General features: G+C 33.7%; 208 protein-coding genes, 7 tRNA genes, 2 pseudogenes and 1 riboswitch (2 of these 218 only partly in view). Of the genes and pseudogenes, 35 read left to right on the top strand and 182 right to left on the bottom strand.

Annotation, left to right across the window (positions count from 1 at the left end; all coding sequences use genetic code 11):
* The 15 genes and pseudogenes from QY331_08415 to QY331_08345 all read right to left on the bottom strand — a co-directional run.
* Positions 1–244: the 5' portion of a hemolysin family protein gene (locus tag QY331_08415; protein WKZ71266.1), read on the bottom strand. The gene continues 1055 nt to the left of window position 1, outside the view; only the first 244 of its 1299 coding nucleotides appear in the window; it begins with the start codon at positions 242–244; its stop codon lies off the left edge, out of view.
* Positions 245–277: 33 nt separating this feature from the next.
* Positions 278–691: a single-stranded DNA-binding protein gene (gene ssb, locus QY331_08410; GenBank protein ID WKZ71265.1), complete on the bottom strand. Its 414-nt coding sequence runs from the start codon at positions 689–691 to the stop codon at positions 278–280.
* 58 nt (positions 692–749) lie between these two features.
* Positions 750–1433: a hypothetical protein gene (locus QY331_08405; protein ID WKZ71264.1), complete on the bottom strand. Its 684-nt coding sequence runs from the start codon at positions 1431–1433 to the stop codon at positions 750–752.
* A 1-nt stretch (position 1434) separates the two neighbouring features.
* Entirely contained in the window at positions 1435–1860 is a 426-nt protein-coding gene (locus QY331_08400) for an SPOR domain-containing protein (protein ID WKZ71263.1), read from the bottom strand.
* A gap of 44 nt (positions 1861–1904) precedes the next feature.
* Positions 1905–3191, bottom strand: a pseudogene (locus tag QY331_08395) (outer membrane protein transport protein).
* A 72-nt stretch (positions 3192–3263) separates the two neighbouring features.
* Positions 3264–3764 (bottom strand): biotin/lipoyl-containing protein, encoded by a 501-nt coding sequence (locus QY331_08390; GenBank protein WKZ71262.1) that lies wholly within the window; start codon positions 3762–3764, stop codon positions 3264–3266.
* The gene (locus QY331_08385; GenBank protein WKZ71261.1) at positions 3757–5253 is read right to left on the bottom strand and encodes an acetyl-CoA carboxylase biotin carboxylase subunit; all 1497 of its coding nucleotides are present in this window, start codon (positions 5251–5253) and stop codon (positions 3757–3759) included. Before QY331_08385 ends, QY331_08390 begins: the two co-directional genes overlap by 8 nt.
* Positions 5254–7596 (bottom strand): endonuclease MutS2, encoded by a 2343-nt coding sequence (locus QY331_08380; GenBank protein ID WKZ71260.1) that lies wholly within the window; start codon positions 7594–7596, stop codon positions 5254–5256.
* 1 nt (position 7597) lies between these two features.
* Positions 7598–8155 (bottom strand): CvpA family protein, encoded by a 558-nt coding sequence (locus QY331_08375; GenBank protein ID WKZ71259.1) that lies wholly within the window; start codon positions 8153–8155, stop codon positions 7598–7600.
* Entirely contained in the window at positions 8156–8602 is a 447-nt protein-coding gene (locus QY331_08370; GenBank protein WKZ71258.1) for a GatB/YqeY domain-containing protein, read from the bottom strand. It abuts the gene before it with no gap.
* A 70-nt stretch (positions 8603–8672) separates the two neighbouring features.
* On the bottom strand, positions 8673–9086 hold the full coding sequence (locus tag QY331_08365; protein WKZ71257.1) for a biopolymer transporter ExbD: 414 nt from the start codon (positions 9084–9086) through the stop codon (positions 8673–8675).
* A 23-nt stretch (positions 9087–9109) separates the two neighbouring features.
* Positions 9110–9643, bottom strand: a complete 534-nt coding sequence (locus QY331_08360) for a biopolymer transporter ExbD (protein WKZ71256.1) — start codon at positions 9641–9643, stop codon at positions 9110–9112.
* 13 nt (positions 9644–9656) lie between these two features.
* Positions 9657–10346: a MotA/TolQ/ExbB proton channel family protein gene (locus tag QY331_08355; GenBank protein WKZ71255.1), complete on the bottom strand. Its 690-nt coding sequence runs from the start codon at positions 10344–10346 to the stop codon at positions 9657–9659.
* Positions 10347–10475: 129 nt separating this feature from the next.
* The gene (locus tag QY331_08350; GenBank protein WKZ71254.1) at positions 10476–11159 is read right to left on the bottom strand and encodes an SDR family NAD(P)-dependent oxidoreductase; all 684 of its coding nucleotides are present in this window, start codon (positions 11157–11159) and stop codon (positions 10476–10478) included.
* Between the two features lie 6 nt (positions 11160–11165).
* A complete protein-coding gene (locus tag QY331_08345; GenBank protein WKZ71253.1) occupies positions 11166–12170 on the bottom strand; it encodes a hypothetical protein in 1005 nt (334 codons plus the stop codon).
* Positions 12171–12259: 89 nt separating this feature from the next.
* On the opposite strand from QY331_08345, the gene polA reads away from it, so the two are divergent.
* Entirely contained in the window at positions 12260–15040 is a 2781-nt protein-coding gene (gene polA / locus QY331_08340) for a DNA polymerase I (protein WKZ71252.1), read from the top strand.
* Between the two features lie 51 nt (positions 15041–15091).
* Here polA and QY331_08335 read toward each other — a convergent pair whose 3' ends face one another.
* The 6 genes from QY331_08335 to QY331_08310 all read right to left on the bottom strand — a co-directional run bounded on the left by QY331_08335 (position 15092) and on the right by QY331_08310 (position 33129).
* A complete protein-coding gene (locus QY331_08335; protein WKZ71251.1) occupies positions 15092–16747 on the bottom strand; it encodes a T9SS type A sorting domain-containing protein in 1656 nt (551 codons plus the stop codon).
* Positions 16748–16771: 24 nt separating this feature from the next.
* Complete coding sequence (locus QY331_08330; protein ID WKZ71250.1) at positions 16772–20737, bottom strand: S8 family serine peptidase; 3966 nt, start codon at positions 20735–20737, stop codon at positions 16772–16774.
* A 44-nt stretch (positions 20738–20781) separates the two neighbouring features.
* Positions 20782–25080 carry a S8 family serine peptidase gene (locus QY331_08325; GenBank protein WKZ71249.1) on the bottom strand — a complete coding sequence of 1433 codons (4299 nt, stop codon included), beginning with the start codon at positions 25078–25080 and terminating at the stop codon, positions 20782–20784.
* Between the two features lie 39 nt (positions 25081–25119).
* Complete coding sequence (locus tag QY331_08320; protein ID WKZ71248.1) at positions 25120–26235, bottom strand: T9SS type A sorting domain-containing protein; 1116 nt, start codon at positions 26233–26235, stop codon at positions 25120–25122.
* 11 nt (positions 26236–26246) lie between these two features.
* Positions 26247–28751: a choice-of-anchor D domain-containing protein gene (locus QY331_08315; protein WKZ71247.1), complete on the bottom strand. Its 2505-nt coding sequence runs from the start codon at positions 28749–28751 to the stop codon at positions 26247–26249.
* A gap of 136 nt (positions 28752–28887) precedes the next feature.
* A complete protein-coding gene (locus QY331_08310; GenBank protein ID WKZ71246.1) occupies positions 28888–33129 on the bottom strand; it encodes a S8 family serine peptidase in 4242 nt (1413 codons plus the stop codon).
* A 274-nt stretch (positions 33130–33403) separates the two neighbouring features.
* Between QY331_08310 and QY331_08305 the strand changes: the two genes are divergently transcribed.
* Together QY331_08305 and QY331_08300 are read left to right on the top strand one after the other, a co-directional pair.
* Positions 33404–35545 carry an ATP-binding protein gene (locus QY331_08305; GenBank protein ID WKZ71245.1) on the top strand — a complete coding sequence of 714 codons (2142 nt, stop codon included), beginning with the start codon at positions 33404–33406 and terminating at the stop codon, positions 35543–35545.
* Positions 35535–36938: a sigma-54 dependent transcriptional regulator gene (locus QY331_08300; protein WKZ71244.1), complete on the top strand. Its 1404-nt coding sequence runs from the start codon at positions 35535–35537 to the stop codon at positions 36936–36938. The genes QY331_08305 and QY331_08300 overlap by 11 nt, the downstream gene beginning before the upstream one ends.
* Positions 36939–36950: 12 nt before the next feature.
* On the opposite strand, the gene QY331_08295 is transcribed toward QY331_08300, so the two are convergent.
* The 8 genes from QY331_08295 to pabB form a co-directional block, all read right to left on the bottom strand.
* Positions 36951–37673: a hypothetical protein gene (locus QY331_08295; GenBank protein WKZ71243.1), complete on the bottom strand. Its 723-nt coding sequence runs from the start codon at positions 37671–37673 to the stop codon at positions 36951–36953.
* Entirely contained in the window at positions 37674–38813 is a 1140-nt protein-coding gene (locus QY331_08290) for a PQQ-binding-like beta-propeller repeat protein (GenBank protein WKZ71242.1), read from the bottom strand.
* Entirely contained in the window at positions 38813–41626 is a 2814-nt protein-coding gene (locus tag QY331_08285) for a hypothetical protein (protein WKZ71241.1), read from the bottom strand. Before QY331_08285 ends, QY331_08290 begins: the two co-directional genes overlap by 1 nt.
* 74 nt (positions 41627–41700) lie before the next feature.
* Positions 41701–43458: a phosphoenolpyruvate--protein phosphotransferase gene (gene ptsP, locus QY331_08280; GenBank protein ID WKZ71240.1), complete on the bottom strand. Its 1758-nt coding sequence runs from the start codon at positions 43456–43458 to the stop codon at positions 41701–41703.
* Between the two features lie 3 nt (positions 43459–43461).
* The gene (locus tag QY331_08275) at positions 43462–43728 is read right to left on the bottom strand and encodes an HPr family phosphocarrier protein (GenBank protein ID WKZ71239.1); all 267 of its coding nucleotides are present in this window, start codon (positions 43726–43728) and stop codon (positions 43462–43464) included.
* Positions 43728–44714, bottom strand: a complete 987-nt coding sequence (locus QY331_08270) for a polyprenyl synthetase family protein (GenBank protein WKZ71238.1) — start codon at positions 44712–44714, stop codon at positions 43728–43730. Before QY331_08270 ends, QY331_08275 begins: the two co-directional genes overlap by 1 nt.
* Before the next feature lie 8 nt (positions 44715–44722).
* Positions 44723–45766: a type 2 isopentenyl-diphosphate Delta-isomerase gene (fni, locus tag QY331_08265; protein WKZ71237.1), complete on the bottom strand. Its 1044-nt coding sequence runs from the start codon at positions 45764–45766 to the stop codon at positions 44723–44725.
* A 2-nt stretch (positions 45767–45768) separates the two neighbouring features.
* A complete protein-coding gene (pabB, locus tag QY331_08260) occupies positions 45769–47610 on the bottom strand; it encodes an aminodeoxychorismate synthase component I (GenBank protein ID WKZ71236.1) in 1842 nt (613 codons plus the stop codon).
* 99 nt (positions 47611–47709) lie between these two features.
* On the opposite strand from pabB, the gene QY331_08255 reads away from it, so the two are divergent.
* Both QY331_08255 and tmk read left to right on the top strand, forming a co-directional pair.
* Entirely contained in the window at positions 47710–49206 is a 1497-nt protein-coding gene (locus QY331_08255; protein WKZ71235.1) for an MFS transporter, read from the top strand.
* A 20-nt stretch (positions 49207–49226) separates the two neighbouring features.
* Entirely contained in the window at positions 49227–49886 is a 660-nt protein-coding gene (gene tmk, locus QY331_08250; GenBank protein ID WKZ71234.1) for a dTMP kinase, read from the top strand.
* On the opposite strand, the gene QY331_08245 is transcribed toward tmk, so the two are convergent.
* From QY331_08245 to QY331_08235, 3 genes are read right to left on the bottom strand one after another with little or no spacing between them, the layout of a single operon-like run.
* Positions 49876–50697, bottom strand: coding sequence for a hypothetical protein (locus QY331_08245; protein ID WKZ71233.1), 822 nt, complete (start codon positions 50695–50697; stop codon positions 49876–49878). The genes tmk and QY331_08245 overlap by 11 nt on opposite strands.
* A 12-nt stretch (positions 50698–50709) precedes the next feature.
* Complete coding sequence (locus QY331_08240; GenBank protein ID WKZ71232.1) at positions 50710–52185, bottom strand: MFS transporter; 1476 nt, start codon at positions 52183–52185, stop codon at positions 50710–50712.
* 27 nt (positions 52186–52212) lie between these two features.
* Positions 52213–54051, bottom strand: coding sequence for an alpha-amylase family glycosyl hydrolase (locus QY331_08235; protein WKZ71231.1), 1839 nt, complete (start codon positions 54049–54051; stop codon positions 52213–52215).
* A 130-nt stretch (positions 54052–54181) separates the two neighbouring features.
* Here QY331_08235 and smpB point away from each other — a divergent pair, with 130 nt between their 5' ends.
* Genes smpB through QY331_08220 form a run of 3 tightly spaced genes read left to right on the top strand, consistent with a single transcriptional unit; the run spans position 54182 to position 56442 of the window.
* Complete coding sequence (smpB, locus tag QY331_08230; protein WKZ71230.1) at positions 54182–54640, top strand: SsrA-binding protein SmpB; 459 nt, start codon at positions 54182–54184, stop codon at positions 54638–54640.
* 14 nt (positions 54641–54654) lie between these two features.
* Positions 54655–55881 carry a tyrosine--tRNA ligase gene (tyrS, locus tag QY331_08225; GenBank protein ID WKZ71229.1) on the top strand — a complete coding sequence of 409 codons (1227 nt, stop codon included), beginning with the start codon at positions 54655–54657 and terminating at the stop codon, positions 55879–55881.
* A 15-nt stretch (positions 55882–55896) separates the two neighbouring features.
* Positions 55897–56442, top strand: a complete 546-nt coding sequence (locus QY331_08220; GenBank protein WKZ71228.1) for an arginine decarboxylase, pyruvoyl-dependent — start codon at positions 55897–55899, stop codon at positions 56440–56442.
* Positions 56443–56457: 15 nt separating this feature from the next.
* Here QY331_08220 and QY331_08215 read toward each other — a convergent pair whose 3' ends face one another.
* The 27 genes from QY331_08215 to QY331_08085 form a co-directional block, all read right to left on the bottom strand.
* On the bottom strand, positions 56458–57843 hold the full coding sequence (locus QY331_08215; protein ID WKZ71227.1) for a sodium:solute symporter family protein: 1386 nt from the start codon (positions 57841–57843) through the stop codon (positions 56458–56460).
* On the bottom strand, positions 57821–58483 hold the full coding sequence (locus tag QY331_08210) for a thiamine diphosphokinase (GenBank protein WKZ71226.1): 663 nt from the start codon (positions 58481–58483) through the stop codon (positions 57821–57823). The genes QY331_08215 and QY331_08210 overlap by 23 nt, the downstream gene beginning before the upstream one ends.
* The gene (locus tag QY331_08205; protein ID WKZ71225.1) at positions 58483–60969 is read right to left on the bottom strand and encodes a TonB-dependent receptor; all 2487 of its coding nucleotides are present in this window, start codon (positions 60967–60969) and stop codon (positions 58483–58485) included. Before QY331_08205 ends, QY331_08210 begins: the two co-directional genes overlap by 1 nt.
* Positions 60970–61033: 64 nt before the next feature.
* Positions 61034–61132: riboswitch (TPP riboswitch) on the bottom strand.
* A gap of 21 nt (positions 61133–61153) precedes the next feature.
* Complete coding sequence (locus tag QY331_08200) at positions 61154–63964, bottom strand: LysM peptidoglycan-binding domain-containing protein (protein WKZ71224.1); 2811 nt, start codon at positions 63962–63964, stop codon at positions 61154–61156.
* Positions 63965–64110: 146 nt separating this feature from the next.
* Entirely contained in the window at positions 64111–65655 is a 1545-nt protein-coding gene (locus tag QY331_08195) for an acyl-CoA carboxylase subunit beta (protein WKZ71223.1), read from the bottom strand.
* Positions 65656–65657: 2 nt separating this feature from the next.
* Positions 65658–66413 carry an ATP-binding cassette domain-containing protein gene (locus QY331_08190; protein ID WKZ71222.1) on the bottom strand — a complete coding sequence of 252 codons (756 nt, stop codon included), beginning with the start codon at positions 66411–66413 and terminating at the stop codon, positions 65658–65660.
* 4 nt (positions 66414–66417) lie between these two features.
* Complete coding sequence (locus QY331_08185) at positions 66418–67179, bottom strand: ABC transporter permease subunit (protein ID WKZ71221.1); 762 nt, start codon at positions 67177–67179, stop codon at positions 66418–66420.
* A gap of 64 nt (positions 67180–67243) precedes the next feature.
* On the bottom strand, positions 67244–67888 hold the full coding sequence (locus QY331_08180; GenBank protein WKZ71220.1) for an MBL fold metallo-hydrolase: 645 nt from the start codon (positions 67886–67888) through the stop codon (positions 67244–67246).
* Positions 67889–67894: 6 nt separating this feature from the next.
* Positions 67895–69106, bottom strand: a complete 1212-nt coding sequence (gene aroC, locus QY331_08175) for a chorismate synthase (GenBank protein WKZ71219.1) — start codon at positions 69104–69106, stop codon at positions 67895–67897.
* 96 nt (positions 69107–69202) lie between these two features.
* On the bottom strand, positions 69203–70705 hold the full coding sequence (locus QY331_08170) for a trypsin-like peptidase domain-containing protein (protein WKZ71218.1): 1503 nt from the start codon (positions 70703–70705) through the stop codon (positions 69203–69205).
* 28 nt (positions 70706–70733) lie between these two features.
* Entirely contained in the window at positions 70734–71471 is a 738-nt protein-coding gene (recO, locus tag QY331_08165; GenBank protein ID WKZ71217.1) for a DNA repair protein RecO, read from the bottom strand.
* The gene (mtnA, locus tag QY331_08160) at positions 71471–72472 is read right to left on the bottom strand and encodes an S-methyl-5-thioribose-1-phosphate isomerase (GenBank protein ID WKZ71216.1); all 1002 of its coding nucleotides are present in this window, start codon (positions 72470–72472) and stop codon (positions 71471–71473) included. The genes recO and mtnA overlap by 1 nt, the downstream gene beginning before the upstream one ends.
* Positions 72459–73382 (bottom strand): PfkB family carbohydrate kinase, encoded by a 924-nt coding sequence (locus QY331_08155; protein WKZ71215.1) that lies wholly within the window; start codon positions 73380–73382, stop codon positions 72459–72461. The genes mtnA and QY331_08155 overlap by 14 nt, the downstream gene beginning before the upstream one ends.
* Positions 73383–73396: 14 nt before the next feature.
* Entirely contained in the window at positions 73397–73861 is a 465-nt protein-coding gene (locus QY331_08150) for an NUDIX pyrophosphatase (protein ID WKZ71214.1), read from the bottom strand.
* 58 nt (positions 73862–73919) lie between these two features.
* Entirely contained in the window at positions 73920–77378 is a 3459-nt protein-coding gene (locus QY331_08145) for a hypothetical protein (protein WKZ71213.1), read from the bottom strand.
* Positions 77379–77459: 81 nt separating this feature from the next.
* Entirely contained in the window at positions 77460–78686 is a 1227-nt protein-coding gene (locus QY331_08140) for an ABC transporter permease (protein ID WKZ71212.1), read from the bottom strand.
* A gap of 9 nt (positions 78687–78695) precedes the next feature.
* The gene (locus QY331_08135) at positions 78696–79928 is read right to left on the bottom strand and encodes an ABC transporter permease (protein WKZ71211.1); all 1233 of its coding nucleotides are present in this window, start codon (positions 79926–79928) and stop codon (positions 78696–78698) included.
* Between the two features lie 109 nt (positions 79929–80037).
* Positions 80038–81273: an ABC transporter permease gene (locus QY331_08130; GenBank protein ID WKZ71210.1), complete on the bottom strand. Its 1236-nt coding sequence runs from the start codon at positions 81271–81273 to the stop codon at positions 80038–80040.
* A complete protein-coding gene (locus tag QY331_08125; GenBank protein WKZ71209.1) occupies positions 81274–82503 on the bottom strand; it encodes an ABC transporter permease in 1230 nt (409 codons plus the stop codon).
* Positions 82504–82527: 24 nt separating this feature from the next.
* Positions 82528–83766, bottom strand: coding sequence for an ABC transporter permease (locus QY331_08120; GenBank protein ID WKZ71208.1), 1239 nt, complete (start codon positions 83764–83766; stop codon positions 82528–82530).
* A 17-nt stretch (positions 83767–83783) separates the two neighbouring features.
* On the bottom strand, positions 83784–84506 hold the full coding sequence (locus QY331_08115) for an ABC transporter ATP-binding protein (GenBank protein ID WKZ71207.1): 723 nt from the start codon (positions 84504–84506) through the stop codon (positions 83784–83786).
* Positions 84507–84529: 23 nt separating this feature from the next.
* On the bottom strand, positions 84530–85801 hold the full coding sequence (locus tag QY331_08110) for an efflux RND transporter periplasmic adaptor subunit (GenBank protein WKZ71206.1): 1272 nt from the start codon (positions 85799–85801) through the stop codon (positions 84530–84532).
* 22 nt (positions 85802–85823) lie between these two features.
* On the bottom strand, positions 85824–87167 hold the full coding sequence (locus QY331_08105; GenBank protein ID WKZ71205.1) for a TolC family protein: 1344 nt from the start codon (positions 87165–87167) through the stop codon (positions 85824–85826).
* A 117-nt stretch (positions 87168–87284) separates the two neighbouring features.
* The gene (locus QY331_08100; protein WKZ71204.1) at positions 87285–88706 is read right to left on the bottom strand and encodes a CCA tRNA nucleotidyltransferase; all 1422 of its coding nucleotides are present in this window, start codon (positions 88704–88706) and stop codon (positions 87285–87287) included.
* Positions 88703–90862 carry a hypothetical protein gene (locus QY331_08095; protein WKZ71203.1) on the bottom strand — a complete coding sequence of 720 codons (2160 nt, stop codon included), beginning with the start codon at positions 90860–90862 and terminating at the stop codon, positions 88703–88705. Before QY331_08095 ends, QY331_08100 begins: the two co-directional genes overlap by 4 nt.
* Entirely contained in the window at positions 90852–92117 is a 1266-nt protein-coding gene (murA, locus tag QY331_08090; protein ID WKZ71202.1) for a UDP-N-acetylglucosamine 1-carboxyvinyltransferase, read from the bottom strand. The genes QY331_08095 and murA overlap by 11 nt, the downstream gene beginning before the upstream one ends.
* A gap of 10 nt (positions 92118–92127) precedes the next feature.
* Positions 92128–94032, bottom strand: coding sequence for a protein kinase (locus tag QY331_08085; protein WKZ71201.1), 1905 nt, complete (start codon positions 94030–94032; stop codon positions 92128–92130).
* A gap of 214 nt (positions 94033–94246) precedes the next feature.
* Between QY331_08085 and QY331_08080 the strand changes: the two genes are divergently transcribed.
* From QY331_08080 to QY331_08065, 4 genes are all read left to right on the top strand, one after another.
* Positions 94247–94320 (top strand) — tRNA-Arg (locus QY331_08080).
* Positions 94321–94413: 93 nt separating this feature from the next.
* A tRNA-Arg gene (locus QY331_08075) sits at positions 94414–94487 on the top strand.
* Positions 94461–94997: a tRNA adenosine(34) deaminase TadA gene (gene tadA / locus QY331_08070; protein WKZ71200.1), complete on the top strand. Its 537-nt coding sequence runs from the start codon at positions 94461–94463 to the stop codon at positions 94995–94997. The genes QY331_08075 and tadA overlap by 27 nt, the downstream gene beginning before the upstream one ends.
* Positions 94998–95066: 69 nt before the next feature.
* Positions 95067–95720 carry an adenylate kinase gene (locus QY331_08065; protein ID WKZ71199.1) on the top strand — a complete coding sequence of 218 codons (654 nt, stop codon included), beginning with the start codon at positions 95067–95069 and terminating at the stop codon, positions 95718–95720.
* Here QY331_08065 and ftsE read toward each other — a convergent pair.
* The 11 genes from ftsE to QY331_08010 all read right to left on the bottom strand — a co-directional run bounded on the left by ftsE (position 95713) and on the right by QY331_08010 (position 106373).
* Positions 95713–96387, bottom strand: coding sequence for a cell division ATP-binding protein FtsE (gene ftsE / locus QY331_08060; GenBank protein ID WKZ71198.1), 675 nt, complete (start codon positions 96385–96387; stop codon positions 95713–95715). The genes QY331_08065 and ftsE overlap by 8 nt on opposite strands.
* Positions 96387–97055 carry a class I SAM-dependent methyltransferase gene (locus tag QY331_08055; protein ID WKZ71197.1) on the bottom strand — a complete coding sequence of 223 codons (669 nt, stop codon included), beginning with the start codon at positions 97053–97055 and terminating at the stop codon, positions 96387–96389. The genes ftsE and QY331_08055 overlap by 1 nt, the downstream gene beginning before the upstream one ends.
* A 44-nt stretch (positions 97056–97099) precedes the next feature.
* Positions 97100–98071 (bottom strand): 4-hydroxythreonine-4-phosphate dehydrogenase PdxA, encoded by a 972-nt coding sequence (gene pdxA, locus QY331_08050; GenBank protein WKZ71196.1) that lies wholly within the window; start codon positions 98069–98071, stop codon positions 97100–97102.
* A gap of 2 nt (positions 98072–98073) precedes the next feature.
* Positions 98074–99324 (bottom strand): GWxTD domain-containing protein, encoded by a 1251-nt coding sequence (locus QY331_08045; GenBank protein ID WKZ71195.1) that lies wholly within the window; start codon positions 99322–99324, stop codon positions 98074–98076.
* A gap of 74 nt (positions 99325–99398) precedes the next feature.
* A complete protein-coding gene (rho, locus tag QY331_08040; GenBank protein ID WKZ71305.1) occupies positions 99399–100646 on the bottom strand; it encodes a transcription termination factor Rho in 1248 nt (415 codons plus the stop codon).
* Positions 100647–100801: 155 nt separating this feature from the next.
* A complete protein-coding gene (locus QY331_08035) occupies positions 100802–102064 on the bottom strand; it encodes a folylpolyglutamate synthase/dihydrofolate synthase family protein (protein WKZ71194.1) in 1263 nt (420 codons plus the stop codon).
* Positions 102061–102984 carry a dihydroorotate dehydrogenase gene (locus tag QY331_08030; GenBank protein ID WKZ71193.1) on the bottom strand — a complete coding sequence of 308 codons (924 nt, stop codon included), beginning with the start codon at positions 102982–102984 and terminating at the stop codon, positions 102061–102063. The genes QY331_08035 and QY331_08030 overlap by 4 nt, the downstream gene beginning before the upstream one ends.
* Positions 102981–103739 carry a dihydroorotate dehydrogenase electron transfer subunit gene (locus QY331_08025; protein ID WKZ71192.1) on the bottom strand — a complete coding sequence of 253 codons (759 nt, stop codon included), beginning with the start codon at positions 103737–103739 and terminating at the stop codon, positions 102981–102983. The genes QY331_08030 and QY331_08025 overlap by 4 nt, the downstream gene beginning before the upstream one ends.
* Before the next feature lie 46 nt (positions 103740–103785).
* Entirely contained in the window at positions 103786–104433 is a 648-nt protein-coding gene (gene rpiB, locus QY331_08020; GenBank protein WKZ71191.1) for a ribose 5-phosphate isomerase B, read from the bottom strand.
* A gap of 1 nt (position 104434) precedes the next feature.
* Positions 104435–105502 carry a mannose-1-phosphate guanylyltransferase gene (locus QY331_08015; protein WKZ71190.1) on the bottom strand — a complete coding sequence of 356 codons (1068 nt, stop codon included), beginning with the start codon at positions 105500–105502 and terminating at the stop codon, positions 104435–104437.
* Between the two features lies 1 nt (position 105503).
* Positions 105504–106373 carry a hypothetical protein gene (locus QY331_08010; protein WKZ71189.1) on the bottom strand — a complete coding sequence of 290 codons (870 nt, stop codon included), beginning with the start codon at positions 106371–106373 and terminating at the stop codon, positions 105504–105506.
* 179 nt (positions 106374–106552) lie between these two features.
* Here QY331_08010 and QY331_08005 point away from each other — a divergent pair, with 179 nt between their 5' ends.
* The 3 genes and pseudogenes from QY331_08005 to QY331_07995 all read left to right on the top strand — a co-directional run bounded on the left by QY331_08005 (position 106553) and on the right by QY331_07995 (position 109535).
* Positions 106553–107653, top strand: coding sequence for a hypothetical protein (locus QY331_08005; GenBank protein ID WKZ71188.1), 1101 nt, complete (start codon positions 106553–106555; stop codon positions 107651–107653).
* 11 nt (positions 107654–107664) lie between these two features.
* On the top strand, positions 107665–109173 hold the full coding sequence (locus tag QY331_08000; GenBank protein WKZ71187.1) for a sigma 54-interacting transcriptional regulator: 1509 nt from the start codon (positions 107665–107667) through the stop codon (positions 109171–109173).
* A gap of 39 nt (positions 109174–109212) precedes the next feature.
* Positions 109213–109535, top strand: a pseudogene (locus tag QY331_07995) (heavy metal-binding domain-containing protein).
* A gap of 75 nt (positions 109536–109610) precedes the next feature.
* On the opposite strand, the gene QY331_07990 reads toward QY331_07995, so the two are convergent.
* The 28 genes from QY331_07990 to glgA all read right to left on the bottom strand — a co-directional run bounded on the left by QY331_07990 (position 109611) and on the right by glgA (position 140782).
* On the bottom strand, positions 109611–111020 hold the full coding sequence (locus QY331_07990) for an MFS transporter (protein ID WKZ71186.1): 1410 nt from the start codon (positions 111018–111020) through the stop codon (positions 109611–109613).
* Positions 111017–112057: a UDP-N-acetylmuramate dehydrogenase gene (gene murB, locus QY331_07985; protein ID WKZ71185.1), complete on the bottom strand. Its 1041-nt coding sequence runs from the start codon at positions 112055–112057 to the stop codon at positions 111017–111019. The genes QY331_07990 and murB overlap by 4 nt, the downstream gene beginning before the upstream one ends.
* Positions 112054–114447: a DNA internalization-related competence protein ComEC/Rec2 gene (locus tag QY331_07980; GenBank protein ID WKZ71184.1), complete on the bottom strand. Its 2394-nt coding sequence runs from the start codon at positions 114445–114447 to the stop codon at positions 112054–112056. The genes murB and QY331_07980 overlap by 4 nt, the downstream gene beginning before the upstream one ends.
* Positions 114444–115346, bottom strand: coding sequence for a metalloenzyme (locus QY331_07975; GenBank protein WKZ71183.1), 903 nt, complete (start codon positions 115344–115346; stop codon positions 114444–114446). The genes QY331_07980 and QY331_07975 overlap by 4 nt, the downstream gene beginning before the upstream one ends.
* Positions 115347–115796 (bottom strand): D-aminoacyl-tRNA deacylase, encoded by a 450-nt coding sequence (gene dtd / locus QY331_07970; GenBank protein ID WKZ71182.1) that lies wholly within the window; start codon positions 115794–115796, stop codon positions 115347–115349.
* The gene (gene prmC / locus QY331_07965; GenBank protein ID WKZ71181.1) at positions 115793–116659 is read right to left on the bottom strand and encodes a peptide chain release factor N(5)-glutamine methyltransferase; all 867 of its coding nucleotides are present in this window, start codon (positions 116657–116659) and stop codon (positions 115793–115795) included. The genes dtd and prmC overlap by 4 nt, the downstream gene beginning before the upstream one ends.
* Positions 116660–116724: 65 nt before the next feature.
* Positions 116725–118071: a c-type cytochrome gene (locus QY331_07960; protein ID WKZ71180.1), complete on the bottom strand. Its 1347-nt coding sequence runs from the start codon at positions 118069–118071 to the stop codon at positions 116725–116727.
* Positions 118072–118082: 11 nt separating this feature from the next.
* Positions 118083–118976 carry a protoheme IX farnesyltransferase gene (locus QY331_07955; GenBank protein ID WKZ71179.1) on the bottom strand — a complete coding sequence of 298 codons (894 nt, stop codon included), beginning with the start codon at positions 118974–118976 and terminating at the stop codon, positions 118083–118085.
* Positions 118973–119932 (bottom strand): cytochrome c oxidase subunit II, encoded by a 960-nt coding sequence (gene coxB / locus QY331_07950; protein ID WKZ71178.1) that lies wholly within the window; start codon positions 119930–119932, stop codon positions 118973–118975. The genes QY331_07955 and coxB overlap by 4 nt, the downstream gene beginning before the upstream one ends.
* A gap of 8 nt (positions 119933–119940) precedes the next feature.
* Positions 119941–120237 carry a cytochrome C oxidase subunit IV family protein gene (locus QY331_07945; GenBank protein ID WKZ71177.1) on the bottom strand — a complete coding sequence of 99 codons (297 nt, stop codon included), beginning with the start codon at positions 120235–120237 and terminating at the stop codon, positions 119941–119943.
* A 7-nt stretch (positions 120238–120244) separates the two neighbouring features.
* Positions 120245–120868, bottom strand: coding sequence for a cytochrome c oxidase subunit 3 family protein (locus tag QY331_07940; protein WKZ71176.1), 624 nt, complete (start codon positions 120866–120868; stop codon positions 120245–120247).
* Positions 120855–122501, bottom strand: a complete 1647-nt coding sequence (locus QY331_07935) for a cbb3-type cytochrome c oxidase subunit I (GenBank protein ID WKZ71175.1) — start codon at positions 122499–122501, stop codon at positions 120855–120857. The genes QY331_07940 and QY331_07935 overlap by 14 nt, the downstream gene beginning before the upstream one ends.
* A 15-nt stretch (positions 122502–122516) precedes the next feature.
* Positions 122517–123278 (bottom strand): SCO family protein, encoded by a 762-nt coding sequence (locus QY331_07930; protein ID WKZ71174.1) that lies wholly within the window; start codon positions 123276–123278, stop codon positions 122517–122519.
* Positions 123278–124219 (bottom strand): c-type cytochrome, encoded by a 942-nt coding sequence (locus QY331_07925; GenBank protein ID WKZ71173.1) that lies wholly within the window; start codon positions 124217–124219, stop codon positions 123278–123280. The genes QY331_07930 and QY331_07925 overlap by 1 nt, the downstream gene beginning before the upstream one ends.
* 12 nt (positions 124220–124231) lie before the next feature.
* Complete coding sequence (locus tag QY331_07920; protein WKZ71172.1) at positions 124232–125422, bottom strand: quinol:cytochrome C oxidoreductase; 1191 nt, start codon at positions 125420–125422, stop codon at positions 124232–124234.
* The gene (locus QY331_07915; GenBank protein WKZ71171.1) at positions 125422–126558 is read right to left on the bottom strand and encodes a DUF3341 domain-containing protein; all 1137 of its coding nucleotides are present in this window, start codon (positions 126556–126558) and stop codon (positions 125422–125424) included. Before QY331_07915 ends, QY331_07920 begins: the two co-directional genes overlap by 1 nt.
* A 2-nt stretch (positions 126559–126560) precedes the next feature.
* On the bottom strand, positions 126561–127928 hold the full coding sequence (gene nrfD, locus QY331_07910) for a polysulfide reductase NrfD (protein ID WKZ71170.1): 1368 nt from the start codon (positions 127926–127928) through the stop codon (positions 126561–126563).
* A complete protein-coding gene (locus QY331_07905; GenBank protein WKZ71169.1) occupies positions 127928–130996 on the bottom strand; it encodes a TAT-variant-translocated molybdopterin oxidoreductase in 3069 nt (1022 codons plus the stop codon). Before QY331_07905 ends, nrfD begins: the two co-directional genes overlap by 1 nt.
* Before the next feature lie 11 nt (positions 130997–131007).
* A complete protein-coding gene (locus tag QY331_07900) occupies positions 131008–131175 on the bottom strand; it encodes a hypothetical protein (protein WKZ71168.1) in 168 nt (55 codons plus the stop codon).
* Positions 131176–131184: 9 nt separating this feature from the next.
* Complete coding sequence (locus QY331_07895; GenBank protein WKZ71167.1) at positions 131185–131754, bottom strand: cytochrome c3 family protein; 570 nt, start codon at positions 131752–131754, stop codon at positions 131185–131187.
* Positions 131755–131977: 223 nt separating this feature from the next.
* Complete coding sequence (locus tag QY331_07890) at positions 131978–132958, bottom strand: polyprenyl synthetase family protein (protein WKZ71166.1); 981 nt, start codon at positions 132956–132958, stop codon at positions 131978–131980.
* Positions 132945–133706, bottom strand: coding sequence for a twin-arginine translocase subunit TatC (gene tatC, locus QY331_07885; GenBank protein ID WKZ71165.1), 762 nt, complete (start codon positions 133704–133706; stop codon positions 132945–132947). Before tatC ends, QY331_07890 begins: the two co-directional genes overlap by 14 nt.
* 8 nt (positions 133707–133714) lie before the next feature.
* Entirely contained in the window at positions 133715–135013 is a 1299-nt protein-coding gene (gene glyA, locus QY331_07880; protein WKZ71164.1) for a serine hydroxymethyltransferase, read from the bottom strand.
* A 15-nt stretch (positions 135014–135028) separates the two neighbouring features.
* Positions 135029–136267 carry a tetratricopeptide repeat protein gene (locus tag QY331_07875; protein WKZ71163.1) on the bottom strand — a complete coding sequence of 413 codons (1239 nt, stop codon included), beginning with the start codon at positions 136265–136267 and terminating at the stop codon, positions 135029–135031.
* Positions 136268–136287: 20 nt separating this feature from the next.
* A complete protein-coding gene (locus QY331_07870) occupies positions 136288–137526 on the bottom strand; it encodes a hypothetical protein (protein WKZ71162.1) in 1239 nt (412 codons plus the stop codon).
* A 5-nt stretch (positions 137527–137531) separates the two neighbouring features.
* Positions 137532–138710: a hypothetical protein gene (locus QY331_07865; GenBank protein WKZ71161.1), complete on the bottom strand. Its 1179-nt coding sequence runs from the start codon at positions 138708–138710 to the stop codon at positions 137532–137534.
* Between the two features lie 10 nt (positions 138711–138720).
* Positions 138721–139287: an HAD family hydrolase gene (locus QY331_07860; GenBank protein ID WKZ71304.1), complete on the bottom strand. Its 567-nt coding sequence runs from the start codon at positions 139285–139287 to the stop codon at positions 138721–138723.
* A gap of 1 nt (position 139288) precedes the next feature.
* Positions 139289–140782, bottom strand: a complete 1494-nt coding sequence (gene glgA, locus QY331_07855; protein ID WKZ71160.1) for a glycogen synthase GlgA — start codon at positions 140780–140782, stop codon at positions 139289–139291.
* Positions 140783–140923: 141 nt separating this feature from the next.
* On the opposite strand from glgA, the gene hutI reads away from it, so the two are divergent.
* Positions 140924–142165, top strand: a complete 1242-nt coding sequence (hutI, locus tag QY331_07850) for an imidazolonepropionase (GenBank protein ID WKZ71159.1) — start codon at positions 140924–140926, stop codon at positions 142163–142165.
* 76 nt (positions 142166–142241) lie between these two features.
* On the opposite strand, the gene ftcD is transcribed toward hutI, so the two are convergent.
* From ftcD to carA, 19 genes are all read right to left on the bottom strand, one after another.
* Positions 142242–144071 carry a glutamate formimidoyltransferase gene (ftcD, locus tag QY331_07845; GenBank protein WKZ71158.1) on the bottom strand — a complete coding sequence of 610 codons (1830 nt, stop codon included), beginning with the start codon at positions 144069–144071 and terminating at the stop codon, positions 142242–142244.
* A 23-nt stretch (positions 144072–144094) separates the two neighbouring features.
* Positions 144095–145771, bottom strand: coding sequence for an Ig-like domain-containing protein (locus QY331_07840; GenBank protein ID WKZ71157.1), 1677 nt, complete (start codon positions 145769–145771; stop codon positions 144095–144097).
* The gene (gene mltG, locus QY331_07835) at positions 145741–146796 is read right to left on the bottom strand and encodes an endolytic transglycosylase MltG (GenBank protein WKZ71156.1); all 1056 of its coding nucleotides are present in this window, start codon (positions 146794–146796) and stop codon (positions 145741–145743) included. The genes QY331_07840 and mltG overlap by 31 nt, the downstream gene beginning before the upstream one ends.
* A 52-nt stretch (positions 146797–146848) precedes the next feature.
* Positions 146849–147883, bottom strand: coding sequence for a tRNA (adenosine(37)-N6)-threonylcarbamoyltransferase complex transferase subunit TsaD (tsaD, locus tag QY331_07830; protein ID WKZ71155.1), 1035 nt, complete (start codon positions 147881–147883; stop codon positions 146849–146851).
* Positions 147884–148783 (bottom strand): proline dehydrogenase family protein, encoded by a 900-nt coding sequence (locus tag QY331_07825; protein ID WKZ71154.1) that lies wholly within the window; start codon positions 148781–148783, stop codon positions 147884–147886.
* A gap of 90 nt (positions 148784–148873) precedes the next feature.
* Positions 148874–149479, bottom strand: a complete 606-nt coding sequence (gene coaE / locus QY331_07820) for a dephospho-CoA kinase (GenBank protein ID WKZ71153.1) — start codon at positions 149477–149479, stop codon at positions 148874–148876.
* Positions 149480–149577: 98 nt separating this feature from the next.
* Entirely contained in the window at positions 149578–151143 is a 1566-nt protein-coding gene (gene rny, locus QY331_07815; GenBank protein WKZ71152.1) for a ribonuclease Y, read from the bottom strand.
* A gap of 243 nt (positions 151144–151386) precedes the next feature.
* Positions 151387–151683: a cell division protein ZapA gene (locus QY331_07810; protein ID WKZ71151.1), complete on the bottom strand. Its 297-nt coding sequence runs from the start codon at positions 151681–151683 to the stop codon at positions 151387–151389.
* Between the two features lie 30 nt (positions 151684–151713).
* Positions 151714–152028: a hypothetical protein gene (locus QY331_07805; protein WKZ71150.1), complete on the bottom strand. Its 315-nt coding sequence runs from the start codon at positions 152026–152028 to the stop codon at positions 151714–151716.
* A complete protein-coding gene (pheT, locus tag QY331_07800) occupies positions 152029–154431 on the bottom strand; it encodes a phenylalanine--tRNA ligase subunit beta (protein WKZ71149.1) in 2403 nt (800 codons plus the stop codon).
* A 14-nt stretch (positions 154432–154445) separates the two neighbouring features.
* Complete coding sequence (gene pheS / locus QY331_07795; protein ID WKZ71148.1) at positions 154446–155435, bottom strand: phenylalanine--tRNA ligase subunit alpha; 990 nt, start codon at positions 155433–155435, stop codon at positions 154446–154448.
* A 74-nt stretch (positions 155436–155509) separates the two neighbouring features.
* Positions 155510–155857, bottom strand: coding sequence for a 50S ribosomal protein L20 (gene rplT, locus QY331_07790; protein ID WKZ71147.1), 348 nt, complete (start codon positions 155855–155857; stop codon positions 155510–155512).
* Positions 155858–155871: 14 nt separating this feature from the next.
* Entirely contained in the window at positions 155872–156063 is a 192-nt protein-coding gene (rpmI, locus tag QY331_07785; protein WKZ71146.1) for a 50S ribosomal protein L35, read from the bottom strand.
* Between the two features lie 15 nt (positions 156064–156078).
* Complete coding sequence (gene infC / locus QY331_07780) at positions 156079–156606, bottom strand: translation initiation factor IF-3 (GenBank protein ID WKZ71303.1); 528 nt, start codon at positions 156604–156606, stop codon at positions 156079–156081.
* An 11-nt stretch (positions 156607–156617) separates the two neighbouring features.
* The gene (gene thrS, locus QY331_07775) at positions 156618–158552 is read right to left on the bottom strand and encodes a threonine--tRNA ligase (protein ID WKZ71145.1); all 1935 of its coding nucleotides are present in this window, start codon (positions 158550–158552) and stop codon (positions 156618–156620) included.
* Positions 158553–158645: 93 nt separating this feature from the next.
* Positions 158646–158720: transfer RNA gene (locus QY331_07770), tRNA-Val, on the bottom strand.
* Positions 158721–158798: 78 nt separating this feature from the next.
* Positions 158799–158884, bottom strand: a tRNA-Leu gene (locus QY331_07765).
* A 531-nt stretch (positions 158885–159415) separates the two neighbouring features.
* On the bottom strand, positions 159416–162607 hold the full coding sequence (gene carB / locus QY331_07760; protein WKZ71144.1) for a carbamoyl-phosphate synthase (glutamine-hydrolyzing) large subunit: 3192 nt from the start codon (positions 162605–162607) through the stop codon (positions 159416–159418).
* 92 nt (positions 162608–162699) lie between these two features.
* Positions 162700–163752 (bottom strand): glutamine-hydrolyzing carbamoyl-phosphate synthase small subunit, encoded by a 1053-nt coding sequence (carA, locus tag QY331_07755; GenBank protein ID WKZ71302.1) that lies wholly within the window; start codon positions 163750–163752, stop codon positions 162700–162702.
* 838 nt (positions 163753–164590) lie between these two features.
* Between carA and QY331_07750 the strand changes: the two genes are divergently transcribed.
* Positions 164591–164664, top strand: a tRNA-Ile gene (locus QY331_07750).
* 455 nt (positions 164665–165119) lie between these two features.
* Here the strand turns inward: QY331_07750 and QY331_07745 are convergent.
* The 33 genes from QY331_07745 to QY331_07585 all read right to left on the bottom strand — a co-directional run bounded on the left by QY331_07745 (position 165120) and on the right by QY331_07585 (position 186516).
* Positions 165120–165527: a hypothetical protein gene (locus tag QY331_07745; protein ID WKZ71143.1), complete on the bottom strand. Its 408-nt coding sequence runs from the start codon at positions 165525–165527 to the stop codon at positions 165120–165122.
* Positions 165524–165715, bottom strand: coding sequence for a hypothetical protein (locus tag QY331_07740; GenBank protein ID WKZ71142.1), 192 nt, complete (start codon positions 165713–165715; stop codon positions 165524–165526). The genes QY331_07745 and QY331_07740 overlap by 4 nt, the downstream gene beginning before the upstream one ends.
* Positions 165675–165890 carry a hypothetical protein gene (locus tag QY331_07735; GenBank protein WKZ71141.1) on the bottom strand — a complete coding sequence of 72 codons (216 nt, stop codon included), beginning with the start codon at positions 165888–165890 and terminating at the stop codon, positions 165675–165677. Before QY331_07735 ends, QY331_07740 begins: the two co-directional genes overlap by 41 nt.
* Positions 165887–166075 carry a hypothetical protein gene (locus tag QY331_07730; protein WKZ71140.1) on the bottom strand — a complete coding sequence of 63 codons (189 nt, stop codon included), beginning with the start codon at positions 166073–166075 and terminating at the stop codon, positions 165887–165889. The genes QY331_07735 and QY331_07730 overlap by 4 nt, the downstream gene beginning before the upstream one ends.
* Before the next feature lie 4 nt (positions 166076–166079).
* On the bottom strand, positions 166080–166349 hold the full coding sequence (locus QY331_07725) for a hypothetical protein (protein ID WKZ71139.1): 270 nt from the start codon (positions 166347–166349) through the stop codon (positions 166080–166082).
* On the bottom strand, positions 166349–167458 hold the full coding sequence (locus QY331_07720; GenBank protein ID WKZ71138.1) for an AAA family ATPase: 1110 nt from the start codon (positions 167456–167458) through the stop codon (positions 166349–166351). The genes QY331_07725 and QY331_07720 overlap by 1 nt, the downstream gene beginning before the upstream one ends.
* Positions 167459–167475: 17 nt before the next feature.
* Positions 167476–167673: a hypothetical protein gene (locus QY331_07715; protein ID WKZ71137.1), complete on the bottom strand. Its 198-nt coding sequence runs from the start codon at positions 167671–167673 to the stop codon at positions 167476–167478.
* 58 nt (positions 167674–167731) lie between these two features.
* Positions 167732–168661 carry a zincin-like metallopeptidase domain-containing protein gene (locus QY331_07710; GenBank protein ID WKZ71136.1) on the bottom strand — a complete coding sequence of 310 codons (930 nt, stop codon included), beginning with the start codon at positions 168659–168661 and terminating at the stop codon, positions 167732–167734.
* A gap of 36 nt (positions 168662–168697) precedes the next feature.
* Positions 168698–169015, bottom strand: a complete 318-nt coding sequence (locus QY331_07705) for a hypothetical protein (protein WKZ71135.1) — start codon at positions 169013–169015, stop codon at positions 168698–168700.
* Between the two features lie 1699 nt (positions 169016–170714).
* Positions 170715–171263, bottom strand: a complete 549-nt coding sequence (locus QY331_07700) for a hypothetical protein (GenBank protein WKZ71134.1) — start codon at positions 171261–171263, stop codon at positions 170715–170717.
* A 109-nt stretch (positions 171264–171372) separates the two neighbouring features.
* On the bottom strand, positions 171373–171807 hold the full coding sequence (locus tag QY331_07695) for a hypothetical protein (GenBank protein ID WKZ71133.1): 435 nt from the start codon (positions 171805–171807) through the stop codon (positions 171373–171375).
* A gap of 186 nt (positions 171808–171993) precedes the next feature.
* Entirely contained in the window at positions 171994–172611 is a 618-nt protein-coding gene (locus QY331_07690) for a hypothetical protein (GenBank protein ID WKZ71132.1), read from the bottom strand.
* A 24-nt stretch (positions 172612–172635) separates the two neighbouring features.
* Positions 172636–173025, bottom strand: coding sequence for a hypothetical protein (locus QY331_07685; GenBank protein ID WKZ71131.1), 390 nt, complete (start codon positions 173023–173025; stop codon positions 172636–172638).
* A gap of 169 nt (positions 173026–173194) precedes the next feature.
* Complete coding sequence (locus QY331_07680) at positions 173195–173896, bottom strand: tetratricopeptide repeat protein (GenBank protein ID WKZ71130.1); 702 nt, start codon at positions 173894–173896, stop codon at positions 173195–173197.
* A 219-nt stretch (positions 173897–174115) separates the two neighbouring features.
* Complete coding sequence (locus tag QY331_07675) at positions 174116–174469, bottom strand: hypothetical protein (protein WKZ71129.1); 354 nt, start codon at positions 174467–174469, stop codon at positions 174116–174118.
* A gap of 202 nt (positions 174470–174671) precedes the next feature.
* Positions 174672–175163 (bottom strand): TIR domain-containing protein, encoded by a 492-nt coding sequence (locus QY331_07670; GenBank protein WKZ71128.1) that lies wholly within the window; start codon positions 175161–175163, stop codon positions 174672–174674.
* A gap of 4 nt (positions 175164–175167) precedes the next feature.
* Positions 175168–175569 carry a hypothetical protein gene (locus QY331_07665; protein WKZ71127.1) on the bottom strand — a complete coding sequence of 134 codons (402 nt, stop codon included), beginning with the start codon at positions 175567–175569 and terminating at the stop codon, positions 175168–175170.
* An 8-nt stretch (positions 175570–175577) separates the two neighbouring features.
* Positions 175578–176168 carry a hypothetical protein gene (locus tag QY331_07660; GenBank protein WKZ71126.1) on the bottom strand — a complete coding sequence of 197 codons (591 nt, stop codon included), beginning with the start codon at positions 176166–176168 and terminating at the stop codon, positions 175578–175580.
* A gap of 659 nt (positions 176169–176827) precedes the next feature.
* Positions 176828–177775 (bottom strand): hypothetical protein, encoded by a 948-nt coding sequence (locus tag QY331_07655; GenBank protein ID WKZ71125.1) that lies wholly within the window; start codon positions 177773–177775, stop codon positions 176828–176830.
* Between the two features lie 130 nt (positions 177776–177905).
* The gene (locus QY331_07650) at positions 177906–178988 is read right to left on the bottom strand and encodes a hypothetical protein (GenBank protein ID WKZ71124.1); all 1083 of its coding nucleotides are present in this window, start codon (positions 178986–178988) and stop codon (positions 177906–177908) included.
* Positions 178989–179064: 76 nt separating this feature from the next.
* The gene (locus QY331_07645; protein WKZ71123.1) at positions 179065–179883 is read right to left on the bottom strand and encodes an abortive infection family protein; all 819 of its coding nucleotides are present in this window, start codon (positions 179881–179883) and stop codon (positions 179065–179067) included.
* Between the two features lie 253 nt (positions 179884–180136).
* On the bottom strand, positions 180137–180574 hold the full coding sequence (locus QY331_07640; protein ID WKZ71122.1) for a hypothetical protein: 438 nt from the start codon (positions 180572–180574) through the stop codon (positions 180137–180139).
* 453 nt (positions 180575–181027) lie between these two features.
* Positions 181028–181312, bottom strand: a complete 285-nt coding sequence (locus tag QY331_07635) for a hypothetical protein (GenBank protein WKZ71121.1) — start codon at positions 181310–181312, stop codon at positions 181028–181030.
* A gap of 111 nt (positions 181313–181423) precedes the next feature.
* Entirely contained in the window at positions 181424–181678 is a 255-nt protein-coding gene (locus QY331_07630; GenBank protein ID WKZ71120.1) for a hypothetical protein, read from the bottom strand.
* Positions 181675–182109 (bottom strand): D-Ala-D-Ala carboxypeptidase family metallohydrolase, encoded by a 435-nt coding sequence (locus QY331_07625; GenBank protein WKZ71119.1) that lies wholly within the window; start codon positions 182107–182109, stop codon positions 181675–181677. The genes QY331_07630 and QY331_07625 overlap by 4 nt, the downstream gene beginning before the upstream one ends.
* A 9-nt stretch (positions 182110–182118) precedes the next feature.
* On the bottom strand, positions 182119–182604 hold the full coding sequence (locus tag QY331_07620; GenBank protein ID WKZ71118.1) for a hypothetical protein: 486 nt from the start codon (positions 182602–182604) through the stop codon (positions 182119–182121).
* Positions 182601–182873, bottom strand: a complete 273-nt coding sequence (locus tag QY331_07615; protein ID WKZ71117.1) for a hypothetical protein — start codon at positions 182871–182873, stop codon at positions 182601–182603. The genes QY331_07620 and QY331_07615 overlap by 4 nt, the downstream gene beginning before the upstream one ends.
* Positions 182874–183015: 142 nt before the next feature.
* Positions 183016–183792, bottom strand: a complete 777-nt coding sequence (locus tag QY331_07610) for a hypothetical protein (GenBank protein WKZ71116.1) — start codon at positions 183790–183792, stop codon at positions 183016–183018.
* A 30-nt stretch (positions 183793–183822) separates the two neighbouring features.
* Positions 183823–183894 (bottom strand) — tRNA-Met (locus tag QY331_07605).
* A gap of 6 nt (positions 183895–183900) precedes the next feature.
* Positions 183901–184230: a DUF2190 family protein gene (locus QY331_07600; GenBank protein WKZ71115.1), complete on the bottom strand. Its 330-nt coding sequence runs from the start codon at positions 184228–184230 to the stop codon at positions 183901–183903.
* Between the two features lie 2 nt (positions 184231–184232).
* The gene (locus tag QY331_07595) at positions 184233–184406 is read right to left on the bottom strand and encodes a hypothetical protein (protein ID WKZ71114.1); all 174 of its coding nucleotides are present in this window, start codon (positions 184404–184406) and stop codon (positions 184233–184235) included.
* Between the two features lie 14 nt (positions 184407–184420).
* On the bottom strand, positions 184421–185341 hold the full coding sequence (locus QY331_07590) for a hypothetical protein (protein WKZ71113.1): 921 nt from the start codon (positions 185339–185341) through the stop codon (positions 184421–184423).
* A gap of 122 nt (positions 185342–185463) precedes the next feature.
* Positions 185464–186516, bottom strand: a complete 1053-nt coding sequence (locus QY331_07585) for a hypothetical protein (GenBank protein WKZ71112.1) — start codon at positions 186514–186516, stop codon at positions 185464–185466.
* 112 nt (positions 186517–186628) lie between these two features.
* Here QY331_07585 and QY331_07580 point away from each other — a divergent pair, with 112 nt between their 5' ends.
* From QY331_07580 to QY331_07565, 4 genes are all read left to right on the top strand, one after another.
* Positions 186629–187162, top strand: a complete 534-nt coding sequence (locus QY331_07580) for a terminase small subunit (protein ID WKZ71111.1) — start codon at positions 186629–186631, stop codon at positions 187160–187162.
* Positions 187163–187351: 189 nt separating this feature from the next.
* Positions 187352–188563 (top strand): phage terminase large subunit, encoded by a 1212-nt coding sequence (terL, locus tag QY331_07575; GenBank protein ID WKZ71110.1) that lies wholly within the window; start codon positions 187352–187354, stop codon positions 188561–188563.
* A gap of 15 nt (positions 188564–188578) precedes the next feature.
* Positions 188579–189658, top strand: a complete 1080-nt coding sequence (locus QY331_07570; GenBank protein WKZ71109.1) for a DUF935 family protein — start codon at positions 188579–188581, stop codon at positions 189656–189658.
* A 3-nt stretch (positions 189659–189661) separates the two neighbouring features.
* Positions 189662–189895: a hypothetical protein gene (locus QY331_07565; protein ID WKZ71108.1), complete on the top strand. Its 234-nt coding sequence runs from the start codon at positions 189662–189664 to the stop codon at positions 189893–189895.
* 201 nt (positions 189896–190096) lie between these two features.
* Here the strand turns inward: QY331_07565 and QY331_07560 are convergent, their stop codons facing one another.
* Both QY331_07560 and QY331_07555 read right to left on the bottom strand, forming a co-directional pair.
* A complete protein-coding gene (locus QY331_07560; GenBank protein WKZ71107.1) occupies positions 190097–190555 on the bottom strand; it encodes a hypothetical protein in 459 nt (152 codons plus the stop codon).
* 47 nt (positions 190556–190602) lie between these two features.
* On the bottom strand, positions 190603–191067 hold the full coding sequence (locus QY331_07555; protein WKZ71106.1) for a hypothetical protein: 465 nt from the start codon (positions 191065–191067) through the stop codon (positions 190603–190605).
* A gap of 85 nt (positions 191068–191152) precedes the next feature.
* On the opposite strand from QY331_07555, the gene QY331_07550 reads away from it, so the two are divergent.
* The 6 genes from QY331_07550 to QY331_07525 all read left to right on the top strand — a co-directional run bounded on the left by QY331_07550 (position 191153) and on the right by QY331_07525 (position 194419).
* Entirely contained in the window at positions 191153–191335 is a 183-nt protein-coding gene (locus QY331_07550; GenBank protein ID WKZ71105.1) for a hypothetical protein, read from the top strand.
* A gap of 117 nt (positions 191336–191452) precedes the next feature.
* Positions 191453–192646 carry a DNA (cytosine-5-)-methyltransferase gene (dcm, locus tag QY331_07545; GenBank protein ID WKZ71104.1) on the top strand — a complete coding sequence of 398 codons (1194 nt, stop codon included), beginning with the start codon at positions 191453–191455 and terminating at the stop codon, positions 192644–192646.
* A gap of 2 nt (positions 192647–192648) precedes the next feature.
* Positions 192649–193479 (top strand): helix-turn-helix domain-containing protein, encoded by an 831-nt coding sequence (locus tag QY331_07540; GenBank protein WKZ71103.1) that lies wholly within the window; start codon positions 192649–192651, stop codon positions 193477–193479.
* On the top strand, positions 193479–193886 hold the full coding sequence (locus tag QY331_07535) for a very short patch repair endonuclease (GenBank protein WKZ71102.1): 408 nt from the start codon (positions 193479–193481) through the stop codon (positions 193884–193886). The genes QY331_07540 and QY331_07535 overlap by 1 nt, the downstream gene beginning before the upstream one ends.
* Before the next feature lie 49 nt (positions 193887–193935).
* Complete coding sequence (locus QY331_07530) at positions 193936–194211, top strand: hypothetical protein (protein WKZ71101.1); 276 nt, start codon at positions 193936–193938, stop codon at positions 194209–194211.
* Positions 194204–194419: a hypothetical protein gene (locus QY331_07525; GenBank protein WKZ71100.1), complete on the top strand. Its 216-nt coding sequence runs from the start codon at positions 194204–194206 to the stop codon at positions 194417–194419. Before QY331_07530 ends, QY331_07525 begins: the two co-directional genes overlap by 8 nt.
* Positions 194420–194459: 40 nt before the next feature.
* Here the strand turns inward: QY331_07525 and QY331_07520 are convergent, their stop codons facing one another.
* The 5 genes from QY331_07520 to QY331_07500 form a co-directional block, all read right to left on the bottom strand.
* Complete coding sequence (locus QY331_07520) at positions 194460–194675, bottom strand: hypothetical protein (protein ID WKZ71099.1); 216 nt, start codon at positions 194673–194675, stop codon at positions 194460–194462.
* Positions 194676–194908: 233 nt separating this feature from the next.
* Entirely contained in the window at positions 194909–195268 is a 360-nt protein-coding gene (locus QY331_07515) for a hypothetical protein (protein WKZ71098.1), read from the bottom strand.
* A gap of 480 nt (positions 195269–195748) precedes the next feature.
* Positions 195749–196249 carry a hypothetical protein gene (locus QY331_07510; protein WKZ71097.1) on the bottom strand — a complete coding sequence of 167 codons (501 nt, stop codon included), beginning with the start codon at positions 196247–196249 and terminating at the stop codon, positions 195749–195751.
* A gap of 121 nt (positions 196250–196370) precedes the next feature.
* Positions 196371–196775 carry a DUF4373 domain-containing protein gene (locus QY331_07505; GenBank protein WKZ71096.1) on the bottom strand — a complete coding sequence of 135 codons (405 nt, stop codon included), beginning with the start codon at positions 196773–196775 and terminating at the stop codon, positions 196371–196373.
* On the bottom strand, positions 196772–196939 hold the full coding sequence (locus QY331_07500) for a hypothetical protein (protein WKZ71095.1): 168 nt from the start codon (positions 196937–196939) through the stop codon (positions 196772–196774). Before QY331_07500 ends, QY331_07505 begins: the two co-directional genes overlap by 4 nt.
* A gap of 342 nt (positions 196940–197281) precedes the next feature.
* Between QY331_07500 and QY331_07495 the strand changes: the two genes are divergently transcribed.
* From QY331_07495 to QY331_07485, 3 genes are all read left to right on the top strand, one after another.
* On the top strand, positions 197282–197632 hold the full coding sequence (locus tag QY331_07495) for a hypothetical protein (GenBank protein WKZ71094.1): 351 nt from the start codon (positions 197282–197284) through the stop codon (positions 197630–197632).
* A 102-nt stretch (positions 197633–197734) separates the two neighbouring features.
* Positions 197735–198841, top strand: coding sequence for a tyrosine-type recombinase/integrase (locus QY331_07490; protein ID WKZ71093.1), 1107 nt, complete (start codon positions 197735–197737; stop codon positions 198839–198841).
* Positions 198810–198890 (top strand) — tRNA-Met (locus tag QY331_07485). The genes QY331_07490 and QY331_07485 overlap by 32 nt, the downstream gene beginning before the upstream one ends.
* A 154-nt stretch (positions 198891–199044) precedes the next feature.
* Here the strand turns inward: QY331_07485 and wecB are convergent.
* Positions 199045–200169, bottom strand: coding sequence for a UDP-N-acetylglucosamine 2-epimerase (non-hydrolyzing) (wecB, locus tag QY331_07480; GenBank protein ID WKZ71092.1), 1125 nt, complete (start codon positions 200167–200169; stop codon positions 199045–199047).
* 1375 nt (positions 200170–201544) lie between these two features.
* On the opposite strand from wecB, the gene QY331_07475 reads away from it, so the two are divergent.
* Positions 201545–201736, top strand: coding sequence for a hypothetical protein (locus QY331_07475; GenBank protein WKZ71091.1), 192 nt, complete (start codon positions 201545–201547; stop codon positions 201734–201736).
* Here QY331_07475 and QY331_07470 read toward each other — a convergent pair whose 3' ends face one another.
* The 4 genes from QY331_07470 to QY331_07455 all read right to left on the bottom strand — a co-directional run bounded on the left by QY331_07470 (position 201737) and on the right by QY331_07455 (position 206754).
* Complete coding sequence (locus QY331_07470) at positions 201737–202012, bottom strand: type II toxin-antitoxin system RelE/ParE family toxin (GenBank protein WKZ71090.1); 276 nt, start codon at positions 202010–202012, stop codon at positions 201737–201739.
* The gene (locus tag QY331_07465; protein ID WKZ71089.1) at positions 202009–202230 is read right to left on the bottom strand and encodes a hypothetical protein; all 222 of its coding nucleotides are present in this window, start codon (positions 202228–202230) and stop codon (positions 202009–202011) included. The genes QY331_07470 and QY331_07465 overlap by 4 nt, the downstream gene beginning before the upstream one ends.
* Before the next feature lie 817 nt (positions 202231–203047).
* A complete protein-coding gene (locus QY331_07460) occupies positions 203048–204724 on the bottom strand; it encodes a capsule assembly Wzi family protein (protein ID WKZ71088.1) in 1677 nt (558 codons plus the stop codon).
* 89 nt (positions 204725–204813) lie between these two features.
* Positions 204814–206754 (bottom strand): sugar transferase, encoded by a 1941-nt coding sequence (locus QY331_07455; protein WKZ71087.1) that lies wholly within the window; start codon positions 206752–206754, stop codon positions 204814–204816.
* A gap of 17 nt (positions 206755–206771) precedes the next feature.
* Here QY331_07455 and QY331_07450 point away from each other — a divergent pair, with 17 nt between their 5' ends.
* The 4 genes from QY331_07450 to QY331_07435 all read left to right on the top strand — a co-directional run bounded on the left by QY331_07450 (position 206772) and on the right by QY331_07435 (position 209682).
* Positions 206772–208115 carry an O-antigen ligase family protein gene (locus QY331_07450; GenBank protein WKZ71086.1) on the top strand — a complete coding sequence of 448 codons (1344 nt, stop codon included), beginning with the start codon at positions 206772–206774 and terminating at the stop codon, positions 208113–208115.
* 210 nt (positions 208116–208325) lie between these two features.
* A complete protein-coding gene (locus tag QY331_07445) occupies positions 208326–208574 on the top strand; it encodes a hypothetical protein (protein WKZ71085.1) in 249 nt (82 codons plus the stop codon).
* The gene (locus tag QY331_07440) at positions 208571–208792 is read left to right on the top strand and encodes a hypothetical protein (GenBank protein WKZ71084.1); all 222 of its coding nucleotides are present in this window, start codon (positions 208571–208573) and stop codon (positions 208790–208792) included. Before QY331_07445 ends, QY331_07440 begins: the two co-directional genes overlap by 4 nt.
* A gap of 467 nt (positions 208793–209259) precedes the next feature.
* Positions 209260–209682: a helix-turn-helix domain-containing protein gene (locus QY331_07435; protein WKZ71083.1), complete on the top strand. Its 423-nt coding sequence runs from the start codon at positions 209260–209262 to the stop codon at positions 209680–209682.
* A 460-nt stretch (positions 209683–210142) separates the two neighbouring features.
* Here QY331_07435 and QY331_07430 read toward each other — a convergent pair whose 3' ends face one another.
* The 20 genes from QY331_07430 to QY331_07335 form a co-directional block, all read right to left on the bottom strand.
* Complete coding sequence (locus QY331_07430) at positions 210143–210592, bottom strand: hypothetical protein (GenBank protein ID WKZ71082.1); 450 nt, start codon at positions 210590–210592, stop codon at positions 210143–210145.
* A gap of 280 nt (positions 210593–210872) precedes the next feature.
* Positions 210873–211256, bottom strand: coding sequence for a GxxExxY protein (locus QY331_07425; protein WKZ71081.1), 384 nt, complete (start codon positions 211254–211256; stop codon positions 210873–210875).
* An 83-nt stretch (positions 211257–211339) separates the two neighbouring features.
* Positions 211340–213376 (bottom strand): hypothetical protein, encoded by a 2037-nt coding sequence (locus QY331_07420; GenBank protein WKZ71080.1) that lies wholly within the window; start codon positions 213374–213376, stop codon positions 211340–211342.
* 76 nt (positions 213377–213452) lie between these two features.
* Complete coding sequence (locus QY331_07415; GenBank protein WKZ71079.1) at positions 213453–214520, bottom strand: hypothetical protein; 1068 nt, start codon at positions 214518–214520, stop codon at positions 213453–213455.
* Positions 214521–214536: 16 nt separating this feature from the next.
* Complete coding sequence (locus tag QY331_07410) at positions 214537–215895, bottom strand: hypothetical protein (protein ID WKZ71078.1); 1359 nt, start codon at positions 215893–215895, stop codon at positions 214537–214539.
* A 35-nt stretch (positions 215896–215930) separates the two neighbouring features.
* Positions 215931–217466 carry a hypothetical protein gene (locus QY331_07405; protein ID WKZ71077.1) on the bottom strand — a complete coding sequence of 512 codons (1536 nt, stop codon included), beginning with the start codon at positions 217464–217466 and terminating at the stop codon, positions 215931–215933.
* Entirely contained in the window at positions 217456–218715 is a 1260-nt protein-coding gene (locus QY331_07400; protein ID WKZ71076.1) for a hypothetical protein, read from the bottom strand. The genes QY331_07405 and QY331_07400 overlap by 11 nt, the downstream gene beginning before the upstream one ends.
* The gene (locus QY331_07395; protein ID WKZ71075.1) at positions 218716–220149 is read right to left on the bottom strand and encodes an oligosaccharide flippase family protein; all 1434 of its coding nucleotides are present in this window, start codon (positions 220147–220149) and stop codon (positions 218716–218718) included.
* Positions 220150–221151, bottom strand: a complete 1002-nt coding sequence (locus QY331_07390) for a glycosyltransferase family 2 protein (GenBank protein ID WKZ71074.1) — start codon at positions 221149–221151, stop codon at positions 220150–220152.
* A complete protein-coding gene (locus QY331_07385; protein ID WKZ71073.1) occupies positions 221152–222075 on the bottom strand; it encodes a GNAT family N-acetyltransferase in 924 nt (307 codons plus the stop codon).
* Between the two features lie 20 nt (positions 222076–222095).
* The gene (locus QY331_07380; GenBank protein WKZ71072.1) at positions 222096–223133 is read right to left on the bottom strand and encodes an aminotransferase class V-fold PLP-dependent enzyme; all 1038 of its coding nucleotides are present in this window, start codon (positions 223131–223133) and stop codon (positions 222096–222098) included.
* 27 nt (positions 223134–223160) lie between these two features.
* Positions 223161–224255, bottom strand: coding sequence for a DegT/DnrJ/EryC1/StrS family aminotransferase (locus QY331_07375; protein ID WKZ71071.1), 1095 nt, complete (start codon positions 224253–224255; stop codon positions 223161–223163).
* A complete protein-coding gene (locus tag QY331_07370; protein WKZ71070.1) occupies positions 224252–225262 on the bottom strand; it encodes an SDR family NAD(P)-dependent oxidoreductase in 1011 nt (336 codons plus the stop codon). Before QY331_07370 ends, QY331_07375 begins: the two co-directional genes overlap by 4 nt.
* The gene (locus QY331_07365) at positions 225252–225791 is read right to left on the bottom strand and encodes a GNAT family protein (GenBank protein ID WKZ71069.1); all 540 of its coding nucleotides are present in this window, start codon (positions 225789–225791) and stop codon (positions 225252–225254) included. Before QY331_07365 ends, QY331_07370 begins: the two co-directional genes overlap by 11 nt.
* Positions 225792–225969: 178 nt before the next feature.
* Positions 225970–226512, bottom strand: coding sequence for an acyltransferase (locus QY331_07360; protein ID WKZ71068.1), 543 nt, complete (start codon positions 226510–226512; stop codon positions 225970–225972).
* Positions 226506–227324 (bottom strand): SDR family oxidoreductase, encoded by an 819-nt coding sequence (locus QY331_07355; GenBank protein WKZ71067.1) that lies wholly within the window; start codon positions 227322–227324, stop codon positions 226506–226508. Before QY331_07355 ends, QY331_07360 begins: the two co-directional genes overlap by 7 nt.
* The gene (locus tag QY331_07350; protein WKZ71066.1) at positions 227312–228301 is read right to left on the bottom strand and encodes a Gfo/Idh/MocA family oxidoreductase; all 990 of its coding nucleotides are present in this window, start codon (positions 228299–228301) and stop codon (positions 227312–227314) included. Before QY331_07350 ends, QY331_07355 begins: the two co-directional genes overlap by 13 nt.
* A complete protein-coding gene (locus QY331_07345; GenBank protein ID WKZ71065.1) occupies positions 228294–229052 on the bottom strand; it encodes a hypothetical protein in 759 nt (252 codons plus the stop codon). The genes QY331_07350 and QY331_07345 overlap by 8 nt, the downstream gene beginning before the upstream one ends.
* A 1-nt stretch (position 229053) precedes the next feature.
* On the bottom strand, positions 229054–230067 hold the full coding sequence (locus tag QY331_07340) for an N-acetylneuraminate synthase family protein (protein WKZ71064.1): 1014 nt from the start codon (positions 230065–230067) through the stop codon (positions 229054–229056).
* A 466-nt stretch (positions 230068–230533) separates the two neighbouring features.
* A protein-coding gene (locus QY331_07335) for an L-2-amino-thiazoline-4-carboxylic acid hydrolase (GenBank protein ID WKZ71063.1) crosses the window boundary here: on the bottom strand, positions 230534–230686 show its end. It continues 312 nt past the right edge of the window; only the last 153 of its 465 coding nucleotides appear in the window; its start codon lies off the right edge, out of view; it ends in the stop codon at positions 230534–230536.

The following is a 230686-nucleotide window of genomic DNA, read 5'->3' as shown; positions in this document are numbered from 1 at the left end:
TAACTCCAATCATTGATGCAGCGACATTAACAAAATTGTTTCCCAATAATATTGTAATTAATAAACGTCTTGGGAATTCCAATAAATTTACTATATACCGAGATGTAATTCCCTTATCCTTCTGTAGATCTTTAATTTTTTTCTGATCAAGCGAAAATAAGGAAACTTCAGAACCGGAGAAAAACGCCGATATAATCAATAAAACAGCGAGTGTTATTAAGCGGTAATGCCAACCAACGTCCAATAAATCATATGCCTATAATGTTGTACAAATCAATTAAAAAGGAAGATCATCGTCATCTGCAACAGGATTTGATGCTGAGTCAGAATTTTCTTGAGAATAATTCGAATCAGCACCACCGGATGATTCTAACGGAATTAACTTTTCTACGAATACATCAGTTGAGTATCTTTTAATTCCCTCTTTATCGGTATAATCACGTTTTGTTAATCTTCCTTCAACATAGAACTTCTTACCTTTTTTAAGAGCGTCTTTGAAATAATCGGAAAGATTAAATGAAACGCAATTATGCCAGGTTGTTTCATTTACCCAATTACCATCCTTGCCCTTATAACTATGTGTAGTAGCTACAGAAAAATTTGTAACAGAAACATTGTTTGTAGTAAAACGAGTTTCTGCATCCTGCCCAAGATTACCAATCAACATAATTTTATTTAATGAAAAAGCCATTTTCCCTCCTATTAAGTTGAATAATTATTAATTATGATTACAGTTCTAAATAATATAATTAATAATAGAGTAAATATGCAAGAATAATACTTAATGGAATCAATAAGTTATCAAAATCCTTTGGACTAACTGCTTCAATAAAAGTAGCAAGAATTGCAAGTCCTAATATAAAACCAATATCTATACTTTCATAAAAAAATAGATTAAATATTAGTGCGCCGAAAAAACCAAAAATTAAAAATGCCAGACTACCTTCAATCGATTTCTCAGATAGAATATAATACTTATGTTTCCCAAATCTCTTTCCAAAAACCGGAGCTAAACCATCTCCCCACCCTAGTATTCCCATCGCAGTGAGAGCTAAAGGAGTTTTATAAAAAACTGTCCCCATTAAACACATTACTAAAGTAAAATAAATCGGTCCTTTCAACAATTCCCGACGATCACCTGTTCTAGTCATTGTTTTGACGGCTTCATCATCAGAAGACGCTGTAAAGCCCTTAAGAAGCAGTAAGACCGTCCATATGAAGGCCGGAGCAATATTTAAGTACCTGCTCCAATGTGAATCATCAAATAACAACCATATTAAAAGCCAAGAACCAGCTGCAATGTGTACAATTTTTCTGGAAATATCCTGAGGGAAATTTTTCCTTTTTACCAGAAAATCCATGATACCAACAACCGCGAAAACATAAACTATGCTAAGAATAGCAATAATTATATTGTAAATGAGAGGTGTCATTTTATTGAGTAACTATGAAGGCATCATTAAATACACCTGACTGCCAGAATTCATTACGAACTTTTTCAGCCTCAGCTTTTGTTGCAAAACCAGGAAGCCGTATTACAAATAAACGAACCTCATCGCTGTAGGTAATATTTAATTGGTAAGTTGTCTTTGAAGATTTTTCTTTAACAAATTGTTCAGCCCGATCTTTAGTAGTAAAAGCCCCGACTTGAACATAATACATCGTAGTTGTCGGCGGATCAACTTTTGGTTGTTCAATAACTTTTTGTTCTACCGTATCAACCGGTTCTGTCACATCATCAAATACATATATTTCCGGTTCTTCTTTTTCTTGTTCGTTTTGTGTAGTTTCTTCGGATGATGAACAAGCTGTGACTATTAGAAATGATAGCGATATTAGAAATGCAATTTTAGTTTTCATTATATGCTCTAAAAAAAGGGATGGTATAACCATCCCTAATTTAATTAATTTATTGCATATGCAAAATTAATTCCGAACAAGTGTGCTGAAGAATTATAAGTGCCATTGAACCCAAATTTTGATGTTGTTATTGATCTTTCTTGGAATAACAACAATAGGTATGCGAAATCAACTGATACACTTTCGGAAATCTTATATCCAAAACCGACATTGATACCAATTCTGTTCGCATCAGGTAGAGTTGGTTCAACATATTCATCTAACACAGGGTTTTTATCGTATAAGAATCCACCACGAAGTGCGAACGCATCACTCAACATATACTCAGCGCCTACTCTTATAATAAATGAGGTTTCATAATTACGGTCAGCAGATTGAACATTTTGATCGCCTGGTGTTTGTGGATCAAGATCATATTCTTCAAAAGTTACTTCTAATTTATCGTAACTTGTCCAGTCAATCCATTGAAAATCAGCAGAAAGTGTTAAGTCTTTAGAAGGAGTCAATCCAATACCGAAAGTAACATTTTGTGGAGTTGTTAAAGGAGCTTTAATCGCACCATGAGGTAAAGGGATTGATTGCGGACCTGCCAATGGATGATTGAAATCTAAAGTTGCCGGAGTTGTTGTTGCTGTGCCTTCAAAATCATAAGCATTTTGGCTTCTATAACTTAAACCGAGAGAAACCATATCACTTGGCTTAACGAATATTCCAGCAGAAAATCCAAATGAGTTTCCGTCACCTTCCATAGAAACTTCCCCGTCAGGTTTCATAGCACCTGTCACAGGATCTTGGAGAGGAATATTTCTGATAATTTTAACATCCGCAAGAGCGAAAACACCACCAATACCAATGGAAACAGCGTCCGAAATTTTATAAGCAATTGCGGGAGTAAAATAAAATGATCGGATTTCAGTATCAACTGCTAAGTATCTACCTGCCCAATCACTTGCCCATTTGGTACCCAAACCGTATTGGTTATTAACACCTAAGCCAATGCTGAGATTATTTTCAAAGCTATGTGTAATGTAAAAGTTAAAAGGAGTAAATAATTGAGATTCCATTTCCTATTCTGTGGTTAACGGTAATGGTCCTTGAAACTTAGCGCTTGGGGCGATAAGCGTAACACCTGCTAAAATGTTAGTACCTCTTAAATTTGTAAGCCCGGCTGGGTTATAATATATTGTAGAAGCATCTGTAGCTAAACCAGTAAAAGCACCGGCCATCGCCATTGCACGTGCACCGTGCTCATTAATTTGAAAACCGCTTGCAAATATTCCAGTATTTAATGCAAGCAAGGTTACAAAAATAGAAAGTAGTGTTTTCTTCACGTCTCCTCCTGAGATAGTTGATTTTTAGACCAAGAATATAGGTATATAAAATCTATATTTACAACTATGTTTTTATTCAATTTTAAGAATTACGGCATCCTTTTCAACAGAATCACCTTGCTTATAATTTATTTCCGTTATAGTTCCTGATGATGGGGACCTGATTTCATTCTCCATTTTCATAGCTTCGAGAACTATTAGTGGTTCACCAATATTAATATGTTCGCCTATATTTTTCGATATTTTCAATATTAATCCTGGCATCGGTGCTTTTATTGAATCAATTTTTGCATGTAATTCCTTTTGTTTTAGTACTTCATTTGCTCTCTCTTGCAATGCTGTTCTTGCCGTGACTTCATAATTACGTCCATCAATTGTAAAAAAAAACTCGTTTGATGATTTCTTAACTGTTGTTACTTCATAAACACGCTCATTAATTTTTATGAGATATAAATAATCACTCACTTTAGAAAGGTTTACATTGAATTCTTTACCGTCTAAAATTATTTTGTCGTCTGGCAAAATACCTATAGTACGTTTTTTATTTCCTACACTAACTATCAATTCATTCATGAATCTGATTAATCCATTGGTTAGTATGGTTAGATTTTATTTTACCGGTATTTAATTTAGATGAATCATGTTTTAGCAATGCCGCAAGAATAACCGCAGCATCTTCGTAAACTTCATTATATTTTTCTCGCCATTTATGAGGGACCAATGGCATAAATTCAGAGTCGATAAAATTTATATCGAAGGAGCCGTCCACAAATTTCGGATGATCTATTATCCAATCAAGAAAGGAAATGTTAGATATTACTCCGGCAATTTGATATGCCCCAAGGGCTATTTTAATCCTTGCAATAGCTTCAGTTCTATCTTTACCATAAGCAGTTACTTTTGATAACATTGGATCATAATACACGGGAACTTCAGTTAATAAATCAATTCCACGATCGACTCTAATACCCGGACCAGATGGAAGTCTATGATGCAATATTTTGCCAGTTGAAGGTGCAAAGTTATTATCAACATCTTCCGCATAGATTCTGCATTCAACTGCATGACCACGTAAGATAATATCTTTTTGAGTTACCGATAGCTTTTCACCGTAAGCGATTCTTATTTGCTCTTTGACTATGTCAAACCCGGTTATTAATTCTGTAACCGGATGTTCAACTTGAAGTCGTGTATTCATTTCCAAGAAATAGAATTTTTTTTCTTTATCCATTAGAAATTCTATAGTCCCGGCGTTAAAATAATTACATGCCTTGGCAGCATTAATTCCGGCTTGCGTAATTTTATTTCTCGTTTCTTGATCAACCGAAATCGATGGGGCTTCTTCAACAACTTTTTGATGTCGTCTTTGAACGGAACATTCTCTTTCAAAAAGATGAATGTAGTTTCCGAATGAATCTCCTACTATTTGTACTTCAATATGCTTTGGGTTTTCTATAAACTTTTCCATGTAAACATCGGAAGATCCAAATGCTTTAATGGATTCATTTTGCGCTCGCTCAAAAGCGGATTTAAATTCGCTATCCGAATTTACCTTCCTCATTCCTTTTCCACCGCCGCCGGCAGAAGCTTTCAACATAATTGGGTAACCAATTTCATTTGCATAATCAATAGCTTCATCGATGTCGGAAATTGGTTCAAGTGTCCCGGGAACTATTGGTACATTGTGCTGTGACATTAATTTTCTTGCAGCAGTCTTTTCACCCATTAACTCAACAGATTTAACGGATGGTCCAATAAATTTTATCCCTGCGTCATTAACTGCTTGAATAAATTTTGAATTTTCGGACAGGAATCCATATCCCGGATGCACTGCATCAGCATTAATTTCTTTTGCGAGTTTTATAATATTTGGAATGTTAAGATAAGATTCACTAGCCGGTGCGGGACCAATTCGGTAAGCCTCATCTGCAACTCTTACGTGAAGTGAGTTTAAATCGGCATCAGAATATATTACGGCTGAGGTAATGCCCATTTCTCTGCAAGCTTTTGATATTCTTACTGCAATTTCACCTCTATTAGCAATAAGAATCTTTTTGAACATTTATTCTAACTCAACTATTGTTATTCCCTCGCCGCCAAACTCAATTTTTGCAAAGTAAAAATTCTTAACATGTTCATGTTGTTTCAAGATATCGTGCACAGTTTTTTTCAAAGCTCCGGTTCCTTTGCCATGAAGAATTTCAACTTGTGATGAATTTGCTGCATAAGCTTCATCCAAAAATCGTATTACTTTGAATTCTGCATCTTCCGGTTTATCACCACGAATATCAAGAGTTTCACTTTCCAAAAAAGTCTGATATTGTGGCTTAATATACGATTTTTCTTCAAAATCTTTTCTCTTTGTGGAAATTAATTCAGAATATTTTACCTGTAACTTTAAGTTGCCAACTTGCAGACTGGCCTTATTTTTTCCCTTATTAACTTCTGTTACTATTCCGTATGTTTCTGTACCCTTAACTTTAGCATAAGTTCCGAGTTCAACCGCTTTATCAATCGATTCAATTTCTTTTTGTTTTTTAAATGTGTTCTGAACTTTTTTAATTTCCTCAATTTGTTTTCGTTCGGTTTTAACTACGTCTTTTGAGGCATTGGATTCGCGAATATTTTTTATTGCGGTTTCAATTTTTTTATTCACATCATGTAAATATATTTCCGCTTTTTGCTGCGCTTCAGAAATAATTTTTCTTTTTTGCTCTTCCAGTTTAGATATTTTTTCTTGATATAAGTTTGTTAATCCTTTTAGCCGAGCATTCTCTCTTTCAATTTCATCAAGTTTTGATTTGTACTTTTTCGATTTTTGTTCTAGATCTGTTAAAAATTGTTCAATTTTATTTTTATCACTATCCAAATAATTATTTGCTAATTCAATGAATTGTTTAGTGAACCCCAGTCTTTCAGCAATTTCAAAAGCATAACTTGACCCGGGCAATCCTTGTGTAAATCGATATGTAGGCTGTAAATTTTCTGCGTCAAATTCCATAGAAGAATTTTGGAAACCTGCTAAATCGTTAGCCGCTATTTTTACCGAACCATGATGAGTAGTCGCAAAAACTTTTGAGTCATTCTTTTGAAGCTGAATAAGAATTGCAATTGCTAATGCAGCTCCTTCGATTGGATCAGTGCCGGTTCCGATTTCATCCAATAGAATTAATGATCTATCATCCGCCTCATTTATTATTGATTTAATATTAGATAAGTGAGAGCTGAAAGTACTCAAATCATTGTCAATTGATTGTTCGTCTCCCATATCAATCAAGATTTTTTTAAAGAAGTAAAAATTTGAATCCGGATCACATGGAATATGTAAACCGCTTGCAACCATTGCAGATAATAACCCAATGGTTTTTAAGACAACAGTCTTACCACCGGCGTTTGGTCCGGTAATCAACAAGACATTTTCGTTATCTACTTTTACACTAAGAGGTATAGTGTTTTCTCTTCCAAATTTCTTAAGTAACTGTGGATGTCTTGAATCAATTATGTGTAGTGGTTTATTAGATTGAACTGTTGGAAATGAACCTATTACTTCAATAGAATATCTTGCAGCTGCAAAAACTAAATCAAGATTGGTTATTATTTGTAAACTATCCAAGAGATTAGAAGCATATTCCGAAATTTTTACTGTAAGATTTCTTAATATTCTTTCAATCTCTCTTTGTTCCGCAAATTTTAATGAGAGTATTTCGTTATTAAGTTCTAATGTTTCTTCGGGCTCAATGTAAACAGTTTGTCCCGTGTTTGATTCCGAATGAATAAATCCTTTAACATGTCTTTTGTGTTCGGCTTTAACCGGTATAACAATTCTTCCCTCTCGCAAAGTTATATATTCTTCTTGAACGAGATATGATTCACTATATTTCTTCAGAATCCTATTGACAAGTTTTCTTAATTGTTCACCCTTCTCATTAATTTCCTTTCTTATTTCATTCAATTTGGGCGAAGCATTATCTCTTATATCGCCGCTATCGGTGAATACATTATTAAAGTAGTGTTCGAACACTTTATCAACAAATAATATTTTTGTTTCGTTGGATAACAGAGGCGCATATTCTTTCTCTTTAAAAAATGTAAAGAGTGATCTAGAGAGTTTTGCAAGCTTCAATATCTCGAGAATATCTTTTGTTTGAAGGAAAACTCCTTCAATCTTTGTTCTCTTAATGGCTTCCGTAATATTCGGCAGGTATTCGAATGGTGGAATATCATTTCGAATAAGTACTTCTTTTGCTTCAGATATTAATTCACCTCTGTTTACAGCTTCAAATTCTCTTTCAAAAGGTAATATTTCCAATACCTTTATTTTCCCTAATTCAGTAAAGGTATAAAATGTGATATTTTCTAAAACCTTATTAAATTCTAATTTTTCTAACGCTTTTTGGGAGATCATTTTAATTTATGATTGTGGAATCAATTTCAATTTCATTTAGGTCAATCGAGTCTTTCTTCTCAATGATTGTATTTATAAAATCAGTTGCCTTTGATTTGTCACCAATTATTAAATCTATAGTAGTCGGCACAACACTATACATTTTATTATAAAGTAGTGATGAGGATCGAACACTTTCATTCGGTACTTTAAAAATATTTAGGAATAACAAAAATCCACTTATAAAGAATACCATTTGAATTGTGCCGGTTAACCCACCTAAGATTTGATTGATAAATTTGTTTACTTTATCAACTGGGTGAATTATTCGCTTAATGATCGATGAGATTAAAATTATAGTCAGGAAGATTAAAATACCGCCAACAATTTCAGCTAAATTCTGTTCATCATCAAAGACAGGAGCTAAAAATTCACCTACTTCATTTGAATAAGAAAATGCCAGCAAAACAGCTGCAATTAAACCAAGTACTCCAATAATTTTCCTTACCAAACCATCTTTGAAACCAAGAATAAAACCAACCGAAATTGCTGCGATTATTATATAATCTACGTAGTTCAATTAGTTCAATACCTTTTCAACTGCTTCTTTAATAAGTTTTCCGTCGGCTTTGCCCTTTAATTGTTTTACTGCAAGCGGCATCAATTTAGGGAAATCTTGTTTTGACTTTGCATCAATTTCTTTCGCAATTTTCTGCACTTCGGTCAAAACTTCTTCTTGACTCAATTGCTTTGGAAGATACTCTAGAATAATATTCAATTCTGCTTCTTCTTTATCAGCAAGATCATCTCTTTTTGCAGCTCTAAATTGTTCGATAGAATCTTTTCTTTTTTTGGCTGCACCTGTCAACATAGCAATTTCTTCATCAGGTGATAGAGTTTTATCTTTCCCACTTTTTTCAAACTCTAATATTAGAGCACGAATTGATCTAATAGTTGTAAGCCGAAGTTTATCTCCGGATTTCATTGCTTGAGTAAGATCAGTATTAATTTTTTCTTTTAGTGTCATATAATTCCTCACAAAAAAAAAGGCAGGCTATTAATATAACCTGCCCTAAAAATAATGTTTTGTACTAAAATTATCTTTTCAAAAGTGACGAATAATTTATACGTCGAGCATCTGCTTTTCTTAATTCTTGCTGAATATCCGTAACAACACCCATGTTAGCATTTTTATCTACTCGGAAAGAAACGATAACATTAGGCAATTCTACTCTTTTCCGATACATTATATCACGGATTTCATCTTGCTTAACAATAGAATCATTTATCTGAATGCGTTCGTCTCTGCCAACCCAGACGTATGATACCAATCTTTTGTTTTCGATCTTCTCAATATTCTCTGCTTCTGGTAGAGAGAATTGAACAAGAACATCAACTTCTCTTAATTGTGTTGCCACCATAAAGAAGAGAAGCAGCATGAATACAATGTCAGGTAAAGATGCCGTTGGGATATCTTGCTTAGTAGAAGCTCTTTTCTTTTCAAATTTCATGATGTTTCCTTTAGTTAATTCATCTAAACCTTTTCAGGTTCGGCAATAGAAATAATAATAGGAATCTTGCTTTGTATTTCTTCAAGTTCTTCCGGTGTCAAGTCTTGTATAGTTTTACCGAAACGAACTTTAGCATACTCTTCCCTAACCTCAAAGTAAGCGCCTTTAACTTGGTCAAGTGATTGTAAGTATAAATTGTAAACCGTTTTCCTATCAGTTTTAACGGAAACGACTAACTTTTTATTACTTGGAAGTTCAATTTTGCTGGCAATTCTCTCTTTAAGGTTGTCTTTGATTTGAGGTATGGCAATAATATTTCCATCAAGAAGAACGTCTCCGTTTTCATTTATAAGCAAAGCAGCCATTCTATCTTTAGAAATAGGAACAAATTCCTGTTCTTCGGCAGGAATATATTCCGGAAGAACCATACCAATACCGGTATCAACATCTATGTTTGTAGAAACAAGGAAGAAGAGTAAAAGCAAGAATGCGATATCCGCCATGGAACTTGTCGGAATTGACGCTTCCCCTAATTTTCTCTTTTTAATTTTTACCATAGTTGTTTACCGTTTATTTTCCTTTTTTCATTTCATAAAGTGCATCAATCAATTCGATTGAGCTTTCTTCCATGTCAGCAACTAATTTGTCAATTCTAGCAACAAAGTAGTTATAGAATACTTGAAGTATGATAGCAACAATAAGACCGAATAAAGTTGTTAATAACGCAACAGAAATACCACCGGCAACAACGGCAGGAGATAATTGCGCAGCTTCTTTAATAGCGTCAAAAGCTTCAATCATACCTTGTACGGTACCAGTAAAACCAAGCATAGGTGCGATAGTAATAAATGTAGATATCCAGATAAGACCTCTTTCTAGGAATCCCATTTCGATAGCACCGTAAGCCATAATAGCTTTTTCTGCAGCTTCAATACCTTCGTCAGCTCTTAAAAGACCGGCATGAAAAACTGAAGCAATTGAACCGCGAGTATTTTCGCAGACTTTCATCGCTTCTTGAACACCACCTTTAGAAAGCGCGTCTTTTACTTGAACAATAAATTTTTTGGTGTTCATTGTAGCGCGAGAAAGAGTCCAAATTCTTTCTAGAGAAAATCCAAGTCCTAATACTAAACATGCTAAAATTGGCCACATAAAACCGCCACCTTCAACAAACTTCTGCTGTAGGTACGTAAGTGCGCCAGTTTCTTCCACCTGTGCAATAACATAGGATGCGAATCCTAAAATCTCTGAAAATTGCATGAGAGCTAACCTCCGAAATTATTTATTTGTTTTTTTGGTTTTGTAAACTTTATTATCAAAAAATAGTGCTATAACATTAAGGTTTTAGCGAAAAAAAGTCAATAAATTATTTTATCACCATTTTGTCTTTTATTCTTGACTTAATGAAAAATGCAATTCAATTATATTGCCGGAAACAATATTTTTATTCATAAATAGCGAATAAACGAGTTCTCCAATCTCTGAAGCCCTTATCATCATTGATTTATCTCTCACCCATTCCCTATTTTCATTTGTATCTAAAATTGATGGCGCGATAGCATTCACCGAAATGTTATAATTTTTACCCTCTTTAACTAATGTTTTCACCAAATAATTTAATGAACTTTTTGAAGTACCATAAGCGATTTTACCTTCTTGCGGTCTGACAGAAGTCAATGCACTTGTAAAACAAATAGCACCGCCTTTAGATTCTTTAACCGAAATAAAAAATTGTTTTGCTAATAAAAAAGAAATTGTAACATTTATATCGAACATTCTTTGCCAATCAGAAAACTCGGTTTCCACAATTTTATTACCGCCGCCGAATCCTCCAACTGTACTAAACAAATAATATTGTGCATTCTTTTCAAATTCAATTGTTGAGAAAGCCTCAACTACATTTTCTTCTTTCGTCAAATCGCCGGTTTGATAATACACGATTTTATAATTATTGTAACTCAGTATTTTTGAATCGAATAAATAGAACAGATCAAAATCCTTTTTAAGAAAAACTTTGACCGCATCTTTTCCTAATGAACCTCCGGCACCAAATACTAATAATATTTTCTTCATACTTTTTTACCTCATTATAAATAGTTTCGCCCCTACAGGAAGATGATCCGAATATCCATTTAAATATTTACCACTATGGAAGGACGGCATTATTGAATTGACATTTGGACCATCTGTATAAGTAAAAAAATCATCCGATATTATCTCGAATGAATCTTTCAAATATTCCAGTCCTTTTTCATCCAATAATCTTCTGGAAATTATTATCTGATCCAGCATGTTAAAATCTCTATTATATAGATGTGTTCCCCTTCCATTCTCAAAATCATCCCAAGCCAAGTTAATTAATGAAGCAGTTGGATCTGTCATTTTTTTGGCGGATAAAATTTCATCAAGTGAATAGTTGTTTGGTTCGTCATTAAAATCACCAACTATTAAAAAATTTGAAAATTCACGAATTGTTTGAAGTGAGTCAACATATCGTTTTAAAGTAGAAGCCGCATTAACTCTTCTCGGTTGTGATCTTTCCTCTCCCCCTCTTCTCGATGGCCAATGATTTACAAAAATGTCTAATAATTCATCGCGATATTCTAGAGATACGTGTAATATGTCTCTGGTAAAGTAATCATCATTAAAAAAGTTTACCGGTATTTTATAAAATCCGACTAAATCAAAAATGTCAGAATCATACATTAAGTAATTATCAATGCCGCGAGCATCCGGTGAATCAAAACCTACAACCATGTATTTTCGATTGTATAAAAATGTAATTGCCATTTTTTCCAATAAATATTTGTGTTCGACTTCCATAAATCCAATGATGTCGGGACCTTTCCCTTCATTCATGAAATTAATTACATCCGAAAGATTTGACATTTTTTGATGAATTCTTTCGTCAGTCCACTCTTTCGATCCGGTTGATAAAAATTCCTCATCTTCTTTATCGAGATCATTAACATTATCAAACAAGTTTTCAATATTCCATGAAGCTATATATATTGTATCAATATTCTGTGCGGGAATCATAATCGTAAAACCAAGTACGAAAAAAAGCATGAATTGAATTTTCATTTGAGCCCGTTTTAGTAAATAACTTCTCTTTTAATTATATTCAAAAATAATAATTAACCTATATAAACAATTATAAGATTGCAAATCATATGGCAAAAAAGAAAAAATTTGTAATAATCGACGCAATGGCTTTAGCATACAAAGCTTATTTTGCTTTTATAAATAGACCGTTAAAAACTAAATCAGGTGAACCGACTTCAGCTGTTTATGGCTTTATAAACCAAGTATTTAAAATTATAGATGATACTCAACCCGATTATATAGCTGTTGCGTTTGATTCAAAAGAAAAAACCTTCCGTCACGATAAATATGAAAAATATAAATCATCCAGAGAAGCAATGCCGGAAGATATGATTCCACAAATCAGAAGAATCCGAGAAGTTATCGAAGCATTCAAAATGCCGCTTTACATTAAATCCGGATTTGAAGCCGATGACTTAATTGGTACTGCAGTTAAAAAAGCTGCCGAAGCCGGCTTGGAAGCTTTTGCAATAACACCGGATAAAGACTACATGCAATTAATAACTGACGATGTAAAAGTTATTAAGCCGGGTAAATCGACCGACGAAATAGTGATTTTCGATAAGCAAAAGGTTAAAGAAGTATATGGTTTTGAACCTATTCAAATGATTGACTATTTGGCATTGATTGGCGATTCGAGTGATGATATACCCGGTGTTGCGGGAATCGGTCCAAAAACTGCTCAACCATTGATCGAACAGTTCGGATCTGTTGAAAATATCTATGAGAATATTGGCATAATTGATAAAGCCGGTTTGCGTAAAAAGCTAGAAGAAGGAAAAGAAAATGCAATCATCTCAAAAGAACTCGCAACAATTGTAACCGATGTTGATTTTGAATTTAATTTAGAAGACGCAATATTCTGCGAACCGGATTATGAGACATTAACAAAGTTATTTGTCGAATTAGAATTCAAAAATTTCGGTGATAAGCTTATTAAACTTTTTGGCAAGAAAGCAGATAAGGCAATCACCGAAACAACAGAAGCATATTTAAATGATGAAGTTGATAACTTCGACTCGAAAAAAGTGAAGTATTATCTTGTAAATAAAATTAAGGAAGCTGCAAAGTTAGCAGATGAATTATCAAAAAAGGAATTACTTGTTTTTGATACCGAGACAGATTCGCTCGATGTCTTAAACGTAAACCTTGCCGGTTGTGCATTCGCTTGTAAGAGTGGTGAAGCTTATTTCATTCCGATAAAACCGTCAAAGGAAACAACTCAACTTTTCGAAACTGATTTATCGGATAGAATTGAACTTGATCAGTTTGCGAAAATATTCAAACCGGTTTTTGAAAACGAGAAGATCAAAAAAGTATGTCAAAACGGTAAGTATGATATTGCAGTTTTAAGAACACATGGAATAGAAGTAAAGAACTTTTACTTTGATACAATGCTTGCAAGCTATGTTATCGATCCAGACCAAAAACATGGTATGGATAGTTTAGCAGAAAAATATCTCAACTACACTCCAATTCCATTGTCTGATTTAATTGGTGCGAAGAAAGAAGCGTCCAAAATATACGAAGTTGATTTGGAAAGGTTATCTAATTATGCGGCGGAAGATGCCGACATTACATTTCGCCTTTATGAATTATTTAAGAAAGAATTAAAGAAGGAGAATTTAGAGAAAGTCGCATACGAAATTGAATTCCCGTTAGTTGAAGTTCTTGAAGATATGGAAAGAAACGGAATTAGTGTTGATAAGAAAAGTTTAGGGGCGTTCAGCAAGGATTTACAAATTTTATTAGATAACTATACGAAAGAAATTTTTAAGCTTGCCGAAGAAGAATTCAATATTAACTCTACTCAGCAGCTTCAAAAAATCTTATTCGAAAAATTAAAATTACAGAAGACTAAAAAAACAAAAACCGGTTTTTCAACGGACGCAAGATCTCTGGAATCCCTAAAAGGCGAACATGAAATAATAGATATCATTTTGAATTATAGACAAGTTGCCAAGCTAAAATCAACTTATGCGGATTCATTACCCAAATTAATTAATCCTAAAACCGGAAGAGTTCATACTACGTTTAATCAAACTGTTGCATCGACCGGAAGATTGTCAAGTTTAGATCCGAACCTGCAGAACATTCCTATCAGAACCGAACTTGGAAAAGAAATAAGAAAAGCATTCGTTCCAAGAGATAAAGATCATGTTATTTTCAGTGCGGATTACAGTCAAATTGAACTTCGAATAATGGCAAGTATATGCAGCGACAAAAATTTAATGGAAGCGTTTAAGAATAACGAAGACATTCACAGAAGAACCGCCGCACTTGTCTTCATGGTTGATCCGAACGATGTTACTGCAGATATGAGAAGAAAAGCAAAAGAAGTTAATTTCGGAATCCTTTATGGAATCGGACCATTCGGATTGAAAAATAGATTAAGAATAACTCAAAATCATGCGAAAGAAATAATTGATACTTATTTCGGAACATTCAAAAATGTAAAAAAGTTCATGGATGATTCCGTAAAATTCGCTCAAGAAAAGGGTTATGCGGAAACTTTGCTCGGCAGAAGAAGATATTTACGAAATATTAATAGCAGTAATCGAGTGGTAAAACAATTTGAAGAACGAGTTGCAATTAATATGCCGATTCAAGGAACTGCAGCAGATATGATAAAGTTGGCTATGATTAATATTCATCGTGAATTAATTAAACAAAAGTTTAATTCCAAAATGGTTTTGCAAGTCCATGACGAATTATTATTCGATGCTCAAAAAGATGAAATTGATGACCTAATTCCACTTGTTAAAAAGTTAATGGAAGAAGCGTTACCATTGCAAGTCCCGGTTGTAGTCGATACCGGAGTTGGTGATAATTGGCTGGATGCGCATTAGTTATTCAGTAAGGAAATAGTAAAGCATTTTTCTCTATTAAGAATCATAGCTCTATTTCAATAGAAGTAATTTCCGAGTTTTATAAAATTCACCAGCCTTTAAACTATAAATATAAATACCAGATGATGTTTCAGATCCATCAAAAGACACTTTGTATTTACCTGCAGATTTCTCCTCATTTACTAAAGTTTTTATTTCTCGACCCAATAAGTCATAAATTTTTAAAGTAACAAAAACGTTCTTCGAAACTGAATATTCAATCATTGTAGTTGGATTAAACGGGTTTGGGTAGTTTTGATAAAGTGTATATTCGATTGGTAATCGTTTTTGGTCAATTGAAGTTATGTTTGAATAACTAACTATTAGTTTAAGCGAGGTAATATTGGTGTTATTTAGGCTAAATTCATTTGTTCCCGGTAAATAATTTTCATTAACTATCACACCTCCAAACAAATCTTGTATTGTAATATTAACACCGGATGGTTGATCCCAGTTTAGTATTAACTCCGTAGCATCTTCACCTAATTGAAATTGTAGTTCATGTTCGTAAGTATAGATTCCATTCAATTCACCAAATCTTATATCAGAATATGAACTAATGAATGAATTAGGAAGTGCAAATCGAATAAAGAATATTTCGCTGGGTGGGGGCGGCGGTAACTCTTGTTCTCCTAAATGTGGATCTAATCCATCTGTACCGGTTGAGTCAAAACCAATTTTTAAGAGTTGTGAACTTCCCTTGCCATTTGAGGCATTGAACTCTACTTCATAATTAGCGTTATTGAGCAACTCATATTTCATTTTACTAGGCTGATCATTTCTTTCAAGATAGCCATCCGACATAGTTTTAATCCAATAACCTTTACCCGGTTGTAATTCATCTACTGATTTGTAACCACCATCAAACTCGAAAAACTCCGAAGATGTTATACCATTTGGGACTTGAAGCATTTCACCCGTTGAAACTAAGTCACTAAAACTGCCAATTAAATTCCAACCTTGGTAAACTGGAATTCTATTTTCATCACTTTCTAATCCTTCTATCTGTTGTAGTAAATCGGCAGAGAACTTTATCCAGTATCCGCTAAAAATTCTGAGAGTATCAATTTTGTGATAACTATCCGTAAATTCATAAGGATGTGAAATTGCGGTGGGGAACACACTCAAATAATTCATGTTATCTTTTACCAATGGGGCTGAAACTAAATTCCAACCCACATTTAATTGAACTTTTTTAATGATGGACTTTTTTTTTACGATTAAATTACCCGGATTAATACCGGTAAGAATATTATCCGAATTACTATTAGCTAAAACACAATTAGAAATATTTATTATGTAATCACCCGGCTGATCTTTGAGAATAACATTAAATGTTATCAACTCACCACTATTTCCCGAAAAACTTTTTTGGCTGATTGAAAACGCAATTACCCGCAGAACATTTCCATCTAATAGATTAGCAGATAACGTATGATCCTCTGCTCTTTCACTAAGTTTTACTGACCCTTGTTGATAAATACAAACATCGGGCAAAACAATGTCTGATTGGAAAGCAACAAATTCATCAACGTTTTGAACATTGACTGCTATCTTTATTGTGTCTCCAACTGAAGCAGTCACATCATTGATTGAAACAATATTTTGCGCTTGAGCCTCGAGCAATTGAAGAGATACAAACAGAATAACTAATATTATTTTATTCAAAAGTTCCTCTGAATTTTTACTTGTTTACTTCAACAAAATCATTTTCATTGCGTCAAAAAAACTTCCGGCTTTAATTTGATATATATAAACTCCACTGGCTACATTTCTGTTACTGCTATTAAGACTGTTCCATAATACTTCATGATAACCTACCGGTTTTTGTAACTCTTTATACTCCCAAACTAATTGACCGAGTATATTAATTATTTTTATTTCAACATCTTCCATCTGTTTTAGTCCATACTTAATAGTAGTGGTGGGATTAAAAGGATTGGGATAATTTTGAAAAAGAACAAACTCATTTGGTATTTCTTCCTTACTATTTGATATAGTTACATTTAAAAGATTGTTGAGCTGATCCGCGGCCGAAACTTCTATAATCTCTTTTATCTTACCATTGTTTATTGTAAATAAACTCCCTTCATCTATTTCGATTGCTCGATTATTAAGATTATACGCAACCATATATAAAGTATCATTCACTACATTGAAGCCAAATTCCATCCTCTTCATTAATTCATTTGGAACAAGTCTATATTCACTTTCAATATTTACAAGTGCTTTTAAATAGATTGCTGTTATGTGATCGCCATTTTTTAATCTTACTGTCTTGTCATCATATTGAATTAGCGGTTCTCCCGATGAAGCGATGATTTTTGGATTGGAGTTACCCATTATAATATTTACCGAAGCGACTATATCCAAAACATTTATAAATCCATCATTGTTCACATCCGCGGCATCACTTAAGAAGGGCTGAGGGTTTTGGTTAAGTAAGTAGCTTACTATAGTCGTTATATCTAGTACGTTTATTTCCAAGTCACCGTTTGCATCTCCTTTTGATGCGTTGAACGGTTTAGCTGCAACTGTTTTTGAAGGATCGCTTTCTGCCATATCCGTACCGAGAACTGTATAATAATAACGGTAAGTCGTATCTGGAATTACATTGTAGTCTGTGTAAGTAGAGTCTGTGATAAGTGTCTGATTAATTCTTGTAGTGTCTGAGGTGGTTGATTCATCCACCATATAGTAACGATACATGTTGTAGCCAAGCTCGTCATCTGTATTTGCTACCGGCCATTCTAAGTTAACTTTACCGATATCCGCTGTGGCAAGGAACTCAGTTGACGCAGCGCCGGCTGCTTGGAGTACAAACTTAAAGCGTGAGTTTTCAATTGGAATTTCAAAGTACTCATCATCTCTTGCGTTGGCTACTCTGATTGTATTTATACCGTCACCGGTCTCCAGACCGAAGGTGTAGAAAGCTGTCCAAATAGTTGAGTCTGCCGACCAAGAAGAATTGTCTGTTACAATATGTTGTGTGTAGGGTTCTCTCACTCCAAAGGTAAGGAATGGAGTTGATGCTACATCCATTGATCGGTTGAAGTAAACATCAAATCTTACTGTCTCAGATCCGAGTGGATCTAGATGTTCGTCTTGAGGGTCTATTCCGTTTACTTCTACTTTCCAAACAATACCATGAGCTAGTGGAGAAGGTGCAAAAAGTGGTTCAATGGGTTCAATAATTGGGAAGTCTGAATTATCAAAAAAATCCAAAATTTCTTTATCGATTTTCTCATTATCGAAAGAACCAAAATAATTAGATGGCAAATAGTTTATACTAAAGGATCCTTCGGGGAGTCCAATCGAAAAATAAGTTCTTGGTATTCTCTGATAATTATCGAAAAAATTATTATTAGTTTTGGAACTAATGTTACCAAGAATTGGTGGATAGTATCCCGTTTCATTACTTATAATATTATTATATTCTGCTACTCCTGAATGGTAATAGATAATATTTGATGATTGATTATAATAAAAATTAGAATATCGGATATTACCACTAGTTATGATATCGCCAACACCAAAGTTATATCTAAAAATCGAATTCTCGATTGATGATGCTCCGCTAACAATTTGATAATTATGACTTGAATATTCGAAAATACAGTATTCAATTTCACTGAAATAAGGATCCTCTCCGATACCTGCATTATTTAATATATCTATTCTATTCCAATAATTATTTCCGTTTTTTGTAAATAGGATTAATGAATCGGGCTTTCCTTTACAATAAAAAAACTTATCTATAATAATAGATATATCCTGATCAATTCTTAAAATTGTGCCAGGATAAATAATCAGTGAATCAAAAACAGCATTACCAGTTATGATATATTCTTTATTCGGGTATAATTTTTTCATACCGTTATAAAATCCTGACAATTCAATTCCATTTTGTATGTTGATTGTAATTTCATCAGTCATAAATGTATTAATGTCATGTCCTATCTCATACTCAAATACTATATCTCTACTATTAGCTACATCTGGGTCAATATAAATTCTAAATGGATCTAGTTCCCCTGTCATCGTTCCATAGGCAGAGATATCACCTATGTAACTTGTGCTGTCCAAAATAGTTGCTACTGATTGATCTTCATATTCTCCAAATCTTATCTTCGACCATACACTATCTGCATATCCTCCGGCATTCTTAACTGTAAAGTAAATCTCTATCGTCTCTCCCGCATCTGCTATTCCATCTCCGTCTCCATCTAAAGTGTCTACTATTGCATATTCCACTAGTGATAAATTGGGGACAAGGTTAATTGTCATGCTCATCTCAATATCTAAAACTCCATTAGTCGTTCCCTGGATAAGTTTTGCAAATATCTCTTCGGTTGATTGATTTGGTTCAAACAACTTCATTAAACTAACAGCTCCTGCCACTATCGGGGATGCCATTGATGTTCCACTTATCCCTTTATATCCTCCATTTGGAAATATGCTTTCTATATTCACTCCTGGCGCCATTATTTCATAGTTATGGTTGTATGGATTGCCAACAGCAACTGGTCCTGAAGGATCATAGTTTGAGAATAATGCTCTTTCATTTCCACTAGTAGAGGCTTCAACTCCAATTACAAATCCATAGCACGCAGGGTAACTTGGGAAATATGGTGCCGGTGGATATGGCGGATCAACTTTATATCCATTATTCCCTGCAGCAGCAACTAATACTGAATAAGCGTATGCATTCTCCAAAGCTATCTTTACTGTTAGACTCTCTCCGTAACTGCCCAAACTCATATTTATTACATCCACTCTGTTCTGGGATGCGTATGTTATTGCTTCCGCTAAATCGCTGCTGTTTCCTCTTCCATTACTCTGAAGCATCTTGACCGGCATTATCTTAGCATGCCAGTTTATCCCCGTTACTCCGACTCCATTGTTTCCCTCTGCAGCGGCTATCCCGGCTACGTGTGTTCCGTGGGAATTATCATCCATTGGGTTGTTGTCGTTGTTTATAAAATCCCAACCTCTTATATCATCTACAAATCCATTTCCATCATCGTCAATTCCGTTGCCGGGTATTTCATCTTTATTTATCCAAATATTGTCATCTAGGTCGGGATGTAACCAATCAACACCGGTATCTATAATTGCAATTACTTGGGTTGTATCTCCGGTCGTTAATTCCCAAGCCTCCGGAGCGTTTACCGCATTAATATGCCATTGGTCTCCGCTTTGATATAATGGATCATCGGGATAAACTGCGTTTGCATGGAAGTGATAATCGGGTTCTGCGTATTCTATTTCGGAAAGTTCACTTAACTTGCTTGCTAATTCTTTAGGATCAATCTCGGCTTCATACTTCATTTCATAAATTTTATCGAGACGTTTTACTTCATGCTCGTTACCGTAATAATCCTTAAATAATCTTTGCTGGTTCTCTACTTCAAAATTCTCAAAGAGTTTCTTGATTTCTTTTACACGATACTTAGTTAGAATTGCATCCAAACCATCTAAGCCGGTGACAATATTACCCTTTGCTTTGAGAGCGTTACCATCAATTTCATATTCATCATTGATCATAAATAATATCACATCTGGTTCGTATGTAATGTTGTATGGATCATTTTTTAATACTTCTTGCGCATTAATTAACAAAGCAACCAATAGCAGTAATAGAATTATATTTCGCACGCTCACTCCAATAGTTATAGGATTATTGCAATTCTGATTCCAGTTTATTTAAGAAGCAACATTTTCATAGCTTGAATAAATTTGCCTGCTCTTATTTGATATATGTACACTCCCGTTGCTACTTGTCTGTTGCTGCTGTTTACACTATTCCATTTTACTTCATAATATCCCGGTTGTTGTGCTTCTGCAAAGTATTCCCATACCTTTTGTCCAAGTATGTTGAATACTCTTATCTCTACTTTCTCTTGTTTTGGTAATGCGTATCTTATTGTTGTCGTAGGATTAAACGGGTTCGGGTAGTTCTGATATAGCGTAAAATCTTTCGGTATTATTTCTCCGTCATTTACTAAACCGATCTCTACTTTTTCTCCCTTCTGATTGCTTCCCGTTACTTCCTTGAGTTCTCTGAAGTATCCTTCTGTTATACTGAACAACATTTCTTTTTCTTTATTATTAAGTGTCTGGTTCTTGAAGCTGAACATTACTATATACATCGTATCACTAATTACATTGTACGATATCTCCATTTCCTTGGCTGCTTCTCCGGTTACTAGGTTTGCTTTAGATATATCTGTTCCAACTATCTTGAACTGTAATCCGGCTAGTCCTTCGCCTTCTTCTATGTATGCTCTCTTTTTATCGAATGTTATCTTTGGTGGACCGCTTACTTCCGATAGTTTTGGCAAGCTCTCAGACATGATAATATTTACAGTTGCTACTATATCCAGAATATTTACTTGAGAATCACCGTTTACATCGGCTGCTTCTAAAATGAAGGGTTGAGGGTTTTGGTTTAATAGATATGCTACTATGGAAACTATATCTTGAACCGTAACACTTAAGTCTCCGTTGGCATCTCCGGCGGAGGCAGTAAGAGCTTCTGTACCAACTACTTTTGATCTTTCTGATTCGTTGAAGTCTGTTTTTACTACTGTGTATTGATAGTAATAATTATCCCCCGGTATTACATCAAAATCTGTGTACGTTGTATCTGTTATCAGTTGATTGTTAATCATTAGTGTATCTGTATAGGTTGTATCTGTAAGATTCGTAAATCGGTAGAGATTATAACCAAGTAGGTCAACTACATCTTCCGGTTGAATCCAGTCTAATTCTATTTTACCGAGCCCGGCTGTTGCATTAAAATCAACTGAGCTTAAGCCGGCTGCATCAATCACAAATTCAAATCGCATATCTTCAACCGGTATTTCAAAGTCTTGAGTATCACGGGCATCTGCTACACGTATTCTGTTTATTCCGTCACCGGTGTGGAGTTGAATAGTTTTATATGCCGTCCAAATTTTATAATCATGTGACCAAGAACTAGAATCTTTGACACTATCTGTCAAATAAGGGTAAATTCTTCCAAACGTGACCTGGGGTTCGAAATTTGGGTTCATTGGCCTATTGAAATAAATATCAAATCTTTGAATACCTACACCAATAGGGTCTGTAATCTCATCTTGTGCGTCTTGACCGTTTACAAGTATCTTCCAAACTACTCCGTGAGCAGAATCAGATGGAGGTGTGGTCAATGGCTGAATATTGACTAAAGGAATACTTGCATTATCATTGAAGTCATAGATTAATGAATTGACTTTATTTAAATCAGTGGTACCCCAATATTGATTTGGGAAATCGATAATATTGGATGAACCTTCAGTTTTGACAATGAAAAATTCCTTAGTATCATCTGGAATAATAAAATTATTCCCATAATATTTTGCCCCATTAGTTTCGTCTAAATAAAATAAATATGCTGGTTGCCAAAGATGAGGGAATGTGGGATATGAGTAAACATACCCATTTATAGCCTTTACAAAATTATTATACTTCGAATAAGTAGATTTTTTTATATTAGGAAAATTTGAGTAGGCGCTGTAAATATTATTGATAAAATTATTTGTTGTAAGAGTATCTGCCCATTGCAACCCACCCCACAAAACTGAATTTTGTACTGTATTATTACTGAATGCACCCGAATGATTGTTAATTAGATAGGTGCTGTTTATATCTGTGTCATTAAAACTATCTATAAAAGAATTTTTTACTTTGGAATCGAAGAAAGACTTTCCGATATAAAATTTGCAAGAATCAAAATCACCATAAAAATAATTACCATTATAAAATTCACAATTATTAAATATTCCACCTCTAATATCATTCCCTTTCCCAAAATATTTCACATATTTATTTAAAGTAATCCCAAGCCCACCTCCCTCAATAATTATTAAACTATCCTTACTTCCAATAGCTTCAATATAACCGCGATTATCAAAAGAACCGTTCAAGATAAGATGAGTTCCAGGTAGAATTTTCATAGTCGATCCTTCTGTTAACCTGGTACTATTATTAATTAACCAAAGCTTATCCGGAGTGAGAACAATATCGCCCTCTAAGAATCCGGATAATTCTGTTCCATTGAAAACAACAATGCTTATCAAGTGACTTGAAGTGTCAGAATTCGCAGCATCCCACATTAACACTTCTAATTCAAAGTACGATTCGTTGGGAAATGTTGGTTCTAGATAGAATATAAATGGATCGTATTGATTATTTTTCTCACCAAAAGGACTGATGCTGCCAAGGAAAACCACGTCTTTAGTAAATTCAATATGATCTGAAAAATATTCTCTGCTTATGTCACTTAATTGTAATTTAATAAATGTACTATCTGCTTGTCCAAAAGAATTTCTAATCCTTGTCCAAAGATGTATTATTTCACCTGCATCAGCTTGGTTATCATAATCATTCCCGGTTAGAGTATCGGTTAATTCGAAATGTCGTAGATCAAAAACAGGGAATTTTGTTGAAGAAAATATATTTGTATTGGCATTAGTTGGTCTCGAAAGATGAATGAAATCAGACCAACGCTCCTCTCGAGTAATTGGATTCTTAATTTGATTATATAATGAAATGATACCAGAAACCAAGGGAGCACCCATTGAAGTACCCGAATAAATTCGATACAGACCTGCAGGAACTGAACTGAGAATGCTACCTCCGTAGCTTATCAACTCATAGTTTTCACCCGTGGCGAATTCAGATTTTATGGGTCCATCTGGATCATAATTTGAAAACGACTCTACAACCTGGACTCCGAGGACAAAATTAAATGCGGCAGGGTACATTGTACTCGCATCCCTTAAATCTGGACTAGATGGATAAATACTTTTTCTATCATTCCCAGCAGCTGCGACTAATTCTGAGATTGCAATAGCATCCATTAAAGCAGCTTCCATTGTAAAACTTTTTGAGTATCCTCCGAAACTCATATTTAGAATTGAAGCTCCATTCGAACTAGCATAAATAATCCCTTGAGAGATAATTGCTGCATCTCCTCTTCCCTTATTATCAAGAATTTTTATAGGCATTATCTTAGCTCCCCAATTTACTCCCGCTATACCTATTCCATTATTCCCTTCCGCTGCTGCTATTCCAGCAACGTGCGTTCCGTGAGAGTTGTCATCCATTGGGTTGTTGTCGTTGTTTATAAAATCCCAGCCTCTTATATCATCAATAAATCCGTTGCCGTCATTATCTTGTCCGTTACCTTCTATCTCATCAGGGTTTTTCCAAATCTTGTTCTTTAGATCGGGATGGTTCCAATCTACTCCGGTGTCAAGTATTGCTATTACTTGTGTTGTATCACCCGTGGTTGTTTCCCAAACTAAATCAACTTGCGTTGCTGGAATGCTCCATTGCTCGGAGTATAATGGATCATTAGGGACTACCGCCTGTATCTCATTAATTCTCCCTTTCTCCCCTTCTCCCACTCCTTGTTTATTTATCCACTCCAACGTTTCTTCTTCGCTTAGTCCGGGTGATAATGCTTCGCTGTCAATGATAGAATAAATGTAATTCGGTTCTGCGTATTCTATTTCCGGTATTTGTTTTAATTCTTCTATTGCTTCAAATAAGTTTAGTCTTTCTGCTTCTTCTGATATTTTTATTTTATGTATGTTATGCAGAGACGGTCTTTCAAATTCATATCCGTTAAATGATTTTAATATTTGTCTCTGCTGAAGTCTTTCAGCTTGTGGAAAGAGTTTTTTTGCTTCGGTTACTTTGTGCTTTTTAAATACAGCATCAACTGCGGATATGCCGGTAACTACATGACCCTTACTTGTTTTACCAAGTACCGGGTTTACTTCAGCTTTATATTTAATTAATATCTCTCCCGGTACATACTCTCCCTCGTACATCATGTCTTTGGTTTTTATTACATCATATTCTGTTTGATCGCTCCCATTGGGTGGGCAGGTTGGACAGTCTTTGTCTTGACTGAAGATAGTAATACACAATAAAAGGAATAAGCTCACCAGCATTCCTTTTGATTTCATTACATCACCTTTTCTTTAAAAAGTTAGTAGTACTTCATACTACTTAATTAATAACATCTTTTTAGTCTCTATAAAACTTCCAGCTTGTATTCTGAAAAAATATACTCCGCTTGAAAAATCATTTGCGTTTAATTTTACTTCGTGATATCCAGCTTGAATTTGGTTATCTATTATTGTTCTTACTTTCTGTCCTATTGAATTATATATTTCTAGCTTAACTCTGGAATCTTCCGGGATCGTATACCTAATCACTGTACTTGGATTGAACGGGTTGGGATAATTTTGGGATATTGAATATTGAGTGGGTAAAAACTCTTCAACACTTGTTATTGGTGATAAATCCACTTCAATGGACTTTGTATAAGTATATTTTCCGTCGTTATCTATTTGTTTTAATCTGTACCAAACTGTAAGTTCATCAGGTAGGTATGAATCTATAAATTCGTAACTTTTCGGTGAATTTGATGTACCAGCACCTTCTACAAATCCAAGTTTATACCATTCTTTTGTGCTGTCTGTATTAAGAGTTCCTCTCTCCACATCAAATCCAAAATTATTTACCTCGGTTGCAGTTTCCCAAAACAATGATATTTCACCATCAACTAATTCATGCGAAAACATTGTTAATTCTACGGGAAGCGGACTATCATCTGAACCTTGGTAATTATTCGTAATTAATTGGAAAGTAGGTGTGATCATTCCACTATCGATTTCGTTCCAACTAATCCCCGCCGTCAATTCTGAGTTTGTAATATCGAGTGTTACAGTCGCAATTCGCTCCCCATTTTCTCCATCCGTGGAAAGCACATCTCCGATACCATCTCCGTCTCCGCTAAACCAAATTGTTACAGCGATGTTAGTACCCCCAACTATTTCGACAGTCAATTCGTCATAATCACCGGTTGGTGAACCTGTAGTATATTTGGAGTTTACATTCGATAATATTGGATTTGCTAGGCCAAGTGAATTAAAGTTAATATAATAACTTGTTAACCCAACTCTGATACTTGTGCCGCCTGTGCTTTTTGAATAAATATCGAATGAATATTTGTTCAAATCTGTATCTACATTTACATTAGTAATAGTGTGTAATGCAATTCTTTGTCCGTATAAAGAGAAGCAAAGAATAAAAAAGAATATTGTTACATATCTCATAAACAACCTCTCTAATTTTCTGGAACGTTGGAAGATGAATTATTATTTGGTATAATTTTTAAAAGATCTGCGATTGTCACAATACCTGACAAATTTATATCTGCAGAATTGTAATCTGTTGAATTCAGACTAGGTATAGCAAAAAGGATATCTGCAAACGTTACTATTTTTGAAGCATTTGAATCACCTGATTTCATACCCCAAGTATCATTGCCTAAATCTTTAAGAGAATTGGTTCCATATGCTTTACTTGTATTTGTTGTAAAATCATATGATTCCGAATTTGTATTAAGCGATAGAGCTGATTGGCTCATAATCGACAAATGATTTCTGTGATGAATAACTAGATAATAATTTCCAGAATTCTCCGGAAAATTGATTAAGCCGGTTCCGGTGAGATCAACAATAGATCCATCGGTTTTCAAGAAACAAGCATATTTATTAATCGCAGTTGTTGTATTACTTCTTAGTTCAATAAGAACCCAATCAACAACATCCACCGGTATTTCTTCAACTGATTCAGTTCCCACATAATTCCACGGTGCAGCATTATAAGGTTGTGAGAGTGGAATATTTGTTAAGGAAGCTTGCATTGTACCGGCATTATATGGTCCTTCTAAAAACACTTTTGCATTAATAACTATATTTTCCTTTATCTCTAAACTCCCGTTGTGTAAAGCATATAAAATATTGTTTGATGACTGATCGGATAGAATACCGCTTGATAAGGTTAACTCATAGTCACCCGCATTGCAGTCAGCCATAAAAGATAACTGGGCAACAGCTCCGGTGTTTTCTTCAAAAACTTTACCTGTCATTGAAAATGAGATGACTCTAATTTTATTCGTCCCTACGACAGATACACTAATACTATGATCTTGTTTTCGATCGGTAAGAACCGCACTATTATCTACATAGGTAAAGTTCTCCGGAACATCAATGTCAACTTGAAATGCCGTAAATTGTTCATGATTGTCAATATTTATTTCTAAAATAACTTCAGTATTCTTAAATCCACTGGTATCACCAACACCAATGTAATTAGGGGCAAATGCATTAGCAGTGAGATTAACATAAAACGGATCTTCATCAGGATCATTACTGCGTAAAGTAAGTCTTCCGGTGTGAGTATTTTTTTGTGAATTATGGAATGACACACTTAGATTCTCAGACGTCCCTTGTTGAATAATTAAAAGTGATTCAAAATTTGTCCAAAAGCTAGGGTTGTTTGAAGTTATTGAAGTTATTTTGAGAGTATCGTTACCGGTGTTACTTATTTGATAAATTACATTAGCAGAGTCCACAACAGAAACTTCACTAAAATTTATTATTCCGTTCCCGTTTATATCCGGTGAGGCGACATTAACATAACTTGAGGAATAATCAGAAACCACATTTTCAGCACTACCATCCGAAAGTACAACGTTTTCAAGATTATAATTATGATTACCTCCTGTTCCATCCAAATTAAACTTAGCACTTAATAGCTGTCCGTCATTTCCTGTGAAAGTATTGTTTGAAGGTGAATAAGAAACAACTCTTAATCGATTTGAAGATATCTGAGAGGCACTGATGACATGATCAACTTTTCTTTCGGATAAAAAAATCGAATCCGGGATGAATGTGAGCACACTCGGAAGCACTATATCAAATTGGAAACCGGTTATCCCTTCCATATTGTTCATAGTAAATTCAACTTCAACGGGATAACCTGAACGACCTGAAGCTGAAAGTCCGTGCAATTCATTGACAGCAAATGCGGTTGCGGTTGTATTTATTTCTTTTAATGCTTCATCGGGATCGTTGGAATAAATTTGTATTTTATTTGCATATACACCCTTTTCAACCGAATTAAACCGCACCGAAACAGACCTATTACTTCCCGGTGAGATTGAAAATAGAGTATCACCAATTACCTCAAAGTATTCAATTGTATTTGCTACACGAGAAACATTTAGTGTCACATTCCCATAATTATAAATTGTGAACTGCCTGGTATTATTTTGTAATAGTGGGATTTCACCAAAGTTGATTGAACCTGTGCTTAAATCAACATCCGGAGCATATAATGTTAACTGCCCGTTTACGAAGGATGTAATAATATTTGTAGAGTTTTCATCACTTATTATTGAGTTTGACATTTGCAGAGTATATATACCCGGAATTGTTTTTAATACCAGCTCATAAGTAAGAACCGACCCTGAGTTCCCGGAAAAAGGATTTTGATTTATCGAAAATGCAATTATTCTTAAAATATTTCCGTTAATTACATTAGCGGATAAACTGTGATCGGATTTTCTTCCTGTTAAAGATGCGGAGTTTGCAAGGTATGTCACTTGAGCCGGAAGTGTTATATCAGTTTGGAATGCTACAAACTCATCTGCATTATTAATTTCCAGATTTACAAGTATTGTATTATTTGCATCTCCCGAAACATTTGGTATGTGCATAATGTTTTGTGCAAGTAAAAAACTCTGTAAAGTGAATGCGATAATGAACGGAATTATTTTTTTCATTTTTTACTCATATTTTTTACAATTATTAAACCGTTGAAACGGTTAAATTAAATTTTGGCTTCTTTTATTCTCCCACAGTTGAAACTGTGGGTTAAGCATATTCAATATTTTATTAAGGTGGATATTCTGTTCATAGTTACTTCAGCAACAACATCTTCTTAGCTTGAATAAATTTGCCCGCTCTTATTTGATATATATAAACTCCAGTTGCTACTTGTCTGTTACTGCTATTTACACTATTCCATTTTACTTCATAGTAACCGGGTTGTTGTTCTTCTGTTAAGTATTCCCATACTTTTTGTCCCAGTATGTTGTATATCCTTATCTCTACTTTCTCTTGTTTTGGGATTGCGTATCTTATCGTTGTTGTCGGATTAAACGGGTTTGGGTAGTTCTGATATAACGTAAAATCTTTCGGTATTATTTCTCCGTCATTTACTAAACCGATCTCTACTTTGTCTCCCTTCTGGTTGCTTCCCGTTACTTCCTTCAGTTCTCTTAAGTATCCTTCCGTTAAACTGAACAGCATTCCTTTCTCTTTGTTTGTAAGTGTTTGGTTCTTGAAACTGAACATTACTACATACATCGTATCACCTACTACATTGTAAGATATCTCCATTCCTTTGGCTGCTTCTCCGGTTATTAGGTTTGCCTTAGCTATGTCTGTTCCTACTATCTTGAACTGTAATCCGGCTAGTCCTTCTCCTTCTTCTATGTATGCTGATTTTTTATCAAATGTTATTTTTGGTGTGCCGCTTATTTCTGATAGTTTTGGCAAGCTCTCAGACATGATAATATTTACGGTCGCTACTATATCCAGAATATTTACTTGAGAGTCACCGTTTACGTCTGCTGCTTCGAGAATAAATGGTTGAGGGTTTTGGTTCAATAAATATGCTACTATGGAAACTATATCTTGTACTGTTACCGCCAAATCTCCATTTGCATCTCCCGGACTTGAAGTTAATGCTGTAGAGCCAACTACTATTGATCTGTCGCTCTCTGTAAAGTCTGTTTTTACTACTGTGTATTGGTAATAGTAATTGTTACCCGGTATCACGTCATAATCCACATAAGTTGTATCGAGTATCATCTCGGTATTTACCATTAGTGTATCGGTATAGGTTGTGTCTGTAAGATTTGTAAAGCGGTAAAGGTTATACCCTAGCAAATCAACAACGTCCTCTGGTTGAATCCAGTCAAGCTCTATTTTGCCTAGACCGGCTGTAGCATTAAAGTCAACAGAGCTTAAACCGGCTGCATCAATTACAAACTCAAATCGCTGGTCTTCTATTGGTATTTCAAAGTCTTCTGTATCTCTTGCATCAGCAACTCGTATTCTATTTATTCCGTCACCGGTGTGGAGTTGGATGGTTTTATATGCCGTCCATATCATACTGTCTGCTGACCAAAAGGATGAGTCTGTTACTGCTTGTTGGTTAAATGGTTCTCTTACTCCAAATGATAGTGATGGAGTATAATCTGTATCCATTGCCCGATTAAAGTAAACATCAAAGCGGTGTGGACCGGGACCGATTGGATCAAGATGTTCGTCTTGGGAATCTACTCCGTCTACTAATACTTTCCAAACTATTCCGTGAGCGGAATCTGAGGGCATAGTCAAATAAGGAGTTATATCTAACAAAGGTAAATTTGAACCATCCCAAAAATCTATATAAAAATCATTTATTTTATCCTCATTAAGAGTTCCCCAATAATTATATGGGACATGCAAAATATCAGCAGAGCCAACAGTATTCATTATTTTACTTGAAATAAAGTTATTATAGCTATATGAACCATCATCTGATGATATTTCAAAAAATGTACTAAAATCATTATATGTTTTGATATTTACAAAATTGTTATACTTAAACTCAGGTCGATTATTTGAATTACTTTGTCTGTAATAGCCTCCGATAAAATTATTGAATAAGGCTAATGAAATCGACCCAATTGGTTCTGCTACTATTTGACCATGACAGAATAAAAAGACATTGTTTATTAAATATCTAAATCCCCTTAAAAAGTCACTTACTCCAGCTGTTCCACCATAAATATTTTCAAATATACAGTTCTTTACTGTTAATCCTGGCCAATTAGCAAGATCTTGAATATATACTTTGTTAAGGTTACGAAAATGAACAAACTCTAGTGTATCACCAATTGTTGGGCGATTATTTCGATAAAATCCAGATGAGAAACCGGTAAAGGGATAACTTGAAATTATAATTAGACTGTCTTTTGTTCCTCTAGCACTTATATTGCCTCGCAAATCAATAGTTTGACTGCCATCAATTAGTATTTTAGCACCAGGTTTAATTATTAATTTTCCATTATTCCCTATTCTTAAACTATTTCTTACTAGCCATAGTTTATTTGGAGTCAGAACTAATATTGAATCAATAACACCTGAAATTTCCTCTCCATTTTCTGCTACTAAAATCATATTATGGAAAACAGGCTCTGTTAAACCAGGGTACCATAGACTAGCCCGGAAAGTAATATCTCTTGCATTTGCTAAACTTGATTCTACTGCAATTTTCAAGGGATTAAATTCGTTTGATCTTTTTGCATAAGTACTTATACTTCCTATAAACGCATTCTCCTTCAGAATAGTAGCAGTTGTTGTATCCTCAAACTCGCCAAATTCAATTCCAACCCAAACAGAATCCACTTGTCCCCACGTATTTCTTACTTCAAACCATAATTCTATTGTTTCCCCAGCATCTACTCTTCCGTCACCATCTCCGTCTAAAGTATCTACTATCGTATGTGATACAAACCATAATCTGGGATCAGCATCGATATTCATTGCATTAAAAACTTGAATATGAATATTGATTGTATTTATAAAATTCCCCCACATTAATTCTTGTGATTGACTCGTATATACACTACTGTATAGTGATACTGCTCCGGCAACCAAAGGAACTGACATTGATGTTCCGTTATATACTCTATAATTTCCATTTGGAACGGAGCTAATTATATTGGCACCAGGTGCTTTTATTTCATAATTATTTAATTCTTCATACCTACTAAATACAGGCCCATCTTGGTCATAGTTTGAAAAACATGCTCTAAATGTTGATGGTTGTCCAGGCGAGCATGGTGAAGCTATTTCTTTTGTAGCTTCAACTCCTAATACATACGAAATAGCTGCGGGATAAAATCTTTTACATTTCATGACTTCTGGAGGACCAATGCATTTATCATCATTTCCAGCAGCAGCAACTAAAACGCTTGTTGCGTATGCATTTGCAAGTGCATCTTCCATCGTTAAACTTCTTGTATAACTGCCAAAGCTCATGTTAATTACTGTTGCACCTTTGTTCGTGGCGTAAATTATCCCTTCCGTTATCGTTGCTGCATCTCCTCTTCCGCTGCTCTGGAATACTTTTATAGGCATTATCTTAGCACCCCAATTTACTCCCGCTATTCCTATTCCATTATTTCCCTCCGCTGCGGCTATTCCGGCTACGTGTGTACCATGGGAGTTATCATCCATTGGGTTGTTGTCATGGTTTATAAAGTCCCAGCCTCTTATGTCATCAATAAATCCATTGCCATCGTTATCTTGTCCGTTACCTTCTATTTCATCTATGTTTTTCCATATCTTATTTTTTAGGTCGGGGTGGTTCCAATCTACCCCCGTATCAAGTATTGCTATTACTTGTGTTGTATCTCCGGTGGTAGTTTCCCAAACTAAATCAACTTGTGTTGCAGGTATGCCCCATTGTTCGGAGTATAAGGGATCGTTGGGGACTACCGCTTGTATTTTATTAATTCTCCCTTTCTCCCCTTCTCCCCCTCCTTGTTTATTTATCCACTCAAGCATTTCTTCTTCGCTTAGTTCGGGTGATAATGGTTCACTATCAATAATAGAATAAATGTAATTTGGTTCTGCGTATTCTACTTCAGGTATTTGTTTTAGCTCTTCTATTGCTTCAAATATGTTTACTCTTTCTGCTTCCTCACAGATTTTTATTTTATGTATGTTATGCAGAGACGGTCTTTCAAATTCATATCCATTAAATGATTTTAATATTTGTTTCTGCTGAAGTCTATCTTCTTGTGGAAAAAGTTTTTTTGCTTCGGTTATTTTATGTTTTTCGAATACTGCATCTATTGCACTAATGCCGGTTATCACTGTTCCCTTACTACTTTTACCAAGTACCAGTGTTACTTCATCTTTATATTTAATAAGTATTTCTCCCGGAACATACTCTCCCTCGTACATCATATCTTTGGTTTTTATTACATCATATTCTGTTTGGTCACTCCCGTTGGGTGGGCAAATTGGGCAGTCGTCTGTTTGGGCAATTATTTGACTGTTAATAATTATTAGTATAAGTGTGAGTAATATTTTTTTCATTTTTTACTCTATGTTTATTTATTATTAAATCTTCGTGTCTTTTAGCCATTTTAAGAATAAAAGTAAACTTGATACAAACAACACCCCCGAAATCAATATTAATATCAAATAATTCATTTAATCTTATAAGAAATAATTGTACCAATTTTATTTCTTGATTTTTGCTTTAATTTGATTATGTCTTTTCTTAGATATAAACTCTTTTTACATAAACTGTAAACTCTGTTTATAGTGATTATCTCAACTTTTCTTTTTATTTTTTTATATGAAGTATTTGATACTCATATCATTTTTTAGTCTTACCATTTTATCACAAATTTTAGCTCCTCCTTTTAAACTTGAAACCCAACTCTCCTTAACGGCTGAATATATTTCAGAAATACAAAGAGGTGACGGACGTACCTTCGTCATCTCTTATGAACTACGCAGAAATGATATTCCCCCTAGATTTAGAATTATGGATATTAATTATGCAGTTGTTGATGCATTTAACTTCGAAGAAGGTACGGTTATAGTCCGTTCGATAAATATTGTTGATTTAGATAATGATAATGAAGAAGAGGTTGTCTTCTTAATACGGAAAGGAAATAAAATAGAACTAAGAATTCTATATCCCTTTCAAGATGTTCAAAAAGTAATTTTTTCATTTGATATTTTAAAAGAATATTATTCATCAAATCTAATTGTATTACCTACTGCGGAAGAGGGGAAATATTTTGTAGCAATTGCAGAACTCTACCCGGATGAAAACTCGTTGCGCGGAATAGCTTCGTTCAATACAGATGATTTATCGCTCGATTGGTTTTTGCCTCTCGGAGAATTTGTAACCTCGCTCAACTATGCACCCGCTACAAAAAGTATTTATTATACAACAATTTCATATAGTAATGAATTAGCTTTTGATCCAGCAACAAGCAGTTATTCTCATAAGGGTAAACCCGGACGCTCTGTTACAAATCTTTTTGACAACAATTCAGTAATAAAGAATTCATTTTATTCAGCGGATACCGTGAGCTACTTGAGAAGATTATCTTTAAGCGGTGAATTAATTAGCAGCATAAAATTAGGCGGTAAGTTTACCTCCTCAAACGTATATTACAAAACAGACAGCACACTTGTTGGATATATTAAATTCAATTCTATAAATGATTCTCAGCAATTCAATCTCTTTAGTTTTAATATAAATGAAAATACTATTAGGCATTTTTTTGAATACACATTAAATAACATACTTACAGAAAATATATTATATGTGAATGATCAAATATTTTTATTTAATCAGCTTCACAAAATTTATGAGCTAACCGGAAAAGGTGAAAAGATAGAAGTATTTGATTTAAGCAGTTATACAACAGGGCATTCTTATGTATCTCTGAATACGATCTCACCTTATATAAGATTTGAAGTGGGAGATAAAAGATATATCCTAGATATTGAAGGAAATATAATTGCTCAAACAAGTGCATATGATGATATATCTTATCTAAACGGCTTGGAGCTCTTTGCAATAAAAGAAGGGTCAAGATTTAATCTCTCATCTTTAGTTGAACAAAATTTTATTGATAGAATCACTCCGAACACATATTTCTTTCTCTCTTGGGTTCTTGGTATCAGCACACTATTCATACTTTTTTTCTGGTTATTAACCATGTCCATCTCGAAGAAGAGAATATTAAGACAAAAAATAGAACTTGAAAAAAGTCATAGAGAATTAACTGAAACGACTGTCAAACTGATTCAAGCTGAAAAGCTTGCAGTACTTGGAACAATCGCCAGTTCGGTAGCACATGAAATTAACAGTCCGCTTGGTGCAATTATTAATAGTGCCGAAAGAATAAATCATTCTGAAAAGATTGACGAACAAATTTTACAAAACAGTCAACTAATAGAAAAGGCTGCAAAGCGATCAAAAACGATTGTCGAGAAATTTTTAATTGCTTCGAGAACAGATCGATCAAGTGATGTTGCGAATGTCTGGGATGTTATTAATGATTGGAAAGAATTATTTGAAAAGCAGTTCGCCTTACATGGCATTAACATTAACTATGATATTGATAAGAATTTAATTGCAAAGATATCCCCCGAAGAATTAAATCAGATTTTTATAAATCTGCTCTCTAACGCAAAGGATGCGATTCTTGAATCAAATAAAGATGAAAATATTATCGACATTTTTGCTAAAGCAGAAGAAGCAAGAGTAATTGTAGCAATCGAAGATACCGGAAGCGGATTCAACGATGAGATGTTATTAAAAGCATGTGACGCATTTATTACTACCAAAGAACCCGGTAAAGGGACAGGGCTAGGCTTGTGGATCTGTAAAAAACTAATTCAGGATGCCGGTGGAGAAATTCAACTATCAAACTCAGAAAAGGGTGCAAGAATAACATTAATAATAGGGAGAAATGAGGGATAAAAAATTTACTTTACTGATACTAGACGATGATGAATTCTCACTCGAGAATTTAAAGTTATCGTTAAATAACAAAGGTTATAAATTATATTTCTGCGCCACTGCCAAAAAAGCCTTAAGCTACATTGAAAATGAAATTGATATAATTATCAGTGACTTAAAATTACCCGGCACCAATGGCGTTGAAGTAATTAAAGAATTTAAAGACCGACTTCCTTGCATAAAATCAATTCTTATTACCGGTTATTCCGATGAACCGTTAGTTATAAAAGCAATAAAAACCGGCATAAATGACATAATCAAAAAACCATATGAGGAAATCGAATTATTTAATTCTATCCAAAAGCAAATTAATCAGATCACACTTGAGAGAGAGAGCCATTCACTCAAGGAAAAAGTCGAGAGAGAAAACCAAGTTCTTAAAACTCAGTTGAATAAAAAAATTCTTGAAGATGAATACTTAATTGTGGGTGAATCAAAAGCTATAAAAGATGTTCTCGCGAAAGCTATAACAATTTCTAATCACGGATTGAATACTTTAGTGCATGGAGAAAGCGGAACCGGAAAGGAATTATTAGCAAGATATATTCATAGAAACGGACCAAGAAAGAATTATCCTTTTATACCGATTAATTGTTCGGAAATAAATTCGACTTTATTTGAATCGGAATTGTTTGGTTATGTTAAGGGCGCTTTTACCGATGCGGCAAATTCAAGAGCAGGCTTAATTGAAATTGCTAATGGAGGAATACTTTATCTGGATGAAATCACCGAAATGGATATTAGTTTGCAATCGAAACTTTTGCGCGTAGTGGAAGAGAAAAAAGTTAGAAGAATCGGTTCGAATGAATGGATGGATATTAATATCCAAATTATTTCATCAACTAACAGAAATATTGAAGAAGTTATAGAAAATAATATTTTGAGAAATGATTTGTTCCATAGATTAAGTGAAACACAGATTTATCTCCCTCCATTAAGAGAACGAATAGATGATTTTAAATTATTGACGACACATTTTATTTCTAAATACGAGTTGCTTCTAAATATTAAGTCTCCCGCTCTCGGTAATGAAAAAATGAAATTACTTACGGATTCGGAATGGCCCGGAAATTTAAGACAATTCTCTAATTTTATTAAAACATTTTGTTTATTTGGAAATGACTGGTCTGATGAAGATTTTATACTCCATTCGAAAAATCACTATCAGACTAATCAGCAAAAAGATACTTACAAATTTTCTCTAGGCAATATGAAAGAACTTGAAAATGCTAAAACGTGGTTGATTGATAGAGCATTGAAAAAGTTTAATGGCAATAAATCAAAAGCCGCTGAACACTTGGGTATAACTTATCAAGGCTTGTTAAAGATGTTAAAGAAGCAATCCGATGATTAGAAAATCATCTATTTACTCAATCAAAAATAAATAAAGAAGCACACCAAAATTAATTTGCAGTGCTCCGAAAGCTAATCCGCTGTAAAGATCATATTGATCGGTATTATCGAGATACACTGATTGTCTGGTTTCTGTATATTTATCAAAATTATTATCGGCTTCAATTTTAAAATATGCTGCGGTTGCACCGAGAGCAACTGCACTTCCAATCAATATCTTAAATAAAGTGGAATGAATGAAAGGTTCTTCATTTTCCGTTCCTAAGAAATTTAATTTTACTCTAGGTTGTTCCGGTATATTTTGCAAGGTAATTTTTTCACTAGAATAATACTTTCTTGATAGATATACTTCATTAAAACTCATCGGTAATCTGATCGGTGTATAACCGATTATTGAATCATTTAAAGTTATTTCAGCATCGGGAGAAGATATTATTAATGTTCTTTCATCAAAATCTGCAATTATATTTATTACTTCATCACAATTATTGATTTTGACTTCCTTTTCTATTACTTCACTTCCCCACTTTTCAATGGATTCCGTAAATTTGATTTTATGAACTCCAATTGGTAATGCTAATTGAGAATTCACAAATATATATTCTCCATCATTTATCGATGCAAAAATACTATCACGATTCGAATTTATATTTATATTAACCAAACACTCTTCTTGTGCAGAGATATTGGGAATAAATAGCAATCCAAATAATATGGTTAGGATTTTTATTTTCATTTAATTTCTTACCAGTTGATAAACCAGCAATTCACCGCGATCAATTCCGATATATAATTTGTCATCAAAATATGCCGGATTAAGTTTTACTCTTGATTCATATTCTATCGTTTTTAGAATATTTCCATTGCCAGTGTTGATAAATAATAACTTCCCATTTACATCCGGTTGAAGTAGAATATTTTCAAAGAGTGCTCCCGGCGCATTGAACATTCCTTCGGATTCAAATTTCCAGATTTGTTCGCCGGAATTGATATTTAAACAATAATATGATCCAGCTAAGTTGCCGATGTAAATATTTTGATCATTTATAACTGCGGGTGATTTGATTTTCGCGTTTGTATCAAATCTCCAATTTTCACTAAAGTCGGATAAATCGAATGACACAAGTTCACCATTATTTGTTCCGATTAATCCGATATTGTCTTTTATAGATATTGCTGCTTCATTATTATCTAAAATCTTTTTTGAATATTTTATCTCACCATCGTTAAGGTCTATACAAAATAATTCACCGTTAAAAGCTGCTACGTAAAGTTTGTTTTTGTGAGCAGCCGGAGAAGAATATACTTTTTGGTTAAGTTCTGTTCTCCATTGTCTGTTGAGAAAAGTATCGTATTTATAAATAACTCCGTCATCGCTAACAAAGACAAAATTATTTCCGATCTTTATCATCTCATTACCGACTCTTCCGGGTATTTCAATTTCTTTTAATCTTTCCCCTTTTCGTATATCGTAACTTACGAGGAGAGAGTAATCCTCACCCGATTGTGTAATTATGTAATACATTATACCATTATTTAAAATTGGAGCTACGGCAATTTCTCCCTTACTTTTATCTGCACCTAAAACTTTTCCGGTTTCCGTATCAATGCAGAAGATATTTCCCGCTAAATCCGATGTGAATACATGATTTCCCTCAACAACAACTGAATTAAAATTAAAGCTGCCGGTAACAGTTGCCTCCCAAATTAATTCAAGCGAATCCGGCAAAGTCATCGGATAGTAAAATGATCTTTCCGGAATTTGTCCGAACATAGCATAAGCCGGTTGTCCGTTTGGATAATTTTTTATAAGCAGTTGTTTAGTGCAACCAATGAGAAATAATAATAGAATTAATATGACAGATATTCGTTTCACTAAAAATCCCAACCGAAGAAAAATTGGTAAAATAATGTGTCTTGAAATTTTGTAAAGTTGTTTTCAATCTTTTTACCAACATCGTATCTAAATACAATCGCATTGAAGAAGTTAAATCTAATTCCGGCACCAATTGATCCTAAAGTTTCGTTATAAGCATCATCCCAAGCACCGCCGGCATCAAAGAAAACAGCACCGCGCAATTGTGAAAAACTTATTCCGAGAAAAGGAAATCTGATTGTAAGTTCATCTATTAAAGGAAACCTTAATTCTGCGGATGAAATCCAAAGTTTCTCCCCACGAATTCCCCATCTTGGCCAGCCTCGTAAATCCCAGCTTCCACCGGCGATATATCTAGTCGCATCTTTACCTTCGTTGTAATATATAGATCCTCTGAAAGCAAGTGCACTTCTGAAACCTAATCTCAAATAATGCCGGTAATCCATCACTGCGGTTAAGTAATTTGTGTTGGAATATTTTATATCACTTGTATAACCGAGCAAAAACCTATAACGTGAACCGTCCAGAGGACCGGATGGTCCCCACAATGAATTATCATGGACGAAAGAAACCATGTTGGTAAGTTGTAATGACTTCCTGCCATAAACACCCGGTAAAAGTTCTCTATCGGAATTTGCAAGACTAACACTTACTTCCAACCGTTTGAAAAAAGAAAGTGGATAGATTAGACTAAAGAAACCGCCATAAACTCTTTCATAAAATCGATCATCCGAAACTCTTATATCATATCGCGGTCCATTGAAATGAAAAACTCCGTACGCATAGTTGGTTCTTTCTCCAACGTATAATCTAGTTAGTGCTACATTTATGTTTCGAAAAATATCGTTATGAAAATCACCGCTGTTATAAAAAAGAAAATAGTATTTATCATCACCAAGCATATCGCTGAAAGTCATTAACGCACCGGCACGTTCACCATAACTTGGACCTGCCGCAAACTGACCCACCGCATAATCAAGTGAGTATTCTTTTTTATAATCGACTTCTTTAAACTCGGATTCTAATTCAATTTTCTTTGCTATCCAAGGTTTGTCACGCAAGGCGAAATTAAATGTGACGTATTTTTTTGCCGAATCCGGTACACTATTCATATCATATTCATAAAATTGAAGCGAGAATTTTTGGAATGAGGAAGTAACCACTTCATTATTAGAAAAGAAATCAAAATCATATACACTTGTGACAAAATGTGAATACTGTTTCATTCCGATGGGATTAGCATTTTCATTTTCCAATTTCCAAATATTAAATACACCGTCGTAATCTGAAGTGAAATAAAGTTCAGAAAAATCCGGGTTGAAATGCGGAGTTTTTATGTTAGCATTTACATAAGTCAGGTATTCAATTTCGAAAGTGCTTAGATCAATCTTAAAAAGATTACTTTTTCCTTCAAAATAACCTTCGGTTCTATCTGATGAAAAAATTATATGATTGTCATTCTTCGTAAATATTGGATCTAGGTCATCATAGTAATCATTTGTAATTCTGAATAGACTATCTAAACTTAGATCGAAAATAAAAATGTCGCTGTAACCTTTTTTATCTGTTGCATTAAAGACTAACTTATTATTGTCATTCGAAAATGAAGGTGATTGAATTGTTATCAAATCATCCCATTTATAAGTTTGAATAACTTCTTCATCTCCTATTGAATAAATATGAATTGCGTCGCTTCCACCGGATTTTGAAACAAACGCAACTTTTCCATCACTTGATGCAGTTAAAGAAAGTTGAAGTAAATGAAATGCTTCAAAAACTTCTTCTTTTTCTCCTTGTACTATTTTAATTGGTTCGCTCCAAGATTTCGTGGTATCGTCAAATTCAATTTTAAATACTGACGCATATCCATCATAATTCCCGATGAAGTATATTTCTTTTGCTTCATTGTCCTGATAAATTGCGGGAGAGAAATTAAATCCTTCCGATGTTATCTTCTTTGATGCTAGTGTGTGAGGATATTTATTCTCATATAATGGAAAATATTTTTGCTTTAGAGAGTGAGACCATTTCTCATCAATTTCATCTATTGATTCTTCCAATGTGTATTCAATAACTTTTTCAAATGAAGAAAACCTCCAAATGTTTTCAAGCATGAGTAGAACTTTTTCTTCACCGTATTCTTCACCAACAAACATTAAAAAATTCTGACCTTCTTTATACATCAAAAATGTGCCGTAAATTTTCAACATCTCTTTTAACGGAATAAAATATCCGTTCAGAACCGCATCGCGTAAAATCATCTCCGCTTGCGTATCCCAATGATAAGACCAGTATTCAGCGAGACCTTCGATAAACCAAAGCGGTGGTTGCTTCATTATTGCAATTCTTCTATCTCTTTGCAGATTGAATAACTTTGAAGTCATAAATACGTGCACAAGCTCATGCCGGATTACATGACGAAATTGCTCAAGTGAACCGAGATAAGGTATTACAACTCTCCCCTTTAAGAACTCAAAAAAACCACCAACACCTTCGGGGATGAAATTTGGGACGATGTTGGTCTGCTGAAATTGTAAATGTGAGTTGTAAAAAACTAGAGGGATTCTGCGAGTAATTATATTGTTAAATTTAACTTTATATTCATCAAATGCTTCTTCGGCATATTGAGCACCGATTTCTGCGATTTCTAAAAATTCACCGCTGTAATAAATATCAAAATGTTCGGTCTTAAGAAGCTTCCACTCAAAATCTTCATAGGTGACTTTGTTTCTTCCAAAAAAGAAAAATTGGGCAGTCGTAATATTGACTGAGATAAGAAATAACGAAAGAGTTAGTAGGATTTTTTTTGTCAAGATAATAAACGATTATTTTGTTTTGCGTGTTAAATAACGAAACTCTGTTGTTACTGCAATGTAAAAATGATTACCTAATTAGTAACAAAAAAACTCTTCAAATGATGTTTAACTTTTTCATCAAAATAATTTGTCAAAATATCTTTGATATCCTTTTCGGTTATGGCGGTTAAGCATTTTTCAACTAACTTTTGAGTTTCCTCAAAAGAAATATTTCTAATAATCTGTTTAGTAACGGGAATAAGTGCTGGAGAAACACTGAGCGAATCGAGTCCCAACCCGATTAACAATGGAATTGCTATTTGATCGGATGCCATTTCACCGCAGATACTAACAAACACATCGTTTTGCTTACCTTCTTTTATAATAAAATCAATTGTTCTTACAACAGATGGATGAAATTCTTGATATAAACTCGAGACAATTTCATTTCCTCTATCTACGGCAAGTAAATATTGAATTAAATCATTCGTACCAATCGAGAAAAATGAAACTTCTTTTGCAAATTCATGTGCTAGAACTGCAGCGGATGGAACTTCAATCATTATACCGAGTTCTATATCGTTATCAAATTTATGTCCTTCTTTCTTAAGTTCAGCCTTGCATCCTTCCATAATTTTTTTTGTTTCACGCACTTCTACAAGCGATGCAATCATCGGTAACATTACTTTAATATTTTTATGTATGCTAGCTCTGAGGATCGCCCGCAACTGAGTTTTGAATAATTCCCTATTATCCAGTAAAAATCTTATTCCTCGCCATCCTAAAAACGGATTTGCTTCTTTAACATCAACCGGTAAAATTTTATCGCCGCCAATATCAAGTACTCTAATGATTGCGATATCAGGGTATATATTTTCCGAAATTTGCTTATACCATTCCAATTGTACTTCTTCAGTGGGGAATTGGTCCATTTCTTCGAATATTTGTTCTGTTCTTACAAGACCGATTCCATTAGCACCATTTTGAACGATTAAATCAATTTCTTCCGTTAAATCTAAATTGGCGAGCAATGATATTCTTCTGCCATCTGTTGTCTCTGCCGGAAGATCTTTTAGCTTGGAAAGTTCTGCATCGTATAAATTGAGATTCTTTATTCTCTTTTTGTAATAAGACAGTTGTTCATCGGTTGGAGCAACAACTACTTCGCCTCTGTAACCATCTACAATAATTGTATCGCCATCGTTAATTTTTGCCGTAGCATCATGCAAACCAAGCACAGCAGGTATATGAAGGGATCTTGCCACAATTGCGGCATGAGAAGTTAATCCGCCAAAGTTAGTGACATAGCCTTTTACATTTGCTCTTGAAAATAAAACTGTATCAGCCGGGGTTATATTATCTGTAACGACTATGACATCATTAGTAATCTTTGATTTCCATTTCTTCTTTTTGATGTTTCTGATGATTCTGTTTTTAATATCATCTATATCTTGTGAACGCTCTTTCATGTATGGTTCGTTAACTTGATCCATCATGCGTTGATACTTAGAAATTTCATCGTAAACAATATATTCTGAAGTGCGTTTCTCGTCTCTTATTCTTTTCTTAATTGTATCAATAAGAACCGGATCATCTAAAATCATTATTTGTGCTTCAAAAATTGCGGCTCTTTTTTCACCAAGTTTATCGATCGCCAATCCAAATACTTTTTTAAGTTCCTTGCGTGAAGATTCAAGTGATTCTTCCAGAATAGTTATAGCTTCTTCCACATTTTCAATTGTGTCGGAATTAATAGATTCTTTTTCTTTTTTGAATAAATATGCGGGAGCAATTGTGATGCCGGGTGCAGCGGGAAGTCCTTTGTAAATATTTGATTTTTCTTTTTGCATAGTTTACATCTCGTCGAATCCTCGTTCAAAATAGGCTAATATTTCTTTAGATGCTTCTTCTTCATCAGGACCTTCAAACGTTAAAATTAATGATGATCCTTTCTCAGCAGCTAATGTCATTACACCAATAATGCTTTTTCCGTTTATATGCAAACCGTCTTTGTTAATAAAAAACTCAGACTTAAATTGAGCAGCAAGTTTAACTATTGTTGCCGCTGGTCTTGTATGAAGTCCGGCATTGTTAATTATTTTAACTTCTTTTTCTATCATTAATTAATTCTATCGACTAATTTATGAGTAAGCCAGAATAATATTTCTCTTGCTTCTGAATCCTTAACTTTACCAACGCATTTTAATGCATTTTTTGAAAACTTTCTAATTTCTTTTTTGGTGTCTTCGATAACGCCAAACTTTTCATAAATTTCACGATATTTGGCAACTTGATTCTTTTTAATCCCTTTGTTATCAATAACCTTTTGAAGTAGTTTTCTATCCTCCCCTTTTGACTTCTCTAATGCCTTAAGAAATAGAAATGTTTTCTTGCCCTCAACTAAATCACCGCCGACAGTTTTGCCAAATTTTTTTTCATCTCCAAAGATATCCAATAGATCGTCTTGCAGTTGAAAAGCTAAACCAAGATTTCTTCCGTAACTAGCCAAATTATTCACTTCACTTTTACTTCCTCCGACAATTTTCGCACCTATATAACAACACATTTCGGCAAGTGCTGCAGTTTTCTTTTGAATCATTAGCAAATACTCGTCAATTGTTACATTCTTTTTTAACTCAAAGTCTTTATCGTAGCTTTGTCCTTCGCAAATTTCAATAATACCTTGTGTGAAATGATTTACAATTTCGTTTACATTGTTTTTACAATCTTTAGTTAAATATAAATACGCAACTGCCATTAAATTATCGCCTGCAAGAATTGCAGTATTTTCATCATACTTTTTATGAAGACTCGCTCTACCGCGGCGAATATCAGCATTATCCATTATATCGTCATGAATTAAAGTAAAGTTATGAAGAATTTCTACCGCAAGTGCTGCATTGTAAACATCATTAACTTTACCTCCAACAGCTTTTGCAGCCATCATAACTAAAAATGGTCTTAATCTTTTTCCGCCGGATTCTAAAGCATAAGTGCATGGATCATATAAAGATTTAGGAAGTGATTTAATGAATGCTTCTCTTAGTTTCTTCTCAACTTTTAAGATCTCGTTTTTGTAGTAATTTGAAATTTGCTTTTCAGTCATTTTTGCCGTCAATATAATTCTGATTTTTTAATTAATTTTTGTTTAGAAAGTGCTTTTATATTTTTTGATCCTGTCAAATACATTATTTTTCTAACTTCCTTGAACCAATCATCTATTAATTTGATTGTGCCGTCAACTCCGGATTTCAATATACTTTGAAGAAGAGGTCTGGCAGATGCCGCAATATCTGCACCGAGTGCAATTGATTTTGCGATTTCAATACCGCTATAAATACCGCCCGATGATATTAAAGTAAAACTATACTTTTTCTTTAATGTGTTTACTTCACGCAAACAATATGAAGTCGGCAATCCCCAGTTTCTAAAATATTCGTCTTGTTGTTTGTTCCTTTTTAATTCTACTTGTGACCAGCTTGTACCTCCGGCGCCAGCAACATCAATTCCCTCTACCCCAACTTCTAACAATTGCTTTGCTGATTTTCTACTAATTCCCGATCCAACTTCTTTTACAATTATTGGCACTTTTAATTTATTGACCAGAATCTCAATACGCTTTAACAATCCGGTAAAATTTGGTTCGCCGGATTTTTGCAATACTTCTTGTAATGGATTAACATGAATCACTAAAGCAGAAGCCTCCACAAGATCAACAATTTTTTGAAATGGTTTAATCTCTTTAATAGAAGCAACTTGAGCAGCTCCAATATTAGCAAGAATGGGAACATCCTTTGCATTCTTTTTAACAGTAGCATAAGTAGTATGATAATCGTCTGATTCTAAAGCTTGTCTCTGACTACCAACACCAATCGGGATATTTAATTGATTTACAACTATGGCTAATGACTCATTAATTTTTTCAGCTTCTGAAGTTCCGCCGGTCATACATGAAATAAGAAATGGGTAACTAATTTTATGACCAAAGAATTTTGTTGTGAGATCAATTTTATCGAATTGGACTTCAGTTATTGCATTGTGTTCAAAGTAGTAATTTTCTAAACCGTTGGTAAGATATGAGAAACCGACGTCATCATTAAGACAAAGCTGGATATGATCCTTTTTGCGTTGGATGGTTTCCTTTTTTTGATCGGGCATAATTAAGTAAAATCCCTCAGTAAATTGCCTTTGCTATCAAATAGTCTGTCAACTTTCACTTCTTTGCGAACTGAATTTATTAATATAATTCTTTTTGAATTAATTAATTGCTGGATATTTATATGTTGTTCTTGAATTGATTTATTGTCCAACATAAATTGTCTATAACATCCGTTTAATATTCCGGCATTAATTGGTGGAGTGATTGTAGCATTATTAAACTCGACTAAAATATTTGTAATGCACCCTTCGGCAAGCTGCTCTTTTTCATTGAAGAATATCGTTTCGAAAAATCCATTTTTTCGCCCAACTCGAAGCTCCCTTTCGTATAATTCTCTATTAGTTGTCTTAAAGAACTGATATTTATTATGTGAATCAATTTTTTTATCCGATATTCTCAAATCGACTGTTTCAGAATTTGGTGAAATTATTTCGTTAGTTATTGTAATATTTCCCCATTTTGAAAGCGATAATCGAATTTTATACAATTTATTTTTGTCTAAACTGTAAATATGCTTTGAGAGTTCACTTCTAACAAATTTTTCATCATAATTAAACAAAAAATATTGTGAGGCATCCTTTAATCTATATAGATGATTTTCAAATAGAAATATCACGCCATCTTCAAGAAGCATTGTTTCAAAGAGTTCAAAATATTTCGTTGATTGAGTTAGGAAATTTGACTTCAATAATACTTCTTCATATTCAAGTTCAGGGTCGCTATCCCAAACTACCCCGCTTCCAATGCCTAATTCACCTTTCATACTTGATTTATTAATATCGAGTGTTCTAATAGCAACATTTGTAATTGAATGATTCTTGTTAAACATTCCAATTAATCCGGTATAAACTCCTCGTTTGGATTTTTCAAGTTCGTGAATAATTTCCATCGTCCGCAACTTTGGAGCACCGGTAATTGAACCGCTTGGGAATAGATTCTTAATTATTTCTGAAATTGAATTTGTTTTTAGCTTTCCAACAATCTCTGAAGTTAACTGAAAAACCGACTCATATTTTTCCAATTTGTATTTATTTTTAACCTCTACGCTTCCGTACTCACAAATTTTACCTATATCATTTCTCAGTAAATCGACAATCATAATATTTTCCGCACGATCTTTTGCGCTATCAAGTAACATCGATTGATTTATTTCATCAGCGTGTGTATTTATTCCTCTGGCAATCGTTCCCTTCATTGGTTTTACTTTTATATTATGATCGATTAGCTCTAAAAATAATTCGGGTGAAGAGGAGACTATTATTCGATCATCGAGATTCATAATTGCAGTATATTCAGCGGATTGCGAAAATATTAATTGCGCAAATAATTCTTCAATCTTGGACGTTAATTTGAAACTTCCTTTAACTGTATAATTAACTTGGTAGGTGTCCCCTTCTTTGATGTATTTTTTTATTTTCTCTACATTTTTTATGTACTCTTGTTTGGAAGTATTAATTTTAAAATCACTAATTATTTTCTTCCCGATTAGTTTCGAAAAACCAGAATAATCTATTTCAGTACTTTTAATGATTTCTATCGAACTCGAATCACAAAATGAAAAATGCAATAACGGTTTTTCAGATTCTGTTGAATAGTGCTCCAATCTTTGCTCTAATAAATATCCCAGTTCATATTCGATATAACCGAAAGCAGTAAGATCTAAACTTATTAGTTCATCTATTTTAGCAAATCCAAAGTTCAATTCATCGGGTGAGTAAATTTTTACTTCTTCGGAAACATTTTTGAAAAGATAAGATTGAGCATTTTTATAAATCGGTGGTGTGTAGAAGAATGCGGAATTAGGTTTATCTACAATGTATTTAATGATTTCGAATAATTTCATACGCAATTTTTATATGGATTTTCAAATTTACAAAATATTGGGCATTAATAATTTTTTAGCTAATTTTGACGAATTCGAATGCATATTTACGGAAATTAAATGAATAAACCCCGCCTCAGTTTTTGGCAAATTTGGAATATGAGTTTCGGTTTTTTAGGAATTCAATTCGGGTTTGCTCTGCAAAATGCAAATGTTTCCAGAATTTTTGAAACTCTAGGTGCAAATATTGATGAGATTCCGATACTTTGGATTGCTGCGCCAGTAACAGGCCTAATCGTTCAACCCATAATTGGGCATATGAGCGATAAAACTTGGAACAGACTTGGCAGAAGAAGACCATTTTTCTTAATTGGTGCAATTCTGGCTTCTATTGCTTTATTCATAATGCCAAACTCACCTGTGTTGTGGGTTGCTGCCGGTATGCTTTGGATTATGGATGCTTCAATAAATATCTCGATGGAACCATTTAGAGCTTTTGTCGGTGATATGCTTCCTTCCGAACAAAGAACTCTTGGTTTTTCAATGCAAAGTTTTTTTATCGGAACCGGAGCAGTTGTTGCTTCCGCGTTACCATATGTCATGACAAACTGGTTTGGTATAAGTAATACAGCAGAAGCCGGAGCTATTCCCGATTCTGTAAAATTCTCGTTTTATATCGGCGGCGCAATTTTCTTTTTGGCAGTGTTATGGACAGTGATAAGTTCAAAAGAATACTCTCCCGAGCAATTGGCTGAATTCGAAAAAGCTAATGAATCTAAATACGATAATCTTGAACGGAACGAAGTAACTTCTCCGGAAAAACAAATACGATATGGTGTTATCTGGTTTTTGATATGCGCAATTTTGTTTGCAATTTTTGAACTGTTTATATATATGGACTACGGATTATTAGTGTTTTTCGGTGGTGGTGCTGTTTTCGGATTAATACAAATTGTAAGCGGATTTCTTACTAAAAGTGGAAATACAACAAGTGGTTTGGTTTCGGTTATAAACGATTTATATCACATGCCGAAAACTATGATTCAACTTTCTTATGTGCAGTTCTTTTCATGGTTTGCACTTTTTGCAATGTGGATTTATACAACACCGGCTGTTACACGTCACATTTATAATACAACTGATCCAACTTCCTTCGATTATAATCAAGGTGCCGATTGGGTTGGAGTGTTAATGGCAGTTTATAATGGTTTTGCAGCCATAATGGCATTCTTATTAATTTGGTTGGCAAAAAAACTTACCCGTAAATCTGTTCACGCAATAAGTTTGATCTGCGGTGGTTTGGGATTAGTTTCGTTTTATTTTATTACCAATCCCGACTTGCTAATAATTTCCGAACTTGGTATCGGCTTAGCTTGGGCGTCAATCTTAGCGATGCCATATGCAATTTTAACCGGTTCACTTCCGGCTAAAAAAATGGGTGTATATATGGGAATTTTTAATTTCTTTATTGTCATCCCGCAAATAACCGCGGCTGCAATATTAGGTTTTTTTGTTAAGAATCTATTTGATGGTCATGCGATTTATGCTCTAGTATTGGGTGGAATTTCAATGTTTATCGCAGCATTATTAGTTATTAGAGTAAAGGATGTTGATTAAATTATAATTCTGAAGGTATAATGAAGATAATTAGTTTTGAAGGGATAGACGGAACCGGTAAGACAACGCAAATTCAATTGTTGAATGATTATTTAACATCCGAAGGATATAAAGTTAACGTAAGATCCTATCCGGTTTATGAATCTTTTTTCGGTAAGGAAATAGGAATTCATTTAAGCAGCAAGGATATTAAACATAATATAGATGCACGATCTATGGCTCTTTGGTATGCTATGGATAGATGGAAAGATAGAAAAGATTTTATTGAAACTGATCGTGATACCGAAATTTTACTTCTAAATCGTTATACACTTTCAAACATGGTTTATCAAGTTATTAGAGCCGGTGAATCGGAAAACTTAGCCAATTGGGTTGAAAATCTTGAACATAATATTCTTGGGCTTCCCCGTCCCGATCTTTATCTTATTTTTGACTTGCCTTTTGAATTGGCATTAAAGAATAATGAAGGAAAAGGGAAAAGAGATTATATCGATAGTGAAGTGGATAAATATGAACGCGACGTTAAATTGCAAACTCAGGCTCGTGAGCTATATTCTCGTTTCGCAAAAGATAAAGATAATGCGGTTGTTATAGAATGTTTTGATAATGAAAAAATGCTCCCGGTTGAGAGCATTTTTGAAAAAGTAAAATTAAGCGTTAATAAAATTATCAATACTTGATTATAATCATATCGACTGAGTAGGGATCGAGATCGGCACTTTGTTCTTGACTAAAGTCTGATAGAGATAAACGTATTTCACGAGGATTTTTACTGACTTGTTCAGTCCAAGAAATTATTTCTTCAATAACTTCATCTCCTAAATTATCTTTTTCGACTTTTTTCTTCCAACCTTTTGTTAAACACTTATCAATATTATCTGTTGTTTCCTTAAATGATTTTTCTGCTTCTACTTTATTATCCCCTTGATAAAAGGACGCATTGTAAGATGGATCATCACCGTTTATAAATGAATCTATGGCACCTTTAATTTGATAAAGATTTCTTGATGACGGTACAGTTTGAGGGAAAATGAAATACGCATTTGAATGAGCAAGTAAATACTTTAATCCGGTGCAAAAATCTGCTGTAGAACTTAAGAACAGAGAGGCGGAATCTGCAAATGCAGTTTGCAATAAGTAGTCACCTCTTGAGATGCTGTCACCAACAACATATAATACCCATTCACCGGATTCGGGAACTTTAAACCCCAGAGTAACAAAATCTTCTCCTTTTGCAGAAACTTGCTGATACTTTTTCTCTTGGGGAGTCACTACAATAAGAGATGGGCTGAATTCATTTGAATAAACAATAAAATGAACTCTTTCACCTTTATTCAACTGCATCTGGTAACCATCATATCTTCCAAAATCCGACCGGTAAAGATCTTTGGAAGTTAACTCGCCTTCTGTTTTTTGATAATCAACATAGAATTCTTGAGAATAAAAAGAAGCGAATAGTATAAATATCATTACAATTATTTTGTTCTTCATTTCGATTCCTTTTTATATTGATTCTTGTGGTTCTTGATCTTCTTTAACCATAAACCAGAGAATTGCAGAAATTGCAAGTGTTACAGCACTAATGATAAAGATTAGACTTTTATCCGGTGCGGAACTTACGGCTTGTCCGACTCCAAAACTTGCAACAAGTTGAGGAAGCACAACAGCTAAATTGAACAATCCCATAAATAAACCCATTTGAGATTGATCGACCTTCTGTGACATGATTGCAAAAGGCAAACTGATTGTAGCCGCCCAGCCTACACCTAATATTCCCATCATTATGTATATAATTATTGGAGTAAACCCAAAGAATAACATTCCCGTATAACCAACAGCCATTATAGCAATACAGGCAGCATGTGTCTTAACTCTACCGATTTTTCTTGTGATTGGTTCTAAAACAAATGCAGGCAATATCGCTCCAACCGCGTTTAGAATTAGAAAACTTATTGTGACAACTTTCCCCATTTCAATTTGTATTGCCGGGGCTATTTCCATACCCGTCTGATATCCATAAACTTTATATTGTACATAAGCAAACATGTAAACAAACATTGTTTGAATACCGAGCCAAGTAAATGAATGTGCGGCAAGCACTTTTTTGAATCCAATAATTCCTCTTTGCTTCTTTGTTAATCCATCAGTTTTTGCGAGTATGACGGTTATTATAAAATATAACGTAATTACAAGACATATAATTTCAACATAATAATTATCCATATGGAAATTTATTAATCTAGCAGTAAGTGCATAGACCGCATAAATTAAAAATCCCCACAATGGTTTGATGTTATTTAAAATTTCAATCGGTGAAGAATTATTTGTGGGAATGTCATTCGGTTCATCATCTTCGGATTTTTTAAGTTCCCTTGGTTCTTCAATAAAGAACGGTGGAATAATTGAAAGTACTAAAACTAAGAATACTCCAAAGTAAATCAGTACATAATTATCCCAAACAGCGCCGATTACATATGCTAGAACTCCGAATGTTCCGGATATTGTTTGCATCCAAGCATAACCTTTTGTTCTTTCAACCCCTTCCGGTGTAACATCTGCAATGATTGATCTAGTTGGATTGAAACTAATATTAATTGCTAAATCAAGTGTAAGTGCAACCGCAATTGCAACTCCAAGAATTCCTTCAATTCCCATAGAAGTTGATATTACATCAATATTAGGGAGAGCAAGTAACATCAATGCTGCTAAAAATCCACCAATAAAAATGAATGGTCTTCTTCTTCCCTTCCAAAACCAAACTTTATCACTTATCAAACCGATAATAACTTGTCCAAGAATGCCGGCAATTGGACCGGCAGCCCAAACAAGTCCTACATCATGAATTTCTAATCCATATTGAGTGCTAAGAATCCAGCTTAGAGCGGCAATTTGAATCGATAGTGCGAATCCCATTGCAGTTGCCGGAAGTGCGAGTAATGCATAAAAAACATTAGAGAGTTTCTTTTGGATTTCCAACATGTTTATCTCACTGAAAAATTAATGGACTTAATTTAATAAATAAATTCTTGCCGTTTTAGCAGGAAGAATTAAATTTCCATTTTCATTTAAAGAAATCATTTCACCACTTTGTAATTCTTCAAAAGTTGATTGAGAGTTAAATTCACTTGTCATTCTTTTTAGTTCAACTTCATATTCTTCATCATTATTGTTAATTGCTATCATAATTTTTTCGTCGTCTTTCATCTTGAAATAAACATATGTCTCATCATAGGGAGCATATTGTATCATCTTTCCGGTTGAAAGCGATTTGTATTCTTTACGAAGTTCCAAAAGCTTCTTTGTGAAACAATAAATTTCATTTTCTAAATCAGTTCTGCCTTCTTTTGTAAATGCGTCTCGTTCATCATTCGTGAAACCGCCTGGAAAAGGTTTTCTTATTCTTCCGTGATGATCACCTTCATTAATTCCTATTTCGGATCCATAAAATATTTGAGGAATACCTCTTGATGTTAAGAGAATAGTGAGCGCTATTTTATACTTATCAACATCTCCATTTGCGATGTACATTCCTCTATCAATATCATGATTATCAATGAATGTCATGAGATTATCAATATCTCTGTATAGATAATCCATTGCGAAGGTCTTGTAAAAATCATACAAACCGGCTTTTCCGCTTAAATATCTGTAAAATGAATCACGTAAACCAAAATCGAGAAGAGCCGGGAGATTTGTTTCAAAATTTTCGCGGACTTTAGAATTTTTCTGGAATCCCGCCAAGAATGCCGGTTCACCGGTCCAAACCTCACCAACTATATTAAAATTTGGATACTCATCTAAAATTGCCTTAGCCCAATCCGACATAAATTTTTGATTTGCATATGGGTATGTATCCTCTCTGATTCCATCAATTCCGGCATATTCAATCCACCATAACATATTCTGAATTAAATACTTTGCTAAAAATGAATTAGCTTGATTAAGATCAACCATATAATTAGTAAACCAACCCTTTTCATTAAACGATCTTGCATTTTCATTAGTGTGTATATCTACAATCGATGGTTTATCATGATTCGCTCTTTCATGTTCACCGACTTTACCGTTTATCCAACTTTCAAATGGGAGATTTTCAACCCACTCGTGATTAATGCCAATATGGTTAGCAACATGATCATAAATAACTTTTATTCCCTTTTCTTTTGCGGATTTAACCAGTTCTTTGTAAAGTTCATTAGACCCAAACCGTTCGTCAACTTTGTAAAGATTTGTTGCTGCATAACCGTGATAACTCATGTACATGTCGTTTTCTAAGAATGGAGTCAACCAAATTGCGGTGAATCCCAATTCTTTTATATAATCAAGTTTTTCAATCACACCTTGCAAATCACCGCCATGTCTTCCGTTTAATTCTCGATATTTAAATTCGTCTCTAGAAATTGCGAGAGTATCATTTGTCGGATCACCATTATTAAATCGGTCGGTAAATATTAAATAAACCACATCTTCATTTGTGAATCCTAGGTGTTCTTCCGGAGCAAATTCTCTTTCATGAATTGGATAATCCCATTCAATAACTTTATCATTCTGATCGAATAGCAATTTATAAGTACCTTCTTCGGCTGAAGGTTTTATTTGTAAATCGACAAAAACATATTTATCGCTTTCGGATTCATGAACGTTTAACACTTCGATGAAATCGGAACTGCTTTTTACATCAATATCTTTTAAATTTTCGCCATAAACCATTATTTGCAGAGTATCCCACTTCATCCCGATCCACCAATTTGGCGGTTCTATTTTGTCAATTGTAAAATTTTGAGCTATTGCTTGTTGAGTAATTAAAATGAGAGTAAAAACTAAGATTGGAAAAAACCTTTTCATAATTCCCTTTTATTTATAAAGTTTGGTTAAAAGATAATGTTTTTATTTATTTCTTTCCTTAAAGAAGATTTTGACACATTATTTTAACATATATTGTATTTTAGCAAGTTCATTTTAGATAAATTTACAAATGACAGAAACTGTAAACGAAAAAAATATCACCGTTAACCGTAAAGCGAGACATGAATTTACAATTCTTCATTCAGTTGAAGTTGGAATTGTATTGGTTGGTACTGAGGTTAAATCTCTGAGACAAGGTAAAATTAATTTAACCGATAGTTATGCCACTATTAAAGATGGTGAAGTTTGGTTGATCAATTCACATATAAATGTTTATGATCACGGGAATATTAATAATCATGATCCGCTTAGAAAACGAAAATTATTGTTGAATAGAAGTGAAATCAGAAAATTAGAGAAATCCGTTAATGAAAAAGGTAATACACTTATACCACTTAGATTTTACTTTAAAGGAGGACGTGTAAAAGTTGAGTTAGGAATTGTAAAAGGAAAAAAGCTTTATGATAAGCGTCAAGATATCGCAAAGAAAGACGCTGAAAGAGAACTAGACAGAAAATTAAAATATTAATTGGAGTTACAGAATTGAGTAAAACAAATTTCCCATCTATCGCAGAGCAATTAGAAGTAATCAGACTAGGTGTTTCCGAGATTATCCCCGAAAACGAATTAATTGAAAAACTCAAAAAGGCAGAAAAGGAAAACAAACCGTTAAATATAAAATTGGGTTGTGATCCCACTCGTCCGGATTTACATTTGGGACATTCTGTTGTTTTAAGAAAACTAGCTCAATTTCAGCAATTAGGTCATCAAGCAATTTTGATCATCGGTGATTTCACAGCAATGATTGGCGATCCCTCAGGAAAAAATTCAACTCGTCCCCCATTATCATTTGAAGAAGCACGTGAAAACGCCAAATCATATTGGGAGCAAGCTTCAAAAATACTTGATCCGAAGAAAACCAATATTGTTTATAATTCCGAATGGCTCGGAAAAATGAAATTTGAGGAAGTAATAAAGCTCGCTTCGCATTATACAGTTGCCAGAATGCTTGAACGTGATGACTTCACAAAAAGATATAAATCCGGTATTCCGATTAGTATGCATGAAATTTTGTATCCCCTTGCTCAAGCTTACGACTCTGTAGCAATTAAAAGTGATGTTGAACTGGGCGGAACAGATCAAAAATTTAACTTGCTTGTCGGTAGAGATATTCAAAAAGAACATGGTTTAGAACCACAAGTAATTTTAACAATGCCTTTATTGGTTGGAACCGATGGCACCGAAAAGATGAGTAAATCATACGATAACTATATTGGTATTGATGATACACCACAGGATATATTTGGGAGGACACTGTCAATTCCGGATAACTTAATTTATACTTACTATGAATTAACAACTGATGCAACTGCAAGCGAATTAGAGTCAATAAAAAAATTACTCGGTAATCCGGAAAACAATCCGAGAGATTTAAAACGAGCGCTTGCAAAAAGACTGGTAACTATGTATCATAGTGTAGAAGCAGCAAACAAAGCAGAAGCCGAATTCGATAAAATATTCATCAATAAAGATATTCCAGATGATATTGAAGAAAAAGAATACTTATCAAATTATAAGATTAACATTCTTGATCTAATTGTAGATGTTAACTTTGCTCCATCAAGAGCTGAAGCAAGAAGATTAGTTCAGCAAGGCGGAGTATCAATAAATGGAGACAAAATTGAGAATATTAACGAAGAAATCATTATTAATGAACAAAAGATTTTAAAAGTTGGAAAGAGAAAATTCATTAAATTAATATCCAAATAAAGAAGGAGGAGTAAATTGTACGTACCTAAAAGAATATTTTTTACAAAAGGCGTCGGAAAACACAAAGAATATCTTGCTTCGTTTGAGTCCGCTTTACGTGATGCTCAGATCGAAAAGTACAATTTAGTTACCGTCAGCAGTATATTCCCAACCGGTTGTAAAAGAATTCCAGTTGAAAAAGGATTGGATGAATTACATCCCGGTCAAATTGTTCATTGTGTAATGGCTCGTAATGCAACCAACGAACCAAACCGATTAATTTCATCATCCATTGGTGTTGCTTTACCTGCTAACAAATCAATGTACGGTTACTTATCGGAACATCACCCATATGGGCAAACCGGTCAATTTGCGGGTGATTATGCCGAAGATTTAGCTGCGTCAATGTTAGCAACTACATTAGGTATTGATTTTAATCCGGATGAAGCTTGGAACGAAAAAGAACAAGTTTTCAAAATGTCAGGACAGATTGTGCAAACATTCAATGTTACTCAATCTGCTCGTGGTGATAAAAATGGATTGTGGACTACGGTAATTTCTGCAGCAATTTTATTGCCATAAATATTTAGAGGCAGACTAAACTCTGCCTCTATTTTTTATTCCTATTAAATGAATAATTATCGCCGATGTTAATCCAACAATCATTGGTTCAATTTCATATATAATGCCTTCGATAATTCCATTATCTCGCAAAATCATCCAAAATAATCCGGCTAAAATTGCAACGATCATTTCTATTAAAGCATATTTTTTAGTTATGAAAAACTTTTCGTAATAACTTCCGATAATTAAAAAGATGAGTGAAGGTATAAAAATACTTCCAATGCCATACCAAATTTCAATTACTGACGGAATAATTAATGCTATTATAAAAGCAATCAATCCGGAAACAACTATTCCTACTTGAGTCAATTGGACCGAAGAAGTTTTTATCGAAGGTATCTTAGAAATAAAATCTTTGCTGAACGTTGTCGCTCCAAGAAATAAAAAGCTATTTAAGGTAGAAAATATAGTCGCAAATAAAGCGGCGTAAAATATTCCTTTTAATCCCGGTGATAATATTTTTTCCGCCAGTAAAGGATATGCTAAAACCGGAATTTCAATTTCACCCAGAACCGCTCTTGAGAATAAACCCGTTGCAGTTGTTAAAAAATCAAATGCAAACCAGATAAACACAGAAACAATTATTCCCCACTTTGCTATGTTGCCATTCTTTGCCGAGTAACATCTTTGATGGAATCCCGGATCGGAAAATGTCCATAAAGCAATAAGGAACCAAACGGTAAGATAAATTGGTGAGAAATTTCCCGTAAAATCTAGGTGGTTAGTTGGTAGATTATTTTCTAAATAAGTAAGTCCGCCAAATTCAGTTGTGGCGATAAAAATGATAATAATAAATCCGATGAACATCACAAAAAATTGAAAAACATCTGTCCACAAATCGGCTTTGAAACCACCTTTAATTAAATAGACGGAAGACAATAATAAACCAAGCAACATTCCATAAGCTAGATGAATTTCAAACAAAAGTGAAAACAGACTTCCTACCATTAATAGATAAGGAGCTGGTGATACCAAAAAGAAAATAAATATTGCTGATAAAATTCCAACTTCCTTACCATAAGCAATTTCCAACTTTTGTGGGATTGTAAACAATGAAGCAGAGCGTACTTTTTTTGCAAATAGGAAAGCAAACACTATCGCAAAAATGTAGTAAGGTAATCCTTGTGTGAACCAACTAACTAAACCATAACTGTATGAAAATTCACCTACACCAAGAATACCACCGTACCAAGTGCTGACGGTTGTTGTTACAAATAAAAAGAAACCGACTTTTCTTCCGGATAGAAGATAGTCGTCTTCATTTTTTCTTTGTGAACTAGAGACTAATATTCCAACCAGCGTTACTGTTAAAAAGAATAAAACAATAATAATAATATCAAGAATTTCTAAAGAAACCATTCTTCCTCAGAGTTTCATAATCTCTAACAATTAGCATCTTTCCATTTTTTATTTCTAATTTGACTTCCTTACCTATTGCGACATTACTTGTACTTTCTTTTTTCCCAAATGGGAGCGAGGAATTCTTCAAATTATATTTCAAACCGTAAGATGTAACCTTCGTTTTCTCATCAACACCGTAAATAGAAATTGTCTCATCTCGTTTTGTATTAAGTAGAACACTTCCACTATAAACAGAAATAAATGATTTTGCATGCAATATCGAAATCTTTATGCGGTCAAAGTATTTCAATATTATTCCTATGTTACAAAATGAATGATCAAGTCTATCTCCTGTTGCACCGAGTAGAATTGCACTGCTATATTTCTTCTTGATAGCGAGTTTAATTGCTTTTTCCACATCAGTGTCATTCTGTCTTTTTACACGTGTTATTACCGATTTTGACGAATAATATTTTAAAACGTCATTATTAATCGAGTCAAAATCACCAATAATATATTTTGGCAGTAATCCTAACTTTTTAGCAGAATTTGCTCCACCGTCGGCACAAATTAATGTTTCGTAACCCGATTTAATTAAAAAAGTAATTACTGATATTTTTGGTGGATCACCATTTGCTAAAATCAAACAAGCTTTCATTACAATCCTATTGTTAAACCAACTAAATAATTTCTTTCCGCTGCCGGGAAATATTCCTTTCCTATTGCATGAGCAGCATAAAGATTATCAAATATATTATTTACTTGAGCAAAGAGTCTTACTTTTTTAAATACCGGCATTAAAGGAAACTCATAACTTGCAATTACATTAGATGTAAAATACGCATCAACTGTATTATCTGAGTAATCAATTATGCCGGGATATTCATTCATTAATTTTGATAATTTATCTGCATAATTATCTGAATAATATTTACCGACATACTTTGCCATTAATTGTAGCGAAAACTTATCATAATAAAATCTAAGTATGGAATTAATTGTGACACTCGGGAATCCTCCAATTTCATTTTCCGTTAAGTCAATTTCAATAATTTCATCGGATGCATTTGATTCATTATAATAATTTAAATATGTCTTCCCTTGGCTAACATAGTTTTTGCTGTAAGATCCGTTCAAAGTCAGATCAAAGTGGTTCAAGAATTTTATATTACCGGAAAACTCTAATCCCGTGTGAATTGTATTTTCAATGTTTCCTGTAATCGGCTGCCCGAATCTATCCAGTTGACCGCTGTTTACAATTTCATCATTAAATTGCATGTAATAGAAATTCAAGGATAGATTCACCTCATCTTTTGAATAATGAGTTCCAATTTCAATATTATTCATAACTTCCGGTTGTACTAATGGTTTTTCGTAATTATAACTTCCATCGGCATTTTGTTCAAACTGAGGGACTTCTCCACCACTTGATTCTGCTGCGTCGTAGTAAGTTTTTAATCTAGGCTCACGTGAAACTCTCGCAATGGAAATGTATGCGTTTAGATCTTGATTAAATTTATAATTCAATCCGAAACGCGGATTTACAAAAAAGTTATCAATCGAAAATTCATTATCTAAATATCTTTCATTGTCAATCATATATTTATGATAAGAAAACTGTATTTCCGCTAGAAGATTTAATCTCTCATTAACTCTATAATTTTCATTTACAAAGAAATTGAAAATATCCTTTCCGCCTTCATAATAATAATATCTGTAGTCTTGTGTGATACCGAGAGGTAAATTTTCACCGTATTTTAAACTTCCCCAATGAACCGATCGATGATTTCTGTATTCCAAACCCGTAGTAAATTCGCCATTTCTATGTGACCATTTTATTCTCGGTATGATTCCCCACTGTTTATTTTCCACCATCGCTCGAATTAAAACATTTGATGGATTTTCGGTGAGATTAAATCCGTTATCATTAGTTAATCTGAAGTATGATGAATCAGCCCAAGAGCCATCATAATCAAAAAAACCGTCACCCAATATTAGGAATAAAGCATTATTCAAGGTAAGATTTTCAGAAATTTGTATCTCATTTAATAATTCAAAATGTGGTTGTGAAAAATTCTCAATTTCATCGGCTCTTCGATGTACTTTATATGTATATTCATTTTGATCAGCTTCCCAATAAGAAAGATTCTCTCTTCTTAAATCTTTATTCTTTATTGCAAATTTTGGAAGTCCGTTATAAACAAGTCCATCCGAGACAGGGCCGCCATAAAAATTAATTTGAGTAGTTACATTCTCATCATAGCGAACGGCTGATAAGTGATAAGAATTAAAATCCGCCCAACTTTGTTCTCTATAACCTGAACTTAAAATTTTTCCAAGTTTAGCATATACTGAATATTTATTATCGATTAATCCACTTGAAAATGATGCTGTGTATCTTCTGGTATTGAAGCTTCCGTAATTTGTAGTTAATTCAAATTTTCTTATATCAGAAAATGAAGAGGTGATAATGTTAATGGATCCGCCGACAGCCGGATAGCCAATAACTCCGGAACCGGCACCCCGTTGTACTTGGATCAATTCAGTGCTGCCAAGTAAATCCGGAAAATCTAACCAATAAATATTATGATCTTCAGGCTCATTTTGAGGAATACCATTTATTGATATAGATATTCTTCGTTGATTAAACCCACGTATGCTTAAATAGTTATATCCAATTCCATTTCCACCTTCTGAGTAAAATGTTGTATTCGGAAGATAGCTTAAGAACTCCGGTACATCTTGTACAGAAAATTTCTCTTGAATTTCTTTCCGCTTAATTTTTGAAAAAGTAATCGGTGAAAAACCTTCTTGTCCAATCGAAGCACTTATTAATATACTTTGGCTTGATAATACTCTAGGAACAAGTTTTAAAATTGAATCATTTTGGAAATCACGGACAGATATTTCTATAATTTCGAAACCTAAGTGACTGATTTTAATAATATCATTCTTGTTAAAATTTCCAACCAGTTGAAAATTTCCTTTACTGTCACTTGATGTGCCAAAGGTTGTACCAACAATAGTAATGTTTACATTTTCCAGAGGTTGGTTATTCTCACTATTAACTACAGTCCCTACAATTTGAACTTGTGAAAAAAGTGATGCGGAAAATAAAAAAAGTAAGATAAGTTGTTTAGCCATTGCTCTCTCCTATTATTAATGAAATAAAAAAAGCCGAATCCGAAACGAAAACGGCTTGAGAGAGTAATTCTCTTTCACGTTTTCCTACGCTGGTATTATCCAGATCAGGTTCAAGGGTGTTATCTCAGTCCGCATACAATAACGGACACCCCTAACGGTATTCGACCAACAAAATTTTGAAGAACTAATTGTGCATAATTTTTAATTCGGATCCGGGACGAATCTTGTCACTATTTAATGAATTCCATTTCATTATATCAGCAACTTTAATATTATACTTTTTGGCTATAGACCAAAGCGATTCGCCTTCTTTTACCTTGTGTAATTTAGAAATATTTGCCGGATTTGCAAATGTCTGTGTATTATTTTGTAAATCTTCCTCTCTTGAAGATTTATTTGGATAAATAACCAATTCTTGACCGATATTAATTCTACTTCCGATTAGATTATTCCACTGTCTTATATCTGATGCATAAATTTTGTATTTCTCGGCTATATGACCGATTGTATCGCCTTTTTTAACAACATAGGTTATTGTTTCATCATTACCGGATTTAAATTCTTGTGGTGAAGTTAATTCCGGGTTTTTACTTTCACTATTAGTTACGCTTGAATATATTTTCAAATTTTTACCGGCAATAATTTTGTTATTTGATAATCCATTCCAATCTCTTACTTGAGCGGAAGTAACTCCGAACTTATATGCGATTCCGCCAATTGTATCCCCTTTGCGGATTGTATAATTTACCATATTTTCTGTGGTAGTTGGAGTGTTGTCTCCGTAAGATACCGGCTGCTCATCACCTTTAACTTTTAGATTCTTTCCTGCAACAATTTTATTTCCGTCAATATTATTCCAAGCGCGTAATTCATTTGTGGTAACACCAAATTTAATAGCAATTTCACTTAATGTATCGCCTTTTTTAATTCTATATGTAGAAAAATTTGAATTACCCTGATCTTGATTAGATGAAGAATTTGCAACCATATTTGATTCATCACCGGTGTAAATTTCTAATGTCTTTCCGGCAACGATTCTAGTATTCCTTAAATTGTTCCATCGTTTTAACTGATTAATCGATACTCCATATTTATAAGCAATTGCGGATAAAGTCTCACCTCTTCTTATCTTATGTTTAACCCAAGAACCTTCTGCCGAGGTATTTTGCATCCGAGTTTTTTGTGTTCTGCTAAGTTCATCTATTGAAGCATAATAGTCTTTGTTTTCTCCGGGAACATAAATATTCAGTATTTGACCAACAATTATTGTGCTTGTATAAGGCAAATTATTCCAGTTACGAATATCAGAGACTCTCACATCAAAAATTTCGGCTAGATCAATTAATTTATCACCGGATTTAACCGTATAAGTAACCATTTCCATTCCTTCCGGTATGACCAACTCGGTTACATTTGTCTCACTCATTTGCTGTTGATATAATTTTAAGAATTTATCTTCAGATGAATTCTCTGTAACTTCAGTTTTGTAAGGCTGGTCAGCACCAAGCACATAAAGATCACCATCTTCAAGTGCGATCATATTATCGGTATTTATGACTATATCATCACTTGATACATTCGAAATTGGGATTTTGAGGTCGACACCCGGATAAATACGAGATTTAATCGAGATGTTATTGGTCTTTGCTAGATTATTTAGATTCACACTGTATTTCGATGCAATACCCGAAAGAGTTTCACCTGATCTAACAGTATGGACAACATATTGAAGTTTAGCTTCATCTGGAATTGATTTTAAATTTTCAACAAAAGAATCATAGGATTTTGTGGGAATTTTCAATTCAAATGGTCTCACACGTTGGGGTGGTGTGGAATATTGTAAAAGAGATGGATTCATATCTTTCAAAATATCTAATGATATTCCAGCACATTTTGCCAAAACATTTAGATCGATTGCTTCATTAATTTCATAAACGGTGTAATCATATTCCTTTTCAAATTGTATGTCCGAGAATCCGTAATTTTCAGGTCTACTGGAAATTAAAGTTACGGCAATATATTGAGGGACGTAGTTACGTGTTTCTTTTGGCAAATAATTTCTTAATTCCCAATAGTCCGTTGAGCCGGCTCTTTTCATTGCTCTTCTTATTCTGCCTTCTCCGGCATTATAAGATGCTAAAGCTAAATACCAATCACCAAGAGAATAATACAAATCTCTTAAATGTCTCGCAGCTGCACGCGTAGCTTTTTCAGGATCACGTCTTTCATCTACATAAAAATCTGCCTCTAAGTCATACATTTTTCCGGTACCTTTTACAAACTGCCATAAACCTACAGCTCGTGCCCAAGACCTTGCAGATGGATTTAATCCGCTTTCCATCATACTCAAAAATATAAGCTGAGTTGGAACTTGTTCTTCATTAAATATTTTTACCATCATAGGAAAATACTTGCCAGAACGGCTTAACCAACTTTCCATATATCTTCTTCCGCGACCGGTAAAATATTCTATGTATTGTTCAACATAACGGTTAATATCTAACGGGAAATCGCCAATAATTATGGTTTGATTATCAAGCGGTTCTTCCTCGATAAATTCTTCTTCATCAGATAGAAGTATATCAGGCATTTGTTTGGACATCCATTCTTCTAATGCATATACTGAAGCATTCTCAGGAAGTTCATCTAATGAGTCAATAAATCCTTGATAATCTTCAACTATAGAATTCTCTAATTCATAGTAAGCTTCGTTCTGTTCAATGTCCGGATAGTAACTGAGTTCATTAATAATTTTGAGGGAGTTTTCATAAGCGTCAATAGTTTCTTTTTTGAAACCAAGTCGCTGATATCTTAAAGCATCGACATAGTGTTGACGCGATTGTTCCATTTTCTCATTTATTAAAACGAAGGTTTCAACTGTTTTATTTTGCTCTTCGGAAATCTGTCCATCTGATTTTGAAACATCACTAAATACACCGCAGGATGTTAGAAAAGTTAATAAGATCGTAATGAGTAAAATTTTGGTCGGCTTCACCTATTCTCCTTTATTTTGAAATGCTTTTGCAAATTAATATCTTATATAAATTTTGTCAAGGGATTTGTTATAGGATTACTGTTAATTATTGATATTAAATAACTTAGCAGAAGTTTTATTGCCTAAATAAAGCGATAAAATAATTCCTAAAGCGGAATATTGCAGTGTTTCTTTTTGGGATTTGCATCTACTTTTGTTTTTAGCAATTGATAAGCATTTATTAGTTTTTGTCTTGTTTCATTTGGTTTGATTACATCATCAACATATCCTCTTTCGGCCGCGATAAAAGGATTAGCAAATTTTTCTCTATAATCTTCCACCATTTCTTGAATTTTTTGCTCGGGATTTTCGGAAGCCTCAATCTCTTTTTTAAAGATTATTTCAACCGCACCTTTTGGACCCATAACTGCTATTTCAGCTGTTGGCCAAGCAAAGTTGAAGTCACCACGAATATGTTTGGAGTTCATCACATCGTAAGCACCACCATATGCTTTACGAGTAATAACTGTAACTTTAGGAACTGTTGCCTCACAGAACGCAAATAATAACTTAGCTCCATGCCTAATAATACCATTCCATTCCTGTTCAGTCCCTGGTAAAAATCCGGGTACATCTTCTAACACTAATAAAGGAATATTGAAAGCATCACAAAATCTTACAAATCTAGCACCTTTTGTTGATGCATTAATATCAAGAACTCCCGCAAGAACCGAGGGTTGGTTTGCAATTATTCCGACTGTCATACCACCAACTCTTCCAAAACCTACAATCAGATTTTGGGCATAATACTTATGCACTTCTAGGAAATCATGATCATCAACAAGAAGATTTATAATATCATACATATTGTATGGCTTATTTGGATTCTCCGGAACGATTTCATCCAACTTAGGTTCAATAAAAACTTTTGTGAAATCAAAATCTTTTTCGGGACTTCTATCTTTCCAATTTAGTGGAAGAAAATCCATTAACTTCCTGATGTTTTGGAAGACTTCAATCTCGGATTCATATGCAAAATGTGCTACTCCACTTTTAGATGCATGAGTTGAAGCACCACCTAAATCCTCAAATGTTACTTCTTCATGAGTTACAGTTTTGACAACATTAGGACCAGTCACGAACATATGGCTTGTCTCTTGAACCATAAAAACAAAATCTGTTATTGCCGGTGAATATACAGCACCACCTGCACAAGGACCCAATATTGCAGAAATTTGAGGAATGACACCTGACGCTAATGTATTTCGTAAAAATATATCTGCATAACCACCTAGACTAACAACTCCTTCTTGAATTCTCGCACCACCGCTATCATTCAAACCAATAATTGGAAGACCTAACTTCAAACATTTATCCATTATCTTACAAATTTTTTCTGCATGGGCTTCGGAAAGTGAACCTCCGAATACTGTAAAATCTTGACTGAATATTCCAACGGGTCTATCATTAATTTTTGCAAAACCGGTTACAACACCATCACCAGGTAACTTTTTTTTGTCTAATCCGAAATCTGAAGTTCTATGTTTAACGAACATATCTATTTCATCGAAACTGCCTTCATCAACAAGCAAATCAATTCTTTCGCGGGCAGTTAACTTTCCTTTATCATGCTGAGCTTTAATTTTCTCTAGACCTCCGCCTAATTTTGCTTCTTCTCTAACTTGTTCTAATTTTTTCCAATTCTCTTTCATTCTTACACTGTAATATTTGATAAAATTTGTGATGGTTCTGATTTCATTTTTTGTTCAATTAGACTTCTATACTCATTGAATTTTTCCGAACTCATCTGCTTTACATCTCTATTTTGTTCAAAAGATATATCAATACTATCGAATATCTTGCCAGGATTCTTTTTCATCAAATAAATTTTATCCGATAATAGAATACTCTCTGATAAATTTGAAGTTCCCATTATTATCGTAAGACCCAAAGTAGATTTAAGCAATAATATTAACTCGTAAATTCGTTCCAATGATTCCTGTTTAATATTTTTTAAGAAGGGTTCATCTAAAATTATTGTACCTGCATTAGCTGCGATCGCTCTGCCGAGGGAAATTCTTAATCTAAATGCTAAACTATTATTGTCAGGATAATGATCTTCATAGCCTTCCAATCCAACCAAATGAATAATTTCTTTGAACAATTTTTCATCAATATTGAGCAACATTAAATTTTCTCTTACGGAATACCAAGGATATGAAGAAGCTTGAGATGGAATATATACTATTTTTTTGTTCTCAAAATTATTATTGATTGTGCCGCCAGTTAGACTTTCCAAATTACCAAGAATACGAAGCAACGAAGATTTTCCCGCACCGGTAGGAGCCACTATAGATGTAATTGATCCTTCTTCTATATTTATTGAAATATCCTCAAGAAGATGGACATTAAATCCCGATGGGTCAGCATAATCTTTTGATAAATTTTTTACTTCAATGAGATTCTTCATTTCTTTAAACTTTCCAGAAAACTAATTTCTTTTCAATAAAATCAATTATTGAATTACCGAGCCAAATCAACAAGGCAATAATAATTCCCAACATAATAATTGCAGAGAGATCATTGTAACTTAATGCAAGATTATATATCCCTCCGAATCCATTTGAGGAACCAATAAATTCATAGATTAATATTAATACCCATAAATAGTAATGCAAACGGTGTAATTCTTTGAATATGAATGGTAATGAATATTTCCAAGTAACATTTTTATGTAAATTTTTCCCTGTTAATCCAAGACTTCTCCCTGAATCAAAATATTCAGCTGGTACATTCACAGCAATCTGCATATACGATAATGCAATAAAAAATGCTGAAATAACCGAAGCGAATAAAAGTTCTGCTAGTAGTGAAGAACCAAACCAAAATGCAAAAAGTATTGCGAAATAGAATGCGGGGAAGTTCCTAAATAATCTGAGATTATTAAACAATCCTATATTCTTTGATATCAATTTTGAAAACTGATAAGAAAAAAGCCAAACAATAAAATATCCGATAACAATCGAAAGATAGACAATCGTGGTAGTAATTGTCATTTCAGCTAGCAAATTGTAATCGGTTAATAATGCCGGGAATGTTTCAATAAGCAGACTGGGTTTGGGTAAGAATTTGTTAATTGGAAGAATGAACTCAAATAAAAGTACATAAACAAAAACAAGTACGAATAAAAAAGTTAAGCGATTCTTAAGAATTATTTTTTTCTGAAATGAATTCAATGGCAATAGACTTTTAGTTTTGTTAAACGAATATATTTATAGCATTAACGGAAATCAATTAATCTTACGATAAAAAGGGATTGTTCTTCTTCTCGTGTCCGATTGTACTTTTTTCTCCATGACCGGGGAATATTGTAACTTCATCGGGTAAAGTGAATAATCTCGTTTTTATTGAACTAAGCAGAGTTTCCATATTACCTCCCCACAAATCTGTTCTTCCGATTCCCTCTCTGAACAATACATCACCGGTTATGCATATTTTATCATCCGGGAAATAAATTGAATACTCACCCGGTGTATGTCCCGGTGTGAAAATGAATTCATTCTGGATATTACCGATTGCGATTGACATACCATCATAAATAAATTCATCCGGCTGAGGAGAAGGAGACATCTCTACAGCAAACATTTTAGCTTGCTCAACCGTGTTGTCAAGTAAAAATTTATCTTCTTCCGGAGCTATGAATAATGGATTGTATTTATTCTTAACAAATTCATTTCCAAATACGTGGTCAATATGACAATGAGTATTTACGAGATATTTCACTTTTAATTCATTCTTCTCGATGAAATTTTCCAATTTTATTCTTTCTTCTTCGTTGTAACAACCTGGGTCAATTATTGCAGTTTCTTTATTTGCATCATCCCATACTAAATAAGTGTTTTCCATAAATGGACTGAATACAAATTTGTGTAGTTTTAATGACATTATTACTTACCTAAAATTATGTTTTATTTTTTTCATCAAATTGCGATTATAATTTTTGTAATTCTCCTTTGTTTCTTCAATCGAATCACCGCCGAATTTTTCCAAGAAAATTTTTGCTAAACTCCATGCAAGCATTGATTCGCTAATTACGGCACAAGCGGGAACGGCAACAAAATCACTTCGTTCTCTGCGAGCTTTTATTGAATTCATTCCTTTTAAATCAACTGTTTCAATCGGTGACATAAGTGTAGCGATTGGTTTCATTGCAGCACGAACAATAATTGGAAGCCCCGTAGAAATTCCACCTTCAATACCACCGGCACGATTTGTTTTTCTAGTAAGTTCATTGTTTCTTAAAACAATTTCATCATGAGATTGTGAACCGAATGCATCAGCAGATTGGAATCCCGTTCCTATTTCAACACCCTTAACTGCATTAATTGACATTATTGATTGCGCTATTTCTGCATCAAGTTTACGATCGTAATGAACAAAGCTGCCAAGACCAACCGGCACACCGGTTGCAACAACAACAAAATTTCCACCGAGTGTATCGCCTTTTTTCTTTGCAAGTTTAATTTTATTAATAATATTAGCTTCTTGATGTTTGTCAAGAACTCGGACAGAACTTTTATCCGCTCTTTCATTTAGTTTATTAGCTGTAAAATACTTACCGGTTTTATTCTGGTATAATTTATCTGTAAAATTATCTTCAGAATAAATGTCACCGATACTTTCAACATAACTTCCAATATGAATATCAAATTCCTCTAAAAACTTTCTGGCGATTGAACAAGCAGCAACTCTGGCAGCTGTTTCTCTTGCACTTGATCTCTCTATGGAGTTTCGAATATCGTCAAAATTGTATTTTGTAACACCAACCAAATCCGCATGACCGGGACGAGGAACTGTAATAAACTCAATACCCTTTCCTCTATTAATTTCGGGAGACATTTTCTCTATCCAATTTTCCCAATCATTGTTTTTAATTATTAAAGAAATTGGAGAACTGAGAGTTTTTTGAAATCGAATACCGGCGGTAATTTCGGCTGTATCTTTTTCAATTTTCATTCTACCACCGCGACCGTAACCCATTTGTCTGCGGCTTAAATGATAATTGATATATTCATTTTCTATTTTAATGTTCGAAGGAAATCCTTCAACTATGGCAGTTAAACTTTTCCCGTGTGATTCACCTGCTGTAAGAAATCTTATCATGATATTTTTCTGTTATGAATGATTTACAAATATAAAAAAAGCGCCTCAATAAATGAGACGCTTTCTTATATAATTAGAATATGGACTTTATTCTAACTAGTTGGGGATTTCCAATCCAACAAATCTTGTTCCGCCTTGTGAATCGATTACTTTTAGAAGAACAGCACTACCAGCTTTAGATTTAACCGCATCATCAAAATCTACGACTGATTCTACCGGTTTACGATCGACTTCGGTTATCACTAATCCTTGAGCCAAACCTTGGTCATAAGCTTTGCCAAATCTTTTTACTTCAGTAATTAAAACTCCGTACTCAGTATCAAATTTCTCTAGTTGATCGCTTTTCAAATCCTTAATTTTCAAACCAATGTTTCCGATTTCAATTTCATCAATTTTTTTATCTAAATCGCGATCTTTCTTTGACGAACTATTTGAAGCGGTAGCAGTTTGATTATCATCTCTTGCTTTCAATTTAATTGTACGCGTAATTGTTTCACCATCTCTATAAAGGGTTAATTTCACAATATCATTTGCACGTTTTTTGGCAATATAAGCCTGCAGTTCATTCGGTTGATTAACTTCAACATCATCTACCTTTAAGATTACATCTCCTGCTTTAACATCTTCTTGAGCTGCTGAGCCGTCTTTCATAACTTCTTGTATTAACACACCTTTTGGTTTATCAAATCCGATTGCTTTCGCTGTCGCAGAATTAACAGCTTCAATTCTCACCCCAATGTAACCACGATTTACCGTACCATTAACAATCAGATCCTCTGCAACTGCTTTAGCTAAATTTATTGGTATAGCAAATCCGTAACCTATATAACTAGATGTGATTCCATCAGTAGCAATTGCACTATTAATACCAATAACAGCACCACTTAGATCGACTAAGGCCCCACCGCTATTTCCTCGATTAATCACAGCATCTGTTTGTATATAATTTTCAACACCGTAACTATCTCGAATTAGATTTAAACTTCTTCCGAATGCACTAACGATTCCGGCTGTAACTGTCGAGGTAAATGCCAACGGATTTCCGATTGCCATCACCCATTGACCTACTTTTAGATTATCGGAATCTCCTAAATAAGCCGCTGGAAGATCACTTGCATCAATTTTTATTACTGCCAGATCAGTGAGTGGATCGGTACCGATAACTTCCGCATCGTATGATGTTCTATCATTCATATCAACTGTAACTTGTGATGCATTTTCGACAACGTGATTATTGGTTAAGATATACCCATCTTCTGAAATTATTACACCACTACCGGAACCTTGTCTTTCACGAGGGATATCTTCGCGAAAAGGCATAAAGAAATGGAAGGGATCTCTTTTATTTTCTTCTCGTTCAACTCTGGAAATAACTCTTATCTGAACAATAGAAGGAGTGACTTTTTCAGCAACCTCAATAAATGCATTGTTAAAAGTAAGAAGTTCAGGATCAATATCCTGGACGGGAGCTGCGTCTGAACCAATTCTAACATCTGCTAAACCGGGTCTCACCCAGCCAAAGCTTGAAACTAAAACCGCACCAAAAATAACTCCAAGCACGACAAGTGAAAATGCCGCAACAAGATTTTTTGTACGCATAATTTATCCTCCAATATTGGAATACTTTCTAAAGTGTGTAAATGGATTTAATACCTTTGAATTCCGGTATATGATATTTCAAAAACTTTTCAAAAAACGAAACAAGTCTGTTTAAGTTCTCGATTGAATATTTACATTCGTTTTGCCTGCCGCTTAGACAAATTAATAATTTGAAAAGTTCCTTAGAAAACTCGAAGTTTATTAATTGATGTTTCCCGCAATTAACACACATAAATCCTTTTTCCTGATTATACAACACATCTGAGTTCTCATCCAAAGGATTTCCGCAAATTTTACATTCGTATTCTTTTAATGAATATCCGAGCTCATCAATAAAGAACATTAAATACTTAACAAATAATAACTGTGGATGGTTCTCTTCTTTATCCATTAGATTAAGAATTTTTATAGTTCCCCTAAATAATTTTGAGTTCTGTTCATTAGAAATTATTAATGAATTTAATAGTTCCAATACACCTGAAGCATATTTAAGGGAATCTAGGTTTTGTTTTATATGTGGGAAATGAGAAATGAGGTCGGCTTGACTAATAAGTTGGACTTCTCTGCTTTGCTTCTTATAAAATATTACTTGCACATGATTCATAACATCTATTATTGCTCCAAATTTTGATTTGGATGATCTTCCTCCTTTTATAATACAAGTCTCTTTTCCAAACTCTTCGGTAAAGAGAGTTACAATTTTACTAGTGTCTCCAAAATTTAGTTTAGTGAGAACTATTGCATTCGTTTTTTCGAGATGACTCATTAAAATTTATAAGGAGGTTTGTGTAATGATTTTTCGGTAATGATAGCCGTTATAAGGTGATTTGGAGTTACATCGAATGCCGGCGCATATACTTCGTATTTGTCTTTTGTAATCTGCACATCTTTAATTTTTGTAATTTCTGTTTTAGATCTTTCTTCAATAATAATATCTTTCCCGGATTTTAATGATGTATCAATTGTGGAAGTCGGTGCAACGATATAGAATGGTATTTTATGATGGGAACATAAAACAGCTAGATTATATGTCCCGATTTTGTTAGCAGCATCACCGTTAGCAGCAATTCGATCAGCACCCGTAATAACCATATCGATTTTTTTTTGTGACATTAGCATAGCCGCGGTAGAGTCAGTATTAATTTTAAATGGAACATTAGCTTTCTCTAATTCAAAAGCAGTTAATCTACTTCCTTGCAATAACGGGCGGGTTTCATCGGCATAAACTAACTTTACCAACCCTTTTCTAAAAGCATTTATTATTACGTATAATGCTGTTCCTCCGCCACCGGTTGCTAACTGTCCAGCATTACAATGAGTCAACACTGTTTTTGGTGAATCGAAAATTTCAAGACCATTTGCTGCCATCTTTTCACATTTTTCTATATCGTCTTGGTGAATTGATTTTGCTTCTGATAACAATTCAATATAGATATATCTGCTAAATTTCACGGAGTTGAAAACATTTTTCATTTTATCTAAAGACCAAAAAAGATTGACTGCGGTAGGTCGTGTTTGACGAAGCCTTTCATATACTTTTTGAAAATGCAGATCATTATTTTCAACTTGATTCTTAAATGAAAGTGCAACTGCATAAGCTGCAGCTACGCCAATCGCGGGTGCGCCACGAACTTCCAATTTTTCAATTGATTCAGCAATTCGATTGTAATCGTCAGTTTCGATATAGACTTCTTCTAACGGAAGTTTAGTCTGATCAATTAAAATAAGTTTATCGTTTTTGAAATCTATGGTTTTAAAGTCGTTCATCTTCATCGAAACGTGTTAACTCTCTAAATTCATGAAATCTAGATTGTATTTCTAAAGTAGATAAATTTTCCAATCCTTTTGTGCTGAATTTTTCTACACAGAATGAAGCCATGGTGCTGCCGTAAATTACGGCTCGTTTAATATTGTCGAAACTAAAATCAGAAGTCTTATGCATATATCCGGCAAAACCACCGGCAAAACTATCACCCGCACCGGTTGGATCATAAATATTTTGAATAGGATATGCTGGTGCCGAGAAGATTGTTTGATCTCCAAAAAGAAGTGCGCCGTGCTCACCTTTTTTAATTACTAAATATTCCGGTCCTTCAGCTCGAATCATTGCAGCTGCTTTAATCAGGTTTGGCTCCTTGGTTAGGAGTCTTGCCTCAGAATCATTTATAATTAATACGTTTACATGTTTTAGTACTTCAAGCAGTTTATCTTTAGCGTTTTCAATCCAGAGATTCATTGTATCACATACAATGAATTTAGGATTTTCGAGTTGATCTAATACTTTTAATTGCAGTTCGGGTTGAATATTTCCTAAGACTACGTGACTACTTTTTTTATAGCGTTCCGGAAGTTGTGGGTTAAAATCTTGAAATACATTTAAATCCGTGAACAATGTATCACGATTATTAAGGTCATAATGATACTTCCCTCCCCATCTAAATGTTTTACCGCCTTCGACAACTTGTAATCCATCTAAATCTACATTATGATCTTCCAATAGTTTAATATGGTCTTTTGAAAAATCTTCACCGACAACACCAACTAAATTAATTGGACCGGTAAAATAGCTTGCCGCTAATGAAAAATAAGTGGCTGATCCACCGAGTGCATTATCAACTTTATCGAATGGTGTTTCAACGGAGTCTAACGCAATTGAACCTACAATTAAGATACTCAAAACTGATCTCCTCTTTATAATTTAATTTCAACAAAATTTAAGAAGCTTTTTTCTTTAGTAAAGTACTCGTAAATTATTTCAACGGAATTTCTTTGTCCACGCCATGCTAATAATTTTTTAGCTTCATCAAGGCTTACCCACTTATATTCGGAATGCTCATTTGAAATAGTAACTTGGCAATCCAAATCCACTAAAGCTGCAAAAACCGGTACCATACAAATGTAATCTTTCTTCGGTTCGTAAAATGAATTAACATTTGGAACTACCCAAAATTGTTTGGGCAATAAACTCGTTTCTTCCTTTATTTCACGAAGAGCAGTTTGATAAGCTTTCTCATTTTTATCAATTGATCCGGTAACCATTTGCCAAACACCGGAATAGATTTCACCATCACTTCTTTTTAGTAGAAGAAATTCAATTTGGTTTTCGTCAATTTGGCGAAATATATGAGCTTCGATTAAGAATGTGGTTAAATGCATAAGACTGAACTTTGTACAAACAAAAATCCGAAAAAGGTATGTAGTATCCAAACTTGGATTAGAAATAAGCTCTTGCTTCAGCCCTCATTGTATGAATTACTTTTCCCGCTCCTTGAAGTCTGCCATCATAATTAAGTGTTGTTTGTAAATTACCGGCAATTCTAAAATCAAAATTGACACGCCAAAAATAGTTTTTACCTATTACTCTCCCCTTTGTAATTTCAAATGGGATTATATTGTTTGCCGAACTAGCGCTCAATTCATTCCTCTCAAGTTCAACTCTTAATCTACCTCTTCCGGAAAAATTAAGGTTCATCCTTAGTATTTGGGCATTGGCATCAACAAGTGTTGGCACTTCGGGGTAATCATCCCGGCTTTCAGAAAATTTAATTACAAAACCAAATTCCAAATTGCGTTCCGGTCTATATGAGAAATCGCTTGTTAATTCGTTGGTTGAAACAATACGTGCACGATTTGATGTAACCGGTGCAGAGTTATTATCAATTGTATTTGTGTACTCGGTTTGATTTGATATTTCTTCGACCATCTGAAATCTTATTCGCATTCCTCTTTCGCGATAGAAACCTTTTTCAGTTCCTCCGGCAAATTGATTCAGGTTTCTTCTTTGAGTAAATCTAAATCTAAAAGAAAGATCATTTTTGTTTTTGAAAAGAAAAATATCTTGTTGTAGAAGATTTGAACCACGAATAGTTGTCGAATCATTCAAGAAATGTGAGAAGTTAAGAAGATAAATTTTAGCAGTATTTTGTTCTTTACTATTTTCTTCTACTCTCCAATATGTCTCAGTTGAAATTGGATTCAAGATTGTTGAAATGAATGAATCATTTTTGAAGATTCTTGCAAATTCTGTTTTCCATCTTGTACTTGTTTTCAAATCAATTACCGGGAAAAGTTCATCGGTAGGAACTGTCAGTAATATATATTCACCGTCGAATAGTGCGGGTTCAAATTCATTTTCATCTTTAATGCCGTTATTATTTAGATCACCAAGATAGATATAATTACCTGTTCCTTTTTCAACTAATACAAAGACTTTTTCTTGTCTTGCGCTTTTTTGTGTGGAGACTTCGTAAAATAAATCCCCGTCTAAAAATCGGTCAAATAAATTTGCTCGCGATTGTGATCTTATCAGAATTGTTTCGAAATCTAAGTAACCGATTTCCTTAAATTCTTGAGTATAATTTTTGTTTCGTAATGTAAAATTTAGTGAAGTATTGAAATCTTTTATTCCACTGTAACTTACTTTGAAATTTTTGGTAATTGCTTCGGATTGTTTTTGGATTATACCATTAAGTGGAAAAGATTCTTCACGTATAGAATATTCACCAAGTAAATTTAATCCACCCCAATTAATCAATTCGAGATATGGTGTGTACTCAAAATAACGAAGACTGCTTAACATTAATGAATCATTTGAATCGTAGTCTTCTTTATTTTCATGTAAAAATTTTAAACCCGGTTTAATGACACCAATTTTATAAAATGTATTTCCGTCTTGCTTCAACCAATTTGTTGAGAAACCTCTGTTTGAAGAACTGACATAATCAAGATTATAAGTTAAGTTGAATGATTCAGGATCTTCATAATTAGTTTTAACTAAGTATCGTTTTGACGAAAACAAATCACCGCGACTTAAACTACCCAATTGTGAATAAATATTAAGACTCTCAATTGGAATTAAGGTTAATCCAACTTCTCTTAATTCTTCATCGTATTTCTCTTGATCAACAACATTATAATTTCTATTGAATTCGATTTCATCAATTCTATCAATTGCGGTAAATCTGTCTTGAATAAATCGATCCTTGTAATTGAATCCTATTTTTCCAAAAGATAAATCACCGATTTCAATTTGAGATGGATCAAGTTTTATTTCGATATTTCTCGCGTAACCAAAATTGTCCGAATCATCCAAACTTGAAAAAGTATTTTTATCCCAATTACTTCCTGCAAGTTCCATTTTAATATTGAGATTGTTAAATGGTCTTCCTTCGATTAAAATGTTTGCCATTTGTCTGCTTGCCGGAAGTGGAAGATAAATAATCGGAAGATAACTCCCTTGTCCAATTCCGACAAACTCATAATTACCAAGACCACGTTTTAAGTAATCTCCTTGTCCAATACCGACAAACGTAAAGCTCACATTATAGATTGCACTGTCACTTCCGGGATTGTAAAAATAATATGTAAATGGTTCTCCGTTAAATGTTGTGTCTATTTTTTCATAAATACCTCGAACAATACCAGTAGAATCCGGTTGCGCTAACCTTGCACCACTTTTTACAGCTTTACTTCTATCATCACCGGCATTTTCCAAAATGATTTTGTCTTCATCTGAAATAGAAATATCAATTGGATTATTCTCGTCATCGCTTTCTTGAAAGAATCCGACACTAAGTTTTAATCGATCTTCAAAAAAGTTAGTCTTAACATTCCCTGCGAAGAAGTTTCTCTGATATTGTCTATCCGAGTATTCGAAATCTATTGTAATTCTTGAAGCGGAAGTAATTAAACGATTTGGTGTGAATGTAACTTCAGCGTTTGCATATTCGATTGTATAATCATTGTTTTCACCACGACGCATTTCTTGACCGTCAATATAAACTCTTTCACTTCCGGCAATAACAATTATATTATTTTCATTATTCTCTCCATACAACCTATATGGACCTTGATTTCCTTCTTCACCGTTGAATTGATTTGTTGTAAACTTTCCTCTTGAACCGGCTATTGCTCCGGATGCTGATAACTCATCAAAGAACAATTCTCCTTTTAATCCTTGCAATTTTCTTGTTATCCTTCCAAACTCACCAATACTTTCTGTATAATCATAATCACCGAATGTGCCGATCGCGTTTGGATGTCGAACCTCGATAAATACTTTATCTAGTTCATCCAATGTTTCGGTGTTACCTTCCGGTTGAATTGGAGTATTTTCATCAGTAAGAGCGGCAACAATTTCTATTTCGTCTGATAAATTACCGGATAGCTGGAGTCGTAAACCACTTTCTAAAGTAAAATCTTTATTTGTCCCTACTGTAAAACCACGGACAATAGAACCACTTTTTTGAATATTATCACCGAATATTGCTTCGGAAGTAAATCCAGATGACTCAACTCTTGAAACTCTAATCGAGTCATTAAGTATATCATCGTATCTCACAATAAGCGATCTTCTTTTATACTCCTTACGAAGTGATAATTTGAATGTATTGTAAGTTACATACAATGTGTCAATTAAGCGGGGTGTAAGATTTTCGTTTAATGTTATTGTTCCGTCACTTAGATTAATTTTATAATCTTTCGAAGAAAGTAAATTTTTATTGTATCGAACAGTCTCAGAATTTGGAATGATAGCGATTGAATTTAGATGAAATTCGCGTTGAAGATTTACTTGAAATGTATCGGTTACCGAAATGATATTATTATATTCTTGAGCAAAAGCTGCCGAATAGAGTATTACGAAAAATATTAATTTTGTGATTTGCCGAATCAAATATTCAATTATAGAAATGAAAAATAAAAACTAAGTGGATAAAATTACTAATTCAAGACAAAAGATAATTCCAATCAGTTCTTATTCATATCTAAGTGCTTCAATTGGGTCTAAGTTTGATGCTTTTATTGCCGGATAAACGCCAAAAACAACGCCAACTAAAGTAGTAACAGTCAATCCAATCATTATCCAATCAATGGGAACAACAACCGAAACATTTATCATTATCGCAACCAAATTACCACCTAGTACGCCAAGAACTATTCCGCCAATTCCACCTATCTGTGAAAGCACAATAGCTTCTGCTACAAATTGAGAACGAATTATGGATTTTCTCGCACCTATTGCTTTTCGTATCCCAATTTCACGCGTACGTTCCGTGACCGAGACAAGCATAATATTCATAATGCCAACTCCGGCTGCAAGCAACGCAATGAATGCAACAACACCGGCACCCAGCTTGAAATACTTTGTTAGATCATTGAACTGGTCAACCAATTGGTCATTTGTTACAATTTCAAAATCGTTATCTTCTCCGATTGGAACTTTTCTGATTACTCTTAATGCTCCAATCACTTCATCCATTGTTCTTTCCATTAACTCAGGACTCGGAGCCATTATTGTAAATGTTGCTCCTCTTTCTTCACCATACATCCTTTCGAACATAGGTAACGGTATTGCCACAAAATTATCCTGACCGCTTCCTAAAACACTTCCCTTTTTCTCGAAAACACCAATAACTTCAAAAGGTTGATTATCAACTTTAATTTCTTCTCCGATTGGATCAACATTTTCAAAAAGTTTATCAGCCACATCTTTACCAATAATGGCATATCGTCTTATATAATCCATGTCCTGTATTGTAAATCCACGACCAAATTCCACTTTTAAGTCATTTACCATAAAGTTGTCTAAATCAGTTCCTATAACATTTACATTCGGATTGGTTGATAGATTCTTATATTTAACAATATTCCCACCATCATCCATCTCAATTCCGATTGCTGTAGGAAGTATTGTTAATTCTTTCAACCTTCTACCTTGGTCTGATGTAAGATCTTTTCGGTTACGGTACATTCTCCAATGACCCGGACCCATCCTTACTGCCGGATATTTCTGAATAATAAAATTATTAGTACCAATCGAACTAAATGCATCTTCTACTGTTTTTTGAACAGCACCAATGGCAGTCATCACAATTATGATCGAGAACAAACCAATTCCAATTCCAATTAATGTTAAAATTGATCTTAGCTTGTTGGTTCTTAATGAATCGAAAGCCATTACAATTGATTCTTTGATTTGCATAAAAAATTCCTATTCGTATCTTAATGCATCAACCGGATCCATTTTAGCCGCCTTGTATGCCGGTAAAAATCCGGAAATAATTCCGACCATTGCAGAAATAAATAATGATAAGAAAACTATATCCAAAGGCATTGCCGTTGGTAAAAACTGATCTATTACTAAACTAAGAGGATATGATATAATTAAACCGATAATTCCACCAATCAAACAGATCACAGCAGCTTCCACTAAAAATTGTGTTAAAATTGACCATCGTTTTGCTCCGATTGCTTTTCGAATACCAATTTCTTTTGTTCTTTCTGTTACAGAAACAAACATAATATTCATTATACCGATAGCACCGACGAATAATGATAATGCCGTTATTACAATTCCTGCAGTAGCAATTATACCTACAGTTTGATCATATACATCGGTGAATACATCTTGTTGATTAACTGCAAAATCATTTGGTTGACCGGGTGGAACTTTTCTTATAACTCTGAAAATTGCTGCAATTTCTTCTTTGGCTTCATCTATCTTATTAGCATCTTTTATTTTAACATTAATTTGCAAGTTGCCCCTTCCACCGAAGGCTCTTTCAAATACTTTTAAGGGCATTATTATTTGTCCGTCTAAACTAAAAGAACCCAAAAATCCACTGCCTTGCTTTTCTAACACTCCGACGACTTTGAAGGGAATCCCACTTATTTTTATTGTCTTCCCGAGAGCAGATTCGTTTGGAAATAAACCGTCAGAAATATCTTGTCCAATTACACAAACCCGTCTCGAAGCTCTTACTTCTAATTCATTAATAAATCGCCCATCTTGTGGTATGGCATTTCCCGTTTCTGAATAATCTTCAGTTGTACCGTAAATTAATGTAGCTTCCACTGAGCGGTCTTCAAATTTGATTGTTCTTCCAAAAGTTCTCTTGTTTGGAGCCATTGCTTGGTAACCGGTGTAAGTTTTTTGCAATTGCTCAAATTGTTCAACAGTAATATCCTTTCGATTTCGATAATATCTCCAATCCTCACCTCCAAACCATTCAAATTTGTCTATATATAACACATCATTGCCGAATGAAGCAAGAGAACTGATAAAGGCTTCGCGTAAACCAACAATTGCAGTACTCATAGTTGTAACAGCTACAATGCCTATAATTATACCAAGTGTTGTTAATATCGAGCGCATCTTGTTAGCTCTGATTGCTCGTAATGAAATGAGAATACCTTCTTTTAACTCGATGAGGAAATTTTTCATAGCGTGCCAGTTTTTAAAAGCTTAAGATATTATTATTCGCAGAAATAAAAAAGCATTTGCTAAAATTAGACAAATGCTTATTGAGAAAGGTATAGTTTAGAGATATAAACTATTCATATCGTAAAGCTTCGATCGGATCTAGATTAGAAGCTTTGATTGCTGGGTAAGTCCCGAATATAATACCAATCATAACACATAAGAAAACTCCAACAAGTACCCAATCCATGGGAATAACTGCAGTTGCATTTAATAATGAGCCAGCAAAGTTCCCAACGGCAATCCCAAGAATGATACCAACGATTCCACCACCTAAACAAAGTACAATCGCTTCTGAAATAAATTGTATTAAAATGTTTACTTTTCTTGCTCCAATAGCTTTTCGTACACCAATTTCTTTCGTTCGTTCCGTTACTGACACAAGCATAATGTTCATAATTCCAACTCCGGCGGCAAGCAATGCAATTAATCCGATAACGTAGGCACCAATTTTTATTCCTTCGGTCATCTCATTAATTTGTGAGAGAACCGATTCATTTGAGTAAATATCAAAATCTCTATCAGCACCCGGAGGAACTTTTCTTAGAGTTCTCATAATTCCTTCGGCTTGCATTTGTGTGTCTTCATAATCGTCCGGGTCATAAACAGCAACTGTCAAATTTAGACTTCTATTTTCTGAACCATAATGTGATTGAGTAAATGTAATAGGTACAAAAGAATAATTGCCTTCATTTCTACCAAACATTCCTTTATCTCTGTTATCAAGCACGCCAATAACTTTGAGACGGTTTCCGTCAACATAGATTTCTTCTCCAAGCGGTTCTTCATATGGTTCAAACAGCGTATTTTTAATATCTTCACCCAACACAATAACTCGCGCAGAACTTTCTAAGTCTCTTTGATTAATAATTCTTCCTGCAGTCACAACCCAATCATTGTTAGAAAAAGCTTCCGGAGTAACACCACACATAGAAATATTCGGATTAGTCTTTTTGTTTCCACGTTTCAATAGTTTACCACCTTGCCAATCTTCGGCACCGATCGAGGCGAGATGGCCTAATTTGTCTTGCAGAACATAGTAATCGTTCAAATTAATATTTTTACGATTCCGTATTTCCGCCCAATTTTCAGTACCCGTTCCTACAGCAGGCCATTTTTGAATTTGAAATGTGTTTTTGCCCAGTGCTGAAACGCCATCTTCAATACTGGTTTGAAGCATAGCAATAACAGTACTAATTGAAATGATTGAGAAGATTCCGACTACAATTCCTAAAACAGTTAATGATGATCTAAGCTTATTTGCTTTAAGAGAATTTAGAGCTACTTTAATAATTTCGAAAATTAACATTTATTCATACCTCAAGGCTTCAATAGGATCTAAATTAGCCGCCTTAAATGCGGGATAAGTTCCAAATATAACACCAATTATTACGCAAAGAACAACTCCAACAAGAACCCAATCCATTGGAATTGTTGCTGTTGCTTCTAAAAGTGAACCGGCAAAATTTCCGGCTCCTAAACCAAAAATTATTCCGACGATTCCGCCAAGTAAACATAGAGTAATAGCCTCAACCAAAAATTGAACAAGAATATTACGTCTTCGAGCACCTATAGCTTTTCGAATTCCTATTTCTCTTGTTCTCTCGGTGACCGAAACGAGCATAATATTCATAATACCCACTCCGGCAGCAAGTAGTGCGATTAAGCCTATGACATACGCTCCTAATCTCACACCCTCTGTCATTTCATTAATTTGCAACAGGACAGATTCATTGGAATAAATATCAAAATCATTTGCAGCTGCAGGTGGTACTTTTCTAATAGTACGCATAGCACCTTCAGCTTGTAAAATTACATCATCATATTCTTCTTTTGTGTCCACGCTTACCGTTATATTTATGCTCCGTGTATCACCATATAGTGCTTGCATGGTAGTTATAGGAATATAATTATCATTTCCTTGATCTCTTCCAAACATTCCTCCAGCTTTACTATCCATTACTCCGATCACACGAAATTTATTCCCGTCCATTTTAACTTCTTTACCAATAGGATCTTCGAACTCGAATAATAATTCAGCTACAGAGGAACCTAAACATATGACTCTCTCAGCTCTGTCAACATCATTTTGATTTACCGCTCTTCCCTCTTTTGCATACCAATCATTATTCGGAAATGCATCAGGTGTTGCACCGCAAACTGAAATGTTAGGGTTCGTTTCTTTATTTCTAAAGGAAATTTTTCTACCGAAATTCCATTGCTCAGCACCAACATATTTCGCATCAAACAGCATGTCTTTGAGTCTTGTATAATCATCATAAGTTATATCTTTGCGATTCCTAATCTCAGCCCAATTTTGTGTACCGTTACCAACAGCAGGCCATTTTTGAATCTGGAAAGTATTTTTTCCTAAAGCTGAAACGCCCTCTTCAATACTTGTCTGAAGCATCGCAATGACAGTACTAATAGAAATAATGGAAAAAATCCCGACAATGATTCCAACCATTGTAAGAGTAGATCTTAATTTATTAGAACGCAGTGCTGATAATGCTACTTTTGAAGTTTCAATTAACCTCATAACTTTCCCCCGATGAAGTTATTCCTATTCATATCTTAATGCATCAACCGGATCCATTTTTGCGGCTGTATATGCTGGTGCCAGACCAGAAATAACCCCTGTTAATACAGAAATTACAATCGCGAGAATGACTGCATCAACTTGAACCGAAGTCGGTAAAAATTGATTGACCACCATACTTAATAGAACTGCTATAGCTAAACCAACAAATCCACCCATTAAGCAAATTATTGATGACTCAAATAAAAATTGTCCGAGCACAGTTCTTCTTTTAGCACCGATAGCTTTACGAATTCCAATTTCTCGAGTTCGTTCTTTAACTGAAACAAACATAATGTTCATAATACCAATGGCACCAACAAAAAGAGCTAAACCGGTGATAAAGTATCCAGCAATTTTTATAACCGAAGTTGTCTGATTTATATTATTCAGCAAACCTTCTTGTTGATTAATTGAAAAATCATTTTCATCCGCATAAGAAAGTCCTCGGATTTTTCTCATCAAACTGATAGCTTCATCTTTGGTATCTTGTACAAGAGCATTATTTTTGGCTCTAACATTGAAAGTTATACTTCGGAAATCGGATCTATGAAAATATTTGAATACAACATCGATTGGAACGAACGCTTGATTATCGGGATTGAAATTGCCCATAATAAAACTTCCTTGCTGAGCAAGTATTCCAATTACTTTGAATTTTCTTCCCTTAATTTTAATGAATTCGTTTAATCCACCACCCCTTGGGAAAAGACTTTCAGCAACGGATGAACCTATAACCACAACATTTCTGGCTGAGTTACTTTCTAATTCAGTAAAAAATCTTCCTTCGGCAAACTCCAGATTTGTGGTTTTAATATAATTATGGTTAGTACCGGTGATCATGTTAAAGTACAGAGTATTGTCCTTAAACTTTAATGTTTGATTTGTCCACACAGTAGGAGCAACGGCTTCCGGTAATTTGGCAAGAGATTCATATTGTTTGAATTCATCAAGATCAAGGTTTTTTCTGTTTCTTACTTCCCACCAAGGGATATTGTTATCAAACCATGACCATTTATCAATATAAAGATTATCTGAGCCAAGAGCAGCTACACCATCTTGAAAGGCAATGTCCATCCCCTTAAGTGCAGTCGACATTAGTACAACTGACGTTACACCAATAACAATTCCAAGAGTTGTCAAAATGGATCGTATTTTATTTACACGGATTGCGCGGAAAGATATAAGTAAACTTTCCTTCAATTCAAATAGGTATTGACCCATTTGTTCCCCCCAAATGTTTAAGATTCTTTTTCTATTCTCGGAGTAGGAATATATCTATTGGTCACATTCTCATCACTTTCGATAAATCCGTCTCGGATTCTAATAATTCTAGCGGCATGTCTTGCAATATATTCCTCGTGTGTTACTAATATTATTGTATTCCCTTGTAAATGAATTTCGTTGAAGAGAATCATTATTTCCTCGCCTGTTTTACTATCCAAATTACCCGTTGGTTCATCAGCAAGAATTATAGACGGATTTGTAACTAATGCTCTGGCAACCGCCACTCTTTGGCGTTGACCACCTGATAACTCGTTTGGTTTATGATGGATGCGATCCCCCAGTCCAACATTTACTAAGGCTTCACGTGCCCTTTCTTTTCTTTCGGATGAAGGTACTCCGGCATATATCAGCGGAAGTTCAACATTATGGAGCGCATCCGATCGAGGAAGTAAATTAAATGTTTGAAATACAAATCCGATTTCTCTATTTCGTATTTTGGCTAGTTCATTATCAGTCATCTCACTAACGTTTTCGCCTTTGAAATCATAAAGTCCTTTAGTCGGAGTATCTAGACAACCAAGGATGTTCATTAAAGTCGATTTACCGGAACCCGAAGGACCCATAATTGCAAGATATTCATTCTTGTCAATTTTAAGAGATACATCAGCTAAAGCATGAACTTCCTCTGATCCGACTTGATAAATTTTCGCGATATGTTCAATATTAATTATGTTCATTTTAATCCCGATTTTTATTTAGATTATTCAGATCGAGGACCTCTACTATTCATACCCGGTCCGCCCCCACCTTGGATCGATACTTTAGTCCCATCTTCCAATTCTTTTGAAATAGCTCTATAGCTGCCAGTAACAATAGTTTCTTCACCTTCTAAACCTGATGTAATTTCAATATGAGTATCATCACTAATTCCAGTTTTAACTGCAACAATTTTTGCAACCGAACCATCTACTAGGAAGACAACTTCTTGTGGTCCTTGTTTTCCGTTTGGTTTTTCTTCTTCACCTTCTTTTGGAGGAATAGTTCTAGCTGTAACACTTTGGATCGGAACTGAGAATACGTTTTCTCTAGTTTCGGTTTCAATGTCCGCATCGCAAGACATACCCGGTCTGATTTCAAGAGTACTATTGACTAATTCAATTTTTACTTCAAAATTTACTACTTCATCTTGTGTTCCGAGCCCACTTGTTTTTGCACTGTTCCCGATTTGAGTAACTACCCCTAAAAATTCTTTATCACGAAAGGCATCAATTTTTACTCTAGCTGTATCACCAGTTGAAACTAATACAACATCATTTTCGTCAACGTCCACAGTTGCTTCCATCTTATCTAACGCTGCAACTGTCATAATATTTGTCCCCTGACTAAAACCGCTTCCTAAAACCCTTTCGCCCAACTCAACATTGAGTGCACTAACAGTGCCATTAAGTGGAGAATAAATTGCTGTTTTAGCTAAATTTTCTTGTGCTTCACGTAAAGAACCCTCGGACTGAGTTACCGAAGCTTTTTGAGATTCGTATTGACCTTCTGACTGCAAATAAGTTGATCTAGAAATTTCTAGTTCCTGATCACTTGCCAATCCTTTTTCGTAAAGTTCTTTCATACGTTCAAATTCTGCTCTAACTTGCATTAGGTTTGCTTCTCTCACCTTCAATTGAGCCTTGGCAGATTCTAACTGAGCTTGTGCGCGATCTCTCTGAGCAAGATAAATATCAGGTTTAATTCTAATTAAAAGTTGACCTTTATTTACATTCACTCCCTCTTTTACAGGAAGTTCAACTATTTCACCTGTTACCTCCGGTGTGATAACAACTTGTTCAACCGGATTAATTTTACCAGTAGCAGAAACAACTTGAGTTATGGTTCTTTTTTCAACTTTTTCAGTCTGAACCGATACAATTACTTCTTTATCGCCGCTAGCAACCACTACAATTACAACAACTAAAAGTAGCAATGCCAATCCACCGAATATAAATAATTTCTTTTTCGATTTTTTCTTCTTTCCATTTGCCATGAAGAGGTCTCCTAAGTTAATTTTATTCAAAAACTTTGTAATCAAGTTTGCCTAGAGCATTGAGCAAGCGATCTCTAGAAGTAAAGAACCCAAAAAGAGCATCAATTTTGTTGCTTAGCGCGCTTACATAGTCCCTATCCGCTTGAAGCAATTCGACTATATTACCAGCACCAAGATTGTATCTTTCGGTGTTAATTCTTCTATTTTCTCTCGCGGAAATAACATTCTTATTTGTTACATCCAGATTCTTCTTAGTTGCTAACAAATCTAAATAACCTTGCTTAATCTCAATCTTTATTTGTCGTTCTAAAGCTGATAAGTCTTCCAGAGTATTGAGTTCAAAAATCTGAGCTGATTGAATTCTTGTATCAACATTAAAGTTTGAGAAAATAGGAATGCTTAAAGTTAGACCTGCACTAAGTGATCTCCTATTAAATAAATCACTTGTAGTTGTTGCGCTAGAACCATAATTATAATTTCCGGTTAATTGCGGAAAGATTCCGCCGCGAGCAATTGTTACTCCATCTGATGCACTTTCTGCAGCTAATTTTTGACTTTTATAATCAAATCTATTTGATAATGCTTCGTTAACTAGCATTTCCATATCACCAAACTGAGTCATATATGAATCTGTATTAATTTGATCATCAAGAGCAATTTTATTCACAAAAGTATATTCATCCAATACATCTAGAGCAAGATAGTTTAATAAAGTGCTCTTCGAATTTTCATAAATATTTTCGGCTTGTATAAGTTGTAATTCAGCATTTCCTAACTGAACTTGTTGTGAATATACGTCTACAACCGGAACCGATCCTAGACGATTTTTCTCTTCAATTGTTTCTAAAAGTTTTTGATTATACTTTACGTTTTCTTCTCTTACTTTTAGTATTTCTTCATTGTTTATAACATCATAAAAGTATTCGGTAGTTTGATAAACAATATCTTGTTTTAGTTTTGTTAAATCGAACTCGGCTGCTTCAAGATTATTACTTTTTTGTGATATATTTGCCCAATTCGCCATGCCATTAAACAGTGTAATACCACCACCCAATCCAACGCTATATCTTCTACTCTCTGAAGAAGAAGCCGGTGTTTGAATTACATTTCCTAAAAAGTCAACTTGAGTGCCGCCGTCGTCATCAATTCTTGACCAGTCAAAAGATCCCGATGCTCCTAAGTTTGGCAGCAGGTCACCATACGCACTTCTTAGTTCTGCTTCAGAAGCACTTAAATTATTTTGCGATTTTATTAGACTCGTATTTCGTTGTAGAGCAATTGAAACTGCATCTTCTAGGGTTAATTGCTTCTGTGCAAAAACCGAAGACACCATTAGAAGCGATACAAGAAAGGTGATTTTCTTCATTTTGGTCTCCTATTAAACGGATTTCTTAATTAATTTTTTCAATTTCTGTGAGTTTGGACGGTTATGGATTAAAAAAGTTACACAACTTACAAAACAATTTTTAAAATGATTTAAGTTTCATTCCGGAGTATTTGTTCCATCGAGGATATATTTTTCTTTTATCTTATATAGATATTGGAGTGCTTCGTCATGTTCGTTTTTTATTATTCCTTCTAAAATTGCTTCCTCAATAGCTGATTTAATTTCTCCAACCATTTTTGACGGTGGAATGTTACATACTCTCATAATTTCATCGCCTCTGACAGGAGATTGAAATGCTCTCAGTTTATCCTTTTCCTCTACATCGCGAACTTTCTGCATTACCCTATCATAGTTGTTCAAATATCGTGAAACCTTTTTGGGATTTTTACTTGTGATATCAGAACGACATAAAGTGATAAGATCTTCCAAATCATCCCCGGCTTGAACAACAAGTCTTCTAATAGCCGAATCAGTGACGGTTTCATCAACAAGTGCAATTGGTCTCAAGTGAAGTCGGATTAATTTTTCTATATAAGGTAGTTTGTATAAAGGCAACTTCATTTTGTTAAAAATACTTTTCATCATTCTTGCACCAAGCTCTTCATGGCCATGAAATGTCCACCCAATATTTTCATCAAATCTTTTAGTTTGGGGTTTGGCTATATCATGAACTAGTGCTGCAAATCTCAACCATACATCGTTTGTAACTTCCGAAATATTATCAACGACTTGAAATGTATGAAGCAAAACATCTTTATGATGATGATCTTTTCTTTGATCAACACCGCTTAGATTTTCTATTTCCGGGAAAATAACTTTTAATACTTTTGATTCATGTAATAGCAATAGACCGACTGAGGGTTTTGGCGATGCTAAAATTTTGAAAAACTCGTCCGTGATTCTTTCTTGCGAAATAATTTTAAGTCTTTCCGCAAGTTGAGTTGCTGCATTAAGGACTGACTCATCAACATCGAATTGTAATTGTGAAGCGAATCTAAATGCACGAAGAATTCTTAACGGATCGTCATCAAAAGTAATAAACGGATCCAACGGGGTTCGTATTATTTTTTCTCCGATATCTTCAATACCATTGTAAAAATCCAGCACTTCTCCGAAGCTATTTTTCATTAAACTTATGGCGAGAGTATTAATTGTAAAATCTCTTCGGCTAATATCTTCTTCAAGAGTTGCGGATTCAACTTTTGGGTTTCGGCTTTCGGGAAAATAAGATTCTTTTCTTGCCCCAACAAATTCAAGATTAAAGTCATCAAAAACAAAATGAGCAGTTCCAAAATTCTTAAAAGTGTTAATATTTTTGATGTTCAGTTTCTTCGCTAATATTTCTGCAAATTTTGGACCGTCACCAATAACTAAAAAATCAATTTCGTTTTGAGTCCGATCTAAAATTAAATCACGAACAAAACCACCAACTATATACACTTTATCTTCAGTTTCGGAAATAAGATTAGAAATTTCTTGAACGACTTTAATATTTTTTATTTTCTCTTTTAGATTCAATTCGTAATTCTGTTTCGTGAGTAATTAATTAGCTTGTTTTGTTCTTCAACAATGTTGACAAATTCTAATCTCTCATTTAAAAGTAGTGCTAAGTCGGAGTATATTCTAGCTTTATCAAATAACCCAAGACTAAAAAAGAATTCTGCCAATTTATAATATGCATAAACTGTTTCATCGCTTTTAGTAAAATACTTATTGTGCAGAATAACTTCTAAATCAGCAACTGTTTTTTGAGTTAATCTTGTCAGTTCCACTAACTTTGGGATGATAGACGATAAATTTGTCGAATCTTTTTTAAGTTTTTCTAGTAATTCATATTTTACAACTTTATCCCCGAGTAAATAGGATTGATATGTTTTCATACCTTTATTCAATAATGTGTTTCTGGTAACAGATTCATTATAATAATAAATTGATGGTTGAGATTTGCGTAATTGTTTTATATAGTGTTTGGATTTACTCGAATCCGAAGTTAGAATTGCAATATCAGCACATCTCAAATTGAGGTTGTAAAAATACGAAGTATTGCTGAAAGCCTTTAATTTTTCCTCAGCTAATTCCAATGCAGATCCAAATTCTTCAATCTGGATTTTTGTAAGTAAAATCCCATTCAAAGAAGAATATGAACCGGAAGATTCATGTACATAAATGAATAATTCCAATGCGGCTTGAAATTCTTTTTGAATAAAATATTGCCAAGCATCTGTTTCTAACCGTGCAGTTAATCTGGGACAAGTTCTTTTAATTAATGGTTGCCTGCCAAAATATAACTGAGCAATGTCTTTATCGGATTTAAAGTTTTTCACACTGATATAATCGAGATAATTATTTTGTAATTCATTAAAGGGCTTTGCATACACTTCTTCAAAATCACCATTTTTATAAACTTGTTTGAACTTTTCTGCACCAAAAGTATTCAAAAGATATTTCATAAATGAACCGCTGAAAACGTAAGATGCAGAGGATAAATTACCGAAGAAATTATAACCCGAGAACAGTTTTTTGATTTCCATTCCGTAATTATTTTTTAGAGCTGTCGCAGCGATAAAATCGATATCTAATTCATCAAAATTGTTCTCTATTGCCATTGCAACACCTTCGATTAAAGCGGGATTTAAATTTTTAGCAACCTTAAATGGATAGTTGCCGAAAGTGCTTGCTAAGATATGGACAATTTCATGTTTCAATGAATGGGTAAAACTATTTTCATCTAAATAGATTTGTTTTAACCATGGCTTCGCGACATCCGCATTTTCGGATCCAAACAATTTCTTTTTCTGAACTCTGTTCTTAAATATGAAAGACGTTATTTTTATTTCATCTTTTATCTGTAATTTATTCTTAATTTCTTCGTAATAAAATTCATGAAGAAATTTTAATGCTACTGTATCGTAAGTTATGCCGGGATCAGTATAAATGGAAAAGTGCTCAGTTTTTATTTCTTGTCCCAACTCGGATTTAATATTTTTTTCATTTGTTCCAAAACCAAACAATGGTTTTAAATGAATCATCCACAAAAAAAGTATTAAGCAAGTAATGAAAGTGAATTTAATGAGAGAAAGATTGAACTTTTTGATTAAATAATAACAGAAAAAGAAAATTCCTATTATGAGAATTCTGTAAAGTATTAAATCAATTGTTATGGATATATTTTCATCGAACATTGTGCCCGGAAAGTAGCCAAAGATCGGATTGTAAAAGTAAATCTGAGGTCGAAAGTAAAACTCAACGAATGTCATCCCTAACAAGAATAAAAATTGGAAAAACAAGATAAGCCCGTTAAATCGATTAAAATATCCTGCAATAATTTTGCCCGAAACTAATCCGATAATAAATGATGGAATTGATAGAATAAAATAGAAGAAGATATCGCTCGAAAGAGGGCATATAGAAAATAATACGTTTGAAATAATTGAAATTATTAAGGGAAGAAAAAGACCTATTGATAAAAATATTTTATCAAAACTGGATTTATGCTTTTTTATCGCATAGCCACCGCCAATTAAAAATAATGGCAATGTCATTACTAATGAAAATTCATATCCTGTTACATTTACTAATGGGAAGAATTGTAATGCAATAGAAAGAATAATTGTAATCAGAATAGAAATCAAAAAATAATTTTTTAAGTACTTAATCAATTTATCAAAACTCACTTGTCGGGACTCTTTCGATACTTGCTCCCAATTGACCTAACTTTTCTTCAATTTTTTGATAACCTCGATCGAGATGGTAGATTCTCAGAACTTCTGTCATCCCTTCCGCAGCCAAACCGGCAAGAACAAGTGAAGCACTAGCTCTTAAATCAGTTGACATAACCTTTGCCCCTTTCAGCTTATCAACTCCCCGTACAACTGCGGTATTTCTGGTCATTTCAATATTTGCTCCCAATCTAATTAGTTCCGGGATATGATTAAAACGATCCAAATAAATTGTATCGGTAATTGTAGAAGTTCCTTCAACAAGCGACATTAATGCAGTCCATTGAGCCTGCATATCCGTTGGAAATCCGGGATAAATTGCTGTTGTTACATCGAGACTTTTAGGTTGTATATTTCTTGCGTCAATTTCCACTAACTTATTATTAGAAGACAACTTATAGCCAACATCTTCAAGTTTTGTAGTAATCGAATTTAAGTGCTCCGGATCTGTTACCTCAATTTCAATTTTACTTTTAGTAATCGCACCGGCAATTAATAAAGTCCCCGCTTCAATTCTATCTGAGATTGTGTCTATCTCACTTCCATTTAACGATTCCACTCCTTCGATCTCAACTGTAGAAGTTCCCAGGCCATTTATCCGTGCTCCCATCTTAGAAAGCATTTCACCCAATTGCGTAATTTCAGGTTCAGTTGCGGCATTGGTAATTTTTGTAGTTCCTTTTGCTAGAGATGCGGCCATCATTACATTACCTGTAGCACCAACAGAAGACACATCAAAATTTATTTTTGTCCCTTTCAATCTGGAAGCTTTGGCAACTATATATCCTTCTTCTAAATTTACATCTGCTCCCATTTTTTTCATTGATTCAAGATGTAGATTAATAGGTCTTGGTCCCCAGGCACATCCACCCGGTAGAGATACTTTTGCATAACCATACTTTGCTAATAATGGACCAAGTACGTAAACAGAAGCTCTCATTTTTTTGACATGTTCATAAGGAGCATCTTGTGTTGAGAGATTTTTTGCATTAATCCTTAATTCATGGTCATCAAAGTTAACTTCGACGCCCATGTGGGTCAACAATTTTATCATCGTGAAAATATCATTTACTTGCGGAGTATTTCGAAGAATATTTTCCTCATCGTTTAATAAACATGCAGGCATAAGAGCGAGTGATGAATTTTTTGCACCACTAACTTTTACTTTCCCGCTTAATTTGATTCCGCCTTTTATTAAAAATTTATCCAAAATTCTTACCCTATTCAATTCTTAAAATTCGTCCGTTTACAGCTGTTATAAAAATATTGCCGTTGCTAGTTTTAGTTATAGATGTAAAATTCATGTATGTTTTTGTATCCAGTAAGGACCATGTATTCCCATTATCTTTTGAGATTATTAGTTCTCCCCTATTTCCCGGCATAATGATGAGAGTATGAGTGATGTAGGAAGCGCTCTGAATTCCTCCACGCTGTTTAACTACAGTTTCAGTCCACGAATTGCCGCCGTTTTTTGTAAGGTAAACTTCATCACCCCCACCAACTACAATTCCATTATCTGTGTCATAAAAATCTATTTGTCGAAGATATTTATTAGTAAATTTTTCCAAAGCTTTCCAATTATTTCCAGCATCAATCGTTTGTAGTAGTGTTCCATCCCAGCCGCAGATAAAACCAACATTTTGTGAAATGAAGTGTACATCATACAATAGACTATTTGTATTAAGCGCGGCTTTCTCCCATGTTTTACCACCATCATAGGTTAAAAGCAATAAACCTTTACTTCCAACAATATAACCGGTTCGCTGATCAGTGAATGCTACATCAAAAAGCGTATAATCTCCATTAACTAATTGTGGAGTAGATGTGATAAAAAAATCATCTGTGTGAAATATGGTCGAATTATTACCCACCACAATTGCGGTTCCGCTTTCGGAAATGTAACAAGATTGAAATGTTACTTTAGTTTGGAGATTAATATTCCTCCAATAATTTCCTCCATCTTCAGTAATAATTATACTGCCAGAATCACCGACGGCAATGCCTAAATTATTATTTGAGAAATAAACTGAATTCAATTTTACATCTACTCCAGTTTCCAACCATTTCAGTTGGTTTACTTTAATGCCAATATCTTGGTTCTCTTCAAAAAGACTTTCGATTGAATATCTCTTCAGCGTTTCCAAACTCTTACTTTTAAGAAGTGAATCAACTTGATTATAGGCGAAAAATATCAAAGCTATTAAAGCAATAACAAAAACCGAAAAACCGGCAATTGAATAAATTTTAGTCTTTTTCGGATTTGGTTTTATTCTTGATGTAAACTTCTCTTGAAGAGCGGCAATATATGCATCTAGTTCCCTTAGATCGGCAATATAGTCTTCACATGTCGGATATCTATTATTTGGATCTTTTTCCAATGACCGACCTATAATTGTATCAAGTTTCTCAGGTAATCCGGGTATTAACTTAGAAACTTTTGGTACGGTTTCTTTTAGATGAGAATCCATTACATTGTATTCACTTTCATGGTCAAAAGGTGGCTTTCCTATAAGCATTTCATAAAATGTACAACCGAGAGAGTATATGTCGCTATGATGTGTTAATTCATCTCCTCTAATTTGTTCGGGACTCATATAATATATAGTCCCAATCTTAGCTCCGGTTTTCGTAAAACTCTTCTCGAACAAAGATTTAGAAATTCCGAAATCCATGATCTTCGCGACACCTTCAGCGTTGAATATTATATTTGATGGCTTAATATCACGATGGATAAAACCCTTTGCATGAGCATAGCCAATTCCGGCAAGAATTTGTTTCATTACATAGACAGCATCATAAAGATGAATTCGGCCTTGCTTGTAGATTAGTTTTTCAAGACTCTCCCCTTCAATGTATTCCATCACAATTCCAAGGATTCCCTTGTATTCTATAAAACCAAAAACGGTGACAATATTTGGGTGAGATAATTTGGCTTGATTCTTTGCCTCGCGTTTAAACCGCTCAACAAATCGCTCTTTACTAAATAGTTGAGAACTGAGCATTTTGATAGCGGCATATCTTTCAAGTTTCGTATCATAAGCCTTATAAACAATTCCCATTCCACCTTTACCGAGAATTGAGATTATTTTATAGTTCTCTATTTTTTTACCTAAAAGTTCATCCATGATTCACGTCAGTGATTTTTTATAGATTAATAAATATAAAAATAATTCCTTTTAGAAATGATAAAGAAGTTAGCCGTAAAGCTGAGATTTAAGAAATCATTCTTATACACATCTAAATACTATCACCTTGCGATCAAAAATGGTGTAAGTTTTTGTTGAGTAATCAAAATTGAAAATCAAGCTCAATTGTGATATATTTTGATTTCAGAAAAATGCACCCGTAGCTCAATTGGATAGAGCATCTGACTACGGATCAGAAGGTTTGGGGTTCGAATCCCTACGGGTGTACTAACTAAGTTCAAAGTAACAAGTTGAAAGTTGGAATGATGATTTTTTATTGCTCTTTTCAACTTTTTCTCTTTCTACTTTTAACATAATTATGCGTCCGTAGCTCAATTGGATAGAGCATCTGACTTCGGATCAGAGGGTTGAGGGTTCGAATCCTTCCGGGCGTACTAAACCTACAAAAAATTGAGAATTTAAACTTGCTCTTCCCCGAATACGTTTACAAGTTCATGTATTCCGCATTACAAGAAGCTGAAAAAGCTCTAGATCAAAATGAAGTTCCAATTGGTGCTGTTGTTGTTCATAATGGTAGAATTATTGGCCGTGGTTTTAACCAAGTAGAGATGTTAAAAGATACTACTGCTCATGCAGAAATGCTTGCCATAACAGCTGCAGCCAACCACCTTCAAACGAAATTTTTAACAGAATGTGACTTATATATTACTGTTGAACCATGCATGATGTGCAGCGGAGCAATATTACTTTCGAGAATTAAAAATCTTTATTTCGGTGCATTTGAGCCAAAATTTGGTACGGCTGGTTCTTTATATAATGTTTTGGAAAATAATAAGTATAATCATAAAGTAAATGTTTATTCCGGAGTCTATGCGGATGAAAGTTCAATTCTTCTAAAAGAATTTTTCAGTAAATCTAGAAATACAAAAAGTATACCTAATTAGTTTTTTAAATTATAATTAACGAGTAAATTTCATATTAATAATTATTCTCATTTAGCAAAAGGTATAATAATGCAAATAATATTGTTTGGTGCTCCGGGTGTAGGTAAAGGAACTCAAGCTAAAGTTTTAGCAGCAAAATACCATATTCCGCATATTTCCACCGGTGATATATTACGAACAGCAGTTAGTAAAAAAACTCCTTTCGGGTTGCAAGCAAAAGAATTAATGGATAAGGGAAATTTAGTTCCAGATGATTTGATGGGTAAACTTATTGAAGAAGTTTTGCATGATGATTCTTCGCATAATGGATTTATACTTGACGGTTTTCCAAGAACTCTGAATCAAGTTGAAATTTTAGAAAATGTTCTTGCAAATTTGGAAGGCGATAAAAAAATTATAGTAGTTTATTTGACCGCCGATGATGAACTGATTGTTAAACGCTTATCAATGAGAAGAACTTGTAGTGCTTGTGGGAATATTATTAATCTAAATTATATTGAAGACCCAAGCAGCTGCCCTTATTGTGGTTCCAAAAATACTTTTGTAAAAAGAAAGGATGATGAGGAAGAAATTATACGTAACAGATTAAAAGTCTTTCATGAAACAACCGAGCCGGTTATTGATTATTATAAAATTCATAAAGATGTAATTGAAGTAAATGGCACAAAACCGGTTGAGGCTGTAACGGCAGAAATTATTTCGAAACTTGAAGAAGTTAAGTAGTTTTTTTCTTAAGAACGACTTTGACAGCTTTACCATCTTGTAATTTTATGATTCTGGAATCTAACCTTTTAACTAAATCATAATTGTGTGTTGCACATATTACAGATGTACCGCGAGCATTAATTTTTTTCAAGAAATTTATTATTTCTTCGGAAGTATCAGGATCCAGATTACCGGTTGGTTCATCAGCTAAAATTATCATAGGATCATTCACAATTGCTCTCGCTATTGCAACTCTTTGTTTTTCACCGCCGGATAATTCATTCGGCATATTTTGCTGTTTATGAGATAGACCAACTTCCGAAAGTGCTTCCATTACTTTTCTTTTAATTTGCTTGCGTGGCGTTCCGGTAACTTGCAATACAAAAGCAATGTTCTCATAAACATTACGGTCTTCAAGAAGTTTAAAATCTTGGAAAATCACTCCGATTTTTCGTCTTAAAAACGGAAGATCTTTCTCCCTTATTGAAGCTGAAGTATATTCACCAACTTGTACATATCCTGATTGTGGAAGAATATTCATATAAATCATCTGAAGGAATGTCGTTTTACCTGAACCGCTTTTACCAATTAGAAAAACAAATTCACCGGGATCGCATTCGAAATTCAGATCACTGAACACAGGTTGATTATAATATGCAAATTCTACATTACTAAAAGTGAGCATTAAATTTTTCCTAATACAAATTGTGCGCGTTCGGTTCTGCTATTGGCGTCATCAAATGTAAAACAATCAAAACAATCTATCACTCGCAATCCAGCCTCTTCAGCAAATAAAAAATACTCTTCAAATAAATAAATTTTTTGATGATGAGTTTCAGAAAATACTACTCCATCAATATTTATGTTAAAAGTGTTTGTGTGAATTCTGGTCTTTTTGTCGTAATCACTTTTTTGAAAATATTTAATTCCGTTTACACTTCCATTACGATTTAATTGCTTAATATATTTCTTACTATTTTTTTCAAGACTTACATCAAACGTTAAAACACCATCATCATTTAAAATCTTTCCGGCCTCGGATAGAAAAGAAATAAAAGCCTCATCATTTATCAAGTAATTAACACTGTCAAATATAGAAAAAATCACATCAAATTCTTTTTTGAAAGGAAGTTTAGTCATATCTGCGGTAACTCTACGAAGTTTAGGATTCGCCGCTAGCAGCATAGCATATGATAGGTCAGATACGATATAATCCGGATATCTTTCAACAAGATATTTAGAAATGCTGCAATTACCTGCTCCAAGTTCTAATAATCTGTGTGACTTCAAGGGATATAAATCAATTAGATCAACAAGATAATCAGCCCACGAGGAATAATCGATTTCTCTCATCAAGTGCGAGTAAATAGCAGAAATCGTTGTGTAAGGATTTTGTTCTATTGTAAGTTCCTATTCTTGAGTACACGTTTAGCAAGTCTAAAAGCTTCGATCATACTGGTTGCATTTGCTTTACCTTTATAAGCAATATCATATGCGGTACCATGATCGGGTGAAGTCCTTACTATCGGTAGATTCGCAGTAAAATTAACACCGATATCAAAGTTCAACATTTTAAAAGGTATAAGAACTTGATCATGATACATCCCTAACACAGCATCATATTTTTCGAACAACTTATTTCCGAAAAAAGCATCTGGTACGAACGGACCTGAACAATTTTTACTGAATTTTTTGACGATAGGTCTAATAATGTTCAATTCTTCTTTACCAATTCTCCCCTCTTCGCCCGCATGCGGGTTTAATCCAAGAATTGCAATTTTGGGATTTATTATTTTAAAGTCACGCTTTAGAGAAAATATCATTGTAGAAACTATGTCGGTAAGTAATTTATTCGATAATATTTTTGGGACTTGTAAAATAGGTTTATGAATAGTAGCTAGTGCGGCAATCATCTTTGGTGAATAAAATAACATCAAAGGATTATTAATTTTAAATTTATTACCAAAAAAGTCGGTATGACCATCATATTTTATAGAAGCTAATTCCCACGAATGCTTAGAGATTGGTGCGGTTATTATAGCCGAATTTCTATCAACTATTTTTTTTGCAATTTCAATAGATTCAAAACTTATTGATCCTGATGTTTTAGTAGGTTTACCTTGTGTTAGCTTACCGTCATTAATTCCAATTACTTTTACATGGTCAGATGAAGAAGTATCGAAATTGTCATTTTCATAAAACTGGTACTTAAATTTCGGTTGGATTATTGATGAATTAATATCGAAAATATTTTTCGGACAGATGAAGATGAATTCATCTTTCTTATTGTAAACGGTATTAATTGTTTTGATCACTATTTCAGGACCAATACCGTTTGGATCTCCGCATGTGAAGATGAATCTATTCATCTTTAATTCACAATTTTATAATTACCTAGGCCGGTTATATCAACAAAAACAAACTCTACTTTGGGTGACATATATTTCCATACTTCAGTTATTTGATTCTTATCCGAATAGTACCGATCTACTTCAGCCGGTTCACCATATTTAATATAAATCTTTCCACGATCAGAAATATCACTAATATTCTTAGCTTTAGTATTATACTGTTTAATTGCATAATCCGCTCGATTATAAAACTCGGCTTTTAGTTGGTTGAAATGTGTTTTGGAATTCGGATCATATTTGTTCCAAAATAATTCAACCGCTTTGTCATATTCATTATCTGCTTCTTTAAATATTTTGTCCAGCTTATCTTCGCTTTCCATAATTTCTAATAACTGAAATGCAAATTTTGGATCACTCAATGATACGGGTTTATCAACCCAATCTACAAGCATTTCGCTTTCAAAATAAATTGAATCATTGTGGCTTATTTTTATTTTGAATTCACCTTGATTTAAATACCTTGAAAAATCATCAATAATAAATACAGAAGCTGGTTTATTAGAAGTATTTTCTTCAATGACTAATGTTTCTTTACATTTATTAATTGCAAATTGAGCAAAAAGTTTTCGTGGAACATTTCTTTTCAAAACTACTTCATCATTCTGCTTGATTTCAACTTCTATTGATCTTAAATAGTTATCGTAGATGGGGAAAAATAACTGATAATCTTCTTCACTAAATGGAATTGAATTTTCATAATTGACTAAAGAATAACCTAGAGAATTTCCACAATTAGAGTTTTTTCTAACCACTATTGGTGAGTTACTGTTTTTTTCAACCTTGAATGGTCTGAGAGGAACTTGTCTTTGAGTGTTATCGAGAGAAACTAAAGGATTAACAGTGACTTCACTTTCTGAAAGCGTAAAAGAAAGAATCCCTTCCAGAAATAAATCATTTCTATTAGTTGATTCATAATTGTTAACCGTAACTTTATCGTGCGTAAATTCTCGAGTAAGCACTCGGTCTTTACCGGTTACTTCAACTCTAAAAACAATTCCAGAAGTAAAATTCAAATCATCTTTGATAAAAACCAAGTTTGAATACGGAACTCTAAAAGAGACATAACATTTATTATTCGTATCACTCTGCACAACATGTGATTCTACATAGATTGGTTTTGAATTGCTATGTAATTTATTATCTCTTCTAGGTTGTGAGTTCAGAATTATCACGAAAGAAAAAAATACAATAAAATAGACGAAACTCTTCACAAAGTATCCATTTTCATTTTACAATTGGAAAACTAAAAGGAAAATCGCAAAAATACAGGGCATTTAGAATGGTCTTAACTATTCATACTCAGTAAGAATTCCTTGTTGTTCCTTGTACCTTTTATTTTATCGGACATAAATTCCATGGCTTCGATCGAATCAAAATCACTAAGTATTTTTCTGAGAATCCAAACTTTATTGAGTTCTTCTTCTGTAAGTAAGAGCTCTTCTTTTCTAGTTCCGGATTTATTCACATCAATAGCCGGGAATATTCTTCTATCGGAAAGTTCACGACTAAGAACCAATTCCATATTACCGGTACCTTTAAATTCTTCAAAAATTACTTCATCCATCCTACTTCCGGTTTCAATAAGAGCTGTAGCAATGATTGTTAAGCTCCCACCTTCCTCAATATTTCTTGCGGAACCAAAAAATCTCTTTGGTTTATGAAGGGCGTTTGAATCAACACCACCGGATAGGATTCTTCCGCTATGAGGAATAACTGTGTTATGAGCGCGAGCAAGACGAGTTATACTATCCAATAAAATAACTACATCATTTTTTGCTTCAACTAATCTTTTCGCTTTTTCAATTACCATATTAGCAACCTGTACGTGACGATCTGCCGGTTCATCAAAAGTTGAGCTTATAACTTCAGCTTGAACAGAACGCTGCATATCCGTTACTTCTTCAGGCCGTTCATCTATCAACAACATTATTAGTTTTACTTCCGGGTGGTTTCTTGAGATTGAGTTCGCAATTTTCTGAAGTAAGATTGTCTTTCCACTTTTCGGTGGAGAAACTATAAGCCCCCTCTGCCCTTTACCAATCGGTGCGAGAAGATCCATAATTCTCATAGAATATTCACCGGGTGCGGATTCAAGTTTTAATCGTTTTATAGGGTAAAGCGGTGTAAGGTTGTCAAATAAAGTGCGTTCTCTTATTTCTTCAGGATTTTGATCGTTAACAGCTTCAACTCTTAGCAATGCGAAAAATCGTTCTCCTTCCTTCGGTGGTCTTACTTGACCGCTTACGTAATCTCCCGTACGCAAACTAAATCTTTTAATTTGTGATGGGGATACATAAATATCATCCGGTGAAGGAAGGTAATTATAGTCCGCTGATCTTAGAAAACCATAACCATCAGCTAATACTTCTAGCACACCCTTTGAGAAGGTTAAACCATCTTTTTGAGTTTGTGCTTCTAAGATTTTGAAAATAAGTTCTTGTTTTCTTAAATCGCTATAGCCTTGTAAATCAAGGTCTTTTGCAATTTGATAAAGATCAACAATTTTTTTGGATTGAAGTTCAGAAATGTCCATTGGCATGATTTGCTTCCATGAATTGTTTGTAATGCATTCTTATTGAGTGACTTTAAGTCAATTTGATAAGGGGTTATTTAATGATTTATTGATTAATGAATTTGGTTGAAGGAGCAAGAGGAACAATTAAAAATTACCTCTATAGCCCCTAAATGTCAAGCATTTTTATTCATTAATTTAGATTTTATTTGTCCTAGCAGATAAATACTTCCTAGAACTACTAGACATTTTTTTCCCGTTTCGGTCTTAAACCGTAAAATGTATTCAACTGGATCGGGAATCAAATTTACTTTTACTCCAATTGAATCTGCAATATCCTTTATTTGTTCAATTGTTGCTGCTCTTTCATATTCAAATGTAGTAATATTAATTTTGTCAAATATATTATCGAACTGTAACAGCATTTTCTTTATATCTTTATCTTTCATTACACCAAATATTACTTCCCGATTATTATAATTATCTTTTTCATTTTTGAATTCGGAAATAAAATTGTTTATTCCTTCTTCATTGTGGGATGAATCTAATATTATTTTTGGATTTTCATTAAAAATCTCATATCGACCTTGAATTCCAGTATTCTTGATCACATTTAATATGCCACTATAAATAGATCGATAGGATTTAAAACTTATTGAATTTATAACCGTATGAATTGCTAAAGCTGCATTTTTTAATTGATAATTCCCAATTAATGGTGTCGAGTATAAATTAATTTTCTTACTACCTTCTATCAAGGTTACACTATCTTTATTGATTTGCAGTACCTCTCTTAAATTGTACAGTTCAGAATTGACTGAATTAGCTTTGTTAATCAAGACATTCTGAGCTTCTGCCGTCAGCAAACCTATAAAGGATTTTCTACCTCGTTTAATTATTTCTCCTTTCTCATAAGCAATTTGCTTTAACGTATCACCAAGAATATTGGTGTGTTCAAGACTAATTGTAGTAATAACCGAAGCAATTGGATCAATGACATTTGTTGCATCTAATCTTCCACCTAAACCGGTTTCAATTACGGCAAAATCTACTTTTTGCTCAGCAAAATATTTAAACGCCATTGCGGTAGTTAATTCAAAAAATGTTGGTTCATTTATATTAATATATTCATTTAATTCGTTCATAAAACTCATTATATACTCATCAGCAATCATTTGTCCGTTCACTCTAATTCTTTCATTAAACTTTACATAATGAGGTGAAGTATATAAACCGACTTTGTACCCTTCCTCCATGAGAATGCTTGTTATGAATGATGAAACACTCCCCTTCGCGTTTGATCCGGCAATGTGAAAACACTTTAAATTATTTTGCGGATTACTTAAATGATTAAATAGTTGTTTGGGTTTTTCTAATCCGAGCTTAATACCGAATTGATGTAATGAAAATAATTTTTGTAATGATTCTTCTAAATTCATGACGGAAGTTTATATGAGGCAATTATTTCAGATAATGATTTTATTTTCCTTTTGATGCAGTACTCTTTCAACCCTTCTAATATTTCTGTACCCGCTTGTGGATTAATAAAATTAACTGTTCCTATTTGAAATGCCGAAGCACCGGCAATCATAAATTCTACTGCATCTTTCCAATTCATAATACCACCGACACCAACAATTGGGATATCAACATTTCGACTGATTTCCAATACTTTAGCAAGTGCTACCGGTTTTATTGCGGGTCCGGAAAGTCCGCCGGTTACATTATAAATTTTCGGTTTACCAGTCCATATATCGAAAGCGGTTCCGACCAACGTATTGATTGCGGAAACTGCATCTGCACCTTCGGCTTTGGCAGCTTTTGCAAAATCCGAAATCCTAGCCACATTTGGAGAAAGCTTGATTATAATCGGTTTGTTTGTAACTGCTCTAACTCGTTCGGTAATTTTTCCTACCGCTGAAACATTATTGCCAAACTCCAACCCACCTTCTTTTACATTTGGGCATGAAACATTTATTTCGAATCCTTTAATTTCTTCTTCATTATCCAGTATAGAAGTACACTCAACGTATTCTTCGATAGTGTTTGCCGCGATATTACAGATTATGGTAGACTTAATTTCTTTTAGGAATGGTATCTTCTCCTTTACAAATGCTTCAACTCCAACGTTTGCTAATCCAATAGCATTCAACATACCGGATGATGTTTCAACAATTCTCTGCGGTGGATTTCCTTTACGAGGTTTAAGCGAAACTGATTTAGTAATAATCGCACCGATTTTACTTAAGTCGGTGAATTGAGAAATTTCATTTCCATAGCCGACAGTACCGGATGCAAGAAGTATGGGATTTTGTAATTCTAACGATCCTATTTTTACTTGTAGATTTACTTCACTCATAACTTAATATCCTTAGCATCGAAAACGGGACCATCTTTGCAAACGAGCAGATTTTTGTCTTCATCTGCTGAATGAACTGGGCATCCTTGACAAATCCCGAAACCGCAAGCCATAGCGCATTCTGTAGAGATTTGACATTCAACATTATTTTCAATCGAAAACTGTTGAAGAGACTTTAACATTGGTGTAGGACCGCATGCAAAAACAACTGTCTCTTCATTAATAAATTTTTCTTTGTGTGAGTTTAGTAACTCGACCACATTACCGTGAAAACCGACACTACCATCATCAGTTGCAATGTTAATATTTATTAGCCCGTGCTCAATTATAAAATCACTGTTTCTTGCACCGATTAAAGTTATTATTTCAATCTTTTCTTGCAAGACTTTTGTTAGGTAAGGAAACGGCGCAACACCCAATCCGCCAGCAACAAAAATTGCCCTCTTAAAATTTTTGTTATAGTTAAATCCATTGCCAAGTGGGCCAAGAACTTCTAGTTTATCACCCTTTATTTTTTCAGAGAGAATTCTTGTTCCTTCACCATGCACATCAAACATGAAATGAATGGAATCTCCATCTACATCACAAACACTAAAAGGTCTGCGAAGAAGTGGGAATTCATTTTCGCTGACTTTAATATTGCAAAATTGACTGGGTTTGATTTGGGATGCGATAATAGGTGCAAATGCTTTTAACAAGTAAATACTTGGTTGTAGTTTTTCGACTGATTGAATTACAATTTTTTCGTTGACCAAAGTGTACCTAAGAAATGCGGTGAGAAATTAGCTTTGTAAATTTATCTTAACTCTTTTTTGAATTCAATAGTTTTTGCTCGATAGCTGTAATTTTATCAAGTCTGCGTTGATGTCTTCCCCCGGCAAATTGAGTGCCCAAAAATACATCTATAATAGATTTAATTGTTTCTTCACCAAGTGATTTTGCACCTACACACAAAACACAAGCATTGTTATGTTCTCTTGCTGATTTGGCTGTAAATTCATTATAACAAGTTGCAGCACGAATTCCCGGAAGTTTGTTAATAACAATTGATGACGGAATTCCTGAAGCGTCTAACATGATTCCACGTTCGCATTCCCCGGTTAATCTTTTCTTTGCTATTTCTAAAGCGAAATCGGGATAATCACACGAATCATTACTATTTGTACCAACATCAATAATTATGAAACCTTTTTCTCTTAAATATTTTATAACTATTTTCTTCATCTCATAACCGGTATGATCTGAACCAATAGCAATAGTTTTTACTTCATTGCGTATGTTAGGTTCAATTAATAATTGGTCAGAAGTTGCTTCCACCAATTTAATTTTATGTGAACGAATCTTATCCATCGCTGATGGAGTTATAATTGTATTTCCTTTTACACTAAGTTCACTTTTGCCGGATCTCACAAGCTGAATAATATTTTCTTCTGTAATTAACTTTTTCATTTTAAGTTAAGTCACTTCTTTTATTCATTCTAAGATAATCAACAACATGTTTTACATCTTGTGCATTATTTCTATGACAAATAAGTAATGAATCCTTTGTATTTATTATTAATAAATGTTCGGCTCCAATTACTGCTGTAAACTTTTGAGGAGAGAAAATATAACTCCCAAAAGTATTCTCGGTATAAACATCCCCAATCTTTACGTTCCCCTCTTCATCTTTTGGAGTTATATCATAGACAGCTTCCCAAGAACCCAAATCGCTCCAATCAAATTCACCTTTTGTAACATATACGTTTTTGGAATGCTCTAATATACCATAATCAATAGAAATACTCTTTAGTTGTCCGTAAATATTGGTCAACGTTGCTTCGTAATTTTCTGTCCCAATCGAATTTTCAATTTCACAAATTCCACTGTAATGTTCTGGCAAATACTCATTTAGCTCATCCATAATAGCATCCAAAGTCCAAACAAATATTCCGGAGTTCCAAAAGAAGCCGCCATCTTCTAAAAATCTTCTAGCCGTAGCAATATTAGGTTTTTCAGCAAAATTTAAAACTTTATAAATATTATTCTCTTGCTCAACATCGTCCAATTGAATATAACCATAACCCGTTTCGGGGTATGAAGGTCTGATACCAATAGTAACCAACCTTTTAGAGTTTTTCGCAAATTCCGCTGCGCGAAGTATTGTTTTGTGAAATTCTTTTACATTATGAATGACGTGGTCTGCCGGAAGAACAATTGCAACTGCATCCTTATTTCGTTTTTTTAAGTGTGCGGTAGCTAGTCCGATACAAGGCGCAGTATTTTTCCCAAAAGGTTCATCAATAATATTTGCTTCCGGGATATTATATAATTGTTCGCGCACTCTGCTTTTCTGCAATCGATTTGTGATAATAAGAATATTTTCCTTTTTAACTATTCCTTCCAATCGATTTACAGTATCTTGAATTAAAGTGTTCTCACCTATAATCCTTATTAATTGTTTTGGTTTTTTCTTTTTACTTCTAGGCCAAAACCTGCTGCCCACTCCTCCGGCCATTATAACTGCATAAAGTTCCATCTTAAAATCTCCCTTTTCCGGCAACAATTGATTTGCCGAATTTTTCCGCTTTGTTCAAGTAAGCAGTAATATCAATTTCTTTTTGTTTAACAACGGCAACAATTACAATTAGACAGGCACGCATTCCTTCTACAGTTTCGTGAATCGGAGTAATTTCATTGTCCTTTATCTGAGCCAGCGCTTGAGTTATTATTCTATGCATGTTTGTAATAATTTCAAACCCAACTTTTTCCGAAAGTGAAGTATTAACTTCCATAAGTTCATAAAACTTTTTGATTTCTTCACCCGTGTAACTCAAATTTTCTAATTTTTTGAAAAATGCATCCAATTCTTTAACCGGTTTTAAAATAGTTTTTTCAAAATACTCAAAACTTATTTCATCGGACTCGATCACATCGTCGAGTACTAATTTTTCAGTAATTGAATGTTCTTTTTCAACAAGCTCAGCTTGTGGTCTGTGAATTTTAATTTCCGACATCGCTTCAGGTTTACTAGGTTTTTCACTTTTATCGGATTTGCTATCTCTATCTGAAATTTCTTTTAAAATATTTTTCATATTTAGAGGTGTAACGACATCAAGCACATTGTTTAGTTCTTTAATTAAACTGTGACTGTGTTCCTTAAACATGTCTGATATTTTCAAGAAATCAATTTTGGAAGTGGCAATAAAGCGGTAAATCTCATCCAGTTTGATTGCAAATTTAGATAGCGAAGTAACCTTTTTCATTTGTTGAATTTCAAATTCAATACTTGAACAACTTGAGAGATGTTCTCTTAAAATTGCGACAACCTCAATTTTCTCGGAACTTAATCTGAGATTATTTGAAGCTGTAATAATTGACTGAATTATGTATTGTTTAACTAGATTCATTTACAGAAATTCAACGAACTGTGCCCTGTGGAATCAAAATATTACTTAATAGAAAGCTTTATTTAATTATTAAATGTAATCAAAATTATTGACTTTATTAATCGTATACTTATTTTTAGATTTATAATACATTCTATCCGTTTTTGAACTTTTAATTAAAATGAAAGGTTTTCTATTTTATGCTTGGATATAGATTCAGCAAATATAATCCTATTCATAAATCATTTTCAGCATTCGATAAATTGCTTGATATTTTTATGCAATTAATCAATATAACGGCAGGAGATGTTTCAGAAGCACTCAATTGGATGAACGAACTTGATAGAAGGTACAATATTACAGATAATGATTACGGAATGGGTGATTTTATAGAAGATCTTAAAGACAAAGGATACATAGATGATAATCCTGCTAATCCCAATAAATTTAGTATAACCTCCAAATCGGAAAGAGAAATTAGACAACGTTCATTGGAAGAGATATTCTCAAAATTGAAGAAATCGGGTAAAGGTGATCATAGAACTCATTTCAGTGGGTTTGGTGATGACAAAACATCGGAAAGAAGAGATTTTCAATTTGGTGATACTTTAGATCAAATTGATGTGACTTCCTCAATTAAAAATGCACAAGTTAATCACGGGATAGATGATTTTCATCTCACAGAAAATGATTTGGAAGTTGAGGAAAATGAATTCAAGACAAATACATCTACTGTCTTGATGATTGACATTTCTCATTCAATGATATTGTACGGCGAGGATAGAATTACTCCAGCTAAAACTGTTGCAATGGCTTTAGCTGAATTAATAACTACTAAATACAAAAAAGATACCCTTGATATAATTGTATTCGGTAATGATGCATGGTCAATCGAAATAAAGGACCTCCCCTATTTGAAAGTCGGTCCATACCATACAAACACTTATGCCGGGCTGGAATTGGCAATGGATATCTTACGAAAACGGAAAACATCCAACAAACAAATTTTCATGATTACCGATGGCAAACCGACTTGCTTGAAGCAAGGTATAAAATATTATAAAAATAGTTTCGGTTTGGATCGAAAAATTATTAATAAAACATTCGATCAAGCTGCAAAATGTAAAAAACTCGGAATACCTATTACCACATTTATGATTGCAAGCGATCCATATTTGCAGCAGTTCGTAAGAGAATTTACAATTACTAATCAAGGTCGAGCTTATTACAGTTCACTAACCGGTTTAGGAGAATATGTGTTTGAAGATTTCGTTCGGAACCGAAGAAAAAGATTAAGATAAATGGAGAATTAATGCAAAAAAATATTGAATCAATAAAAACATTCGGTGAACTAAAAGCGTCCGGTTATAGAACTCGTTCAGTCAAGGATGAATTGCGTTCTAATTTAATTTATAAATTAAAAAATGGTGAAAATCCATTTGATGGAATTGTTGGTTATGATGAGACAGTTATACCTGATATTCAAACAGCAATATTATCTCGACACAATTTGATATTGCTCGGATTAAGAGGACAAGCTAAAACTAAAATTGCTAGATTGATTGTAAACTTATTAGACGACTATCTTCCTGTTATTGCCGGTTCAGAAATGCATGATGATCCTTTTAATCCATTGTCGCGTTATGCAAAAGATATCCTTAGTGAAATGGGCGACGATACCCCGATTGAGTGGATAAATAGAGATACACGCTATACAGAAAAATTGGCAACACCTGATGTTACAATTGCTGACTTGATTGGTGATGTTGATCCGATAAAAGCGGCAACTCTCAAACTTCCCTATTCTGATGAACGAGTAATTCACTTTGGATTGATTCCTCGTTCTCACAGAGGCATTTTTGTAATAAACGAATTACCTGATCTCCAAGCAAGAATTCAAGTTGCATTATTTAATATTCTTCAAGAAAAAGATGTTCAGATTCGAGGGTTTAAAATTCGATTACCTTTAGATGTACATTTTGTATTTACTGCAAACCCTGAAGATTATACAAATCGTGGTGCAATTGTAACTCCGCTAAAAGATAGAATTGAATCGCAAATATTAACTCATTATCCGCGTTCTATCAGCGACTCTAAAAAGATAACATCTTCGGAATCATCTTTAACATTTGATCAAAAAGAAAATATTATTGTACCGGATATATTTAAAAATCTAATTGAACAAATAGCAATGGAAGCGCGTAGTAGTGAGTATGTGGATTCTAAAAGTGGAGTCTCTGCGAGATTGACAATATCCGCATATGAAAATTTAGTCAGCACTGCTGAACGCAGAATGCTTCTGAATGGTGAAAATCTTACTACAATTAGGTTTAGTGATTTAGGCGGAGTAATTCCCTCAATAACCGGAAAAATAGAATTAGTTTACGAAGGAGAACAAGAAGGCCCTCTGAAAGTTGCTCACATATTAATCGGTAAAGCAATCAGAAATCAATTTGCAAACTACTTTACAAGTCCGGATCTAATGAAGAAAAAGAATCAAGAAAATCCTTATTCAAAGATCATTAGCTGGTTCAACTCCGGGAAGTATATTGATTTAAATAAAAATGCATCAAACACGGATTACAAAGATGCATTACATAAAGTTAACGGATTATCCGATTTAGTGAATACTTTTCATCAAAATGAAACTGAAGAAAATAAATTATTGCTCATGGAATTTCTGCTATTCGGTTTGTCCGAATATTCTTTATTAAGTAAAGAAGTAATTGAGTCCGGTCTAAAATTCAAAGATATGTTGAGCAGCATGTTTAACATAAATCAATCCGAAGATGATGAAGATTCAGAAGAAAATTATTATTAATTTTTAATAGCACTTCAACAAAATTAATTTGGAGATAAAATGTTAGTTACAACAACCAATACTGTAGAAGGAAAGAAAATTGCTAAATATCTTGGATTAGTCTCCGGTGAAGCAATTCTAGGTGCAAATATATTTAAGGATTTTTTACCGGAATTCGTGATATTGTTGGTGGACGTTCTGCTTCCTATGAAAAAGAATTACGACGAGCAAAAGATTTAGCAATAAGTGAAATGATAGACCAAGCAAGAAGTATGGGAGGTAATGCAGTTCTTTCAGTAGATCTAGATTATGAAACTATTGGTCAAGGCGGAAGTATGTTAATGGTTTCTGCAAATGGAACGGCTATTGTTTTAGAAGATTAATAATTAAGACAGGTTCGGATTATCTGAACCTGTCTTTATATTTAAGCCACTACAAATTTCTAGTTAAAATGAGGCTTATCCTTCGTGTTTTGTTTTAAAGCCTTTTTTCATCCAGCCTGTTGCTAAAAATAATCCAATAGGAGTTATAATAGCAATACACCCATAAATCAGCCACATCATTTCAGAGTTCATCATTGATTGGGGTACGTCACCGGGTATATAATTCATTAAGAACCAACCTGAATACAAACTAGTAACAATTTTTGTTAAGAACCACGGGAATTGCCCTATACCCATATAAATACCGGTCATGTTCTTTGGTGCTATTTCAGCGACCCATTGCAAAAATCGAGGCTGCCACATTGCTTCACCTATTGTCATTATAACGAGGTAAGCCATTAGATTGAAAAAGGTGGGTCCTGATGCTAAAATAAAAGTTGGCAATGCCATAACTGCAGTACCGATTATCATCATGTTATAAGTGTTTTTCTTTGAAGTAAGTGCCGTTACCATTGGTGCTAAAATGAAAATCAATATTGGATTGAGATTTACGAAGAACTCAAAATTATCTTGGACAAAACCATCGAACGCACGGCTTGTATATAACGGTAATGTTAACCAATTATGTGCAAAAAGTGTTTGAACGGGTATAAGAATAAAAATGAAAAATAGAAATCTCATATCACGCAACGGGAAATTCTTTATGTAGAATTTAAGTTTCTCTTTTGAGGTTAATTTATCCATTTCGTCTTCCTCTTCGGCTTCCTCTGCCGTCACACCGGATTCAGCTTTTATTTGGTCAACAGCATTCTTCATGGCTTTTTTCGTGATGATAAAGTAAACTATTCCAATACCCACAACTGTAAATATTGTCATAAACCAAAACACACCTGTAATTTCAAATGCTTTTCTTATAGGAGGAGAAATCAAACCCGGTAAAAATCCACCAAGATTCATTAGCGCATATAGCATTGCGTAGCCCATGGCGGCTGTTTTGGGTGTAGTTAATTTTTTAACACCGGCATAAGCTGCGGGTTGATAAATTCCATAACCAATTATTATACCCAAAATACCTAGCATTGCAAATACATGAGAAGTATTCCATAATCCGGGTAAACCTATTTCCGGTGATATTGTTAACAACAATCTACCTACAAGCATAAATGAAAGTGCTATCAGCAAAGCTTTTCTCAGACCAATCCAATCAACTGTTGCACCAAGGAATAACATAGCAATTGTTATACCGGCGGTAAGAATACCAACCATTCTTCCGGCATCAATATCATCAAGACCAATATACTGATTGAAAAAGATTGCAAGCAATCCTACAATTCCAAAGTAAGTCATACCCTCAATCACGTATGAAAAATTAAGTCCGAATAATGCTTTTGAGGTATGAGCTAAATCAATAAATGGTTGAGTTAGTTCTTTAATAATTCCTTTAAAGAAATTTCCATTTTTTGTTTCTTCAGTATTCTCTGTCATAATAAATCCCGATTATTATTTATAATATTTACTTCAGGTTCCAATTTTATTCCAAACTTATCATAAACATTTTGTTGAATGGTTTTTGCAAATTTAAGTATTTCTGATCCGGAAGCACCGCCATAATTCACAATTACTAATGCTTGGTCTATATGAGTTCCTACATCACCAACTCTTTTTCCTTTTAAACCGCATTTTTCAATCATCCAACCGGCTGAGATTTTATATACATTTTCATCATATGGAAATGCTACAATATCCGGATAATTTGTTTTAATTACTTCTAGTTCAGAAACGTTTACTTTTGGATTCTTAAAGAAGCTGCCGGCATTTCCTAGTTTTTTAGGATCAGGAAGTTTACTTGTTCTTATAAATACTACTGCATCTCTAATATTCTGGATGTTCGGTTCATCAATATTTGCAGATCTCAAATAAGAATCTAGCGAACCGTATGTTAAATTTATTTTTTTTTGTTTGGATAAAATCAGATTAACTTTTGTAACAATAAACTTTCCTTTTAATTCTTTCTTAAAAATACTTTCACGGTAGCCAAAATTACATTCATTATTTAGATAAACTTTCTGTTTCAGCGAATCAATAAATATACCTTCAACAGAATGTAAAACATTTTCTAGCTCAACTCCGTATGCACCAATGTTTTGAATTGGAGCGGCTCCAACCGAACCCGGAATTAAAGATAGGTTTACGATTCCGTAATAATTTTTCTTCACGGCATATTGAACGATATCATCCCATACTTCACCGGAACCAATTGATAACTTAACATCATTTTGAGAAATGTTTACTTCGCTGATTCCCTTAATATTATTATGGAGAATGACTCCATCATAATCATTGATGAAAAGAATATTGCTTCCCCCACCTAAAATAAATAACTGTCTTTTATCAATTTCTTTCGAGTTTAACAGTGCAATTAATTCTTCTTCAGAATTAAACCGCGCAAATTGTTTCGAAAAGCATTCAATGCCAAATGTATTATATTTTTTGAGAGAATAATTATGATGGACAGTACTCAATTCTTTCTCCAATCAATCTGTTCAATTTTTTCACCGTCGCTTACAAATAGAATTGCACCCAGTTCATCGGTTCGAAGAATTTGAGAATCGTGTGCAGATAATAAATCAATAACTGAATTGGATGGATAATTCATATAATTACCAAGCCCAACACTTATTACCGAATATTTTGGTTTAACAACATTGATTAATTCCGATGAAGTACTTACATCACTTCCATAATTTGCGACATGTAATATATCAGATTCTAAGAACTTATTATACGTCTCATTTAAAATGACTTCTCCCCTCTTTTCGATTCCCCCCATAAATAGAATACTTGTATTTCCATAAGCTATTTTAATACCAGCACTGAGATTATAAACATTCATACTGTTGTTAGTGCCCATACTTGTATGTGGGAATAAATATATCCGCGAATTTTCAAAATCGATTTTATTACCTGAGATGATTTCCCAATTCACATTCCTCTCATTAAGGTAAGTATTGAATAGTTCTAATTCGCTGTTATGTCCGGATATTTTGGGGATGAACAATGAATCATGCTTAATATTCTCAATCACATCCAAGACACCTAAATATTTTCTTCTACTAAAGTGTGATATAATTCCATACTCGATTTGATCTAATTCTAATAACTTTAATAAAGGAACAATAGTTTGACTTCCAGTACTGTATTCGCTTGAGGCGGAACCGAAATTTATTACAGCGAGTTTATTACTAGGAAATTTTACTATTGCAGATTCACTTTGACCAACATCGACTACCAAGATAGATAATTTCCCATCCGGTAAAATCTTAGTATCATCAACTTTGCTCCAGACTGCCAAATTAAACACAATTAATAAGACGAATATAAGTTTGGTTTTTAAAGAAACTAATTCTTTAAAGTATCTTGTAAAAAGAGCTAGCAATACTAAATAAACCAATCCGTCCCATACCGAATAATTAGGAAATTCTAAATATGAAAAAGGTAAAGATGACATTATGCTAATTATTTCAAAGGTTGACTCAACAATTCCTTCGTTTACCAAAATGTATAACGAATTTAATGGGAATGAAACAAGGCTAAGTACTAATGTTAGTATTCCTAGAGCAAGAATAAATCCAATTATTGGAATTATATAAAGATTAGCAATTATTGAAATGATAGAAAACTTCTGGAAATAATAAACTGTAAATGGTAATGTTCCAATTTGCGCGGCAATTGAAACAGATATAAATAATAGTAAAAAACTTATTGATTTATTGGTTGTAATTCTTCTTTCAATCAATCTTTTTAAGTTTGGTAGAAAAATAAAAATTGATAAAACAGCTGAAAATGACAGTTGGAAACCGGGATTAAATACTTGATGGGGATCGAAGACTAATATTATTAACGCAGCTAGTGCAAGTGTATTATAATTGCTTTGCTTGTTTGATCGGAGAAATGAAATTAATATTAAACTAGCCATTATTGAAGCACGAGTTACGGAGGGTGGTAATCCCGTTATAATCACAAATGCAAATAATCCGAGTATCGTAAATGCTATTCTCAAATAAATATTGAATCTACCTAATAAGAATAGAAGTATTAGAATAATAAAACCAACATGTAATCCGGAAACAGCAAGAACGTGAATCACTCCCGATTTTATAAATCCATCTTTTACATCATAACTGATTTCACTTCTATCAGCTAATAATAAACCCTTAAGTAATCCTGCTGTCTGAGGAGAATAAATGCTTTTAATTTTATTAGCGATAAAGTATCGGGCATTAAAGATGGCTGAATTGATAAATTCTCTCTCGTAATCAACAATTACAAAATCAAATGAAGAGTATGAATTAAGTATAGCTGTGATTCCTTGATTTGCTAAATATTCACGGTAATTAAAATCATTTGGATTTCTTTCATTTGGAGGAATACTTAGACTACCGAGTATGACTATTCTATTTCCGGGCTGAAGTTTCGATATTATTTGATCTATCTCTTTTTCATCATAATATAAATGCAACAAAACGTTAAAATCGATTTCAGTTTTATTATTTCCTTTAAGAATGCGATCAACTTTCAATGTTAAAGTCAATTTATCGCTTGGTAGCTGAATTTCATCAACTCGTCCGTCCAACAATACGTCTTTAACAAAATGATCTTTGAATGGATAAATTGGTTTATCTATTGTATGTGATTTATAATAAATTATACCGCTGAGTGAAATTAAGAACAAAATTAACAAGGAAATTACTACATCTCTATAATTGAACTTGATGAAGTTTAGTAGGATTGAAACAACAATCAACATCAGAAGCGTAACACTCAGATGAAGGATTTGGAAATCAATATAACCGCTAACAACAATACCAATAATAAAAGCAAGTGTAAATTTTATTAATGGGTAATCTCTCAATCAAATAGACCTATTATTGCGTTTTTAATTTGTGTAATATCTTTAATTTGCCGGGCAAGTTTATCGGAATGTTTACCGGCAGTTATTGTTAAAGCCGGGTTTCTCGTGTGCATTTTTACACTCATATCCTCAATATTTCCATGGTCAGAACAAATTAATAAAGTTATATCATCCGGAAGATTTGATAATATTAAATATAAAAATTCATCAAATGTATTTAGGATTTCATCCGCTACATCCTTAATTCTAAAATGTCCAATGTGATCCGTATAGAAATATTCAAAAAGTGTAAAATCATTTTCAGCTGCTAATTTAAATAGTCTCTCGGCTGCGAGCTCGGGAGTGATTATACGAAGATCATAATTCAATTTTGTAACCCAGCGACTATTATCAATTTCAGCACTTAATGCATTACCATTTGCAAGGTCAGTTTCACTTTTTAACGGAACACCCGAAAGCAAACAACTCAATGAAGTTACACTTAATCTCTTTTTACCGGAATCTATGTAATCAAAAAATATTTTTGGATATGCATTTGCAAATACAACTTTCTTGTTGAGATCAAGAAAAGATTTGAAAATATTTAATTTTTTCAAAAAAGGAATAAGTTCTGAATGCGGATAAGGGCCGAAGTGCCTCCCCAGAATACTTGGTGCGTTAATTCCACAAAATATTGAAGTTTGACCTGTTCCACTTTGTGGTAGATCACTTACACCAAGACAAGCATCGGTGGGGAAAATATATTTACCGTCTTTCTCTATAAGTTGATTTTGTAAATGCGGAACTTCGCCGAAGATATCATGGATGAATTTAAATCTTCGGGTAAAAAAAATATTTTTATTCGAGTCATTCTCGCCTATCCCGACTCCGTCCACAAATATCATTAATACTTTTGACATTTATTTAGATTCGACCATAATTGTTACCGGACCATCATTTATAATTTTCACTTCCATCATCGCCCCGAATTGACCGGTTTTAATTTTAGAATCACCCAGATTGGATTTCAATCTAGAAATAAATTGTTGATAAATTTTATCAGCCAATTCCGGACTTGCTGCCTCTGTATAACTTGGTCTGTTTCCTTTTCTTGCATCTCCATATAATGTAAATTGAGATATGACTAAAATTTCTCCGTCAATATCCTTTACAGATAAATTCATTTTACCACCATCATCCGGGAAGATTCTGAGATTTGAACATTTATCCGCAACAAAATTAATTTCGTTCTCTCCATCTTCGTGAGTGACACCAAGAAGAATAACTAATCCTTTTCCTATCTCAGCAGAATAATTATTCTCACTTATATAAACGCCACCTTCTTTTACCTTTTGAACTAATGCTCTCATTTTATTCTACCTAAAATTATTCGATCAATATTCTGCAAATCCTTTATCGTTTTTACATGTTCAAAAGAATGTTCTTCAAATAATTTATACAAGGTGCTTTCTTGACCTTGGCCTATTTCAAAAATTACAAATCCATTGGATCGTAGCAGCCTATCATTATTGGAAAGAATATTTCTATAGAATTTAAATCCATCATCATTATCAGTCACACTTTCTCTCGGTTCATAAGCGGTGATCTCTTTTTGAAGATTTTGATATTCTTGTGAAGATACATACGGTGGATTTGAAACGATTACGTCAAACTTTTGATCCGGAACATAATCAGCAATATCGGAAATAATGAAATTTATCTTATCTCTAACATTATTCTTTTCAGCATTCTTAACTGCTGTATCTATCGCTTCTTTGGAAATATCGATTGAAGTAATTGTAACTCCATTCAGATTTGCTGCGAGGGATACTGGAATATTACCTGAGCCTGTTCCTACATCTAATATGTTTGTATAGTTATATTCGTTAATTAGATTAATCGCTTCATCAACTAATAACTCAGTTTCTGGTCGAGGAATTAACACTGACTTATCAACTTTAAAATTTAAATTGTAGAACTCAACTTCACCCAAAATATATTGAAGTGGTTCAAACTTCCCTCTTCTAGCAATAAATTCTCTTAATTGCACTATTTCTTCTTCAAGCAAAGGTCTATCAAATGCTAAATATAAATCAAGTCTTTTACATTGAAGAACATGAGCCAGCAAAAGTTCAGCGTTCATTCTTGGTGATTCAATTCCTTTTTCTTCCAAATAACTTGTTGAAAGTTGAATTGCATTAAGGACCGTCAGTATTTGATTTTTATTATTCATATTGTTTAAAATAAAAAAGGGATGTGATAATTACATCCCTTTCAAACTAATTCTGTAATTAAATATTACTTATATGTTTCGAGAATATATTCTGCAACAGCTTTTGCCTCATTTGGTTTAAGACCTTGATTTGGCATTGCCGGATAATTGGGATCTACTTTGACCGGATTGAGTATAAATTGCACAAGTCCTTCTTTATCACCGTCATATTTAGGTAATATCTCTTTATACGGTGGTCCGACTAAGACTTTATCAAATTGGTGACATGCAATACACTTACCGTTGTAAATATCCTCACCGCTTATCGTGACAGTAGATAAACCCAAACTTGCTTTAAAATCTTCTTCATATTTGATAAACTCAGCTTCCAATCCGGCTAAGTGCTGCTTTGATGCCGTGCTAAATGCAATTTGATCTTTTGCATTAGAGAAAATAAATACGAATATAACCAACACAACCAATGTTGTTACATAGTTTACTTTAGAATCCTTCATCATGACATATAACAAGGTAGCAATAAGTAGCAATGAGATAAGCATTAACAAAATCGAGATAAACCCAAAGTAAGCTAAAGAACCCGGTGGTGTAAAGAACATTGTAAATAAAACAAATACCGGCAGAATAATCGTCAAAACTAATGAAAGATTTATCGAATACTCACGTACAAAACTCACATATTCTGAATCAGCCTGTTCATCTTGTTTATATTTATATGTATAAAATAATCCGGCAATTAATGTTACCGCTACAGATAAGATAAAAAAGTAAATTAAATAGGATAAGCTCTTTACTGAAAATAATGATGCGATAATAGAATAATCACTTCCCCACAGTTCAGAATTAGATGCCTGGGCGATTGCACCAATAAAGAGGAAAGCAGCTAATGAGAAAAATATCAAACTCCATAAATCTGTTTTTTCAAACTTATGTCTGGCATCGTTACCGTAACTTTCAAAAGTTTCTTTTGTGTCGGATTCATCAAAACTTATTTGCTTTGTTTGAACGTATTCGAAAATGGTTTTTAAGTTAAAACTGTGCTTGTAAGAATAAATCAGAATTATACCGATTATAAATGAAGCTGACGACAATAAAACCAAAGTCAAGACACTTGAGGAAGAATTCTGTAAAAGCTGTAAGTAACAAAACAATGTACTTAGTAGAGGAACAATACCTAAAGCGTACACAACACTTCTATTAAAAGTGACTATATTTATTAAATCCCGAGCATAACGTATATACTTGCCATCGTTCTCTTTTGTACTCTTCTTTTTGAGAATAATAGAAAGAAAGCTCGCCCCAATCAATAAAGATAAATACGGAAGAAATAACGTGAAAGTTAATCCGAGCAAATATTTTAATAATATCAAATGCTCATGAGATTGAGGAAGAGCTAAATTTTTTAGAAAATCCATACTGCATTTCCTTAAAGTTGTCTGAAAATAAGTTTATCGACTGAAATAATTATAACAACAATCAACACATATACATTTATCAATAAAAATGCTTTTCTAAAAACTCTCTTGTTTAAATAATCTTTAATAACATTTATTGATTTATATACTAACCAAAAACCGGCGACTAACAGTAGAACTGCCGTAATAATATTAGCATTAAAGCTAAATAAAGGAATTAGCAAACTGCTAATAGCCAAAGCTATTATCCACATATAAGTAATTCTGCTCAGTTGTGCATCAGAAAATATTTTAGTTAATGTCGGGAAACCAGCCTTTTCATAATCCTCACCATATATTAAAAGCAATAACCAGAAATGAGGAATTTGCCATATAAAGAAGAAAAGCGCTAAAGCTAAAGCTTGAGCATCCCATAAATAACCGCCCGCTGCCACCCATCCGATTACCGGAGGTAAAGCCCCAACAATTGATCCGGGAACAACTGCTAATGCATATCTCTTCTTTAATGGAGTATAAAATAAATTATACCAAAGAAGCGTAATCCATCCTAAAATTAAAGCCACATATCCGGATGAAAAATAAATTGATGCACTTCCAATAATTATAAGAACGATTGCAAATGTTAATCCGGCAAAAGGTGAAATCTTTCCCGATGCTAGTGGACGATTTTTTGTCCGTTCCATCATTGCATCAGTATTTATTTCTTGATAATGATTAATTGCAGATGATCCACAAGCTAAAATTAAAACACCGACTGACGGTAGAATAATTCTTGTCGAAAGCTCTCCTGCAAATTGAATAAACCCTACTGCTGTTGAAATCGCTATAAAAAAAGTTATTCTAATTTTTGCTAATTCAAGAAACGGATTGATTTTGTTTTTCACCGTTTCGAAATAATTACTCAATTTATACTCTTTATACTCTCAATAACTTCTAATAATTCATCATCGTTAAGATTATAAGTTTGTACCGGCATCATTCCATAAACAAATCCTTTCACGATATCGGCATTGGGATCGATGATTGATCTTCGAATATATTCTTCATCAACAATAATTTCTCTTTCTTCACCATCGGTTAAAACAATTTTCTTGTTGCCGACTAATCCCTTAAATGATGGAGCTAATTTTTCCGTTCCGTCGATAGTATGACAAGTCATACAACCTTTTTCAACCAACAACGAGTGATTTGTTAATTGTGCCATTGGAACTTCTTCATTCAATATATCAGTAGAATCATTTTGCGCATCCGAATCATACCATGATGCAAACTCACGCTCATCCATTGCTATCACGGCACTGTACATCATAGAATGTTTTAATCCACAATATTCCGCGCAAGCAATATCGTATCTTCCTATTGTTTCAGCCGTAAAAGATAAATAAGTTGTTCGACCGGCAATAACGTCTTCTTTAATTCTAAAAGCCGGGATATAAAGAGAATGGTTTACGTCAGCTGATTCCATAGTTAACCTAATAGGTTTATCTACAGGAATATATAACGAATCAGTTTTCTTGCCATTGGGGTAATTGAATTCCCAAGCCCACATTCTGGCAGTAACTTCAATTTCAAATGCATCTTCCGGGATATATCTAATTTTGCTAAATCCTAAATAACCATAATAAAACATTGCTAATACCAGAATTGTCGGAATGCCGATCCAAAGAATTTCTAACCATAAATTTCCATGAATATCAACCGGTTTGTGTCCTTTCTTTCGATGATACTTGAAAACAAAAAATATCATCGCGACCGTAACCCCAATCAGTAATACTACGGAAATCGCGACAATAAAAAGCATTACATCGTCAACGGTCTCAGTAGTGGATGCCGGAGCTGTGCCAGATAAAAATCCAAACATTATCAACCTCACCTATAAAAAACATCAAAGAAAGTTAAAATAAATATTACCAAGAGTGTCATGCCGCTTAAAAGCAAGAATACTTTGAAGATTGCATCTTCATATTTTATATGCATAAAAAAATTAATAACCAGCATAGATTTAACCGCAGCAATAAACAAAGCAATCGGTAATGCAATTTTTCCAAAATCAACACCGGCTACAGTTACAGTAATTGATGTTAATGCAATTAATGCAAGCCAAACAAGAATATATATTCCATAACCGTGTGAATGTTCTTTATGTTCTGTATTTCCATGTTCCATCAAAACCTCAATGTATTAAATAGAATAGTGGGAATAAGAAAATCCAAATCAAATCTACTAAGTGCCAATAAAGTCCACCGTTTTCTAGTTTAACATAATTGTCATGAGTAATTTTATCGCGTTTAATAAATACATATAAGAATGCAATAATTACTACACCTATAATCACGTGAAGGGCATGTAAACCGGTCATCACAAAGTAAAGTCCAAAGAATAGTATTTCACCGTTTTGTTTATTAAGAAGTTCTTCGGATCCCGGATAAATACCATGACTAAATTTAGCTGACCATTCAAAATATTTTACAACCATAAACACAAATGCGAAACCAATAGTTACAGCTAAATAAAATAATGATAATTTTTTATGCATTTTCTGCAGCGCAACAATCGCTAAAACCATTGTGAGTGAACTTGTAAGCAGTACAATTGTATTGAATGTACCCATTGCGGTATTTAATTCTAGAGCAGCAAGTTTAAATAGCTCCGGGTGTTGGAATCTATAAACAGCATAAACTAAAAACATACCGCCGAATAAAAGTACCTCGGTAAATAGGAAAACCCACATCCCCATTTTTGCACCGAGATCATCTCTATGTACGTGGTGAACAGCGGTAGTGTTACTTTGACTCATAATCTAACTCCTTGAGTTGGCTGAAGTCATAAGGTTCATGATTAACTGTAATTTCTTTATCAAAATTTAAAAGCGGCGGTGGTGACGATGTATGCCATTCTAATGTAACTCCGCCCCACGGATTGTGATGCGCTTTTTTACCTTTCTTAACTGCTAAATATAAATTCAAAAATATTGATACAAGTGTTGCAAACATCAGCCAAGAACCTATAGTTGATAGCATTTGTAAATCTGCAAACTCAGGTAAATAATCATAATACCTTCTTGGCATACCTTGATAACCCATTATGAATTTTGGGAAATACAGTGTATTAAATGCGATGAAATAAAACAGTGCGTTGAGATTCGCCCATTTAATATTATACATTTTACCGAACATCTTTGGAAACCAGTAATACATCGCGGCAAAAACTATAGTACCTGTACCACCGAACATTACATAATGAAAATGGGAGACGACAAAATAAGTATCATGAACGTGTATATCAGCAGTAATACTTCCTAATACCAAACCGGTTAAACCACCAATTGAAAATAGGAATACAAATGACATAACCCAATTGAACGGTGGTTTCGGATCTATACTTCCCTTATACATTGTGGCAACCCAGTTAAAGACTTTAACACCGCTCGGTAAAGCAACAATATATGTAAGCAATGAAAAGATAACTCTTGATGTATCACTCATACCGCTAGTGAACATATGGTGTGCCCAAACAAGATATCCGACAAAAGCAATTGCCAAACTTGACATTGCAATTGGTGTATATCCAAAAATTGTCCTTCTAGAAAAAGTTGGAATTATTTCCGATACAACACCCATTGCCGGAAGTATCATGATATATACAGCGGGATGAGAATAAATCCAAAACATATGTTGAAAGAGAATCGGGTCTCCACCTAGTGCCGGATCAAAAATTCCGACTCCAAAAGATCGTTCTATTATCACTAGTAAAATTGTAATACCAACAACCGGAGTTGCAATTACTTGAATCCACGCAGTTGCATACGTTGACCAAACAAATAACGGCATCCTAAAAAAATTCATTCCCGGAGCACGCATTCTATGAATAGTAACAATAAAATTTAATCCGGTTAATATCGATGAGAATCCAAGTACAAATGCGGCAAAAAGCGGAAGTGAAACACTTGTTGTAGTTCTGACGCTATATGGCACATAGAAAGTCCAACCGGTATCTATCGGACCGCCTTGCATAAATAAAGATAAAATTACAAGGATGCTTCCTATTAAGTAAATCCAATAGGATAATAAATTTAATCGAGGAAAAGCAACGTCTTTTGCCCCGAGTTGTAAGGGAAGAAAAAAGTTTCCGAATATGGCGGGAATTCCCGGAATGATAAACAAGAAAATCATTATGACGCCATGAAGCGTAAATAATGTATTATATTCTTGTGCCCCCATAATCGTTTCGCCGGGCGACATCAATTCCAATCTCATTAACACGCCGAATAATGCACCAACAAAAAAGAATGCGGTAATAGTAACCAAATACATCAAACCGATTCGTTTATGGTCTGTACTAAATAGCCAAGAGCGAATTCCCTTACTACTTTTAGTAGTTCCTTCCTCAAAAAATGACTTACTGGCTACATGAGCGTTTGCATCAGCCATTTATATCTAACTCCTTTAATTCTTAGAATCTTTTCGTTTTTTTACCAAAAGCACAGTTAAGAAAATACCAATCATAATTAACATTACCGAACCGATAATTCGAGTAATGTTAAGTGAATAACTTCTTCCTTCAGGGTCATAACTAAAACAAAATTGTAAAACCTTTGCTACAGTAGGATTAGTCTTTCCACTTCCGGCATCCAGCAACGCCATCTTTACATCAAATGGATTATAAGTTGAACCGAAAATATATCGAGATATTTTACCTTCCGGAGAAATTGCAATCAATGCTCCGGCATGCAAAAAATCATCTTGTGTCGGCTTATAATAAAAACCAACTGCATCAGTAATTTTTTTAATATTTTCTTCATTGCCGGTCAGGAATGTCCACGCTTCTTCAGGAAAATTTCTTCTGAAACTATTGAAGTAATTTTTTTTCCAGTTGGCAGCTAATTCCGGAGTTTCGCGTGGATCAAAACTCAGCGTAATGATTTTAAATTCTTCATTCGGTTCTAACTGAACTCTATCAGCTACCCAAGTTAGTTCTGTTAATAGCGGGCTGCATATTCCGGGACAATCATAATATACAAGTGCTAATAAAAAAGGTTTATCAATAATTTCATTCAATTTTACGGTATCGCCATCGGATGTAAAAAATTCAACATCCATTGGAATGAAGTCTCCAATTTTTTCGTCAATACCAACTTCAATTTCTTGACCATTTAGATGTAGAGAAATGGCAATAGTTATAAGAAGTATATTAAACAATCGTTTCATTATACTGAAGCACTTCCTAAGACATTTTTCAAATAGTTAAATAATTTCTGCCAACCATCTTGCTCTAAAGTATTTACATTAGCTGAGAAACCGATCTCATTAAAATTTGAGCTGGATATTTGAACGAATTCCTCAAGCGAAAGTGAATTTAAGTTTATAGAAGCAAAAGAAGAAACAACTCTATACTGATTAACGGCAACATTATTAAATATATCTCTTCCTTCAATTGAAGGATGATTATTCATATATATCATGATATTTGCAAGTTTTGGACTGACTGACTTTTCTTTTACTACCAAATCAATCGCTTCATCAAGTGTAATCTGATTTGAAGTTGCCTTTCCTTCAGTAAGATTATATGTAACATCTGCTTCTTGAATTTGATCTTCGGTAATTTCAGGATAATCAGCAAGTGTTCGAATGTATTGAATCATTGCGATTCTATCAACCGGTGGCATATATTCATATGCAGCCATTCCGTTTTTTACGATGCCTTCTTCAAGAGTTTTATATAAGTTTACAAAATCGGTTCCATTAGTCCAGCCGGATAAATCTGTTAAATTTCTTGGAGGAGGATTCAAAGCCACACCGGCTGCTCCATCACCCAAACCGTTATTACCATGACAACTTGCGCAACTCTGTTGATACAGTTCTTTCCCTTTTGCAATAAAATCACTCGAAGGATTTTTAATTACTTCAAGATCAACTGCCGGCATAATAGCACCTTTTTTAGCGGATATTGTTCTTTTAACCTCATCTTCAATCGGTGCATTTACTTGTGCTGTGTTCTCAGAAATCGCATTTAAATTTTTGACATAAAATATTCCCAGCATTAGCATGAGAATAAAGAAGTAAGGGAAAACCCATCCGAATAATCTCTTAGGATTTTTCAACAACGCTTTAAAATCAATTTCAGGTTCGTATTTTTTATTAGGGTTCATAACTTTATTCCGTTAGAGTCTAAAATCTAATCCTCGTTTAAGTTTAGGATCACCGATAGGAATTATATTTTCTTTTTTAGCTTTCAATCCAAACACAATTACCATAATACCAAAGGCTAAGAAAGGAAATCCAAGTTCCATCCAACCGAATGGGACGGAATCTTTACTGTAAGTCGGCATAATCAACCAGTATAAGTCAATCATATGAGCTACCAGAATCCAAATAGCCATAAACTTCAACCTCTTTGGATTTGTTTTAGAAGGTTGTGATACTAAACCAAAGTATGGAACAACAAAATGAACAACTATTAATATAATCGAGACAATTAACCAGTTACCTTCCCACCTCTCTAAGTACCAAAAAGTTTCTTCCGGTAAGTTTGCATAATAGATTAAAAGGAATTGGGAGAATGCTATGTATGCCCAGAAATTTACAAATGCAAACATTAGCGCACCAAAACTATAATAATGATCAGTCTTGATTCCTTTTACAAATATTCCCTTTTCATTTAAATAAACTACGAGATATGTAGCAACGGCAATAGCTGCGAGAATTGTTCCGGCAAAATAATAAACGCCGAATATTGTGCTGAACCAATGTGGTTCTAAGCTCATTATCCAATCGATAGAAGCAAGTGTTATTGTTATAGCAAATATCGGCATAAAAACAGCCGAGGTTTTGATATTTGCAGTAGTCAATTTTTGATCACCGGTACTATCTTGCTTTTTTGAGCGTTTTGTAAAGAGAACGTAGAACAATATCCAGATTAAAAAGATTGCTATAATTCTTATTGTAAAAAATTGAACATTGAGATAACCTGACTTCCCTTTCAATATTTCATCATTCATTACATCTTCTGTATGCGTCCAGTGAAACATATCATGCAAATTAAAATAAATTGGTATAGCAACTATCGGAAGTATAAATAGAATTGCTCCCAAAAATTCTGGTATCCTCCTAAATGGAGTGCTCCAAACAGCACCTGCTAGATATTCAACTGCTACTAAAAATAATGACCCAACACCGATACTGCTTAAAAACATAAGCAATATCAAATTATTGAATGAACTTCGGGTTGCATCAACAAAGAAAGATAAAATTACCAAAACTAATCCGATAGCAAAAAGTGCAATTCCGGCTTTTCCAAAACCTGACGGTAATTCCTTTCTAGAATATTCAATTTTTGTTTCTGATGAACTCATTATAGATCAGACTCCTTGGCATTTAATGCACGTTGTAATGCTCTGATGTATAAAACAGTTGCCCACTTTTCTTCTCTGGTCATTTGAGTTGAATACGAAGGCATGACATTTTGTCCTTCTGCAATTACGTGATAAATTCTTCCATCACTCCAAGTTCTGACTTTTTCTGAATGAATTGAAGGTGGATTAGGAAATTGTCCCCTTAGTCTGCTGTCACCTTCTCCAAAATAACCGTGACACGGACTGCAGAAGATATCGTAATTCTTTTTTCCTAGATCTAAATTCTCTTTAGTAAAATCGAGTGGATTTATTAAATTCTTTTCCGCTAGTTCAGGCTGGCCATAGTATGGATACGGGATTGTTCCTCTTGAAATTGTTCCTTCAACTGGTGGACGCATGGAAAATCCATCGGCAAACAATGTGGATGTTTCTTGTGGTAATAATTTATCTTGTTCCATCATCCAATTAAATGGAACCATAAACATTAACTTATTCAAAGAGAAATAAGTAACACCGGATATCAGAATTGCAGTAACTAAAAGAAATCCTAAAAACTTTGGTTCAAGCACACGTGGATTTGTACTTACTTCTTCATCATCCCAATAAATTTCATTAACTTCTGATGCACCAATTTCACTTAGGAATCTCTTTACTTCCCCATAATTGAATAATTCATCGTCTGCTTGAATAACCACACCAAACTTATCACTCGAAACTTTTTTCATATAATCGGTATCATGCAGCGGATGAGAATTATTAGGGAATTTGAAAAAGAAGAAAAGCATAGTAACAACAGTTCCAATAGCTGCTGCCAAAACTGTTACTTCAAACATTATAGGAACATATTTTGGGAATGCAAAAAATGGTTTACCACCTATAATCTGCGGGTAGTCAATTGCAGACATCCAAAATGTCATTAATAATGCAGCAAGTGTACCGCTTAATCCAAAAATCAAAGCTGCATAACCCAATTTAGATCGCCCCAATTTCATTGCTTGCGGCATACCATGAATTGGATAAGGTGTGTTCACATCAAATTTTTTGTAACCTTTTTCGGCTGTTTTTTCAGCCGCATGTATAATCTCATCAGGAGTATTGAATATTGCCGATATCGCAAATAAAACTTTTTCACTCATCATCAATGATCCTTATGTGAAGGTTGTGAGTCATCCAAAACAGCTTTAACTTCTGCAATTGACACAACCGGTAATGTTTTCGTAAATAATAACATAAGTGTAAAGAATAACCCAAAGCTACCAATCAATATTGAGAAGTCTGTAAGTGTTGGTGTATAATAAGCCCAACTAGAAGGTAAATAATCTCTTGATAAAGACGTAACTGTTATAACAAATCTTTCAAACCACATACCGACATTAACAAGAACACCAATAACAAACATTGCCGGAATTGCTCGTCGAATTTTTTTGAACCAGAATAATTGCGGGAAAATCACATTACAGGAAACCATAATCCAATATGCCCAAGCATAAGGACCAAATGCTCTGTTGATAAAAGTAAACTGTTCAGGCTGAACGCCGGAATACCAAGCAATGAAAAACTCCATTGCATATGCATAACCAACCATACTTCCGGTTAGAACTATAATCTTATTCATTTTTTCAAGTGTGTCTATGGTAATGATGTGTTCGAAGTTGAATATTTTTCGAATGAAAATCAGGACGTTTTGAACCATCGCAAAACCTGAAAAAACAGCGCCCGCAACAAAATAAGGCGGGAATATGGTTGTATGCCAACCGGGTATAATTGAAACTGCGAAATCAAAACTCACAATTGTATGAACCGATAATACGAGCGGAGTTGCAAACCCAGCCAATATCAAATAAACCATTTCATAATGCTGCCAATGTCTGTTCGAATGTCTCCAACCAAGACTAAATACAGAGTAAATGATTTTCTTAATTTTATTAGTCGTTCTATCTCGCAATGTTGCAAAATCCGGAATTAATCCAACGTACCAAAAAATAAACGAAACTGTTAAGTAGGTAGAAACCGCAAAAACGTCCCACAATAAAGGTGACGAAAAATTAACCCATAAAGAATGCTGATTCGGATAAGGGAAAAGATAACCTGCTAACCAAGGACGCCCAACGTGAATAAGAGGAAAAATACCGGCAGTCATAACTGCAAATATTGTCATACCTTCGGCAAATCGTGCAATACCGGTTCTCCATTTCTGTCTAAATAAAAAGAGAATTGCAGAAATAAGTGTACCGGCGTGACCAATACCAACCCAAAACACGAAGTTAACAATCGGAAAACCCCATCCAACCGGATTATTGTTACCCCACAAGCCGGTTCCGTAATAAAACGAAAGTCCCAATCCAATAACACCAATCATCAACATACTAATAGTCACTGCAAGAGCAATGTAATATTTTTTATCCGGCATGCTCTCAAGCGGCTTAGCAATTAAATCATCAATTTGCCTTAAGGAAGGTTTATTTTCGATAACAGATAATTCTTGTGAGTAGTCAACTGTGGACACTAGACTTCCTCCGAGTGAATATTTCTTAATTTAGCTAAATAGGTTACGTTAGGTCTTACATTTAATACTTCCAAAACATGATAGCCGAGATCATGATTTCTATATTTATACACTTCTGAATTCTGATCGTTTATATCACCAAATTTAATTGCATCAGTTGGACAAGCTGTTTGACATGCTGTCTTAACATTACTTCCAATTACTTCACGTCCTTCACGAATTGCATTCTCTCTTTCATCCATAATACGTTGAACACAGAATGTACATTTTTCCATAACGCCGCGTGATCTAACTGTCACCTCAGGATTATTCACCAATGAAGTTACATCATTTTCATAATACGCATTTGCAAAATGATCTCGGAAATTATAGAAGTTAAAACGGCGAACTTTATATGGACAGTTATTTGCACAATACCTTGTACCAACACATCTGTTATATGCCATTTGATTCAATCCGTCGGTACTATGATTTGTCGCATTTACCGGGCAGACATTTTCGCAAGGCGCGTTGTCGCAATGCTGACATAACATTGGTTGATTGCTAACAATCGGATCTTCCGGAGTACCGGAATAATATCTATCGAGTCTGATCCACTGCATTTCTCGTCCGTTTGCGACTTGATCTTTTCCAACCACCGGTATATTATTTTCAACATTACATGATGTGACACAAGCAGAGCAGCTTGTACATTTATTTAAATCTATTGCCATTCCCCACTTAACACCTTCATAAGCAAACGGCTCGGTAATATTTAATAATTTATGTGAACCATGATGTAAAAACTTAGGATCTGTTTTGTATTTTTCTATAGTTCCTTCTTGAATAATATCTCTGATCAAGTGAAAATCTTTTACTAATGAATCATCAACTGCGTGATGTTCTTGAGTTGAAACCAATGCATAGGTAGAACCGGTTTTACTTACGGTTGCATTTCCTAGAATGTATTGAGTATTATTCTCGACATAATTCAACAAATTATTTGCATTGAAGCCAACATTACTTCCGGCTTCACCGGCAACAGTTCTTCCATAACCCAACTCTATCGTAATAAGGTCATCAGCCATACCGGGTTGAACAAATGCAGTAATTTCGAGTTGTGAATTGTTTATTTCAATTTTTATTACATCATTATTTTCAACCGATAATTTTTCAGCAGTAGCGGGAGACAATGCAGCATAATTATCCCATGTAACTTTTGATACCGGATGGGGAGTTTCTTGAAGCCAACCATTGTTTGTGAATCTTCCATCACCGATGAAATAATTTTTCTGAAGTTGAACAGCGATGGACTCGGATACTTTACTTTCTTTGATAGATTCGAATGCACTTATTTTGAATGCTAATTTTAATGAATCATTCTTTATTGCGATGACACCATCATGAAGAGTGGTAAACCAAAATGTATTGAAATCGACAATAGTATTGAAATTAGAATAAACCAATTCTCTAAAATTATTCATCAAGTATTTATGATAAATATCATCGGAATAATTTTTATTATTTATCCAATTAAATACAATTGCTTCTTTCTGTCTAGAATCAAATAACGGAGAAATTACAGGCTGCTGTGTTGAGTAAACATCGCTTCTAACTTGGAAGTCATTCCATGACTCAAGTGTATGATTTATAGGTAATGTATAAAGACATTTCTCTGAAGTTTCATTAATATTTTCTGACAATGAAATTGTAGTTTTTACATTAGCTAAGGCAGAAACATAATCTAATTTTCCCGGAAAGTGATAAACGGGATTAGTATCAAAATGAATTACTACTCCGACACTTCCGGATTTCATATTTCCAATTAATCGCTTGATATCTTCTGCGCTGCTCATTGATAGCTGTAACGAAGAATATGAATTTTCATTATACAAAGATGAATTACCCAGCACTTCATTAAGAAGATTTACTGCGATATGTACTTCTTTATCAAGAGTTTCACCGGCTAAAACAATTGCCTTACCTTTATTTTGGATGAGATCATCAACCAGGCTAGCAATATACTTTTCGTTTAAATTATGCTTTGTGACAAAACTTTTTAGATCATGTTTTGAGATTAACGATGTAGCTGAAGAACTTAGCGATATTTCCGAAGCATTTCTTCTATTTACTATTTCATTGAGTAAAGCCAGAACAAATTGTAATTGATAATCGGGACGAACACGTAAGCGGTAGTCTGCATTGGTACCTGTTAAACTCATCCCACCTTCTGCTACATACAGACGATTAAAATCAGTTCCCTTCATTAAATCTCTTCTTGATGCAAACTTTCTCATGTTTTCAACGGAAGAATTTTCTTTACCTAAGAAATCAGAATCTAATGATAGAATTACATCAGCTTCATCAAGTTTTATAGCCGGAATTGTATCAACGCCATAGGATTCTTTCCATGCATCTCTTTTATTTTTATCATTAATTAATTCGTATGAATAAACTTTTGCAGTGGGAAATTTATTTACAAAATCATTTAATAGACGAGCTGTTGTTGGAGATGTAATTGCTCCGGTTATTATTGCAATTTCTTTATTTGATGTGTCTGCTGAATTCAACTCTGCGATAATGTCAGAGTTAACGGTATCCCAACTCGTCTTACTATTCCCTTTTAATGGATATTGCAATCTTTCCGGATCATAAAGGTTAAGAATTGATGCTTGACCAATTGTACATAACTTTCCTTTATTAACCGGATGGTCAGGATTACCATCAACTTTAATTGGTCTTCCTTCTCGTGTCTTAACTAAAATTCCACAGTTTTGGGAACATTCTGTACAAGTTGAAGCATAAAAATTCGGTTTTCCCGGTAATACTCCTTCCGGTCTTTTGTTGTAAGGCACAATCTCACCTTTATCACGATAATCTGTGCAAGAAGTAACTGCAAAAGCAGCAGAAGCCGAGAGTAGAGCTAAAAATTTTCTTCTTGAGACACCGTTAATTTCGGAGGGTTCAAAATCATCCGTAACCCCTTCTTTGAATTCGTTTACTTTCGATTCAAAGACTGCATCATTATCATGATATTCTTTAATGCTTCGCCAAAAATTCGGATTATTGATTTTTTTCTTATCAGACATTCTTAAAAACCTTATTTAGTTCTTTTGACCGCATCCGGATGCAGTTTAACTTTTTTAGTTACTGAAATTCTATTTGTTCTATCAAAATACTTGAGAGGAGTGTTTGTAAAAAATGCGGTTCCGATGGCGGCAAACCCGCTTAATGCAAAAAATTTTCGTCTGTTTAATTTTGTTTTCATAATTTTCTCTTATCTATGACAAGCTGCACAATTTTCCGGTCCGATTTTTACATTTTTAAGATATGGTAAATGTTCTTCCGGGCTTCTGTGACATGCTAAACAATCTCCCATTGTAAATCCTTTTACTTGTTTAACAACATCCATTTGAGCAACATCTCCATGACAAGATTCACATTCTATTTTATTATTAACGTGAACACTATGATTAAAGTATGCATACTCAGGAACTTTGTGAATTCGTTCCCATGGTAATGGTTTGTTATTCTCGTAATACTCTGTCAACTTAATAATTTCCGGTTGATTTTTTCGTGCAACTGAGTGGCAATTCATGCAGATGTTAACGGAAGGAATTAAAGCATGTCTTCCCTTTTCAACACCGGTATGACAATATTGACAATCGATTTCCATTAAACCGGCATGAAGTCTATGTGAGAAAGCAATCGGTTGTTCGGGTTCATAACCAATCCCGTCTCTTTCGGCTCTTGATGCATAAAAAGTTATTACGAATGTTGCTGCTACTACAAATAATGTTAATGGAAGGCGAATTTTAAGAGTATAGTCAAGTAAAGTTTTTTTCATCAGTAACCTTTAGCTACAACGTTTTCCTATTAAGTTATTTTAATCCTTTCGGGGAACTCAAATAATTATTAATGCTAAATATTTTCTGTTAATTAATAGGTATGACTTTTTTAATGATCAAGATTAGATAAGATAAATAATCTTATTTAATCAGTCCGAAAAATAAAAAATTACGATTAAAAACAAAAGAAAATCTACTCAAGAATAGATATTAAATTTCTAATTAGTTTCGTCTCTGGACGACAAAATCTACTAATTCAGTTAAAGACTGTTTGTATTGACTTTCTGCAAAGGTATTGAGACTTTCTTTTGCCTTACTTATCCACTTTTCTGCCTCTTTTTCAGCATATTCAATCCCGCCATTTGTCAAAACGAAATCAATCACTTCTTGAATTCTGCCCTTTTTGCGTTCACTTTTGATAAGATTAATAATTCGTTTTGCTTCACTTTTATCGACATTTTTAAGAGAATAAATCAAAGGTAGGGTGATTTTTTTCTCCTTGATATCACCACCAAGAGGTTTTCCCAAAATTTTTGTTTTCCCAGTATAATCCAATATGTCGTCTTTTATTTGAAAAGCTATACCCAAAGCTTCACCAAAGCTTCTCATAGCTTGTATTTGACCTTCATTCTGGGTTGCACTTTTTGCACCAATCTCGCAACAAGTTGAAATCAGCGATGCGGTTTTGTCAGAAATTATTTTATAATAAGTTTCTTCGTCGATATCCAATTTTCTTGTTTTGCTAATTTGAAGAAGTTCACCTTCCGACATTCTTTTTACAGTATCAGTAACAATTCTCAAAAAATCGAAATCATTACCATCAACCGCAAGCATTAATCCTCGTGAAAGAAGATAATCTCCAATCAAGACGGCTACTTTATTTTTCCAGACAGCATTTATCGATGGTAGTCCTCTTCGTGTTTCAGCGGCATCAACCACATCATCATGAACTAGAGTTGCTGTGTGGAGCATCTCAACTAAAACTGCACCTCTATAAGAACGATCAGAAATCCCTCCGCTTATACCTGCAGAAAGTAAAACCAAAACCGGACGGATCTTTTTACCTTTTTGTTTTAAGATGTATTTAGTTACTAAATCAACTAAACCAACTTTAGATTTGATTGAGGATTTAAATTTATCGTTGAAGGATTCGAGTTCTTGTTGAATGGGAAGGATTATTTCTGGAAGTTTAATCTGAGACACTCTTTCTCTGAAATATTTTTGAAACAAAAATACTTATTTCATATAATAAAACCAACGGAACGGCTAGAAGTACTTGAGCTATTGGGTCTGTGCCCGGAGTGAGAATTGCTGCTGCGATTAGAATACCAACAATTGCATGCCTTCTATATTTTTTCATAAACGCGGGAGTTAATAACCCTAATCTGGATAAAAAGAACGACATCATTGGTAATTCGAAAACAATTCCGGCTGCAAGCATCACACTGATAATAATGGAAAAGTATTCATCAATCGCAAAGTTGTTCTCAATTAATTCGGAACCAAATTTACCTGCAAATGACAGAGTAAACGGAAGCATCACAAAATAAGCAAACACAATTCCACCAAGAAAACATAATGTGGAAAATCCCACAACCGCGGTTACATATTTTTTTTCGTTCGATCGTAAAGCCGGAGAGACAAATAACCATAGTTGATAAAAAATGTTGGGGATACTCAATATTATACCGACTATGAATGCAACTTGAAAATACAAGAATAATTGTCCGAAAGGTCTTAGGTTTTGAAGACTTATATCAGCATGTTGAGCCGGACGCAGTAAGATGTGATCAATGATTATATCAATAAAAATCCAAGCAACAACAGTACCGACAGCTATTCCAATTAAAGAGTATAGAATTCGCCAACGTAATTCCTCAAGATGATCTAGGAAAGACATTTCGACTTCAGGTGATTCATCGTCTTCTAATTTCTTTTCTTCAGAACTCACTTAATTACTTATGATCTAAGTTCGGGATATAGAGGAAAATTTGAACAAAGTGATTTAACTTCCTCTTTAATTTTGGCTAACTCACTTTCGTTTTCATGGTTTACTAATGCAGAATTTATCAATTCTCCAATCCGATCCATCTCATTTTCTTTCATACCACGGGTTGTAACTGCTGCTGTTCCTATTCTAATTCCGCTTGTTACGAAAGGACTTTTCTTATCGAACGGAATCATATTTTTGTTAACGGTAATGCCCGCCGCACCTAATGTATTTTCAGCTTTCTTACCGCTGATTTCCTTATTCGTTAAATCAACTAACATAAGGTGATTGTCTGTTCCGCCGGAAATAATTTGGAAATCATATGATATTAATTTCTCTGCTAATCTTTTTGCATTCTTAATGACTTGCTGAGCATAAATTTTGAAATCATCGCTTAATGCTTCTTTGAATGCTACAGCTTTAGCCATAATAACATGCATCAACGGACCGCCTTGAATACCCGGCATAACCATTGAATCAAATACTTCTGACATTAATTTTGTACGATCTCCCTTCGGAGTTTTAATTCCCATTGGATTTTCTCTGTCTTTACCGATAAGAATTATTCCACCACGCGGACCTCTCAGTGTTTTATGCGTTGTAGAAGTTACAACATCACAATAATCAATTGGGCTATTTAATAATCCCTTAGAAATAAGTCCGGCAGGATGTGCCATATCGCAGAGTAAAAATGCACCAACCTTATCAGCGATCTCTCTGAAAGCTTTATAATCCCAATCACGTGAGTAAGCGCTTGCGCCTGCAATAATAAGTTTCGGTTTTTCTTTTACCGCAAGGTCTTCAATTAAATTATAATCAAGTTGCTGATTTTTTTCGCTTAACGTATAACCAACAGATTTATAAATTTGTCCGGAAAAATTCACGAATGATCCATGAGTCAAATGTCCACCGTGGTCTAAACTTAAACCTAAAACTTTATCTCCAGGTTTAAGCAATGACATGTAAACAGCCATGTTTGCTTGTGAACCACTGTGAGGTTGGACGTTAACATATTCAGCATGAAAAAGTTCTTTCAGTCTTTCACGAGCTAGCTCTTCAGCCATATCAACATATTCACAACCACCATAATATCTTTTACCGGGGTAACCTTCTGCATATTTATTAGTCAAAATAGAACCAGCCGCAGCTAAAACAGGCAGAGATACAAAATTTTCCGAAGCAATTAATTCTAAGTGATCTTCTTGACGATTTAATTCTAAATTTGCGACTTCAAAAATTTCCGGATCGTTCTTCAAATATTCTAACATTTCTTAAATCCTTGTTTATGGAATTGTAACTGATCTGCCTATCCAGTCGTAACATTTACCTTCGATTTTAATACTTTCACCAGATTTTAATTTTCTGAAAAAGTAATCTTCTTGTGACGGGATTGAATTTGCAAGTGCCGATACTCTTTCTCTTGCAGTGCTGCTATAACTTCCACCCATTGCTGCTGCTCTTCTATAAGTATCAACTGCAAGTAGATAAACCAATTTATCCATAAAATCGAATCCACAACTTCTTGCAGCTTGCTCATAGAGTGTTCCTTCGATATAAACTGGGTAATCCCAACTTGGATTAGCTGATGAAGCTTTTTGTAAAAATGATCTTGCCGCAGAAAGTTGACCTTGATTCTTATACATAACAGCAAGATTTACATAGTGTTCTGCATTTTCAGGTTGAAGATCAATCAATTTTTTATATGCGGTAACTGCTTTGTCTGTCATGTCCAATTTTTGATAAGCTGTAGCCAATTGATTCCAATAATTTATTACATCAGGACTTTTATCTACTAAGAATTCCAAACCTTCTATTGCTCGTTCATAACTTTTGTTTCTCATTGCAGTGTTAGAAAACTTCCATGCTTTTTCCATATTCTCAGGATCTAGCTGCCAAGATTTATAAGTAATCTCAACAAGTTCATCCATATCTTCCGCTAAATTCTCAATTCTCGAAATCCATGTAGCATTATCAGGTTCTTTCTCAGATAAATTTGAATACAGTTCCAACGCTTTCAACTTGTATCCATTTTCTTCAGTAGCATTATTTGCCAAAATAGTACCCAGTCTATCTTGATAAAACGTATCAAGATTCGGGTCTTCAGCTAATGCCTCTTGATATGCTTTTATGATTTCTTCGGTAGAAGGTTTAATCCAAGTCTCAATTACAAACGCTTTCTTGGCTAAGAAATAAGATTTTTTATCAGGTTCGTATTGAATAGCTTTTTCATACAGATAAAGAGTTGTGTCTGCAATGGCAGATTTTTCTTCATCAGTTGTTGCTACACTATCATACATGTAGAAAAGTGCTTCTTCCATTCGTGTGAAGATTTTGTATCTTATAAACTGCTCAGGATTTTCATTAACTACATTCCATCCATGAGGAAGCGCGCTAACGAAATCACCGTTTTTATGATATTCATAAAACAAACTAAATTCAGCCATTATCTCTTGGTTTTGAGCCAAGGAGTTTATGCTAAATATTGTTAAAATTATTGCGAGTAAGTTTTTAGTCCGTTTCAATTTCTTATCCCCTATTTTGTTTACCTCTCCGGTCTGATGAACCAGAGATCGCCAAAATTGATTGTTATAAAAGCTGCGAAAATATTCTCTTTCAACAAGTTAAAATCAGTAGTGCCTCGAATTCCATATTTCAAGCCAATGTCAATTGAATTATCAAAACCCATTGGGAATGACACTCCGGCATAAGCTGCCATTTCATCAATTCCCTTACCATTAAAAATAAACTGTGTTTGTTCATAACTTAAACCGCCACGCCAAATAACTTGCTGCCACGTACTACCATATCTACTAGAAGCGTGCCGATATTCAAAACCGATAGAATAACGATAAAAATCCCTTAAATACTCGGATTTGATTTTGTTTTCTTTAAATTGGGAAAATGGTTGATTCACAAAATCGACCATGAATGTATAGTTTTCACTCCAGTTAAATGCTAAACCAAGACCTAATCTGTGAGGAATCTCACGATCAAAACCTTTGCTCAGGTAATCTTCGTATCCATTAGAATTATTATATGCCCCAACAGAATCCACTTTAAGAGTCATACCAAATTGATAAGTTGCTCCTAATCTTAACTGAGATAAACCATCAATATTCAATACTTGTGATAAATCGGGCGAAATCAGACCAAATGAGAAACCCAATCCTCTACTTTTTAAGCCAAACACATACTCGGTGTTGGCAAAATCAGTGTTTTGCTCAAACTTAACGGACGATTTGTATTCTGATTTATCACTGTAATAATCAAATGTTCCGCCTAAGGCCAAATTAAATGGGAGTTTATATGAAAAACCAAGAAATGCTTTTGAAAGTCCGCCATCTCCGGAATATTCGAATGTGTGCTTTCCAAGAATCGGATCATCAACGTCGGATAAAACATCATAATTAATATTGCTGTAAGGTGTTAAACCTCCAACGAAAGTAATTCCGTAATCATTTGAAATTGGAAACGCAATTAAAAACCCACTGAAATCTGTCTCTGAATAAAAGGTTGATTGAGTCATATCAGCAATATCATATCCGGTGAAGGAAACACCAGTTGAGAATCTTGTCATGTCAATTTTATGCCAACCGGCAGGGTTTAACAAACTTATATGATCATGTTGAGCATAAGCCAATCCCGAAAAACCAGTTCCGGCATCTCTTGCTGAGTTTGAAACTAACAAATTACCAATTCCATAACGACTATAGATCGAGCCACCTGAAGCAAGTATTATTGAACTAAGCAAGAGTAACGATATTAAAATTTTATTTTTCATTTCCCTCAGTTAAAGACGTTATAGTAAATGACTAATTTAGGTCTAAGAGTTTGATCAGCAAATTTACTGCCGTAAACCACATATTTATCAACTGCGGAAATTTCGTTACTTAAAGTCAAACTCATTCCTTGATTTTCCTTACCGGAAACAAAAGCTTGAACGAATCTTGCAATATCACCTTTGAATTGTTTTCCGTCAAAATATAATCTCAAACCTCTTTGGTCGCTTGCAATTTCATTATTAGTACTATCAGAATATAAATGTAATCTTAATGAATCAGTATCCGGTGAACCGATATAAGATAAAGTTGAATCAACATTTAGAGTTAGTTCGGCTTTATTAATATTAACATGTGGAGGTAATTTAGATAAATCGAAAAACAATATACCACGTTGTCCTAAACCCGCTGTAAGTTGAATTCTATCTTCGGAAATTGCCGGGATTATTCCTTCAGGAATATGCACATCAAAAACTACCGGAGCTGAAATTGTATCTATTTTATTTTCAGAATTCTGAATCACAAATCTAATAAAAGGAGAATCCTCTTGGGAAATAAGTGGGAATGCTCGAAATCCATATAATAAGTTACCGCCTGTTGGAATTAATATCATCCCATAATTTGTTGCAGATGTATCACCTCTTAAAGTGTTTAACCATTTTAATGCAACAGCGGTATTAACATCAAACTTGATTAGCGAATCGGTAACTTCTTTTGTACTAGTTAACTCAACCGGATCGTACGTCAGCATAGCAAGCGAATCAGCATTAAAGCCTGACGATCCCCACGAAGAAGTAATTTCATGGACTGAAAAATTCAAGATTTGAGATCGATCACCAATCCGGTAAATTGGTCTCAGTTCTACTTCAGAACTAAGCACAGTAATAGATCCATCTTCTAATGCATCGCTTATTGAATCCGGTAAGAAAGTTCCGAATCTCAGGAGCATTGTTGATTTCACATATTCAAGATTACCGAGTAATACTCTGCTCGCCGATCCAAAATTTAGTGAATCGGTAACGAACGAAGAAGAGTTTTGTGCTAATGTATCGGTATCGCTACTAATTATTAGAATTTCTAATTGATCACCTATTAAATCCTTTCCAAGAGAAGTTGGATCATCTTGACAAGAAGTAAAGAAAACAATGAAAATTAGAATGAGTGAGGAAAATTTGACAAGCTGCAAAAAGTCACCTTTATTTAAAATCTTGCTTTATAAAATTAACTGCATTTAAAAAATCGCTAGCTACAAAATTGGGAGTTTTTCCCACTTTTTTCAAGCTATTTATTTCTTCCGAAATTGATTCTGAACTTAAAAGTATTGATTTAACACCGGCAGAAATACCACAAAGCACATCCGACGATTTATCACCTATCATATAAGAACCGGAAAGATCAATATTATTTTCTTCAGCAGCTTTAAAAATCATTTTAGGAGAAGGTTTCCTACAATTTTCATCATTTTCAGAACTAAACGAAGGATGAAATTCACAGTAGTAGAATACATCTATTTCTGCATTTTGTTCCGATAATAGACTATTAATTTTTCCGTTTACTCTTTTTACATCTTCGTGTGTTATTAATCCGCGGGCAATTCCCGATTGGTTAGAAATAACAATGATCTTAAAACCGAATTTTGACTTAAGTTCAAAAATACCTTCAGCAACACCGGGCAATAACTTAACTAAGCTTTCATCACCAAGATAACCCGGATCTTCATTAATAGTTCCGTCTCTATCTAGGAATACTGCACGATAGGACATTTTAGCCAATAATTTCTCGATAAAGATTTACGTAGTTTTTAGCAGAATTTAACCATGTGAAATTTTGTTTCATTCCTTCTTTCATGATCTTCTGCCAAGTTTCTTTATCTTTTGAATATATTTTAATTGCTCGTTTAATTTCTTTGATCATCTCTTTATGATCATATTTTGTAAATGCGAACCCTGTACCGGTTTTCTTTTTTTCATCAAAATTTTCAACTGTATCAGCCAAACCACCTGTTGCGCGTACGATTGGGATAGTGCCGTAAACTAAACTATACATTTGATTCAGCCCGCAAGGTTCAGATTTTGACGGCATTAAAAACATATCACTTCCCGCTTCAATTAAATGGGCTAGCTCATCATCAAACCCGATATAACATGAGAATTTATTTTTAAACTTAGAAATCTGTGATTCAAAAAATTTGTGATATTTCTTTTCACCTGTTCCGAGAATAATCAGATGAATATCCATCTTCATTAATTCACTAAAAGCTTTCTCGACAAGATCATGTCCTTTCGAATCCGAAAGTCTGCCGATCATCCCGATTACCGGAACATCTTCTTTATATTCAAACCCGAATCTTTCTGCAAGTTCCTTCTTGTTTTCCAATTTATGATCAAGATTTTTAATAGAGTATTTTTTTGCAATATGTTTATCTTTTTCCGGATTCCAAATTGCAGGATCGATTCCGTTTATAATTCCTGTTATATCTTTTTGACGTTTACATAAGATTGACTGTAAACCCGAACTTATTTCTTTATCTTTGCAGATTTCTTTGGAGTAAGTCTCACTTACAGTATTGATATAATCGGCATGTAATAAACCACTCTTCATGAAATTAATTTTTGTTCCGTTAAGAATACCTTTAGTAGAATTAAGTTCTTTTGGTAGTCCGGTTTTTACGAATGACGATTTTGGGAATTCACCTTGGAAGGACAGATTATGAATTGTAAATAAAGTCTTAATTTGCTTAAAAGTTTCGTCATCTTTATAAATTGTTTTATGATAAGCCGGAATTAAACCGCACTGCCAATCATTACAATGTATAATATCCGGAATCCAGCCAAGTTTACTGATTAATTCAAAAACAGATTTAGCAAGAAGAATAAATCTTTCATCGTTATCTTCGAATTCTTTACCGCTTAAAGGATCATGGTATAAACTTGGTCGGTTGCCGTAATATTCCGGATTATCTAAGAAATAAATTTGTACTCGAGCCTTTTGACCCACCAAGAATGATGATCGAAGTGAAAAAACGACTTCCTTTTCACCTATTTTTGTCGTTAAATCTTTAAGTCGTACAACTTCATGAATTTTATATTTTCGCTCGTCGATCGCACCATATTTAGGCACAACAATTCTGACTTGGTGCCCTAATTCCTGAAGTTTTTGTGGCAATGCAGAAGATACATCGGCTAACCCGCCTGTTTTAATAAATGGAACTACTTCTGAAGTAACAAATAAAATTTTTAACTTTTTGGAAGATGCCATTTGGAGTGCCCCTAAATTTTAGCATACAAAAATACAAAATTATTGACTTATTGACAAAAATGTGGGATATTAAAGTTTTTTCGAAATGTTGACTTACCGAGAAAACCTATCATATAAATAAATGCGAATCTGAGCAAAGAAATGAAAAAATTAATCTACAATCCTGCGCAAATATTAACAATTAACACCAATGGAAATAATCTGAAACGTGGTAAAGAGCAATCCGATGTCGGATTATTAGAAAACCATTCCATTGAAATTGAGAACGGAAGAATAAAAGATTTTATTAGAACCGGCGAAGCGAAAAAAGAAAGTTATGATGAAGTGATTGATGTTTCAAATAAAGTAATTCTTCCCGGATTAGTTGAATGCCACACACATACAACATTTGCCGGCTCGAGAGCAGATGAATTCCGAATGAAACTTGAAGGAATAGATTATGAAGAAATTGCAAAAAAAGGCGGCGGAATAATTTCTACAGTTAAAGCTGTTAGGCAATCTTCTTTTGATGAGCTAGTAAATATTGCTAAACCAAGAGTGGAATATTTTATTGAACAAGGAATTACAACTCTTGAAATAAAAAGCGGATATGGATTAAGTTTTTTTGATGAAATAAAATTACTCCAAGTAATTCAACATCTTAATAAGATTTTTCCGATCGATATTGTTGCAACTTTTTTGGGTGCCCATACTTTTCCGCCTGAATATAAAAAAGATCGCAAGAAGTATATCGAAATTATATGTGACGAAATGATTCCTTATGTCGCTGAAAATAAACTGGCTGAATTTTGTGATGTTTTTTGTGAATCGACTGCTTTCTCCGCTAAAGAAGTGGACAGAATCTTTAATGCAGCTTCTAAGCATAAACTAAAATTAAAACTTCATACTGAGCAATTTAATAATATCGGTGGATTGGAAACTGCAATTAAGCATAAGGCAATCAGTGTTGATCATCTCGAGGTCTTAAAACTTGAACAAATCGAATCACTAAAGAAGTCAAAAACCATTGCGGTGCTCTTGCCCGGTGTTTCATTCTTCCTCAATTATGATTACGCACCGGCGAGAGAATTGATTAAAAATAAAATTCCAATTGCATTAGCAACAGATTATAATCCCGGTTCTTCTCATATAGCAAACTTAAATTTTATAATGAGTCTTGCTGCATTGAAAATGAAATTATCAATTGAGGAAGTAATTACTTCTGTGACGATCAATTCTGCCGCTGCATTAAGTAAATCAAAATCTGTTGGAAGTTTGGAGATCGGGAAGCGAGCTGATTTTTCTGTATTCGATACAAACAACTATGCTGATATAGTTTATCAAGTCGGGAAGAATATTTGCGAAATGACAATTAAAGATGGTGAAGTGATTTATAAAAAATAGTATTCACCACAAAGGGCACAAAGAATCACAGAGTATTTCTTTGTGTTACTCCGTGTCCTTCGTGGTGATAAATCTTTTATAATTTAGATTCGACAAAGCTAAGAACAACGTTCAACTTCTTTATTGATTTTTCTTTCAATTCATCGCAGTTACTTTTCATTTCTTTCACAAAGTTTTCATCTTTTATAGCTTTTAGATTTATCAACACATTATAAATTCCACCCAGGACACCTGTGTAAGCACTTTGAGCTCCAACACCAACGTCTGTAATAGAATTAGGGTTTCCATGTTTAGCTACTACTTCTGCAATCTCTATCGCTTCAAGACTTAATAACGCTGTTGAGTAAGGAACTTGAACAGCAACTTTTAATCCTTCTTGCATAGCCACAGTTCTTTTCTTTTTTTCTTCTTCAGTTTTCTTCGGCATTCGCATGGCATCCATATACTGGTTGAATGCATTTGTATCATCATCAACCGACTTAACAAGTTTGGACTTAATTTCCTGACATCTTTCAGCGGCATCGTTTAAAATTTTGTCAACTTCTTCACTTCCCCTTTTGTTTGCTGTTAGATTAGCAACCATCGATGAAAGCGAAACTCCTAACGCTCCGGAAAGAGCCGCAATAGATCCACCACCAGGTGCCGGAGATTCTCTTGATACTTCATCGACAAAATCAGTTACTTTCATTTCTACTAAAGGGTTATCTAGATTTTTTGGAAGACCGAGAACTCTTTCCTCAATATTAAATTGTGAAACATCATTTAAGCCAAGTGACTGAACCGCTGTTTCCAAAATATCCTTAATTGGTATCCCGGCTGATCTGTGTTGATTTCTAAGATAAAATTTCCCGGTTTCTAATAATGCGGTATAAGGTACCATTCCAACTATTTCACTTCCGGTAACAACCAATCCCCTTTCCATCGCCAATCTTCTAGCTTCTTCAAGAACATGATGCATCGAAGTCACTTTGTAGTTTGTCAAGTTAATTGAAATTTGTGCACGGTTATATTCCGGAACCATCCAACCAATTGCTTTGCAATATTTAAACTTGCCCGGGATCTTTACTGATTCACTTTCCGGTTTAGAAGGGTCAATTCCATGTTGATCAAGAATATCGGCTAAATCATAACCGTGTTCTTTTTTGCAATGTTCAATTGTTTCTTGGATTGATTTGCCAATAAAATCGTGGTGACCGCAAGGATATTTTCCTTCTTCATATTTTAAGATGTTTTCACTTTTATAGTAAAACGAACCATCGGAAAGTTCACGGGCAGATCGTCCTTTCTCTCTAAGTTCGAAAGCAATATCAGTTGCATGTTTTGGTTCGCGTGTATTTAGATTAATATTATATGCGATTAAGAATTCTCTAACACCCATCACCGTCGCACCGGATTTCGCATTAAATTTTGTCGGACCGAAATCCGGTTTCCATTTAGGATCTTTTAACTTAGCTTCTAAAGCTTCATACTCTCCTTTTCTGATTACTGCTAAATTTTCTCTTTCGGGTAATTGAGCGGACTTTTCATAGAGATAGATCGGAATTTCAAGTTCTTCACCAACTCGTTTCGCAACATCTTTGGAAAGTTGGATACATTCTTCAATTGTAACTCCATTAACCGGAATAAACGGACAAACATCTGTCGCTCCCATGCGGGGATGGGATCCTTTATGTTTATTCATATCAATAAGCTCGGAAGCTTTTTTAATTCCTCTAAAAGCCGCTTCCTTAACTTGATTCGGATCGCCGACAAATGTGACAACAGTTCTGTTCATCTCCTCACCCGGATCAACATCCAATAATCTTATTCCCTCAACAGATTTGATCGCATCGGTTATTTGATTAATTACATCCTTGTTCTTTCCTTCGGAAAAATTAGGTACACATTCAATTAATTTGTCTGACATAATTCCTCTTAAATTTTATTCAACTAATTCTTTTCAAAATTTATTTTTATATCGCCGACCGGCCATCGCGGTTTAAGGTCAAGCGTATCGGGATAAAATACAAATCTTTCCGACATTTCAAATGGGTAAACAGAACCTTTATCATATTCACCGTTTTGGTTTTTATCGTCAAATACAATGATTAGATATTTGCCCGGGAATACTCTTTCAAAATTAAAATCACGCTGATTTTGTGAATACTGAATTTTGGGATCAGCGACATTATTCAATCTAACTTCAATATTAGTCTTATCAGATGCAATCACCTTTCCCGATACACCGGAGAAATCCAAATTGTTTATTGTACTAACTCGATAAGTAAATACCGAATCTAATTTATTTCCTGCAGCATCAATTAATTTGTTTTGATCAATTTTAATTTCATAATCACTGTTTGGTTTTAATTCATTAAATAAAACGTAAAACGATGCGTCATCAATCATCTTAATTTGCTTTTCGACTTCGGCATTCTTTTTATCATAAATTCTTACAGCATCATTTACAAGATATTTATCGAACCCATCTGTATAACTAAAAGTAACATAGCTGTTTTTAAAATCAATTTTCTTATTCGGATATTGGAACGAAAAATTATGCATCTCCGTATGATTTGTATCAGTTGCATCGTTATAAACAAACGATGTTATTTCCAATTCGAGTTTATTATCCTGGTGATCAATAATATTTTGTGTTACAAGATAAAGTCCTTCCGATTCGATCAAAGAATCCTTAAAAGCGATTAAGAAATTATTCTTTTTTGTTCTTCCCTTAAAGAAATAATCAACATCAGTTTTGCGTTGATTTGTAGAATCATAAATAAAAAAGTTTTCATTTGTGATTTGAGTTGAATCGATCGCTTCGCTAAATTCAATTAGAATGTGATTTTGATCGGTCATTGTCAAGTTGAACACACGCGGTTTTGTTGTATCTTCTTTCTGCAATTGGAAATTAAGATTTGTAAACAGAGCATTGGAATCGGAGAGATTAATTTCTTTATAGGGTGAACCAAATTGATCTTGAGTAGGATTATAAAGAAAATCTTTGAACTCATCTCTTATTGCAAAAACTCTATATAGACCATCAGCTAAACCAGTTAATCGAAAACTTCCGTCGTTTCCGCATTGTGTTATGTAATTTGGTTTTTGTTTAATCGGATTTAGTGTGTCCGTTAAAACTTTGTAAGCGTATATCATTACACCGCTTGGTTTAGCGTCTAAAACCGTCCCGGTTATTGCACCTTGATCAATTTTATCCCCGGTTGAAAAAGCAAATGTATAAGCCTTCTCCATTCTATTCCGATTGTTAATATCTTCTACTTCCGTTCCAATAGTTATAGTGTAAGTCGTGTTTTCGAGAAGTGTATCAGGTAAAATTATATCGACAGATTTGCCGGACCAATCATATTCAATTCGTGAATCTATATTAGGAGAGATAAAAATTGATTCTTGAACTGACCTTTTATTCACATATTCCGAGAAAGTTATTTCAATATAATTTTCGTCAAAATTAATTGTTTGATCAGCGGGATAAATATTTATGATTTCGGGAGGAATTCTATCAACATCTCCGCCCGAAGGTGGAAGTTGGTTTGCACATGCATAGAGGAACAATACTAATGCAAGAGTCAAAATTATTTTTTGAAACGTTGTTCTCTCTGCCATTGTCTATACTCACTTACATTTTGTATATGTTGCGAATGCGTAGTCGCAAATTTATGACCGCCGGTTCCGTCAGCTACAAAATAATAATAATTATGTTCTTCCGGATACAAAGCAGCATTAATTGCAGCTTTCCCGGGATTATTTATCGGTGACGGAGGTAATCCGACTCTTTTATAAGTATTGTACGGTGAATTTAATTCTAAATCCTTTAACAAAACAATAGGTCTTTTTCTGTTTCGAATTAAAAATTGAACTGTAGGATCGGCTTGAAGCAGCATTCCCCTTTTCAATCTATTATGATATACACCGGAAACCGTCTGCAATTCGGATGCAATACTTGTCTCGGCCTCGATAATTGATGCTAGAGTTAGAACTTCATGCATTGTAAGGCCGAGTTCATGAGCTCTATGCTTTTTCTCTTCGTCAAAAAATTTATTTAATTCATTTACAAGTTTACGAATGATATTTTTTGTTGATATATCACTCAAAAAGTAATATGAATCAGGAAGAAGATAACCTTCAAGCGACACCGATTTTATTCCTAGATTCCTAAGAAATGATTGATCATAACTTAAGTCCATAAATTCGGTTGAATCAACATTCAGATTTCTCTGTAAAATTCCGGCTAATTTATTTTGCCAAACTCCTTCCGGGATGGTAACCAGTTTTTGAGCAACCGGTGAGCCGTCAACCAACAAATCAACAAGTTGAAGATAACTTAAACCGTTTGGAATATTGTATTTACCGGCTTTGATTTTTCTTTCCGCACCATACAAGAATGCGGCAATTTTCATGTTAAATCTGCTCGGAATAACTTCATATTTACATAGTGAATCGATAACTTCAGTTAAAGATGATCCTTCTTCTACAGTTAATTCAACCGGAGCAGTCCTGCTGTAATAATTTGGTGTAAAAAAAGTTATGATTAGAAATCCTAGTATAAATCCAAAGAATGCAGCAACTAGATAGATTTCGTTTACAGAAAATTTTTTGGGTGTATGAGTTTCGTCTGTTTTTGGTATCACTATAAACTATTGTTGAATTTTGAGAAGCAAAATATAGTAAATAATTTACTTTTTACCGATGTGGTTGATACTCAATGAAAGTTCCATCTAGGATGGAAGGATAGGCGTTTGCATTTAAGTCAAAACTTTTACCGTTTTTATGAAGAGTAAAACCTCGATACGCAATCATTGCCGCGTTATCACCACAATATTGAATATCCGGAACCACAAATTTTAGATTCGATTTTTTTGCAGTGATTTCCAACGAATTTCTCAATTTCATGTTAGCCGCAACTCCGCCAACTAATGATATAGCTTTTAATTCAAATTGGCTGATTGCCTTTTTAACATTTCTTACTAATGCTTCGACAGCTGCTTTTTGAAATGAAGCCGCAATGTTATTTAATTCTTCATTAGAAATATTTTCTAAATTATTATTGTGTTCTTTCTGTAAATATCGTAGAACTGCTGTCTTCAATCCACTAAATGAATAATCAAATTCTGTTTTTAGTTGAGCAATCGGGAAATCAATGGCATCTTCATTACCGAGCGATGCGGCTTTTTGTAGTGCCGGACCACCGGGATAACCTAAGCCAAGCATTTTAGCAACTTTATCAAACGCTTCACCGGCAGCATCATCAATTGTTGAACCTAATTTGATAATTTCTAATTCATTTTTAACTATTAATAACAAAGTATGTCCGCCTGAAACAACCAAACACAAATAAGGGAATTCCGGTTTTTCATTCATCAAGAATCCGCTGAATATATGTCCCTCTATATGGTTAACCGGGATAAAAGGTTTTCCAAGTGAAAGAGACAGACCCTTTGCAAATGTTAATCCTACCAACAATGCTCCGATTAAACCCGGACCGGCAGTTGCACAGACTAAATCAATATCCTTTAGTGAAAGTTTTGATTCGGATAAGGCATTTCTAAGAAGTGGATTCACCATCTGTAAATGTGCTCGGCTTGAAAGCTCCGGCACAACACCACCGTAAAATTTGTGGAAATCTTGCGAGGATATAAGATTTGCCTTTAACCGTCCATTACTAATAATTGCAACAGAAGTTTCATCACACGAAGTTTCTATTCCTAATACATTCATCTACTTAAAAGAAAAAATACTTTTAGTTATATACCAAGCAACGGATGGATTCTCTTGTAATCTTCTGATCGAATAAGCATACCATTGTTCACCGTAAGGAACATATATTCTTATTTTATGTCCGTCGGCATTAATTCTATCTCTTAAATGTTCTGTTACACCGTAGAGCATTTGAAATTCATACTTATCTTTGGAAATCTTTTTTTCTTCGATCAGTTTGTAAGATTCATTTATCAAGTATTCGTCATGGGTTGCAATTCCCACATAATTTCCGTCATCGAACATTCTTGCCAGAGATTTCATGAAATTATCTCTAACTTCCTGTCTTCCTTTGAATGCAATTTCTACCGGTTCTATGTAAATACCTTTACATAATCTGTAATTAGTTCCGATTTTATTTAGATCAACAACATCGTCATATGTTCTTCTTAAATATGATTGGAGAACAATTCCAACATTCGAATATTTTTCGCGTAACTCCTTGAACATATCAATGGTTGTTTGAGTAAACGGCGAGTCTTCCATATCGATCCGCACAAAATTGTCCATTGATTTAGCTTTTTCTATTATCTCGATGATCAATTCTTTGCAGTAATCCACATCAATCGCCAAACCAAGTGCGGTTGGTTTAATAGAAATATTGGAATTAAGTTTGTTTTTTTGAATTGTATCCAGAAGTTCAAAGTACTGAGATTTTGTTTCCGCAGCTTCGACTTTAGATTTAATAGCTTCACCAAGAACATCCATCGTGGCGACAATACCCTTGGCATTCAATTCCTTAACAACACGTACCGCATCTTCTAATTTTTCACCAGCAACATATTTTTTAGCAAAAATGTGAACTATCGATTTCGGGAGTAACTTTACAAATTGTACAATAGCAATATTAAGTGGATTCACGAATACACCTCAATTTTGGACTATCAAAAATATATGAACGTAATTCATAAAGCAAGTTAAGACCCTATTATCTCTTATAATAATATTTTTTTATTGTTTTAGTGATTTGATAACCATCAGAATAAAATTTACTTTTTTCTCTAAATCCGATTCAGTTCCATTGTTTTCAATTACAAAATCTGCGGCACTTTTCTTTTTGTCATCCGGAATTTGGTTATTGATAATCTTTTTTACTTCTTCTTCATTCATCTTTCTGGAATTAACAACTCTCTCGATTTTTACTTGCTCTGATGCACTGACGACCAACACATAATCAAATAGATCTTCCATGTTTGCTTCAAAAATTAATGCCGCTTCGACAAAGACAATGTTTGATTTTGTTAATCCCTCATCCATTTTCTTATTAATTACATTTATAACTGCGGGATGAAGAATTGAATTGATCTTCTTAACTTTTTGAGAATCCGAAAAAACTTTTTCTGATAAGAATTTGGTATTGGGTTCTCCATCGATAAATGATTTAGAACCAAATTCTTCAATTATTTTTTGCTGGATTATTTTGTCAGTGGAGAGAATATCTTTTGAAATTTGATCGGCATACAGAACCGGATAGCCATGAGATTGAAATATTTTGCAGACGGATGATTTGCCCGTTCCAATTCCGCCGGTTACTGCAATTTTTAGTTTTTTTGGCATGTATTGTCATTCCCGCAAAGTCGGGAATCCATCTAAGCATAATGTAGATTCCCGCTTAAATCATGCGGGAATGACATTATATGATTAATAACCTAAAACTATTTTGCGTAATTAATTTTTCTTACTTCTCTAATAACTGTGACTTTAATTTGTCCCGGGTATTCCATTTCTTCTTGAATTTTCTGAGCTATATCATATGATAAACGATCCGATAAATCATCATCTAATTTATCAGGTTCAACAACAACGCGTACTTCCCTACCAGCTTGGATTGCATAAGTCTTAGCAACACCTTCAAACGATTTAGCGAGATTTTCTAAATTCTCTAATCTCTTAACATAACTTTCTAAAGGTTCTCTTCTTGCGCCAGGTCTTGCTCCGCTTATAGCATCTGCGGCTTGCACTAATGCAGAAATCGGATGTTCCATTTCGATATCTTCGTGGTGAGAACCAACTGCGTTAATAACAATAGGATGTTCTTTATATTTCTTAGTCATCTCCATACCAAGTAAAGCATGAGGACCTTCAACATCTCGATCTAATGTTTTACCGATATCGTGCATTAAACCGGCTTTTTTTGCAATGTGTGTATCGAAACCAAGTTCAGCTGCCATAACTCCGGTTAAATAAGCAACCTCAATAGAATGTTGAAGCAAGTTTTGTCCGTAACTAGAACGGTATTTCATTTTACCGATTGCTTTGGTCAATTCAGGATGAACGCCATGAATTCCCAATTGCATTAATGTCGCTTCACCATCTTTTGCAATTTCTTCTTCGAGTTCGCTTTTAACTTTTTCGACGACTTCTTCAATTCTTGCGGGATGAATTCTTCCATCGGATATCAATCTTTCCAAAGAAAGTCGAGCAACTTCTCTTCGGAATTGATCGAATGCCGAAAGGATAACGGCTTCGGGCGTATCATCTACAATAACATCAACGCCGGTTGCTGATTCAAACGCGCGGATATTTCTTCCTTCTCGTCCAATGATTCTACCTTTCATATCATCGTTCTGAATTTGTACAACCGAAACAGTTGATTCAACCGAGTGATCAACCGCAGTTCTTTGAATTGCTTGAACAACAATTTTTTGAGCTTCTTTTTTTGCTTCCACTTTGGCTTGATCTCGAATATCCTTTATCATTTGTGAAGCATCAGATTTTGCTTCGTTGACCATATTTTCCATGAGCATTTTTTTAGCTTCCTCAGCCGTTAATGCCGCAGTTTTTTCTAGTCGAATATTTTGTTCGAGGATCAAACGCTCAAGCTCTGCATTTTTCTTTTCTGCTTCTTTGGTTAAAGCATTAAGTTGAGCTTCTTTTGTATTAAATTCTTTTTCTTTTTGATTAACTACTTCAATTTTCTTTTCGAGGTTCTCTTCTCGTTTTTCTAATTGCTTTTCGAAGTTGCCTAATTTCTGTTTTTTATTATTTACTTCATTATCGAACTCTTGTTTTTTCTTAAGCCATTCGTCTTTTACTTCGAGTAATTTTTCTCGTTTTAAGTGTTTAGCCTCTTTTTCAGCATCTTCAGCAATTTTCTTTGCAGCTTCATGAGCACTTTTAACAGTATTGGCAGCAATTTTAGTTTGGAAAAACCAGCCAATAAAGAACCCAAGAATTAGCGCTGCAGCAATAGCAATAATATGTAATAATTCCACAACCATGTTTCCTCCACTATACGGATATATAAGGAGCCGCACAGAGCCGGTTTTTCAAAAGAGAAGAACTCAAATGGACAATGCGGGAAACTGCCCGACGCTTTTTACTTCCACTGACCACCAAATGGTGACTCATCCCGATGTTATTCGGAACTTACCGAGGCCTGTAATACACGCCGTGAGTCAATAACCCTGGTTGTTATAATGTTAGTTCTTCCTTTTGTCCAACCGGTTATGCGGCGTAAAATATTATGGAGAGGATATAACTTCGGAGTCGTTTAAAAGAAGCTTAATTTTTTTGATTTTATCTGTAGCCTGTATACTGAATTCTCTAAATTTATTTTTCTCAACAAAGAGATCATAAGCTATGTTAAGCGATGCAATAATTGCGATAGTTTCAGTTGGTTGATCAGGCAATTCTTCCTTAGTTTCGGTCATTACATTATTAACATACTTAGCTAACTCGGTAGCAATTTCTTCGTTTTCTACTAAGAGAGAATATTCTTTATCAAATATTTTTAATTTCAGCTTCTTTTTTTCGGTCATTATATCACTTCCGCCATACAAACAAATTTTTTAAGAGCGTAAATGAAAATCAATTTTTGTTATTAAATCGTTTATCTTGTTTTTAAGTTGAATCTTTTCTTCATCGTTAAACAATCCGCTGAATTGCGAATTTTCAGTATCGATGAAAGCATTATTTAATTTCACTTCTATATCGTCTACTTTTAGTTTTAATACCTCATTTTCTTTTTCTAATTGTTTAATTCTTTTTTGAAGAGCTTTATTCTCTTCTGTCGTGTCTGAATTTTTTTGTAAAAATTTATAGATCTGCTTTTCTAAAGATGAAAGCTCATCCATAAAAAAATCATATTTAGTGGATTCGGGCAATTAGCCTCCACGCAATTGAGCGTTAAATTTTGTTTTTACAGTTTCGATAGCGTTCCAAAAATCTTTTTCTACTTCTTCTTCAGTTAATGTTCTATTTTGATCAAAGTACTCTAACTGAAATGCAAGACTTTTTTTACCCTCACCTAAGCTATCACTTTCAAAGATATCGAATAACTTTATATTTTTCAATAGTTTAGAACTGCCCTGGTAAATTGTTTTTTCGACGTCAGATGTTACGATTTTCTGATCAAGCACAAAAGCGCAATCACGTATAATTTTAGGAAATTTTAATAGTGGTGAAAACTTCTTTTCCTCTAATTCAATTGATTTCAATATGCCGATGTTTATTTCAGCGAAGAATACTTGCTGCTCGATATCATACAACTTGAGTAGTTTTTGATCTAGCTCACCAATTGAACAGACTATTTTAGTTTTGTATAAATATGTAAAAATATTTTTTGAATTTTCTTTGCTTGCTTCAAGATTTACATCAAGATTTGTTAAGATTTTCAATTTACTGAAAAGTTCTTCAATTGATCCTTTAAGACTAAACAGTGATGAATCATTATTTTTAGCGTACCATTCATCTTCTATTAATTTACCTGTTTGAACCATTAGCAGCATTTCATTTTCTGCTATATCATCAAATGATTTAATAACACCTTTACCGATATTTTGAAAAGTATGACCGATCTCAAAAAGCGATAGATTATTTTCTCTTACTTTTAAATTATTTGAAATTGTTGTCAATGCTCCGGGAATTAATGATGTACGCAAATGTGACATTTCTTTACTTTGCGGATTCATTAAACTGATCGGTTTACCGAAAAGGTTTGCTCTATCTTCATTTAATAAACTATTTGTAACAATTTCATTGAAACCGAGTGCTGTTAATTTATTCCTAAGTTCATCAACATATTTTGATTGATCGATATGTTTATCAAGTGCAACTTTTATATGATCGAAATCGGGAATATTATCATAACCATTTATTCTTGCGACTTCTTCAATAAGATCAATTTCTCTTTCGATATCCGGTCTAAAAGCCGGAATTTCCGCAGTCAATTTTTCTTCATCGACTGTTAATACTTTTATACCGAGATTTTTAATTATATCTGTCGCTTTACTTGAATCAATTTCAAATCCCAAAATTTTATTCAATCTGGCAAACCTAAGATCAACAACTTTTGGAGTAAATTTAATTGGATAAACATCAAGCTCACCTTTGCAGATTTTACCGTTTCCAAGTTCAGCAATTAATTGTGCAGTTCTTTGTGCGGCCCATAGTGTAATTTCAATATCGGTTCCGCGTTCGAATCTGTATGACGCATCTGTTGAAAGAGCCAATCTTCTTGCAGTTTTTCTAACTCTTGACGGATTAAAATAAGCTGACTCAATCAAAATATTTTTTGTCTTTGTGGTAACTTCGGAATTTTCTCCACCCATTATTCCGGCAATTGCAACGGGTTTGTGCTTATCACAAATCATTAAGTCATTATTTTCTAATTCTCTTTCTTTCGAATCGAGTGTGATAAACTTTTTATCGTTTCCGGCTTGGCGCACTACTATTTCATTTCCTTCGAGTACATCAAGGTCAAATGCGTGCAAAGGTTGACCTATTTCATAGAGGACAAAATTTGTAACATCAACAACATTATTAATTGGTCGCAAACCAATACTTGTTAATTTTTTCTTTAACCACTCCGGAGACTCTTGAACTTTGACATCACGGACAACTTTGCCGATATAACGTGGGCAACCTTCGGCATCTTCTATAGAAACTTTTGCAAACGATGAAGATTCATCTTCAATTTCGTTCAATTGGAAATGAGGTAATTTGAATTGGCGATTAAGTGAAGCTGCTAAATCTCTAGCAATACCGATATGACTTAATGCATCAGCTCTATTTGGAGTTAGATCAATTTCAAAAGTTACATCATCAAGTCCAAGTGCTTTAGCTAAATCAGTCCCCTCCTTTAATGAAGGATCGAGCACAATAATTCCATCATGATTATCACTAATACCGAGTTCACTTTCTGAACAAATCATACCCAAAGAAACTTCACCACGAATTTTAGCTTTTTTAATTTCAAATTGACCGTTCGGAATAATTGCTCCAACTTTTGCGAAGGCGATTTTTTGTCCGGCATCAACATTTGGAGCACCGCAGACCACATTAAAATCTTCATTTCCATCATTGACAACACATAAAGAAAGTTTATCTGCGTTGGGATGTTTCTTTTTCTCTTTAACATAACCAACAACAAAGTTTTGGAAAACTTTTCTGTTATCAATTATTTCATCGACTTCCAGTCCGGCTTTAGTAATTATTTCAGCGGCTTCTTCAACTGAGATATCACTAAGATCAATGTATTCGGATAACCATTTAAGTGAAACTTTCACAACTTACTCCACAATTAGAATTGTACAAGAAATCGTTTATCATTATCAAAATATGTACGAATATCATCTATTCCGTACTTACGCATTGCAGTTCTTTCGACACCCATACCGAATGCGTAACCGGTATATTTTTCGGAATCAATTCCGCAATTTTCGAGAACATTTGGATCAACCATTCCGCAGCCCATTATTTCAAGCCATCTACCTTCTTTACCAGTCGGCTGCCACCAAATATCAACTTCTGCACTTGGTTCGGTAAACGGGAAGAAACTTGGACGAAATCTATACTTTACATCTTCACCAAAAAATTGTTTTACAAAATGAACAACCGTTGCTTTCAGTTCGGCAAATGTTACGTCGGTATCTACAACAAGTCCTTCAAGTTGATGAAACAGACAATAACTTTTAGCACTTATTGCTTCATTTCTAAAAACCTTACCCGGCATAATTGCACGAAGAGGTGGTTTCTTATTTTGCATCAATCTAATTTGAACCGGTGAAGTATGAGTCCGCAGCAAAAAATCTTTGTTCACGAAAAAGGTATCCTGCATATCACGAGCGGGATGATCATCGGGGAAATTTAGTGCTTCGAAATTATAATAATCAGATTCAAGTTCCGGACCTTCATAGACAGAAAAACCGAGAACTTTAAAGATTGATTTCATTTCATCGAGAGTCTGCGTAAGTATGTGTTTTGTACCAATTTTATTTTTAATTCCAGGCAAAGATAAATCAACAAATTCCTTCTGTGATTTTTCTTTTTCACTTAATAAATTTTTCTTTTCATCAAAACTGTTTTGGGTAGAATTTTTAAGCTGATTTAGAACTTGTCCGTATTTGGGTTTTTCTTCTCGAGGCAGTTCTTTGAATTCATCAAACAATGCGGTGATTGAACCTTTTCTGCCGAGAAATTTGATACGAAGTTCTTCGAGTGATTTAAGATTTGATACTTGCGCTAACTCTGAGTTGAATTGTTGTTCTAGTTCTTTAATTCGATCCTGCATAAGTCATATCCGTTAATATAAAGAAATACCCTCTTGGGGAAATAAGAATAATAAATCCCCGAAGAGGGTAAAAACTAGTTCATTGTAAATTTAACTATTTCAGAGAAAGCCTGCGGATTTTCTAAAGCTAAATTAGCAAGGACTTTTCTGTTTATATCCACACCTTTATCATTAAGAGCATGGATTAATTTTGAATATGTGGTACCATTCATTCTGGCAGCAGCATTAATTCTGGCGATCCACAATCTTCTATAAACTCTTTTTTTGAGTTTACGATCTCTGTAGGCATGGGATAAACCTTTTTCAACGGTATTTTTGGCGACGGTATAAACCTTACTTCGCGCACCCCAATTACCTTTAGCCGCTTTAAGAACTTTACGTCTACGTTCTCTGGAGGCTACGTTGTTACTTGTTTTAGGCATAGTTCTTCAACTCCTTATTGAATCATTATTTTAACACGTTTTGAATCGGAAGCAGCCACTAAAGTAGCTTTTCTCAAGTTCCTTTTTCTTTTTGTTGTCTTCTTGGTAAGAATGTGGGCTTTAAAAGCCTTGTTTCTTTTGATCTTACCGGAACCTGTTTTCTTGAAGGTCTTAGAAGCTCCGCGATTACTTTTCATTTTAGGCATTGTAACACCTTCCTATTATTTTTTTGATTTACTTTTTTGAGGTGCTAGAATAGTAAACATCGTTCTACCCTCAAATTTTATTTCTTGTTCAATTTTAGCTACATCTTCAAGATGACTGATAAATTCTTTTAACAGTTCTTCACCTTGTTCTTTATAAGCCAATTCTCTGCCTTTAAAAATAACAGCAACCTTAACTTTGTTGTTATCGGCTAAGAATTTTTCAGCATGACGAACTTTAAAGTTAACATCATGTGTATCAGTATTAGGGTGAAGTCTAATTTCTTTAAGAACAGTCGTTTGAGTATTTTTTTTAGCTAATTTTTCTTTCTTCTGCTGTTCATAAATAAATTTACCATAATCAATAATTTTGCAAACCGGAGGTTTTGCAAGAGGCGCGATTTCAACTAAATCAAGTCCTCTTTTTTCAGCTTCTTTTAAAGCTTCTTGCGGAGTTAAGATTCCAAGTTGATTTCCTTCGGGATCAATAACTCTAACTTGCGGTACTCTTATATCCCGGTTTACTCTGTGATTTGTTTGGGCGATGAAATACCTCTCTAATTGTTAATTGTTTTGTTTTTTATTTCGTCGTTAATATCTGATATAAATTTATTTAAGTCAACCGAACCTTGATCGCCTTGTCCATGTTTTCTAACAGAAACCGTATTAGCAGAAACTTCCTTTTCGCCAACAATTAACATATAAGGCACTTTCTGAGTTTCCCAATCTCTAATTTTATATCCTATTTTCTCATTACGCTCATCGAGTTCGACGAATAAACCTTGTTCTTTTAACTTGTTTTTCACATCTCTTGCATAATCCAAGAATTTTTCGGAAACCGGAATTACCGCAGCTTGAACGGGAGCAAGCCATGTTGGGAATGCTCCGCCGTAATGTTCAACCATTACGCCAAAAAATCTTTCAAGTGAACCGAGTAAAGCACGGTGAACCATAAACGGTCTGTGTTCTTTACCGTCCTCACCAATATATGTCATATCAAAGCGTTCTGGCAAATTAAAATCAAATTGAATTGTACTCATTTGCCATTCACGATTGAGTGCATCTTTAATTTTTATGTCAATTTTCGGTCCGTAAAATGCTCCGCCACCTTCGTCAACTTCGTAAGGAAGAGATTCATGATCTAAGGCTTTTTTAAGTGATTCTGTAGCTAAATCCCATAACTTATCTTCACCAACCGACTTTTCAGGTTTTGTTGATACATAATACTTCAGATCTTTGAAACCAAATGAATTCCAGACAAATAAACAGAAACGAATTACTTCGATAATTTCCGATTCAACTTGTTCTTGCGCACAGAATATATGTGCGTCATCTTGAGTAAATCCACGAACTCTTAAAAGACCATGGAGCACACCACTTTTCTCATATCTATAAACAGTACCAAGTTCTGCCCACCGTAATGGAAGTTCACGATAAGATCTTAAGTTTGATTTGTAGATCATTATATGAAACGGACAGTTCATCGGCTTCACATAATAATCTTGGTCATCAATTTTCATCGGAGAGTACATACTCTCTTTGTAAAAACCAAGATGACCGCTTATTTCCCATAACGATGATTTTCCGATATGAGGAGAATATAATAAATCATAGCCATGTTTTTGATGAGCTTCGCGCCAGAAATTTTCTACGGTGTTTCTAATTCTGGCTCCTTTCGGATGCCAATAAATTAGTCCAGCACCACCTTCATCATGAACGCTGAATAAATCTAATTGTTTACCAAGTTTGCGGTGATCTCTTTTCTTCGCTTCTTCTAAAAGTGCAAGATGATCATCAAGCATTTTCTTTTTTGGGAATGTGATTCCGTAAATTCTTTGTAAACGTTGACGTTTTTCATCACCACGCCAATAAGAACCGGAGACACTTAATAATTTGACATTCTTTATTAATCCAGCCGAAGGAATATGAGGACCGGTACATAGATCCGTGAAATCACCTTCTTTATAGATGCTTATAATTTCTTCATCTTCGTTAAGATCTTCGATGATTTCTAATTTATAGTTATCACCGACTTCTTCATAAATTTTTACTGCTTTATCTTTCTTAACTTCTTCCCTTTCGAACGGTTTATCTTCTGCAGCAATCTCCATCATTTTTGCTTCAATTTTTGGGAGATCTTCTTCGGTCAATTGAGTATTGATATCGATATCATAATAGAATCCACCGTCAATAGCGGGACCAACACCAAACTTAGCTTCCGGGTATAAAGCTTTAACTGCATGCGCCATTAAGTGAGATGAAGAATGCCAATAAGTATGTCTACCATCATCATCGTTGAAAGTAAGAATTTGTAGTTTAGCATCATTATTTATGACAGTATTTAAATCTCTTACGACCCCATCAACTTTAGCGACTAATGCTTCCTTAGCTAATCTTCCGGAAATTGATTCGGCAATTTGATAAGGAGTAATTCCTTTTTCAAATTCTTTAACGGAACCATCGGGAAAAGTTATTTTAATTATATCATTCATACAGAACATCCGAATAAAAAAAAACGGAGCAAACTCCGAATTTGAATTTTGATTCAATAGAAAAATCGAAAACGAATCATTTATAAATGTCAGTGGGTTCTATAGGATTCGAACCTATGACCTTCTGCACGTCAAGCAGACGCTCTAACCAAACTGAGCTAAGAACCCGGATCCAGTTGAAAGTAAAAAGTTGAAAGTTATAAAGACTTTATAACTTTCAAACTTTCTAACCTTCAAACTGAAGAGTACCGAGGGCCGGAGTCGAACCGGCACGGGCGCGAGCGCCCACAGGATTTTAAGTCCTGTGCGTCTACCAATTCCGCCACCCCGGCAAATTGGTTATTACCAACAATATGGTAAGAACGTCTCATTTGCAAAACAAACGAGTTACAAATATAGATGTTTGACGCAATTTTAGCAACAAAATTTAATTCAAAAATTAGAGGATTAGGAATTTGCGAATTAGCGAATTTGCGGATTAACGGATTGTTGGATTTATGGATTTATGGATTATTGGATTGATGGATTGTAAGAGTAAAGGATTATTGGATTTATGGATTTGCGGATTGATGAATTAGCGAATTCAGTTGGATAAATGGAAACCCCGTTAGGGGTGAAACATTTATAACAACAAATGAAAAAAACTTTCATGAACCCTGAAGGGGTGATATTGGTTTGGGAATATTGTCCCGATTGGAAATCATCGGGATTTCGCCCTAAAATGCTCAAGATTTATTGATTGATGGATTTTTGGATTGCTGATAAGTGGAATGATGGAACGATGGAACGATGGAATAATGGGAAACGAAAATAAAGCGCTAGCTTCAATTCCGGCTTCTGACTTCTAACTACTGAATTATGCTTTAAAGATATTCATCCCAGCTTTTAATTTGAAGAAAATCCGGTGTGTATTTTTCGAGTGCTTCTGCTAATCTCATTGCGAGTTGACGATTTGTTAATAAAGGAATTTTATAATCCACTGCCGATCTTCTAACAAGATAATCGTTTGTCAATTCTTCTTCCTGGAAACTCTTCGGAATGTTTATAACCAGATCAATTCCTTTGGCTTTAATTAAATCTATTACATTCGGTTTTTTCTTTTGCGATGGCCAATATACTTTTTCAACTTCCACGTTATTACTTTTCATAAATTCTGCCGTTCCGGGAGTTGCATAAAATTTAATTCCAAGGTTGGATAATATTCTTGATGTCTCAAGCAGTTCTGCTTTTGATTCTATTGCACCTGATGAGATTAGTATGGATTTAATTGGAAATTTATATCCAACTGAAATAAGAGCTTTCAAGAAAGCTTCATTAAAATCATCACCAAAACAAGCAACTTCACCTGTGGATGCCATTTCAACGCCGGTTGTTGGGTCAGCTCCTTCGAGTCGAGTGAAAGAAAACTCCGGCGCTTTAACAGCAACGTAATCATATTCAAATAAAGACGACTCTTTTATTTCGTAAGGTTTACCAAGCATAACTTTTACAGCAGTTTCGATAAAATTATCCTTCAAGGTTTTTGAAACAAACGGAAAACTTCTTGACGCACGCAGATTACATTCTATCACTTTTACATTGTTTTGTTTAGCAATGAATTGAATATTGAACGGTCCATTAATATAAAGTGCGGATGCAATTTTCTCCGCAACTTTTTTAATTTGTCTCATCGTTTCAAGATAAGTCCGTTGAGGCGGAAGAACTAATGTTGCATCACCCGAATGCACTCCAGCATTCTCGACATGTTCCGAAATTGCATATTTAATAATTTTACCGTCCGCTGCGACCCCGTCAAACTCGAGTTCTTTTGCGTTTTCCAAAAACTTACTAATAACAGTCGGATGTTCAGAAGAAAGCTCAGCCGCTTTTTGTAAAAAGGTAATCAATTCATTATCGTTAGAAGCCACACCCATCGCAGCGCCGCTTAAAACATACGAAGGGCGAACTAAAACCGGATAACCAATTTTATTTGCAAATGTAATTGCATCGTCAATTGCGGAAAGTTCACTCCACTCAGGTTGCTCAATTTTTAATTGATCTAACAAAGAAGAAAACTTACTTCGATTTTCGGCTAGATCAATTTTTGCAGGAGTTGTTCCGAGAATATTTATTCCCCGCTTTAATAAGGGAAGAGCTAAATTATTAGGAACTTGCCCGCCCATTGAAATTATAACCCCACGCGCGTTTAGTTTTCTATAAATTTCTTCAACTGTTTCGAGAGTTAATTCTTCGAAGAAAAGGAAATCAAATTCATCGTAGTCCGTGCTGACTGTTTCGGGGTTGCAGTTAATCATTACCGATTTTTCATCATACTTGCGTAAAAATCTTCCAGCATTCACACAGCACCAATCAAATTCAACTGAACTTCCGATTCTATATGGACCGGAACCAAGAATAATAACCGGGTTAAACTCTTGATCTTTGTCCAAATCGTCATGATAAGCATTGTATGTAAGATAGAGATAGTTTGTTTTAGCAGGATATTCAGCGGCAAGCGTATCAATTTGTAAAGCAGAAGGATGAATGTTTTCGTAAACTCGAATTTGTCTGATATCATCGGTAGTTTTATTTATTGCGATGGCAATTTGTTGATCAGAGAAGCCCAGTTTTTTAGCATGAAGAAGAGAATCCTTTGTAACACGCTGATCTATTTCCAACATACGTTTTTGATCAACAATATTTTTAATCTTATACAAAAACCATTTGTTGATATTAGTAAACTCATGGACTTGATCAACCGAGTAACCCCTTTCGAAAGCTTGGGCGATAACAAACAATCTCTCCTCACCCGGTTCTTTTAGAAATGATTCGATATTCTCGAATTGGAATTTTTTATTATTACATACAACTCCATTAGCTCCAATATCCAACATTCGTACGGCTTTCTGTAATGCTTCTTCAAATTTTCTTCCGATTGCCATTACTTCACCAACCGATTTCATAGAAGAGCCGATACGTTTAGAAACATTACGGAATTTTTTTAGATCCCAGCGAGGAATTTTCACTACACAATAGTCAAGTGCAGGTTCAAAGAAAGCTGGAGTTGTTTTGGTTACATTATTTTTTAGTTCATGCAATCCATATCCGATTGCTAACTTTGCCGCAACAAAAGCCAACGGATAGCCGGTTGCTTTTGAAGCTAAAGCTGAACTTCGCGATAGTCTTGCATTTACTTCTATGACTCGATAGTCATCCGAGTTTTTATCAAGTGCGTATTGGATATTACATTCACCGACAATTTTGAAATGTCGGATAACTTTAATCGCAATTTCACGAAGTTTGTGATATTCATGATTAGTAAGAGTTTGACTCGGGGCGACAACTATACTTTCACCCGTATGAATTCCCATCGGATCAAAGTTTTCCATATTGCAAACTGTAATACAATTATCATATTTATCGCGAACAACTTCGTACTCAATTTCACGCCAGCCTTCCAGATATTCTTCGACTAAAATTTGTGATGTATATGATAGAGCGCGGGCGGCTAATTCTTCAACCTCATTTTTATTTCTGCAAACACCGGAACCCAATCCACCAAGAGCGAATGCGATTCTGATTAGTACGGGGAACCCTATTTTATTAGCAACTTCAACGGCATCTTTTACCGAAGAAACAGCTTGACTACGCGCGACTTTAACATCGAGTGATTGCAAATTATGATTGAATTTTTCTCTGTCTTCCGTATCGATTACAGCTTGAATTGGACTACCGAGAATTTGGACATTGTATTTTTCTAATATTCCCTTTTCGTGTAGTTCCATACCACAGTTAAGTGCTGTTTGTCCGCCAAAGCTGATTAAAATTGAATCGGGTTTTTCTTTAATGATTACTTTTTCGACGAACTCAACGTTAACCGGAAGAAGATAAACTTTATCGGCAAGGTATTCCGATGTTTGGATTGTTGCAATGTTCGGGTTTATAAGTACGGTATAAATTCCCTCTTCCTTGAGAGCTTTAATTGCTTGGCTGCCGGAATAGTCGAATTCACCGGCTTCACCAATCTTTAGAGCTGAGCTTCCGAGTATTAATATTTTTTTTGGTTTGTTTGTCATTCACTTTTGCTTCACAACTTAGCGACTTTGCGGTGAGTCAATTAAAAACAACCGCAGAGACGCAATGACGCTAAGTAGAATGTTTTTTTCAGTTATAAAATTTTACTTAAAAACTCATCAAAGATGAATTCAGTATCAACCGGGCCGGGTGCTGCTTCCGGGTGGAATTGTACCGACATTACGGGTAATTCTTTATGGATAATTCCTTCGTTTGTTCCGTCGTTCAAATTTTCGAACCAGATATGCCAATCAGAAGATAATGAACTTGTATCAACCGCATAACCGTGATTTTGAGAAGTTACATAACAACGATTATTTACTTTATTAATAACTGGTTGATTCTGACTACGATGACCATATTTCATTTTAAAAGTCCTTGCGCCCGCAGCTAAAGAAACGATTTGATGACCCATACAAATACCGAGTACCGGCTTACCGGTATTGATAATTTGTTTTGCTGTATTAACTAGCTCTGGATACATCTCCGGATTACCGGGACCATTGCTAAAAAGTACGGCATCAAATTCTGTTTGAGTAAAATCATAATTCCACGGTGCACGTTTAACTTGATATCCACGATCAACTAAGTTTCTTACAATGTTTTCTTTACACCCACAGTCATATAATAGAATTGATTTCCCTTCTCCGTAGACTTGTAAATCACTTGGAGCAACTTTATCAAATAAATTAATATGGTTTGGATCGAAGAACTCAATCGGATCGGTTTCTATTTCAATCTTGCCGAGCATCGTGCCTTTTTCGCGAAGTATTTTTGTAAGTTCACGAGTATCGACATCGCATAAACCGGGAACATTATATTTTGTCATCCATTTCGAGAGGGAATTGAAAGCAGACCAATGGCTGAAGTCTTTTGAGTAGTCGGAAATAATCAAGCCGCTAATTTTTATTCCTTTTGATTCGAATGATGAAGAGAGATCTTCAAGTTCTTTTTCAATTCCATAATTACCGATTAGAGGGAAAGTTAGGACTAAGATTTGTCCGGTGTAGGATGGATCGGTTAGAGTTTCAGGATAGCCAACCATTCCTGTATTGAAAACGATCTCCCCCGCAGCAGATTTTGCAGCTCCAAACAATTTACCTGTTAATGAGAAATTATTTTCGAATACTAATTTGGCTGTTTCTATCGGGGTACTCCGTTTAGGTTGGAAACAAAGATATGAAAAGCAGGAGTCAGAATCCAGAAGTTAGGAGTCTATAGTACAGCATGTAGAATAAAACAATGGCAAGTTCAAAGGGAAATGGACCCGGTGAAATATAAGATGAGGCATTTCACGGGTCAGGGAAAAGTTAATGCAAATTCAAAGGCAAAAGCTGTAACACAGAGTTACACAGAGGATGCACAGAGTACCACAGAGAAATCAAGTCAAAGGGACCCGGTGAAATATAAGATGAAGCATTTCACGGGTCAGGGAAAAGGTAAATTCAAAAGCAAAAGCTGTAACACAGAGTCACACAGAGTACCACAGAGAAATCAAGGCAAAGGGACCCAGTGAAATATAAGATGAGGCATTTCACGGGTCAGGGAAAAGTTAATTCAAATTCAAAGACAAAAGCTGTAACACAGAGTTACACAGAGGATGCACAGAGTACCACAGAGAAATCAAGTCAAAGGGAAAAGGCAAAGGGACCCGGTGAAATATAAGATGAAGCATTTCACGGGTCAGGGAAAAGGGTAATTCAAAGGCAAAAGCTGTAACACAGAGTTACACAGAGGATGCACAGAGTACCACAGAGAAATCAAGTCAAAGGGACCCGGTTAAATATAAGATGAGGCATTTCACGGGTCAGGCCTAGTGAAATAGTTTAAATTACATTTCATGGGCCAGGAATGATTGGGTATTATTATTCAGAATCAAAGGCGGAAGCTTAGGAATCGGGAAAAGTGTTATCACAAATTCGTTCATAGAGGAATATATTCTTGCAAAATGAACTCTTTTATGCTATTTTTATGCTCTTCTTTTTGGGCCCATAGCTCAGTTGGTTAGAGCATCTGACTCATAATCAGAGGGTCGTTGGTTCGAGTCCATCTGGGCCCACACAAAAACCTCGATTAGAAATCCTAATAGAGGTTTTTTTATTCTCCTTCCCTTTAAGTTAAAATCAAAATGGTTTGTTTTGGATTGTCTTGGAGTGAAAAATGACACAAAAAGGGCACAGTATTTTTGCATGTTAGGCGAAGGAATATCTTTTTGTCGTGCAGCTGTTTGGAGTGGAGGTTAAATTTCAAACAGAACCGAAACGGAAAACTGCGGAACAATGCAAAAAGTATTACTGAGCATCACTTCACAGACAACGAATAACACGATCTAATAAAAAGATTTACTGAGCGAAGGCGTAATTTTTGTTGACGGCTTTAACAGTCCGAAACAATCAGAATTGATCGCTCTGCGAAAATTATGACTGAGCAATGTCCGGCGGCTGAGGTTCTTAAGTCTGAGCGAAACGAACGGCGGCAGGTTGTTTTGTAACCGTGCCGGAAGTGAAGCGGATATTATGAAGTAAGTTCGAATACAGGTTTATAAATTCTGATTTCACCTTGATTAACCATCGGAACAATTAACTCGATATAATCCTCAACTTGTGAAATCATATACATTATACAAACTGATCTCGGTTGATTGAATAAATTAAAACCTCCTATTCCCTCCGGTGGAACTTCGAAACATAACCATCGATCATCGTCATAATTTACAATTCCTCGATATGTTAGAGGTAAAGTAAATTCATCAACTCTCGAAGTGGAGCTGTAAGATTTACGTGGTTGTTTTCCGATTTTATTTATTTGCTGTCCGGTTTTAAGTTCAAGAAAATCTGTAGGAATAATTAGATCATAATTGAGCAGAGCAATTCTATTGCTGATCAAACAAAAATCTTTAGTATTGCTCTGCTCTTTAATCATTGTTTGTTAATCCCGATGTAAGTAGCAATTGATTCATCCAGGGTTTTCTTCCCTCCATTGTGAATTTCACAAGCTTGTTTTACTTTATTCTCAATCATAATATCAAGCTGCAAAAGAAAATCTTTACCGGCTCTTTTGCCTTGTGAATTAACTAGCTTTCTGATGTTGGTCTGATTGATGTATTTCATTATTTAGAACCTCGAAGTTTTTGAATAAGTCTTGGGTTTTACCAAAATCATTATAGACCGGAATAACTACATAGGGATCATCTACAACAATATTCAATCCTACTTTATAGATCGTTCCGGAGTAGTGTCTGATCGGTGTACCTTTCAAGAGTAAGATTGCTTTGAAGTATTTCATGATACTATCCTCCTTTCAATTATTTTGAATGAAGTGTAAACCATAGGCGAAACTAAATCCTTCAATAAGATTCTTTTTGCTCTGTTTATAATCCATTCTGATTCATCATCAGCATTACAATTAATTTCTATTGTTCCGGAATAAGTCCCGATTTGATATTTAATAATGGCTATTTCACTATTCATTTTATTATCTCCTTTTAGCGTTTCTAAATTTATCTCGATATGTTTTACAATACGATCGCTGCTTGGAAATTGAATATCTCTTTCTCTTTAATACTTCATCCGGCAGCCAATGTTTTGAATTAAGACTTCTCAATTCCCAAAAGCAACGATTGTATTGATAATCAAAAACTTGTGCGATTGAATCTAACTCATCATCAGTAAAAAGAGATTGAAGCTCCCGGCGTTTTTCGGCTGCTTCAATCTCTAAATCATATTTGAATAAGGAAAGCTTCATTAAGCAGCTTCCTCTAAGTTGTACGCTTCTATGAACTCAATCGGGTTTTCCGGTTGGTTGTCTTTTAGATCAATAAATAATTGTTCTAAAGATTCTTTGAGATATGTAAGCTGAGAAGCTTTCATTTTCTCAATTTCCGTTTTGGAAGTTGTACCAAAAACCTTTTTAATGATTACCGCTTTTAGTTGTTTATCAGCTTTACTTCTTGCATCACCTAATCCATTTTCATCGAATACCGCTTCTATTTTTTCGAGAGCAATTTTTTGTTCTTGCTTTCTTTGCCAGTAATCTAGATCATCTCCGGGAGTGAAGTTCTCATGAGTGGATTCTCCAGCAATCTCTCCAACTTCAAGACCTTGAATAAATCTAATAACCGGTTTCAAATTTCTGTATTTAGGCATAGAAAAAGATTTGGCGTTTATTGTGTCCGAACGATCTTTGAGAACATAAGCAACATTTGTTTGAACGGGTTTATCATTCTTTAATTCTTTCTCTAATTGCATCCAGATATTGAGATCGGTTTCATAGGGAGTTTCACCGGCGATTTTCATTTTTACACCGGACTTAACATAACTTCCTTTCTCTGTAATATTTCCGGCTTCATCTTTCTGATCATCTTCCTTCTCATACTCAAAACCACCTCGACCGGTAAAGACTATATTTCCTTCTGTTTCCACAAACACATCTGAGAACTCTTCTTGCCAGGCGGGAAGAAGTTTTCCCCAGTCCATCAGCGACATAAAAGACTTTCTGTTTTTTGCTTTATAGTCTTTGACAAACTGATAATAAATCTTTGTAAGTGAATCGATGAAAAGAAAATCGATCTCTTTATTGTTGAGAAAATTAAAAGCTTGTTTAACATCTGAAAGACTGCGAGTATCTTTAACAATAGCTCTGATACCGGCTTTATTGAAAATCGGGATTAAGAACCTTGAACCTTTTTCATTATCCAGAATTAAAACCGGCTTGGTACATTTCAAATCTTTGTAAGCACCGATAACAAACTCGGTTGCTGTGCGAGTTTTTCCCGCACCTTGAAAACCACCGAAAGAAGCTTTGATGAAGTGATTCTTACTTACTAAAGCGGTTGCAAAATTTTCTAATTTCATTTTGGTTACTCCTTCTTTTATGATTCAAAACAAATTTCATTGAATTGATTTATATAGATAAGATTGTATTCTTGAATGATTTCTTTTAATGCATCTTTGATATCTTCCTCGAATCTGTCCGGAATGATTTCTAATAGATCGCTTATATGTTGATCATTTAGATAGCTTTGAATTATTTCAAATTCTCTTTCTGCTTTTACGTCGATATTTCTCATGCACATTTTATTAACTCCCACCGGAACCGGCACGAATGCCGGAACCGGTTTAATATTTTTAACGATGTTCCATTACAAATCCAGGTTCTAAATCTTCTGCGTTTTCTGCTTCTGCATTAAAGAAAGTTTCTCTTTCCGAAGTATTAACGGGGTCTTGCTCTGCGGATTCTTCAAAATCTTTGATTAAATAATTAACTGCGTTTTTTGCTTGTGCTGCTGCGGATATAAAAATTGATTGATCGTTATTTAGAGAGTTTAACCATCCTTGAATATAACCGGCCGAATTATCCAGAGTGTTATTAATGCCGAAATAAGAGCAAAGATAAGCCGAGCCGATTTCCGCGATAAGTTCCTCTTTTGAGTAGTTGTCTGAGTTATAGTCTGCGGATTTGAAACGGTTTAATCTGTTTTTGAATCCGGTCCAATGGATTAACTCATGGAATAAAGTTGAATAATATTCATCTGAGGATTCAAACTCTGAGATTGCAGGAATAGAAATAAAATCTTTGGTAAGATTAAATACTGCTTTACCTTGAATATTATTTTTGATAACTGCCGGAACAGTAGCTAGAAATTTTTCCACGTTTGGAAATTTAAGATCTTCGAGAGCTGCGGAATTATAAAGCGAAGTTTGCGAAAGATTAAAAACTGTACTTGTACGCATGAATGGAATTTTATCAATTTCTGCTTTACCGGATTCTTTGATCTTGGTATTATCCAATAATTTCCAGAAAACAATCGGAATACCTTTTTCGCCTTTTTTGATATAGGCGTTTCTTTCCTTTGCTTGAAGGAAAGTTAAATAGAAAGGTGAAGGAAAATCAAAACAAGAAAGTAAAAGAAAATTGATTCCTTGATATAAATGTTTTGAAATAAAGTTCTGCGGTGGTTTTCCGTTGTTCCATGTCTTGCGCCAAGGCAAAGACCCGGAAGCAAGTTTATCTTTGATTACTGAATTAACCTTATTATAAATGTCTGATCTTTTCATGATGTTAACTCCTTCCCGGCAATATGCCGGAATGATTTAAGCAAAATGACTTATTAAGTGATGATGATGTTTTGAGAACTTGCGAAACGAGAAAAGAAATTTTTTAGTAACACGAAAAGGAATTGCGACAAAAACACCGTGATATAATACCCCTTTGTATTCCACAGCTTTAAGGGTTATATTTTCAGCGGAGTAATTTTTGAGCAGGAAAAAAAAGAAGTAAGGGTTTAACGGTTTGCGAAATAATAAAACAAGTTGACCTCTGCGACCGTAAGGCACAGATAATAAAGGTTTGCCACCAAAAAAAGAACAGCCGGCTCTTAGTGCTAAAGAAACGGTTTTTGATAGTGACATAATAAACTCCTTTTGATTGTGAAAAACTGAACAAAAGAACACTTGAAATATACAAGAAAAGGAAAGAAATAGCAAGTAATAACAATAAAAAGAAAGATTAAGAAACTATAATAATGATAATTGCACCGGACTGTTTTTAGGTTTTGCACCGCAAACGAAACGAGCAAAAGAAACGGCTTGCGAAGCAGACCGGAACCGCACTGAAGAAAAGCTGCCATTTGAAAACCAACAATTAACAGAACAATTTTTTTTATGCTGGACAACATGAATAGATTGAATGCCGTATTTATTACACCTTAGTTTTAATATTATATATTGTTGCATGACTACCCCTAAATTGTTGACGGACTTTCCCCAAAAAAACATTTGAAAAAACCCGCGCAGAAAAATGCTTTTACCTATGTACGTTGCATTGAACAAGACAATGCAAGGGCGAAGTTTTGGAAGTTTTTAGCCGAATAATTGAGGCGTGAAGAAAACTGACAAAACGAGTTTATGTACCCTTGCATTTATCGATTGCAGATATATGTTAGGTTGTCGACACAGTGATTTTGTTTTACACTAAAATTGAATACTGGCGGGTTTTTTCATTCAAGCCGGTGATGTTTACCGGCAAACAACAAGGAAGGGTTTTTGGAATAAGTCCTTTCTGATTTTGTTTTGCAAAGGTTTGAATGACGAATGAGCGTGTGTCCCGTTAAGCGAATGAGGAATGAAAACTTTTGCTTCACGAAACATATTATGATTAATTGATGAGCATTGACGAATGAAGCGAGGGCGAGTCTTTTTGTAAGTGGGGTCAGTTGTGAACGAAGCTTAAATTTCAACAAAAGCGAAGTAAACAACATAAGCGATTAGAAACAAAAAGCATGACCGAGCGAAATGAGTTATTGCGGAATGTCCGACTAACACGCACAAATGAAACGATCGGATGACTCTAATGAAAGTAGATTTCTGTTAGGTTGCAATCCCCATGAATCGATTTACTGATGCAGTTTGTTATGAAGCGATTAGTTATCCCAAAGTCTTTAATGGGTTAACTGCGGAATGATTAACAATCTGCGAATGTTAAGTGTTTCTGTTTCCGCAAAACGAGACAAAAGTATGATTGATCAATTGTTGACCTAAAACATCATGCTTTTGTTCTATATGATGTTTTACGGTCAACGTGACCATGACCCATTGTTGACCTAAACATCGGGCTTTTGAATTATCCGATGTTTACGGTCAACTGTTGCATAACCCATGTGAGAGGTAAACGTCCGGCGAATTACCGGACTGTTTACCTCGAAAGTTGCATTGATAATATTTTAGTCGAGTGAAGCGGAACGAAACACGGATAGAACTACAAATATGATTTTGCTTTTAGAGAAACAAAGTTAATGAGTGAAGTGAATGAAGCGGAATGAAGGATCACGAAATGTAGCTGAATGAAGGTAACGAATTATCTTTGGCAGTTGAAACATGTTCGGATTTACTGATAAGCAATGTTGACCTTTTTTGTTGTGGTTCCCGGCTTAACCGGGAATCCACGTCTTTTGAAAAACGGTCAACTTTGCTGAATGTTAAGATAGAACCGCACAAATGAAATGATTGATCTGGTTTAATGAAAGGTGATTTTATACATGAGACCCCGATATATCGGGGCGAATTATGATAAACTTACGAGACCCGAAGGGCGAAGGAGAACCCTAAATAATCAAACGTTTTGTAAAGACTTCCAAAACTCTTCTATAATAATCCCAGATACATTATCAGGTTCAGGTTTATCCGGTGAGCAATCCATTAATAATTGTTTATTACCCCCATGTAACCCAAAAGTATTTCTAATCCAAAGCCCAAGGCTAAAATGCAGATCTATTAAATCATCTTGTTTATAGTTACGAATTTCATCTTGTTGCTCAACTGTCAATTTTGATTTTAGTAATTCGACTGCTTCAATAAGTGAAACAGGCCAATCATTTTCATTATCAGACTTTCCAACTAATAATGAAAAATTGTTTTCTACAAAATACTCTTTCACAACACCCATTTCTCTTCGATCTTTTGGATCGATAGCAACACCAGAACGCATAATACTTCTTAAAGGTATTAGACCAGGGAAAGGAGAATCTTCAATTGTTAACAAACGCCAAATTATTAATTCTTCTTTACCATCTTTTAATTCGATATTAGAAACAACATCATTTTCGCGTAAGGTTGTTTCCATTGTTATTGGAATCCATTCAGTATCGTTAGCATGAGACATAAAAGTACCTCAAATGTATCGATGGTTAATTCTTATTATCAATCAACTACCGAAACAGAATTAAATCCATTAATTAATTTCTAATCTAAAAACTTCCATTTATGTTTTATTAGTAATTGGCACCAAATGGTAAAACAAATAATATTGGTGAAAGAATTGTTATCAAATAATCAAAGAACCAATAAAGTGTTTCACTAAAAACCATAATAAAAAAAACAGTAATAAAAAATATAGAAATAGTTGCTAGTACATATATAAAAGCTTGACCACAAGGTGGATTATTGTATGAAAGATTATCTGTTACTTTGCCTAAAATATAACCGCTTCCCATTATAGCTGTAACTTCGACCATTAAAAATAATGATGAAGTGTAGGCAATGTTTCCAACCATTATTTTCATAACATCTGCAATAAAACTAAAATTTGCTTCAAGTAGATAGTGGGAATAAATAATTAAATAGCTCAATATATATATACTGATGTATGCTACTACCGATAAAAGCAGAAGTAAAAGATAATATTTAATAATTGCTAAATATTTCATAATTCACATAACGATGGATCATGCCAAATAACCAATAACGTCGTACTAACCATATTCTCCTATAAAAGAAGAACTATTTTAGAAACTTTTACTCAAGAACACCTATCCCCAGCTTACCCGACCTCCGAAATTATAGTTGCACTTAGGCAAGACTTTGTGCTTAATCAAAAGACTATATGCACTTCTTCATAAATCATATTTTTTCATTTCTGCTTTAATTTGTTTCAATTGCATCCTTGCATCTTTTTGTGCACGATGACCTAGTTGAACAAGTTCTTTTAATTTTGGGATGTATTCCTCAAATTTCTCTTTAATTTTATTTAACGCTATTTCTTCTGCTCCTTGGTCTTTATCAAAATCTTTAGCAACTTTTATTATTATCTCTATTTCAGATTCGGCACTTCTCAATTCAGTGGAAAGATCTAGCAATGCATCTAAGTTTGATTCTTCTTTTTCCATATATTCATCAAAATCAAAGTATAGATACATTCGATGGGCAATTTTATCAGTAGCATCAATTGCTTTTTTGGTCTCCTCATTTAGATATTCCATTTCCTTATATATAAAAGGAAAATCTTCTATTTTAGAGTTAGCGATTTTATTGTAGACCCTCATAAATTTGCTAATACCGTTTAGATCATTATATAAATCTGTTATTGCTTCTTCGGCTGCAATTATTTTCTTTTCAAAGTAAATTTTGCGTAATGTAAATTTATTCTCTTTACTTGCTTGAAAGATTTCAAATAACTTTGTAATCACAATTGTGATAATAGAGCCAAGTAATAACCAAAATGCTTTTTCCATTACACTTTCTGTTATTTTAATATTTTATAAGTAAATTAATTCTTTGACTATGGTTGAATCAACTTTTTCACCGGTCGCAACATTAATAAAAAAGAATTCATTCATTTGAAGATGAGGTTTACCTTTCCACTTTTTATCTATGCTGTTTAGTTTATTCCATAATTCATTTGTTGGGAATCCGTCTTCTTTAAAGTGGTGTTGGGATAAATGGATTACTTCATTAGTTTTGTTAAAATTTAAGGCAAGTGAATAATTGTTATGTGGTTCGCCTTTTTTTTCAAACCAACTTCCAATATATCCAACTAAGTCGCCAACATTTTGACTATGCATGACAAAACCTAGCTCTTTTTTGTTACGCAATACATAAAGGGACCACCTAAATCCAAAAAGCTTACTTAATATTTGTTTGATCATGTAAACACCTTACTATTTCTCAAGCATATAACGGCCGTTATGTTAATAACGACACGGAGTTCTCCTTTTCTAAAATATACTTTGTTATGTATATTTACGACCGCTTGATTTTTAACTTATTAAAACGATTTGGCTGAACTACCTTTTTCATAATACTTCATAATTTCAGCTATTTGTTAAGCTTTTCAATTTCTGAATATAATTCAGCAGCTATAGAGCTATCTGATTTCTTAAGAATAACATATTCTTTCATAGCACCTTCGATATCACCAAGTTCAAGAAAAACTAAACCCAAATTAACGCGAGCTTTATAATAGGTCGGTTTAATTTTTATTGCCTCTTTGAAAGATTCAATAGCATTTTGGTAATCACCAGAGTCCTTATATGCTAATCCCAGATTTAAATATGTGATTTCAGAATCGGGTCTAATCTGAACAGCATTTTTATATGATTCAATTGCATTATTGGTGTCACCAGCTTTATCATATGCTAGGCCTAAGTTAAAAAATGTTTCCGCAGAATTAGGATTTGAGTGAAGCTGTGCTTTGAAATGTTTTATCGCATTTTCATAATCACCATTAAGATAAAAAGCCCGACCAGGATTTTTTACACCATAATACCACAAATAACTATATAACGAAGCTGGATACCATAATAAATTAAGTGGAAAAATTATACTCGATAACCCGAGAAAAAAAGAAACAGGTAACATCCATAATAAGTGGAAAGGAGATAGAGATAGTAATGGTACGATAACAACAGAAACTGCTGCCAGAAATGCATGTACTTCCAACGTATGTTCTGTAGCTTGTTCGACTTTAGCCTTACGGCGAATATTTAGACCTTGAGTTATTGCCCATACTAAACTCAAGATCCAGAGTATAATGCCTAAGATTTGCACAGTATGATTACCCTTTTATTCTGCTAAACGGTTTTTATGTTAAATATCCATTAGCGATAATTCATTTTTCAATAATTATCTACAATCAACTTTTTTACAAAACATATTTAATGAATAAATATATCCTCTTGACTTTTTATTTATTAAAGATGTTATGTTGCATTAGAAGATTAAGATTATATTTATATCTCAATCCTCCTTACTTCTTATAAAGTTGATAAATTTAAATGGTCTTGAATGGAAAAAGAATGTCAACAGCACTGATAAAAAACCAGCAATTATGCTTTTATAAGAAAAAAAGTCACCATCATCATTTATGTTTCCCCAAGTTTCGGGTATAAAAAATAATATACCATCAAATGAGAGATATGATAAAATACCTACACCTACTAAAGAGCCAATAAAAATAGCATAATATTTATTACTATCTCCATTTACAATATCCCGCTTACCTTTAAAAGCTGAATACCAAAAGTAGAATGTTGAGAAAAGAATAAAAATTGATATTAGAGATAATATAATAATGGTAATTATCTTAAGCATATATCACAATATTTTATCGGTGTGGCTTTTCACCCGGCCGCCCCTAATAACAATTACGAACTGAAAAGCTACTGCCAATAATTTTTGTAAATTTATTAATTAGAACAATGTTACAGGCAATGCTTACCTTTTATACCAAACCCCATAATTTGCACAGTGCCGTATTGAAAACTCGGTCGGGTGGAAAAGCAGGTTATACGTTTTATTTGCCAGCAATCCTTGCTGCTTCTTCAACCCAGTTATAAATATTAGTTCTACCATCATTCAGCACCCAATCATATGTTCTAAATATTTGCGACAAATATTGATTACCATAAATTGTTCTTACTTGCCAAGCATCTAATGGATTTGAGCCCATAAAATCGGTCATTTGATGTTGATTTTTAATATTATGGACGTAAATTCCAAGAAAGCCATTCCCCTTGGCAATACTCTGTTCAATTTCATAATGAACATATTTCCGCTCATTAGTTTGATTACCGATTAATACAATTGTTACAGAAGTACCTTTTAATTGATTATTAATCCAATTTTTTATTGCAGTATCTCCAGCACTCTTTACAGCTTCCCAAATTGCTGAGTCTACAAAATCATTTCGAATATAATTATTTGTAACTACGTTACAATTCCTAACTTGACCGACACGCCAAGAATCACGATCGAAATGAAAACTAAAAAACACTCTACGGGCCAAAAAATTACCTCCAATTAATAATTATAGTGACTATTATTAGAACAGATAACACCATGAGATGGAATAAAACAGGTGTTTTTGCGAAAGTGGTTTTAAACCAACTTACTTCAGTCAAAAATTCTTTTGTATTCATCGAGAAATCTATATCCTCATTACTAATTGATCTAACTTTATCATATAATTTTCTGAATAATTTTTCTTGCCAGAGAAAATAACTGTCGAGGACCCAAAATATTACAGCGGGGAAATATCCCAAGTAAACAAATTCTTTAACTGAATCTTTTGCTGCTAATACAAAAAGTGCAGAAATTATAATAACACTCCAACCTTTTAGCATAAATGAATTTTGAGCCATCCGGTTGATAATTCCTTGTATCATTTCCAAGTGTTTTAATTTACTTTCCATAAAACCACCTAATAATGTTTATAGGGTTGTTTGCCTTGGTTCAACCAGAAATAAAAGTTAACATAAGTATTTTCATCATAATGAATCCAAAGTGCTTCCTCATTTTTATTTTGTATTTTTCCCTTTGCTACAAATGGATATAATCCCAAGTATTCTTGACCTTTATAATTTGCAAGATATTTGGGGCTATCATACACAGGTAATATTGCTACTTTAGATTTTATACCATCAAAATAACCTAATTCCCAAGGCATCCATTTTGAATCAGAAGAATTAACAGAGGTTGCGTAAAACAATGATTTACTATTTTTCATTCTTTCTCTTAGTTTAGCGGCAGTATGCTTATTTACATTTTTTCTATCTAATGCTGGGTCTTCTATCCAATCGACATAAACTGTAAATCCTAAATCTTTAATTTCTTCGGAAATGGCTAGAATATAACTGGCATCCAATGAACTATGCGATAAAAACACATCATAAGTTTTATATTCAGAAAACGATCTTGAATCTTCAAGTAAAATTGTGCTTGCAGATTTGTAAAGCCCTCGTGATATTGAATCATATTTTTTTTGTAAATCAACCTTGTTGAATAAACTCATAATGTTTCCCTTAAATGTATAACGGCGTGTTATGTTAAACAACCAGCAACACCGATTTATATTTTTTCAATAATGATTTACAAACAACTTTTCTACAAAACTTATTTCATGGAATAACTATATCCACTTACTCACCCCACAGTTTTTTGATGCGGGGACTTTTTACTTATTAAAGATGTTAGGCAGTTTTTATATATTTCATTTAAATATTAAATCTCTTATAAGTAAGAATAATCCTATTATCCCAATAATTATGCTTATATAAATTGCTACACTTCCAAGTTTCATCCAATTTGGATCATTTTTTTTAGTATTTGGAGTAGCGAAATATAAAATGGCAGAAACAAGACCAAAAGCAATCATTATTAAATGAGTTTTATCCATATTGAATTTTCAACTTATTCTACTGTTTAATATTTTTTCACTAACTATTTACGTTGACCCAAAATCCCAAAGTATTGCAATATTTTATAATAATGTTTTTGACTGCCTAACGGCGTGTTCTATTAAACAACCAGCAACGCCGATTTATATTTTTTTAATAATTTTTTAACTAAGAACTTTTCCACAAAACTTATTTCACGGAAAAACTATACCCAACTTGCCCGCCCTCCGAAGTTGTATTTTACGAAGGAGGGACTTTTCACTTATTAAAGATGTTAGTTGCCTTTTTTTAAATCGTTTATAGTTTTTTTAAATTCTTCAATTTGTCTCTCAATTTCTTCTTCAGTCTTATCAGGAAGAGAATTCATCCATCTAGAAACAGAGATTAATTCTAAATCTGTAGAAATTAAATTTCTAAAATATTCTTTTGTTTCAGGTATTAATAAATTCCACAAATCATTCGATTGATGTTCGCGGAAAAAACCAGAAACGGGGGTATCAAAACCATATTTTTCATCAACTGGTAATCCAATTAATAAGATTGGATTTGTAATAGCTATGCAAGTGCATATATTTTTAAATGTCTCAATAAATGTGTCCAATAATTGCTTTAGATTCGCTTTGGAAAATTGAGCAGTTCTAATATTGTTGTATGAAAAATTAGAGGGTTGGAGAGCTTCAAGAGAATAGTTATTACCTCTAGTGTGAATAATATCCGATAGATACCAATAAAAATTCTTTAGATTGGTTACCCAAAGAGTATCTTTTTCAAGATTAAAAAATCTGTTATCATTAAGAAGCGATTTAATTGCACGTGAGAATAAAGGTGTTCCTCTTTGTGAGTTAAGCCAATCTATTGCATCTTTCTCATTAGTTTCACTCATTGAAAAGTATGAACCGACAACAATAAGTTCTAAAGCACGTCGGAGATTATCATATCCAGCTTTATAAGCAGCCTCTAATATTCTGTGTAAGCATTCATTCAACTCACTTATCGCTTCATTCGTTGGGAAAAACCAAAGTCTTTTTAGAGTCTCAAAATCAGATTTACTTGTTTCTGACATTGAATAACCCATAAAGTCTAAACATTGATAAAGTTCTAATTTCTTTGGATACTCTTTCTGAATATATTCAATAGTAAGATTAGCATATATGTCAAAACCATCTCTCAAAAATGCTAACCTACTTTCAAATGGGTCAGATGGAATGTTTGTTAAATCCATTATATCCTATAATTCCTTGGCACCTAACGGCGTGTCATCTTTAGTTTCTAATATAGCCGAGTTCTCATTTAATAAAAATTTATTTGTCAAGAATATTTATGTCATCTTGACTTTTTACTTATTAAAGATGTCATGTGTATTTTTGTTTATTGAAAAAGCCTTCCTCTTTTAATCTCTCTAATTGCGATTTCATCATATTATTTTCTATTGCCCATTCCCTAATGATTTCAATTCGTTTGGATATTTTTTCTTTTACCTCATCACTACATTCTTTCATTAATTCTCTTTCTTTTTTCTCCCATTCAATAAAACCTTCTCCGTGTTCGATGAACATTTTAACCGACCTAATAATTTGTGATTCTTGGTCATTTTCACTCATATCAGGTAGATTACATATATGATCAAACAAATCTTGAGTATTTTTATCGTTTTCTGCAATTTTCTTTAATTCATCAAAATATTCTTTTGGTAATATTTTTTTAATCTTTTCAATCTCAAATACCTCAAGAACTGGGAAGGGATTATCAATACCAATTTTCACACTCCAATCATATTCGATAATGGATATTGGATATTTTAATATATGTAATATTAATATAAATTCGATTATTCTTTGATATGTATTTAACCACTTTAGAAATATATCTTCCGCAAAAGTTTGACAGTTGGGTTTTGGAATTCCTAATTTATTTGAAAATTTGTAACCTTTTGTATGAACAAAATTATGTAGAAAACTCAATGAATTAAATTCATCTTCCAATCTAAATAACTCATTGAATTTATTAATATTACCATTAGACTTAAGAATTTTCCAAATTTTATCTGACCTTGGTGTGTTTGCTTCCCAAGTGTCCTTTGAATTCAGCCAATCTTTAACCACTTTGTGTCCATCATCATCAATATTGTAATAGACCGATAACATCCCTACTTCCAGAGCATTTCTTAGTGACATAAAGGCTTGTTTATATAAACCGAAAGCTACAAGATTAAATGATATTTGTAATTCATCCCAAGATTCAACATAAGGGAAATAATGACCAGACCAAAAGTTCTCAGTGGTTTGTGGAATTGATTTGCCAATACTATGGTAAACCCATCCTAGTTCTTCAATTTTGTTTTTAATATCAGGTTTCTCAATAAAATATTTCTCTGTTTGTTGTAAAACCTCAAGACTTTTCTCTGGTTCATAAATGTATGGAAATAATTTAATCATATTAATAATGAGTTAATGAAATGTTCATTGCAATACACATAACGGCGTCCAGTTGATTTGCGTGTTAGTGTGCTATTTAAAATGGTAGATCATCATCAACAAATATATCCTTATTATCTTCATCTTCTTTTTTATCATCTCTCTCAATAGATTCTAAAAATTCAATTACACACGCTATGTTCTTGAATATGAGTAAGCTCTCATTATAATTTAGAATTGGATTGTCATGAGCGAAACTCTGATCATTTCTAACTGTATTAAATGCTTCAAGGATTGAAATGGATGTTTTCAAAATTCTTTCTGTCATCTCCGATTCAATTTTATTTTCCGCTCTAAGATGTTTGACATATTCTCCATAGAAACTGTGTAGAGCTTTATTTTTGTCATAGTTAATACTGTGCTTATTACATAAACTGCGAATATATTTAACAACAAACGTATGAAGTCTATCAATTGCTGTTTCAGGTTCATTTTTCTCAATACTATCACGAATTAAATTTGCAAGAGTTGAGAAATCCTTATCCTCAGTATTAGGTTTTATCGCACCAATATGTTCATCCATCGAATCTTGCTTTAATTCTTCACATACTCTTAGGCATTCTTCATATAAGTCATTTAATTCTTTATCTGGAGCTATGTTTAATGATTTCCAATATTCCAGTAGATTCGAGTTAAGTTTCGCAGCCAAATAATTTGATTCAACTTCCCAAAACTTTCTTAATCTATTTGCTTTAGAACCACTAAATCCTTCGTATTTATCATCATAAATATCTTTGTCAATCGTTTGGTAAATAAAATCTCTAAAAGTTCTATTAGTAAAATCCATTACATATCCACCACCCATACCAAATATTTTTTCAAACTTTAGTCTATCAATATATTTTAATTCAGACATTATGATTCCCAATTAATTTAGCACACTAACGGCTGCGTAAATAACCGGCGCCAGAACAGGAAAGCCGATTAAAAGAATAACATCAATAATTTAGCAACCGGTTTGTAAATTCAACCGTACAAGCCGGTTGCAACAATTTAGTTTTAATACATTACTGCTGAATAGCAACCTTGCATATTTCAATAAACCTAAGAAACGCACAAATGCCGGTTTGAAATCGGCGTCCGGTTGATTTGTGGGTTAGGCTGTTTATTTAACTTTTATGCCAACTTAAGATTTGCCATTTATTATTAACGCCAATCTTAAATAAGATTGAATGCCAACTTGTCTTCGTGTTATCTATCGATTTTGTTTCTAAAACCATATACGCTTCTTTTTTATCCTCTGGAAGCCATAAATAAACAAATTCAACTTTAATTTCTTTTCCATCAATGAACATTTCTTTTTTTGATTGATTGCCTAATACTTCAAATATACTTTCGTAAGTATTGTTATTGATTACATATGCTTCGGGAGAAATATTTTCTTTGAGTTCAGTAATATCTTTCCCTTGCAAAATAGATTTTACCATTGGAACAAGTTGTTCAATAAGTTCTGTATTATTTGTCTTATTGCTATCATCTCCACTTTTTGGTGAAGAAAACACAATTGAAGAAAATAATACGAACAGAATTACTACTATCCGTTTCATACTTACCTCATTTTGTTTAGTTGTGATCTATTTCCCATCCTAAAAGGGATGGAATAAAGAGGTAAAGTATTTCTCATAATATTTCCTTTAATAAATTGATATTCGTAATTACACGGATAATTTCTACAGCCTAACTTTTATTTAAGCTGCACGATTTAATAACACTTCGGTTGTTAGTTTTGCGGATTTTGCAGATCTAACAATCATTTATATAATTCAATAAATTCTATAATTGATTATAATGTAAATGCTTATTGAAAAATCTCCGATTAGATTTAAGATTTATTTTATGAAATAATTGCCGATCTAACATTCCGAGAATTGCATCTTGATAAGAGAGAGAAGTAACAAGAGAAAAGGAAACTACAGATGTCAAATCCATAACAACCTAAACTGTTGGAATTGAAAAACAAAATAAGAAAAAAAGTTCAAATGTTCACAAGGAAAAGTTTATTAAGCGTTGAAAAGAATGTTGCAAGCTTCATCAAAAGATTGGATTTTGTAATGATTCCCGAACCATGATCTACGAAATACTTCCTCTGCGGAAGTGTATGTAATTTTTTTATTTGGATTTTTGATTTCAAAAAGAAAGTTCTTACCGGCGTAACCGACTAGAAGATCACCGATCCCATTACCAAAATTAGAGATATCCACAACAGAAACAGCAGGAAGTTTAGCAAGTTTAGTCTGAATCTCATTATGATTGTTGTCCTTTCTTTTTCTTCTTGGATTGCTCATAAAAAATAAGCGGGAGAGTTCACATCGATAATGTTTACAAAGATTTTAGTGTTAATTAATTTGTGAAACAAACTCTCCCTAATTCTTAGATTTATCAGTTATAGTAATTGATTAAGTACGATCATTCTTATCAGCGAACGGATCATCTAAGCACCAAAAAGAGCCGGCACTAATAACGCCGACTTTGAATCCTTCTCCAAGTGGATAAGAATAGACAATCTTATCGTATGGAATTTTAATAGGAATCATTTCGACATCTTCATCTGAGAGAGAAGAATCAATTCCGATTTTGGATAATTGATCTAATCTTTCCTCAGCTTCTTCTCTGAGGAAGGAAGTCTGCGATATAAAAAGTTTTGGTTTCATGGTTTGAATAAATAAATTCGTTTGTCTTTATAATCAGGATGCATATCAATATGAACCCAATTAATATTTTTTTCCATTCTGTAGATGTGCGGAAACTTTTCTTGGTTATCCATAATGATTTGTCGAACATCGTAAGCATCGATATCTTCAACATCGAAGTCGATAGCTCTGCCGAATTTATGTTGAGATAAATGAGAACCAATATTTGTAAACGGATCACGATAACCGCGTGATTTGAAATGACCATCCCACAACCAAGTATTTATAAAAACCTTTTTGTCCGTCCCGGACATATAAGTGAAGAATTCTCTAATATGATCCATCGTGATTTTCATTTCATCAGAGACAAACATCAGTGAATTATCACCATAGATTTTATAAATCTTTTCAGAGACAAATTCATAAGCTTTGAAATATTTTGGAACGTACATAGAGTTAACCTATTTTAATAATGAAAGGACTAGAAGGACAGCAAGGACTACCGAAGAATAAAAGAATTCATTTTTGAAAAGGGGTATCGGTTTCTCAAATTCCTTTACTTCCGTTATCGTTTTAACTTTAGTAATTATTCTTTCCTTCAAATCTGCAGCGATCTCAAAGTAATTAAGTGGTGGAAAGAAATACTTAACAGAGATCCGCGAAGAATCTTTTTGAAATGTTGTGTCGGCTGCTGCGGATATGATACGAGTGGAATCTATATAAACGGTATCGAGTTGAGCAGATAGTTGATTTACTTTAACTGTATCAAAAAGTAAAATAGTATCGGGCTTAGCATATATGGTGTCGGCGGAATGATGGAAAGATGGAATATTGGAATACTGGGAAGAAGATTCATTGCATGATTGGATGATTGAGTTTGAGATTAAGAGTAAGATTATGATTAAGATTAAGATGAATGCTATGGGAAGGATATTCTTCCAATTCATTCTTTGACCTCCGCGAATTTCTGTAATGCTTTTGGAGCGAATGCACCGAAGATAAAAAGTGAAACGAGTGTAACGGATTCCGGAGTGATGCGATCTAAGAATAAAAGCAAGCCGGAAATTGTAAGAGCAGCGATTAAAGCGATAAAAGACATTAATCTCATTGAAGATTTATTTCCTTTATCGTCCGATAAAAATGTTTTGCATGGCTGAGGATTTTCAGTCTTGGTTGTGTCTGTATGTTTGCATTCAAGAATTAATTTGTTTGGCATAATGAGCTCGCGCATAGCGATAAATAAAAAAATCTGTCCCGATTTTAATCGAGACAGAATGGAGTAAATAATGAATCTTAAAAGAAATACATGAAAAGAACTGTTTTCCACCGACTCATAGAATGAATCGGGAGAAACTTTATTAAATACCTATATGATGCGAACCAAGATCTTTACCACCAGGTCTAATGCGAATCGTCATCAATAACGATTCTATAGATGGTCTATTAGTAAGAGAATCAGTTGGTTGAAAATCAATCATAATTTGCAAAAGGTTAGAGTTGTTAAATTTAGTTTTGACATAAACCATTTGATCGTTACTGCCTAAATCAAATATAAGGTGACGATCCCCAGCTAAGGTAAAAGCACCCGAGCAAATCAAATAATTTAAATCAATCATATGAGTGCCGGTATCACCGTAAGGTGTAGAAACAGTAAATGACTCATATATAGAGGGGTGCAAATTTGTGTCGAATATCTTAAAATCAAAAAGATATTGACCAGATTCTAGTATGAAGCTAATATACATTTCATAGTCGACATAAGATTGATTGCTGCAATTGAAAAGAGAACCCGAAGGATTAGTATTGACAATGTTTGGAGAACCATCAAATTTCATCTCCACCGTTTGACCGCCATCTGTGAAAGTGCTATCGCTAGAAGAACTTGAAATCGTAACTCCGGGCATAAACTGCCAATTGACATTATCTTTAAGCAAAATTGAATTATTACCGACATCATAAGTACCCGGAAAAACAAAAATCAAATCCCCCGAATTAGAATTATCAGCGGCATCTTTTGGAGAAGTATAATCGCACTTATCAAGACCAACGGTAATGACATTAGAGGGAAGGGAAAATTGTAAGTCGGTAATACTTTTAAGACCTTTCGATTCTAAGTAAGGTTGAATTTTTCTCATTTGAAAACCTCATAAATAAATTAAAAGTTGTGGCGGGAGAGGGAGTCGAACCCTCGATCTCTAGATCATGAGTCTAGCGAGCTACCACTGCTCCATCCCACTAAAATATTATTTCAATAAAACACGAATTACTTCATCTGCTCCGGTTGCTTCATCTAAAGCATAACCGTTTGAAACTCCCGCATCAAGCGGAACAGCTTTACCGTTTGCGTCTGATTCGACTTCCGCACCAACAGAGACAGCATCACCGGAAAGAACAAGAGCAATACCCGAAACTGTAACAGGTAATTGTTCACCGGATTCTGTATGTGCGTGTGAAACGCCAAGAGATTTTACGGCTGATGATAGTACCGCACCATCAAAACCAACAAATAAAAAAGCGTCTGTTTCAGCAGCAGCTTTAACAGAAGTTATTAATAAAGGTTGTTCTGTTTTCATAACTATTTACCTTTTGATTTCTTTTTAGATTTTGTCACTGATTGAGTTTCATCAGTAACCGGAATTAAAATAGAGGGATGATCTTCTACCTCTTTTTGAGGGAGATCAATAACAGTTCCCTCTTTAATTAATTTTCCGTTGTAGCGGAAATGAGTGTTAGTAATTCTAACTTTCATAAAATAAAAACTCCTTAAGCGTTTGTATCTTTAATTAAATAACCAGCATCAGCACCAAGAATTTTTGCATCAAAAATATCAGTAGTTCTTACAACTTCGATTTTACCGGATTCATCGTAACGATCAACCATAGGCATATTCTTTTTTCGTAGTGTATAACCGAAACTAGGTTCATACAAAGAACGTTCGATATTTTGTGATTTCTGAGGGACATAAGCCAAGACGACATTATCAGCCCAAACATCATTAAAAGCACCGGTATCATCGGCGTACACAGCTTTACCGATTACAATGTTAGGAATATCCAATAAAGCTTTAAGAAGATCGATTGTTACAACTGCGGAAGTAGTGTAAGCAACTCTGTCAACAATTTTAGGGTGTTGTTTCAAAGCTGCGAAAGACGATGCACCGATAACGGCAGTATTCGGGTATGATGCAATTTTAGAACGTACTGCTTCTTTTGCATCTTCAAAAATTGCAATTGGGTCTGATGTATCGGTTGTGAATTTATCACCACTCGCCAAAGTTTCTTTATTTCCGGAAGGATAATTCGATTCGTCTTGTGCTAAATCTGCAGCGATCTTTTCAAGTCTGAGCGAAATACCGTCTGATGTGACTTTAGTTCCGTGTTGCTGTAGATTTACTAAATCTTCATCGGCTTCACGATAATCGATAGGATATTCAAGATCGTGTTCGGTTAAAGCGAAATCAATACTAGATTTATTTTCTGGATTGATTCTGTTTGATTTGGCTCTGATTGCTCTTTCGGTGTTGTAAACTTTGAAAGATTCTTTGGTGAACTGTAAAATTTTACCACCCTCTTTTGTTACAGTTACAACAGGAAAAAGCGAAGTGGCTACATGCTCGGCGTTAAAAAAGCCTCTAGCGATTGTAGTCAAAACCGGGTCGATTACTCTTTTCTTTTTGAGTGACATTTTTTATTCCTTAATTAATTGACAAATTTAGATAAACGTTTTTTGACAATAGCTTTAGTTGAAGATTGTTTACTGTTTTTTGTTTCTTTTTTTGGTTTGGTATTTGTTTTTTTTGTGCTCAATTATTTTTTCTCATTAATTACTTTGTGAAAAGCTTCTTCATAAGTGATTTCATCTTTTTTCATTGTCTTAATTATTTCAGAATGCAACGCTGCAGAATCCGGGTCTAAATCAAAATCATCAAACGTATCGTCTTTAGTTTCCGTTTCAGTTTCTTCAAGAGTTGCGACTTCTTCAAACTGAACAATCTTCGGGATAGAATTCACGAACTCGGTAAGAAGATTTTGAATAGAACTTGAAATTTCATTTTGAGAAGTTTCGGCAAAATTAAGAGTCTCGAAATAATTTAAGAGATCAACCATTTTTTCTTTCATTGCCGGAGTTAAATTTCCATAAGCGACTCTTTCGGTTAACATCATTTCAAAGTTAGCTACGTCAATCTTAGCTCTGAGATCACTCATTTTATTTTCGAGTTTAGAGAGTTCTTCTTTGTTTTCTTCCATGAATTGTAAATTTGAATCAGAATGTTTGGAGATAACATCTTTGAAATCAGATATAACAGTAGTAAGAGTATTCGAAAGATTTTCGAAATAAAGTTTCATTTCGTTTTTGTTTTTGGTTTCATCTTCTTCTGATTTAGAAAAGTTTTCATCTTTGGTTTGAGTTTCATCAGCATCTTTATCTTGTCCTATTTCTTCCTCCAACATTTCTTCATCAAATTCGAACTCGGTTAATTCTTGATCTTCGTTAAACTCGACATCTGCTAAACCTTTTACTGCGGGAACTGTGGCTCCTAAAAATCCAACGTGATTTAGTAGTCCGTCTTTGGTTAAAGAAATGCTACGTTTTAAGAACTTCTTTTCTTTTACTGCATTAACAAAATCCTCAGCCAAATCTTTAGCTTCGGCGAAAAGTCTATCACCTTCAACAAATATTTTTTTAATCCATCCAAAAGCCGGAGCGTTTGATTTCGGGTGTCCTATTACAATTGGGGCTTCATGTTCTGAGCGATTGTAATTATCGGCAATCTGTTCTAAATCGTCGAGTGAATAATCTTTTGTGATTCCGTTTGAGCTTGTGTGAGTGCCGGTTCTAAATATTTCAAATGGTTTCATATTCAAGAATCCTATTTTGTCTGATTTAATTTATTGTTAATATGGAGATAAGAAAAGTAAAAATCAAGAAAGAAATATCAAGGAAAGGAAATATTTAGTAAGTTTAGGAAAGATGAAAAAGCGAAAGAAAAATAATAAGCAGAAAACAAATCCGGAGGATAGACCTTTAACGGATAAGCAGCAAAGATTTGTAGAAGAATACTGCGTGGATTTTAATGCGACTCAAGCAGCATTAAGAGCCGGATATGACAAGAAATATGTTAATAAAACCGGACCAAGGTTGTTGGTAAATGTTGGTATCAAAAAAGAAATTGATAAACGGATTGAGGAACGTAAGAATAAAATAGAAATCACTGAAAAAGAAATAATTGCAGAGTTAGCGAAGATAGCTTTTGCTGATGTAAGGAATCTTTACGAACCAAACTATGAACTTAAAGACATTACTACATTACCGAATGAATTAACTGCTTCGATAAAAGAAATAATAAAATATGACACGGACAAAGGAGTGCGGGTTGGTGTGAAATTTTACTCGAAAGAAACTGCATTAGAATTATTAGGCAAGCATCTGGGAATGTGGATGGCTGATCAAAGGGATAATGAATATTTAATCAAAATAATTGACGAAATAGAGGGAGAGGATTAAGAGCGAAGGCAAAATATTTGTGCAGTGAAGTTGGTGACTGATTGACGGAATGAATGAGCCTTGATCTGTAGGCGATTGAATGCAGGAAAGAAAGAGACAACGGAAAACAAATTATTATGACTGAGCGTATTACTGATGATACCGATTGAATACAAAACAAAATTTCACAGAATCCAGAAAGGAATCTTTTTGAAAGACGAGGGAAAAAGATTTAAGGTGATTGCTAAAGGTCGCCGGTTTGGATTAACGCATGGATTTGCGAAATATGTTATAAGGCAAATGATGTATGGAATTTCTCCGGTTCTGTGGGTCGATACAATCTATGGAAATATCGAAAGATATTTTCGCCGTTACTTTGAGCCGGACTTAAAAAAATGTAAAGCGAAATATAAATTCAGAGCAACGCAAAATGATTTATCGATTTTCAATTCCATTTGTGATTTTCGTTCTGCTGATAAGCCGGAGAACTTAGAGGGATTCGGTTATCGGTTAATAATACTGAATGAAGCCGGAATAATACTTAGAAATAAAAATCTGTGGTTAGAATCTATTTATCCCATGACATTGGATTACAAAGATTCAAAAGTAATTATCGGTGGAACTCCGAAAGGAAAATATCACAAGAATGAAAAGCATTTGTTTTATGAACTTTTTAACAAGAATCACCCGGATTGGAAGTCTTATAATTTCTCGACTTATGATAATCCTCTTTTGGATAAAGACCAAATACGAGAATTAGAGAATGATATTCCGGTCCAACTGAGACGGCAAGAAATACACGGAGAATTTGCTGATCGTTCCGATGAAGGAATAATAAAATCTACATGGTGGAATTATTATACAGACAATGAATATTCAAAAGAGAAAGCAATAAAGCGAATTGCAATGTGGGACACTGCGTTTAAGAAAAGTCAAGAGAATGATTTCTCTGTATGTGGAGTTTGGGTAATAACAACATCGGGATATTATCTTGATTACGTTTTCAGAGAACGCTTAGAGTTTCCCGATTTGAAAAGTGCAGCTGTGGATATTTACGAAAAGCACAAAGTAAATGAGATTTGGATTGAAGATAAAGCAAGCGGAACAAGTTTAATCCAAGAATTAAAAAGAGAAACGAGAATTCCGGTAAAAGAAATAAAAGCTAATCAAGATAAAGTTGAATACGTCCATGCAATCACCCCGCTTTTGCAATCGGGAAAAGTATTTATTCGTGACGGAGAAAAATGGACTGATGAATTTTTACGAGAGTGTGAAGAATTTCCGTATGGTGAATTTGATGATCAAGTTGATATGCTCTCAAAGTTTTTGAATGAAGCGAAGAATGAAGTAAAAGAATTTGATTTGAATTCTTTTAAAGCAATAAAAAGAAAAAAGAATTTCCGAACTATTAGACAAAATTAAATTGAGGAAAATAAAATGCAATTATATTCATTAAAGAAGTTGACGAGTGAAGTTGCTACTAGAAAGAAGCTTTCAAGCTTTACTAGTCTGATGGGAGTTCTACCCGACCCGAATAAAATTCTAGAAGAAAACGCTTATGATTATTCTATCTTCCGGGATTTGTTAACTGATCCACATTTATCGGCAGCATTACAACAAAGAAAGATGCAAGTCCTAGAGAAGATTATCTATCTGCATGGTACAAATGATCAAATAAAAAGAGCGAAAAAAGTTCTTGGGAGAATCGGGGTATTTAGAATAATTAACGAATGCTTAAACTCCTTGCTTTACGGATTCTCACCTATGGAAGTTATTTATGATTACGATGAATTATCAAACGAATTAATCATTACTGATCTGAGAGAGAAACCGCAAGAGTGGTTTATCTTCGATACAAAGAATGAAATAAAGCTGAGAAAGAAAGTCGACGGAAATTATTTTTTTGAACCGGGTCAAACATTGCCGGATTACAAATTTATCATCGTGCGTAATCTTCCAAGTTATGAAAATCCATATGGAGAAAAATTACTAGCTAATGTTTACTGGCCCGTAATTTTTAAGAGAGCAGCTATTGAGTACTGGCAAGATCGAGTTGAAAGATACGGACTACCTTTTATTGAAGGTGATTATCCCGATTCAGCATCAGCGGAGGAAATAACAGCATTTGAAAACAAGATCGAGGAAATGTTAGAAACGAATATTCTTACAAAAAAAGAAAGTTATAAACTTAGTTTCAAAGAACCACCGAAATATGAACTCGGTAAAAGTTTCGAATACATAATAAACTTTCACAATAACGAAATCTCAAAAGCCGTCCTTAGTGAAACACTCACAATCGAGATCGGATCGAGTGGCTCTTACAATGCTGCGAATGTTCATCGTGATATGTTGAGAATGTTAGGTAATGGCGATAAGCAATTACCGGAATTAACATTAAACCGATTATTGCAATATGATATGTTTTTGAACTTCGGGAAAGTTGAAGCTGCGAAAGTGGAATTATTAGATAAGGAATCTCTACCGGATAAAAAGAATATATTAAACATTAGAGGGTAATAAATGTCTGAATCAAATAAAAACATACTTGATATCATGAAGTTTATTTTCTCGATTGTGATAAGCATATTAGTTGCAGCTTTAGGTTACATGATGACAAATAAACTCGAAGCGATAGAAAATCAACTTGAGAGAATTAACACAGCGATTAATAAACAGATGGTGATTAATAATACTGTTGAATATAAGATTGAGGATCATGAAAAGCGGATTGGGAAATTGGAAGATGAGGAGTAAGTGGATATTTGGAATTAGATTTTTATTTGTATCTAAAATGATCAATAAGAGTACTAATTGGAATAATCAAAAACAATTGCACTAAACGAAACAAGATCAATGCTCCAAAGAGATATAAAATTCCAAGTAATAATATTTCCAAAACTATTTCCATAAAAAATAAGATAAGGATTAATTCATAATTATAAAAATAAAACCAGCTTATTTATTAGCATCTCTATTCTTTACATACTCCTCAAGCTTTGAAATAATTTCCATATAAAGATCGTCACTGATTCTCTGAATAGATGAACGATTGATAAGAGAGGAAAAACTTGCCCTTGTTCTACCACAGATTAAAGCTGCAAATGGAGCTTTTATATTATGTTCGTTTAAGAAATCACGAATCTTTTGCTTGTGATCGTTTTCAGAAGGTATCAATTCTTTTTTAGGGAGTTCAGCACCACGAACATATTTCTCATAATAATTTTCAGTATCGATTGATTCAATACTTTTTTTGTAGTACTTAAAATCTTCTTCTGACAAACTATGAGGCGACTTCAAGACTGAATTAAGTGAACCACGTGATTTACCGATATGCATTGCAAGAACTGCAATAGATATATTTTTTTGTTTTAATAAATTTCTTATTTGTTCTTTTCGAGATGGAGATTTAGTCATAAGATAGTTCGTTATTTCATGAATCAAGTAATTTAGTTATTTGTAACTCATAAGTTATACTTATCTTCCGAATTTACATACTCTTCAAGTTTAGAGATTATCTCAGTAGCTTTTTTATCGTCAAGTTTATAATGATTACTAAGACTAGTTTTTGCATTAAAATAAGAAGGTGTAAGGTTACAAATCCTTGCAGCAAATGCTTTATTTATACCGTGGGTGGTTAGAAACTGGTTGATCAGAATTTTATTTTTACACGTACCCTTTTGAGGAATTTTCTTAACAGAAACCGGTCCACGAACATATTTTTCATAGTAATTATCAGTATCTACCGAATCAATAATATTCTTATAAAAAAGGAATGTGTCTTCTCTCATGTTTGATAGATTTGTATTAAACATTCCACGGACAGATTGACGAGATTTACCGGCAAGATTGGCAACAACATTTAGTGAAATATTTTTCTCTTTTAATATATCGAGGAGCTGTTGCTGATATGACTTGGAATTTTTCATGTACCTTTGTAATTATGAAATATTTTTCTAAAGTTAAAAATAAATTGTAAAGATATAAAGCGCATGAATAAAAAATGAGGTAATAATGAAAAAAGAAAGTCCGGTTAACTGGGAAGAGTTAATTGTAAGTAATATGATTCAGTTGGAAGCGTTGACGAATATTCTTATCCGCAAAAAGATTACTGATGATAATGAGTACTTGCTGGAGATAAAAAGCATTCGTGAACAGATGGAGAAGAAGTTGAGGGATTCTACGAAGATGAATTGATTAACACGATTAGAAAATTGAATTTAAGATACCGTTTGGTTAGCTTTTATATTAAATTATTTGTGAGTGAACAATAGTGCATAAGAGTATTATTCAAAAAGTTAGAAATGGTTTGATATGAAGAAGGATCTATATAAAATTGGCGAACTTTATTGTGGGCCGGGAGGGTTAGCTTTAGGTTCACACTTTGCATCAATAAAGAATAAAAAGAAGGACATTAAATTTGCTCATGTTTGGGCTAATGATTATGATTATTGGAGTTGCACCACTTTTAATAGAAATATATTCGGTAATAAAGGACTAATAATTAGCTTTCAAGAGCTTGAGAAAATTGTTGATAAGAAAGAGTTTGAGAGTAAAAATCTGATAATTAATGATGATATTAAAAAAATAAAAGTGCAGCATATAGATAGACTTGAAGATATTGATGGTTTTGTTTATGGTTTCCCATGCAATGACTTTAGTATAGTTGGAGAATCCAAAGGTATTAATGGTAAATTTGGTGGACTATATAGTTACGGTATTGAAATTATAAAAAGGAAAAAACCATTATTTATTGTTGCAGAGAATGTCGGAGGGATAAGATCATCAAATGATGGAAAAGCTTTTGATCAAATACTTACTGAACTGCGCTACCCATGGGGAAATAATTCAAAGTTATTCTACAACCTTTCCGTCCATTTATATAAAGCAGAAGATTATGGAGTTCCTCAAAAAAGACATAGAATAGTTATCGTCGGGTTTAGATCTGATTCTGGTCTTGAATTTAAAGTCCCAGCTGTTACACATACACCAAATAAGTTTATATCTGTAAAGACTGCATTGAAACACATCCCCAAAAACACAGCAAATAATGAGTTTACTAAACAATCTGATGTTGTGGTAGAGCGACTCAAAAGAATTAAACCGGGATATAATGCGTGGAACAGTGGCTTAACTGGTGAACTAGCCTTAAAAGTTAAAGGTGCAAAATTGAGCCAGATTTATAGGAGGCTTCATCCAGACGAACCCTCATATACAATTACTGGGAGCGGTGGAGGCGGGACTCATGTTTACCATTGGGAAGAACCTAGAGCATTAACCAATCGAGAACGGGCAAGATTACAAACTTTTCCGGATAATTTTATTTTTGAAGGAAATAAAGAAAGTGTAAGAAAACAGATTGGGATGGCAGTTCCACCAAAATTAGCTACTATAATATTCGAAGCAATACTTAAAACAATCTATGGGGAAAAATATAATTTTATCGAAAATGGCAACCTAAGTGATAGACTTAATAATGTGCAAAATAATCTATTTGAGGAGACATAATCTTGGAATACCTTAATTTTAACGATGCAGCAAGTTATTTAGAAATTACAAGAAAGTATCTAGAAAACTATGTCAAAGCTGGCCGGGAAATTCCGTTTAAAAAGCGGGGAAGATCAAACACAATTTTGATTGAGGATTTGGACAAATGGAAAAATCAGAAAATATTCTCAACTGTATTATTAGACCGAGATGATTATATCGAGTGTTTGGAATTCGCAATTAGAAGTTTTTATCAATATCGTTCGACTTCAGACTTTGGTACTTCACAGCAAAGAGATGCAGGCAAATTTATTACAAATTTCGTTATAGGTAAGCTAGGAGAAACAGCATTAAAAAAATTTTTATTCAGAGAATTTCAAATAGAAATAAAACTAGATTTCGAACTCAGAGATGAAGTCGTTGGACAGGATATAACAGAAATAATTATAACAAGAAATGGAAGACGATTAGCAAATCCACCTAAGCAAAGAGTATCAATAAAAACAAGTAAAATAAAAAATGTGTGGTTGGTTGTTTCTGCCAATGAAGTTGATGATATAAATCGAAGTTCAGACATATATGTATTTACGCGAGTAGATTTATTTTTAAACCATTTTATTCGAATACTCAAACAACATGATTCACTGAAAAATTTGACATCAATCATACCCGATTTTTCTATAATGGAAGCTCAAATATGTGGCTATGCGACAAGAGAACAATTATTAAGCGATGGTATTGTAAATATTCTTCCAATCTCAAATACGCAAATCCAACCAAGTTATATTAAGGCTGTGGGAGAGCTTGCAAAGACGAGAGAAGAGTGGAATGTTTTTATTAATAATTTAATATAGTGGATAATCTTACACTAGAACAACGAAAAAAAAATATGCAAAACATTCGTTCTAAGGGCACAAAACCAGAACGAGTATTTGCAAAAGCATTACTACAAAGAAAAGTATATTTCTCACAACATCCAAAAAGCATTGAAGGCAAACCAGATTTTGTTTTTAGAAGGAAAAAAATTGTTGTTTTTGTAGATTCAGATTTCTGGCATGGACATCCAGAAAGTTACGTACGACCTAAAACGAACACTGAATATTGGGATAACAAAGTTAATCGTAATAGAGAAAGAGACAAAAAAGTTAATCGGATTCTTCGGGATCAAGGATGGAAAGTGATTAGAGTATGGGAATACGATATAAAAAATAATTTTGAAAAAGTGTTTACAAAATTATTAAAGCAACTAAATAAAAATTAGCTGCTCTTTTGATGTATTTTTTTTACTTTGCAAATAAAAAGTAGACGAAATGAAAGTAACAAAATTATTTAATGCCTTGAATAATGATAACATGAATTCAGGACTTGTGGTAATTGTAGCAGAACTCGAAAAACAGGGCTACAAAGTTGAACTCGAAGGCGTTGAGGTCAGCTCTAAAAATATGTTAGATGAAAATATTTTCGAAGATTTTGAAAGGGCTTCAAAGGAATTTAAAATAAGATTATTGAAAAATGGCAATGTCGTAGACAAATTTATGCTGGAAGCAATAGATTATCATGAATACAAAATCAAAAAATATGACTAAGGTAATAGGTGTTGGTATGTCTAAACAAGGTGAAATTGTCAAGATAAGACCGGAGTTCAGGAGAAATGATAATCTAAAATATGAACTAATTGAAAACCCAGATGGTGGAAGGGTTAAGATAAGAGCATTAGATACCGGACTAGATTATCCACCAGTTGAAGTATCTTTATTGGAATGGCTTGAAAAAATTGAGGAACCAAAAATTTAGAATATTTTGTAATTCGGTTAAATGAGTTTCACAATGCAGGTCATGCAGATCGCCTCATCTCTTCCGGCTTAATCCTACAATGCGATTTAACATAGTCCTTACAGTAATTGTAATAATCCATGCTGATTAAAACAACAAATCCACCGGCTTGATCTTTAGTGAATGCTGAATTAGGATGGTCTTTATTAATGTTAGCTGCAATTTGTTTGGCAAAGTTTTTTGATGAAGGGTGTGTTAGTTGATAGAATTTATTCATGCTTACCTCATTTATTTAATAGATTTAATTGAATTAGAAAGTCTGTGATGTTTGAAAGACATTGCGCATCGAGAACGTAACCACCATTAGGGAAAAAGGCGAAGCAATCCCAGTCGGCGTAAAATTCAACATTACCCAAAATGTGATTCCGTTTGTTTTTCACATAGTAATATGAGTCACCAAACAAACAAGGCACTTCCTCGAAGTGAAGGAATTTGTACTTGGTTTTCATTTCAAAAGAGTTCATAGTTTGGGTTATCAATTTTAATTGCAAAAATATTTTTAACGAGATCACCGATTGCAACACGGTCACAGTTAGCAATTGCTTTCATTTCATCCACTATGGAATTTAATCTTCTCTTTTTATAAGCTTCCCATTCATCTTTATTCATTGCGTGATAGTAACCATTATCATCAGCAACAACCCAATGACCTTGCAATCTTGCTTCGTGTGAAAATATTCTCAGCTTTCGCCGGAATGATGAAATAGATCCCGGCTTATCTGCAGCGATCCAAAGTTCTTCACTCGTTTTAGCTGCGGATTGTCCGTAACCTAGAATCTTTAGAAACTGATAAATGTTATTTATTTCCATGACATTTTTTCTTCATTGTGTAAAATGTTAAGGATATCGTTTTTGCTTTTCTTTTCATTTCGAAAAGCAGAAATAATTTTTTTGATTCTGCGTTCTAATATTTTTACTCGGTTGTTTGTATTAAGATATATTTGCATGTCCTCGATATGCCGGTTAATCAAGTGTGAATTATTCCGTTTGAAATAATTGTAGAGAAGTTTGTAACTGATAATAAACGAAATCAAGAAACATGAAAGTATTAATGCGCTGAGGATAAAGAAGTTTTCGAAAGTCATTGTTCTTTTCTCCTAAATTTGTCTGACTTAGGGCAATCAGTAAAGTGAGTGACGTGTCTTTCTGAATCGAATAATCTTTTCATCTTGTTTTGGAGATCGTACAGTTCAGAATCATTAAGACTATCTGCATTAACCGGAATAAATTTTCCGTTGTTAGTTTTTAAGAAATAGATTTCTTTATTACATGCTTTGCAGTTAGCCATGTTTACCCGGCTTTTTTTCGCATAGCGATCAATTCTGAGAAAAGATTTAATTGTTCTCTTTCTCCATCTATAAATGAATTTATATGTAACATTAATTCATAAATATCATTAACCATTTTAGAAGGGAGCAATTGTTTTTCATCCCCATGTTCCGCATGGAAGTCTTCAATTTTGTGGGGAGTGTTAAGGATTAATGGAGTGTTGGATGCTGATAATTTACGAGCTGCACAAACAGTACATCCCATTATATGTTTCTCACCGGACCAACTAAAAGAGAATGATTTGATTTCTAGTTTATGAATTTCATCTTCGGTTATATCTAGTTCACAAAGATTGAGAACGTGTTTTCTGAATAACATTACTTGATTCAATAATCCCGGTGTAGGTTTATCAACCGTTGTGAAGTTGTATTGATCGTATTCATCCCCATTTCGTTTTATTTGAAACGCACAGAATATTTTATCGTCGGACAAGAACTTAAATTTTAGTGGTTCATATTTCATGATACCTCAGTTAAAAAGTTTATAAAGTTCATAAAGTTCGAAAGGGGAGTTATCCACATTTTGTTGATAATTTACCCTTCTTTCTTTCTCTCTCTCTTTCTCTCTCTCTGTTGTTTTGGTCTCACGAACTTTTGAAAAGTTTTAGCGAACTCGTGGAAAGTTCGGGCGAACTCTTAAGTTTTCGAATTCTGGCAGCTTCTCTTTCTTTCATAACCCTTGTATAATCTTCGCGAACATTTTCTGTGTAGATATTCCCATCAAGATTTTTAATAAGTTCACATTCCTCAAAAAGAAATTTTACAAACTCATCTAACTCTTTGAGATTGAAATCAAGATCGTTCGCAACTGTAGCTTTAATATTTTTTCGATTTAGATTAAGCAGGCAATTATCCGAATCAGCAATCATATTATTTAAAGCCCAGAATTTTCCTTCTCCGGACCAACCGTATTTGGAGCGAAGCAGTTTGAACTTCCAATGATTATGGGAATTAACATAATGCGAATAGAAGCTTATATTTTTTTTCATGCCGCTGAATTGCTAATATGGTTCAAGATTGCTTTCTCTGCCTCGATTGCAATTGAGGTTTGTTCACCTTGTACTTGTTTCTTAGTTACAAACATTTTCAGTTTACCGTGAATGGTTTTATCAAGGTGAACGATTTTAGAAAGGTCTCTCTTTTTCTTGCTCATTATATAGCTTCCTTAAATTGTGATTGTTGAAATGTATTATCTAGAAGAAAATCTATTACAGATTTAGTAGAAACTTTTCTTTGAATCCTTCCAGGTGTTAGGAAGATTTCCAATTCACCGGTTTTAATTTTTTGTCTTACGAGTTCACGATCTAAATTGAGGAGTCTTGAGGCTTCCGAAATCGAAAGGGATAGTTTATCTATGTTAAATCCTCGATAAGATATTGACATAAAAAGAAATATTCGTTAAGTTGAACATGTGAAAAACTTATATGAAAATATAAAAAAAGGAAAGTAATGTCAAGTTTACACAATATAGAGAAAGTAAAAGAAAGGTTAAACAATGGAAATGAACTCAGAGGAAATAAGAGAGGCGATCCTAAGGCATTATCCTACGCTTAAGGAATTTGCAAAAAAAGCGGGAATATTAGATACCCAACTTAGTAAATGGATTAAAAATCCCAGTACTCGATTTAAGGCAATATTACAAAAGGAAGGAATAATTTTCTCCGAAAATATGATAACCTCAGAAAGAGAAATAGAAAATTACGCTGATATAATTAAAGAATTAAAAACTATAATTTATGAAAAGAATAGCTATATAAAAGATTTAGACAAATTATTAGAGGCAAAAGATAAAGTTATAGAACAATTGAATCGTGCAATAGAAATAAATGAAAGGATTAAAGAATAAAGAATTTATTAAGCTAAGTAGAATTACTGATAAACTGATGGAAGTAGCAATGAATTGGTTCGGAATTTCATCTATAATAATAAAGGCATTGTTTGATTAAAGATGGCACGTATATTCCCAAGAGGAAAAATACTTTGGATTCAATATTCGGTTAACGGGGAAAGATTTCGGGAATCTTTAGGTCTACAAGACTCTCGCGAAAACCGGAAAATAGCGCGGAAAATATTAAAACAAAAAGAAGCAGAAATTCTCACCGGGATTCATCCCATCATAAAGAAAGTCCACAGAAAATATTTATCCAATTCGTTTGAAGAATTTCTTTCCACAAAGAGAAATAGATCAGAAAGAACTATTGAGATGTATAATTATGTTCATGATAAATTTTTGAATTTTGCCGGCGATATTGAGTTGCACAAAGTAGATGAAGATTTAGTTGATGAATTTGAAAAGTTCATCAAGTTCAAAAAGGTAAAGAAGAAAAATGAAGAAGGAAAAGTTGTAGAAGAAGTAAGAGAGAAATCAAAGAACACAATTGAAATAATCTTTCGACATCTGCGGATCATCTTCGAGTATTATAAAAAGCAGCGATATGTAACTACAAATCCATTCCCAATAAAAGATAAAACACCCAAAAGAATAAATGTAATACCGGATTATGAGCTAGATGAAATCTTAACCAAACTTCGAGTGCATGACAGAGATCAATATAAAGCGATCAAGTTATTAGTCATGACCGGATTAAGAGCCGGAGAATTAATCAGATTGAAGCATGAAGATTTTGATTTAAAAAGAAAGATACTCTATGTCACAAACACAAAAGGACGGAGAGTTGATAAGATCCCTTTGCATCCGGAGCTAGAATTGTTTTATGAAATTAATTATAGTAAAGCGGAAAGATCTGGAAAGGTTGTACCATATCAGAGAATTGATTCGTTGAAATTCTTTAGAAGATTTTTGGAGAGAGAAGGATATCCCCATTATTCAATTCATGAGTTAAGAAAAACCTTTTTAACTCGGTTAGCGAATGATGGTGTTGATATCTATTATGTGCAGAAGATTGCGAGGCATAAGGACATAAAAACTACAGAAAGATACTATCTAAATGTCGACTTAAAAAGAATGGGAGAAGAGATAAGTCGTGTCATAAAGGGCACAGAAAAAGACACAACTAAGAGAAATCGTTTGAAATTAGTTAAAAAACGCAAGTAATTTCTGACTCATAATCAGAGGGTCGTTGGTTCGAGTCCATCTGGGCCCACATTAAACCTCGGTTACATTTTGTGATCGAGGTTTTTGTTTTTAATATAGTTTAGTTAAAAAATACAGAATCCTGATTCTAAGGCAAACGCGTAACACTAAGTTGCACAAAGAAGACACAAAGTTTCTCAAAGATTCTAATAATAGTGTGACAACTATTGGGATAATTTTTCTACTATTATCTTGACGATTCTCTCAGCTGCGTGACCATCCCACAATTCCGGAATGGTTCCTTTTTTGATTTTACCGTCCAATACATCTAATGAAGCTTGCAGGGCATTTGGCAGATCATTTCCTAATAGTTGGTTGGTCCCGACTTCGCAAGTGATTGGTCGCTCCGTAGAATTACGTAGTGTTATACATTGTACACCGAGATAAGTTGATTCCTCTTGAATTCCACCGGAATCAGTTACAATCAACTCGGCATTTTTTATTAATGCTATAAAGTCTATATAACCGATAGGATCACATAATACCACGGATTGGTTGATTGAATGATTGAGTGAATGTTTATTGATACTATTTAAAGTACGTGGATGTATCGGAAATATTATTTTTCTCTTATCCGCGATTTGATTTATGAAATTTATTAATTCTATTAAATTCTCTTTAGTATCAACATTACTTGGGCGGTGAAGAGTTAATAAAACATGATTATGCGATTCTAAATTATAATTAAGTAATACATCAGAGTGATCCGCTTTAGATTGATAATAAGCGAGACTGTCGATCATCGTATTACCGACAAAGAAAACTTTTGAATCATCTACCCCTTCCCTTTTCAAATTTTCGAGTCCATTTTTCTCTGTAACGAACAAATAATCTGAAATAGAATCGGTTAACAATCGATTTATTTCTTCGGGCATTAATCTATCGAAGCTTCTTAATCCGGCTTCCACATGGGCAACTTTAATATGAAGTTTTACCGCAGTAAGTGAACAAGCAATTGTTGAATTAACGTCACCAACTACAATAACTAAATCAGGTTTTTCTTTTAGTAAAATTTTCTCAAACTCTATCATTATCTTAGCGGTTTGTTCGGCATGAGAGCCGCTTCCAACTCCGAGGTAAAAGTCGGGTTGCGGTAACTCGAGATCATCAAAAAATACTTTAGACATTTTTTCATCATAATGTTGACCGGTATGGCAGATGAGATGCGAGATGTCAGTCTTGAGATTTGAGATATGAGACGTGAGATTTGAGATGTTTTTGAATGCGCGGTGAAGTGGTGCTACTTTCATAAAATTTGGGCGAGCACCAACTACTGAAATTATTTTCAAAATTAGAATCCTTGTTAATGGTTTAGTATTAAAGAAGTAAAGATAAAGGAAAATGGATGATTTTGCGAATTTTGGGAAGCAGAATTAAGAACACAGAATTCAGAATTCAGGAGTAAGGAGACAGAAGAAAAACAAAAATCAAAAGCATAACCGGGACACAGAGTATCACAGAGTACACACAGAGTGCCACAAAGAAGTTCGAAAGATTTACTGTGTGAGAAACCCCAAAGGGGTGAAAGATTTATAACATGCAAATGGAAAAACGAGAACGAACCCCGAAGGGGTGATATTGGTTTGGGAATATTGGAAAGATGGAAAACTGGAAAGTTGGAATGAAGCGTTGGGTATAGATTCGGGCTAAGAGGTCCCGACGAGTTGGAATGTCGCTGGTGGATTAGTGTGGGTGGAGAAGCGCTCCACATGCCGGAATGACAGTGGCACAAGACAAAGAGAAAAAGGAAAGTCAAAAGCGGGACACGGAGTAGCACGGAGTACACACAGAGTGCCACAAAGAAGTTCGAAAGATTTACTGTGTGAGAAACCCCGAAGGGGTGAAACATTTATAAAAAAAACAGACGAATACAAATGATAATAAACCCCGAAGAGGTGAAATTGATTTTGGAATATTGGAAAGATGGAAAACTGGAAAGTTGGAATGAAGCGTTGGGTAGAGATTCCGGCTAGAGGTCCCGACGAGTTGGAATGTCGCTGGTGGATTAGTGTGGGTGGAGAAGCGCTCCACATGCCGGAATGACAGTGGCACAAGACAAAGAGAAAAAGGAAAGTCAAAAGCGGGACACGGAGTAGCACGGAGTACACACAGAGTGCCACAAAGAAGTTCGAAAGATTTACTGTGTGAGAAACCCCGAAGGGGTGAAACAGTTATAAAAAAAACAGACGAATACAAATGATAATAAACCCCGAAGAGGTGAAATTGATTTTGGAATATTGGAAAGATGGAAAACTGGAAAGTTGGAATGAAGCGTTGGGTAGAGATTCCGGCTAGAGGTCCCGACGAGTCGGGATGCTGCTGTTGGATTAGTGTGGGTGGAGAAGCGCTCCACATGCCGGAATGACAGTGGCACAAGACAAAGAGAAAAAGGAAAGTCAAAAGCAAGACACAGAGTATCCGCGCCAAAGGCGGGCAGGCACAAAGTACACACAGAGTGCCACAAAGAATGGCGAAAGATGTACTGTGTGAGAAACCCCAAAGGGGTGAAAGATTTATAAAAAAACAGACGAATACAAATGATAATGAACCCCGAAGGGGTGATATTGGTTTTGAAATATTGGAAAGATGGAAAACTGGAAAGTTGGAATGAAGCGTTGGGTAAAGGACAGGATGTTTTGTCTAGATTCCGGCTCTGAGGCCGGAATGACTGTGGTACAGGGAAAAATCCAAAGCTCAAAATTGAAAGGAGAAAGTTATAAGCGGTCACAAAGTCGAGAGGTTATAGTACAGCGTAGAGGTAAGGTCTGCAGATACAATGCAGATGTGCTGTCGAAGGTTGGTTTTAGACCGTTGAGTAAAATAGATTTCAAAGAAGTGAACAAAGTTAATGTATAATTATTTTTGCGGAAAATATTTATAAATATCTTTTCGGTGTAAAAGGCGGATTAAGCATAATGTTTCGTCGCCATATTTTTCAATACCAAGTCTATACTCACCAACTCTTATCCTGAAAAATTCTTTATAACCTTTGATCTTTTTTGTATTAGGGATTTCTGAAAGTGATTCAGAAGATTCTAAAATGGAAATGAGATGCTTAATATTTTGTAGAACTTTTTTATCTTTTATCCGGCTTATATCTTTTGCAAAAGTTTTATCAATTAAAATATTCATTTTAAACGAGCTATTTTAGATGTGAGTTTTTTCTTAAACTCATCAGTATCAACATATTGACCAGAGCGACCAACTTCTATTGCCCTACCAAGAGCAACATCTTCCATTGCTTCAACAACTGCGTCACCAATGAACTCTTTTTTTTCGTTAAATACATCTTCCATAGTTTCACGGATTATTTTCTTTAATTCTTTTCTGTTTATTGTAATGGTGTTCATTTGCTTTCTCAATAATTATTGTACTAATATAAAAAAAATCGCGTAAAAGAATAAACAAACAAGCCATTCCGAAAGATCAATATAACGGCGGATTGGACCCGGTGAATACGTGGAATAAATGATAAGGCATTCCACTCATCAGGAATATTGGAATGATGGATTAATGGAAAGATGGGAAAGCTAAAGGCAAAGTGTAAAGTGAAAATTGGAAAAGTAAAAAGCGGGACACAGAGTAGCACAGAGTACACACAGAGTGCCACAAAGATAAATTGATGATTGGAATAGTGCACAATGTATAAAGTCAAACGGCAAAGGGCAAAAGGAAAATCAAAGGCGGGACACAGAGTTGGAAACCCCGAAGGGATGAAGCTATTATAACATGCAAATGAAAAAACTCGCACGAACCCCGAAGGGGTGATATTGGTTTGGGAATATTGGAAAGATGGGAAACTGGAAAGTTGGGAGGCAAATTCAAAGGCAGGGACAAAGAGTTTCCGCGCCAGAGGCAGGTACAAAGTTGTCCGAAAGATGTACTGTATGAAAAAAAATGATATACAAAATATCCGATAACCCCAGAGGGGTTGAATTATGTGGGTATAGATTCCGGCTAGAAACTTGCCGGAATGACAGTGATTACGGGATTGAGATTCCTCATTCGTAGAATACACTCATTCGGAATGACAAAGTGGTGGGTATAGATTCCGGTTAGAGGTCCCGACAAAGTCGGGATGTCGCTGTTGGATTAGTGTGAGTGGAGAAGCGCTCCAAATAACCGTGTGTTTCAATTCCGTAACAAAGTATAACAAGAATCTATATGTTATCTAAAACCATATGACAATGAAATTGAGAAATTATGATTAGAGCCAAGTTGGAAATCAGGGGTTCTCAGAGGATCTTCATCACTGATATTTGTGTATTTATAGTTGGCATTTAGATACACTTCATGAAACGGATAATATTTAATATCTAGTCCAACTGTATTTTCTTTCCTGAGCGGACCATATAAAAATTCCTCAGCCTCTCCACCACCGTAGCCTTCAGAAATATCTTTAAGTCCGCCCTTTCTGAAGCGTTGATAGTAAACCGAGAATTTTAACGGACGCATAAATTTATAGTCTAGTTGTACTCGAAGAAGATCGGCGTTTTGTCCTATCCAATGACCGAGCGAATAATCAAGATGTTTATAAGTAGTAGTTGATTTCTTATGTTCATATACCCAAGGATTTATTCTAGTATATTCTAATGTAATATCAAGGTTATCTGCGATTAGATTAACTCCTTTTGTACCAAGAGTAAAACCAAACCAGTTATTAGGATTTTCCGCTTCTAGAGTTTTATTAATCTCAATAACATCAAATAGAATATTGCCGTAAAGAAAAAGTTGGTCAACCGGTTTATAATTCACTCCAAAATGCAGCTGTCCGTTAGCATCCTCAACACTCCCCTTACCCAAATCCCTATCCAGATATTTAAAGAACATAAAAGGAAGCAAGAATTCCGGGCGAATATTATCACCGCTGTAAACTGCAGAATTACCGATCATTAGTTCAAGAGATTCGACGGGTTCAAAAACAAAAAGATTTGCTGCATAATATTTTGGAATAAAAAATTCCGCATCACTTTCATAGATTCCGTAATTAAATTGTGATCTAAGTGAATCTATTACATTTGAAGTAAGCCAGCCATGAGTATAATAAAACCTGAACCAATCGACAGGCTTGAGCGTAAATCTAAGATGCGTATATGACGGCGCTTTAGCGGAAAGAATTGTGTTACCATAGTAGCCGTTACCCCAAGAGAAATAGTCTTTATTGAGTGAAATATTTCCCCATCCCCAATCATATGAAATGCTTCCTCGCACATCGCTGAATTCGATTCCATTAGTTACTTGGGCGCCAATAGTTTTTCTTCCTTTATCGGGACTAAGAAAATTATCTACTTTATGAATGCCGTTATACTCCCCATTATCCGTAAAATGAATATAAGCGCCAAAATTATCGCCATAGGTACCGAATGTGCGAATACCCCAAAACTGGAAACGTCCGTTTTCGTTACCTACAGTTTTATATCCCACACCAAGAATGGGTGAAATCTGTAATTGGAAAAGTGAGTCAGTGTAGGAGAATACACGCCAGCGAGGGGTTTGAGAATGGGAGAGAGGTGGAACGGGAGAGAGGGAGAGGGGGAGAGTGGGAGAAGTGGTGGAAACTTTTTGGAATTCGTAAAAATATTCCGATATGAACCAATTCAACTCCTCTATTTCGACTTTATTTAGTGTGGAGCGATTGTTAGATAGTTCGAACAATTTCTCCGCGATATAAATTCTAGTGAATGGTTTGACTTCGGTATCAATGTGCACGATACCTTTTATGTTCATTCGATCCAAATATTCATGGATATCGGCTTCGATTGGTTCGTAGATTGTTTGGGAGTATGTTGTTAAAATAAGTATGTTGAAAAGTATCACATGTATTAAGGTTTTGATATTATTCATGTTTTTCTCTTTGTTAGCGATTTAACTTTAATAAAAAATCAAGGCATGGACACAGAGTCACACAAAGGACACACAGAGTTACACAAAGTCTAAGCACTACGGGCATTTTTGAAAATAATATTGTTGAAAGCTTTGAAAAAATATTTAATGTCTGTTTTGAGCGGATTCTTAAAATAACTTTCAAGATAATTTTTTTCAGAATTTAATAACTCCTCTAAACTTTCGGGCAGATCGGCATAGAATGGTGGGATTAGGCCCGGTTTGAATTTAGTTCTTAATTCTTGAAGATCTTCAGGGTATATTGAGAATTTGTGCTCACTCAGTGGACGAACACCAACAATTTTTATATCCCCTTTTATCAGATTAATCAGCATTGGAAATTCATCAATCCAAAATTTACGGAATATTTTACCCCAATAAGAAATTCTAAAATCATTATTAACTTTGTCACCAGTAGATGAACCGAAAGTATCAAAAACAAATTGTTGAATATACTCTGCATAAGGATGCATTGTGCGCAATTTATAAACATATATGAGCTGAGAATGTCTACCGACTCTTTTCATTTTAAAAAATGGACCGTATGAAGGACTTGCATCGGTAGAAGGTTCTTTAATTTTCTTCGCTATGAAGTAAACATAGTAACCGGATTCCCAAAGATTTATAATTTCGAAACCGCAATAATAGAGACGACCTAAACCTTCGGCAAGAGAGATAGCCCTATTTCTTCCTTTTGTTATGCTGAAATAAATTTTTTGCAGAACGGGAAGTTTTGGGAAAACGCGACGCCAGATAAAATCAAAAAAATAAAATATTTGAGCGAGATAATGCGGATAACTTTCCTTGAAGCGTTGGTGTCTTTTTCTAATCGGTTCAATTTTGCTAATATATAATCCCCCATCAACCAGACGTTTATTAACTTCAATGAAGTACTGATTAAGTCTGCGCATATCGTTTACTTCGTGCAAATTAATATAGAGATGCATTTCTTTATCAGGAAGAATCTCCACATTATACGGGTCGCTTGATCTAATTACCGTTGATTTCAATTCATCGATACTATTTAAGTTGATAGTCCTAGCGATGAAGTCAAATATTTCCGGGAATTTCTTCAAGTAAATTGACTGTAATTTATTTCTAAACAAAGAAGAATTACTTTGGCTATCATTCAGCGAATAAAGAGACTTTTCCTTAAAGCTGTTTTCTAATTTTTGAATTTCAGTCGCATCTGTTGCTTTTAAGATTTTATATTTAATTTCATCGGAAGATTGAGGTTTACGATAAAGATAGATTAGCGTAAGAACCAGCCATGATGAAATTGAATAACTTAAAACCGCCAACATATAAAAGAATTGAGTTTCCAATTCGATACGCAGCGAGAAGACAATAAATGCTGATAGAACGTTGAGTATGAAATAGGACTTAAAATATTTCCAGAAAAGACGGATATAACTTATAGAACGGTTAATAGAAACGAACTGAAGAGAAAACACGGCACCGATCATCCAACTAATAAAAATCCCGGCAAGAATTAGAATATTTGATTCACTGAAAAATTTAGCATCATATAAAATGAAAGTACAAAGAGTAAAAGAAAGTACCAGAAGAATTAATTCTCTAAGAAAGGAAGTAATATTAAAATCAAAGTGGATTAAATTTTCTTTGCGTGTAATAGAAGAGGTTTGGAATCTGAGTACGGCAAACTCAATTAGCACGGCTAAAATTAAAGAGCCGAGAACAATGATCCGTGAAATTTCTTGAAGGTCGATGACATTAGCTGCGATTGATATCAGCGCAACCATAATAAAGATAGATGTAATATGGGTATGCGAAACTTTGGCGAATGATTGATCTCTATGAGTAAATTTCCCGGAAAGAATAGATCCTATAAACCAGCTTGAAATATAGACACCGAAGTACTCGAGATAAACCTGTTCAGGCAGAAGCTGATCTCTACGTATGTAATAAATAAAATAATACGAAAAAGTATATATATTGAGGTTAACAAAAATATTTAGGAAGGTTCTCAATTTTATCAGTGCCCTCTATGAAAAAATTTAACAAACAATATTATCTAGATTTTATTCTAGCGGTAATTTTTATTTTTACTCTTGGTGTAACGAGTATCTCGAATAACACACTTCTTAATTTAACATTAAAATTAGTAAGTGTCATATTTTTTAGTGTGATGACCGTCCTAAGATTAAAATTTATCTATGATATTAAGGTCAAGAATGTATTGCAAATATTTGTCACCGACCTAAAAATTCCATTTTTCAAGAAATTAACAGCGGTTTTTGCGATAACATTTTTAATCTTATCAGCAACATTAACCTATTCATACAATGCGTCATACGGAATTTGGAAGCTCTTGAATTTAGTTTTAGTCATGTTCCCTTTTCTATTTTTGGTACTGATAAACATGAACCACAAATCCGCCAAGTTATATGAGATGTTTGTAAAGGTAACGGAAATATTTTTAGTCACAGGCAGCTTACTGGTATTTTTGATAGAGCCATTCGATTATTTGGGAATGGAATACAAGTTAAGTTTGGAAAGATGGAGTCACGTTGTATTTGGAAGGGTCAGCGGATTCTTATTTCTATTCTATCTTCTTCATTTACTATTGCTGAAAGAAAAGGTTACGATTTATAATTTATTAATAATTGCGGTGAGTGGTTACTCGATTTATTTAACGGGTTTACGTGCCGCAATTGTCGGATTAATCATAATCATTCCGTCGATATTGATAGCAACCTTTTATTTCAAAAGAGAATTTATAAGAATTGTGAAACTCGCAGCAGTGCTGGTAGTGGTTCTAGTATTAGGTTTGCTATTAAATAATACAAATGAATCATCCGAACGACTGGGAAAAATAAGCAGTATAGTCACTACCGGAGAGACTGATGACGGAGCGGTGAATGCAAGGTTGGATGGTTGGATTGTTGGATGGGAAATGATCGTCGACTCCCCTATTTTGGGCAGAGGCATCGGAGGGTACAATTCTGATTTTAAAGATTATGAGATACAGAAATTGATTAAGTATCCGCATAATTTATTTATTGAATTGGTGGTGGAGTTGGGGTTGGTTGGTTGGGTTTTATCAACATTTCTTATAGCGATCGTTTTGTCAATGCTGTGGAAATATTTAGCGAATTGCCGAATTGACGTCCCGATTGGGAAACATCGGGATTTCGCAAAAAACGCTCAAAAAGGGAGAGATATAAATTTTGGCATCAGGTCTCACTTCTCAATACTCATATCGGCTTATTTTCTAGTTATTTTCTCACTTTGGTTGGGGATGTTTTCGAAGGATATAAGTTCGCAGAGTTTGTTGTGGGTGAGTTTGGTTGTTCTTAGTTGGAAGTCAAATGCGATGATGATGGATTGATGGAGTGCTGGAAAGATGGAGTGAAGGAATGATGGAAAACTGGAAAGATGGAATTATGGGAAGGCAAAATCAAAATCCAAAGTGTAAATTGAAAAGCGAAGAGGCGGGTCACAGAGTAGCACAGAGTACACACAGAGTTTCACAAAGTTTTAACAACAGCGTTTTACAGCGTGAGAAACCCCGAAGGGGTGAAACATTTATAAAATACAAATGAAAAAAAATCGCACGAACCCCGAAGGGGTGATATTGATTTTGGAATATTGGAATGATGGAAAGTTGGAAGACTGGAAAGATGGAATTATGGGAAGGCAAAATCAAAATCCAAAGTGTAAATTGAAAAGCGAAGAGGCGGGACACAGAGTAGCACAGAGTACACACAGAGTTTCACAAAGTTTTAACAACAGCATTTCACTGTGTGAGAAACCCCGAAGGGGTGAAACATTTATAAAATACAAATGAAAAAAAATCGCACGAACCCCGAAGGGGTGATATTGATTTTGGAATATTGGAATGATGGAAAGTTGGAAGACTGGAAAGATGGAATTATGGGAAGGCAAAATCAAAATCCAAAGTGTAAATTGAAAAGCGAAGAGGCGAGACACAGAGTATCACAAAGTACACACAGAGTTTCACAAAGTTTAAACCCCGTTAGGGGTTTAATATTAATAGAAAAATGATAAACAAAACGACCTACAACCCCAGAGGGGTTGAATTATGGGTTGATTATTTGTGTGGGTATGGATTACGGCTAGAGGTCCCGCCAGGGCGGGATGTCACTGATGGATTAGTGTGGGTTGAGAAGCGCTGCACATGCCGGAATGACTGTGGTACAAGGAAAAAGTACAAAGCTCAAAATTCAAAGAAGAAAGTTATAAGCGGTCAGAAAGTATCACAATGTTGAGAAGTTATATTACAGCGCAGAGGTAAAGTCTGCGGTTACAAAGGATTAATCGGGATGATGGGGTTGGAGATTATTGGACATACGGTGGTGTTTACTAAAAGTTTACCAAAAGTTAACCACCAGAATAAAATAGATTTTCACTTTTACACTTCTACTTATGATAAATTTATCATTAGTACAATATTTTGATTTTTAGATATCATTTATTTATATTTATAGTTATTTAACAGATTAGAGGTTAAAATGGCAGCTACAAAGGCGCAAAAGCAGAAATTTATTTCATTAAGAGCAGAAGGCAATTCTTTTGATGAAATTGCTAAGAAAATAAATATCAGCAAACCGACTCTAATAAAATGGAATAAGGAGTTTCATGAAGAGATTATAGAACTACATAAAATAATGGACGAGAAGTTTATTGAAGAAGAAAAATTAAAAAGAAAAATACGTGCAAAATATTTAAGAAATGAGCTTGAGAAAGCTTATGAAGCTTTGGAAAAAACGAACTATGATAAATTGAGCAAAAAAGAAATAATTCACTTAATTGATAAATTGGAGAGTAAATTCACTGAGCTTTCTAAAATTGATGATCCTGCAGATGATGATAAAGAATGGAAAGTTACGATTGACTATGGGACGCTTGGTGATAAAAAAGGGGAACCAAAATAAGTGGAGAGATCACAGATAAAAATGATTTGAAAATCTGAATAACAAATAATTTGTGGAATACTATTCTAGGCAAAAAGGTTTGTAAAATTATGAGACTTATATTTTTCCTAATTCTCCTTTAGAGTTTAAAAAACAAAAAGCGCCGAAGCGCTTAAAAACTGTTTCCCTCCAAAGCCGGGCAAGCTCGCAGACCACGCCTGAGGCGGGCAAGTATCGCGGAATGGCGCTGAATTATGAAATATTTTATGAACAGCTTATTTTATTGAAAGCAGTATGATAAACCGATTATTATTCCGGGTAAGATATCTTCATCACCTTGGTAAAGGTACAAACGAACAGATCGATAACCCGATAGATTTACGGTTTTCGGCTTTCATTTTTTATAAACTCACCTTAGTCCTCTCTTGGTAAGAGAGGAAAAAATTGTTGAAATCCGAAAACCTTCTATATTCTCTCGCTATCAATTAATATCAAATAAGTATATTAATCCGATTGTTATTCCGGGTAGTATGTCTTCATCACCTTGGTAAATGTCCCAGCCGACTATTGAAGCAATGTCAAGTGAAGCGTGAAAATGATCTGATAACTGAAATGTGTTTTGGATACCAAGGTTAAAGTGGAGACTTGCTCTGCGGTAAACGTGATTATAGAAGTAACCAGGACCGGTGTGTAAAAGTAAATTCCAAATTCTATTTTCTCGATCTGGGTCAATAAAATTATTAAAATTGATTACTGCTTCAGCGTAGAAGTAATTGTAATGATGCTTAACTTCATCTGCGATGGCATTAAAATAAAAACCTTTGTACCCTATTTGGAGTGCAAACTGTTGAGTGAACCATTTGCCGGTGGTAATATTGAATAATGGAGAATAGTTTGAACTGATAAAATCTTCATCTTTAATGCCGGACATTTGAATGCCGTAGTTGAGGGAAATGAAGTAGGTCGGGGCGTGCGCGTCGATCGTAGACAAATTTTGTGCATTTGAATTTGTTGTAACAAGAAATGTTAGGAAGAGAAAAATCAAAAAATATTTGATAGACATAAATTTTGTTATTGAAAAATTATTTTGAGTTGTTGCGAGTTGACACTTATTTATTTGACGTAGATTTCGCGGAATTACGCTGAACTTTTCTGCGGTTTCTGTGTGAACTTTTTTCTCGCAGACTTCGCGGATTGGCGCAGATCAAACTTTATAAATTATTTACGATTCTTATTATTTCTTTTTTGATGTCGTCTGTGTTGAAGTTGACTAATAAACCTAACTTTAAGTCGGTGAGCTTGAGATATGTAAGTAGCTGTTTGTGATGGACAGGTGCTAGTGCTTCTACAGATTTTATTTCTACGATTACCAAATCATCAACCAATAAATCTAATCTAAAGCCGAGTTCCATTGTTTGGTCTTCGTATTTTACGGGTAGCCCCACTTGAGTTTTTACTTTTCTGCCGGTCTTTAGTAGTTCGTATGCGAGAGCGGATTCATAGACTGATTCGAGTAAACCGGGACCAAGATTTTTGTAAACATTGAATATTGCTCCGCGGATGTCGTAGGATATTTTGTTTTCTAATTTTTCCATACTTAATTCTGCGATCTTCTCCGCATTCTGCGTGAACCCGTTTTTATTTCTCGCAGATCTCGCTGAATTGCGCAGATTAGATACTAATACAGTTTTGGGATTTGGTTGATTCGGTTTATTACTGTTTTGAAATCGAGTCCGATGATTTCTAGGTACCATCTTAGCGATTCATAGCGAGGACGGTTTTCTTCTGAAACTAATTCAAGAGCTTCTTCTCTCGAAATCATTCCCTCTCTAATCTGATTACTTCTAAATGTATCAAATTCTGAGAAGCCGGCTACCGTATAGTATATATAGTTATAAAAACTTGCTGTCCCATCCCCTATGCGCCAGGTTGAAGTTAAGTCATTAGCTATTTCCCAATCATATTCATGAATAAGAATATCTTCAATTTCTTTTTCATTCCATTGATAAAAATCGAAGAAATGAAAATAGTCTTCACGAGGATTAAAATATCTTGAAAAAAAAGAACCAAGAGTATCAAAAATAGAAGAGTTAATATAGGATGGATTGGAAAGTATACTTTGTGAAATAAACCTAAATAAGGAAAATTGCCTCTTTATATTCATTGAATAGATCATTTCTTTTTTCCATTGTGGCGGTACTCCTGCGAAACCAACTTTAAAATCTGTATTCTCAAGAAAATTTATACCCCATATTTGTAACTTAATATTATTTTGTTTTCTTACTTGGTTTGCATACTTGAAAAAGTACTTATCACCCGCCATAAATAATGGTATCATACCCAGTTCCGGTCTTTTCAACCAAGCCTGAATATTTTTCTTTATATATTCTCTTTTCTTCCTAATGTCAGCCGCTACAATAATATTTTCAATACCAAGTTTACCGCAAACTCGCGCAATATTTCTCCTTGCTAAATCTGTTACCATCCCCCAATCGTACGTAAAAGCAATAGGGTTTAGTTCCAATACATTTTTTACAAAGTGTAAGACATAAGTACTATCTCTGCCCCCGCTAAAAGGAACGAGGCAATCATGTTCTCCACCTTTGCTTCGATAAGGTTTAACCAATTCTTTCAGTTCCTCGATTGATTTAGGCTGATTACGCTGCACATAATTTGAACAATAATTACAAACCCCATCTTGATTAAACTCAATAAACGGAAATGTCTCCGGTAGCACGCATCTTGTACATCTTTTCAGTTCTTTTATACGATCAATATTAAACTCAAGTAATTCTTTTTTATAACGATTGGTTGGGTCTGATGCAAACTTCTCAACATCAATTACAACTGATTTGGTATCTGCAGTGTTCGAAATTGTTTCTAAATCAATTGAATAATGTTGCTCTAAAACAGAAGCCGAATAATTTTTATATTCGTTTATCTCGTTACTGAAATCATAATATTTCATATTTTTTGTATCAATCAATATTCCCGAATTAGGTTCTACCTGCTTTAGTAAAATCTTCGGGAACTTACTGTAAAGATCATATTTTTTTAGCAGATTTGAGAGGAAGTATTTCTCTGAGGCAAAGATTAATATGTTTTCATAATCCGATAGGATATAAAGGGAACCATTATTTGTACCTAATAAAAACTCTTCTCTATCATTGAAAGCGATAGCTGTTGCAACAGTCCCGTATATCTCATCAAGGGTTAAGTTATAAGCTTCAATTGTGCTTTTTCCTTCTGATAAGTATTTACGCAACAATGCGAGCATTACTTCCGTATCTATGTCATATTCTCTCCGGATATCTTTATGCTGCTTCCAAATTTCATCAACATTCACAATTATTCCATTATGTACTCCAATAAGACCATCTTTGAGGACAGGTTGGTTATTAACATTTTTTACCTGCGAACCATTGGTGACAAGTCGCGCATGACCAAAAGCAATGAATATTCCACTATTATTTAGTTTAGTTTCTCTAATAATTTCATTATTAAGATTTTTAAATTCAATAGAATTCAATACATCATCAATCGAGATGGGTGCCTTGAGAACTTTAATTCTTTTCTTTGATTCAAATCTAAAAGAAAAGCCAGATGAATCTTGTCCTCTATCTTGAGATAGTTTTGCAACATCTTCAAGTACCCTAAATAGCTCTCTTCGATTATAATTTTCTTCTTTAGCAATTACACCAAATATACCGCACATTTAATTCCAATTATTAATTATTGAAAATACTATTGTGGAGTTTTCTTTCAACACGTATCATGTTGGAAACTTACATTTACAAAAATCGTTGTTTACTATTGTGGCCATTACGGGGGTCAAAATTAAACAGCTTAACTAACTCTTCACTTAAATCAATTGTGTCTTCGAATAATTGTATAGTATCATTTTTAAAAGGAGAATTCAAAATATCTAAAGAACATTCTCTTATTTTAGTATAATCGGATAATTCAACTGCATAACCAAGCTTATACTTATTTATTAATAATTCCAAATATGGAACTTTATGAAGAAAATGACTGCTCCAAATAAAAGGAGTTCCAAGAAAAGCAGCTTCAGCACACATGGTTTGACTATCACCCACTAAACATCTTGCATAATAAATTATATCTAAAATATCTGATGGATTAATTTGTATTCTTTCTAATGTCATTTGATTCATTAAACCATTAACATCTTCTTGAATTGTAATAATAGTATATTCTTTAAAAATATTTTTAATAATATCTATTGTTTTTAAATTAAGACCTTCTTTTCCTTTATCATGTATAGCATGAAGGCTTACTTTTCTGATAATTACATAATTATATTCTCTTAATTTATATTTTCTTATTATAGATTGATTAGGTATAAAAACATTAGGATGCAAATATGCTGATTGTTTGAAAGCATTAAATTGGATTCGTCTTGAATTTAATATACCCAAGTTTGTCCCTTTGGGGCAGATAATATAATCACAAAAAATCATAAAGAAAAATAAATATTTTATTGCGCCTATATCATCATCTGTAAAAAAATACGTTTTAACATTAATTAGTTTACCCCAAAAACCTAATAAATCATCAGTAATGAAAAAATCATAGTCTTTTTTTGCATATGGTTTTAGTCTAATTATTGTTTTAAAAAGTAATGCAATTTTATTTATGTAATATAATTTCTTTTTTGAGTTTCTTCCCTCTGGGAAAATATTTACATAATCCCAGTCTTCAGTTTTTATTAGATCATTTAAAACATCTTTCGAAGATATCAGTATCTTAACTTTATGACCATCATATATTAATTCGTTTATCGTTTTACGAAAAAGATAATATTTTGATGGATGAACTAAATAAAATAAATATTTCATTTTGTTTATACGAAAATTATTTTTTACTAATATTATTACTATTAAATAATAATTTATAATTATTTTGATTTATTTTTAACATAAACGCCAGAACTAGTACCCATAATAATTTCATTTTGATTCCGGTAAAATTAACCATCATTAATACATAAGCATTTATCAAATAAAAAAAGAAAAATATTATTATACTCATTTTTAAATACTTATATGTATCATCTAAATATTTATACTTTTTTATGATATAAATACTTTTTATTAAAATAATATATATCAATATTAAATAATAAATTAGGGCGAATAATCCTTGCCATTCCCACAAATTAAAGTAAACATTGTGTATTCCTGTATTTCCTTTATAATTAAAATTAAATCGTGTCAATGAACTACCATATCCAAAACCCCAAAAGCTTAAATGTCCAGCTTGTTCAATTATTGATTGATTTGATTGAGCAAAGTGTTCGTTTTTTGCAACATCCGCAAAAGAGACCGCCGCTGGCAGGGTTATATAAGCCCCTACGTACCTATGTACTAGCAATAGTGTACTTCTCGGCATGACGTCAAGATTAAGAAAGAAAATAATTATTCCTATTATTAGAATCAAAGCACTTGTAAATCTTTTTAATACACTTCGTTTTGCATAAAAAAGCAATAAAAATGTGCCCATAACAAGTAAAGATAATAGTAAACCACTTCGACGAAATGATAATATTTGAAATATTTGAAATATTATCACTAAATAAATGTATTTATTCTTGTTTTTTATATAATATAATGCCAAAAAAATTACTTGAACCAAAACTGCTAAAATGAGGGTATCTTCTTCCATCGTTACAGATTGGTATCCAAAATAATTAACGCCCTGTCCAAAAGCTCTTAATAATAATAAGTAGAATACCCGTATAACAAAAAATATGAGTAAATATTTCATCAATGTTCGAAAATAAAATATAAAATCTTCATTACTCCTCATTAAAAAAATAGCTACCATAAAAAGCAAATAAATATATAAATCTGGATCAGACAACAAAGGTAATCCTAAAATTGGAGTCAGTACTCTGCTGTTTGGATTCAAGAGCAACATTATAATATAGATTACTGTTATAAAAATTATTCTTTTCTCAAGGAAATTTCTCGAAATCTTTTTACGACTCCAATGATAGTGGAAGGCTATAATTGAGAGCAAAAAGATAAGAAACTGCATAAATGAAAAGTGTTTGTGCCCAAATCCTTGCAAAAATAACTCATAAAATCTTTGAGTCATCGGATGCTGATCGCCAAGATTTGGATCTTGTGAAGTAAATACATATACGAAGCTAAATACAATGAATATAATATGAGTTATAAGACTATATGTTGGTTTCTTTATTTCATTCATTTTTATACCGAAAAATCCGGTTAATTACTTTTTTACTATTTTTCTGTTTTGGAGATTATATCGTCAATTATCTTTAGACTATTATCCAAATTATATTTTTTGTAGAAATAGTCTTCATATTTAGATGTATTTTGTTTTAATTGCGAATATAATTCTTCGTTTTCACTAATTTCTTCCAGGTAATTGGATAGATCAATCGGACTCATAAAATGACCTATTCCTTTTTCCGCAATTAACTCATCAAAATAATAATATCCGAGCGGATGAATTGTTGCACAGGGAATACCTATTGAAAGTGCCTCGAAAAGAGAATTGGAATATGCTGTTAAGTGATACTTAGTCTCTTTAAAACAATCATAAATTGTAGTTTTATTATCTGATATAATTTTACACTTTAGTGGGAATTGATCATATAATTTTTGATAAATATTCAATGCTTCAGGATCTCTTGGATGCAATTTTATTATTAATATTATATTATTTGGTTTTATTGAAATATAACTCAAAAAATCTTTAAGATAATTAAATGCCTCGTCATGAAATACGTCTTGAGCGGTAAACAGTACATTAAATTCATTTTTTTTATTTTCAGGAGCAAACTTTTTCTTTTCAATATAACTTGCTTGTAAATACCCTACTTCATGAAGTTGCTCATCATTCCAGAAATTATTTTTTATCAGTATTTTTCTCCAATATTCACCAAATAAGAATAAATAATTTGGAACAAGAATCCTATTATCATGTTTTAAGTTTTCATTATAAATATATGCAGGATGATTATGATCGATTATACCATGTTGATATTCGATAATAGGTATATGCATCTCTTTGGCTGCAGCAATTATACCAAGGTGTCCTTGCACGCTTGTTATAAAAATGAGTTTGGGTTGTAATAATAAAAGTGTTTTCTTTGACTTACGGTATTCATTAAGAATGGAATATATTTTTAGAGATGAATATTTTGATTTAAGGAATTTTTTTAATAAGACTATGAGATTATCATCTATAATTCCATCTTTATTTAATTTTTCGAAGAATTGAATTAAATCATTCAATTTATCTTTAATATCATTTCTATTTTTAAATTTCCAATAGTAACTTAAATTATAAATAGGATTTTTAATAAAATACTCTCCAAATTCAGAGTAAGCCAAATGCTTTTTATAATTTTTTTCACCATGATTATAGTTAATGATTACCGAATCATACTTATCCGATAAATTAATTAATATATCATTCCAAAATGGGTCGATCCAGTAACCATTTTTATTTATTTTAAAATTTCTATTTGAAATAAACAATAATTTATTTTTATTATTCTTATAAACAATAAATTTTATATTAAATTTTATTTCATTACAATAACTGTTTAAAACAAATAATAATAATTTATTAGATTTTTTTATAACCGAAACTGTATTAGTTTTAAAATTATAAAATAGAAAAAAGTATAAAGAATCTTTAAGTAAATACCAGAGCGGGAATCCTTCATACTTTATGTTTATTAATTCAGTAAATTTTTCAACTTGGGATAGTTGATTTTGAAATTCCAAATATTCTTTATAATTCATTATTAAGTATTTGCTTTATTGTATTATTAAATCTTGTGACACTATCTAATTGCATTAATTTATTAATATAATCTTCTCTTTTTAATAAAAAGGACTCATAGACTGAGGCTGAATTCATAAAGCTAATTTTTTTATTAAATTCATCATAGTTATAAACTTTTTCATCTAATTTATCATTAAAATGATCGGCAATCTTTAGTAATTTTGAATTTATAATTATTATAGGTATTCCAGAGAGGATAGCTTCGAAAGAAGTTAAAGAACCTATAGAGACCTGAATGTGAGCATAGCCTAATAGTTGCGTCATAGTTTGTTTTGTTTCAACGGAATAATTCTTTACTTTTTCTTTATTAAATAGACTTTCATACTTTTGTTCTGATTCACCCGGATGTATTTTAAATATAAAGTGATGATTTGGATTTTCAATAATCGCTTTTTGATAAATTGTAAATATCTTTTCAATTTCTTCTTTCGTAAGAAAACCTGTTAGATCATTAGTGCAGATAAGTATATTAAGATTCTCTTTAGGTAAATCGCTCATAATTCGATTTATATTAAACTTACTTCTTGCGATAATTTCCTCATAATATGGATTTCCAACATATTTAATTTTATCATCAGCTTTTTTGCTATTATAGTCTTTTTTAAAGTACTCTCCCCATAAAAATAAATAACTATCTTTGAATTCATTGCCATAGAGATTATTGTACCTACCAAGAGGTATGTTCAATAGTCTGTTAAAACAAATTCTATATAAATAATTTTTTACATTCGTCGTAAAATTATAATGAGGAGACTCAAGAAAGGCTGATTGATAAACTACAAAAGGAATTTTCTTTGATAAAGCCCACTTATATATATCTCGATTTATCAGTAACATGTCTGTTGTTGCTACGATTATTGATGGTGAGAGTTCATTAAGTGTATTATAAACTTCTTTCCTATAAAATTTATATAATTTAATAAATTTAATTAAATTTTTAATTTTATATTTTAAGTTTGCCTTGTAAATAATACTAAATAAAAATTCCTTATTAGGATTATTCTGTATGTAGATCTTATCAAATAGTTTTTGATCAATTTTGCTACTTTCATATCTCTGAACAAAATTCATAGGAAAATTAGTTAAAAAATAGAAATAGTTAAATTTTTCTATTTTATTAGCTGCAAGTCTAGTATAAATTGGATCAGATAAATAGTGGGCATCCGGAATAAAAAGTATTGTGTTAGGTTTGAGATTACGGGTCATTTAAAGTCTATTTCGATTTAAAATTTGAAAGATAAAGTCTCGGTACAGATAAAAATAATAACTTATAAAACAGACAGCAACCAATGTTTTAACGAATAGACCAACCAGCGGATCCATACTAAATAAATAATTGAATAAAATTATGGTGAAAAACATTATGAAACTTATAGGTATTATCCCAAGCCAGTTAAACGGAATAAAAAAACATCTTTTTTTTGTATAAAAGTATAATAAAATGAATAAAGAGAGTGACGAAATAATGGAGGCAAATACAGCTCCCGCCAATCCAAACGATTTTATTAATAAAGAGTATGAAAGTAATGTAATTCCGGCTACTACTAGACCGAAAATCATGTCTTGTTTCATTTTTTTACTTTGTTGAATAAACGCACCCAGGATTGAACTTGAAATACTCGCTATAATTACACCAAGAATAATGGGAGGTATATAATAATAAGCAACAAAATATTTATAATTTAGAAAATAGTAAATAAATTCTTTTGAAAAGAGAGCTAACATAAAACCTATATACAGTAATAATAGTATGAATGAATTATTATAACGATAAAGTACACTCTTTGTTTTTTCTTCAAAAGCTGTATCGTTAACTAATTCAAAAAAAATAGGATGATAAGCCATAGTAAATGCTCCGGCAATTACTGCCACTAACCCACCTAGTCGTTTACTTAATGAATAAATCCCTAAGTCGTGATATGAAAGATTCCCGGCAATAAAAACTCGATCGGCTTGCCCCAGAACCCATGCAGCAAATAATGTGGGTAAAATTGGCAAACTGAACTTTAATGATTCACTCAATATTTTGTAGTTAAACTTTAGCTTGACATGCATTATTGTGATATATAAAAAAAAAGGAAGAAGCAGTACTGAAGAATAAAATTTACCTTTAATAACACCATATGCGCCTTCTTCTTTTACTACTAAAAAATAAAAAATCAGTGAAGTAGTTATAACAACTTCGCAAATGGATAAGAGTAAAAACTTCAGTGCTTCGCTTTTTAATCTATAATAATTTTTAGGAATTAAAAAGAAATTCAGAGAAAAAGTCATAAAAATAGTAAAAATGAAGAAAGGATAAAAAGCAATTTCTCCAAAAAGAAGATGGATATAATTTTTAAATAAAAATACTAAACCTAGCATAATGATGGATATAGCACTCATTGCAATAAATAAAGTACCTAAAAACTCACCTTTCTCTTTTTCATTATAGTCCCAGTACAATCTAATGATGGACCTATCAAGTGCAAGTGAAAAAAAAACAGCAAAAAGAGCCTGCACAGTAACCATTGCATTGACGACCCCATAATCTTCAGGTAATAAATACTTGGTGTAAATAGGAAGCAATATAAATGCAACTAATTGTGGAAGTAGATTACCAATTGAGTATAAAAGAGTATTTTTAATAATTTTACTCAATTAAGCAGAATCACTATATTTTTGGGCATATGTATTCCTAACAATAAGATACAAATAACCAACTAGCTTTATTGGAGATAGGATAAGAATAATAAGACTACTCAAAAACACTTTACTAAATAAGCTCAGGAAAATATTGGAACATAAGAAAAGTTCTTCTATATATTTCAATTTTAAGAATTGTTTAAGTAAATTTTTAATGATAACAATTCTATACTTTGTTATTGGGTATCTTTTTGAAACTAATATTGTTTCAAATTCATTAATGAATTTATATGACTGGTATATCGTCTCAACTTTGTTTACAAAGATATTTTGGTTAGCCCATTCTTTCAAGGAGGGTTCAACATGTCTAATGGCCAAATATTTATTTATATAACCAACTTTATTTGAAAACAATAAATATTTCATGTGGAAATAGTGATCCCAATAATGATATGGTGTAACAGGAATATTCTTTACTTTAAAGAACTCTGTCCTATACATTGCCGATGCTTGTGACCACCCATAATTTCCTTTTCCACCTATTAGGTGAAATTCCAGATACTTATATGGGTCGTACACCCCGGTTTCTATTTCCTCTCTTTTTAATTCAGAAAAATTTCCGTCAATCCCTTGAAATCTTTCTTTTGCGAATACAAATGAAGCGGCAGGATATTTATCTAAAAACTTAATGTATTCTTCTAAAGCCCCCATATCAAAAATGTCACCAGCACCAGTAATGAGAAAATATTCAGTTTTTACTAAATCAATCCACTTTTTGAAAACAAATGGAACACCTATATTAATATCATTTTTAATTAAACTAATTCTTTCATCATTGTAAGATTCTACGATCTTTCTAACCTCAAGTGAAATTGCTTCATCCTCTGGAGAATTGTCATCAACAATTATCGTTTTGAATGCTTTGTAGGATGATTTCAGTAATGATTGAATAGATGGGATTATTAATTTTGGTTCTTTAAAAGTTCCAAATACAATTGTTATTTTTGGATTATCCATTTATATTCTGTCAGTGAAAAAAATATATGCGTTTTTTAGTTCATCAAATATTCTTGAATCTCTTGTAATAAACATAGATATTTGTGGTCTTTCAATGGAATAATTCGTGAACAAATTATTTAACAAATTTTGTTCTTCATCCGAGCTTGGCAAATTTATCTTGATAAAAATAATATTGGCTATTTTACAAACTACATCGAGAATTTTTATTACAAATTCCTCGTACCCGAAAAATTCGTATATTATTAAAGTATCTTTATTTATGACACCATTAACGTAAGCATAAATATTTTTTTCATGCCGGTAGTAATAAAGAAGATTTTCTTCACCAGGTGAGTAAACTGTACCATAACCAGAAATTATTTTACCATCTTTTCTAATTACATATTCATTACTAAGTTTCACTCTAAATTCATCAATCATTGCAAGGTCGGAATGGTCTGCTTTTTGAACGCCCCCCGAAGGAATAAAGTATGTATTAGATTTTCTCAAAGCATCTATTTTTGTGTGGGCTAATAAACCTTTTTCGTTTAATATCCAACCTAATTTCGTATAAAAACCATGTAAATTTGTCCACAAGAAACCCGCATCATAACCATCGTTAAAATATTTTTCTTGCACATAATTCAATAAACTGCTACTCAACCCCTGACCTCTAGCCATTGGGTCCGTATAAACTGAACCAACAAAGAATAAATGATAAACTGTACTTTTCTTTTTGAAAAGTACAGTTTTAACTGCTGTGAAGGCTTTAATTTTATTATCAATTTCTAATACATAAAGATTTTCCAAATTATTTGTATCATATAAATTTGGAAATCTTTTAGTTATATGAAGTTTCTTCCCTTTTGAGCTAATAAATTCATAATTGATTTTATCAACAAGGTTAGTCAATTCAGATAATGTTATATTTCTAATCTTCATTTATAAACACAGTAAATCTGCTAAATGGAATTTACCCACCAACCAGATGGCAAAGCAATAAAATTGGTGTAAAATTCATTAACTCCTTTCAATTCTATTTTTGAATTGAAAATAGAATAATTATTGTTTGGTAAATGGATACCAGAAGCATAGTAGTTTCTTTCTCTAAAAAATGAAATGGCTTCTAATTTATTCTCCGCAAAGCAACCATATACCCAATAATTTGGTTTTGACCCATTAATTGAATTTAATAGCGAAATATTTTTAATTTCTTTTAATTTTACGTTCCAAACCGTTGCGTTTTCATTCTGCTTCCCCAAAAGAGAATCTATATAATGCACTTGCTGTAATCCAATATATGCACTTGTTTCATTTAATGTAGCTCCAAATCCGGGCAGCGCAATATCACATTTTTTTGATATTTCTCCGTTTTCATCTCTAAATTTTTTGCGGTTAACCCCTAGATCTCTTATTAACAATGCTCTTTCATAAAGTTCTTTCCTACAAAAAGACAATCCCCCACCATCAATAGTATTAGGTAATCTCACAGTCTGAAATGAAAACGCTGTGATATCAGCTCCGAGATTTCCCATTTTCTTATTAGAATATTCCGAGCCAAATGCTTCAATAGCATCATCAACTACATATAAACCGTATTGTCGAGCAATTTGGTTTATTTCTTCAACATACCCAACGTAACCGCAATGATGATTATGAAAAATTGCTTTAGTTTGTTTTGTTATTTTCCTCTTTACATCACTCGGATCCAATGTTCCAGTTTTGGGATCAATATCTGCCCATACAACTTTTAAATTTTGTGTTGCAAAAGGTTGATTAGACGCAAGACAACTCATAGGTGATGCAATTACTTCATCACCTGGTTTTAATTCAAGCACTGCTATTGCAACTAGCAAAGCTGAATTAAAAGAATTAACAGAGAGAAAATACTCATTCCCAATATATGAGGAAATAGCTTTTTCGAATTCTTCCCCCCAGTAACCATAAGATAATTTACCAGAATAAAGGATATTATTTAACTCCGGCAATTTATCAGGCATATATACTTTATATAAAGGTATCACGTTTTACCAACCGCTTTTAATAATGTCAACTATTTTCTCTCTATCTTCATCAGTAACCCACCAACCGCAAGGAATATGCAACATTTTACTATAAAACTTATCTAGATTTGGCAATTCACATTTTGACTTGGAAAAAAAAGAATGACTATCATTTCTTTTATGCAACTCCGATGCCATAATGCCGTTTTCCGCAAGCTTTTTTATTAAATCTTCTCTTTTTTCCACTTTTAGGGTATAAATCCAGTAAGAAGGTTCCGACTCAGGGTAGTATTTTAATAATTCCACCCCCGGAACATTTTTAAGTGAACTGTCATAATATATTCCGTTACTAATATATTTGCTAATAACAGAATCGATATAATTCATTTGACAAAGACCAATTGCCGCAGTTACATTATTCATATGATATTTATAGCCTTGCAACTTTATATCATTTTCTATTCGAGATAGTTTTTTGTCTATTCCAAACCATCTAATTAATTTAGCTTTTTCATAATTTTCTTGATTATTAAAAGCAATCATTCCTCCGTCAACAGTTGTCAAATGTTTTATTGCCTGGAAAGAAAAACAAACAAAAGGGAAATGATTCCCTAATTTTTCACCGTTGTACTTTGCCCCAAGCGCGTGAGCTGAATCTTCAATAATCGATATATTGTATTGCTTGCTAATTCTTATAAATTCATTAATATTTACTGGAATACCTGCATAATCAACTGGTAATATTGCCTTAGTTTTTTCCGTAATTTTTGATTCGGCATCGAAGGGATTCATAGTTCCATTATTCGGATCAATATCGGCCCAAACTATTTTTGCACCAGTCATTTTTATTGCAAGATTTGTAGGTTCTGCAGTCAGAGCGGTACTAATTACTTCATCCCCTTTCCCCACTCCAGCAAGCACTAATGCTATATGTAGTGCAGCTGTTCCAGAGTTTAATGATACTACTAAATTATTTTCAATGTATTTTCCGAACTCTGATTCAAAATCATCAACAAACTTACCTTGTGCGATATATCCTGAATACAGAACATTTTCTAGTGATGCAAGTAATTCTTCCCTTGGGGGAAGAAATGACCTAACTAGTGGAATAGTTGTCATATTTTAGAAAATTCTCCTTCTTCAACACTAACCTTACTCATTTCTTCATCTGATCTTTGAATTAATTCTCTTACTAATCTGTCGTCTTCAACAACAGCATCATCCGAAGAATATTCCTTTTTAAGATCCTCGAATACTTCTTTAATCCACCAAGGGTTGACTTTAAAATAATTTCCCATATCAATTGTTCTTTGTAATTCCTCTTCAGTAATCAGGATCTCATGTAATTTCTCGCCAGGATATTTGCCGATTACTTTGTAATTGAACGGTTTTCCCTCATCTTCAGATAAGATTTTTGCGAGATCCAATATCTTCGCAGAAGGTGCTTTTTTTACAAATGTTTCACCCCCTTCGGTATTTTCGGTAGCAAAAATAACCAAATCAATTGCATCGCCCAAGGTTAATAGAAATCTGGTCATTCCCACGTCAGTGATGGATAAGGTCTGATTCATTGATAATTGTCTTCTGAAAAATGGGATAACCGAACCTCTGGATCTCATCACATTTCCGTATCTTACACAACAAAGTTTGGTACCTTTATTCATCGGAGAATGGTTGGCACTAATAATTAATCTCTCTTGTATTGCTTTTGTCATTCCCATTACATTAACAGGTTTTACAGCTTTATCTGTACTAACGGTTATAACTTTTTTAACTTTATGTCTCAAAGCTGAGTTAATAATATTACTGACACCACTAATGTTAGTCTTAACTGCCTCCATTGGTGAGAATTCACATGTTGGAACTTGTTTTAATGCAGCAGCCTGGTAGACAATATCTACACCCTCCATCGCCTCTTCAACACGCACATGATCTCGAATATCGCCAATAAAAAATTTCAATTTTGGATGGTCTTCATAGTGAATCCTCATATCATATTGCTTTTTTTCATCCCTACTCAGAATTCTTACTTCTTTAACATCACTATTTAATAATCGGTTAGTAATAAAATTTCCAAAAGAACCGGTTCCTCCTGTGACTAAAATTGTACTATTTTTAATTGTCATTTGTATCCTTTTTAAATTTTGAGTAAATAAAAGAATCGTAGAATTTTCCGTCCTTGTATATTTGCTTTTGCAATCGCGCTTCTTTCTCATAACCTAGACTCTCTAATAAACCATATCTTTGAGAATCAAACTCATATACTTCGACATATATCTTTATTAAATTTAACGAAAAAAATGTATATTTTTCTAATAATTTCACAGATTCATTAGCCCAACCATTATTATCAATATAAAGTAGATTTTTACCGATAAAGAGTGATAATTGACAATTTCTATTAATCCAGTCTATATGATTGATTCCACAAACACCAATAAACTCATTTGACTTTGTTAAATAAATAGCAAACATATATTCATTAAGGTTATTTTTATTATCGATTTGTTGAAACCATTTCAATTGCTGGCTATATGATATTTCTTTATGTTCTCTAAAATGTTTTCTGAAAAATTCATTGTTTCGCCATTCTAGAATTTTTTTCAAATGGAATGTTTCAACTGGACCTAAACATACTAACTCGCCAACAAGCATGTTTAAACTATTGTATTATTAGTCTTTGAAGTCATATTAATTAATTATCTTCTTATATTTTGAATGAAATTATTCCTATTATCGTTTTTATTTACAGATTTTTAAAAAGTATTTTTTATGCGAAATGAAATAAATAAGTAATTAGATTTCATATTCGATAATTGATGCATGATTTTTATTATGGGCCTATATTTCTAATTATTCTTACTGGATTTCCTGCTGCTAAAACTTTTTTGGGTATACTTTTTGTGACCACACTTCCTGCACCAACAACGCTACCTTCCCCAATAACAACCCCAGGCAACACGATAACATTTGCACCCAACCAACACCCCTTCTCAAGGATAACATCTGCAACATTTGAACCCTGATTGATAATTAATTGATTAGGATCATTGAATCTATGGTTAGTCGTATATATATGGACTCCCGATCCAATTAGGACCTCATCTTCAATTGTAATCTCCCCTCCAGCATCAAGAGTTTCAGCAAATAACATCGTAGATGGTCTAATTACTACCCTTTTGCCAATTGAAATTTTTGAACATGCAATCGCATAAGCACCCGGTCTGAATTCAGCACCCTCTCCAAAATATTTAAACTTCTTTTGACATAATTTTCGACCCAGAGTTTTAAAGTACAATTTATAATGATTAATTGGAATATCGGGACCAATTCTATCAGCATTTTGCCAAAATTTAATACGTTCAAAAATCACCATATTGTATACCCTCCATCAACTACAAGATTATGGCCAGTAACATAGCTAGAAGCATCTGAAGCCAAGAAAACTACCGCACCATTAATTTCATTTCTATTTGCTTTTCTTCCTAACGGCACTTTGTCACTATACTTTTTATTAAATTCCGCATTTTCCGAAGGATAATATATGCCTCCCGGTGTTATAGTATTTACCCTGATATTATCTTTACCATAGTATGCAGCCAAATATCTTGTAAATGCATTTAGTCCTCCCTTTGCTGCATTATAAACTCCATGCGAATAAATTCTTTTAATATTAGGTGAGTCTTTAGTATAAATTTCATGAAGATTGGAACCTTCGTAAATTCTTTGATCATTGCCAACAATGCTATATATAGAAGAGATATTAATGATAGAACCCGATTTGCGTTCTTTCATGATTGGGATGAAAGCTTGTGTCGCCAGAAAAGGGATTGTAAGATTACCTAATAATCCTATTTCCCAACCTTCCAAAGAAACTTCCTCAAATGGGAGATAAAAGTCATTACCTTTCGACGTAGTGGAATTGACAAGCACATCAACTTTTTTTTCTTTTTCTATAATAGAATCTCGCAACACAATTAAATCGTTTTTATTTGATGCATCAACTTTCTCGAGAAAAAAAGTTTCGGGATATTGTTCTTTTAAAGCGTATATCTCAGAATTGTCCTTTATATTAACATCCACACTATAGACAATGGAACCAAATTCTAGTAATGATTTGCAGAATTCAAGACCAAGATAACCGCTACCCCCAAAAACAACTGCAACTTTACCAGTTAAATCAAACATATTTCCACTCCATTATTATTACTTATCATGCTGTACGCAATTAACTTGTCGACTTCTAAGCCTTCAGAAAAAGTACAACCGGTATCATTACAATTTCTAAGAAAGTCAGTCATTTGTGATTTATATTGCAAATCATAATCCTCTTTCTGATTATATATTACTTGAGGCTGTCGCATTTCGTAAGATGTATAATTAATTTCTGCATTAATGAAATCATATTCAAGGTATCCTTTTTCAAAATATATGTATCCTTTTCGCTTAATTTGAGGACTTAATAAATCATTATGGATACTAATTCTGGTACATAATTCTGTCTCTAGCAATATATCTGCAGTGTCGTCGACATCAATTTCTAATTCACTCACTTTACCAAGTTTTGTAAATACTTTCTTAAATTTACCAAATAAATACTGCGACAAATCAATTTCGTGTGATAACGTTCGAATTGCTCCCCCACCTAAATTTTTATTTGCTACATAACTCTTGCGGTAATCTTCATAGGGATGCCAGAATGGCAAATAGTACCCTACCATTAAACATGCGGACAGAGGTTTTCCGTAAACTGAACTTTGAATTATTTTTTTGATCTCTCTAAATAATCCATGAAATCTCAAATTAAATCCTACCATCCCAGGTGTATTTTTGATTATATTAAGAAAGTCATCACTTAATAAAGTCAAGTCAATATCACCCAAAAAAGGTTTTTCAACAAAGACTTGTAAATTCAATTTACTGAAGATCTTGAAGTAGTGTGAGTGAAGACTTGTTGGATTGCTTATAATTACATGAGTGGGGTTCCAACCTATTGCTTCATTTAAATCTGTGAAAATTTTTATTTTTTCCAACAGCGATAAATCTGGAGTTAAAGTTCCACGGTTAGTCCTAAGTGCTCCAATATTGTATTCACCAATTTCTAAAAGACAATTTAGATGTCTCAATCCAATTGAGCCTAAGCCAACTATCAAAATTCTATTCACTTTTGACACTATAATTATTTTGTGATTCCCAGTTTACTTTAAATGCATCGCGACAATTTTTATTTATTTCTACAACTTCCTGATGTTCATCCAAAAAAGAGATTATTTCGCTAATGCCTTTTTTATATGTGTCAAGTCCGAAATAATTAAATATTGCCATAAAAAAATCATAATCTTCTTGATAATCAAGAGTTAATCTATAATTCGATCTTTTTAGGGTTTCTGGAATTACTAAATCAACTACATTAAATAATCCAGTATCGGTAAAGTATTTTCCCCATACTTCTGTTGAGTTACTTGATTTTATTTCACAAACTTTACTGAGAGCGTTAATTTTTATGCCATATGAAAAAAGTCCGTGAGGTAAATCCAAACAACGTATTAAATCAGCCTCTGATTTTTTAAACTCTTTAATAATCTCACTAATGTATTCGAATGAAACCAACGGGCAATCCGCAGTAACATTAACGATATAGTCTAAATTAAAGAGAAGTGCCGCATCCAACAACCTTTTAAGTACGTCTTCTTCGCTTCCTCGAAAACAATTTATGCCTTCTTCCAAAGCTATCTTTTCTAAAGGATCATCTTGACTGTTAAGAGAAGTACAAATGATTATGTTATGTAACTGATCTGATAGCTTCAATCTATCTATCATCCATCGAATTATTTCTCTGTCAAATATCTTCAAAATTAATTTGTTTGGAAGACGTGTTGATTTTAACCTTGCTGTAATTAAAAATCCAATTTTCATTTTATTCTCTAGTAAAATGACTGCTGTTCAAAATAGAATTGGCTTTTAAATTTCTCCTAAATTTAGAACCTATTTTTTCTAACACGTCTAGTTGAGATAAATCGGATTCTTGATTACTTCTCTTAAATATTAAATTATCAAGTGTAAGGAAGTCATTTTCAGTAACATCTTTAGAAATAAATGGTGCTTTTTTCATTGGGCCAAAAGTGGAATACTTCTTCTCTCCAGCGTTTAGACCTAGAAGCCCATCTCCATTCAATTGTTCTAAAATCCGCAACTTATCAGCAATTTCGTTAAACATTTCAATTGTAATAGCAGCCTGCCAATCACACCTTTCTACTCCAAATCGATGTGTTACGTGCTTCTCTATATAATTCATTCCTAAAGTGGCTTCAAGAAGTGTAATCAAAACATTGTTTTTTTCATTCCAAGCAGTATGATCGGCAAAACCATATTCAAAATCAGGAAACATTTGCATAATTTTTTTAACTTTTCTGAGATTGATATTTGCATATTCTGTAGGATAATTCTGGAATCCGAACATTAAAATTATATTCTTGGATTGCAATATTTCAATCGCATTTTCAATCTCATATAGGGTAGATCCACCGACTCCCAAGACTATTTTTTGAGTTTTACTTATATTATTCCTAATATGTTCAAGTAAATGTATGTCATTGAGACAAGTAGAGTGAACTTCTATGAGATATGGATTAAATTTCATTCCAAAATCTACTGACTTTTTATCATTGAACAATAGCATCAATTCTTTTTCATTATTGATTGTTAATTCTAATAAAAATTCCAACTGCTCCTTTTTCAGCATCCATTTATTTAAAGTATTGAATAAAGAATAATTTCTATCAATATATTCATCAATGTCCAACAAGAGATGAAATTTAATAATGTCTGCTTTGGAATCACTCAGAATTTTTTCTGATAAAACCTTTATAAACTCAAAATCTCCTTCGTGATGCCAAGCTGTTTCTGCAATAAGTTTTATTTTATTTTTCATGACCTTTTACTTAAATTATAAAAACTATTTTTTAACAAAACACGCCTCGTCATTTATTCTCAGCCTGGTTTATTTACCGCAATTTGAAAGAAAATACAAAAATCTTTTTTTAATAGAACTGTTGAGTTTTCATTTCCAGTTTTATTGTGTAATTCGTAGTTTTTGTCCGCATCATATTCTTTATATTTTATGATGTATTAACTTGCACAAGGAAAATCCTCTCTGCTCAAAAAATAACAAAGTAAGAATCAATACATTCGCTATGGTTTTCAAGAATACTATCAATATTTTTCTCAGTATAAAATTTATTAATTATTGTTTTAATATTTTTTTATAAAATATACTATCACTTGATATGGAAGGGGAATCTACTTCTTTGATAAAATCGGACATTTCTTTTAAAAAGTAATTATAAAGAGAAATGTTTTTAAGACTATCAAAAATCATAAAAGTACATTGTTAAAATTTATTTGGACCATTCCATGATACACTTTTGCTCACCTGCAACAATTGAACTTAATCGATTAAATTTTACTCCAGGTAATAATTTTTCTGTAAAAGCCTGATCAGATTTACACGATGATTCAGCAAAATGAAGTAGTTTTTCATCATCGAGAAT

This window comes from Melioribacteraceae bacterium (genome assembly GCA_030584085.1).
GTDB lineage: Bacteria > Bacteroidota > Ignavibacteria > Ignavibacteriales > Melioribacteraceae > SURF-28.
This window is presented reverse-complemented; position numbering and strand designations above follow the sequence as displayed.

What these genes read in the sequence shown, in the direction of transcription:
- ssb (WKZ71265.1), bottom strand. Translation starts at nt 691, where the DNA reads ATGGCTTTTTCATTAAATAAAATTATGTTGATTGGTAATCTTGGGCAG.
- QY331_08405 (WKZ71264.1), bottom strand. Translation starts at nt 1,433, where the DNA reads ATGACACCTCTCATTTACAATATAATTATTGCTATTCTTAGCATAGTT.
- QY331_08400 (WKZ71263.1), bottom strand. Translation starts at nt 1,860, where the DNA reads ATGAAAACTAAAATTGCATTTCTAATATCGCTATCATTTCTAATAGTC.
- QY331_08390 (WKZ71262.1), bottom strand. Translation starts at nt 3,764, where the DNA reads ATGAATGAATTGATAGTTAGTGTAGGAAATAAAAAACGTACTATAGGT.
- QY331_08385 (WKZ71261.1), bottom strand. Translation starts at nt 5,253, where the DNA reads ATGTTCAAAAAGATTCTTATTGCTAATAGAGGTGAAATTGCAGTAAGA.
- QY331_08380 (WKZ71260.1), bottom strand. Translation starts at nt 7,596, where the DNA reads ATGATCTCCCAAAAAGCGTTAGAAAAATTAGAATTTAATAAGGTTTTA.
- QY331_08370 (WKZ71258.1), bottom strand. Translation starts at nt 8,602, where the DNA reads ATGACACTAAAAGAAAAAATTAATACTGATCTTACTCAAGCAATGAAA.
- QY331_08365 (WKZ71257.1), bottom strand. Translation starts at nt 9,086, where the DNA reads ATGAAATTTGAAAAGAAAAGAGCTTCTACTAAGCAAGATATCCCAACG.
- QY331_08360 (WKZ71256.1), bottom strand. Translation starts at nt 9,643, where the DNA reads ATGGTAAAAATTAAAAAGAGAAAATTAGGGGAAGCGTCAATTCCGACA.
- QY331_08355 (WKZ71255.1), bottom strand. Translation starts at nt 10,346, where the DNA reads ATGCAATTTTCAGAGATTTTAGGATTCGCATCCTATGTTATTGCACAG.
- QY331_08350 (WKZ71254.1), bottom strand. Translation starts at nt 11,159, where the DNA reads ATGAAGAAAATATTATTAGTATTTGGTGCCGGAGGTTCATTAGGAAAA.
- QY331_08345 (WKZ71253.1), bottom strand. Translation starts at nt 12,170, where the DNA reads ATGAAAATTCAATTCATGCTTTTTTTCGTACTTGGTTTTACGATTATG.
- polA (WKZ71252.1), top strand. Translation starts at nt 12,260, where the DNA reads ATGGCAAAAAAGAAAAAATTTGTAATAATCGACGCAATGGCTTTAGCA.
- QY331_08325 (WKZ71249.1), bottom strand. Translation starts at nt 25,080, where the DNA reads ATGAAATCAAAAGGAATGCTGGTGAGCTTATTCCTTTTATTGTGTATT.
- QY331_08320 (WKZ71248.1), bottom strand. Translation starts at nt 26,235, where the DNA reads ATGAGATATGTAACAATATTCTTTTTTATTCTTTGCTTCTCTTTATAC.
- QY331_08315 (WKZ71247.1), bottom strand. Translation starts at nt 28,751, where the DNA reads ATGAAAAAAATAATTCCGTTCATTATCGCATTCACTTTACAGAGTTTT.
- QY331_08310 (WKZ71246.1), bottom strand. Translation starts at nt 33,129, where the DNA reads ATGAAAAAAATATTACTCACACTTATACTAATAATTATTAACAGTCAA.
- QY331_08300 (WKZ71244.1), top strand. Translation starts at nt 35,535, where the DNA reads ATGAGGGATAAAAAATTTACTTTACTGATACTAGACGATGATGAATTC.
- QY331_08295 (WKZ71243.1), bottom strand. Translation starts at nt 37,673, where the DNA reads ATGAAAATAAAAATCCTAACCATATTATTTGGATTGCTATTTATTCCC.
- ptsP (WKZ71240.1), bottom strand. Translation starts at nt 43,458, where the DNA reads ATGCAAAAAGAAAAATCAAATATTTACAAAGGACTTCCCGCTGCACCC.
- QY331_08275 (WKZ71239.1), bottom strand. Translation starts at nt 43,728, where the DNA reads ATGATAGAAAAAGAAGTTAAAATAATTAACAATGCCGGACTTCATACA.
- QY331_08270 (WKZ71238.1), bottom strand. Translation starts at nt 44,714, where the DNA reads ATGACTGAAAAGCAAATTTCAAATTACTACAAAAACGAGATCTTAAAA.
- fni (WKZ71237.1), bottom strand. Translation starts at nt 45,766, where the DNA reads ATGCCCGATCAAAAAAAGGAAACCATCCAACGCAAAAAGGATCATATC.
- pabB (WKZ71236.1), bottom strand. Translation starts at nt 47,610, where the DNA reads ATGAAATTATTCGAAATCATTAAATACATTGTAGATAAACCTAATTCC.
- QY331_08255 (WKZ71235.1), top strand. Translation starts at nt 47,710, where the DNA reads ATGAATAAACCCCGCCTCAGTTTTTGGCAAATTTGGAATATGAGTTTC.
- tmk (WKZ71234.1), top strand. Translation starts at nt 49,227, where the DNA reads ATGAAGATAATTAGTTTTGAAGGGATAGACGGAACCGGTAAGACAACG.
- QY331_08245 (WKZ71233.1), bottom strand. Translation starts at nt 50,697, where the DNA reads ATGAAGAACAAAATAATTGTAATGATATTTATACTATTCGCTTCTTTT.
- QY331_08240 (WKZ71232.1), bottom strand. Translation starts at nt 52,185, where the DNA reads ATGTTGGAAATCCAAAAGAAACTCTCTAATGTTTTTTATGCATTACTC.
- QY331_08235 (WKZ71231.1), bottom strand. Translation starts at nt 54,051, where the DNA reads ATGAAAAGGTTTTTTCCAATCTTAGTTTTTACTCTCATTTTAATTACT.
- smpB (WKZ71230.1), top strand. Translation starts at nt 54,182, where the DNA reads ATGACAGAAACTGTAAACGAAAAAAATATCACCGTTAACCGTAAAGCG.
- QY331_08215 (WKZ71227.1), bottom strand. Translation starts at nt 57,843, where the DNA reads ATGGTTTCTTTAGAAATTCTTGATATTATTATTATTGTTTTATTCTTT.
- QY331_08210 (WKZ71226.1), bottom strand. Translation starts at nt 58,483, where the DNA reads ATGAAAGCTTGTTTGATTTTAGCAAATGGTGATCCACCAAAAATATCA.
- QY331_08205 (WKZ71225.1), bottom strand. Translation starts at nt 60,969, where the DNA reads ATGGCTAAACAACTTATCTTACTTTTTTTATTTTCCGCATCACTTTTT.
- QY331_08195 (WKZ71223.1), bottom strand. Translation starts at nt 65,655, where the DNA reads ATGAAAGAGAATTGGAAAAAATTAGAACAAGTTAGAGAAGAAGCAAAA.
- QY331_08190 (WKZ71222.1), bottom strand. Translation starts at nt 66,413, where the DNA reads ATGAAGAATCTCATTGAAGTAAAAAATTTATCAAAAGATTATGCTGAC.
- QY331_08180 (WKZ71220.1), bottom strand. Translation starts at nt 67,888, where the DNA reads ATGTCATTAAAACTACACAAATTTGTATTCAGTCCATTTATGGAAAAC.
- aroC (WKZ71219.1), bottom strand. Translation starts at nt 69,106, where the DNA reads ATGATAAGATTTCTTACAGCAGGTGAATCACACGGGAAAAGTTTAACT.
- QY331_08170 (WKZ71218.1), bottom strand. Translation starts at nt 70,705, where the DNA reads ATGCGTACAAAAAATCTTGTTGCGGCATTTTCACTTGTCGTGCTTGGA.
- recO (WKZ71217.1), bottom strand. Translation starts at nt 71,471, where the DNA reads ATGAGTCATCTCGAAAAAACGAATGCAATAGTTCTCACTAAACTAAAT.
- mtnA (WKZ71216.1), bottom strand. Translation starts at nt 72,472, where the DNA reads ATGAACGACTTTAAAACCATAGATTTCAAAAACGATAAACTTATTTTA.
- QY331_08150 (WKZ71214.1), bottom strand. Translation starts at nt 73,861, where the DNA reads ATGCATTTAACCACATTCTTAATCGAAGCTCATATATTTCGCCAAATT.
- QY331_08140 (WKZ71212.1), bottom strand. Translation starts at nt 78,686, where the DNA reads ATGCAAATCAAAGAATCAATTGTAATGGCTTTCGATTCATTAAGAACC.
- QY331_08135 (WKZ71211.1), bottom strand. Translation starts at nt 79,928, where the DNA reads ATGAAAAATTTCCTCATCGAGTTAAAAGAAGGTATTCTCATTTCATTA.
- QY331_08130 (WKZ71210.1), bottom strand. Translation starts at nt 81,273, where the DNA reads ATGTTAATTTTCGAAATTATTAAAGTAGCTCTAAATTCTCTTAAAGCA.
- QY331_08125 (WKZ71209.1), bottom strand. Translation starts at nt 82,503, where the DNA reads ATGAGGTTAATTGAAACTTCAAAAGTAGCATTATCAGCACTGCGTTCT.
- QY331_08120 (WKZ71208.1), bottom strand. Translation starts at nt 83,766, where the DNA reads ATGGGTCAATACCTATTTGAATTGAAGGAAAGTTTACTTATATCTTTC.
- QY331_08115 (WKZ71207.1), bottom strand. Translation starts at nt 84,506, where the DNA reads ATGAACATAATTAATATTGAACATATCGCGAAAATTTATCAAGTCGGA.
- QY331_08110 (WKZ71206.1), bottom strand. Translation starts at nt 85,801, where the DNA reads ATGGCAAATGGAAAGAAGAAAAAATCGAAAAAGAAATTATTTATATTC.
- QY331_08105 (WKZ71205.1), bottom strand. Translation starts at nt 87,167, where the DNA reads ATGAAGAAAATCACCTTTCTTGTATCGCTTCTAATGGTGTCTTCGGTT.
- QY331_08085 (WKZ71201.1), bottom strand. Translation starts at nt 94,032, where the DNA reads ATGGATGAACTTTTAGGTAAAAAAATAGAGAACTATAAAATAATCTCA.
- QY331_08065 (WKZ71199.1), top strand. Translation starts at nt 95,067, where the DNA reads ATGCAAATAATATTGTTTGGTGCTCCGGGTGTAGGTAAAGGAACTCAA.
- ftsE (WKZ71198.1), bottom strand. Translation starts at nt 96,387, where the DNA reads ATGCTCACTTTTAGTAATGTAGAATTTGCATATTATAATCAACCTGTG.
- QY331_08055 (WKZ71197.1), bottom strand. Translation starts at nt 97,055, where the DNA reads ATGAGAGAAATCGATTATTCCTCGTGGGCTGATTATCTTGTTGATCTA.
- pdxA (WKZ71196.1), bottom strand. Translation starts at nt 98,071, where the DNA reads ATGAATAGATTCATCTTCACATGCGGAGATCCAAACGGTATTGGTCCT.
- rho (WKZ71305.1), bottom strand. Translation starts at nt 100,646, where the DNA reads ATGGACATTTCTGAACTTCAATCCAAAAAAATTGTTGATCTTTATCAA.
- QY331_08035 (WKZ71194.1), bottom strand. Translation starts at nt 102,064, where the DNA reads ATGAATTTAGAAGAATCATTACAAAAATTATTTTCATTACATCAATTC.
- QY331_08030 (WKZ71193.1), bottom strand. Translation starts at nt 102,984, where the DNA reads ATGAGTGAAGTAAATCTACAAGTAAAAATAGGATCGTTAGAATTACAA.
- rpiB (WKZ71191.1), bottom strand. Translation starts at nt 104,433, where the DNA reads ATGAAAAAGTTAATTACAGAAGAAAATATTATTCAGCTTGTGAGATCC.
- QY331_08015 (WKZ71190.1), bottom strand. Translation starts at nt 105,502, where the DNA reads ATGGAACTTTATGCAGTTATAATGGCCGGAGGAGTGGGCAGCAGGTTT.
- QY331_08010 (WKZ71189.1), bottom strand. Translation starts at nt 106,373, where the DNA reads ATGAATCTAGTTAAACAATACATAATTCAGTCAATTATTACAGCTTCA.
- QY331_08005 (WKZ71188.1), top strand. Translation starts at nt 106,553, where the DNA reads ATGCTTGGATATAGATTCAGCAAATATAATCCTATTCATAAATCATTT.
- QY331_08000 (WKZ71187.1), top strand. Translation starts at nt 107,665, where the DNA reads ATGCAAAAAAATATTGAATCAATAAAAACATTCGGTGAACTAAAAGCG.
- QY331_07990 (WKZ71186.1), bottom strand. Translation starts at nt 111,020, where the DNA reads ATGACAGAGAATACTGAAGAAACAAAAAATGGAAATTTCTTTAAAGGA.
- QY331_07975 (WKZ71183.1), bottom strand. Translation starts at nt 115,346, where the DNA reads ATGTCAAAAGTATTAATGATATTTGTGGACGGAGTCGGGATAGGCGAG.
- dtd (WKZ71182.1), bottom strand. Translation starts at nt 115,796, where the DNA reads ATGAGAGCATTAGTTCAAAAGGTAAAAGAAGGTGGCGTTTATATAAGT.
- prmC (WKZ71181.1), bottom strand. Translation starts at nt 116,659, where the DNA reads ATGAATAATAAAAATCAAATACTGACGGTCCTTAATGCAATTCAACTT.
- QY331_07960 (WKZ71180.1), bottom strand. Translation starts at nt 118,071, where the DNA reads ATGGATTTTCTAAAAAATTTAGCTCTTCCTCAATCTCATGAGCATTTG.
- coxB (WKZ71178.1), bottom strand. Translation starts at nt 119,932, where the DNA reads ATGTTTGGATTTTTATCTGGCACAGCTCCGGCATCCACTACTGAGACC.
- QY331_07945 (WKZ71177.1), bottom strand. Translation starts at nt 120,237, where the DNA reads ATGGAACATGGAAATACAGAACATAAAGAACATTCACACGGTTATGGA.
- QY331_07940 (WKZ71176.1), bottom strand. Translation starts at nt 120,868, where the DNA reads ATGAGTCAAAGTAACACTACCGCTGTTCACCACGTACATAGAGATGAT.
- QY331_07935 (WKZ71175.1), bottom strand. Translation starts at nt 122,501, where the DNA reads ATGGCTGATGCAAACGCTCATGTAGCCAGTAAGTCATTTTTTGAGGAA.
- QY331_07930 (WKZ71174.1), bottom strand. Translation starts at nt 123,278, where the DNA reads ATGAAACGATTGTTTAATATACTTCTTATAACTATTGCCATTTCTCTA.
- QY331_07925 (WKZ71173.1), bottom strand. Translation starts at nt 124,219, where the DNA reads ATGAACCCTAATAAAAAATACGAACCTGAAATTGATTTTAAAGCGTTG.
- QY331_07920 (WKZ71172.1), bottom strand. Translation starts at nt 125,422, where the DNA reads ATGAGTTCATCAGAAACAAAAATTGAATATTCTAGAAAGGAATTACCG.
- QY331_07915 (WKZ71171.1), bottom strand. Translation starts at nt 126,558, where the DNA reads ATGAGTGAAAAAGTTTTATTTGCGATATCGGCAATATTCAATACTCCT.
- QY331_07905 (WKZ71169.1), bottom strand. Translation starts at nt 130,996, where the DNA reads ATGTCTGATAAGAAAAAAATCAATAATCCGAATTTTTGGCGAAGCATT.
- QY331_07900 (WKZ71168.1), bottom strand. Translation starts at nt 131,175, where the DNA reads ATGAAAACAAAATTAAACAGACGAAAATTTTTTGCATTAAGCGGGTTT.
- QY331_07895 (WKZ71167.1), bottom strand. Translation starts at nt 131,754, where the DNA reads ATGAAAAAAACTTTACTTGACTATACTCTTAAAATTCGCCTTCCATTA.
- glyA (WKZ71164.1), bottom strand. Translation starts at nt 135,013, where the DNA reads ATGTTAGAATATTTGAAGAACGATCCGGAAATTTTTGAAGTCGCAAAT.
- QY331_07870 (WKZ71162.1), bottom strand. Translation starts at nt 137,526, where the DNA reads ATGAAAAATAAAATTTTAATATCGTTACTCTTGCTTAGTTCAATAATA.
- QY331_07860 (WKZ71304.1), bottom strand. Translation starts at nt 139,287, where the DNA reads ATGTCCTATCGTGCAGTATTCCTAGATAGAGACGGAACTATTAATGAA.
- glgA (WKZ71160.1), bottom strand. Translation starts at nt 140,782, where the DNA reads ATGGCATCTTCCAAAAAGTTAAAAATTTTATTTGTTACTTCAGAAGTA.
- hutI (WKZ71159.1), top strand. Translation starts at nt 140,924, where the DNA reads ATGAAAAAATTAATCTACAATCCTGCGCAAATATTAACAATTAACACC.
- ftcD (WKZ71158.1), bottom strand. Translation starts at nt 144,071, where the DNA reads ATGTCAGACAAATTAATTGAATGTGTACCTAATTTTTCCGAAGGAAAG.
- QY331_07840 (WKZ71157.1), bottom strand. Translation starts at nt 145,771, where the DNA reads ATGGCAGAGAGAACAACGTTTCAAAAAATAATTTTGACTCTTGCATTA.
- tsaD (WKZ71155.1), bottom strand. Translation starts at nt 147,883, where the DNA reads ATGAATGTATTAGGAATAGAAACTTCGTGTGATGAAACTTCTGTTGCA.
- coaE (WKZ71153.1), bottom strand. Translation starts at nt 149,479, where the DNA reads ATGCCAAAAAAACTAAAAATTGCAGTAACCGGCGGAATTGGAACGGGC.
- rny (WKZ71152.1), bottom strand. Translation starts at nt 151,143, where the DNA reads ATGGTTGTGGAATTATTACATATTATTGCTATTGCTGCAGCGCTAATT.
- QY331_07810 (WKZ71151.1), bottom strand. Translation starts at nt 151,683, where the DNA reads ATGACCGAAAAAAAGAAGCTGAAATTAAAAATATTTGATAAAGAATAT.
- pheS (WKZ71148.1), bottom strand. Translation starts at nt 155,435, where the DNA reads ATGCAGGATCGAATTAAAGAACTAGAACAACAATTCAACTCAGAGTTA.
- rplT (WKZ71147.1), bottom strand. Translation starts at nt 155,857, where the DNA reads ATGCCTAAAACAAGTAACAACGTAGCCTCCAGAGAACGTAGACGTAAA.
- rpmI (WKZ71146.1), bottom strand. Translation starts at nt 156,063, where the DNA reads ATGCCTAAAATGAAAAGTAATCGCGGAGCTTCTAAGACCTTCAAGAAA.
- thrS (WKZ71145.1), bottom strand. Translation starts at nt 158,552, where the DNA reads ATGAATGATATAATTAAAATAACTTTTCCCGATGGTTCCGTTAAAGAA.
- carB (WKZ71144.1), bottom strand. Translation starts at nt 162,607, where the DNA reads ATGACAAACAAACCAAAAAAAATATTAATACTCGGAAGCTCAGCTCTA.
- QY331_07745 (WKZ71143.1), bottom strand. Translation starts at nt 165,527, where the DNA reads ATGATTAAAGAGCAGAGCAATACTAAAGATTTTTGTTTGATCAGCAAT.
- QY331_07740 (WKZ71142.1), bottom strand. Translation starts at nt 165,715, where the DNA reads ATGAAATACATCAATCAGACCAACATCAGAAAGCTAGTTAATTCACAA.
- QY331_07735 (WKZ71141.1), bottom strand. Translation starts at nt 165,890, where the DNA reads ATGAAATACTTCAAAGCAATCTTACTCTTGAAAGGTACACCGATCAGA.
- QY331_07730 (WKZ71140.1), bottom strand. Translation starts at nt 166,075, where the DNA reads ATGAATAGTGAAATAGCCATTATTAAATATCAAATCGGGACTTATTCC.
- QY331_07725 (WKZ71139.1), bottom strand. Translation starts at nt 166,349, where the DNA reads ATGAAGCTTTCCTTATTCAAATATGATTTAGAGATTGAAGCAGCCGAA.
- QY331_07720 (WKZ71138.1), bottom strand. Translation starts at nt 167,458, where the DNA reads ATGAAATTAGAAAATTTTGCAACCGCTTTAGTAAGTAAGAATCACTTC.
- QY331_07715 (WKZ71137.1), bottom strand. Translation starts at nt 167,673, where the DNA reads ATGAGAAATATCGACGTAAAAGCAGAAAGAGAATTTGAAATAATTCAA.
- QY331_07710 (WKZ71136.1), bottom strand. Translation starts at nt 168,661, where the DNA reads ATGAAAAGATCAGACATTTATAATAAGGTTAATTCAGTAATCAAAGAT.
- QY331_07705 (WKZ71135.1), bottom strand. Translation starts at nt 169,015, where the DNA reads ATGTCACTATCAAAAACCGTTTCTTTAGCACTAAGAGCCGGCTGTTCT.
- QY331_07700 (WKZ71134.1), bottom strand. Translation starts at nt 171,263, where the DNA reads ATGTCTCATGCTAACGATACTGAATGGATTCCAATAACAATGGAAACA.
- QY331_07695 (WKZ71133.1), bottom strand. Translation starts at nt 171,807, where the DNA reads ATGAAATATTTAGCAATTATTAAATATTATCTTTTACTTCTGCTTTTA.
- QY331_07690 (WKZ71132.1), bottom strand. Translation starts at nt 172,611, where the DNA reads ATGGAAAAAGCATTTTGGTTATTACTTGGCTCTATTATCACAATTGTG.
- QY331_07685 (WKZ71131.1), bottom strand. Translation starts at nt 173,025, where the DNA reads ATGATCAAACAAATATTAAGTAAGCTTTTTGGATTTAGGTGGTCCCTT.
- QY331_07675 (WKZ71129.1), bottom strand. Translation starts at nt 174,469, where the DNA reads ATGCTTAAGATAATTACCATTATTATATTATCTCTAATATCAATTTTT.
- QY331_07665 (WKZ71127.1), bottom strand. Translation starts at nt 175,569, where the DNA reads ATGGAAAGTAAATTAAAACACTTGGAAATGATACAAGGAATTATCAAC.
- QY331_07660 (WKZ71126.1), bottom strand. Translation starts at nt 176,168, where the DNA reads ATGAGTTTATTCAACAAGGTTGATTTACAAAAAAAATATGATTCAATA.
- QY331_07655 (WKZ71125.1), bottom strand. Translation starts at nt 177,775, where the DNA reads ATGGATTTAACAAACATTCCATCTGACCCATTTGAAAGTAGGTTAGCA.
- QY331_07650 (WKZ71124.1), bottom strand. Translation starts at nt 178,988, where the DNA reads ATGATTAAATTATTTCCATACATTTATGAACCAGAGAAAAGTCTTGAG.
- QY331_07645 (WKZ71123.1), bottom strand. Translation starts at nt 179,883, where the DNA reads ATGTCTGAATTAAAATATATTGATAGACTAAAGTTTGAAAAAATATTT.
- QY331_07640 (WKZ71122.1), bottom strand. Translation starts at nt 180,574, where the DNA reads ATGAAACGGATAGTAGTAATTCTGTTCGTATTATTTTCTTCAATTGTG.
- QY331_07635 (WKZ71121.1), bottom strand. Translation starts at nt 181,312, where the DNA reads ATGAGCAATCCAAGAAGAAAAAGAAAGGACAACAATCATAATGAGATT.
- QY331_07630 (WKZ71120.1), bottom strand. Translation starts at nt 181,678, where the DNA reads ATGAAACCAAAACTTTTTATATCGCAGACTTCCTTCCTCAGAGAAGAA.
- QY331_07625 (WKZ71119.1), bottom strand. Translation starts at nt 182,109, where the DNA reads ATGTACGTTCCAAAATATTTCAAAGCTTATGAATTTGTCTCTGAAAAG.
- QY331_07620 (WKZ71118.1), bottom strand. Translation starts at nt 182,604, where the DNA reads ATGAATTGGAAGAATATCCTTCCCATAGCATTCATCTTAATCTTAATC.
- QY331_07615 (WKZ71117.1), bottom strand. Translation starts at nt 182,873, where the DNA reads ATGCCAAACAAATTAATTCTTGAATGCAAACATACAGACACAACCAAG.
- QY331_07610 (WKZ71116.1), bottom strand. Translation starts at nt 183,792, where the DNA reads ATGAGAAAAATTCAACCTTACTTAGAATCGAAAGGTCTTAAAAGTATT.
- QY331_07600 (WKZ71115.1), bottom strand. Translation starts at nt 184,230, where the DNA reads ATGAAAACAGAACAACCTTTATTAATAACTTCTGTTAAAGCTGCTGCT.
- QY331_07595 (WKZ71114.1), bottom strand. Translation starts at nt 184,406, where the DNA reads ATGAAAGTTAGAATTACTAACACTCATTTCCGCTACAACGGAAAATTA.
- QY331_07590 (WKZ71113.1), bottom strand. Translation starts at nt 185,341, where the DNA reads ATGTCACTCAAAAAGAAAAGAGTAATCGACCCGGTTTTGACTACAATC.
- QY331_07585 (WKZ71112.1), bottom strand. Translation starts at nt 186,516, where the DNA reads ATGAAACCATTTGAAATATTTAGAACCGGCACTCACACAAGCTCAAAC.
- QY331_07580 (WKZ71111.1), top strand. Translation starts at nt 186,629, where the DNA reads ATGAAAAAGCGAAAGAAAAATAATAAGCAGAAAACAAATCCGGAGGAT.
- QY331_07570 (WKZ71109.1), top strand. Translation starts at nt 188,579, where the DNA reads ATGCAATTATATTCATTAAAGAAGTTGACGAGTGAAGTTGCTACTAGA.
- QY331_07565 (WKZ71108.1), top strand. Translation starts at nt 189,662, where the DNA reads ATGTCTGAATCAAATAAAAACATACTTGATATCATGAAGTTTATTTTC.
- QY331_07560 (WKZ71107.1), bottom strand. Translation starts at nt 190,555, where the DNA reads ATGACTAAATCTCCATCTCGAAAAGAACAAATAAGAAATTTATTAAAA.
- QY331_07555 (WKZ71106.1), bottom strand. Translation starts at nt 191,067, where the DNA reads ATGAAAAATTCCAAGTCATATCAGCAACAGCTCCTCGATATATTAAAA.
- QY331_07550 (WKZ71105.1), top strand. Translation starts at nt 191,153, where the DNA reads ATGAAAAAAGAAAGTCCGGTTAACTGGGAAGAGTTAATTGTAAGTAAT.
- dcm (WKZ71104.1), top strand. Translation starts at nt 191,453, where the DNA reads ATGAAGAAGGATCTATATAAAATTGGCGAACTTTATTGTGGGCCGGGA.
- QY331_07530 (WKZ71101.1), top strand. Translation starts at nt 193,936, where the DNA reads ATGAAAGTAACAAAATTATTTAATGCCTTGAATAATGATAACATGAAT.
- QY331_07525 (WKZ71100.1), top strand. Translation starts at nt 194,204, where the DNA reads ATGACTAAGGTAATAGGTGTTGGTATGTCTAAACAAGGTGAAATTGTC.
- QY331_07520 (WKZ71099.1), bottom strand. Translation starts at nt 194,675, where the DNA reads ATGAATAAATTCTATCAACTAACACACCCTTCATCAAAAAACTTTGCC.
- QY331_07515 (WKZ71098.1), bottom strand. Translation starts at nt 195,268, where the DNA reads ATGGAAATAAATAACATTTATCAGTTTCTAAAGATTCTAGGTTACGGA.
- QY331_07510 (WKZ71097.1), bottom strand. Translation starts at nt 196,249, where the DNA reads ATGAAATATGAACCACTAAAATTTAAGTTCTTGTCCGACGATAAAATA.
- QY331_07505 (WKZ71096.1), bottom strand. Translation starts at nt 196,775, where the DNA reads ATGAAAAAAAATATAAGCTTCTATTCGCATTATGTTAATTCCCATAAT.
- QY331_07500 (WKZ71095.1), bottom strand. Translation starts at nt 196,939, where the DNA reads ATGAGCAAGAAAAAGAGAGACCTTTCTAAAATCGTTCACCTTGATAAA.
- QY331_07495 (WKZ71094.1), top strand. Translation starts at nt 197,282, where the DNA reads ATGGAAATGAACTCAGAGGAAATAAGAGAGGCGATCCTAAGGCATTAT.
- QY331_07490 (WKZ71093.1), top strand. Translation starts at nt 197,735, where the DNA reads ATGGCACGTATATTCCCAAGAGGAAAAATACTTTGGATTCAATATTCG.
- QY331_07475 (WKZ71091.1), top strand. Translation starts at nt 201,545, where the DNA reads ATGACTGTGGTACAGGGAAAAATCCAAAGCTCAAAATTGAAAGGAGAA.
- QY331_07470 (WKZ71090.1), bottom strand. Translation starts at nt 202,012, where the DNA reads ATGAATATTTTAATTGATAAAACTTTTGCAAAAGATATAAGCCGGATA.
- QY331_07465 (WKZ71089.1), bottom strand. Translation starts at nt 202,230, where the DNA reads ATGAACACCATTACAATAAACAGAAAAGAATTAAAGAAAATAATCCGT.
- QY331_07460 (WKZ71088.1), bottom strand. Translation starts at nt 204,724, where the DNA reads ATGAATAATATCAAAACCTTAATACATGTGATACTTTTCAACATACTT.
- QY331_07450 (WKZ71086.1), top strand. Translation starts at nt 206,772, where the DNA reads ATGAAAAAATTTAACAAACAATATTATCTAGATTTTATTCTAGCGGTA.
- QY331_07445 (WKZ71085.1), top strand. Translation starts at nt 208,326, where the DNA reads ATGAAAAAAAATCGCACGAACCCCGAAGGGGTGATATTGATTTTGGAA.
- QY331_07440 (WKZ71084.1), top strand. Translation starts at nt 208,571, where the DNA reads ATGAAAAAAAATCGCACGAACCCCGAAGGGGTGATATTGATTTTGGAA.
- QY331_07435 (WKZ71083.1), top strand. Translation starts at nt 209,260, where the DNA reads ATGGCAGCTACAAAGGCGCAAAAGCAGAAATTTATTTCATTAAGAGCA.
- QY331_07430 (WKZ71082.1), bottom strand. Translation starts at nt 210,592, where the DNA reads ATGTCCGGCATTAAAGATGAAGATTTTATCAGTTCAAACTATTCTCCA.
- QY331_07425 (WKZ71081.1), bottom strand. Translation starts at nt 211,256, where the DNA reads ATGGAAAAATTAGAAAACAAAATATCCTACGACATCCGCGGAGCAATA.
- QY331_07420 (WKZ71080.1), bottom strand. Translation starts at nt 213,376, where the DNA reads ATGTGCGGTATATTTGGTGTAATTGCTAAAGAAGAAAATTATAATCGA.
- QY331_07415 (WKZ71079.1), bottom strand. Translation starts at nt 214,520, where the DNA reads ATGAAATATTTATTTTATTTAGTTCATCCATCAAAATATTATCTTTTT.
- QY331_07410 (WKZ71078.1), bottom strand. Translation starts at nt 215,895, where the DNA reads ATGAATGAAATAAAGAAACCAACATATAGTCTTATAACTCATATTATA.
- QY331_07405 (WKZ71077.1), bottom strand. Translation starts at nt 217,466, where the DNA reads ATGAATTATAAAGAATATTTGGAATTTCAAAATCAACTATCCCAAGTT.
- QY331_07400 (WKZ71076.1), bottom strand. Translation starts at nt 218,715, where the DNA reads ATGACCCGTAATCTCAAACCTAACACAATACTTTTTATTCCGGATGCC.
- QY331_07390 (WKZ71074.1), bottom strand. Translation starts at nt 221,151, where the DNA reads ATGGATAATCCAAAAATAACAATTGTATTTGGAACTTTTAAAGAACCA.
- QY331_07385 (WKZ71073.1), bottom strand. Translation starts at nt 222,075, where the DNA reads ATGAAGATTAGAAATATAACATTATCTGAATTGACTAACCTTGTTGAT.
- QY331_07380 (WKZ71072.1), bottom strand. Translation starts at nt 223,133, where the DNA reads ATGCCTGATAAATTGCCGGAGTTAAATAATATCCTTTATTCTGGTAAA.
- QY331_07375 (WKZ71071.1), bottom strand. Translation starts at nt 224,255, where the DNA reads ATGACAACTATTCCACTAGTTAGGTCATTTCTTCCCCCAAGGGAAGAA.
- QY331_07370 (WKZ71070.1), bottom strand. Translation starts at nt 225,262, where the DNA reads ATGACAATTAAAAATAGTACAATTTTAGTCACAGGAGGAACCGGTTCT.
- QY331_07365 (WKZ71069.1), bottom strand. Translation starts at nt 225,791, where the DNA reads ATGCTTGTTGGCGAGTTAGTATGTTTAGGTCCAGTTGAAACATTCCAT.
- QY331_07360 (WKZ71068.1), bottom strand. Translation starts at nt 226,512, where the DNA reads ATGGTGATTTTTGAACGTATTAAATTTTGGCAAAATGCTGATAGAATT.
- QY331_07355 (WKZ71067.1), bottom strand. Translation starts at nt 227,324, where the DNA reads ATGTTTGATTTAACTGGTAAAGTTGCAGTTGTTTTTGGGGGTAGCGGT.
- QY331_07345 (WKZ71065.1), bottom strand. Translation starts at nt 229,052, where the DNA reads ATGAAAATTGGATTTTTAATTACAGCAAGGTTAAAATCAACACGTCTT.
- QY331_07340 (WKZ71064.1), bottom strand. Translation starts at nt 230,067, where the DNA reads ATGAAAAATAAAATAAAACTTATTGCAGAAACAGCTTGGCATCACGAA.